The following is a 222,178-nucleotide window of genomic DNA, read 5'->3' on the forward strand; positions in this document are numbered from 1 at the left end:
TAGCACGCGGAATGCGACGATCGCGTGAAGGATGTGTGTCATGCGGCGCGCACGCACGCCGCTTGTTCGCGAGGGTTCAGGGCCGCTTGCGCGACTTGACGTCGACCCGGACCGGGTGCGGCAGGTCGACCGGCGGCGGCTGGTCCAGCGCCAGCCCCTGGACCGCGTCGACGATGGCGCGGTCGCGGTCGCGATCGCCCGTCGAGGCCGCCAGCCGGGCCCTTTGGACGGTCCCGTCGCCGGCGATCTCCAGTTCGAGCATGGCGTCGTAGTCGTCCTTCGAGGTCTTGGGATTGCCGCTCAGGGCTTCCCGGACGCCGTTGCGGATCAGGGTCCTGTAGAAGCGCAGGTCGACCGCGCCGTCGCGGGGGGCCTCGACCACCGCCGCGCCTTCGACCTGAAGGGCGTCGAGCGCCAGGCGCGGGAGGTTGGGGGGCGGGCCGGGCGATTGTTCGGGGACGGACGAGGCCGCCGCCAGGGGATACAGCACGACGCCGCCCTGGCCGTCGAGGCGGGCGGCGAAGCCGGTGCCGGCGAGCAGGCGCCGGAGCGCGGCCTCGGGCGCCAGAAGCCCGCGCGCGCCGGGCGAGCGCGGCGCCGCGCCGGGCGGGCGGTCGTACAGCACCTGCAGGCCGGTGACGGCGGCGAAGGCCTCCATCGCGGCCGGCAAGGGCTGGGGCGGAATGTCGTAGGCGACCGGCCGCGCCTGGGCCGCCGACGCCGCCGCGACCGCGGCCGGCGCGGCGCCCATTCCCAGGGCCAGGCCCGCCGCCAGGCCGGCGGCGCGCGCCGTCATCGCCGCGCTCCGGCCGCGCGCTCCGGCGAGGCGGCCGGGCGCGACGTCCGTCCGGACGCGGAGGAGCGACGGGCGCCGCAAAAAGTTCACCAAAATGCCTGTCGTGATCCGCCGGACCGACGGCTCTCCGTTATGAGCGGCCGTCGAGCCGACGTTGTCGATGTTCCATGGAAATGCATCACGTTCCGCGCCGGCCGATCGAAAGCCGTTCCGTTTTCAGGGAGGGCGGCGCCTCGAAACTTAGGGCGAAGCTCCCATGATGGCCAGTCTCAACCTGGCGGCGGATCCGTCGATCGCGCCGCGCGCCGTATGGCCGCAGCACTCAGCCCCGCTGGGCGGCCGCACCCGCCGGCCGGCGCCGAGCGAGGTCGTCGTCGCCTTGCAGAAGCGGCTCCTTGGCCTGGCGCGGGACGCCGGTTTCGCCGGCGGGCTCTACATGCACCTGGGCCATGTCGTCCGTGAACGGCAGGGCGGCCGCGCGGACGCGGCCCCGGCCCGGTTCGTCTCGTCCGAGCCCCTGGACGTGGTCAGGCTGGACGAGGAGGCGGCGACCGCCGATCCGGTGGCGCGCCAGGCGGCGGCGCACCATCGGCCCTTCGTCTGGACCACCGCCGACGCCCCGGAGTTCACCGAAGCCGAGCGGCAGTTCCAGCGCCGCCTGCGCGCGCGGGGCGTCTGCGGCGGGGTCGCCGCGCCGGTCCAGGACTACGCCGCCGGCCCGGCCTATGTCAGCCTCTACGGCCTGCATCGCGACTGCGCCGGCCCATGGGCGGGGGAACGGGCGGCCGAGTTGGCGTTCGCTGCGGCTGCCTTCCACCACGAGGCCAAGACGGCGCTGCCGTCCTACAGCGCCGGCGGGGAGGGCGTCGTGCTCACCGCGCGCGAGATCGACTGCCTGCGCCAGGCCGCCTTGGGCCGCACCGTGGCCGAGACGGCGGCGGCGTTCGGCATCACGCCCCGCACCGCCGAGTTCCACCTGAAGAACGCCGCCGACAAGCTCGGCGCGCCGAACAAGCTGCGGGCGGTGACGCTGGCCATGAGCCACGGACTGATCGAGGCCTGAGGCCGGGCGCCAGCCAACACGGCCTTGTGACTTGAAGGCGCATCGGGAATCCATTGCTTGACCCGTCCAATCCAGGCTTTGGGCGGGGCGGCATGTCTGAACAGCTTGCGTTTCCGGGGTTCGGCGCGGACGTCGCGCCGACCGACCGGCTGCTGTTCGCCATCTTTCCGTCGGCTGAGGCCGCCGCCCAGGCGGACGGCGTCGCGCAAAGCCTCCGCCAGGCGCTGGGGCTCGCCGGCCGGCCGCTGGCGGTCGATCGTCTCCACGTCACCCTGCACCACCTGGGCGACTATGTCGGGCTGCCGAACGGCGTGGTCGAGGCGGCGCGCCAGGCCGCCGCCGCCGTGACGGCCGCGCCGTTCGAGGTGGTTTTCGACCGCGTGGCCAGCTTCGCGAGCAGGCCGGGCGGCAATCCCTTCGTGCTGCAGGGCGAGCCGGGCGGGCTGGCGGAGCTGTCGGCCTTCCGCCGCGATCTCGGCGAAGCCCTGGCCCGGGTCGGCCTCGGTCGCTGGGCCAAGCCGCAATTCACCCCGCACATGACGCTGCTCTACGACGACAAGGTCGTCGAGGCGCGGCCGGTCGAGCCCGTGCGCTGGACCGTCGGCGAGTTCGTGCTGGTGCATAGCCTGCTGGGCAAGACCCGGCATATACCGCTGGCGCGGCGGCCGCTGAACGGCTGAGTCCCGCCGCCCCTAGGAAAGGACCTCCCATGGCCGAGCCCGCCGCCGTCGCCATCTACGGCATCAAGGCCTGCGACACGATGAAGAAGGCCAGGGCCTGGCTGGACGCCAACGGCGTCGCCTATGTCTTCCACGACTACAAGGTCGAGGGGATCGCCGCGGACCGCCTGGCGGCGTGGGCCGACAAGGCGGGTTGGGAGGTTCTGCTCAACCGTTCCGGCACGACGTTCCGCAAGCTGCCGGAGGCCGACCGCGTTGATATCGATCGGGACAGGGCGTTGACCTTGATGGCGGCGCAGCCTTCGATGATCAAGCGGCCGGTGCTCGACGTCGACGGCGAGCTGCTGGTCGGCTTCAAGCCCGACGCCTACGCCAAGGCGTTCGCCGCCGCCTGAGGCGCGCGGCCTCGAACGGGAGTCTGATTGACGTGCTGCGACCTGGTCCGCTCAACCTGATCACCGACGTGCCGGGCCTGACCGTCGGCAACGCCGTCGACGAGACCGTCCGCACCGGCGTCACCGTGGTGCTGTGCGACGGCCACTGGTCGGCGGGCGTCGACGTGCGGGGCGGCGGTCCGGGCGTGCGCGAGAGCGAAACCCTGGCGCCGGAGAACCTGGTCGGCAAGGCGCACGCCGTCGTCCTGGCCGGCGGGTCGGTGTTCGGCCTGGGCGCGGCGGACGGCGTGGTCGCCGCCCTGTCGGCGCGCGGCGTCGGCCTGCGCCTGAAACCCGGATCGCCTGCCATCCCCATCGTGCCCGGCGCGGTGCTGCACGACCTGGGCAACGGCGGCGACAAGGCCTGGGGCCTGGAGCCGCCCTATCGCCGCCTGGGCCTGGAGGCGACCGACGCCGCCGCGGCGCGTTTCGACCTCGGCTCGACCGGCGCCGGGCGCGGGGCCATGGCCGGGCTGGTCAAGGGCGGCCTGGGCTCGGCCTCGCTCGACCTCGGCGGCGGATTGATGGTCGGGGCGCTGGCGGCCGTGAACCCGGTGGGCTCGGTCCACATGCCCGATGGCGAGACCTTCTGGGCCTGGCCTTTCGAGATCGACGGCGAGTTCGGCGGCCGCAGGCCGGGCGCCGACCTTGTCCCGGCGCGCGAGCCGCTGCCCGAACAGTCAAGGCTCAAGGCCGAGCGGCGGCTGGAGCCAGGGGCCAACACCACCCTGTGCGTGGTCGCGGTCTCGGCCGACCTGACCAGCGCCGAGTGCAAGCGGGTGGCGATGATGGCGCAGGACGGTCTCGCCCGCGCGGTGCGGCCCGCCCACACCCCGTTCGACGGCGACGTGGTCTTCGCCCTGGCCGGCGGCGGCGTCGCCCTGGGCCAAGACGAGCGGCCCCTTCACGTCGCCCGGCTGGGTTCGGCCTGCGCCGACGTCCTGGCCCGGGCCATCGCCCGCGGCGTCTACAGCGCGACCTGAGCGGCCCGGGCCGCCAGGGCCCGCTCCAGGTCCGGCGTCGCCGCCAGCAGGGTGCGCGTATAGGGGTGGCGGGGCGCGGCGAACACCGCCGCCGTCTCGCCGGTCTCGACCACCTTGCCGTTCTGCATGACCAGGAGGCGGTCGGTGGCGGCCCGCACCACCGACAGGTCGTGGGTGACGAACAGGTAGGCCAGCCCCAGGCGCTCGGACAGGTCGTCCAGCAGGCTCAGGATCTGCGCCCGCACCCGCACGTCCAGCGCCGACACCGCCTCGTCCAGGGCCAGGATCTGCGGCTCGACGATCAGGGCGCGGGCGATGGCGATGCGCTGGCGCTGGCCGCCGGAGAAGGCGTGCGGCCGGCGGTCGGCGTCGGCGGGCTTGAGGCCGACCTGCTCCAGCATCGCCTCGACCCGTCGGCGGCGGGCCGCGCCGATGGGCGCGTCGGGCGACAGGCGCAGCGGCTCGGCGATCAGGTCGGCGACCTTCCAGCGCGGGTCGAAGCTGCCGTAGGGGTCCTGGAACACCACCTGGATCTTGCGGCGCAGGTCGGCCGGCGCCCGGCGGCGCTCGAACCGGCGGCCGTCCAGCCGCACCGCGCCGCCCTGGATGTCGTCGAGGGCCAGCAGGGCCCGCAGCAGGGTCGACTTGCCGCTGCCGGATTCGCCGACCAGGCCCACGCGCTCCCCCGCGTGGAGGGTCAGGTCGACGCCGTCGACGGCTCGGAACGGCCTGGCCGGTCCCCACAGGCGACGTGCGCCGTTGTGCTCGCGGATCAGGCCGGCGGCTTCCAGCAATGGCGGCGCGTCGACGGTCCTGGAGGCGGTCCCGGGCGGCGGGCGCGGTCGCAGCGCCGAGGCCTCGACCAGTGCGCGGCTGTAGGGATGGCGCAGTTCGCGGAACAGCGACAGCGTCTCGCCGGCCTCGACCACCTCGCCGTCCTTGAGGATGGCGATGTCGTCGGCCAGGTCGGCGACGACGGCGAGGTCGTGGCTGATCAGGATCAGGCCGACGCCGTCCTCCCGCGTCACCTGGCGGAGCAGATCGAGGATGCGGGCCTGGGTGGTGACGTCGAGGGCGGTGGTCGGCTCGTCGGCGATCAGCAGGCGCGGTCCCGCCGCCATGGCGGCGGCGATGGCGACCCGCTGGCGCTGGCCGCCCGACAGTTCGTGCGGATGGCGGGACAGCGGGAACCGCGCGGCCGGCAGGCCGACGCGCTCCAGCATGGCCGCCGCCGCGCGCCGGGCCTCGGCCCGCGAGGCGCCGCGATGCAGGCGCACCGCCTCGGCCACCTGGTCGCCGATGGTCTGCAACGGATCGAGCGCCGTCATCGGCTCCTGGAACACCAGCCCGACGTCGCCGCCCCGGACCGACCGCATCCGTCGCTCGCCGGCCTGAAGCAGGTCCTCGCCGTCCAGCAGCACGCGGCCGGTCGCCGTCGCGCCCGGCGGCGCGAGGCCGAGCACCGCCAGGGCGGTCATCGACTTGCCCGATCCGGATTCGCCGACCAGGCCGAGGACGCGGCCCGGCGCCAGCGTCAGCGACACCGACCGCAGGATGTCGCGGCCGTCCAGCCTGAGGCTGAGGTTCTCGATCGACAGCAGGGGCGCGGTCATGGCCGCCGCTCCCAGGCCGGGTCGAGGCGGTCGCGCAGGCCCTCTCCCAGCAGGCTGAGGCCGAGCACGCTGAGCGCGATGGCCAGGCCCGGGAACACCGCCAGCCACGGCGCGGTCCCGGCCAGGGTCTGGGCGTCGTTGAGCATCCGCCCCCAACTGGGGCTGGGCGGCTGCACGCCGAGGCCGACATAGGACAGCCCCGCCTCGGCGCCGACGCCCAGGGCGGCCTGGATGGCGGCCTGGACGATCAGCAGTCCGGCGAGGTTGGGCGCGATGTGCTCGATCGAGATCGCCAGGTCCGAACGCCCCGCCGCCCGGGCCGCCGAGACGTAGTCGCGCGACCACTGGCCGAGCGCGCCGGCGCGGGTCAGCCGGGCGAACACCGGAACGTTGAACAGGCCGATGGCGACGATGGCCCCGGCCGCGCCAGGGCCGAACACCGCCGCCAGCAGGATGGCCAGCACCAGGGCCGGGAAGGCGAAGACGATGTCGTTGACCCGCATCACCGCTTCGTCGACCACGCCGTCCCGACGCGACGCGGCCAGGAGGCCGAGGGGCGCGCCGACGCCGAGGCCGATGGCCGTCGCCGCCAGGGCGACGCCGAGCGAGGCTCTGGCGCCGGCCATGACCATCGACAGCACGTCCCGGCCGAAGTGGTCGGTGCCAAGCAGGTGCGCCGCCGAGGGCGGCAGCAGTCGGCGGCCGATGTCCTGGGCGGCCGGGTCATAGGGCGTCCAGACCAGCGAAAGGACGGCCGCGCCCGCGAGCAGGCCGGTGAGGACGAGGCCGAGGGCGAGGCCGGAACGGCCCGGGCGGGGGGCGGCGCTCATCGGCGGTCTCCGCGCAGGCGGGGATCGACGAGGCCGTAGGCGAGATCGACGACGAAATTGGTCACGGCCACCGCCAGGACCAGCGTCATCACCACCCCCTGCACGACGATCAGGTCGCGCTGGGCGATGGCCTGGAACACCAGGCGGCCGAGGCCGGGCAGGAAGAACACCGTCTCGATGATGACGCCGCCGGCGAGCAGGAACGATATCTGCAGGCCCAGCACGGTCAGGGTCGGGACCAGGGCGTTGGGCAGGCCGTGGCGCCACAGCGCCTGGAGGCGGCTGAGGCCGCGGGCGCGGGCGGTGCGCATGTAGTCCTGGGACAGGGTGTCGACCAGCGCGGCGCGCAGCACCCGCGTCAGGACGGCGGCCTGGGGTGCGGCCAGGGCGATCGCCGGCAGGGTCAGGGCCTTGAGGCCAGGCCACAGCCCTTCGCGCCAGCCGGGGAAGCCGCCCGCCGAGGTCCAGTGGAGGCCGACCGCGAAGACCAGCACCAGCAGCATGGCCAGCCAGAAGTTGGGCGCGGCGACGCCCAGCTGCGTCAGGCCGCCGATGGCGCGGTCGACCGTCCGACGATGGTTGGCGGCGGCGACCACGGCGGCCGGGAAGGCGAACGCCGCCGCCAGGGCCAGGGCGTAGAGGGCCAGGGGCAGGGACACCTGCAGCCGCTCCAGGATCAGGTCGGCCACCGGCGTGCGATAGGTGTAGCTGAGGCCGAAATCGCCATGGGCCATGCCCGCCAGCCAGGCGAGGTAGCGCGCCGGCGCGGGCTGATCGAGGTCCAGCTCGGCCCGCAGCGAGGCCAGCCCCTGGGGATTGGCGTTCAATCCCATCATGAAGCTGGCCGGATCGCCGGGCGCGATCTCGGTGACCGCGAAGACCACGAGGCTGGCGCCCAGCAGGGTCAGGACCAGGATCGCCAGCCGACGGCCGGCGTAGGCGGGACCGGCGCGGAACAGGGCGAGGCCGACCAGGGCGGCGGCCGCGAGCGCCGCCGCGCCGCCGGCCGCGACGACCAGGATCGGCGCGGCGGCTGACGGGGCGGCGCCGGCCGCCGCCGCGCCGCGGAAGCGGACCTGGGTCAGGTCGTTGACCTCGATCGGGGCGTCGGTCCACAGGCCGTCGAGGTCGGCGCGCCAGACGCCCAGCTTGGGGAACTCGAACAGGAAGCCGTTGACCGCGTCGTCGGCGATCTGCCGCTGGATCAGGCCCAGCAGCCGCAGGCGCTCGGGCGGCTCGCGGGTCGCGTCGAGCTGGGCGAGGAGGGCGCGGACCGGCGGGCTTTCATAGCCGAAATAGTAGTCCGGCCGGCCGTAGATGTCGTAGTCCTTGGGCTCGGTGTGGGAGACCACGGTCAGGTCGTACTGGTGGTTCTTGAACACCTGTTCCAGCCATTGGGCCCATTCCAGGTTCTCCAGCCGCACGCGCACGCCGACCTGGGCGAGTTGGGCGGCCAGGATCTCGCCGCTGCGGCGGGCGTAGCCGGTGGGCGGCAGCTTCATGGTCAGGGACAGGCCGTCGCGATATCCGGCCTCGGCCAGCAGCGCCCGGGCGCGGGCCGGGTCGTGCGGATAGCGGCCGGTCAGGTCGACATAGCCGGGATCGCGCGGGCTGAAATGACTGCCGATCGGCTCGCCATAGCCGAACATGGCCCCCTCGATCACCGCCTTGCGGTCGATGGCGTAGGACAGCGCCCGGCGCACGCGCAGGTCGTTCAGCGGCGGCCGCCGCTGGTTCATGGCCATCAGCGTCTCGCCCTCGGTCGCGCCGACCGTCACCTTGAAACGGGGATCGGATTTCAGCTGGGCCAGGCTCTCGGGGGCCGGGAAATAGGGGAAGGCGTCGACGTCGCCGGCCTTGAGCGCGGCGAGGGCGGCGGTGGGATCGGAGATGAACTTGAACGTCACGCGGGCCAGCGGCGCGGGCCGGCCCCAATAGTCGGGATTGCGGGTCAGGACGATGGAGTCGCCGCGCCGCCAGCCGGCGAAGCGGAACGGCCCGGTGCCGACGGGACGAGCCGCGGCTCCGGCGATGGAGTTCGGCGCCACCATCACCAGGCCGCCCCAGCCGAGGACGTCTAGCAGGCCGCCGTCCGGGCGGCTCAGGGTCACGCGCAGGGTGGCCGGATCGACCGCTTCCACGGCGCGGACCGCGGCCAGCTGCGGCCGCTGGGCGTTGGGCGAGGTCGGCGCGCGGGCCCGGTCGAGCGCGAACTTGGCGGTGGCGGCGTCGAACGGCGCGCCGTCGTGGAAGCGCACGCTGCGACGCAGGTGGAAGACATAGATCAGGCCGTCGGGCGAGATGTCCCAGGACTCGGCCAGCCCCGGCCGGACGCCGCCGTCGGGGCCGATGCGCACCAGCCCCTCGAAGACGTTGGCGTAGACCACCTCGTCGGTCGCCACCGAGGCGCCGAGGGTGGGGTCTAGATTGGGCGGCTCCAGCTGGGCGCCCAGGGTCAGGTCGTCCTTGGCGGCGGCCAGCGCGCCGCTTCCGCCCGCGACGGCGGCGAGGACCGTCAGGACGGCGGCGACGGCCAGCGCCAGGACGCGCCCGCCGATGCGAAGCGGCCTTTGGTTCATCGACGTCGGGCCAGGGTCTTTTCGGCGCGCGCCGCCGCCTGCGCGGCCTGCGCGGGCAGATCGAGCCGGCCGTAGACGTCGGCCAGCGCGCGGTTGAGGTGAACGCCGTCGGGGTCGAAGCCGCGCCGGATCTCCAGGGTCTGCTGGGCGGAGACGAGGCGGCCGGCGCGGATCGCCGCGTCGAGGTGCAATTGCTCGAAGAGGTCGCGCTGGGCGTGGCTGCCGCCGATCTCGACCATGCGCGGCAGGGCCGCGCCCAGCCGGCGCACGGCCTCGTCCCAATCGCGCCGGACGTGGGCGGCCAGGCCCTCGGCGGCGGGCAGGGCGACGCCGCTCCAGGCCTCGCGCGCGAAGGCCGGCGCGGCGCGCGCGCGTTCGGCGATGGCCCCCAGCAGCTGGTCGGCCTCCGCCGCTCCGGCGCGGGCGAGGCCGTAGAAGTATTGCAGGCTCAGGAACGGCTGGACCGTGTCGTCGGCGCGGGCCTTGAGCCAGCCGGCCAACTCGCCCCAGCGGCCGCCGACATCGACGCCGGCGAGCTCCAGGCGGGCCAGCAGCGACACGGCCCCGATCTGGTCCTGCGAATAGGTCTTGGCGATCCCCCAGCAGCGCTCGTCATAGAGGGCCAGGGCCTCGGCGTCGCGGCCCTGGCTCAGATAGAACAGGGCCAGATGCCACCAGGCGTGGCTCTCCATGAACGAATTGAGGCCGGTCCAGGTCTCGGACACCTCTTCGAGGAAGCGCGCGCCCTCGTCGATCCGCCCGCGCGTCAGCATGACGTGGGCGAGGGCGTGGTGGGCCCAGGGCTCCTTGCGACGCATGTCGACGGCGGTTCGGGCGGCGGCCTCGGCCTCGTCGATCAGATGGCACTGCTCGTAGGCGAAGGCGGTCATGCCGTGCATGTGCGGCACGTGGCTGTTGGCGTCGAGGACCTTGAGCGCGACCCGCAGCATGGCCGGGAAGTCGCCGCGGTTGAAGTCGTGGTACTGGCGCAGCTTGACCATGGCCAGGTCGTGCGGGAAGGCCTCGACGGTCTCGTCGGCCACGCTCAGGGCCAGGGGCAGGTCGTCTTCGATCCAGGCGCGCAGGAAGGCGGCGGTCATCCGCTCCCGGGGGTTGGCGCGGGCGGAGGCCCGCTCGGCCGCTTCGAGATAGGTCCGGGCGAGCGCCGGCGCCTCGGGCGCCTCCAGCAGCATCCACAGGATTCCGGCGTAGGCGTTGAGCAGGGGATCGTCCGCCGCGGCGTCCGCCGCCGCGACCACGCCCGCCGCGCGGGCCTCGTAGCCCAGGAAGCCGCCGACGAAGTCGTCGACCGCCGCCACCGCCAGGTCGTCGTCGGCGCTGACCGGGTTGCCCAGATAGTCCGTGCGCCTCACGGCGCGGCGTCGGCCGGCAGGGCGGCCAGGAAGGCGGCGACGTCGTCGGCCGAACGGTCGGGAATTTCGACCTGGGGCAGGTGGCCGACGTTGGGATAGAGGATCAGGCGCGCGCCGGGTATGGCCTCGGCGAACTTGCGGCCGGCCGCCGGCTCGATGATGTGGTCCTGTTCGCCGTGCAGCACCAGGGTCGGGGCCTTGATCGTGCGCAGCGTCTCGACGCTGGCCTGGCTGTGGGCGCCCGGCTGCATCGACATCAGGATGGCGCGATGGCCCGGCGCGCGCTGCAGTTCGGCCCAGCGGTCGATGAAGGCTGGGGTGATCACCGACGGATCGACGACGTCGGCCCGCAGCCCCTGGCGGATCAGCGGCTTGTTGTCGATGCTGCGGAGGAAGGCGCGGCCCCACGAATATTTCAGCAGGCGGAAAGCCAGGGGCGGGTTCTTCGACAAGGTCTCGTTGGGCCACCCGGCCGCGTCGGCCAGGATCAGGGCGTCGACCCGCTGGGGATAGCGGGCCGCCACCTGCCAGGCGACGCCGCCGCCCATCGAGTTGCCGGCGATGGCGAAGCGGGGCAGGGCGAGCTTGGCCGCCAGGGCGTCGATCAGCTCGGCGTAGCCGTCGGCGGTGGCGACGTAGCCGTCCGGCGCGCGCGTCAGCCCGTGGCCGGGCAGGTCGACGCGGATGATCCGGTAGCGGTCGCCGAAGCGCCGAACCCAGCCGTCCCACGAGAACACCGAGTCCCCGAACCCGTGCACCAGCAGGATCGCCGGCCGACTGGGGTCGCCCTCGTCGCGATAGTGCAGCCGCACGCCGCCGGGCAGGTCGACGAAATGCGAACTGCGCTCGCCGTACTTGGCCTCCAGCGTCGCATAGGGAATGTCCGGCCCGCGCAGGGCCAGCCAGCCGACGAGGGCCAGGACCAGGAGCGCGACGACGGTCGCGCCCAGGGTCAGCAACACGATCTTGATCACGTCCAGGTCTCCGTCAGGCTCTCGCCGCCACTCTCGCCGATCCAGGCCGCTTCTAGAAGGCGTAGCTGGCGCGCACGCCCCAGGTCGCCGGCCGGCCGGCGGCGGCCACCTTGGCGTTGACGAAGAAATTCCGGGTCACGTCGTACTTCTCGTCGAAGATGTTGCGGCCCCACAGCCCCACCGACCACGGCCCGTTGTTCGGCGTCAGGGTCAGGCTGGCGTTGGCCAGCCAGTAGCTGTCGACGTCGTAGGCGCGGCCGAGCCAGGAGGTCAGCTTGTCGCGATAGGCGTAGTCGGCCTGGGCCTCCAGGCCGAAGTCGCCGATGGTCCAGGCGTAGGCCACGGCGCCCTGATAGCTGAGCTTGGGGAAGCCGAGGTCCTGGCCGCTGCGGTCGGTGACGCCGGCCGAATAGACGCCGGTGACCGGGTCGCGCACCAGGGTCGAGACGTCGGTGTCCTTGAAGTCGGTGTACTCGCCCTTCTTCCAGCCGAGCGACTGTTCCACCCGCAGCCCCGGCGCCCAGGCCGGCCGCCAGGTCGCCTCGATCTCGGCGCCGTAGATCTTGGACTTGGGCGCGTTGATGATGCGGCCGATGGCGCCGTTCAGCGGGTCGATGATCACCGACAGCACCTGCTGGTCGGAATAGTCGTAGTAGAAGGCCGCGCCGTTGATCCGCAGGGCGTTGTCGAGCAGGTCGGCCTTGAAGCCGGCCTCGTAGGCCCACAGCACCTCGGGCCGGAAGGGGTTGATCTGGCCGGCGTTGGTGGAGTTGTAGACGGTGAAGCCGCCCGACTTCACGCCGCGGCTGACCGTGGCGTAGAGCAGCACGTGGTCGGCGGCCTTGTACTCGACGCCCGCCTTGCCCGAGACCTGCGACATCGAGGTGGTGCGGTCGGCGGTGGGGAAGGTCGGCGTGGCCGGCAGGATGACCGTGCTGAAGTTGTCGAGTTCGCGGTCCTCGTTCTCGTAGCGCAGCCCGAAGATCAGGTTCAGGCGCTCGTTGAGGCGATATTCGACCTGGCCGAAGCCGCTGATCGATTCCGCCTTCTGCCGGTACGAGGTGTCGGTGATGAAGCCCAGCCCGGCCGAGAAGTCCGACAGGAAGCGCTCGTCCAGCTTCTCGTTCGAATAGTAGAGCCCGGCGGTCCAGTTCAGCGGGCCGGGGGCGGTCGAGTTCAGGCGCAGCTCCTGCGAGAACACCTTGATGCTGCTGCGCCAGACCGTGTCGGACTCGGGCGAGGCCGAGGCGTCCCAGTCGTCGTATTCGCGGCGCTTCAGCCGCTCGTAGCTGGTGATGCTGGTCAGCTTGGCGAAGCCGAGGTCGAGCTTGCTGGTCAGGCCCGCGCCGAAGCTGGTGTTGTCGCGGCCGGGCTTGGAGCCGGGGGAGACCCCGGCGATGCTGGCGAAGGCGGGGTTCAGACCCCAGCCCGTGGCGGTGCGGTCGGTGTCGGCCGGAATGGTCGGGCCGGCGCCGAAGCGGGTGGCGAACGGCGCGATCAGATAGAGGCCCTGGCTGTCGGACTGGTCGCGGCCGCCGTGCACGTCGAGGCGGAAGGTCAGCTTGTCGGTGGCGTCCCAGTCGAGCAGGCCGCGCAGGGCGGTGCGGTCGGCGTCGCCCAGCTTCTGGCCGGTGACGCGGTCGTGCTGCCAGGCCCCGCCCTGTTCGGTGACGGCCGAGAGGCGGCCGCGCAGGCTTCCGTCGTGGACCAGCGGGCCCGAGACGTAGCCCTCGACCTTGACGGCGTCGTGGCTGCCGTACTCGGCGGTGACGCCGGCCGCCAGCGAGCCGGTCGGCTGGCGGGTCAGGAAGTTGACCGCGCCGCCGGTGGTGTTGCGGCCATAGAGGGTTCCTTGCGGGCCGCGCAGGATCTCCACCCGGTCGATGTCGAACAGGACGCCCTGGGTCATCACCGGCAGCGGATAGGCGACCTCGTTGACATAGACCCCGACCGTCGAGGTGTTGTTCGAGGCGTAGTCGTCGAAGCCCACGCCGCGCAGGCGGAACTGCGGCTGGCCGCCGCCGAAGGCCGGGGTGATCTCCAGGCTGGGCGTGTGCTGCTGCAGCTGGTTGACGTTGGTGACGCCCCGCTTCTCCAGCTCGGCGCCGGACAGAACCGACAGGGCGATGCCGACATCCTGGGCCGACTGTTCGCGGCGTTGGGCGGTGACGACCAGCTCGGGCAGGCCGACGCTTTCATCCGCCTTGTCGGCGGCGGTTTCGGCCAGGGCGGGGAAGGCGCCGGCGGCGGCCAGCGCGCCCAGGGCGGCGCCGAACAGGAAACGCTTCAAGACTCTCTCCATGACCCGGTCGGCCGCCGGCGCGGTTTGGCTCCGCGTCGTCGGCCCGGTTTCTGTTTTATGCGGGCCAAGGCCCCCTCCGCCGCGCGGCCGGATGTCCATCGCTCCGTTCACCGCTGGGCGCGGCTGAACACCTACTCGTTCGATAGGAATATCAAATCGAGGTTTTCTGCCGTCGCCCGAAGCGGAACTAAAGGCGGTTCCCCGGCGGCGCACGCCTCAGTCCAGCCCGGTCAGGATCGCGCGGATCGTCTCGACGATGCGGTCGATCTCGGCCTTCTCGACGATCAGGGGCGGCGACAGGGCGATGATGTCGCCGGTGACGCGCACCAGCAGGCCCTGGTCGAAACAGGCGTGGAAGGCGTCGGTGGCGCGGGCGCCGGCCGCGCCTTCGCGGGGGGCAAGCTCGATGCCGGCGGTGAGGCCGAGGTTGCGCACGTCGATGACGTGGCGGGCGTCGGCCAGGCTATGGACCGCGTCCTCCCAATAGGCGGACAGGGCGGCAGCGCGGCCGAACAGGTCTTCGTCGCGATAGATGTCGAGGGCGGCGAGGCCGGCGGCGCAGGCCAGCGGATGGCCGGAATAGGTGTAGCCGTGGAACAGCTCGACCGGGCTGTCGGCCCGCTCCAGCATCAGGTCGTAGATCGCCTTGCTCACCCCGACGCCGCCCAGCGGCACGGCGGCGTTGGTCACGCCCTTGGCGAAGGTGATCATGTCCGGCCTGACGCCGAAGTGGTCGGCGGCGAACGGCGCGCCCAGCCGCCCGAAGCCGGTGATCACCTCGTCGAAGATCAGCAGGATGTCGTGCTTGTCGCAGAGGGCGCGCAGCCGTTCCAGGTAGCCCTTGGGCGGGACCAGCACGCCGGCCGAACCCGACATCGGTTCGACGATGACGGCGGCGATGGTCGAGGCGTCATGCAGGCCGACCAGCCGCTCCAGGGCGTCGGCCAGTTCGGCCCCATGCTCGGGCTGGCCGCGGCTGAAGGCGTTGCGCGCCAGGTCGTGCGTGTGCGGCAGGTGGTCGACCCCGGTCAGCATCCCGCCGAAGTGCATGCGGTTCTTGACGATGCCGCCGACCGAGATGCCGCCGAAGCCGACGCCGTGATAGGCGCGCTCGCGGCCGATCAGGCGGGTCTTCTCGCCCTTGCCGCGGGCGCGCTGATAGGCGAGGGCGATCTTCAGGGCGCTGTCCACCGCCTCGGACCCGGAATTGGCGAAGAACACGTGGTCGAGGTCGCCCGGCAGCAGCGCGGCCAGCCGCGCGGCCAGTTCGAACGCCTTGGGGTGGCCGAGGTTGAAGGTCGGGGCGAAATCCAGCTCGGCCGCCTGCCGCGAGATCGCCTCGACGATCGGCGCGCGCGTGTGCCCGGCGTTGACGCACCAAAGACCCGACGTGCCGTCGAGCACCTCGCGGCCCTCGGGCGTGTAGTACCGGGTCCCCTCGGCGCGGGCCAGCAGCCGGGGCTCGGCCTTGAACCGCCGATTGGCGGTGAACGGCATCCAGAAGGCGTCGAGGGCGTTGGGAAGCGAAGCGGGCACGGGCCTCTCCTTGCAAACCGAAGGGGTCGCACGCCCTCTCGCGCCTTCGCGGCCCGCGGGCAAAGCGGTTTTGCTATAGGCGCCATTAGAAAGGCGCGGACGGCGAGGTCCAGCGCCATCGCAGACGGGCGTCGGCTCCCTCGCCCCGATCCCGCCCCTGCCGCCGGGATCGGCGATTGGGCTATAGTCGTGGCCGCGGCGGACGAGCGGGCCGCCGCCTTACGAAGAATTCATCCGCCGGCCTGCATCTGAACGCCGTCGCCCGCGCCTCTTTCCATCAGACGGCGGGACTTGAAGGCCCGCCCACGCGTCGAGAACAAGGAGACCCCGTCATGGAGATCTTAATCCCAATCGCCTTCTTCGCGATGATCGCGGCGATCGCGCTCGGACCGTCGTATCTGCGCACCCGCGAGCGCGAGAAGCTGCACGACACGCTGCGGCTCGCCTACGACAAGGGCCAGCCGGTGCCGCCGGAGCTGATCGAGGCGCTGACCAGCCGCGTCGCCGTCGCGCCCGTCGTGCCGACGCCGGAGCGCGACCTGCGCCGCGCCGTGGTGTTCATCGCGCTCGGCCTCGGCATGGCCGGCCTGGGCTACGGGCTGTGGTACGGCCTCAACATCGTCTCGCCGGAAGCGGCCTATATCGCCGGGGGCTCCACGGCCGGAACCGGGGCGATCCCCGGCTTCATCGGCGTCGCCTACCTCATTCTCTGGGCCATCAAGCGCCCTGCCGCCGGCAAGACCGCCTGACCGCGACGGAACGCAAGATTCCAGAGGAATCCATGACAGGTTCCACAAGCCCCGCTCTGGCCTCGGCGCACGACGTCGAGCTGGCCGCCCTGGCGGCGGCCGGCTCGCGGCCGGCGTTCGGCGAGCTGGTGCGGCGACACAGCTCGGCGGTGCGCGGCCTGCTGCGGCGCATGGGCGCCGACGCGGCCCTGGCCGACGACCTGGCGCAGGACGCCTTCCTGGCCGGGTTCGAGCAGGTGGCCGATTTTCGCGGCGAGGGCGCGTTCCAGGGCTGGATCAAACGGATCGCGGCCCGGCTCTATGTCCGCCGGCTGCGCAAGGACGCCCGCGTCGACCTGATGTCCGAGACGCCCGAGCCGCACCCGCCGCACGCGGGCGAGGGGGCCGCCGCCGACCGGATCGATCTGGACGAGGCGTTGAAGATGCTGTCTGCGGCCGAGCGCGTCTGCATCTCGCTCTGCTATGGCGCGGGCCTGTCGCACGCCGAGGTCGCCGAAGCCTTAAATGCGCCACTGGGCACGGTAAAATCCCATGTCAAACGTGGTTTGGATAAACTCAAGCAGCGGCTGGCGCCTGTCGGCCGCGGCGAAGATGAAGACCAGGTCGCAGGGAGGCCGGTCCATGGCTGATCTCGAATTCGAGACGAGGCTCGATCGGCTGTTCGCCGAGCCGCCTCATTTTCCCGACGCGCCGCTGTTCGCCCTCAAGGTGGACGAGCGGCTGAACCGCGGCTGGACGCTGCGCCGGCTGGTGATCGGCGCGCTGGGCCTGGTCGGCGGCGTCATCGGCGTCGCCCAGATCATGTCGTCCGGGGTGTTGGGCAAGCTGCAGTTCGTCTCCAACGCCAGCGCCAAGTCGCTGAACGACCTTGCCGCCCTGGCGCCCGCGAAGCTATCCCTGCCGGCCTTGCCGTTCGGCGGCGAGGCGCTGTGGATGTCGGCCCTGCTGGCGATCCTGGCTCTGGGCTTCGCGCTGACCCGCGCCATCAAGGAGATCTGAGCCTGTCAGCTCATCGTGAGGAGAAGGTCCGCCGTCTCGCCGCGCCGGACCTGGCGGCGCGCAAGGGCGGCGAGCCCATCGTCTGCCTGACCGCCTACACCGCGCCGATGGCCGCCATTCTGGACGAAGCCTGCGACCTGCTGCTGGTCGGCGATTCGCTCGGCATGGTGGTTCATGGCCTGCCGAACACGGTCGGCGTGACCCTCGACATGATGATTCTGCACGGCCAGGCGGTGATGCGGGCCTCGCGCCGGGCGATGGTGGTGGTCGACATGCCGTTCGGCTCCTACGAGGGCGCGCCGGAAGAGGCCTACGCCAACGCCGCCCGGATCATGAAGGAGACGGGCGCCCAGGGCGTGAAGGTCGAGAGCGGCCCGACGGTGCCAGCGACCATCGACTATCTGGTCAAGCGCGGCATTCCGGTGATGGGCCATGTCGGCCTGCGCCCGCAGGCGGTGCTGGTCGACGGCGCGTTCAAGGCCAAGGGGCGCACCGAGGACGAGCGCGCCCGCGTCCTGGCCGAGGCCAGGGCCACCGAGGCGGCCGGCGCCTTCTGCGTCGTGGTCGAGGGCGTCGCCGAGCCGCTGGCCCGCGAGATCACCGAGGCCCTGGCGGTCCCGACCGTCGGAATCGGCGCCTCGGCCGGCTGCGACGGCCAGATTCTGGTGGTGGACGACATGCTGGGCCTGTTCGACTGGACCCCGAAGTTCGTGCGCCGCTACGCCGATCTGCGCGGCGAAATCGCCGCCGCCGCCCGGGCCTACGCCGAGGATGTCAGGGCGCGGCGGTTCCCCGGGCCGGCCGAGACCTATTTCTCCAAGACTTAAGCGCACGCCTTGCGTTGCGGGCGGGGCGCTCAGGCGATAGGTTCCCCGCCTCTGATTTCTTTTCCGGGTGCGGAGCCTCCATTCGTGGTCGACGTTTTCGAAGAGGTCGAAGAGCAACTCCGCTCCGACCGCTATAAGACCCTCGCGCTGAAGACGCTGCCTTGGGTCAGCGGAGCGCTGCTGCTCGCCCTGGTCGGCGGCGGCGGCTGGTACGGCTGGCAGAAGCACCAGGAAGGCGTCGCCGCCAAGGCCTCCGAGGGTTACCAGCGCGGACTCGCCGACCTCGGCAAGAACGATCCGGGCCGGGCCTTCGTCGAATTCGACGAGGTCGCCAAGTCCGGCACGCCGGCCTACAAGTCCCTGGCCCTCCAGCAGCAGGGCGGCATCCGCCTGCAGCAGGGCAAGACCGCCGAGGCCGTGCAGCTGTTCGACGCGGCCGCCAAGGTCTCGCCGGACCTGCTGTTCGGCGACCTGGCCCGCCTCAAATCCGCCTTCGCCCTGATGGACACCGCCTCGTACGGGGATATCGAGGCGAGGCTGAAACCCTTGACGGAAGAAAAGCACCCTTATCGCGCCCAGGCGCGCGAGGCCTTGGCCATGGCCAAGCTCGGGGCCGGCAAGACGGCCGAGGCGCGCGCCGACTTCCAGGTGCTCACCATCGCGCCCGACGCATCGGAAGGCGTGCGCGGCCGCGCCCAGGCGGCGACGGCCCTGATCGATTCCGGCTCGGCCAAGAGCCTGCCCGAGATCGTCAAGGCGGCCCAGGCGCTGCCGCCGGCGGCGGCCTTGCCGCCCGGTCTCGCCGTTCCCGGAGGCGCGCCGCCGGCCGCCCAACCGGCCGCACCGGCGGGAGGCGCCCAATAATGCAAACGCGTAGGCTTACCGCTCTCGCCCTGGTCCTGGCGGCCTCGACGGCCATGGCCGGCTGCTCGACGGTCTCCAAGATCAACCCCTTCCACGGCAGCGACAAGAACAAGGCCGTCGCCAGCCAGGGCGAACGCATCTCGATCATCGCGTTCGACCAGAAGCTGGAAGTGGCAGACACGCTGAAGGGCGCCGAGTTCTATCTGCCCGATCCCCAGCCGATCGCCGACTGGCCGCTGCCCGGCGGCACGCCGGAGCAATCGGTCGAGCACGTGCAGGCGGCCCAGAACTTCACCGTCGCCTGGACGCGCGGCTTCGGCGCCGGCGACAACCGCCGCCGCCACGTGACCGCGCCGCCGGTGGCCGAAGGCGGCCGCGTCTACGTGATGGACGGCGAGGCCCTGGTCAGCGCGCTCGACGCCGGCTCCGGCCGCGAGGTGTGGCGCGCCAACCTCAAGCTCAAGAGCAAGCGCGACAACGAGGCGTTCGGCGGCGGCCTGGCCGTGGCCGACGGCAAGGTGTACGTGGCCTCCGGCTACCGCTTCGTGGCCGCGCTCGACGCCGCCACCGGCAAGGAGCTCTGGCGCACGCCGGTCTCGGCGCCGATCCACGCCGCCCCCACCGTCTCGGGCGGCAAGGTGATCGTGGTCTCGACCGACAACGAGCTGCAGACCTTCGACGCCGCCACCGGGCGGCCCGACTGGACCTATCAGGCCCTGATCGAGCCCGCCCGCATCCTGGCGGCCTCCAGCCCGGCCGTGTCGAACGGCACGGTGGTGGCCTCGTTCGCCTCGGGCGAGCTGATCGCCCTGCAGGCCGCCAACGGCAACGACCTTTGGGCCCAGGCCCTGTCGCGCGCCAGCCGCACAAACGCCCTGTCCGAGATTCGCGACATCCCCGGCCGGCCGGTGATCTACAAGGGCGACGTGTTCGCGGTCAGCCATTCGGGCGTGTTCGCGGCCATCGACCTGCGCACCGGCGCGCCGCGCTGGTCGCTGCCGGTGGTCGGCATCACCACCCCGTGGGCGGCCGGCGACGTGGTCTATGTGGTGTCCAAGGCGGGCGAGGTGATCTGCGTCTCGCGCGAGAACGGGCAGGTCTACTGGATCACCGAGCTGAACAAGAAGCCGGGCGCGGGCAAGAACGGCAAGACCAAGAAGGTCAAGCCGAAGGACGTCGCGCTCTATTCGGGCCCGATCCTGGCCTCCAACCGCCTGATCGTCGTCTCGACCAAGGGCGAGGCCGTCGCGCTGAACCCCAAGACCGGCGCGATCGAAAAGACCATCCGCGTCGGCGGCCCGGCCCTGATCTCGCCGATCGCCGCCAACGGCACGGTCTACGTCGTCAACGAGAAGGCCGAGCTGGTCGCCATCCGCTGACCGCGCGGCCGCTGGCCGGCCCGGACTTCATCCTGCAAGATGAGGCGCGTCGCGACAGCGGCGCGCCTCTCGTCTATATCGTCCTCATGCCTCTGAAACTCGCCATCATCGGCCGGCCCAACGTCGGCAAGTCCACGCTGTTCAATCGACTGGCCGGCCGCAAGCTGGCCATCGTCGACGACCAGCCCGGCGTCACGCGCGACCGCCGGTTCGCCACCGGGCGGCTGGGCGACCTCGATCTCGAACTGATCGACACCGCCGGCTTCGAGGACGTCTCCGACGAGAGCCTGGAGGCGCGGATGCGCGCCCAGACCGAGCTGGCCATCGACGAGGCCGAGGTCTGCCTGTTCGTGTTCGACGCTCGCGAGGGCGTAACGCCGCTCGACCGCATCTTCGCCGACATCCTCCGCCGCAAGGACAAGCCGGTGGTGGTGCTGGCCAACAAGGCCGAGGGCAAGGCGGGCGACGCGGGAACGGGCGAGGCGTTCTCGCTGGGCCTGGGCGAGCCTCTGCCGATCTCCGGCGAGCACGGCGAAGGCATGGCCGACCTGTACGGGGTCCTGGCGGCGCTGGCCCCGGGCGAGGACGAAGAGGACGACGAGGCCGAGGGCGGCGAGGACAAGCCCGTCCGCATCGCCATCGTCGGGCGGCCCAACGCCGGCAAGTCGACCCTGGTCAACCGCCTGATCGGCGAGGACCGCCTGCTGACCGGCCCCGAGGCCGGCATCACCCGCGACGCCATCCCGGTCGATTGGGAATGGGGCGCGCGCAAGGTGCGTCTGGTCGACACCGCCGGCCTGCGCCGCAAGGCCAAGGTCAACGAGAAGCTCGAGAAGCTGTCGACCCAGGACACCATCCGCGCCATCACCTTCGCCGAGGTGGTGATCCTGGTCATGGACGCCACCCATCCGTTCGAGACCCAGGACCTGCAGATCGGCGACCTGGTCGAGCGGGAAGGGCGCGGCCTGGTGTTCGCGCTGGCCAAGTGGGACCTGGTCGAGGACCCGCAGGCGCGGCTCAAGGAATTCATCGAGCACGCCGAGCGCATGCTGCCTCAGGTTCGGGGAACCCCGGTCATCGCCCTGTCGGCCGAGACCGGCCGCGGCGTCGAACGGCTGATGCCGGCGGTGTTCAAGGTCCACAAGGACTGGTCGTCGAAGATCAAGACCCGCGACCTCAACGACTGGCTGCAGATGGCCATCCAGCGCCATCCGCCGCCGGCGGTCAACGGCAAGCGGGTGAAGCCGAAGTACATGGCCCAGACCAAGGCCCGGCCGCCGACCTTCGTGCTGTTCTCGTCGCGCGCCGACCAGATGCCGGACCACTACCGGCGCTATCTGATCAACTCGCTGCGCGAAAGCTTCGACATCCCGGGCGTGCCGCTGCGCATCACCATCAAGTCGGGGGCGAACCCCTACGCCGACGGCGAGGCCAAGAGCGGTCCGGCGCCGGGGCGGCCCAAGGGCGGGCGGGCGACGACGGCCAAGCCCGCCGCGAAGGGCAAGCCGGCCAGGCCCAAGGCCAAGCCGGCGACCGACCGGCCGGCGCCCAAGGCCGTGGTCCGTCCGCGCGGCCCCACGACCGGCCGCCCTCGGTCTCGCTAGGCCGCGCCCGGCCGCCCTACGACCGGGCCGCCTTCCAGTCCTTGAAGCTGACCGCCTGGTGCGGCAGGCCGAGGTCGGCCCTGGCCGCCAGCTCCACGACCAGCGGCCCGATCTCGGCGGGATCGGGCAGGGTCTCGGGATCTTCGCCCGGATAGGCCTCGGCGCGCATCTTGGTGCGCATCTGGTTCGGGTCGAGGATCGCCGCGCGCACCTGGGTGTGCTCGATCTCGTCGGCCCAGCACCGGACCAGCGCGTCCATGCCGGCCTTGGTGGCGGCGTAAGCTCCCCAGAACGCCTTGGGCCGCACCGCGCGGCCGGAGGTCAGGAAGATCGCCCGGCCGCCGTCGGCGGCCTTCAACAGCGGCTCGAACGAGCGGATCAGGCGATAGACCGCCGTCAGGTTCAAGGCGACGACGCGGTCCCACTGCTTGGGGTCCATGTGCGACACCGGCCACAGGCCGCCGAGCATGGCGGCGGAATGGACCAGGATGTCCAGCTTGCCGAAGCGCTGGTGCAGGGCCAGGCCCAGCTGGTCGATCCCGTCGCCGTTGGCGAGGTCCAGCGGGACCAGGGTGGCGCGCTCGCCCGTCGCCGCGCGGATGGCGTCGTCCAGCTCCTCCAGGCCGCCCTGGGTGCGGGCCGTGGCGACCACGTGGGCGCCGGCCTCGGCCAGGGCTAGGGCGGCGGCGCGGCCGATGCCGCGCGAGGCGCCGGTGACGAGGGCGATGCGGCCGGCGAGGGGCTTGTCAGCTTTGGACACTTGGAACTCCGTGACCCGCCGCGGCGGGGATGTCGCGGCCGTTCCTAAGACCTGCGGGCCCGGAAAAAAAGACCGTACGCGGCTTTATCCGGCCTTGGCGCGCGCGGCGTAGCGCTGGGCGATCACCGCGCAGGCCATCAGCTGGATCTGGTGGAACAGCATCAGCGGCAGCACCATTACTCCGGCGGCCGCGCCGGGGAACAGGATGCCGGCCAGGGGCACGCCCGAGGCCAGGCTCTTTTTCGAGCCGCAGAAGACGATGGTGATCTCGTCCTCTTTATCGAAGCCCATCAGCCGCGAGCCGTAGGCGGTGACGGCCAGCACCACGGCGAGCAGCGCCGCGCAGACGATCAGCAGGATGACGATCTCGACCAGGTCGACCTTGCGCCACAGGCCGCCGACCACAGCCTCGCTGAAGGCGGTATAGACCACCAGCAGGATCGAACCCCGGTCGACCAGGCCGGTCAGGCGCTTGTGCTTGTCGACCCAGCGGCCGACCCACGGGCGGGCGACCTGGCCGGCGACGAAGGGCGCGAGCAGTTGCACGACGACGCCCTCGACGGCGCTGGGCGCGAACCCGCCCTGCGTACCCATCAGCATCGCGGCCAGCAGAGGCGTCAGGGCGATGCCGAACAGGTTTGAGGCCGAGGCGGCGCAGACGGCGGCGGCGACGTTGCCGCGGGCGATGGCGGTGAAGGCGATCGACGACTGCACCGTCGAGGGAAGGCAGCACAGGAACAGCACGCCCAGGGCCAGTTGCCGTGGCAGGATCGTTTCGGGCAAGAGCATCACGCCCAGGCCGAGGATCGGAAACAGCACGAAGGTCGAGGCGAGCACGGTCAGGTGCAGCCGCCAATGGGCGATCCCGGCGATCACCGCCTCGCGCGACAGCTTGGCGCCATGCAGGAAGAACAGCAGGGCGATGGCGAGCTTGGTCGCCCAGCCCAGTCCGACGGCGGCCTCGCCGCGCGCCGGCAACAGCGAGGCGAGCACGACCATGCCCAGCAGCGCCAGGATATAGGGATCGGGTCTCAGCCGGCCGAGAGCGCGCCGGACGAAGCTGCCGGCGGTTTGGTTCACGCGCTGACGAGGAACGAGAGCTGCCGCTCGACCGCCTCGGTGCGGCCCTCGGCGATTTCCCGGTCGAGCAGCCGGGTCGGATAGTCGCCGGTGAAGTAGTGGTCGGTGAACTGGGGGTTGGCCGGGTCGCGGACGCCGGCCTCCATGGCCCAGTAGAGGCCCTCGACCGACAGGAAGCCCAGGCTGTCGACCTCGAGGAACTTGGCCATCTCCTCCAGCGACTTGGTGGCGGCCAGCAGCTTGTCGCGGTCGGGCATGTCGATGCCGTAGAAGTCCGGCCACTTGATCGGCGGCGAGGCCGAGCGCAGGTGCACCTCCTTGGCGCCGGCCTCGCGGACCATGCGGACGATCTTCAGCGAGGTGGTGCCGCGCACGATGGAGTCGTCGATCAGCACCACGCGCTTGCCGGCCAGCACGGCGCGGTTGGGGCTGTGCTTCATGCGCACGCCCAGTTCGCGCACGCCCTGGGTCGGCTGGATGAAGGTGCGGCCGACATAGTGGTTGCGGATGATGCCCATCTCGAACGGCACGCCGCTTTCCTGGGCGTAGCCGAGGGCGGCGGGCACGCCGCTGTCGGGCACCGGCACCACGACGTCGGCCTCGACGCCGCTGTCCATGGCCAGCCGGCGGCCCATGCGCTTGCGCACGTCATAGACCGAGCGGCCGTTCACCACGCTGTCGGGGCGGGCGAAATAGACGTACTCGAACACGCACGGGCGGGCGTGCGAGGCGGGGAAGGGACGCAGCGATTCGACGCCGGTCTCGGAGATCACCACCATCTCGCCGTGCTCGACGTCGCGCACGAAGCGGGCGCCGATCATGTCGAGGGCGCAGGTCTCGGAGGCGAGGACGGGCTTGCCGTCCAGTTCGCCGAGCACCAGCGGGCGGATGCCGAGCGGATCGCGCACGCCGATCATCTTCTTGTTGGTCAGGGCCACCAGGGCGTAACCGCCCTCGATCTGCGACAGGGCGTCGATGAAGCGGTCGACGACCTTGGCCTTACGCGAGCGGGCGATCAGGTGGAGGATGGCCTCGGAGTCCGAGGTCGACTGGAAGATGGCGCCTTCGGCCACCAGGCGTTCGCGCAGGGCCAGGAAATTGGTCAGGTTGCCGTTGTGGGCCAGGGCGACGCCGCCGGCCTCGAGGTCGGCGAACATCGGCTGGACGTTGCGGATGAAGCTGCCGCCGGCGGTCGAGTAGCGAGTGTGGCCGATGGCGCTGTGGCCGGGCAGGCGCTGGACGAGGTCCGGGCCGGTGAAGGCGTCGCCGACGTGGCCCATGTGGCGTTCGGTGTGGAACCGCTGGCCGTCGAACGAGGCGACGCCGCAGGCCTCCTGGCCGCGATGCTGCAGGGCGTGCAGGCCGAGCGCGACGATGGCGCTGGCCTCGTCGGTGTCATAGACGCCGAAGACGCCGCATTCGAGACGCGGCCGGTCGTCGTCCGCGTCGCGGAACACCGGCGCCGAAAACGTGTCGCGCGAGGAGGCGGGGGTGATCATCGCCGCGATTTCTCCACCATTTCATCCATCGCCTTCCGAGACTTGTCGTCGTAGGGCGACTTTTCCGCGGCCTGATCCTTGGAAGCTCGCTCCGGCGAGCCGGCGTCGTCCGAGGCGCCGTCCTTGACGGCTTTCTCGATGGCCGGTCCGAACCGGTCGGCCATGGCCGACCCTTCGGGCGCCATCGCCCGCAGCGCGGTCGCGCAGGCTCCCGAAAGCGGGTAAAGCGCCGCGCCGGAAATCCAGTGCGGCACCCGTTCGGGCGGCGTGGCCAGGTTGAACACCAGGTTGAACACGCCGAGCAGGACCAGGCCCCGAATCAGGCCGAAGCCGACGCCGATGGTGCGGTCGACCGTGCCGAGCGCCTCGGTGTTGTGAATCCTGCGCGTCAGGCCGGCGCCCAGTATCCGAAGCGCGATATAGGCCGCCACGAACACGATCACAACCGCCGCCGCGTTGGCGGCCCAGTCGGGGTGGATCATGTGCCGCGCCAGGGGGCCGGTCAGGCGCAGGGCGAAGACGGCGAGCAGGGCGGCCAGGACGAAGGCCAGCACCGTCATCACCTCTCGCGTGGCGCCGCGGACGAAGCCGATGAACGCCGACACGCCAAGGATCAGAACGGCGATGATGTCGAAAAGCGTCACTGGGCCTCCTCGCCCTGATCTAGGTCCAAACCTGGTCGCCCACGCGACGCACCGCGTCCGCAAGACGACTTACACCGGTTATGATGAACGGCGCCACATCCCCCGCCCCCGCAGGGCCGAGGGCGCGACCAAACCCCAGTTTCGCGGCTTCCTTGAGGCGTGATTCCATCCGGCTGACCGAACGGACCTCGCCGGACAGGCTGACCTCGCCGAACACCACGCAGTCCTGGGGCAGGGGGGCGTCGAGGGCGGACGAGGCGAGGGCGGCGGCGGCGGCGAGGTCGGCCGCCGGCTCGCTGATGCGCAGGCCGCCGGCGACGTTCAGATAGACGTCCTTGTCGCCGAAGCCGAGGCCGCAGCGCGCCTCCAGCACCGCCAGCACCATGGCCAGCCGCCCCGAATCCCAGCCGACCACCGCCCGGCGCGGCGTGCCGTAGGCGGACGGGGCCACCAGGGCCTGGAACTCGACCAGCACGGGGCGCGAGCCCTCGATGCCGGCGAACACCGCCGCCCCGGCCGCCCGTTCGCCGCCGTCGTTGAGGAACAGGGCCGAGGGGTTCTTGACCTCGCGCAGGCCGGAATCGCCCATTTCGAACACGCCGATCTCGTCGGTGGCGCCGAAGCGGTTCTTGGCCGCGCGCAGGATGCGGAAGGGATAGCCGCGCTCGCCCTCGAACGACAGCACGGCGTCGACCATGTGCTCGACCACGCGCGGGCCGGCGATCTGGCCGTCCTTGGTGACGTGGCCGACCAGGACGACGGCGATCCCGCGCTTCTTGGCCAGCCGCACCAGCTCGCCGGCGGCGGCGCGCACCTGGGTCACCGATCCTGGCCCGGAGTCGTGCATGTCGCTCCACAGGGTCTGGATGGAGTCGATGACGACCAGGTCGAACGCCTCGCGTTTCAGCCCGTCGACGATGTCGCGCACGGCCGTCTCGGCGGCCAGCTTCACCGGCGCGGCCGACAGGCCCATGCGGCCGGCGCGCCCGCGCACCTGCTCGACCGCCTCCTCGCCGGAGATGTAGGCGCAGCGCACCCCGCGCTGGGCGGCCCAGCCGCAGACCTGCAGCAACAGGGTCGACTTGCCGACGCCGGGATCGCCGCCGAGCAGGATGGCCGAGCCGGGCACCACGCCGCCGCCGCAGACGCGGTCGAACTCTTCCACGCCGGTGGCGATCCGGGGCGGGGCGGGGACCTCGCTCTCGAGGGTCTCGAAGGCGAGGCCGCGCTGCTTGGCCGCCCGGGTGGGGGCCAGCGCCCCCGGCGGGCGGCTCTGGACCTCCTCGACCAGGGTGTTCCAGGCGCCACAGGCGTTGCATTGCCCGGCCCACTTGGAATGCGCCGCGCCGCAGGCCTGGCAGACATAGACGGCGCCGTCGCGGGCCATGGTCGCTCCTGATTCGCTGATGGGGCCAGTCTAGCCGCTGCGCCTTGAGGCGGCGAACCTCCGGCGGCGCGGGTTTCATCGAACTTTATTTCTCGAAATGCGTGTTCCTGTGTAGGCTCCTACCCCGCCGGACTCCGGCGAGGGGCTACGGAGGGCCACTGATGTCCGTTATCGACCAACAACCTTCGCCGGCGGGGCTCGTGGCCCGCGCGAAGGGGATTCTGCTTTCGCCTGCCGCCGAATGGGACAAGATCGACGGCGAGCCGGCGACGATCAAAGGTCTGTATGTCGGGTACGTCTGCATCCTGGCCGCCGTGCCGGTGCTGGCGGCCCTGATCGGCCAACAGATATTCGGCGTCGGCATGTTCGGCGTCAGCATCCATCCGCCGCTGATTCAGGGGATCGTGCTGGCCATCGTCACCTATGCGCTGAGCCTGGTCTCGGTGTTCATCCTGGCGCTGGTGATCGACGCCCTGGCGTCTAGCTTCGATGGGCAGAAGAACCGTCTCCAGGCCTTCAAGGTGGCGGCCTACACCGGCACCGCCGGCTGGGTGGCGGGCGTGCTCAACCTGTTTCCGCCGCTGGCCATCATCGCCGCGCTCGGCGGGCTCTACGGCCTCTACCTGCTCTATCTGGGCCTGCCCAAGCTGATGAAGGTCCCGCAGGAGAAGGCGGTCGGCTACACCGTGGTGACGATCATCGTCGCGGTGGTGCTGTTCCTCGTGGTCGGGGCGATCGGCGGCGCGGTGGCCGGCATGACGGCGATGGCCACCGGCGGGCTGGCCCAGAACAGCCGGCTGTCGGGCTCGGTGAACGTCGGCGGCGCCAAGGTCGACCTCGGCAAGCTGCAGGCGGCGTCCGAACAGATGCAGGCCGCCGCCCAGGCCGCCCAGGACGGTTCGGGCAAGACCGTCCAGGCCGTGCCCGGCGAGACGCTGAAGGTCCTGCTGCCCGAGGGCGTCGCCGGTTACGCGCGTGATTCCGTCGAGACCGCCGCCGGCGGCGTCGCCGGTCTGCAGGGCTCGTCGGCCAAGGCGGTCTACGCCAAGGGCGACGACCGGTTCACCCTCGACATCACCGACCTGGGCGGGGCGGCGGGTCTGGCCGGCATGGCCAGCGCGCTGAGCGTGCAGTCCAGCAAGGAGACGGCCACCGGCTATGAGAAGGTCGGGCAGGTCAACGGCCGGATGACCACCGAGGAGTACGACCGCGCCGCCAAGACCGGCAAGTACGGCGTGCTCGTCGGCGGCCGCTTCATGGTGCAGGCGGACGGTTCGGCCAGCATCGACGACCTGCGCAACGCGGTGAACGCGGTCGACGCCGGTCGCCTGGAAGCCCTGGCCAAGTCGAGCGGCTGATCTCGGCTGCGATTTCGTCGGCGCCGTCCTAGCCGGCGGCGCCGACATAGATACGCTCGGCCCTCGGCGACAACCGCACGAGGGTTTCGTAGGCGGCGGTGCCCGCCGCCGTCGAGATTTCGTCGAGCGGAACCTCGGGGCCGAGCAGCTCGACCATTTCGCCCGGCCGCGCCTCGTCGCATCCGGTGACGTCGATCGCCATGAGGTCCATCGACATGCGGCCGAGCAGGGGCCGCCGCGCGCCGGCGAACCAGCAGCGCGCGCCGGGGCTCGCGGCCCTGAGCACGCCGTCGGCGTAGCCGGCGGCCAGGGTGGCGATCCGCATGCCGGTCTGCGCCCTGTGCAGGCCGCCATAACCGACAGCCTCGCCCGGCGGCACGGCGCGAACCTGCAGGATCTGCGCTTCCAGACGGGCGACGGCCCGCAGGCGCGCGTCCGGGCGGCCGAACGGGCCGCCGCCGTAGAGGCAGATCCCCGGCCGCACCATGTCGAACAGGAAGTCCTCGCCCAGGAAGACGCCGCCGGAATTGGCCAGGCTGGCGCGCGCGTCGGGGAACAGGCGCTCGACCGCCTTGAAGGCCTGGACCTGGCGGCCGTTCATCGCGCTCAGCGGATCGGTGGCGCAGGCTAGGTGGCTCATCACCAGTTCGATGCGGGCCTCGTCGAGGCGGCGGGAGGCGACGAGGGCCTCGGTCTCCTCGATCCGCAACCCCAGCCGGTTCATGCCGGTGTCGACATGGAGCGCGGCGGGCAGGCGCGGGCCGCCGGCGCAGAAGGCCAGCCATTCGTCGATCTGCGGCAGGCTGTTGAGCACCGGCGTCAGGCCGGCGGCGGCCAGCCTGGGCGCGGCGCCGGACGGGACGCCGTCCAGCACGTAGACGACCGCGTCGCGCGCGCCTAGGGCGGCGCGCAGGGCCTCGCCCTCGTGCAGCCGGGCCACGAAGAAGGCGCGCGCGCCCTCGGCCCACAGGCGGGTCGCGACCGGGCCTGCGCCCAGGCCGTAGGCGTCGGCCTTGACCGCCGGCGCGACCTCGGCTCCCCGGGCCTCCTTGCGCAGGAGGGCGTGGTTGTGGGCCAGCGCGTCGAGATCGACGGTGAGGCGGGTGACGGGGGCGTAGGACATGGCCCGGCTTAGAACGCCCGCCGGGTCGGGGGAAGCGGCTTGCGCGCCATCGCCGTCACCGGACGTCGTAACGGCCGTCGCGGGCCAGGTTGCCGAACTTGGTGGTGTCGGAGTTGAACGACAGCTTCACCGTGCCGATCGGACCGTGACGCTGCTTGGCGATGATCACTTCGGCCAGGTTCTGCACCCGGTCGAGGTCCTCCTGCCAGGTCAGGTGCTCGGGCGTGCCCTCGCGCGGCTCGGCGCGGCCGAGATAGTAGCTTTCGCGATAGACGAACCAGACCATGTCGGCGTCCTGCTCGATCGAGCCGGATTCACGCAGGTCGGAAAGCTGCGGCCGCTTGTCGTCGCGCTGCTCGACCTGACGCGACAGCTGCGACAGGGCGATGACCGGGACGCTCAGCTCCTTGGCCAGGGCCTTGAGGCCCATGGTGATCTGGCTGACCTCCTGCACGCGGTTGGCGTTGGCGCCCAGGTCCGAGCCGGTGACGAGCTGCAGGTAGTCGACGATGATCAGGTCGAGGCCGACCTGACGTTTGAGGCGACGGGCGCGGGCGGTCAGCTTGGCGATGGACAGGCCGCCGGTGGCGTCGATGTAGAGCGGCGCGTCCTGGATCTCCATCGCCGCGTCGCGGACCCGGCCGAACTCGTGCGAGTCGATCTCGCCCTTGCGCAGCCGGTCGCCGGACACGCCCGAGGCGTCGGCCAGCAGACGCAGGGCCAGCTGTTCGGACGACATTTCCAAGGAATAGAAGGCGACCACGCCGCCGTTGACCGTCTTCTTCGACCCGTCCGGCTGGGGCTCCCAGGCGTAGCTCTTGGCCACGCTGAAGGCGATGTTGGTGGCCAGCGCCGTCTTACCCATCGACGGGCGGCCGGCGAGGATGATCAGGTCCGACGGGTGCAGGCCGCCGATCTTCTGGTCGAGGTCGATCAGGCCGGTGGAGACCCCGGCCAGGCCGCCGTCGCGGCTGTAGGCCTCGGCGGTCATCTCGACGGCGCCGCGCAGGGCGTCGGAGAAGCTGACGAAGCCCGTCGAGGGCGCGCCGCTTTCGGCCAGGGCGTAGAGCTGCTGTTCGGCGCCCTCGATCTGGTCGCGGGCGTTGCGCTCGGCGTCGGTGTGGGCGGTGTTGGCGATCTCGCCGCCGATGCGGATCAACTCGCGCCGCATGGCCAGGTCGTAGACCACCCGGCCGTATTCGGCGGCGTTGGCGGCCGGCGGGGCCCGGTCGACCAGGTCGGCCAGATAGCGCAGCCCCCCCAGCTCCTCGAACGCCGGGTCGCGCTTGAACCGCTCCATCAGCACGATGGGTTCGGCCAACTGGCCCTTGCGGATGTATTCCTCCAGAGCCGAGAACAGGCGGCTGTGGAAGGGCTCGTAGAAGTGGCGGGCCTGGAGCTGGTCGGACAGGCGCTCGTAGGCGGCGTTGTCGAACAGGATCGCGCCGAGCAGAGCCTGTTCGGCTTCGATGTTGGAGGGAGCCTGGTTGACGGCGATGTCGCCCTCGACAGGTCTCAGATCAAGCGCGGGCACCAGGGACATGTCTTAACGATAGCCAAACCGATCCCGCCCGCCATGCGACGGTTTCACGTCGTCCACAACTTCGCGGCGGCCTGTGGACGATTGGCGGGATGAAAGCGAAAAGAGCGGCCCGGATAGCCGAGCCGCCCCGTCTTGTCACCCTGGAACCGGGCTCACCAGTTGTAGGTCAGGCGGGTGTAGACGAACCGCCCGTTGAAGCCGAAGGGCGAGAACGAGCTGAACGGGGCCAGCCCGCTGGTGTTGAGGTTGGCCGGGACGTTCAGAGGATACTGGTCGAACAGGTTGTCGGCGCCGACAGCCAGCCGCAGCCCGTGGACGATCTCGTAGCGGCCTTCGAGGTCGACGATCGAGGCGCGGCCGGTGTGGCTGTCGCCGCTGCCGTCCGCGGCCGATCCGGGAGAGAGCACGTTGCCGTAGAAGGTGGTCTTCAGCGTCGCGCCCCACGGCCCCTTGTTCCAGTCGCCCTGCAGCAGGACCTTGTCCTGCGGCGTGCCCTCCTCGAAACGCAGGACGTTCTGGCGGCCGAACAGCACCGGCGGGACCGGAAGGCCCGAGATCACCGAGTTGGTCGGCACCTTGGTGACGTCGAGGTTGTTGACGTTGGCGGCCGCCGTCAGGTCGAAGTTGCCGGCCTGGTCGTCGGCGATGTGATAGCGGGCGACGATGTCGACGCCGGTGGTTTCGGTGTTGACCCCGTTCATGAAGAAGCGGGCGGCGGTGACGCTGTAGGGCGCCAGCAGGTCGGCGATGATGCGCGGCGTGGTGCCGGGCGCGGCGGCCGGGCTGCCGGTGATGTTCTCGGACAGCACGATGCGGTTGTCGACGTCGATCTTGTAGGCGTCGACGGTCAGCTCGAACGGACCCTTGTGGTAGACGAAACCCAGCGAATAGTTGGTCGAGGTCTCGGCCTCCAGCGGCTTGCCGCCCAGCGCCGTCCCCACCGCGCTGACCGACGGGAAGGTCCCGGTCTCGTAGGGCACCGCCACCGTCACGCCGCCGACCGTCTGGTTGATGAACACGGTCGAGGTGGCGGTGAAGTACTGCTGTTGCAGGCTGGGGGCGCGGAAACCGGTCGAGACGGTGCCGCGCAGGGCGAGGTTCGGCGTGAAGTCGTAGCGGCCCGACAGCTTGCCGCTCGTGTTGGAGCCGAAGTCCGAATAGTTCTCGTAGCGGACGGCGGCCGAGGCGGTGAAGTTCTTGAACACCTCGCCTTCGAGGTCGAGATAGACCCCGATGTTGTTGCGGTCCTTGTCGACGACGTTGCTCGGCTGGAAGCCGGGGAAGGACTGCGAGCCGGGCTGGGCCGTAGTGAAGGCGCCGCGGATGTAGGAGTTCGGCTCGCCGGCCTTGACCTCGTAGCTCTCGCGCCGCGCCTGCAGGCCGAACGCCACGTTCAAGGGCCCGGCCAGCCCGACGTCGTAGGGCTTGGCGACATCGACGCTGAACACCAGCTGGTCGTAGGCGAGGCCGCCGGCGTCGAAGCTGGTCGGCGACGACGCGCCGAGCGAGGCGTTCAGGGAATGCTCGACGCCGTAGTCCAGTTCGTCGCGGCCGTAGACCAGGTTGGTGTCGATCTTGAAGCCGTTCCATTCGCCGCGCAGGCCGCCGGCGACGGAATAGTCGTCGACCGCCGTGGTGATCAGCGGCAGGAAGCCGTTCGGATAGATCGCCGGCACGTTCTGGGTCGGGTTGGCGGCCTGACGGAAGGTCGCCGCCGCCGAGGCGTCGCGATGCTGGTAGCCGGCCCAGCCATAGGCTTCCCAGCCGCCGGCCAGCGGCTTGCCGGCGTTCAGATAGACCGAGGCGTCCTCGACGTCGGGGTCGCCGAACCGACCGGTGACCCGGGGCGTGGCTTCGCGCGGATCGATGTCGCTGCGGTTGGTGTAGTCCTGCTTTCGGTACTCGGCCGACACGGTCAGGAAGCCGTCGGAGCCGAGCTTGAGCCCTTGCCAGGCGCCGACGGTGACGGTGGCGCCGTCGTTGATGTCGCGCTCGCGGCCGGCCCAGGGCGTGTCGACGGTGGTCACGTGCTGGCCGTAGGTCACCGAGGCGCCGCCGCCCGAGCTGGCCTCGCGCAGGCGCAGGTTGATGACGCCGGCGATGGCGTCGGAGCCGTACTGGGCGGCCGCGCCGTCGCGCAGCACCTCGATGCGGTCGATAGCCGTCGAGGGAATGGCGTTCAGGTCGACGGCGGCCGAGCCGCGCCCGACCGAGCCGTTGAGGTTGACCAGGGCCGAGGCGTGCCGCCGGGCGCCGTTGACCAGGACCAGGGTCTGGTCCGGCCCCTGGCCGCGCAGCGTGGCGGGACGGATGGAGTCCGTGCCGTCGGTGACGGCCGGGCGCGGGAAGTCGATCGACGGCACGGTGGCGGCGAGGGCGGCGGCCAGCTCGGTCGAGCCGCGCTGCTGCAGCGCCTTGGTGTTGACCACGTCCACCGGCGCCAGGGTGTCGAGGCGCGAGCGGCCGGCGGTGCGGGTGCCGGTGACGACGATCTCTTCGACGGCGACGGCCGGCTGCCCCTGGGCGGGGGCCGGGGCGGTCTGGGCGTGGGCGGCGACGGAACTGAGCAAGGCGCCGGCCGAAGCGGCGGCGAGCAAGACGATACGATGTTGCATGAACTATCCCCAGCTATTGAGCCGACGCCCCGTCTGCGCGGGTTGGCGGGCGGCCTGTCTGAACCCTGAAGAAGTTGATGGGCTGTGCTGGGGCTATTGGGAACCGCAGAAAGTCTACGATTGATTAAAGAAAAAGCGGCGCGGGCATGGCCCGCGCCGCCTTCTTGGGCAGTTCTACGAAAGTCTTATCAGGCGTAGTCGCCTTCGACCTCGTGCTGGCCGGCGCCGCCTTCGAGCAGGTCGGCCGCGGCTTCCGCCGCGAACGCCGCGTCTTCCTCGAACTGCGAGGCGATGACGTTCTCGCCGCGCGCCTGGCGTTCGGCTTCGTCCGACGAGCGGGCGATGTTGATGTTGACGGTGACGCTGACTTCCGAGTGCAGCTTCACCTTCACCGGGTGCACGCCCAGGGTCTTGATCGGCTTGTCGAGCACGACCATCGACCGCTCGATCTTGCCGCCTTCGGCGTTCACGGCGTCGGCGACGTCGCGGCCGGTGACCGAACCGTAGAGCTGGCCGCTCTCGCCGGCCTGGCGGATCATGACGTAGGTCGCGCCGTCGAGGTTCTCGCCGGCCTTTTCGGCGCCGGCGCGAGCCTTGGCGTTGCGGGTTTCGATCTCGGCGCGCTGGGCGTCGAAGACCTTGAGGTTGGCGCTGGTGGCGCGCAGGGCCTTGGAGCGGGGCAGCAGGAAGTTACGGGCGAACCCGTCCTTCACGTTGACCACGTCGCCCAGGGCGCCCAGGCGCTCGACGCGTTCGAGCAGAATGACTTTCATCGGTCGGTTCCCCTCTTACTTCACGACGTAGGGGAGCAGGGCGAGGAAGCGGGCGCGCTTGATGGCCTTGGCCAGTTCGCGTTGCTTCTTGGCCGAGACAGCCGTGATGCGCGACGGCACGATCTTGCCGCGCTCGGAAACGTAGCGCTGCAGGAGCTTGACGTCCTTGTAGTCGATCTTCGGCGCGTTGGCGCCCGAGAACGGGCACACCTTGCGGCGACGGAAGAACGGGCGGCGGGCGCCGCCGGCGGCCGCGGCCGGAGCGGCGGCGGGAGCAGTCGTATCGGTCATCGGTTGCTCTCCTTACGCCTGGGCTTCGTCGAATTCGCGACGCGGGCGATCTTCGCGCGGACCGCGATCTTCGCGGGGGCCGCGGTCTTCGCGCGGACCACGATCCTCACGGTCGCGGTCGCGGCGCGCCAGGATCGGCGACAGTTCCAGGTCGAGCTCTTCGACGCGGACGGTCATGTAGCGCAGCACGTCTTCGTTGATCGACAGCTGGCGCTCCATCTCCTTCACGGCCGGGGCCGGGGCGTCGATGGCGAGCAGGGAATAGTGACCCTTGCGGTTCTTCTTGATCCGGTAGGTCAGGTTGCGCAGACCCCAGTATTCGATCTTGGCGATGTGACCGCCGCCTTCTTCGATCAGGGTCTTGAGTTGCTCGTTCAGAGCTTCGGCCTGTTGCGGCGAGATGTCCTGCCGCATGATGACCACGTGTTCGTAAAGGGCCATATGATCCTTCTTCCGTTGTGGAAGGCGGCGCGCGCTCCGGCGGAAGGTCCGGGGCGAGCGATGGCTCTGACGCGGCGTCCGGGCGGCTTTGCCCGAAACGAGAAGACAGCGTCCCGCGTGAGACCGCTTTCCTTGAAAGGGCGCGCTAATACGGGAAAACGGCGGCGAGCGCAAGGTTTCTCCCCCTTGCCATGTGGGGTGGGACCGGCGAAGCCTGGGGAGTCGTGGACGGGCGCCTGACCGGCGCGGGAATTGGGATCGCAGGAAATGCGGATGAAACCTTCTGCTCTGGCCGGCGCGGCGCTGGCGATGGGACTGGCCGCGGGGCCGGCCTTCGCGGCCGACGTCCAGGCCTCGCCCGAGGCCCTGGCCCTGGCCAGGCGCTACGAGGCCGCCGTGCATATGGACCGGATTCTGACCGACATGGCGGGCGCCCTGGCGCCGATGCTCGTCGAGCAGCAAGCCAAGGAGCATCCCGATCTGGACGCGGCCCAGCGTCAGGCTATCGTCGACTCCGTGAAGGAGAGCGTCGTCGCGGTCGGTCCGGCCCTTGGCGACCGGTTCGGCGACCTGATCGCCCGGACCTTCTCGGTCGAGGAACTGCGCGGGCTGGTCGCCTTCTATGAAGGCCCGACCGGCCGCGCCGTCGTCGACAAGATGCCGTCGATGATGGCGCAGATGCCGAACATGGTGCGCGACATCCAGCCCGCGATCGAGGCGGAGATGAAGTCGCGCCTGTGCAAGAAGACCGACTGCGCGGCCCTCGACCGGGCGATGAAAAGCAAGTCGTAACCTCTGATGTGGCAGGCCGCGCGGATGTCGCGCAACCTCGTGGTCATCGCGGCGGCCTTCGCGTGGTCGCCGGCTCTGGCCGACATCTCGCTTACCCGCCCGCCGGCCCTGGCCGTGTCGTCGGCCGACGGCCGGCTGTCGGCCTATTCGGCCGAACTGCCGTTCGACATCCGCGCCGGCGAGGGCGACGCCCTGCTGACCGCCCGTGTCGCCGCCGACGGGGTCAACGCCCTGCCGGTCTATGGCCTGCGGCTCAATCTCGCCGACCGGACCACCTATGGCCGCGATCTGAAAAGGACGGTCGAGGTCGGCGCGTCGTGGAGCGAGGGGGCGACCCTTTTCCGCTCGGCCATGTCGCAGAAGTTCGGCTTCGGCGTCCTGCCGCGCGCCAACTTCGTCAACCTGTCGATGGATGTGAGCGCCCGGCGGCCGATCAACGGCGTCATGACCACCGCCGCCGGCGTGCGCTCGGCCCTGACCGTCGACGGCCAGGACGTCGGCGCCCTGTCGTTCGCGGCCGGCGCGGCCGGCGACACCACCGTCGGGGTCAGCCTGATGCGCCCGTTCACCCTGCCGACCGAGGTCAGTTTCAGCGTCAGGCAGCAGCCCAACGTCCCGGACGACGACCGGGTCATGCTCAAGCTGGTCAAGCGCCGCTGGTGAGGCCCGGCCGTCTCGGCCGCCGTCTGGCCGAAACCGACTTGATGACCAGGGCCGGCGTCTCCGGCGGGGCCGCGGGGATGGCGCGGGCGGCCAGCGCCTGATCGATCAGCGTCCGCACGCCGGGCTCGTCCAGCGTCTCGGGCGTCTCCAGCACGATGTGGCGCACCTTCGAGCCGGCGCCTTTCAGCAGGCCCAGGGGATCGTCCAGCGCGACGCCCCCGGCGAAGAACAGGCTGACCCAGCGCGGATAGACGGCGATCGAGAAGACGACGTCGGCGAGCTTCGGCCCGGCGGCGAAGGCGATCGCCAGGGCGTTGTAGTTGTCATAGACCAGCTGCGTCGCGCCGGGCAGGCGCGCGCGCATCCTGTCGAGCACGGCCCGGGCCTGGGCCGCGACCCGCGGACTGAACTGGTCGATGAAGCCGTCGAGCTGGTCCTGCGGCGTCATCGACCGGTTCCGCCTATTTGCCGTGCGCCGTCTTCCAGGCCTTCACCGCGTCGAGGGTGTTCTTGACGTGGTTGTCGGGCTTCAGGTCGCTGTAGGCGTAGGCGATCTTGTGGTCGGGCGTGACCACGTAGGACGTGCGGTTCGACCAGCCCGGCCGCAGGGCCAGGGTCGAGTCGTAGTGCTTGGCGATGCTCAGGTCCGGATCGGCCGCCACCGCGAACTTGTTGCGGCATTCGCTGACCGAGAACTCGCTGATGCGGTCGATGTTGCCGGCCGTCACCCCGATGACCGTCGCGCCCAGCTTGTTGAACTCGGCGGTGGCCTCGGCGAACTCGTGGGCCTCCAGCGTGCAGCCCGAGGTGAAGGCGGCGGGGAAGAAATAGAGCACCACGGGCCCCTTCTTCAGCGCCTCGTCGAGCGTGAAGTTGAAGTCCTTGCCGGCCAGGGCGGCCTTGGCGGTGAAGCTGGGAGCGGGGGCGCCGACGGGCAGGGCCGCCAGCGCGACGGCGGGCAGGGCGGCCGCAAGGGCGACGGCGGCTGAAACGATCCTCATGGCGATCTCCTCCGTCGTTTCGCTGCGAACGGCCGCGACGGGAACGACGGCGGTGAATGTCCGACCGGCCGCGCGCCATGGCAAGAGCCTCCGAGGCCGCTGTTTTCGCCAAGGTTGCCCGGCGGCGAGCTTTCCCCTAACCCTGCCGCCCGGATTCGTCTTCAGCGGAGAGCTTGCCATGAGCTTCGCTTTCATCTTCCCCGGCCAGGGCAGCCAGGCCGTCGGCATGGGCGCCAGCCTGGCCGAAGCCTTCGCGCCGGCGCGCGCGGTGTTCGAGGAGGTCGACGAGGCGCTGAAGCAGAAGCTGTCCGTCCTGATGCGCGACGGCCCCGAGGCCGACCTGACCCTGACCGAGAACGCCCAGCCGGCCCTGATGGCGGTCAGCCTGGCGGTGATCCGCACCCTGGAGGCCGAATTCGGCGTCGGGATCGAGCGGGCCGCCTTCGTCGCCGGCCACAGCCTCGGCGAATATTCCGCCCTGGCGGCGGCGGGCGCGATCAGCCTGTCGGACACCGCGCGCCTGCTCAAACTGCGCGGCCAGGCCATGCAGCGGGCCGTGCCGGTGGGCGAGGGGGCGATGGCCTCCCTGATCGGCCCCAGGACCGACGTCGCCCTGGCCGAAGAGGCCGCAAGGGCCGGCGCCGAGGTCGGCGTCTGCGTCGTGGCCAACGACAACAACCAGGGCAATGTGGTGATCTCCGGCGCCAAGGCGGCGGTCGACCGCGCCGTCGAGAAGGCCAAGGAGCTGGGCGCGCGCGCCATTCCGCTGAACGTCTCGGCGCCGTTCCATTGCCCGCTGATGCAGCCGGCCGCCGACGAGATGGCCAAGGCCCTGGCCGAGACCGCGATCCTCGCCCCGCGCGCGCCGCTGGTGGCCAACGTCACGGCGCGGCCGACGCACGATCCCGAAACCATCCGTCGGCTGCTGGTCGAGCAGGTGACGGGCCGGGTGCGCTGGCGCGAGAGCATGGAATGGCTGGCGGGCGAGGGCGGCGTGACCCGCTTCGCCGAAGCCGGCGCCGGCAAGGTGCTGTCGGGCATGGTCAAGCGCATCGCCGCCGAGGCCGAGGCCACGCCGCTGAACGCGCCGGCCGACCTCGAAGCCTTCGCCAAGTCTCTCTAAAGAGGACCGCTCACATGTTCGATCTTTCCGGCAAGACGGCGCTGGTCACCGGCGCCACCGGCGGCATCGGCGGCGCCATCGCCCGTTCCCTGCACGCCCAGGGCGCCCATGTGGTGCTGTCGGGCACCCGCGAGGCCGCCCTCGAAGCCCTGGCCGGCGAACTGGGCGGGCGCGTCTCGTCCGTCGTCGCCAACCTGTCGGACCCCGCCGCCGTCGACGGCCTGATCGGCGCGGCGGAGCAGGCGGCGGGCGCGCCCGTCGACATCCTGGTCGCCAACGCCGGCGTCACCCGCGACGGCCTGCTGCTGCGCATGAAGGACGAGGACTGGGAGACGGTCATCAAGGTCAATCTCGAAGGCTATTTCCGCCTGAGCCGGGCCGCCCTCAAGGGGATGATGAAGCGCCGCCATGGTCGAATCATCGGCATCACCTCGGTGGTCGGGGTCACGGGAAACCCGGGGCAGAGCAACTACGCCGCGTCCAAGGCCGGCATGATCGGCTTCTCGAAAGCCCTCGCCCAGGAAGTCGCCAGTCGTAACGTCACCGTGAATTGCATCGCGCCCGGCTTCATCGCCAGCCCGATGACCGACGCCCTGAACGACCAGCAGAAGGAGCAGATCCTGCGGACGATCCCGGCCGGAAAACTGGGCGAAGGCTCTGATATTGCAGCGGCTTGCGTCTATCTGGCCTCGGACGAAGCCGCCTACGTCACCGGTCAGACCTTGCACGTCAACGGCGGCATGGCGATGATCTGATTTCCGTGGCCCGCCTCGGATCGCCTCCCCGCTAGTCGCGCCAAAAGGAACGTGCTAGGCGAAAAGGGAACCTCGGCGATCCTTCGAAAGAGACGGGCTGTCCAACAAGGTTTTTCGAAACCGCGCCTCGGCGAAGCTTTCACAGTTCCTCCCGCCGCGGACCTCACCAGCAAGGGATTTTTGTGTATGTCCGATATCCTCGAACGCGTCCGTAAGATCGTGATCGAGCACCTCGACGCCGATCCGGAGAAGGTCACCGAAAAGGCCTCCTTCATCGACGACCTCGGCGCCGACAGCCTCGACAACGTCGAGCTGGTCATGGCGTTCGAAGAAGAGTTCGACATCGAGATTCCGGACGACGCCGCCGAGCACATCCAAACGGTCGGCGACGCCGTGAAGTTCATCAGCGAGCGCACCGGCGCGTAAGCGTCTGCGTATCGCCAGGACTCAACGCCGCGCCGCGCGGGCCACCGCGGGCGCGGCGTCTTGCGTTTCGGCCTAGGTCGGGAGGAGTATTTTACGTCATGCGTCGTGTCGTCATCACCGGAATTGGCATGATCACCCCGCTCGGCTGGGGCAAGGATCATACGTGGAAGGCCTTGCTGGAAGGCAAGTCCGGCGCCGGCCGCATCACGGCTTTCGACCCGACCGACTACGCCTGCAAGGTGGCCTGCGAGGTCCCGCGCGTCGACGGACGCGGCGGCGGCTCGCCCGACGATCCGGCCTCCTTCAACCCCGACCTGACCATGGCCCCCCGCGACCAGCGCCGGGTGGACGACTTCATCCTCTACGCCATGGCCGCCGCCGACGAGGCCGTGAAGGACGCCGGCTGGACCCCCGAGGACGAGCACGAGCGCGAGCGCACGGGCGTCATCATCGGCTCGGGCATCGGCGGCCTCGACACCATCGCCAAGACCGCCATCGAGCTGCACGAGAAGGGCCCGCGCCGGGTCAATCCGTTCTTCATCCCGTCGGCGCTGGTCAACCTGGCGTCCGGCCAGGTGTCGATCCGCTACGGCTTCAAGGGGCCGAACCACGCGGTGGTGACGGCCTGCGCCACCGGCGCGCACGCCATCGGCGACGCCACGCGCCTGATCAAGTACGGCGACGCCGACGTGATGGTCGCCGGCGGGGCCGAAGCCTCGGTCTGCCAGGTCGGCATCGCCGGCTTCATCGCCTGCCGCGCCGTGGCCACAGCCTTCAACGACACGCCCGAAAAGGCCTCGCGCCCCTATGACAGGGATCGCGACGGCTTCGTGATGGGCGAGGGCGCGGGCGTGGTCGTGCTTGAGGAGTACGAACACGCCAAGGCGCGGGGGGCCAAGATCTACGCCGAGGTGGTCGGCTACGGCCTGTCCGGCGACGCCTACCACATCACCGCGCCGGCCGAGGACGGCGACGGCGGCTATCGCGCCATGAAGGCGGCGCTGGCCGACGCCAAGCTGTCGCCGGACCAGGTGGACTACATCAACGCCCACGGCACCTCGACCATGGCCGACGGCATCGAGCTGGGGGCGGTCGAGCGCCTGTTGGGCGAGGCCGCGTCGAAGGCGACCATGTCCTCGACCAAGGGGGCCATCGGCCACCTGCTCGGCGCCGCCGGCGCGGTCGAGGCGGCGTTCGTCGCCCTGGCCCTGCGCGACCAGGTCGCGCCGCCGACGATCAATCTCGACAACCCCTCGGTCGAGACGGCGATGGACCTCGTGCCCCACAAGGCCAAGCCGATGAAGATCGACATCGCCATGTCGAACAGCTTCGGCTTCGGCGGCACCAACGCCTCGCTCGTGCTCAAGAAGGCGCCGTGACCCCCCGGAAGCGACCGCCGGCCAAAGCGAAGCGGAAGGCGGCGCTTCCCCTTCGCAAGCGTCTCGCCATCATGGGCGGCAGCGCGGCGGCCACCCTGGCCGTCATCGTCGCCGTGGCGGCCCTCTGGGGGCTGTGGAGCTGGTTCGGCCCGGGGCCGGCCGCGCGCGAGGGCGACAGCACCACCGTCCTGCTGCGGCAGGGCGGCGGCATCACCGAGATCGCCCAGACCCTGCGCAGCGAGCACGTGATCGGCTCGTCGGCCGTGTTCCTGGTCGCCGCCCAGATCAGCGGCGCGGCCAAGCGGCTCAAGGCCGGCGAATACGAGTTCCCGTCCCGCGCCTCGATGGCGACGGTGATCGACAATATCCGCCACGGCCGGGTCGTCCGCCACTTCGTCACCATTCCCGAGGGCATGACCTCGGAGATGGCCGTCGACGTGCTGATGAAGGAAGACGTCCTGACCGGCTCGGCGCCGGTGCCGCCCGAGGGCGCCATCCTGCCCGAAACCTACGAGGTCCAGCGCGGCGAGGACCGCGCGGCGGTGCTCCAGCGCATGATGAACGATCGCGACGCCCTGCTCGAACAGCTCTGGGCCCAGCGCCAGCCCGGCCTGCCTTTCGAGCACCCCGAGCAGGCCGTGGTCATGGCCTCGATCGTCGAGAAGGAGACGGCCAAGCCGGACGAGCGCCCGCGCATCGCGGCGGTGTTCATCAACCGGCTGCGCCAGGGCATGAAGCTGCAGTCCGACCCGACCATCATCTACGGCCTGACCCGTGGGCGGCCCCTGGGCCGCGGCATCCGCCAGTCGGAGCTGCAGTCGGACACGCCCTACAACACCTATGTGATCGTCGGCCTGCCGCCGACGCCGATCGCCAATCCGGGGCGCGCCTCGCTGGCGGCCGTGCTCGATCCGGCCAAGACCGCCGACCTCTATTTCGTCGCCGACGGCACCGGCGGCCACGCCTTTTCGGGCACGCTGGACGAGCACGCCCGCAACGTGGCCCGCTGGCGGCGGATCGAGCAGGCGCGGGAGCACTGACCATGGCCTTGTCGGGCATGACCGGGTTCGCCCGGGAAGAGGGGGGCGAGGGCGCCTGGACCTGGGCCGTGGAGGCCCGTTCGGTCAACGGCCGCAATCTCGAGGCCCGTTTCCGCGGGCCGCCGGGCTTCGACGCGCTCGAGCGCGCCGCCCGCGAGGGCGCCCAGGCCCGGTTCCAGCGCGGGCAGATCACCATCGGCCTGCAGGCCCGCAGGGCCGAGACGGCCGGCGCGGTGCGGGTCAATCTCGATCAGGTCGAACGCTATCTGGCGTTGCTGGCGCCGCTGGTCGAGGCCGGCCGCGCCGCGCCGCCGGCCGCCGACGGCCTCTTGGCCCTGCGAGGCGTGGTCGAGACCGCCGACGAGACCGACGACGCCGAAGCCAAGGCCGGGATCGAGGCGGCCATGGCGGCCTCGATCGCCCGGGCGCTGGACGGCCTGCGCGCCGCTCGCCGGGACGAGGGCGCCAGCCTGTCGCCGGTGCTGACCGGACTGGTCGACCGCATCGGCGCGCTGGTGGCCGGGGCCGAGGGCGAGGCGGCGGCGCAGCCGGCGGCCTTGAAGGAGCGGCTGGTCAAGCGCATGTCGGAACTGACCGGCGACATGGCCGGCCTGGAGGATCGCATCGTGCAGGAGGCCGCCATGCTGGCGGTGAAGGCGGACGTGCGCGAGGAGCTGGACCGGCTGGCGGGCCACGTCGGCGCGGCGCGGACGCTGATCGCCACGGACGGCGCGGTCGGACGCAAGTTCGATTTCCTGGCGCAGGAATTCATGCGCGAGGCCAACACCCTCTGCTCGAAATCGGCCACCGCCGCCCTGACCGCCACCGGGCTGGAGCTCAAGGCGGTGATCGAGCAGCTTCGCGAACAGGTGCAGAATGTCGAATGATCCCCACCTGCCGCGCCGGGGCCTGATGATGATGGTCGTCAGCCCCTCCGGCGTCGGCAAGACCTCGCTGACCCGCCGACTGATCGCCGACCATGCCGACCTGCACCTGTCGATCTCGGCGACCACGCGCCAGCCGCGTCCGGGCGAGCACGACGGGCGGGACTATCACTTCGTCGACCGGCTCTCGTTCGACGACATGATCGAGAACGACGCCTTCCTGGAATGGGCCGAGGTCTACGGCAACCGCTATGGCAGCCCCAAGGCCCCGATCATGGCGGCGCTGGAGCGCGGCGACAGCGTGCTGTTCGACATCGACTTCCAGGGGGCGATGAAGATTTCGGCCTATGCGCCTGAAGACGCGGTGAAAGTCTACGTCATGCCGCCGTCGATCGGCGAGATGAGCCGCAGGCTCCACGCGCGGTCCCAGGACAGCGAGTCGGTGATCCGCATGCGTCTCAGCCGCGCCAAGGACGAGGTCGCCCAGTGGGAGAAGTTCGACTACGTCGTCATCAACGACGATTTCGACCGCGCCTATGCCGACCTGGCGCACATCTTCCACGCCGAGCGGCTGCGCCGGGCGCGCAACTCATGGATCGCGCCGTTCGTGCAGGGCCTGATCGAAGAGCCGCTCTAGGCGCGCGGGGTCAGCCGCACTTCACCTCTTTGATGATCCCCGTCTGGGTGTCGTAGACGATGTTCAGGCGGTCGGGCCGATAGTCCATCGTGGCCGGGCAGCTGGAGCACAGCACCCGCCGCTTGGACGGGTCGGTCGGCACCGGGATGTCGGTCTTGGGCCGGCCGATCAGATACTTCAGCGCGGCCGATCCGCACTGGTCGGCGACCGGGGCGGGCGCGACCGGCGGCGGCGCGGGAGCGGGCGGCGGCGCAGGGCGCTGAGGCTCGACCGGCGGCGGCGGCGTGCTGCAGGCCGTGATCGTGGTTGCGGCCGCGACGGCCAGCCAGAACGGTCTCATGCCTGTTTCTCCCAGCCGCGCTCGGCGCCTTGCTTCCAATAGCTGACGGCGTGGCCCGCGCCCTTGAACGCGCGCCAACGCTCCCGCGCCCCGGCGAGCGCGCTCTCGTCGCGGCCGTCGAACAGCAGGATGCAACGTTGAAAGCCTTCGAGCGAGCCCGGTTCCGCGCCGTCGATCAGAAAAAGCGCCTCGGCGCCGTTGGCGTTGTCCTGATCGAGGGTGAGCAGGATCGGCTGGCGGCCGGCCTGGGGCTCGCCCGCCAGGCCGTGGGCCAGGAAGGCGTCGTCGCGCCAGCTCCACAGCCAGCCGTCCAGGTGGTCGAGACGGTCCTGGCCGCGCGCCCGCACGACGGCCTTCCAGCCGCGCGCGAGCGTCTTCTCCAGCAGTTCCGGCAAGGCCTGGTCGAGCGCCGTGCGCTCCAGGTGGTAGAACCAGACCTCGCAGGGACCGGCCATCTCAGTCCTCGTACTTGTCGGCGACGAGCTGGTTCAGCAGCCGCACGCCGAAGCCCGTGGCGCCTTCCGGGATCGACGAGGCCGTCGACGGCTTCTTCCAGGCGGTCGAGGCGATGTCGAGGTGAGCCCAGGGCAGGCCGTTGGCGAACTTCTGCAGGAACAGCCCGGCGGTGATCGAGCCGCCGGCGCGCCCGCCGATGTTCTTCATGTCGGCGATCATGCTCTCGATCTGCTTCTCGTACTGGGCGGGCAGGGGCAGGCGCCACAGCGGCTCGCCCGTCGCCTTGGAGGCGGCCAGCAGGTTCTCCGACAGGTCGTCGTCGTTGCTGAACAGGCCGGCGTAGTCGTTGCCGAGCGAGATGATGATCGCGCCGGTGAGGGTGGCGAGGTCGATCATGAACCGGGGCTTGAAGCGGTCCTGGCAGTACCAGAGCGCGTCGGCGAGCACGAGCCGGCCCTCGGCGTCGGTGTTGATGACCTCGATGGTCTGGCCCGACATCGAGGTGACGACGTCGCCGGGGCGCTGGGCGTTCCCGTCGGGCATGTTCTCGACCAGGCCCAGCACGCCGACGGCGTTGACCTTGGCCTTGCGGCCGGCCAGGGCGTGCATGACGCCGGCCACGGCGGCGGCGCCGCCCATGTCCCACTTCATGTCCTCCATGCCGTCGGCGGGCTTGAGGCTGATGCCGCCGGTGTCGAAGCACACGCCCTTGCCGACGAAGGCGACGGGCGGGGCCTTGGGATCGGCCGCGCCCTTCCACTGGACCACGGCGAGCTGGCTTTCGCGGCGGCTGCCCTGGCCGACGCCGAGCAGGGCGCCCATGCCGAGCTTGGTCATCTCGGCCTCGCCGAGAATCTCGACCTCGAGGCCGAGGCTCTCCAGCGCCTTGACCCGCCGGGCGAACTCCTCGGGATGCAGGATGTTGGCGGGTTCGGAGACGAGGCCGCGGGCGAACAGCACCGCGTCGGCCAGGGCCGACAGGGGGGCGAACGCGGCGCTCGCGGCGGCCGGGTCATGGGCGGCGATCTCGACCGCGACGACGGACGGCTTCTTCTCGGGCTTTTCAGTGGTGCGGTACTTGTCGAAGCGGTAGGCGGCCAGGCGGGCGCCGAAGGCGGCGCGCGGCGGGAACTCGGCGGGGGCGGCGGGGAGGCTGATCCGCAGGACCTCGGCGCCGGACCCCTTGGCGGCCTGGAAGGAATCGGCGCCGAAGGTTTCCGCGCCCTGGGCGTCGAAGGCGTCCTTGTCGCCGACCCCGACGAGAATCACGCGCTGGACGTCGAGGCCCGTCGGCGCGACGAGGTCGAGCACCTGGCCCTTGGCCCCGGTGAAACGTCCGCCGGCGATGGCGCGAGCCACGCCGCCGCCGGTCGCCTGGTCGACCGCCTCGGCCGCCGGAGACAGAACTCCGCCTTCGAAAACCGGAACCGAAACAGCGGTTTTCGACGAAGCCTTCGCCTCGCCGGCGACAAAATTGATCTGCATCTCGTTCTCCTGCGCCGATTGGTACGGCGCGGCATAATCGACATGGCGACATCATGAAAGCCGGCAGGCCTTCGCAATGGTTGTCGCCAAATTCAGGACGTGTAGAAGATGGCCCGCCCAGCCGGGGCCTGCAACGGCTGCTCAACCTCCCCGCAAGGGGGCCCCGGAACGCCTGCGTCTCATGCGCCTGATCGAGTCCTACCTCTTTCGCCAGATCTTTGGCCCGACGCTGTTCGCCACCGTCGCCCTGACGGCCGTGGCGGTGCTGAGCCAGAGCCTGGGCCAGCTCGACATCATCGTCGACCAGCGCCAGAGCGCGATGGTGTTCATCAAGATCATCCTGCTGGCCATGCCGCAGCTGCTGGCGATGATCCTGCCGATCGCCATCTTCGTGGCCGCCCTGGTGGCGCTGAACCGTCTGCACACCGAGCAGGAGATCGTCGTCTGCTTCGCCGGCGGCATGAGCCGCTGGCGGGTGATCTCCCCGGCCATGCGGCTGGCCATCGGCGCGACGCTGGTCTCCCTGGCCCTCAACCTGTGGGTCCAGCCCTGGTGCCAGCGGGTGATGCGCGAGGAGCTGTTCAAGGTCAGCACCGACCTGGCCTCGACCCTGGTGCGCGAGGGCGAATTCACCGAGCCGGCCCCGGGGCTGACCGTCTACGCCCAGAGCATCGACCAGAAGGGCCTGCTGCATAACCTGTTCATCCACGAGGAGCGGCCGCAAGGCGGGGCCAAGGTCCTGGCCAGCCGCGACGGCAAGATCGCCAAGCGCAACGGCGCGCCGGTTCTGATCATGCAGCGGGGTTCGAACCAGGAGTACTCGTCGACCGGCGTGCTCAACTACCTGGCTTTCGACGAGTACATCTTCGAGCTGAACTCCTTCCTCAACAAGGACCAGTTGGTCCACTACAAGGTCTCGGACCGCTACCTTCACGAGCTGTTCTTCCCCGATCTCGAGCAGGCCTGGGAAAAGCAGAACCGCAAGAAGATGCTGGCCGAGGCCCATTCGCGGCTGGCCTCGCCGCTCTACAACATCGCCTTCATGTCCCTGGCCCTGGCCGCCGTGATCGGCGGCGCCTTCAGCCGCCTGGGCTATGGCCGGCGCATGGCGATCATCGGCGCGGCGGCGGCGGTCCTGCGCATCCTGGGCTTCGCCGCCCAGGCGGCGTGCGACGACAACGTCTGGCTCAACGTCATCCAGTACGCCATACCGCTGGGCGCGACCTGGTGGGCGATGGCGCAGCTCTTCCGCCAGCGGGTGAATCGCTTCATCGCGATCCAGGCGATCCCCGCTGGACGCACCCTGAACACGGCGCAAGCATGATCCCCGGCCTCAAGCGCATCGAGACCTATGTCCTGGCTCGAACGCTGCTGGCGGTCGTGGCCGCCCTGGCTGTGATCTCGTCGGTGATCATCCTGATCGGTTTCGTCGACCTGTCGCGCAGCGTCGGCACCCGGGTCGACGTCAACTTCCTCCAGATCATGGGACTGGACCTGCTGCAGGCCCCGGCGGTGATCCTGGTGCTGCTGCCGTTCACCTTCCTGTTCGGAACCCTGGCCGCCTTCGTGGCGCTCAACCGGCGCAGCGAGCTGATCGCCATGCGTGCCGCCGGCGTGTCGGCCTGGCGCTTCATCTTCCCGGCGGCGGGCGCGGCCTTCGTCATCGGCGTGCTGTCGGTGACGGTGCTGAACCCGGTCGCCGCGGCCCTGACCCAGCAGTTCGACAAGACCCGCGCCGCCCTCATGCAGGGCTATCTGCAGGGCTCCCCGAACGAAAAGATCTGGCTGCGCGAGGGCGACGGCCGCACCCAGATCGTCATCCGCGCGCTCAAGCGCGACGACGTGGCCGGCGACGTCCGCCTGAAGGGCGTGTCGCTGTTCGTCTATACTTTGAACAAGCAGGGCGTCCTGGACTTCTCCCGGCGCATCGAGGCCGACCAGGCCTTGCTGTCGCACGGCGAATGGAAGCTGAAGGGCGTCAAGGAAGCCACTCCCGGCGCCGAGGCGCTGCACTATGACAGCCTGGCGATTCCCTCGACCCTGACCGGGCGGGCGGCCGTCGAGCGATTCGTCAAACCGGACGCCATCGCCTTCTGGAACCTGCCGGCGGCGATCGACCGCATGGAGCAGTCGGGCTTCTCGGCGACCACCTACCGGCTGCGGTTCCAGCAGCTCCTGGCCACCGCGCCGTTGTTCGCGGCCATGTCGATCCTGGCGGCGGCGTTCTCGCTGCGCCTGATGCGGCTGGGCGGATTGGCGGGGCTGGCGGGCTCGGGCGTGGCCCTGGGCTTCGTGCTGTTCTTCTTCAACCAGATGTGCGGAGCCCTGGGCAAGGCGGAGGTCATCGCGCCGTTCGCCGCCGCGTGGGCGCCGCCTGTTCTGGCGCTTTTGTCGGGTTTCACCTTGCTCTGCTATACCGAGGACGGCTGATCGCCTACAGCGGGGAGCGCCGGCGAGGGAGGATGATTGAGTGATGCGCGACGGCCTGCGGGCGGACAAGACTTCTGGGACGGGATGGATGCGCGCGGCGCTGCTCGGCGGCGCGGCCACGCTTGCATTGCTGTCGAGCCAGGCCCAGGCGGCGCAGTCGCACCTGCCGGCCGCGCCCAAGCGCGCGTCGTCTCCGGCCATGGTCGGAGACGACGGCCTGGGGCATGACAACGTCTATCTCGAAGCCGACGAGATCGTCCGGGACGACAAGAACCAGACGGTGGTGGCCAAGGGCGCCGTCGAGGCCCGCTATCAGGGCCGCACCCTGCGCGCCCAGGAAGTGGACTACGACCAGACCACCGGCGTGATCACCGCCAAGGGCGACGTGCAGGTGATCAACGCCGACGGCACCGCCCAGTTCGCCGAGGAGATGACGCTCGACGACCAGATGCGGGCCGGGGTGGCGCTCAGCTTCTCGGCGCGGCTGGACCAGAACATGAAGCTGGCCTCGGCGACGGCCATCCGCCGCAACGAGAACGTCAGCGAACTGACCCGGGCCATCTACACGCCTTGCGACATCTGCGCCGCCGACGGCAAGGCCAAGGAGCCGAGCTGGTCGATCCAGGCCGACAAGATCATTCAGGACCACGAGCATCAGGTCATCTACTACCGCCACGCGGTCATCCGCGTGCTCGGCGTGCCGCTGCTGTACGCGCCGGTGTTCTGGCACCCCGATCCGTCGGCCGACCGCAGCTCGGGCTTCCTGCCGCCGAAGATCCAGCCCTACAGCAACCGGCGGGGCTTCTCGTACGAGCAGCCCTATTACTGGGCGATCTCGCCGTCCCAGGACCTGATCATCAGCCCGCAGCTGAACATGAAGGTCAATCCGCTGCTCAACCTGGAATACCGCAAGCGGTTCTATTCCGGCGAGATCGACGTGCGCGCCGGCTACACCTACGAAGCTGAGTTCGGCACGCCGGGCGGCAACTTCACCCGCATCGGCGACGTCACCTCGCGCAGCTACATCCTGGCCAAGGGCAAGTTCGAGATCAACAAGCTGTGGTCGTGGGGCTTCACGGCCGAGCGCGTCACGGACTACACCTTCTTCGACCGTTACAGCGTCCACCAGGTCTATGAGGACCGCGGCGCCTACGCGACCGACGACCACCGCCTGCTGTCGCAGCTCTACACCACCCGCCAGGACAGCAACTCCTTCCTGTCGATCTCGACCCTGGGCTTCCAGGGGCTGCGGCCGAGCGACAAGCTGAGCACCTACACCTACAACGACCACACCTTCCCGGTGGTCGCGCCGCTGATCGAGGCCCACTACGAGCCGGAGACCAAGATCCTCGGGGGCCGGCTGCGCTTCCTGGGCAGCGCGGTGGCGCTGAGCCGCGACGCGGTGTTGATGCCGGCGGCGACCGACACCGCCAACCCCACAACCAACAGCCGCCGGGCCTCGGGCCAGGTCGATTGGCGCGGGGGGCTCACCTTCGACAACGGCATGCGGGTGGAGCCGTTCGCCAGCCTGCGCGGCGACTATTACAACGTCGACGAGGTCACCAACGTCGCCACCAAGACCACGGTGAACCGCAGCGTCGGCCGCAGCATCAGCGTGGTCGGCGCCGACTTCACCTGGCCGTTCATCAAACAGCAGGGCGCGACCACCATCGTGCTGGAGCCGATCGCCCAGGTCGCCCTGTCGCCTAACGTCAAGCGCAACAACAACATCCCGAACGAGGACAGCCAGTCCTTCCAGTTCGACGAGACCAACCTCTTCGACGTCAACCGCTTCTCGGGCTATGACCTCTACGAGGGCGGCCAGCGGTTCAACGTCGGCGGCCGCGCCACGGCGACCTGGTCGGGCGGGCGCAGCGCTCGCCTGCTGATCGGCCGCAGCTTCCGGGCGCAGAGCAATACGAATTTCCTGGTTTCAAGCGGGCTTAGGGGCACATCTTCAGACTGGATCGTGGCGGCCGACGTCACGCCGATCGCGCAGCTCTCGCTGTTCGCCCACTCGCGTCTCGACGGCGACACCGCCGAGGTCCGCCGCCTCGACCTGGGCGGCAACTTCAACATCAGCAAGCTGCACGGCTTCGTCCGCTACCAGAAGCAGAACACCAACGTCACCAACCTGCCGATCACCCAGGCGGTCAGCGCGGGCCTGCTGTCCGAGACGCTGGACATGTCCGGCGAGTTCTTCGTCACCAAGCACTGGGGCGGCGTGTTCTTCGGCCAGGCCGGCCGTTACGGCTACGATCCGGCCGCCAACCTCACCGACAAGTCCTGGCGCTGGCGGCGCAGCGACTTCGGCGTGATGTACACCGACGAATGCGTGCGGGTGGAAGTGATCTATCAACGCGAGGAAGCCGTGGCGACGACCCTTGGGCCGTCCAGCACGGTGCTCCTGCGCCTAACGCTCGCCACATTGGGCGATGCAGGATACAGGAACTATGACTACCGCTGATCGGGCTGAAACGGACGGCCGAGGCGGTCGCACTAGGGGAATGGCGTCGTTGATGATGTGGACGCGTAGCGTATCCGGCCTCGCGGGGGCGACGGCTGCGGCGATTTCTATTCTGGCGGCCGCTTCGGCCGGCCCCGTTGCGGCGCAGGACGCGACCGCGCCAACGGCGCCGGACGCCGCGCCCGCCGCCGCCGCGCCGCCCGCCAACGACCTCACCGAGCGGGTGGCCGCCGTCGTCAATGACGACATCATCTCGACCTATGACCTGCGCCAGCGGATCATGCTCCTGGTGGTGACCGCCGGGGTGCAGCCGACGCAGGAGAACCTGCCGCAGCTCGAACGCGAGGCGTTGCGCCAGCTGGTCGACGAACATCTGGAGATCCAGGAGCTTCGGCACCAGGAGAAGGAGCAGAAGTTCCAGATCGTCGCCAACGACAAGGACATCGACAAGGAGATCGCTCAGATCGCCCGCGGCAACAACATGTCCGCCGAGCAGCTGTTGGCGCAATTGTCGGCGGCGGGGGTCGGGTCGCAGACCTTCCGCGACCAGCTGCGCGCCGAAGTCAGCTGGCGTCGCTGGATTCAAGGCCGCTACGGTTCGCGCCTGCGCATCGGCGACGATCAGGTCACGGCCGTGCAGCAGCGCCTCAACGCCTCGGCGACCAAGGCGCAGTATCAGATCGGCGAGATCTTCATCGACGCGGCGCGGGTCGGCGGCGAGGCGGCGGCGCTGAACGGCGCCAACCAGCTGGTCGCGCAACTGCAGCAGGGCGCGCCCTTCGCGGCGGTGGCCCGGCAGTTCTCGGCCTCGCCGACGGCGGCCTCGGGAGGCGACGCGGGCTGGCTGACCGCCGGCGAGATGCCGTCCGAAGTGCAGGAGGCGCTCGACCAGATGCGCTCGGGCCAGCTGTCGCGGCCCATCCCGGTGCGCGACGGCGTCTATATCGTCTTCCTGCGTGACAAGCGGTCGGGCGCCAGCGCCACCCTGGTCTCGCTGAAGCAGGCCGCGATCAGTCTGCCGACCGACGCTTCCGAGGCCCAGGTCGAGGCGGCGCGGGCCAAGCTCGCGGCGCTGAAGGGGCAGATCAAGAACTGCGGCGACATCGACGCCAAGGCCGCCAAGGTCGAGGGCGTCGTCGCCGGCGACCTCGGCGAGGCCGAGATCAAGGACCTCGCGCCGGACTTCCGCCAGGCGGCGGAGACCTTGCAGCCCAATCAGGTCAGCGACCCGATCCGCACCAAGGTCGGCCTGCATCTGGTCGCCGTCTGCGGCAAGCACCAGAGCGGCGGCCAGGTGGCCAGCCGCGAGCAGATCGAGGACCGGCTCTACAGCCAGCAGCTGGCGATGATCTCCAAGCGCTATCTGCGCGACCTGCGCAACTCGGCCACTATTGAAACTCGCTGACGGCACGCCCGCGCCCCTGGCGCTGAGCATGGGCGATCCCGCCGGGATCGGCCCGGAGATCACGGTCAAGGCCTGGCACGCCCTGCGCGAGCAGGGGCCCGCCTTCGTGGCGGTCGGCGATTTCCAGAGCCTGGCCTCGGCTTCGGCGGCGGGGGCGTCGATCCTGCGCCGCGTCGCCGGCCCGGACGAGGCGGCGGGCGTGTTCCGCGAGGCGCTTCCGGTGCTGGACGCGCCGCTGCAGGCGCCGGTGGTGGCCGGCAAGCCGTCGCCGGCCTACGCCGGCGCGGTGATCCGCTGGATCGAGACGGCGGTCGGCCTGTCCCTTTCCGGCCGGGTGAGCGGCGTGGTCACCGCGCCCATCGCCAAGGCGCCGCTCTACGAGGCCGGCTTCCAGTTCCCCGGCCATACCGAATTCCTGGCCGAACTGACCGCCGCCGCGCCCTATGTCGGGGCGAGGGGGCCGGTGATGATGCTGACGGCGGGCGGGCTGCGCACCGCGCTGGCCACCGTCCATGAGCCGCTGTCGCGGGTGGCGCCCAGCCTGCGCTCCGAGACCATCGTCGCCGTCGGCCTGGTGGTCGCCGAGGCGTTGCGGCGGGATTTCGGCGTCGAGGCGCCGCGCCTGGCGATGGCCGGGCTCAATCCGCACGCCGGCGAAAGCGGCGCCCTGGGCCGCGAGGAGATCGAGATCATCGCGCCGGCGGCGAGGACGTTGAGGGACCTGGGCGTCGAATGCGGCGACCCTAAGCCCGCCGACACCCTGTTCCACGCCGAGGCGCGCGCGCGCTACGACGCGGTGATCTGCATGTATCACGATCAGGCCCTGATCCCCGTGAAGATGCTCGACTTCTGGGGCGGGGTGAACGTCACCCTCGGTCTGCCGATCGTGCGCACCTCGCCGGACCATGGCGCCGGTTTCGACATCGCCGGCCGCGGGCTGGCGCGTCCGGAGAGCATGATCGCCGCCATCCGCATGGCCGGCGAGATCGCCCGTCGCCGCGCCGCGCAATGACGCTGGAGACCTTGCCGCCGCTGCGCGACATGCTCGCCGAGCATGGGCTGATGGCCAAGAAGAGCTTCGGCCAGCATTTCCTGCTCGACCTCAACGTCACCCGCAAGATCGCGCGGCTGGCCGGCCCCTTGGAGGGGCGGGCGGTGATCGAGGTCGGTCCGGGCCCGGGCGGCCTGACGCGGGCCCTGCTCGAGGCCGGGGCCCAGGTGGTGGCCGTCGAGAAGGACGCCCGCTTCCTGCCGTTGCTGGGCGAACTGGCCGAGGCCGCGCCCGGGCGGCTGGCGGTGGTGGAGGCCGACGCCTTGGCGGTGGACGAGACGGCGCTGCTGGCCGAGCACGCGCCGGGGCTGCCGGCGCGGGTGGTGTCGAACCTGCCCTACAATGTCGGCACGCCGCTGCTGATCAAGTGGCTGACCGGTCCGTTCCGGCCAGAGGCCATGGCGCTGATGTTCCAGAAGGAAGTGGCCGACCGCATCGCCGCCCCGGTCGGCTCCGGCGCCTATGGCCGCCTCGGCGTCATCGCCCAGGCGACTTGCCAGGCCTCGGTGGTGATGGACTTGCCGGCGCGGGCCTTCACGCCGCCGCCCAAGGTGGCCTCGGCGGTGGTCTCCCTGACGCCGCGCGCCGAAGCGCCGTCCAGCGACGAACTGGCGGCCCTGGAGCGCGTGACCCAGGCCGCCTTCGGCCAGAGGCGCAAGATGCTGCGCTCAAGCCTCAAGGCGCTGGGCGGCGAGACCTTGTGCCAGGCGGCGGGGATCGACGCCAACGTCCGGGCCGAGACCGTTCCCGTGGACGGCTTCCTGGCGCTCGCCCGCGCCCTTCGCGCCTGAGGCGTTCCCGTCGTTCGCGGCCTTTCGCGGGCTTGGGTCGGCGTCTTTCGAGGACCGCGGATCAGCCGCCGAGAGCCTTCACCGCCGCCGCCGCCATGGGCGAGAACGCCAGCGGGCCGATGGCCACCTCCATCAGCACCACCGCGGCGACTCCCCAGGCGTAGGCCGGGTGGATGCGGCGGCGGACCACGAGGTCGGCGGCGGGACCGATGAGCAGGATCACGTCATTGACCGCGAACAGCACCAGCGGAGCGAACAGGCCGAAACTGTCCATGGGCAGGAAGCGGCCGAGGCCGGGACCCAGGATGGAGGCGCTGGCGCACATCATCAGGCGCTTGTGCCAGTCGGAACGGCGGCGCAGACGGATGGCGGCGGCGACCAGGCCGCCGAACGCCGTCACCGCCAGCAAGTTCATCGCCAGGAACACGCCCTTGGGAAAGAAGGTCGGCACGCGATGGTGGCCGATGGAGAACAAGGTGGCGGCCACCCCCATGATCACCATGGCTCCGGCCAGCACGGCGCCGGCCACGCCCAGCTGGCGGTGACGGCGCAGGTCGCCGGCGCTGACGAGGGCCGGCTGGGCGACCATCAGCGCCACCCAGGCGGTGAAGACGGCTCCGTGAACATGCAGCAGCAGCGGCAGGCCCGGCTTTGGTGCGAAGTCCTCCGGCACGGTCTGGGAAAAACCGGCGACGATGATCGCCGCCATGATCAGCGCCCAGCCGAGATAGAACAGGCGCCCGACATCCGCCTGCGGGCGCGTCGTCCCGGTGGTGGCCATGAACCGCTCCCCCGTCTTGAGGTTCAGGAGGTCAGGTTGAGCGCGAAGGGAGCGCTTGGCAAGCGTGTCGCAACAACGTCACGGACAGGCGGCTTTCGACCCGCGGCGCCGCGCCTGCGACGGTGTGAAGAACCCCGGGCGGCGGGCTTGTCCCGCCGCCGCGCCCGGCCTAACTCGGGCGCATGATCGAGATACGCCCTTCCGCCGCCGCCGACGCGCCCGTCCTGTTCGAAATCTGGCGCCGCGCCGTCCTCGCCACCCACGACTTCCTCAAGCCCCAGGACTTCTCGGCCCTGGAGGTGATGGTGGCCCGGGACTACCTGCCGTCCGTCCGGCTCTGGGTGGCGGAGGAGGGCGGACGCGCGACGGGGTTCATGGGGCTGTCGCAGGCCCATGTCGACAGCCTGTTCATCGACCCCGACGCGCGCGGCCGCGGGATCGGCCGCCGGCTGATGGCGCACGCCAGGAGCCTCGTCGGCGGCGCCCTGAGCGTCGACGTCAACGAACAGAACGACCAGGCGGTCGGCTTCTATCGCCGCATCGGCTTCCAGCAGACCGGGCGCTCCTCGCTCGACGACCAGGGGCGCCCGTATCCGCTTCTGCACATGACGTGGCCGGCCTAGGCCCGGCCTAGCGGCAGCGCACCTGGCCGCGATCGATCGAGCGGCCGATCACCGCGCCGCCGGCCGCGCCCAGCAGGGTGCTGAGGGTGTCGCCGCCGATGGCGTTGCCGAGCACGCCGCCGCCGATGGCGCCGATCACCAGGCCCGTGGTGCCGTCGTTGCGACGGCAGTAGTAGCGGCCGTCGCGACCCCGATAGATGTAGTCGTCGCGGGTCATGCGGCGCTCGTAGCGCCGATCGTAGCGACGGTCATGGGGCCGGTAGCTGCGGCTTGGGTCCCAGTTGCGGTTCTGGGGACCGCCTTGCCAGCGATAGTCGGGACGGTCGCGCCGCCAATCCTGCGAGGCCGCGCCGGCCGGCGCCGCCGCGATCGGAAGGCTGAGGGCGACCGCCAAGGCCGCGAGCATGGTGCGTTTCATGGACTGCTCCCTGTGACGTCCATCAAAACGCCCGGCAAGCGCAAGTCGTTGCGCCCGGCGTCCCGGTCAGAGCGCCTGCTCGTAGGCTTCGGCGGCCTCCATCCATTTGGCCTCGGCCTCGTCGAGCTGGGCCTGGGCCTTCTCGCGCTTGCGGCCAAGGTCGGCGGCCTTGGCCGGGTTCTTCACGTAGAGGACCGGGTCGGCCAGGTCGGCGTCGAGATCGGCCAGGGTCTTGGTGCAGCGGGCGAGGACCGCTTCGGCCGCCTCCAGCTTGCGCTTCAGCGGCGCGGCCGCCGGCTTGGCGGCTGGCCGCGGCGCCTGGGCCGGCGTAGGCCTGGGCGCCTCGACGACCGGGGTCTGGGACGGACGGGCCGAGGCGGCCTTGGCGCGGTCCAGCACGAACTTGGCGTAGTCGTCCATGTCGCCGTCGAACGGCTTCACCCCGCCGTCGGCCGCCAGCCACAGGCGGTCGGCGACCAGCTCCATCAGCGAGCGGTCGTGGGTGATGAGGATGACGGCGCCGGAATAGTCGTTCAGCGCGTCGAGCAAGGCGCGGCGGCTGTCGATGTCCAGGTGGTTGGTCGGTTCGTCGAGGATCAGAAGGTGCGGCGCGCTCATCGCCACCAGGTTCAGGAGCAGCCGCGCCCGCTCGCCGCCCGACAGGTTGGCGACGGTGGTGTCCTGCTTGTCGAAGTGCAGGCCGAACTGGGCCAGGCGCGAGCGGCGCGAGGACTCGCTGGCCTCCGGCATCGCCCGGCGGATGATCTCCAGCGGCGTGTCGGCGGGGTCGAGCGCCTCGATCTGGTGCTGGTGGAACCAACCGACCTGCATGCGGCGGTCGCGGTGCAGGTGCCCGTGCTGGATGTCGAGAGCCCCGGCGATCATCTTGGCGAAGGTCGACTTGCCGGCGCCGTTGACGCCCAGAAGGCCGATGCGGTCGTCGATGTCCATGCGCAGGTTCAGCCGGCGCAGCACCGGCTTGCCGTCGTCGTAGCCGACGGAGGCGTCCTCCAGCCGGATCAGCGGCGGGGCCAGGGGGCGGGGCGGCGAGGGCAGGGTGAAGGGGGCGACGCGTTCCTCGATCGGGGCGGAGATCGGCTCCAGCTTGGCCAGCCGCTTGAGGCGCGACTGAGCCTGGGTGGCCTTGGACGCCTTGGCGCGGAAGCGGTCGACGAAGGATTGCAGGTGGGCGCGCTCGGCCTCCTGCTTGGCGCGGGTGGCCGACAACAGGCGCAGCTTTTCGGCCCGGCGGCGCTCGAAGTCGTCATAGCCGCCGGTGTAGAGCTCGAGCTTGCCCTCGCTGAGGTGCAGGATGTAGCCGACCGAGTTGTTCAGCAGCTCGCGGTCGTGGCTGATGATCAGGGCGGTGTGCGGGTACTTCTTGAGCCGCGCCTCCAGCCACAGCGCCCCTTCCAGGTCGAGATAGTTGGTCGGCTCGTCGAGCAGCAGCAGGTCCGGCTCGGCGAACAGGGCCGCGGCCAGGGCCACGCGCATGCGCCAGCCGCCGGAGAACTCGGCCATCGGCCGCTCCAGGTCCTCCTGCGAGAATCCCAGGCCGGTAAGGATTTCCGCCGCGCGAGACGGCGCCCGGTCGGCGTCGATCTCGATCAGCCGGCCGTAGATCTCGCCCAGGCGCTCGGGCGGGGCGGTGTCCAGCTCGCGCGTCAGGGCCGCCCGCTCGACGTCGGCCTCGAGGATGGTCTCCATCAGGGTGACGGGCGTGGCCGGATGCTCCTGGTCGACCGAGCCGATCTTGGCCGCCTTGGGCAGGCTGATGTCGCCGTCGCCGGGATGCAGCTGGCCGAGGATCAGCTTGAACAGCGTCGACTTGCCCGCGCCGTTGCGTCCGACCAGACCGACCTTGCCGCCGGTCGGCAGGGTGACGGACGCGCTCTCGAAGAAGCGTCGCCCCCAGGCGTCGAAGGTCAGATTGTTGATCTGGAGCATGGGAGAGGCGGGAACGCTGCGAGAGGTTGGCGGAACGGGAGCGCCCGGCTATAAGCCCGCAACCTCCCCATTCCAACTCTTGTGTGAGCTCAAGCAGCAGCCATGACCGAACGCACCTTCTCGATCCTGAAGCCCGACGCCACCCGTCGCAACCTCACCGGCAAGATCAACGCCGTGATCGAGGATGCCGGCCTGCGCATCGTCGCCCAGAAGCGCATCCATATGTCGAAGGCCCAGGCCGAGAAGTTCTACGAGATCCACAAGGAACGTCCGTTCTTCGGCGAACTGGTCGAGTTCATGACCTCGGCCCCGGTGGTGGTGCAGGTGCTGGAAGGCGCCGACGCCGTCGCCAAGTATCGCGAAGTCATGGGCGCCACCAACCCGGCCCAGGCGGCCGACGGCACCATCCGCAAGCTCTTCGCGGAATCGGTCGGTGAGAATTCGGTCCACGGTTCGGACAGCCAGGACAACGCCAAGATCGAGATCGCCCAGTTCTTCACCGACGCGGAAATCGTCGGCTGATTTCGGGGCCGCCGGTTCGGCGGCCTTCGATGATAGATGGCTGAAGGCGGCCGGCTCGCACGCGAGCCGGCCGTTTTCGTTCGCGCCTCGCGCCTCGTGCCTCGCACCATCGTCGCGATCGCCCGCGATCCCCGGGTGAAATCGTGCTACCCTGACGGGAATTATCGGGGAGGGATCATGGCCGACGACTATTTCGTCACCTGCCGCTCGGTGAACGGCGACGGCACGTTCGGGGGCGATCCCGACGTCGTCCGCTATCTGGTGGTGCCCCAGGGCGCCGCCCAGCCGCTGGCCGCCCACCAGAACCCGTCGACCGGCCCCGTCGCCACCCGGGGTACGCGCTGGGCGCGGGGGCTGCTGGACGGCCTGCCGCCGTCGCAGAACGGCCGCGACCGTAACATCCTGTTTCTGGTCCACGGCTTCAACGTCGATCCCCAGGGGGCCCTGGAAAGCCATCGCAAGGTGGTCGACGGGCTGGCGCGCGCCGGCTGGTCCGGACGGGTGGTGTCGTTCGACTGGCCCTCCAAGGGCACGCCGGCGGCCTATCTCGACGACCGCGTCGACGTGCGCACCACCGCCAACCTGTTGGTCAGCTCCGCGATCCAGCTGTTCGTGACGATGACCGCCGCCCGGGCCGCCTCGGACCAGCCCTGCGACGTCGCCGTGCATGTGCTGGCCCATTCCATGGGCGCCTATCTGGTGCGCGAGGCGTTCAACCACGCCGACGACGACAAGCCGGCCCGCGACGCCACCTGGCAGGTCAACCAGCTGGCCTTCATCAGCGGCGACATATCGTCGGGCTGCATGAGCGCCGGCAACGCCATGACGCGGGGGCTCTATGGCCACGCGGGGCGGATCACCAACTATTCCAACGCCTTCGACGGCGCCTTGCAGGTGTCGAACGTCAAGCGCGCCTTCACCGCCCCCCGGGTGGGCCGGGTCGGCCTGCCCGACGACGCGCCGGACGTGGCGTGCAACGTCGAGGCGGGGGATGTCTGGCGGCCGCTGGCGACCGGCGGTCCCGGCGACATCGTGCACAGTCATACCTTCTGGTTCGAGTGCGACCCGTTCTTCAAGGACCTGAAACTGACCCTCGACGGCCATATCGACCGCAACGCCATGCCGACGCGCACGCCGATCAAGCCCAACCGGCTGACGCTGAAGCCGGCCTGACGGTCAGGCGGGGTTGGCCAGCACGGCGTCGGCCGCCGGCTGGACGCCGGCCGAGCCGGCGGCCAGCCGGGCCAGACAGGCGGGATAGAGCCGGTGCTCCGCCGCCAGCACCCGGTCGGCCAGCGCGGCGGCGTCGTCGCCCTCCAGCACCGGCACGGCGGCCTGGCCGACGATCGGCCCCTCGTCGACGCCCAGGGTGACCATGTGGACCGAACAGCCGTGCAGCTTGACGCCGGCGTCCAGGGCGCGGCGATGGGTGTCCGTGCCGGTGAAGGCCGGCAGCAGGCTGGGGTGGATGTTGACCATCCGCCCCGCCCAGGCCTCGACCAGGAACGGGGTCAGGATGCGCATGTAGCCGGCCAGGGCGACCAGCTCGACGCCCGACTGACGCAGGCGCGCGTCGATCAGCCGCTCGTGCGCGGCCCGGTCCTTGCCGAACGGGCGATGATCGACCACGGCGGTCTCGATCCCGGCGGCGGCGGCCTTGTCCAGGCCCTCTGCGTCGGGATTGTTCGACAGCACCAGCACGATCCGCGCCGGATAATCCGGCGCGCGCGCCGCTTCGATCAGCGCCTCCAGATTGGAGCCGCGCCCCGAGATCAGGACGGCGACGCGCTTCTCGCCGCTCATGGCGGGCTCAGGCCTTGACCAGCTCGCCGCAGACGAAGGCGTCTTCGCCCGCGTTGAGCAGAGCGGCCAGCACCGGCTCGGCCTGATCGGCTGCCACGATCAGCACGAAGCCGATCCCGCAGTTGAAGGTGCGGCGCAGTTCGTGATCCTCGACGCCGCCGATCTCCTGCAGCCAGGCGAACACCGGCGGCAGCGGCCAGGCGTTCCAGTCGAAACGGGGAGCCAGCCCCTCGGCGATGGCGCGCGGCGGGTTCTCGATCAGGCCGCCGCCGGTGATGTGGGCGCCGCCCTTGACCAGGCCGGCCTTGATCAGCGGGAGCACGCTCTTGATGTAGATTCGCGTCGGGGCCATCAGCGCCTGGGCCAGGGTCTGGCCCTCGGCGAACGGCGCGGGCGCGTCCCAGGCCAGGCCCGAACGCTCGACGACGCGGCGCACCAGCGAATAGCCGTTGGAGTGCGGGCCCGACGAGCCGAGGCCGATCAGCACGTCGCCGGCCTTCTGTTCGTCGAGGCGCGGCAGCACCGCGCCGCGCTCGACCGCGCCGATGGAGAAGCCCGCCAGGTCGTAGTCGCCGTCGCCGTACATGCCCGGCATCTCGGCGGTCTCGCCGCCGACCAGGGCCGCGCCGGCCTGCTTGCAGCCCTCGGCGATGCCGCCGACCACGCGGCGGGCGCTGTCGACGTCGAGCTTGCCGGTGGCGAAGTAGTCCAGGAACATCAGCGGCTCGGCGCCCTGCGCCAGCAGGTCGTTGACGCACATGGCCACCAGGTCGATCCCGACCGTGTCGTGCATGCCGGTGTCGATGGCGATCTTCAGCTTGGTGCCGACGCCGTCGGTGGTCGAGACCAGCAGGGGGTCCTCGAAGCCGGCCGCCTTGAGGTCGAACAGCGCGCCGAATCCGCCCAGGGCCGCATCGGCGCCGGGACGGCGGGTGGCCTTGGCCAGCGGCTTGATCGCGTCGACCAGCGCATTGCCTGCATCGATGTCGACGCCGGCCTGCGCATAGGTGAGGCCGTTGGGCCGTTCGCTCATGGTTGCGACTATCTCCGGTAGAAAAAACGTCTCTACCGTCACGGCGCCCTTGCATAGGCGCCGCGCCGGCGGGCTATAGCTAGCCGATGAAGCTGATCACGACCACCGCCGAACTTGAAGCTTTCTGCGCCGAACTCGCCGATGCGCCCTTTGTCGCGGTCGACACCGAGTTCATGCGGGAGACCACCTACTGGCCCAAGCTGTGCCTCATCCAGGCCGCCGGGCCGGACGCCGCCGCCGTCATCGACCCGCTGGCCGACGGGATCGACCTGGCGCCGTTCCTGGCGATCCTGGGCGATCCGAAGATCGAGAAGGTGTTCCACGCCGCCCGCCAGGACGTGGAGATCTTCAACAATCTCGGCGTCATGCCCAAGCCGCTGTTCGACACCCAGGTCGCCGGCATGGCCTGCGGCTTCGGCGAGCAGATCGCCTATGACGCCCTGGTCCGCCAGATGCTCAAGATCGAGATCGACAAGTCCAGCCGCTTCACCGACTGGGCTCGCCGGCCGCTGACCGACACCCAGCTCGAATACGCCCTGGGCGACGTGACGCACCTGGCCAAGCTCTTCCCGATGCTGCGCGCGCGGCTGGAGAAGGAAGGGCGGCTGGCCTGGGTGGTCGACGAGATGGCCAACCTCACCGATCCGGCCAACTACGACACCGATCCCGACAACGCCTGGAAGCGGCTGCGGGCCCGCAAGCACACGCCGAAATACCTGGCGGTGTTCAAGACCGTCGCCGCCTGGCGCGAGCGTACGGCCCAGATGCGCGACCAGCCGCGCGGGCGCATCCTCAAGGACGAGGCCATCGACGAGATCGCCTCGCAGACCCCCACCGACCCGGCGGCGTTCGACCGGCTGCGGGCGGTGCCCAAGGGCTTCGCCGGTTCGAAGTTCGGACCCGAGCTGATCGAGGCGGTGAAGGCCGCGCTCAAGGACCCGGAGACGCATGCGCCGGTGATCGCCCGCAGCCCGCAGACCTCGACGCCGGCCGCCGGCGCGGTGGTCGAGCTGCTGAAGGTGCTGCTCAAGGCCCGGGCCGAGGACGCCGGCGTCGCCTCCAAGCTGATCGCCACCGTCTCCGACCTCGAGAAGATCGCCAACGACGACAACGCCGAGACGCCCGCCCTAGTCGGCTGGCGGCGCGAGGCGTTCGGCGCCGACGCCCTCAAGCTCAAGCGGGGCGAACTGGCGCTGGTGCTCGACGGCGCCCGCGTCCGGGTGGTCGAGGTCCGTCGGGCCCCGAAGGCGGCGTCCTGATCCGGCCAGTCGCCGGCGGCGGATCCGTCCGCGCCGGCGCGCCTCGCCTCGCGGGGGCTTTGCGTCCTAGCGCAGGCTCCTGACCTCGAGCACGACGGTGTCGGCGCCCGCCAGCCGGTCGACGGCGATTTCCCGATAGTCGGGCGATTCGCGGAAGGCCCGGGCGGACTGGTCGTCCGGGAATTCCATCATCACCACCTTGTCGCGCTCCCAGGCGCCTTCCAGCACCCGCAGCTGCTCGTCGGCGGCGAGGCGGCGGCCGTTGAACCTGGCGAACACCGCGCCGAAACGGGCCTGATAGCGGTCGTAGCGTTGGCGGTCGGTGAACCTGAGCTGGGCGATGACATAGGCCGGCATGAGCGCTCCTGGGCGACGGGGCGGCGATCCTGCCGCAGGTCGCCCTACGGCGATCAAGCTCGAGCGAGGTTCAGGCGGCCGCCTTCATCGTCAGGCCCAGCCCCAGCTGGTCTGCCAGGGTGGCGGCCCGCTTGGCGGTCTGTTCGCCCAGCAGCATGTCCGCCCAGGCCGGCTCGGCGATCAGGCGGATGGCCCCGTCGCCGGTCTCCAGGCGCGAGCGGGCCAGCAGGGCCGGGCTTCGGCCGGACAGGTCGCAGGCCAGGCGCATGGCGGCGCCGAGGGCGCGGGCGCGCCTCTGGCGCTCGGGCGTCAGGATGCGGGTAAGCGTCTCGCGTTCGGGCGGCGGCCAGCTGGCGGTGTGGCGGTTGAAGGCGGCGGCGGCCAGGAAGGCGCGCTCGGCGTGGGTGACGCCGGGCACGGGCGCGCGCAGGACCTGTTCGAACACCAGATCGGCGCGATGGTCGGGGTGCAGGCGGGCGCCGAGGTCGGCCAGCCGGCAGGCGGCGGCCAGCAGCACCGGATCGCGGTCGCCGAACAGGGGCGGCAAGGCCGCGAAGGCCGGCGTCAGCCAGGTCTCCAGGGCCGCGCCCAGTTCCTCGGCGGTGTCCGACCGCGCGCCCATCGCCCGGCAGCCCTCGATCAGCGGGTCGAGGGCGCGCACCGAGGGGCTCATGTGCTCGAACAGCAGTCCCTCGCGCAGGCCGTAGGCCGACACCGAAATGCGCTCGAAGCCCAGGGTTTCGATCAGGCTCTCCAGCACGGCGGCGGCGTAGGGCAGGGTGTCGATCCGCTTCTTGGTCACCCCCTGGATGCGTTCGAGCGAACCGCGCGACTGCTGGGCGATGAAGCGGGCGGCCTCGATCGCCTCGACGGCCGACAGCTCGTACTGGTGGACGATCTGCAACGGGTAGCCGGCCATGCGCATGTGCAGCAGCGCGATGTTCCGCCATGCGCCGCCCACCGCATAGAAGGTCCGGCCGCCATAGCCGCGCACGGCGGCGTTCAGCCGCTTGGCGATCTGGGGCCGGGTCCGCACGGGGTCGAAGGGCGCCGGCGCGCCCAGGGCGAAAGGCCCCAGGGGCAGGGTGACGCCGCGGCCGGGCTGCTGGCCGCCGACGCGGGTGAGTTCGAGGCTGGAGCCGCCCAGGTCGCCCACCACCCCTTCGGCGTCCGGGGTCCCGGCGATGACGCCCAGGGCCGCATAGCGCGCCTCGTCGGCCCCGGCGAGGATGCGCACCGAAAAGCCGGTGGCCGCCTTCACCTGCTCGATGAACGCGGGACCGTCGGCCGCTTCCCGCGCGGCGGCGGTGGCCGTGGCGAACACGGTGTCGACATGCGCGCCGTCGACCACGGCCTTGAAGCGGCGCAGCGCCGCCAGGGCCGCGTTCACCCCCTCGGGCGACAGGCGGCCGGTGCCGGCCAGATCGCGACCGAGGCCGGCCAGCACCTTTTCATTGAACACGGTCCAGATCGCTCGACCTTCGATCCGATAGATCACCAGGCGCACCGAATTGGAACCGACGTCGATAACCGCGGCGTCGGTCATGCTGATCTCGTAACTCCTAGCGTCTGGCGCCGACATGATCGAAGGCTCTGGGCAGGTCCTTCACCTTGTGGCCCCGGCCCGAAAGGCTGGGGTTGGTCATGAAGTATTCGTGAGCGGAGAACGCGCCCTTGGCGTTCCAGGTTTCCACGCGGCGATAGACGCCGGTGTTCCCGTCCAGCTCCCAGCTCTGGGCCTCGTCGTTGAGGTTGGCCACCATGATCTGCTGCAGCACCTGCTGATGCACGGTCGGGTTCTCGATCGGCACCAGCGATTCGACCCGGCGGTCGAGGTTGCGCGGCATCCAGTCGGCCGACGAGATGAACACCCGGGTCTTGCCGCTGGGCATGGCGTGGCCGTTGGCGAAGGCGACCACCCGCGAATGCTCCAGGAAACGGCCGACGATGCTCTTGACCCGGATGTTCTCCGACAGGCCCTTCACGCCGGCCCGCAGGCAGCAGATGCCGCGGATGACCAGATCGATGCGCACCCCCGCCTGGCTGGCGCGGTAGAGGGCGTCGATGATCTCGGGATCGACCAGGGCGTTCAGCTTGGCCCAGACCGCCGCCGGCTTGCCCGCCTCGGCGTTGCGGGCCTCCTGGTCGATGAGGGCGACGAGGTCGTGCTTCAGCGTCACCGGCGAGAACGACAGCCGCTCCAGGTGGTCGGGCTGGGCGTAGCCGGTGATGTAGTTGAACAGCTTGCCGGAATCGCGGCCCAGCGGCCCGTCGCAGGTGAACAGCGACAGGTCGGTGTAAACCCGCGCGGTCTGCGGGTGGTAGTTGCCGGTGCCGAAGTGGCAATAGGTGCGCAGGCCTTCGCCTTCGCGGCGGACGACGATCGAGAGCTTGGCGTGGGTCTTGTACTCGACGAAGCCGAACACGACGTGGACGCCCGCCCGCTCCAGGTCGCGGGCCCACTTCATGTTGGCCTCCTCGTCGAACCGGGCCTTGATCTCGACCAGGGCGGTGACGTTCTTGCCGTTGTCGGCCGCCTCGATCAGGGCGGCGACGATCGGGCTGTCCTTGGAGGTGCGGTAGAGGGTCTGCTTGACGGCCAGCACGTTGGGGTCGCGGGCGGCCTGGCGCAGGAACTGCACCACCACGTCGAAGCTCTCGAACGGGTGGTGGACCAGGATGTCCTTTTCGCGAATTGCGGCGAAGCAGTCGCCGCCGTGGTCGCGGATGCGCTCGGGGAAACGCGGCTCGAACGGCTTGAACTTGAGGTCGGAGCGGTCGGCGGGGATCAGCTGCGACAGCTCGTCGAGGCTGAGCATGCCGTCGACCAGCACGATGTCCTGGGGCTGGGCGCGCAGGTTCTCGATGATGAAGGCCTGCAGGTCGTCGGGCATCAGCGTCTCGATCTCGACGCGGACCACCGAGCCCAGGCGGCGCTGCTTGAGGCGGGCCTCGAACTCGCGCACCAGGTCCTCGGCCTCTTCCTCGATCTCGACGTCGGAATCGCGGATCAGCCGGAACATGCCGCTGGCCTGGACCTCGCAGCCGGGGAACAGGTGGTCGAGGAACAGCACCACCAGGCCTTCCAGCGAGATGTAGCGCCGCTCGGTCTTGCGCGCGCGGCCGCCGGCCGGCGGCAGGGCCCAGAACCGGGCCACCTGGGCCGGAATCGGCGCCAGGGCGTAGAGCTCCTTGCCGTCGCTCAGGCGCCGCAGCTTCAGCGCCATCGAGAAGGCCAGGTTGGGGATGAACGGAAAGGGGTGGGCCGGGTCGATGGCCAGCGGGGTCAGGATCGGGAAGATCTGGTTGAGGAAGACGTTCTCCAGCCAGGCCCGCTCGGTTAGCGACACCTGGTCGGAATCGACCAGATTGACCCCGGCGCCCTTGAGCTCGGTGCGCAGGTCGCGCCAACGCTGCTGCTGCTCGGCCATCAGCTCGGCGGCGCGGTCGTTGACCCGCTCCAGCTGTTCGGCGGGGGTCATGCCGTCCTGGCTGAGCACGCGCACGCCCTCGCGCACCTGCCCCTTCAGGCCGGCGACGCGGACCATGTAGAATTCGTCGAGATTGTTGGCCGAGATCGACAGGAAGCGCAGCCGCTCCAGCAGCGGGTGGCGCGGATTGTCGCTTTCCTCGAGCACGCGCTCGTTGAAGGCCAGCCAGGAAAGCTCGCGGTTGATGAAGCGCTCGGGCGAGGCGGCCAGTTCGGCGTCGAGCGCCGGCGCGCCCGCTTCGCGATGCGTCGGTTCGAGGGATTCCAGGGTCGCCGCGTCGGTCATGCTGTTCTCGCGCGTAAGGCCTGCCGCGGCCGGCGCGCGACGGAGGTCGGCGGCGGTCAGCAGGCGCTGATCGGTTTTCGCCCAGCCGGCCGGGAGCGGCAAGCGCTTACTCGAACAGGTCGCCGGTCTCGTCGTCGATTTCAAGAATCTGTCGCGCGAGCGCGCGCGACACCGGCCGCTGCTCGGCGTCGGCGGCTTCGTCCAGGCGGGCGACGATGTCGCGGGCCCTGGGGATCGAGCGTTCGATGCGGCGCATGAGGTAGGGAAGGACGTCCTCTGTCGGCCTTATGTTCCGCTCCCGGAAGAATTTCTGGAGCGCGCCCTGGAGGATGGCGTCGTCGGGCGCCTCGAGCTCGGCCACCGGCAGGGCGTTGAGGCGCGAGCGCAGGTCCGGCAGGTCGGCCGTCCACTCCACAGGCGGCGTGCGCGAGGTGAGCAGCAGGCCGCCGCCCGGCTCGCCGGCCATGTTGATCAGGTGGAACAGGGCGTCGTCGCCGATCCAGGCGTCCGCGTCGTCGATCAGCACGGGCCGGCCGTTCAGGGCGGTGATATCGATCGGGGCCTCGGGGCCGGGGGCTAGCGCCCCGGCGCGCTGGGCCCAGGCCCTGGCCAGGTGGGTCTTGCCCGAGCCCTCCGGGCCGATCAGGGCCAGGCAGCCGCCGTGCCAGTTCGGCCAGGCGTCGACCGCACGGATCGCGGCGGCGTTCGTGGGGGAGGCTATGAAGTCCTCGCGGCGATACGTCGGCGGCCGGTTGAGCTCTAGGCGAAGCTGGCGGCCCACGCTGCAGGTCCAAAAAGGTACGTCACGGTCGCGACAGATAGCATAGGCCGGGCGGTCGGTCGAATTGCGCCAATCGTCGCGCGGTGGACGAGCGGGCCGTTTCTGTGGAAGAGGGGCCGCGCCAAGGGGCTGGCCCGATGCTAGACTGGCGCCATGATCGGACTTGGCTATGCGATCTTCGAGACGGCCGTCGGCCTGTGCGCGGTCGCCTGGGGCGAGGACGGCCTGATCGGCGTCCAACTGCCGGAGGGCGACCGGGCGGCGGCCGAGGCGCGGCTGCGGCGGCGTTTTCCGGGCGTCGTCGAGGCGGCTCCCGATGCGGCGGTCCAGGCGGTGATCGACGACATCGTCGCCCTGCTGGCGGGCGAGTATCGCGATCTGGCCGGGGCTGCGCTGGACCTCAGGGACGCGCCCGAGTTCAACCGCCGGGTCTATGCGGCGGCCCGCTCCATTCCGCCCGGCGCCACCCTGACCTATGGCGAGATCGCCGCGCGGCTGGGCGAGACCGACTACACCGCCGCACGGGCCGTCGGGCAGGTGATGGCGTCGAACCCGTTTCCCATCGTCGTGCCCTGCCACCGGGTGCTGGCGGCGGGCGGCCGTTCGGGCGGCTTCTCGGCCAATGGCGGCGTGGCGACCAAGCGGCGGTTGCTGGCCATCGAATCGGTGCACGCCCGCGGCGCGCCGTCCCTGCTGGACCTCATGCGGCCGGCCTGACGCCGGCGCCGCGAATCTTGACAATCGGCGGTGGGCGTGCGCCCTTCCGGCCTTCCCAAAACACCGCCTCGCGCGGCGAAAACGCTGAAATCCTAGAGATCATGCACGCCTATCGCACCCACACCTGCGGCGCCCTCCGTCTGACCGACGCCGGCGCGAACGTCCGCCTGTCCGGCTGGATCCACAGGAAGCGCGACCACGGCGGGCTGATGTTCATCGACCTGCGCGACCACTACGGCCTGACCCAGCTGGTGCTGTCGCCGGAACTGGCCAATTTCGCGCTGGTCGAGCACCTGCGGGCCGAAAGCGTCATCCGCATCGACGGCGAGGTGGTCGCCCGCACCGCCGACACCGTCAACGCCGGCCTGCCGACCGGCGAGGTCGAGGTGCGCGTCCGCGCGGTCGAGGTGCTGTCCCAGGCCGCCGAGCTGCCGCTGCCGGTGTTCGGCGAGCCGGAATACCCTGAGGAAATCCGCCTCAAGCACCGTTATCTCGACCTGCGTCGCGAGACGCTGCACCGGAACATCGTGCTGCGTTCCAACGTGATCGACTCGATCCGCCGGCGCATGGTCCAGCAGGGCTTCACCGAGTTCCAGACGCCGATCCTCACCGCGTCTTCGCCGGAAGGCGCGCGCGACTTCCTGGTGCCCTCGCGCCTGCATCCCAGCAAGTTCTACGCCCTGCCGCAGGCCCCCCAGCAGTTCAAGCAGCTGCTGATGGTCGCCGGCTTCGACCGCTACTTCCAGATCGCGCCCTGTTTCCGCGACGAGGACCTGCGCGCCGACCGGTCGCTCGAGTTCTATCAGCTCGACGTCGAGATGAGCTTCGTCACCCAGGAGGACGTGTTCGCCTCCATCGAGCCGGTGCTGCATGGGGTGTTCGAGGAGTTCGCCGGCGGCAAGCGCGTCACGCCCTATCCGTTCCCGCGCATTCCCTATCGCGAGGCCATCGCCAAGTACGGCTCGGACAAGCCGGACCTGCGCAACCCGCTGCAACTGGCCGACGTGTCGGAGCATTTCCGCAACGGCGGCTTCGGCCTGTTCGCGCGGATGCTGGACGCCGCGCCCAAGAACGCCATCTGGGCCGTGCCGGCGCCGGGCGGCGGCTCGCGGGCTTTCTGCGACCGCATGGACGGCTGGGCCAAGAGCGAAGGCCAGCCGGGCCTGGGCTACATCTTCTGGCGTGAGGGCGACGAAGGCGCCGCCGGCCCGATCGCCAAGAACATCGGCCCCGAGCGCGCCGAGGCCATCCGCGAGCAGCTCGGCCTCAAGGTCGGCGACGCGGCCTTCTTCGTCGGCGGCGACCCGGACACGTTCTACAAGTTCGCGGGTTCGGCCCGGAACAAGGTCGGCTCCGACCTGAACCTGGTCGACGAGGACCAGTTCAAGTTCGTGTGGATCGTCGACTTCCCGATGTTCGAGTGGAACGACGAGCACAAGAAGGTCGACTTCTCGCACAACCCGTTCTCGATGCCGCAGGGCGAGCTGGAGGCCCTGAACGACAAGGACCCGCTCGACATCCTGGCCTATCAGTACGACATCGTCTGCAACGGCTACGAGCTGTGCTCGGGCGCGATCCGGAACCATCGCCCGGACGTCATGCTCAAGGCGTTCGAGATCGCCGGCTACGGCCCCGAGGTGGTCGAGAACGAGTTCGGCGGCATGCTGAGCGCCTTCCGCCACGGCGCGCCGCCGCACGGCGGCCTGGCCCCTGGCATCGACCGCATCGTCATGCTGCTGGCCGGCGAGACGGCCATCCGCGAGGTCATCGCCTTCCCGCTGAACCAGCAGGGCCAGGATCTGATGATGAACGCGCCGTCCGAGGTGCAGGACAAGCAGCTCAAGGAACTGCACGTCCGTCTGGCGCCGCCGATCAAGGTCTGACGGCGCGGGCCGTCCTCACCAGCGGGGCGGCTTCGGCGGGGCTGGCGGCTTCGGCGGGGCCGGGGGCCTGGGCGGCATATAGTTGGAGCCGCGTCCCTGGCAGACCCGGACCACCATCCCCGACGGCAGGCGCGTGCCGCCGTCGCCGCAGGCCTCGTTGATCTGGTCCTGGTCGAGGCCCCTGGCGGTGGACAGGTCGACGCCGCGAATATTGGCGCGTTGCAGGCTGGCGCTCTGGAAATCCGTGCGGCTGAAGCTGGCGCCGCCCAGGTTGGCGCCGGTCAGTTCGGCGCCCCGGAAGGTGGCGCTGTCGAAGGCGCCGCCGCCCAGGTTGGCGGCGTTCAACTCGGCGCTGGTGAAGTCGGCGCGTGAGGCGTCGGCGCCGCCCAGATTGGCTCCGTGCAGTTCCGCCCCGCGCAGATTGGCGCCGGTCAGCACGGCGCGGCCGAAATTGGCGCCGCTCATCTCGGCCGAGCTGATCCGGGCGCGTTGCAGGTTGGCGCCCTGGAAATTGGCGCCGTGGGCGGCGATGCCCTCCATCGCGGCGTCGGTGAAGACGGCGTTGAGGAAATTGGCGCCCAGGACCTCGGCGCCGCGCAGGTCGGCGCGGGTGAAGTCGGCCCCGACGAAGCTGGAGCCGTGGAACGACGCGCCGCGCAGGTCGGCGCCGACCAGGGTGGAGCGGTCGAACTTGGCGCCCATGAACGTGGCGCCGGTGAGCCGGCGTCCGGAAAGCTCGCATCCGACGCAGACCCCGCCGAACGAGACCATCTTGGCGACGTCCCGGTCGGGAGTGAGCGCCCAGGCGGGAGCCGCCAGACCCGACAGGGCGGCCGTCCACACGAGAAGCGCCAGCGCGATACGCGACATCAATCGAAACCTCTTAGGGCGGCGTGAGGCCGCTTCAATTCTGGTTTGATCCCAAGAGGCGGTCTATGCCACTTAAATCCTTGTAATTTCTAGTATGTCCATTTTTTAACGGCAGGGCTGAAGGCGCAGGCCGCGCGGCAGGTGGGTGTCGCCGTCGCCGCAGGCGCCGTTGAGCTGGCCTTGGGTGAGGCCCACTGCGTGATCCATCTCGGCGCCGGAAAAATTGGTCCCGTTCATCCGCGCGCCGTGGAAATTGGCGCCCTGCAGATAGGTTCCAACGAAGGTGGCGTTGGTCAGGTCGGCGCCGGCGAAGTTGGAGCTCGAGAACACCGCCGCCGAGGCGTCGGCGTCGCGCAGGTCCGCCCCCGAGAAATTGGTGTGGTTCATCACCGAAACGCTGAGATTGGCCTGACGCAGGCGCGCTCCGGCGAAGTTGCGTCCTTTCAGCTCGGCCCCGCCGAAGTCGGCCTGGAACAGGTTGCAGCGCGGACAGCTCGCGCCGCGACGGGCGTGGTCGATCTGGGCGGCGTTCTGGGCGAGGGCCGGCGTCGCGGCCAGCAAGGCGGCGAGCACGGGGAGGATCGGTTTCATTTCGAGACGCCTTCGGCTGTCCAAGGGTTCACACCAGGAACGACAGCAAACTTAACGCCAGATTGAGTTGCGCCAAATGCGGCCGGCGACGGGGGGATCAAGCCCCGTCGTCGGCGCTGCGCAGGCCGGGGGCCGCGCCGCAGGTCTTGCAGACCGGTCCCGCGCCGGTGCGGACCAGCGACAGGTCCCCGCAGGCGGCGCAGACGTCCGGCGCCGCGCCGCCGCCGTCGTTGGCGGTGTCGGGCTTGCGCCCGCCCAGCGGCAGGAAGATCAGGTTGTCCGGCGTGGCCCCGCGCGAGAAGCCCTTGGAGATGAAGCGGGCGGCCGATTGCGGCTCGTCGAGCGTCTCGGGCTTGCCGCGACCCAGGCCGTCGGCGTGATACTCGTCCGGATCGGCGTTGGCCAGATCGCCCCGGCCCAGATACGACACGCCCAGTTCGCGGAAGATGTAGTCGAGGATCGAGGTCGCCGACTGGATCGAATCGTTGCCGGTGACCCGTCCGGCGGGCTCGAAGCGGGTGAACACGAAGGCGTCGACGAACTCCTCCAGCGGCACGCCGTACTGCAGCCCGATCGAGACGGCGATGGCGAAGTTGTTCATCAGCGACCGGAAGGCGGCGCCTTCCTTGTGCATGTCGATGAAGATCTCGCCGACCTCGCCGTCGTCGTATTCGCCGGTGTGGAGATAGACCTTGTGCCCGCCGACCGAGGCCTTCTGGATATAGCCCTTGCGGCGATCCGGCAGTTTGCGGCGCACCGGGTCGCGCTCGACGATCTTCTCGACCACCCGCTCGGTCACCACCGGCTGGGCCGGCGTCTCGAGGCGCGGCCGGCGGGGCCCGTCGTCTTCGGCGGCCGGCGGCAGCTCGAGGGTCTGGCCGGCGGGAGCGGGCGGACGGCGCAGGCGGACGGCGCGCAGGCCGGCGCGGGCCGCCGCGGTCTGCAACCGGATCGCCGCCAGCGGGTCGTCGGCGCTGGCCAGCGGCAGCGAGGTGAAGGCGGGCGCGCAGGCGAAGGTCTCGGCGGCGACCGTCATCGCCATGCGCGCGGCCGGGGATACGGCGTCGCCGCAGGCGAACACCGCCGATTCGGCCCAGGCGTTCAGGTCGCCGGCGCCGCAGGCGTAGGCCTCGGCCTCGGCGATTTCGGCGCGGGTGAAGCCGACGAAGGCCAGGACGTCGAAGCCGGGGGCGGCGACCGCCTCCTGCGACGCGCCGAGCACGTCGCGCAGGAAGCCTTCGCCGATCACGTCGGCCGAAAAGGCGATGTCGAGCTTGCCGGTCAGCCGCAGCACGGATTCGGCCGTGGCGATCTCGTGTTCGGTGAAGCCGCGCGCCTTGAGGGCGGCGTGGTTGACCCCAGGGGCGTCGGTCAGTTCGCCGCGCCCGAGCGCGAAGGCGCCGGCCTCGTCGAGATCGAGGTTCAGCCGGGCCACCGCCGGGGCGACGGCCTCGGACAGCGTGCGGACGATCTCGCCGTCGGTGGTCTCGGCCGTGGTCACCGGGCCGTTCCAGGGGGCGGCGCCCAGGCTGCGGCCGCCCAGCCGGAGCGCCAGCTCGCCATCGGCGAACAGGGCAACGCTCTCGGCGTTGCGCAGGCCGCTGACGCGGGCCAGGGCCAGGGCGTTTTCGAACAACGGGATCGCCGCTGCCGCCAGTTCGCTGCGTTCGGTCAGGGTCCGGCAGGCCGCCAGCCGGGTCTCGATCGACGAGAGGCGGCTGTCGCGGTCGCCGGGGAACTCCGGATAGGGACCGGCTTCGGCGGCCATCGCGGCGGAGGCCTCCAGCGAGGCGGCGGCCAGCATGGCGAACAGGGCGGCGGCTTCCTCGCGCCCCTGGTCCGAGTTGAACGTCAGGCCCTGCATGACCAGCAGTTCGGCGACGCCGGCCAGGGTCAGGCCCAGCGGCCGCCAGTGGAACCGCCGCGAGGCGCCCTTGGGCGAGGCGGCGAAGCCCGCCGCCGTCTCGATCTCCAGCGCCGTGGTCATCAGGCGGACGGCGGCGGCGAAGCCGTCGGCGTCGAAACCGTCGTCGCTCCAGAAGCGGCTGACGTCCACCGCGGCCCGGGCGGCGACGCCCAGCCGTTTGAGCGCCTCGGCGTCGCGCGGGTCGAAGGCCAGGACCAGCCGGCCGCTTTCCCAGGCGCTGACGGCGATGCGGTCGGCCGCGCCGCCGCCGGCCTCGACCACGTCGCGGGCGCCGGTGACGATCATCGGCTCCAGCCGGGCGGGTTCGCGCGTCGCCAGGCCGCGCCAGTTGCGTTCGCCGGCCCGGCCGAGGGCGATGGCGTCGAGGATCAACCGGTCGGAAGCGCCGGCCTCTCGCGCCGCGCGCGCCGCGCGGCCGAGGGCGAGATTGCGCATGGGGTCGGCGCAGGCGGCGGCGTCGCCTTCGCAGCGGGCCACCGCGTCGGCCACGGCTTCAAGCCGCGCACCGAGGGCGTCGAGGGCGTCGGCGGCGACGGCCTGCCGCCGGCCCTCAGCGACATGGGCGGCCAGCTTGGCCTGAAGTTCGATGTCCGAGAGGTCGAGCGGCGCCTCCTCGACGGCGGGGCCGGTCCCGTCGCCGGTGAGCGGGACGCGGGCGCCGCCGCGACGGCCGGCCGCCGGGGCGGCGAGGCCGCCGGCGATCAGCGCGGCCAGGTCGTCGCGGAAGGCGAGGGCGTCGACGTCCCGGTCGAACAGCCCCAGCGCCCAGCCCCAGGCGGCCGTGCGGGCGGCGTAGCGGGCCGGGCCGTCCTCCAACAGCGGGTCGGGACGGCGCTCGGGACCCAGATCGGCCGGAAGCTCGACCGCGGGCAGGTCGTCGGGCAGGTCGTCGGCCCAGGCCAGCCAGGCCTCGACCCGCACGGAGGTCCACTCGCGCGGCGCGAGCACCGTGACGACGTCGTGCGGCCGCTCGATCCAACGCGTTTCAAGGTCAAGCGCGGGAAAGTCGGTCCCCGCGAACCGTCTATCGAACCGCATGGCGTGCTCCACCGGAATATGACCCAGGGTAGAATCGGCGGAACATGGTTAGCAATAGATATTGCGGTTCAGCGGCCTGCTATCCACAAAATGTTGTCGGTTCGCGCCGACGGTCTCGCCTGTCCGCGTCGCTGGACGGACGCCGCCGACCGACCTATAGTCCGGCCGCCCGAGACCGCCGTCTTTCCCAAGGGAATCGCTTGGCGGTCAAGGCGTTGCGAGCTGTCTTGAACATCGGAACCTGGTTCAGTGCTGAAAGCGATCTTCACCTGGTGGAACGGCGCGGCCTTGGGCGCGCGCCTTCAGATCAAACGCCGCAGCCGATTCGTCGGCGAGGACGCCAACGGCAACCGCTATTTCGAGGCTCGCGACACCAAGGACAGCTATGACGGCCGCAAGCGGCGGTGGGTGATCTACAAGGGGTACGCCGAGGCCTCGAAGGTGCCGCCGGACTGGCACGGCTGGCTGCGCTACACCTTCGACGAGCCGCCGACCACCGCTCCGCTGCCGCGGCGCAAGTGGGAGAAGGACCACCTGCCCAACCTGACCGGAACGGTGAACGCCTGGCGGCCGGCCGGATCGATCGCCCGCACGGGCCAACGTCCGCACGCCACCGGCGACTACCAGGCCTGGAAGCCGGAGTAGGCGTGGTGGCGCGCCGCCGCCCGTCCGTGATCGTGGCGCTGGCCGGCGCAGCGGCGCTCGGCGGCGCCGGTCTGGCGCTCGCCCAGCAATCCTCCGACCCGATCGGCCAGTTGCTGCAGCAGGGCGCCGCTCCGGCCGCCCCGGCTCCGGGCGCCGCCAAGCCGGCGTCCCCGGCCAAGCCCCCGCCCAAGGCCGACGCCGCCCCCGTGGCGACGCCGTCGCCCACCGACGCGCCCGACGCCGCGGCCAAGCCCGATGCGCCGCCTGAAGCCGCCCCGGCGGCGGCGAAGGTGGCGGCCAAGCCCGCCGCCGATCCGGCCAAGCGCCAGCGCAACGGCGTGGCCATCATCCAGGCGCTGGACAAGGTGACCGCCGAGACCTTGCGGTTTGAGGCGCCGATCGGCCAGCCGGTGCGCTACAAGTCGCTGATCTTCACCGTAAAGTCCTGCGAGACGTCGGCCCCCGACGAGGCGCAGCCGGATTCGGTGGCGCACGTGCAGATCGATTCCCAGCCGTTCGCGGCCATGGGCAAGGCCCCGCCGCCGGCCAAGCAGGTGTTCCGCGGCTGGATGTTCGCCTCGTCGCCGGGGTTGCAACCGTTCCAGCACCCCATCTACGACGCCTGGCTGATCGCCTGCAGGACCTGATCGCCGCCGGCGTAGGCCGGCAGGTGATAGAAGTCGGCCTCGCGCCCCAGCGCTCCGCCCAGCCGGCGGCGATACTCGTTGCGTGAGATGTCCTGCGCGCCGAACTGGGCGAGGTGCTCGGTCATGAACTGGGTGTCGAGCAGCCGGAAGCGCCCGGCCTTCAGCCGCGCCACCAGATGGGTGAGGGCGACCTTGCTGGCGTCGCGCTCCACGGAAAACATGCTCTCGCCGAAGAAGGCCGCGCCGAGGGTGACGCCGTAGAGGCCGCCGACCAGGCGCCCGTCGCGCCAGCATTCGACGCTGTGGGCCATGCCGCGCATGTAGAGCGCATGATAGAGGGCCTGGATCGGCGCGTTGATCCAGGTCTCCAGGCGGCCCGGCCGCGCCTCGGCGCAGTTCTCGATGACCGCCTCGAAGGCGGTGTCGACCCGCACCTGGAAGAGGTCGGCGCGGACGGTGCGCGCCAGCCTGCGGGGCAGGTGGAACATGTGCAGCGGAATGACGCCGCGCCGCTCGGGGTCGATCAGGAAGATGCGGTCGTCGTCACGGGCGTCCGCCATCGGGAAGACGCCGCGTTCGTAACAGGCGATCAGATCCTCGACCGTGAAGGTCTGCACCCTGGGCCGCTCCCCACGCGCCGCACCCCGGCGCGCCTCAGCATGTCGAAACCGCAAGTCCGCATGGAACGCCTGAACGGCGCGGGCGACGGTTCCGCTTCGCCCGCGCCGCCTGAGACCTCAGCCCTCCGCCTTGATCCACTTTTCAAGCCAATGGATGTTGTAGTCGCCGGCGACGATGTCCGGCTGGACCAGCAGGTCCTGGAACAGCGGGATGGTCGTCTCGATGCCGCCGACCACCATCTCGCCGAGGCAACGCTTCACGCGGGCGATGCATTCGGCGCGGTCGCGGCCGTGGACGATCAGCTTGCCGATCAGGCTGTCGTAATAGGGCGGGATCGAATAGCCGGCGTAGACCGCCGAATCCAGCCGCACGCCCAGGCCGCCCGGGGCGTGGAAGTCGGTGACCACGCCCGGAGACGGGGTGAAGGTGCGGGCGTTCTCGGCGTTGATGCGGCACTCGATGGCGTGGCCCTCGAACACCACGTCCTCCTGGGTGAAGGACAGGGGCAGGCCGGCGGCGATGCGGATCTGCTCGCGCACCAGGTCGATGCCGGTGATGGCCTCGGTGACCGGATGCTCGACCTGCAGGCGGGTGTTCATCTCGATGAAGAAGAACTCGCCGTTCTCGTACAGGAACTCGATGGTGCCGACGCCGAGGTAGCCGATGGCCTTGATCGCGTCGACGACGACCTTGCCGATCTTGGCGCGGCCGGCGGCGTCGAGGGCGGGGGAGGGCGCTTCTTCCAGCACCTTCTGGTGGCGGCGCTGCAGCGAACAGTCGCGCTCGCCCAGATGCACCACGTTGCCGAAGCTGTCGGCCACGACCTGAAGCTCGATATGGCGCGGCTTCTGGAGGTAGCGCTCCATGTAGACGCTGTCGTCGCCGAAGGCCGCCTTGGCCTCGCCCTGGGCGGTGGCGACCGCCTCGGCCAGGCTCTCGCGGTCCGGCGCGACCTTCATGCCGCGTCCGCCGCCGCCGGCGGCGGCCTTGATCAGGACCGGGAAGCCGATCTCTTCGGCCGCCGCGAAGGCTTCCTCCTCGGTCCGCACCGCGCCGTCGGAGCCGGGCACCACGGGGATGCCGGCGTCCTTCACGGCCTGCTTGGCGGTGATCTTGTCGCCCATCATGCGGATGTGCTCGGGCTTGGGTCCGATGAAGGTGAAGCCGTGGGCTTGGACGATCTCGGCGAACCGGGCGTTTTCGGACAGGAAGCCGTAGCCGGGATGGATGCCTTGCGCGCCGGTGATCTCGGCCGCGGCGATGATCGACGGGATGTTGAGATAGCTCTTGGCGGCCGGGGCCGGGCCGATGCAGACGCTCTCGTCGGCCAGGCGCACCCACATGGAGTTGGCGTCGGCCTCGGAGTGCACCGCCACGGTGCTGATGCCCATCTCCTTGCAGGCGCGATGGACCCGGAGCGCGATCTCGCCCCGGTTCGCGATCAGGATCTTGTCGAACATCTGGGCCTACTCGATGACGACGAGCGGCTCGCCGAACTCGACCGGCTGGGCGTCGTCCACCAGGATCTGCAGGATCTTGCCCGCCTTCGGCGCCGGGATGGGGTTCATGGTCTTCATCGCCTCGACGATGAGCAGGGTCTGGCCGGCGGCGACCTGGGCTCCGACCTTGATGAACGGCTCGGCGCCGGGCTGCGGCTGCAGGTAGACGGTGCCGACCATCGGCGACTTCACCGCGTCGCCGCGGGTCGGCGCTTCGGCGGCCGGGGCGGGCGCGGCCGGAGCCGCCGCGGGCGCGGCGGCGGGAGCCGGGGCGTAGACGGCCGGGGCCGCGGCCAGGACCGGGGCGGCGGCGGCGACCGTCACTTCGCGGGCGACGCGGATCTTAAGATCGCCGCGTTCGACCTCGATCTCGGTCAGACCAGTGTCCTTGAGGATGTCGGCGAGCTTGCGCACCAGACGCGGATCGATGGGACCGCCCTCTTTGGACTCGGGGCCTTTGGGATCGGACATTAGTAAACCTTGCTGTTACGCCGCAGGCGAGGCTTTGCGGACCAGTCCGGCCGCCGCCTCGATGGCGAGTTCATAACCCGCCGCGCCAAAACCGGCTATCACGCCGGTCGCGGCGAGCGAGACATATGAATGCCGCCGGAACTCCTCCCGGGCGGCAGGGTTGGACAAATGGCACTCCACGACGGGAATGGCCAGGGTTTTAAGCGCATCGTACAGGGCGACCGAGGTGTGGCCATAGGCCGCCGGATTGAGGACCAGGGCCGCGCCTTCGACGCGAGCCTGCTGAATCCAGTCCACCAGTTCGCCCTCATGGTTGCTCTGGCGGAAGTCGATGTCGAAGCCGAGCGCCGCGCCGCGGGCCTCGCAGCGACGCCGGACGTCGTCCAGCGTCTCCGAACCGTAGATATGCGGCTCGCGCGATCCCAGGAGATTGAGGTTGGGACCGTTGAGCACATAGATGGGTTTCGGCATTCGGCCCCGCCGGCGATGCGATGCGTCGACATCGAGTCAGGCAGGTCTTGTATCGTCGCGCGGCCGGGCTCACAAGCGGGGTGAATCCTCTCCCAGATCGTGCGGAACAGATGAACATTGTCGTGAACGGCGAGCAGCGGGGCTTCGAGGGCGTCGGCGACCTGGCCGCGCTGGTCGTCGCGCTCGGGCTCGACCAGCGCAAGGTGGCCATCGAGCGGAACCTCGAAATCGTGCCGCGTTCGGCCTATCTGACCACCGCGATCGCCGAGGGCGACCGCATCGAGATCGTGCATTTCATCGGAGGCGGCTGACGTGAACGCCCATACCCTTCCCGACGACTCCTGGACCGTCGCCGGCCGGACCTTCCGCTCGCGCCTGATCGTGGGCACCGGCAAGTACAAGGACTACGCCACCAACGCCGCCGCGGCCGAGGCGGCGGGCGCCGAGATCGTCACCGTCGCCGTGCGCCGGGTGAACCTGTCCGATCCCAGCCAGCCCATGCTGGTCGACTATGTGAAGCCCGACCGCTTCACCTTCCTGCCCAACACCGCCGGGTGCTTCACCGGCGAGGACGCCATGCGCACCCTCAGGCTGGCGCGCGAGGCCGGCGGCTGGACCCTGGTCAAGCTGGAGGTGCTGTCCGACCCCAAGACCCTCTATCCCGACATGGAGGAGACCCTGCGGGCGCTGAAGCTGCTGGTCGCCGAGGGCTTCGACGTCATGGTCTATTGCTCGGACGATCCGGTCTACGCCCGCAAGCTCGAGGACGCCGGGGCGGTGGCCATCATGCCGCTGGGCGCGCCGATCGGCTCGGGCCTGGGCATCCAGAACAAGGTCAACCTGCGGATCATCGTCGAGCAGGCCAAGGTGCCGGTGCTGGTCGACGCCGGCGTGGGCACGGCCTCGGACGCCACGGTCGGCATGGAGCTGGGCTGCGACGCCATCTTGATGAACACCGCCATCGCCGAGGCCAAGGACCCCATCCGCATGGCGCGGGCGATGAAGCACGCGGTCATCGCCGGCCGCGAGGCCTATCTGGCCGGCCGGATGCAGCGCCGGCTCTACGCCGATCCGTCCTCGCCGCTGGGCGGACTGATCTGACCTGATCGCGCGGGCCCGGAGCGGCCTGCGCGAGGCCGTCCGGGACGCGGCGAGACCTAGCTCTTGCCGCCGTTCCTGGCGGCGGCGATCCCGGCCTTGAGGGCGTCGATGTCCTCGCCGGGGATCAGGCGGTCGCCGACCACGAAGGCGGGCGTGCCTTCGACGCCCAGCTTGGAGGCCAGCTTCTGGATGTCGGCCAGCTGACGGTTGGCCTCGGGCGTGTCGATGGCGGCCGGTTCGATCCCGTTCTTGCGCAGCGTCGCGTCGATGACGCCGTCGTTCAGCGGCCGCGCCGACATGAACGCCTGATAGAGGCCGACATAGTCGCCGCCCTTGGCCTTCACGGCGATGGCGGCGCGGGCGGCGCGGTCGGATTCGGCCCCGAAGATCGGCAATTCCTTGAACACGAAGCGGATGTCCGGATTGGCCTTGATCAGGTCCAGCACCTTGGGGGCGGCGTTGATGCAGTGGGCGCAGCGATAGTCGTAGAACTCGGTGACGGTGATCTTGCCGTTGGGGTTGGCGACGAAATCGCGCGGGTCGCGTTCGAGGGCCTGGCGGTTGGCGACGATGGCCGCCTTGTACTGCTCGCGGGCCTGGGCGATCTGCTTGTCCTGCAGCTTGCCGATGGCTTCCTGGATCACCTCGGGGTGCTCAAGCAGATAGGCGCGCACCTTCTCGCCGAACGCCTTGTCTTCCTGGGGCTTGGAGCAGCCGGCCAGGGCCAGCGCGCAGACGGCGGCGACGGCGAGGAATCGCGAACGCATGAGAGTCTCCGGTACAGGGATCAGGGCGGCTACCGGCCCGAGAAGCTGGCCCCGCCGTCGCGCGACAGACCCTTGAGGTCGTCCTTGGTCGGGTTGGCCACGAGGAAGATGTCGGTGGCGCGCCGCCACTGCGGGGTGTTCTTGGGCAGTTGTTCACGGGCGCGGGCGGCGAAGATCTTGGCGTCCTTCATCTGGCCCAGGGCGAAGTACTGCTCAGCGGCCGCCAGGCGGGCCTGGCCGGGCTCGCCCTTGCGGTCGTAGGCCTCGGCGAGCTGTCGCCAGGCGAAGGCGTTGTCGCCTTCGAGGTCGATGCAGCGGCGCAGCTCGGCCACGGCCTCGTCGACGCGCTTGTCGTCGTCCAGCGCCAGCAGGGTCTGGCCGAGGCTCAGGTGCAGCAGGGGCGCGCTCGGCTTGATCTGCACCGCCTTGCGGTAGGCCGGCTCGGCCTCCTTGGCGCGGCCGGATTCGAACAGGGCCTGACCCTTGACCTCATAGAGGTACGGGTTGTCCGGATGGTCGGCGATCAGGGCGTCCAGGGCCTTCATCGCCTTGTCGGTCTCCAGGGCCTTGTAATAGGCGATGGCGCGGGCGTAGCGGGCCGCGAACGAGGCGTCCGTCTCCTTGTAGTCGATGAAGGTCTGCTGCGGCAGGTTCATGTAGGCCTTGAGCTTGGCCTGCATGATGCGGTGCTTCTCGATCGCCTCGGGGCTGTCGACCGCCTTGTAGTGGGGCAACGCCTCGACCCGGACGCGCAGCGCGTCGATCCGTTCGCCGCTGAGCGGGTGGTCGACGAAGAAGCGGTACTTCTTGAGGTCGGAGAAGACCTCCTGGTAGCGCATCTTGTCGAAGAAATCGACGAGGCCCTTGCCGGACTGGCCGGCCCGGTCGAGATAGGTCGCCGCCGCCTGGTCGGCGCGGCTTTCCTGCTCGCGGGTGTAGCCGGCCATCGACAGGGCGGCGAAATAGCCCGAATTGCCGATCAGGGCGAAGGCCGCGTCCGGCGCGCCGGCGGCGGCGGCCAGGACGCCCAGGCCCATGGTCAGGATATAGGTGCCCAGCGCCTGCTTCTGGCCGTCGCCGGAGCGGGCGATGTGGCCGCCGGCGATGTGGCCGGTCTCGTGGGCGATGACGCCGATCAGTTCGTTGGGATTGTCGGCCTTGATGATGGTGCCGGTGTTGAGCGCCAGCACCGAGCCCGACGACATGCCCAGATTGCCGCCCGTGGTGGCGAAGGCGTTGATGTCCTTGTCGCCGACGATCAGGATGCGGATGTCCCTGGGGTCGAGGCCGGCCGCCGTGAAGATCGGGTCGGCGTCCTCGTGCAGGATCTCCTCGACCTCGGTGTCGCGGATGAAGGACGGGCCCTGGCTCTGGGCGAAGGCCGGGACCGCCGGGGCCAGGACGCCGACCGCCAGCGAGATCGAGGCCGCCGCGCCGCCGAGGGCCTTGCCCAGTCTCCGGAACCGGGAGGGGAGGGTCGACGGCGGCTGGGGCGCCAAGCAAGCGGTCATGCGACGTGCAGTCCTTATCCGTCCCCCAGGCCCGCGACCGAGGGACGCGGACCGGAGGCCCACGCCCCTCGGGGCGGAATTTAGAGACTTATCCTCGCCGCCACCAGCCCCGACGCGGCGCGGCCGGCGGCGTGGTGATCTCGGCCGGATCGGGCTCGGCGGGCGGTTGCGGTTCGTTGGCCGCCACCTCGACGGTTTCGACGACGGCCGCCGCCGGGACGGGGGCCGGGGTCTCGATCACCGTCGCGGGCGCCGTCTCGGCCTGAGCCGGCGCTGTCGTTTCGGCCTTGGGCGCCTCAGCCGCAGGCGTTTCGGCCTCGGGGGAGGCTTCGACGGCGGTTTCCGTCGCGGCTTCGGCCTCGACCGCCGGGGCGGCCTTGGCGCGGCCGCGCCGGGCGCGCGGCGCCTTGGCGGGCTTTTCGACCTTTTCGGGCGCGGCCGGCAGCTCGACCCAGACGTCGACGTCGGCCGCGAAGGCGGACGCGGTCACCGGCTCGGGCGTCGGCGTGGCGGCCGGGGCTTCGACGACGGCCGCGACGCTGCGCCGCGGCTCGGCGACGACGTCGTTGGCCGGGGCGGCCCCGCCGCGCGGCGCGGCGGGATCGATCCAGATGTAGGGGTCGCCGTCGGGAACCCGGGCCCGCGCCCAGGCGTAGGGGTCGTCGGCGCGCACGTCGTCGCGCATCCGGCGTCCGCCACGGCGTCCGCGGCGGCGGCGGCGGCGGCCCGCGCCGAAGCCGTCCTCGCCATGGTCGCGGCCGTCGTCCTCGGCGTCCTCGCCGTCCTCGTCTTCAGCCTCGCCGTCCTCGGCCTGGCCGGCCGGACCGTCCTCGCCGCGCGGGGCGGCCTCACGGCGCTGTTCGCCTTCCTCGCCGCGGCGTCCGCGGCGGCGGCGGCGGCGGCGGTTGCGATTGCGGCCATCCTCGTCGTCGTCGGAAGCGGCGCGGGACTGGCCGCCCTCGCTTTCTTCCTCGGCCTCGGCTTCTTCGATCTCTTCTTCTTCCTCGTCCTCTTCCTCGTCGTCGATCGCGTCATCGGCGTCGGCGGCGTTGGGGACTACGATGAAGGCGTCGGTCTCGACCGGACGGCCGCCTTCGCGCTCCTCGGTGGCGGTGCGCTCGATCTCGTGCTCGGCGTGGGGCAGGGCGTCGTCGATCTGGACGGTCACGAACAGGCCGTGGCCCTGGTTGACGCGCTCCAGATAGGCCCGCTTCTCGTTGAGGATATAAAGACCGACCGCGCGCGGCACCCGCAGGGTCACCGCGCCGCCGCCGCCGCGCGCCGCCTCCAGCTCGATGGCGCGCAGGGCGGCCAGGGCGCTGGATTCGACCGAGCGCACCCGACCGGTGCCCTGGCAGTGTTCGCAGACGTGGGTGGTGCCTTCCAGCACGCCGGAACGGCGGCGCTGGCGCGAGATCTCCATCAGGCCGAAGGGCGAGATCTTGCCCATCTGCACGCGGGCGCGGTCGTCCTTGAGGCAGTCCTTCAGCTTCTTCTCGACGGCCCGGTTGTTCTTGGCCTCGTCCATGTCGATGAAGTCGATGACGACCAGGCCGGCGAGGTCGCGCAGACGCAGCTGGCGGCAGGCCTCCTCGGCCGCCTCCATGTTGGTCTTGAGGGCGGTGGCCTCGATGTTGCGCTCGCGCGTGGCCTTGCCCGAGTTGACGTCGATGGCGACCAGGGCCTCGGTCTGGTTGATGACCAGATAGCCGCCGGAGCGCAACGGCACCACCGGCTGGTAGATCTGGGCCAGATGGTCCTCGACCTTGGCCTTGACGAACAGCGGCGTCGGTTCGCGGTAATGCTGAATCTTCTTGGCCTGCGAGGGCATCAGCATCCGCATGAACTCTTTGGCGTCGCGGAAGCCCTGTTCGCCCTCGACCCAGATGCCGTCGAGGTCCTTGTCGTACATGTCGCGGATGGCGCGCTTGACGAGGTCTTCCTCCTCGTAGATCAGCGCCGGCGCGATCGAGTGCAGGGTGACGTCGCGGATGTTCTCCCACAGACGCATCAGATATTCGTAGTCGCGCTTGATCTCGACCTTGGTGCGCTTGGCGCCGGCGGTGCGCACGATCAGGCCCATGCCCTGCGGCACGTCCAGGCTCTGCACCACGCCCTTGAGGCGCTTGCGGTCGGTCACGGCGGTGATCTTGCGGCTGATGCCGCCGCCGCGCGCCGTGTTCGGCATCAGCACGCAGTAGCGGCCGGCCAGCGACAGGTAGGTGGTCAGGGCCGCGCCCTTGTTGCCGCGCTCTTCCTTGACGACCTGCACCAGCATGATCTGCCGGCGCTTGATCACTTCCTGGATCTTGTAGCGGCGCATGAGGCGGCGTTTGCGGCGCGCGACCTCTTCCTCCATCACGTCGTCATCGTCGTCCGAGACGTGCTCGTCGCCGTCCTCGCCGTTATGGGCGTGGTGGTGATGGTGGTGGTCGTCTTCCTCCTCGGCTTCCTCGCGCATCAGCGCTTCCCGGTCGGCGACCGGGATTTGGTAGTAGTCGGGGTGGATTTCGTTGAAGGCGAGGAAACCGTGACGGTTGCCGCCGTATTCGACGAAGGCGGCCTGGAGACTGGGTTCGACCCGCGTCACCTTGGCCAGGTAGATATTGCCACGAAGCTGTTTTTTCGACTGACTTTCGAAATCGAATTCTTCAACCCGCGTTCCGTCCACGACGACCACGCGGGTTTCCTCCGCGTGGGCGGCGTCGATCAGCATTCTCTTCGACATTACTGTTGTCTCCACGGCGCGCGCCGGGGCCGCACGCGCGAGGGCGGGGCTCCAGGGGCCGGTGTTTGATGAGGGCGCGCGCGACGCGAGCCTGAGCCACGCCGGAAACGGCGGAGGCGGCTCTGGTCCACGAGGGGGCGTGTGCGACGCTGCCCATGAGTTTCAATTCCTTGGTGCGCCGGGGCCTCCAAAAAGCTGGGGCTGACGCGGATCGGCTATTGCGCCTTGGCCGACCGAAAACGGCTCGACCGGGCGCGGGATTGCGCAGAGTGCTCAGGCCGGAGCCCGACGAAAAAGCGCGTCACAGAGTCTGCAACAAGACGCCGCAAAAAGAAAGCGCCTCGCGTTCGGACGGTTTTGGTCACCTCTCCTTAACCGTTTGGCTACGGACCATGGACCATATGGTCGGCCGAGAGTTCGAGTTCCAGTATCGAGGATCGGGAGCGCATGGGCGCGTGGGTCGGCGTCATCGGAGCAAGGTGGAAGCGGCTGGCGGCGGCCTGCGGCGCCTTCTTGTGCCTGGCCGCGGCGGCCGCGGCGTCGCATAGCGCGGCGGCGGCGGCCGGCGGCGTCAGCAAGGTCCGGTTCGGCGGCGACCAGACGGAGACCCGCGTGGTCGTCGAGCTGGACCGCGCGACACAGGCGCGGATCGTCACGGACGACCCCTCGGCGCTGCGGCTTGTGGTCGCCCTGCCCAAGGTCGACGCCTCCAGCGAGATGGAGGGGCGCGGGCAGGGGCTGGTGAAGGCCTGGGCGCTGGATTCGGCCGGCGGCGGCGCGCGGCTGCGCCTCGAGCTGTCCAGGGCGGCCGAGGTCAAGCGGCGCTTCCTGCTGCCCCCCGCCGACGGCTCGACCAGCTATCGCTACGTCATCGACCTGGCGGCGACTCAAGGGTCGGCCCAAGGGGGTGGCGCGCTGGAGACGACCAGGGTCTCGGCCCCGCGGGCGGTCATCACCCAGGCGCCGGCCCTGCGCCGCAAGAAGGTCATCATCATCGACGCCGGTCACGGCGGACACGATCCCGGCGCGCTCGGCGCCAAGGTCCACGAGAAGGACGTCACCCTGGCCGCGGCCCTGGCCTTGAAGGCGCGCCTGGAGAAGGGCGGCCGCTACCGCGTGGTCATGACCCGCGACAACGACACCTTCATCCCCAAGGAGAACCGGGTCCAGATCGCCCGCCGGGCGGACGCCGACCTGTTCATCTCGCTGCACGCCGATTCCGGTCCTGAGACCAGCACGCGCGGCGCGTCGGTCTACACCTTGTCGGATCAGGGCTCGGACCGGGTGGCCAAGAAGGTGATCGCCAACAACGACTGGTTCATCAACGTCGACCTGCCGGGCCGCGACCGCGCCACCAACCAGATCCTCCTCGACCTGACCCAGCGCAACACCAAGAACCGCTCGGCCGCCTTCGCCGAAACCCTGCTCGCCCATGTCGGCTCGCGGGTGCAGCTGCTGCGCCGCAGCCATCGCGACGCCGGTTTCGTGGTGCTGTTGGCGCCCGACGTTCCGGCGGTGCTGCTGGAGATGGGCTTCATCACCAATCCCGAGGACGAGGCCCGCCTGACCGACCCGTCGCGGCGCCGGGCGTTCATGGACGCAGTGGGCGATTCGATCGATTCCTACTTCGCCGAGGAAACCCAGATCGCGGCGCGCTGAGCCGCCGGGCGCTCCGCCGGCGGGCGGGGCCTTGGGACAGCAAATCCGACTTCCCCTTTTCGCGAACGCGCTCTAGACCCAGGGAGGCGGGTCGGGGGCCCGCGGAGGATCGTCGTCGTCTTGAAGCTTCCCGAGGCATGGGTTCGTCCGCCGGCGCGATGGCTCGCCGTGACGGGCATAGCGGTGCTCAGTCTGATCGCCGTCGCGGGCTTCTCGCTGGCGGTCTACGCGGCGTGGCTGTTCCATGACATGCCGGACGCGTCGGACCTGGCGGACTACCGGCCGCCGACGGCGACGCGGGTCTACGCCTGGGACGGCACCCTGATCGGCGAGTTCTCCAAGGAACGCCGCATCTTCGTGCCCTACGACCAGATGCCGCCGACCCTGGTGCGCGCCTTTCTGGCCGCCGAGGACCGCAACTTCTTCGCCCACGGCGGCGTCGACGTCACCGGCCTGGGCCGGGCCATGGCCAAGAACGTGCTGAACGCCGCCAAGGGCCGCCGCTTCGAGGGCGGCTCGACCATCACCCAGCAGGTCGCCAAGAACGTGCTGCTGAGCAACGAGGCCACCGTCGGCCGCAAGCTCAAGGAAGCCATCCTGGCCCAGCGGCTGGAGCGGACGCTCGACAAGCCGCACATCCTCGAACTCTATCTGAACGAAATCTGGCTGGGCTATCGCTCCTACGGCGTCGGCGCGGCCGCCTACAACTATTTCGGCAAGCCCCTGTCGGACCTCAGCCTGGCTGAATGCGCCTATCTGGCGGCGCTGCCCAAGGGGCCGGACAACTATCACCCGACCCGCAACAAGGAGGCGGCGCTGCGCCGTCGCAACTGGATCCTCGGCCAGATGGCCGAGATCGGCTGGGTCAGCCAGGCCGACGCCCAGGCGGCGATGAAGGAGGACCTCAAGGTCCAGGCCGCGCCCACCCGCGCCCAGTACCGGGACGCCGACTACTTCGTCGAGGAGGTCCGCCGCCGCGCGCTCCAGACCATGGGGCCGAAGCTGACCGAGGGCGGCTACTACATGCGCACGACGCTGGACCCGCGTCTGCAGACCATGGCCCGGGTCTCGCTGATGAAGGGGCTGGAGCAGTACGACCGCCGTCACGGCTGGCGCGGCGCCTGGGGCCATGTCGAGGACCTCGCCAACTGGGAGCAGGAGGCCAAGGCCAAGTCGCCGCCGTCCGAGCGCCGGGGCTGGCGCTCCGCCGTGGTCGATTCGCTGGAGGGCGGCGGCCACGTGCGGGTCATCGACGGCGGCAAGGGCGTGCTGGAAGGCGCCGACGTGGCCTGGGCCCGCGCCGGGCGCGGCGGGCTCAAGGTCGGCGATCTAGTGTTCGTCGAGCCGTCGGCGCCGGGCCGCTACAACCTTCGTCAGATTCCCGTCGTCAACGGCGCCCTGGTGGCCATCGAGCCCTATTCCGGCCGGGTGCTGGCCATGGTCGGCGGCTACAGCTTCTCGCTGTCGAACTTCAACCGGGCCACCCAGGCCATGCGCCAGCCCGGCTCGGCCTTCAAGCCGTTCGTCTACGCCACCGCCCTCGAGAACGGCTTCACCCCCGCCAGCACGGTCCTCGACGGGCCGATCACCTTGCCCGGCGCCGGCGGCCAGGCCTGGAGCCCGGAGAACTACCACAGGAACTTCCTGGGCCCGCAGTTCCTGCGGCGCGGCCTGGAGCTGTCGCTCAACACCATGACCGTGCGGCTGGCCCAGAGCGTCGGCATGAAGAAGATCGCCAACAACGCCGTGACCTGGGGCGTGTCGCCGCAGATGGACCCGGTGCTGGCCATGGCCCTCGGCGCCGGCGAGACGACGCCGTTCCGGCTGACGGCGGCCTACGCCCCGTTCGTCAACGGCGGCCGCCGCATCGAGCCGCATCTGATCGAGCTGGTCGAGGACCGCGAGGGCAAGGTGATCCGCAAGTCGGACCAGCGCGACTGCCCCCGCTGCGACGCGGCGTTCACCGGCGACGAGTCGCCGCGCATCCCAGCGACCGGTCAGCAGATCATGGACCCGATCACCGCCTATGAGATCACCAACATGCTGCAGGGCGTGGTCCAGCGCGGCACGGCGGCGGCGGTCAGCTCGCTCGGGCGGCCGCTGGCCGGCAAGACCGGCACCACCAACGACTACCGCAGCGCCTGGTTCGTGGGCTATTCGCCGGACATGGTGGTCGGCGTGTTCGTCGGCTTCGACGACAACCGTTCGCTCGGCAACAACGAGACCGGGGCGGTGGACGCGGTGCCGATCTTCATCGACTTCATGCGCGACGCCCTGAAGAACACGCCCGTGCGCGACTTCAAGCCGCCCAAGGAGGCCAAGTTCGCCATGGTCAACGGCATCCGCGAGGCCTTCCGGCCGGGCAGCGAGCCGCGCACGGTCGAGACCTCGACCACCCTGGCCGGCCCGCAGCCCTATGACCAGGTCTGGCCCGGCGGCCAGCTTTCCGGCGCCGACAACGCCTCGGCGGCGAGGGCGCCGCCGCCGCCCGCCAAGAAGCCGCCCGAGGACCTCAGCGGCCTCTATTGATCGGCCTGATCGGTTGTAACTGTTCCGGGCGCGGGCTATCTCCCGCGCCCAACCTTTGGAGTGCGCGAGCATGAGAGCGGATGTCGAGGCCTCAGCGGCCGACATCGAGCAGTCGATCGGACTGCTCAGGAGGAGACTTTGACTGGGAACCGGCCCTAAGGAAGCTGGACGAGCTCAATGCGCGGGTCGAGGACCCGACGCTCTGGGACAATCCCGAGGACGCCCAGGCCGTGATGCGCGAGCGCACCCGGCTGGCCGGGCAGGTCGACGCCGTCCGGTCGATGGAGCGCGGCCTCGCCGACGCCCTTGAATTCGCCGAGATGGCCGAGGCCGAGGGCGACGAGGATTCGCTCAACGACGCCCGCGCCCAGTTGGCGGTGCTGAAGGAGCAGGGCGCCCGCGCCGAGCTCGAAGCGCTGCTGTCCGGCGAGGCCGACGGCAACGACGCCTATCTGGAAATCAATTCCGGGGCCGGCGGCACCGAATCCAACGACTGGGCCGGCATGCTGCTGCGGATGTACACCCGCTGGGCCAACGCCCACGGCATGGCGGTCGACCTGATCGAGGAGACGTCGGGCGAACAGGCCGGCGTCAAGTCGGCCACCCTCCAGGTCAAGGGCCTCAACGCCTATGGCTGGCTGAAGACCGAGGCGGGGGTGCACCGCCTGGTGCGCATCTCGCCCTACGACTCCAGCGCCCGCCGCCACACCAGCTTCGCCTCGGTGTGGGTCTATCCGGTGGTCGACGACGCCATCGTCATCGACATCAACCCGTCCGACGTGCGCACCGACACCTACCGCGCCTCGGGGGCCGGCGGTCAGCACATCAACAAGACCGACTCGGCCGTGCGTCTGACCCACATCCCGACCGGGGTGGCCGTGGCCTGCCAGGCCGGCCGTTCGCAGCACCAGAACCGGGAAGAAGCCTGGAAGATGCTGCGCGCGCGCCTGTACGAACTGGAGCTGCAGAAGCGCGAGGCGGCGGCCCAGGCGCTGGAGGACCAGAAGACCGACATCGGCTGGGGCCACCAGATCCGATCCTACGTCCTGCAGCCCTATCAGATGGTCAAGGACCTGCGCACCGAGGTCGAGACCTCCGATACGCAAGGGGTGCTCGACGGCGATCTCGACGCCTTCATGGCCGCGTCGCTGGCCCAGCGCGTCGGCGTCACCCGCGACGGCGAAGCCGTCTCCTGACGGCGCGGCGACGCGGACGGGTTCAAAGGAAAGGGGCGGAGGCTCGGGTCTCCGCCCCGTTTTCTATTCGGCCGCGGCCGGGCCCAGATTGACCACCTCGGCCTCGATCACCGGCTGCGCCTGGGCCTGGCGCTGGAACTTCAGGCTGCGGCCCTGGAAGAACGCGCCGTTCTCGATCGACAGTTGTTCGTGGGTGATATCGCCGTCGACATAGGCGGTGGCGTAGAGCCGCACGTTCTTGGCCACCACCGACCCGACGATGCGGCCGCGCGCCTCGATGGTCTCGGCCTGGACCGAGCCTTCGATGCAGCCGGTCTCGCCGAGCGTCAGCCGGGCCACCCGCACGTCGCCGCGGACGACGCCGTCGACGTGCAGTTCGCCTTCCCCGATCACGGCGCCCTCGAAGGCGACGTCGTCGGCGATCACCGAGGCGATCTTGGCCGGCTTGCGCGCGCCGCCGAGATCGACGGAGGCTGTCGCCGGCGCGCCGGCGAGCTGGGTGGTGGAGTTAGCCCGGGCCTGCTGTTTGCTGAACATAATCCCCCGCCTTCACAAAGCGGTCCGGGTTCTGTGGACGGCCGTCCACCCAGACCTCGTAATGCAGATGCGGGCCGGTGGAGCGGCCCGTCGATCCCATCGCGCCGACGCGGGCGCCGATGCCGACCCGCTGGCCCACGCCCACCGAGATGGCGGCCAGGTGGGCGTAGCGGGTCTTGAAGCCGCCGCCGTGGTCGATCTCGACGGTCTGGCCATAGCCGGAGCGCTCGCCGGTGAACGAGACCACGCCCGGCGCCGTGGCGTAGATCGGCGTCAGGAACGCGCCGGGGAAATCCAGGCCGGAGTGGAAGGCCGGCCTGTGGGTGAACGGGTCGAGCCGCACGCCGTAGCTGGACGACAGCTGCGGCGCCGAGGTCGGCCGGGCGAAGGGCAGCTTCTCGACCGCCTGGTTCAGCGACCGCATGTCCGACATGTCGGTGGCGGCGTGCTGGATGCGTTCGGCGAAGCCTTCATCCACGTCGAGCACCGCGGCCAGGGCGCGCGGGTCCTTGGCGTCGATCAGCGGGCCGCCCAGGGACGAGGCGCCGGCGCGGGTGAAATTGCCCGGGTCCAGTCCGGCCAGCCGGAAGGCGAGGCGAAGACGCTCGGCCCGGGTCTTGGCGACGTTTTCGGCCTGTTCGATCAGGCGCTCCTGGTCCATGCGGACGGCCTGGACGCGCTGCGAGGCGGTCTCGCCCTTGGTCGGCTTGGGCAGGGCTGCCTGGAGCGCGCCGGGCGTGCGGAAATCGCTGAGCAGCATGGCCAGCGCCTCGTGCCGCTTCTCGACGGACTGGGCGAGGTCGTCGATCGAGCCGTTGGTGACCGACAGCTGCGCGACGGCGCTGTTGAGCCGGGCCTGGCGATCGGCGTTGACGCGCTCGTAATAGGCCTTGAGCTTGGTGACGCGCTGGTTGTCGGCGCCGGTCGAGACGACGTTGGCCAGCATGGCCGCCGTGCAGACGCCCATCCACAGGGCGCAGCCGGCGACGCCGGCCGCCAGGGCCAGCTGACGACGGGTCGTCAGAACCACGCCGCGCATCTCGCCGCCGGAACGGATGTAGAGATGGCGTTCGGGAAATAGCGTTTCCAGCGATCGGCGCAGCTGCGCCAAACGTCCATCAAGCATTACGTCACGGGACCCACCACCGAGAGTTCCGGCGATATGCTATTATCCGAAGGAATTTCGCAAGAGGCGGCGTAGGGGGCACGAAAATGCGCACGGCGAGCCGCCTGCCGTGTGATCGGCGATGGTTGGGCGGATTCGGCGCTCGGGAAAAGGCGTTGTTTCGTCGCGGACATATTGCGGAAGGACGGGCGGTGTTGATTGGCGGCGGCCCGAATCGACCACCGCGCCGTTCGCGCGCCGCCTGCTCCTCGGCCGGCGCGGCCGGTCAGAGGGCCTTAGCCGCGGAGAGAACCTGCGCCACGTGGCCCGGCACCTTGACCTTGCGCCAGACCTGGCGAATGACGCCGTCGCCGTCGATCAGGAAGGTCGAGCGATCGACGCCCATGTACTGGCGGCCGTACATGCTTTTTTGAATCCATACGCCATAGGCTTCGACGACGGCGCCGTCGCCGTCCGAACCGAGCAGCACGTCCAGATCATGCTTGGCCTTGAATTTGCCGTGGCTGGCGGGGGAATCCTTGGAGACGCCGACCACTGTCGCGCCGGCGGCGGCAAACTCGGCGGCGGCCTCGGTGAAGCCCTTGGCCTCGGTGGTGCAACCGGCGGTGTCGTCCTTGGGGTAGAAATACAGCGCCAGCTTGCGCCCGGCGAAGTCGGACAGCCGCACACGGCCGTTCTCGGTGGGAAGATCGAAAGCCGGAGCCTTGTCTCCGGGTTGCAGCGCGTCGGCCATTGTGATTTCCCCAAAGCAGTCGCCGGCAATTCGGCCCCGTTGTCATCTTCGCGGCGCAAAGGGGTGTCAATCGCCCTCGGCTTGAAGTCTGCGGCGGGGCCCGGGGGAATGCAGGTTTGTTGAGGCCGACGCTAAGGCACGCCGTCGAAACGGTCGTCGTCCTCCTCGGCGTGACGGTCGCCCTGCTGGCGGCGGCGGCCTGGCGGCTGAACCGCGGGCCGGTGCCGGTGAACGTCCTCAAGCCGGCCATCGAGCGGCGGCTGGCGGCCCAGACCCCGGGCGGCCGCGCCAGCGTCGGCGGCGTCGGCCTGGTCTGGTACGGCGCCGCCCAGTCGCTGGGCGTTCAGCTCGACAGGGTCTCGGTCGTCGACGCCCGCGGCCGGCCGGTGCTTCAGGCCGGCCAGGTGCAGGCCGCGCTGGCGCTGGATTCGGTGCTGCAGTTCGCGCCCGCGCCGGGGCGCCTCAGCGCCGTCGACTTCTTCGCCGCGATCAGCGTCTCGCCGCAGGGGCGCTACGAGCTGGGCTATGACGCGCAAGGCGCGCCGACGCCGGGGACGGGGGGGCTGGCCGAGATGTTCCGGGCGCTGACCGGGCCGGCGCGGCGATCCGAGCCGCTGAGCTTCCTGCGCGACCTGGAGCTGGATCGCGGCCGGCTTTCGTTGCGCCAGACTGACGGCAGCCTGGCCTGGACCGGCCGCATCGAGCAGATCGGCTTCCACAAGGCGGGCGGCGTCATCACCGGCGTCAGCGACGCCTCGATCGGCGAGGGCGAGGCGCAGGCCCAGCTGAAGGCCAGGGCCAAGGCGGCGGTCGGCCTCAAGGACGCCTACATCGAGGGAACTGTTCGCCGTCTCAACCCGGCGCGGATATTCCCCTCCGCCGGCGTCACCCGGCCGCTGTCGGCCCTGGACGCCGTGATCGAGGGACGCGGTTCGCTCGACTATGCCGCCAGGGCCGGCGTGCGGGCGGCGGACGTGGCCTTCACCGCCGGCGCGGGACGGCTGCGCTTCGGGCAATCGCACCAAAGGTTCGATTCCGCCGACGTGCGGGCCTCCTATGATCCCGGCTCCGGCGAGGTGGAGCTCCAGGGCGTCAAGCTGGTCGCCGAACGCACGCGGCTGGACGTCGGCGGCCGGCTGCGGCTGACCCCGGAAGGCGGCGGCCAGCCGGCGCGGCTGGAGTTCGCCCTGCAGGGGCCGGAGGTGGTGATCGCGCCCGGCGAGGGGGCCTCGCCTCAGCGCCTGGTCAATCTGGCCGCCAAGGGACGCTACACCCCCGAGCTGGGGCGCCTGGAGCTGGACGACGGCCGGGCCACGCTGGGGCATGCGCCCGTGGCGGTGAAGGGCGTGGTGTTCCGCGGCAAGAACGAGACGTCGGGGTGGGGCGCCAAGCTCGAGGCGCATGTCGACGCGCCGATCAACGCCGCCGACCTGTTCGCCTACTGGCCCGAGAATCTCGCCGGCACGGCGCGCGGCTGGCTCAGCCGGTCGCTGCGCGCGGCCGACATCCGCAACATCCGCTTCAATCTCGACCTGCCGCCCGACGCCTTGGCCAAGACGGACCAGCTTTCCAACGAGATGCTGCGGCTGACCTTCGATTTCGCCGGCGTGGGGTTCTCGATCATCCCGGACATGCCGTTGATCCAGGACGGGGCCGGGTCCGGCGTGCTGCTGGGCAACCGCTTCGACCTGACCTTGAAGTCCGGCCGCATGAACGACGTCGCCCTGTCGGAAGGCAGCGTCGAAATCCCCTTCCTGGCCCCCAAGGGCGCGCGCGCCGTCTTCAAGGCCCGCGCGGCGGGCGAAGCCCAGTCGATCCTCAACATCGTCGACGTCGCCCCGACACGGCTGATCAGCAGCAGCGGTTTCGACATCAGGCGGGTCAGCGGCCAGGGCGACGTGAAGATCCAGATCACCCGCCCGATGCTCAGCGACGTGCCGCTGCGCGACTTCACCTTCGCCTATCAGGGCAAGATCCACGGCGCGGGCCTGCACGAGGCCGCTCTCGGCTTCGACCTGAAGGGAGGCGAGCTGACCGTCGACGGCGCCGGCGCCCGGCTGAGCGTCAGCGGGCCGGCGACGGTCGGGCCCTATCGCGGCGGCGTCACCTTCCAGGAGGTGTTCGCCAGCCCCAAGCCGTCGCGCAGCACCATCGATCTCGACGGGGCGATCGACCTGGCGTTCATCGGCCTTTCGGGGGCCGCCGGTTCGGCCGCGCCGCTGGCCGGCCATCTGACGGTCGAGAACAGCGTCGGCGAGGGCGTGCTGCGCTCCAAGGCCTTCGACGGCCAGCTGTCCTGGCGCGAGGGCGACCAGGGCGCGGTGACGCTGCGCGGCTCCGGCGACACCGCCCTTTGGCGCTCCGTGGGACTGCCCCTGGCCAAGGGCGTGCCCGACCGCCTGCCGCTGAGGCTGACGCTCAACAATTCGCCGGCGGGCTGGGCTGGACGCCTGGACGCCGACGCCTATTCCGGCGCGGTGCTGTTCATTCCGGGCAAGGCACCGCGGCTGCGCTACGCGACCGACATCTCGCCCGACGACGCCCGCAAGCTGGGCCTGGGCGGCCTGCCGCTGTTCGAACGCACGCAGTCCCTGGTCATCGACGCCGACCTGGGCGGCGACGACCAGGGCGTCAGCTATGCGCTGGCCGGCATGAAGGGGCGGCTGGGCTGGGCCTCGCGCGACGGCCGCACGACCTATCGCCTGAAGACGGTGATGACGGCCGACGACCTGCGCGCCATCGGCCTGGGCGGGGTGCTGCAGCCGCCGGCCCCCGCGCCCGTCGACGCGGTGGTCGTCAGCGGGCCCGACGGCTGGAAGGGCGAGGCGACCGTGGCCGGGCAGGCGGTGCGCTACCAGTCGGGTCCGCCGGTCGGCGGAAGGCGGACGGTGAGCGTCAGCGGCGACCTCGACGGCCAGGGACTGGCCCGGCTGGGCGCTCCCGCCGGAACCGTCTCGGGCGACATCGCGCTGTCCGGCAGGCTGGACTTCGACACCGCCGGGCTGGCGGGCGGCCGCATCGAGGCCGATCTCGGCCGGGCGGGCCTGGCCTTGCCCGACACCGACTGGCGCAAGCCCGCCGGCCAGCCGTCGCGGGCCTTCGTCGAGTTCGCCCGGCGGGGCGAAGGCGTCGAGATCAGCCGGCTGGTCGCCGAGGGGCCGGGACTTGAGATCAACGCCAGGGGCGCCATCGCCGGCGGACGACTGGCCTCGTTGCAGACCAGCGCGGCGCGGCTCGACGGCCTGTTCGACGGGCAGGTGCGGGTGGCGCAGGACGCCGGCCGCGCCAGCTGGACGGTGCGCGGCCGCTATCTGGACGCGCGGCGCTGGCTGAAGAACGGCGGCCGCAACGCCAGGAGCGGCGGCGCGGCCGGCGGCGGGCAGGGCGGCGGCTCCGGCGGCTATATCGACGCGGCCCTCGACGAGGTGCGGGTCAACCGCAACGGCGTGCTCAGGAGCGTGAAGGCGACGGGACAGTGGGGCGGGGCCTCGCCGCGCCTGCAGCTTTCGGCGACCACCGCCGCCGGGGCGGCCCTGTCGGCGCGGGTGTACGGAGACGGCCCCGGCTCGCAGCTGGAAATCCACGCCAGCGACGTCGCCGACGTCGGCAAGACCCTGTTCGGCGTCAACAGCCTGCGCGGCGGCGAAGGCATGGCCAGCGGCCGGCTCACCGACGGCGGGGCCGACCTGACGCTGCACCTGAAGAACGTGCGGGTGGCGCGGGTGCCGGCCCTGGCCCAGATCCTCACCGTGGCGTCGTTGCAGGGGCTCGCCGACACCCTGAACGGCGGCGGCATCGAGTTTTCCGAGATCGTCGCGCCGCTTCGGCTGCGCGGTTCGCAGCTGACCATCGACCATGCCCGCGCGACGGGGCCGGGCCTGGGCCTCACCGCCCAGGGCGTGATCAACACCGACGCCGACGTCATGGACCTGACCGGAGCTATCGCGCCGGCCTACGGGGTCAACAGCTTCCTGGGCGCGACGCCGATCCTCGGGCCGCTGCTGACCTCGCGCAAGGGCGAGGGCGTCGTCGGCCTGACCTATACGGCCAAGGGGCCGACGGCGTCGCCGCGGGTCATCGTCAATCCGCTGTCGATCGCCACGCCCGGCATCCTGCGGCGGATTTTCGAAGGCATGCCGACGCAGGCCGAGCCCGCGCCGGCGAAACCCCCGGCGAAATCCAAGGCCAAGCCCTGAGAGGCGGGGCCCCTCAGACCGGGCGGACCAGCACGATCTTCTTCTTGCCGGCGGCGAGCTTGAGCACGCCGTCCGCGTTGAGGTCGGCGGCGGTCAGAACCCGCTGGCCGTCGGCCTCGGCGGCGTCGTTGACGCGCAGGCCGCCGCCCTGGGCGAGGCGTCGGGCGTCGGAGCGCGACGAGGCCAGGCCGGCGTCCACAGCCAGGGCCGCCAGGGTGATCCCAGCTTCCAGCTCGGCGCGGGAGACTTCGACCGTCGGCAGGTCGGCGGACAGCCGGCCTTCCTCGAACGCGGCCCTGGCGGCGGCGTTGGCGGTCTGGGCCGCCTCGGCCCCGTGCAGCATCCGCGTGCACTCGTCGGCGAGCACCTTCTTGGCGTCGTTGATCTGGGCGCCTTCCAGGGCTTCCAGGCGGGCGATCTCGTCCAGGGGCAGGTCGGTGAACAGGCGCAGGAACTTGCCCACGTCCGCGTCGTCGACATTGCGCCAGAACTGCCAGTAGTCGTAGGGGCTGAGCAGGTCGGCGTTCAGCCACACCGCGCCGGCCGCCGTCTTGCCCATCTTGGCGCCGGAGGCGGTGGTGAGCAGCGGCGTGGTCAGGCCGAAAGCCTGGCCCTCCGCCTTGCGGCGCACCAGCTCCGTGCCGTTGACGATGTTGCCCCACTGGTCCGAGCCGCCCATCTGCAAGGCGCAGCCGTGGCGCTTGTAGAGCTCCAGGAAGTCGGTCGCCTGCATCAGCATGTAGTTGAATTCGAGGAAGGTCAGCGGCTGCTCGCGCTCCAGCCGCAGCTTGACCGAGTCGAAGGTCAGCATGCGGTTGATGGTGAAGTGCGTGCCGTACTCGCGCAGGAACTCGATGTAGCCCAGCTTGCTCAGCCACGCGTCGTTGTCGACCATGATGGCGTCGGTCGGGCCGTCGCCGAAGGTCAGAAACTTGGCGAACACCTGCTTGATGCCTTCGATATTGGCCGCGATGTCGGCCTCGGTCAGCATCTTGCGCGACTCGTCCTTGCCCGACGGGTCGCCGACCTTGGTGGTGCCGCCGCCCATGACCACCAGCGGCCGGTGGCCGGCCTGCTGCAGGCGGCGCAGCATCATGATCTGGATCAGCGAGCCGACGTGCAGGCTCGACGCGGTGGCGTCGAAGCCGATGTAGCCGGTGACGATCCCCTTGGAGCAGGCTTCGTCCAGGCCCGCTTCGTCGGTGCACTGGTGGATGTAGCCGCGCGAATGCATGGTCTGCAGGAATTGCGAACGCGGGGCGGCGGTCTCGGTGGCGGACATCGGATCGGCTCTCACGAAGGGGTGGGGGCGTTTAGCATGGCGGGACGGGCGGGCCCAAGACGGCGCGCGGGTTGAAACGGGAAACTTGATAAGGCGGCATCGAAGGGCTCCAGGGGTTGTCCGCTGGCCGGAGACCGTCTTCGCTTTTGGAGAAGCCCACGCCGCCGACCGAGGCGGCGTTGGCATCAGGGCATGATCGGTCGGCCGCTCGCTATGCTTGCGAGCGGCGATACGAGGCGAGGTTGGCGCGACGTGCGATCATGGCGCGGAACCTAGCGGCGCGGGCCTCCTGAGGTCAAGCTGGCGGCCGAGCCTTTCCGGTCGACCGGAATCATTCGACGGGAAAGGCTCTCATTCGAAAGTCTGGAGCGCGTCGGCGCGTTCCGGGTCGGAATTCGGGACGATCATGCGCGTATTGGGTTTCATGAGCGGCACCTCCCTGGACGCCGTCGACATGGCGGTGCTGGAGACCGACGGCGTCGCCATCCTCGGCTTCGGGCCGGCGGGCGAGCGCAAGCTGTCGCCGCAGACGCGCGCGGTGGTGCAGGACGCCACCGACCAGGCCCGCCGGTGGCCGCGTGGCGCCGACGCTCCAACCGTGTTCGCCGACGCGGCGCGAGCGGTCGCCGACGAGCATCTGGCCGCCGCCCAGGAATTCCTGGCCGCCAACGGCATGACGCCGTCGGACCTCGATCTGGTCGGCTTCCACGGTCAGACCGTGCATCACGAGCGGCCGACGGCCGAGCGCGTCGGGCGGACGGTGCAACTAGGCGACGGCGAGCGGCTGGCGCGCGGTCTCGGCGTGCCGGTCGCCTTCGATTTCCGCACCGCCGACGTGGCGGCGGGCGGCGAGGGGGCGCCGCTGGCCCCGATCTACCACGCCGCGCGGGCCAAGGCCTCGGGCCTGGAGGCTCCCCTGGCGGTGCTCAATCTCGGCGGCGTGGCCAATGTCACCCTGATCCCGCCGGACGAGGGCGAACTGATGGCCTTCGACACCGGCCCGGCCAACGGCATGATCGACCTGTGGGTCCAGTCGAAGACCGAGGCGCGCTTCGACCAGGACGGCCGGTTCGCGGGAGCTGGCCGTGTCGACGAGACAGCCCTGGCCGCCCTGTTGGCGCATCCGTACTTCCGGGTTTCGGGGCCGAAGTCCCTCGACCGTTACGACTTTCCCTTCGACCCAGTGGCGCATCTGTCGCTCGAGGACGGGGCGGCGACCCTGACCGCCTTCACCGCCGAGAGCGTCGCCCTGGGCCTGCGCGCCTGCGCGCCCGCGCCCCGCGCGATGATCGTCAGCGGCGGCGGACGGCTGAACCCAGTGCTGATGGACGCGATCCGCGCGCGCAGCGGCGCCGAGGTTCTGCTGGCCGAGGAGGCCGGGTGGCGGGGCGACGCCATCGAGGCCGAGGCCTTCGCCTATCTGGCCGCCCGCACCTTGGCCGGACTGCCGATCTCGTTCCCGGGCACGACCGGCGTCGCCGCGCCGATGACCGGCGGCCGCATCGCGCGGCCGTGAGCCGCCGGTTCCGACGCGCACCCATTTTTGGCGCGACGCACTGGACCTGACCCTTGGCTTGGAGCGAGGATCGCCGCTCGAAAATCTGGGTTCCGAGGGGATTTCATGTCCAAGAAGATCTTGCTGGCCGCCGCGATGTCGGGGGCCTTCGCCCTTGGCCTGACTTCCGCCGCCTCAGCTCAGAGCCTGCCGACCGCCGCCGTCGACGCCAAGATCCAGGCGCTCTATCCCAAGGTGGTGTCCTGGCGGCGCGACCTGCACGAGCACCCGGAACTGGGCAACCAGGAGGTCCGCACCAGCAAGCTGGTCGCCGACCACCTGCGCGCGCTGGGGATCGAGGTCCGCACCGGCGTGGCGCGGACGGGCGTGATCGGGGTGCTGAAGGGCGGCAAGCCGGGCGGGGTCGTGGCCCTGCGCGCCGACATGGACGCCCTGCCGGTGCAGGAGCAGACCGGCGAGCCCTTCGCCTCCAAGGCCACCGCCGAATACGGCGGCAAGACCGTGCCGGTCATGCACGCCTGTGGCCACGACAGCCACACCGCGATGCTGATGGGGACGGCCGAGATCCTGGCCGGGATGAAGGACCAGATCGCCGGCACGGTGGTGTTCATCTTCCAGCCGGCCGAGGAAGGCTCGCTGCCCGGCGAGGAAGGCGGCGCGCCGCTGATGGTCAAGGAAGGCGCGTTCAACGCGCCCAAGCCGGGCGCCGTCATCGGCCTGCACGTGTTCCCCGGCCCGGTCGGCCGCATCACCACGCGTCCCGGACCGTTCTTCGCCGGCTCGGACACCATGAGCATCAAGCTGCACGGCAAGGGCACCCATGGCGCTCAGCCGTGGAACGGCGTCGATGTGGTCAGCCTCAGCGCCGCGATCATCCAGGGGCTGAACACCATCGTCGCCCGCCAGGTCGACCTGACCGCCTCGCCTACGGTCATCACCATCGGCCAGGTGCTGGCCGGCACCCGCCACAACGTCATCCCCGAGGACGCGGTGCTGAACGGCACGGTGCGCACCTACGGCGCCGAACGCCGGGCCGACGTCCTGGCCCGCATCAAGCGCACGGTGGCGGACCTCGCCGACAGCTACGGCGCGACGGCCGAGGTGTCGTTCTCGGGAACCAATCCGGCGGTGGAGAACGACGCCAAGCTGACAGCGCTCCTGGGCCCGGCCCTGACCGCCGCGGCGGGCGCGGCGGGCGCCGATCTCAACGCCCGGCCGGTGACCACGTCCGAGGACTTCTCGTACTTCGCCCAGGTGGCGCCGACGGCCTATTTCCTGGTCGGCTCGACCCCGAACTTCAAGGACTACGCCAGCGCGCCAGCCAACCACTCGCCCCACTTCGACATCGACGAGAAGGCGATGCAGACCGGCATGAAGGCCGAGGTCCTGGCGGCGCTGACCTATCTGAACAGCGTCGCCAGGAAATAGGAAGGGCGGCGGGGCTCAGTCCTCCGCCAGCGAGACCGCGTCCGGCTCGGCCAGGCGCGGCTCGACCTGTTGCGGCTCGGTTTGGCCGGCGCGCTCAGGTCCGAACACCAGGAAGGCGAGGCCGGCCAGGACGATGACGCCGATCCCGCCATAGAGCATCACCCAGCCGAAGCCGTCGACCAGCGCGGCGCGGGCGAGCGCGGGCGCTGCGCCGACGGTCTGGGCGAGGTGCGACAGGGCTGAAAGGTCGCCGGCGGCGATCTTCTCGGCCAGGGCGCGCGTCGCGTTCGGATCGAGAGACCCGCCGAGCGCGCCCTTCAGGTGGGCCGCGACGCCGGCCACCAGGACCGCGCCCATCACCGCGATGTTGATGGCCAGGGCGATCAGCCGGGCGCTGATGTCGATGCCCGAGGCCATGCCCGCGCGGTCGGCCGACACCGAGGCGGTGGTGGTGTTGGTGGTCGGCGTGTTGGTTATGCCGATGCCGGCTCCGGCGATCAGCGCGCCGGGCAGCACGGTCAGCCAGTCGGCGTGCGCGGCGCTCGACCCGATCTTCATGGCGATGAGGCCGACGCCGATGGTGGTCAGGCCGAGCGAGATGGCGACCCTGGCCCCGAAGCGCTGGCGCAGCCGCTCGCCGACCGGCGGGCCGGCCATGAAGGGCAGGGTGTAGGCCAGCAGCAACAGCCCGGCCTGGGTGCTGTCATAGCCGAGCCCGCTGGTGAAGTAGATCGGCAGGTAGATGATGAACGGCCAGTAGCTGAAGTTCATGCCGATGCAGCCGACGATCGCGCCGGAGAACTGGCGGATGCGGAACACCGAGAAGTCGAACATCGGGTGCGGGTTGATCCGTTCGACGACGAGAAAGGCGACCAGGGCCGTGGCGGCCGCGACGGCGGCGATGACGCGGGCGGCCAGGCCGAGGTCGGCGCCCTGGGTGATCAGGTAGGAGAAGCCGAACACCGCCAGGGACAGGGTGACGACCCCGGCCGCATCGAGCCGCTTGGCCTGCGGATCGCGCGACTCCCGCACGCCGACCGCGATCAGCCCCAGGGCCAGGACGGACAGCGGCGCATGGATGATGAACACCCACCGCCAATCGGCGAGCGAGGTGATCAGACCGCCGATGATCGGCCCGAAGCCGAGGCCGACCCCGGAGATCATCCCCCAGGCGATGAAGGCGCGGCTGCGCTCGGCCCCTTCCTGGAACTGATGCGAGAGCACGGCCACGGTGCAGAGGAACATCGCCCCGCCGGTCAGGCCTTGCAGGAAGCGGGCGGCGATCAGCAGCGGCGCGCTCTGGGCGACGCCGCAAAGCAGCGAGGCGAGGGCGAAGCCGATGGTGACGATGACCATCACCCGCTTGCGGCCGAAACGGTCGGCCAGGGCGCCCGTCGCCATCAGCACCGTGGTGCAGGCGATGGTGTAGGCGTTCATGATCCATTGCAGGGCCTTGAAATCGGCTTTGAGCGCCGTCTCCAGGGTCGGCAGGATCACCGGCACGCTGGATATCTCCAGGCCGAACATCAGCGAGGCGAGGCAGACGCCGACCAACGCGGCGGTGTTTCGAGATGTTCGTGCTGTCATGGCCGACCTGTCTGGGCCTGCCGCGCGGCAGGACTTGGAAAAACGAAGGCCGCGCTCAAATAAGGGAGATTGAGTATATAAAAAGACGATCCATAGCTATTTCAGAAATGACAAAACGGAATTGATCATGGCGACTTTGGATGTCGAGGCGGTGCGGGCCTTCCTGTTGGTCGCCGACCTGCAGAGCTTCACCAGGGCGGCCGAGGCGTTGGGCAGCACCCAGGCGACGATCAGCGTCAAGCTGCGGCGCCTGGAGGACAAGCTCGGCGCGCGGCTCTTGGAGCGGACGCCGCGGCGGGTGCGCCTGTCGCAACAGGGCGCGGCCTTCCTGCCGGCGGCGCGCGACTTCGTCGCCGCCCACGAGCGGGCGCTGGCGGAGTTCGCCAGCGCGCCCTGCCGGCTGGCGCTGGGCTTCGTCGACCACGTCGCCGGGCCCGAGCTGCCGATCCTGCTCGGCCAACTCCACACCCACGATCCCTCGCTGGTGCTCAAGGTCAGGATCGACACCACCTCACTGCTTATGGAGGAGCTCGACGACGGGGCGCTGGACGCGGTGATCGTCCACAGCGAGGATTCACGGAGCGGCGGCCTGCGTCTGTCCGACACCCGTTATGGCTGGTTCGCCGCGCCCGGTTTCGAATGGCGGCGAGGCGAGCCGCTGCGTCTGGCCATGCCCAGCGTGGCCGAATGCTGCGTTGACCGCCTGCGGGCGATCCAGGCGCTGGACGCCGCCGGCACGCCGTGGAGCGAGGCGTTCATCGGCGGCGGCGGGGCCGCGATCAACATGGCTGTCTCGGCTGGCCTGGCCGTGGCCGCCCTGGCCAGCCGCGCCGCGCCGCCGGGCAGCGTCGAGGTCGGCGCCAAGCTTGGCCTGCCGCCGCTGCCGTCGTCGGAGATCGTGCTGCACGCCAATGGATTGAAGCCGCGGGCGAGCGAGGCGCTACGCATCCTCACCACGGCCTTCCGCGAGCATCGCGGCGGCGTCGAGGCCGCCTGACGGAAGGCCCGCCCGACCGGGCGCGGAAGATCAGGCCGGGTTTTCGGCCAGCCGCTTGTCGAGATAGTCGCCGACGCGCGTCTCGACGTCCTTGAGCTGTTCGCCCCAGAAATGGCCGGCGCCTTCGACGACCTCGTGGTCGATGACGATGCCCTTCTGGGTGCGCAGCTTGGCCACCACGCGGTCGACCTCGGTGGGCGGCACCACGGTGTCGGCGCCGCCGTGCAGGATCAGGCCCGAGGCCGGGCAGGGGGCCAGGAAGCTGAAGTCGTAGGCGTTGGTCGGCGGCGAGACGCTGATGAAGCCGTCGGTTTCCGGCCGACGCATCAGGAGCTGCATGCCGATCCAGGCGCCGAAGCTGTAGCCGGCCACCCAGCACTGCGAGGCGGTGGGGTTGGTGGCCTGCAGCCAGTCGAGGGCGGTCGCCGCGTCGGCCAGTTCGCCGATGCCGGAATCGAATTCGCCCTGGCTGCGGCCGACGCCGCGGAAGTTGAAGCGCAGGACCGAGAAGCCGCGCTTCATGAACAGCAGGAAGAGCTGGGCGACCACCGGGTGGTTCATGTCGCCGCCGGCCTTGGGGTGGGGGTGCAGGATCAGCGCGATCGGCGCGTTGTCCTTCTTGCCTGGCGAATAGCGTCCCTCGATCCGTCCGGCCGCGCCCGTCAGAACCACCTCAGGCATGTCGTCTCCCAACCTTGCGGGAAAGCCGCGAAACGGTCGCCAAATACTTGACCGCTGCGCTTGGTTTTCCTAAATCCAACCCGTTCGCGGGGCGGGGCCCAGCCGGCGCCGCCTGCGCGAAGCGGCGGGTTGTAACACAGGCCGCATCTGATGCGCGCGATTTCTGTGAGGGAATGACGTCATGCGCCTGAGCACGAAAGGCCGCTACGCGGTTATGGCCATGGTCGACCTCGCCAAGCAGCAGGCGGTCAACGAGGACGGCGACCGCGCCGTCTCCCTGGCCGAGATCGCCGCGCGGCAGGAAATCTCGCTCTCCTATCTCGAACAGCTTTTCGCCCGCCTGCGCCGCCACGATCTGGTCAAGAGCGCCCGGGGGCCGGGCGGCGGCTATCGCCTGGCCCGGGCGGCGGCCGACACCTCGGTGGCCGATATCGTGCTGGCGGTGGACGAGCCCCTGCGCGCCACCCGCTGCTCGGGCCGGGGCAGCCCGCGCGGATGCATGATCGCCGGCGCCCGCTGCATCACCCACGACCTGTGGGAGGAGATGGGCCGGCAGATCCACTCCTATCTGTCCAGCGTGTCGCTGGCCGACGTGCTCAGCGGTCGGCTGCGTCCGGACGGACAAACGGCGGAGGCCGCCTGAAGCCGTGACCCCCGTCTATCTCGACTATAACGCCACCGCGCCCATCCGCCCCGAGGCGGAAGATGCGGTGCTGCGCGCCTTGCGCATCGGCGGCAACCCATCGTCGGTGCACGCCGCCGGCCGCGCCGCCCGCGCCGCCGTCGAGTACGCCCGCGATCAGGTCGCCGCCATGATCGGCGGCCCGGCCTCGACCGTGGTGTTCGTCAGCGGCGGGGCGGAGGGCAACGCCCTGGCGATCGACAGCGCCGTCGCCGCCGGCTCGCGCCGCCTGCTGATCGGCGCCGTCGAGCACGACACCGTCCTGGCCACCGCCCAGGCCTCGGGCGCGGCGGTGGAGACCTGGCCGGTGGGTGCGGACGGCGTCGCCGACCTCGACTGGCTGCGCGCGCGCCTGGCGCGCTGGGACGCCGCCGACGGCCGCCCGTTCGCGGCCCTGATGCTGGCCAACAACGAGACCGGCGTCGTCCAGCCCGTGCAGGAAGCCGCCGTGCTGCTGCGCGAGGCCGACGGCTGGCTGCACGTCGACGCCATCCAGGGCGCCGGCAAGTTGTTCTTCGACAGCCGCGCCCTGGGCGCGGACACCCTGGCCGTCTCCGGACACAAGCTCGGCGGCCCGCACGGCGTCGGCGCCCTGACCTTCGGTCCACGGGCGGTGCTGTCGCGCCGGATTCACGGTGGCGGCCAGGAGCGCGGCCGGCGGGCCGGCACCGAGAACGTCGGCGGGATCGCCGGCCTGGGCGCCGCCGCCGAGGCCGCCCTGCGCGACCTGGACAAGGCCGCCGCCCAGGCGGCGTGGCGTGACGAGGTCGCCGAACGCCTGGCGCGCGAAGCGGGCGTGACGGTGTTCGGCGCGCGGGCGCGCAGGACGCCGAACACCCTGTGCTTCGCCGCCGAGGGCTTCGCCTCGGAGCTGCAGGTGATGCAGATGGACCTCGCCGGGGTGATGGTCAGCGCCGGCTCGGCCTGCTCGTCGGGCAAGGTCAAGGCCAGCCATGTGCTGACCGCCATGGGGGCCGGAGAGCTGGCCGGCTCGGCCATCCGCGTCAGCGGCGGCTGGGCCACCGTCAAGGCCGATTGGGATCGTTTCGCGGACGTGTGGCTCGACGCCCACGCCCGCCAGCTGGCGCGCCGCCGCCAGCCGGCCGCGTAGGGAGTAGGGCAGCATGGCCGCCGTCAAGCAGACTATCGAGACCGTCGAGGCGCTGGAGCGCTACAAGCACGGCTTCGTCACCGACATCGACCAGGAGTTCGCGCCCAAGGGCCTGAACGCCGACATCGTCCGCTTCATCTCGGCCAAGAAGGACGAGCCGGAATGGATGCTGCAATGGCGGCTGGAGGCGTTCGAGCGCTGGCTGGCCCTGGAGCAGCCGACCTGGGCCAAGGTCCAGTTCCCGCCGATCGACTACCAGGACGCCTATTACTACGCCGCGCCCAAGACCAAGGACGGCCCCGCCAGCCTGGACGAGGTCGATCCGGACCTTTTGGCCACCTACGCAAAGCTCGGCATCCCCTTGAAGGAGCAGGAAGTTCTGGCCGGCGTTCAGGGCGCGGCCAAGTACGCGGTCGACGCGGTGTTCGACAGCGTCTCGGTGGTGACCACCTTCAAGAAGGAGCTGGCCGAGGCCGGGGTGATCTTCTGCTCGATGAGCGAGGCGATCCGCGAGCATCCGGAACTGGTCAGGAAATACCTCGGCTCGGTGGTCCCGACCTCGGACAACTACTTCGCCTGCCTGAACAGCGCGGTCTTCTCCGACGGCAGCTTCGTCTATGTGCCGCCGGGCGTGCGTTGCCCGATGGAGCTGTCGACCTATTTCCGCATCAACGCCGCCGAGAGCGGCCAGTTCGAGCGCACCCTGATCATCGCCGACGCCGGGGCCTACGTGTCCTATCTGGAAGGCTGCACGGCGCCGATGCGGGACGAGAACCAGCTGCACGCGGCGGTGGTCGAGCTGGTCGCCCTGGACGACGCCGAGATCAAATACTCCACCGTCCAGAACTGGTATCCGGGCGATCCGAAGACCGGCAAGGGCGGCATCTACAACTTCGTCACCAAGCGGGCCGACTGCCGGGGCGCGCGGTCCAAGGTCAGCTGGACCCAGGTCGAGACCGGCTCGGCCATCACCTGGAAATATCCGTCCTGCGTCCTGCGCGGCGACGACAGCTCGGGCGAGTTCTATTCGATCGCGGTGACCAACGGCCGGCAGCAGGCCGACACCGGCACCAAGATGATCCACCTGGGCAAGAACACCCGCTCGCGGATCATCTCGAAGGGCATCTCGGCCGGCCATTCGACCAACACCTATCGCGGCCTGGTCTCGACGAACCAGAAGGCGACGGGCGCCCGCAATTTCACCCAGTGCGACAGCCTGCTGATCGGCAAGTCCTGCGCCGCCCACACTGTGCCCTACATCGAGGCGCGCAACGCCTCGGCCAAGTTCGAGCACGAGGCGACCACCACCCGCCTGTCGGAAGACCAGCTGTTCTACGTGATGCAGCGCGGCCTGAGCCAGGAGGAGGCCGTGGCCCTGCTGGTCAACGGCTTCGTGCGAGAGGTGTTGCAGGAACTGCCGATGGAGTTCGCCGTCGAGGCCCAGAAGCTGGTGGCGATCAGCCTGGAGGGCTCGGTCGGATGACCCTGCAGGCCATCGATCATGTCCAGGTGGCCATCCCCGTCGGCGGCGAGGAGAGGGCGCGGCCGTTCTATCGTGACCTCCTGGGCCTCATTGAACAGCCCAAGCCGGCCGACATGGCCAGGCGCGGCGGGGCGTGGTTCGAGGCTGGCGGGATCAAGGTCCACCTCGGCGTCGAACAGGATTTCCGCGCCAACACCAAGGCGCATGTGGCGTTTCTCGTCGACGACGTGGCGGGGCTGGGCGAACGCGCCCGCGCCGCCGGTTTCGAGGTCAAGGAAGACGGCGATCTTCCCGGCCACGAACGCATTTTCGTCTTCGACCCCTTCGGCAACCGGCTGGAGTTCCTCAAGCCGGTCAGTGTGAAAGCATGAGCATGTTGTCCGTGAATAATCTGCACGTCCGGGTGGGCGAGGCGGAAATCATCCGTGGCCTGTCCCTGGCCGTTCCCGCCGGCGAGGTCCACGCGATCATGGGGCCGAACGGGGCGGGCAAGTCGACCCTGTCCTACACCCTGGCCGGCCGAGGCGGCTACGAGGTGACCGGCGGCTCGGCGACCCTGAACGGCGAGGACCTGCTTGCGCTGGAGCCGAACGAGCGCGCCGCCAAGGGGCTGTTCCTGTCGTTCCAGTATCCGCTGGAAATTCCGGGCGTTCCTGGCCTCACCTTCATCCGCACCGCCCTCAACGCCCAGCGCAAGGCGCGCGGCGAGGCCGAGATCAGCGCGCCGGAGTTCCTCAAGCTGGCCCGCGCCGAGGCGGCCAAGCTGAAGATCGACTTCGACATGCTCAAGCGTCCGCTCAATGTCGGCTTCTCCGGTGGTGAGAAGAAGCGGATGGAAATCTTTCAAATGGCGATGCTTTCGCCGCATTTCCTCATCCTCGACGAAACCGACAGCGGCCTCGACATCGACGCGCTGAAGATCGTCGCCGAGGGCGTCAACGCCCTGCGCGGGCCGGACCGGGCGATGCTGGTCATCACCCACTACCAGCGCCTGCTGGACTATATCCGTCCGGACATGGTGCACGTGCTGGCCGGCGGCCGCATCGTCGCCTCGGGCGGCCCGGAACTGGCCCTGGAGCTGGAAGCCGAGGGCTACGACCGCTTCGTGAAGGCGGCGGCATGAGCCTGGCCAGCGCCCTCGCGACCGGCGACGTCGCCGAACTGCCCAACCGGCGCCAGGAGGACTGGCGCTGGACCGACCTGCGCGGCGCTCTGCGCGCCTTGCCGCCGGCATCGCCCGCGGGCGAAGCGGCGGCGATCGGGTCTGGGCCGTTCGACGGGCTGACCAGCGACCAGATCGTCTTCCTCAACGGTCGCGCGCAGAGCGAGACCGTGATCGCGGTCGCCGAGGCGGCGGCGCGCACGGCGGCGCTGCGCTGGGTGTCCCAGACCTCGAACACCGCCCACGGCGGCAAGGTCCGCATCGTGGTCGCCGCCGGCGCCCGGCTGGTGCTGCTCGAAAGCTATGAAGGGCGCGGCGAGGCCTATGTCGCCGACGCGGTCCTGGAGTTCGAACTGGGCGAGGGCGCGTCGGTCGAGCGCGTGGTGCTGGCTGAGGACGCGGCCGACGCGATCTCGGTGTCGACCGCGACCGTCGCCCTGGCGCCGCACGCCCGCTTCGCCCAGACCGTGCTGACCAGCGGCGCCAAGCGCCAGCGCCTGGAGACCCAGGTCAGCCATCCCGGCGGCGGCGGCGAGCTGCGTCTCGACGGCGGCTACCTGATCGGCGGCGCCCGCCACGCCGACCTGACCACGGTGGTCGCCCACCAGGGCCTCGACGGCCGCACCGAGCAGCTGACCAAGGGCGCGGTCGCCGGCGCGGCGCGGGGCGTGTTCCAGGGCCGCATCGTCGTCGCCGAAGGGGCGGACCACACCGACGCCCGCATGGGCCACCACGCGCTGATCCTGTCGGACCGCGCCGAGGTCGACGCCAAGCCGGAACTCGAAATCTACGCCGACGACGTCGCCTGCGCCCACGGCAACACCGTCGGCGCCCTGGACGAGGACGCGCTGTTCTACATCCGCTCGCGCGGCGTGCCGGAGCACGAGGCGCGCGCCTTGCTGACCCAGGCCTTCGTCGGCGAAGTGGTCGACCGCATCGAGCACGAGGGCGCGCGCGACGCCGCCCGCGCCTGGGTCGCGTCCCATCTGGAGGCCTTGGCATGAGCTTCCCCAGGCCGACCTTCGACGGCGCGTTCGACGTCGCCGCCGTGCGCGAGCAGTTCCCGATCCTGAAGCGGACGGTGAACGGCAAGCCGCTGGTCTATCTCGACAGCGCCGCCTCGGCCCAGAAGCCGCGCGCGGTGATCGAGGCGATGGTCGGGGTGATGGAGGGCTCCTACGCCAACGTCCACCGCGGCCTGCACACGCTGGCGAACGAAACCACCGAAGCCTATGAAAAGGCGCGCGAAAGCGTTCGCCGGCTGATCAACGCCGAAAGCGCTTCCGAGATCGTCTTCACCAAAGGGGCGACCGAGGCGATCAACCTCGTGGCCTCGTCCTTCGGCCAGGGGCTGCAGGCCGGCGACGAGATCGTGCTGTCGCAGATGGAGCACCACGCCAACATCGTGCCGTGGCACTTCCTGCGCGAACGCAAGGGCGTCGTGCTGAAGTTCATCCCGGTGACCGATGACGGCCGGCTCGACATGGAGGCGTTCCACGCCCTGCTGGGGCCGCGCACCCGGATGGTCGCCGTCGCCCACATGTCCAACGTGCTGGGCACGGTCAATCTGGTGCGCGAGATCATCGCCGCCGCCCACGCGGTCGGCGCGGCGACCCTGATCGACGGCTGTCAGGCCGTGGTCCACGCCAAGGTCGACGTGCGTGAGCTGGACGCCGATTTCTACGCCTTCTCCGGCCACAAGCTCTACGGGCCGACCGGGATCGGCGCCCTCTATGGCAAGGCCGAACGCCTGGCCGCCCTGCCGCCCTATCAGGGCGGGGGCGAGATGATCGGCGAGGTGTCGCTGGACAGGATCACCTACGCCGACCCGCCGCACCGGTTCGAGGCCGGCACGCCGGCGATCATCGAGGCGGTCGGCCTGGGCGCGGCCATCGACTGGCTGGAGACCCTGGACCGCGAGGCCGCCGCCGCCCACGAGCATGCGCTCTACGCCCGCGTCATGGAGCGCCTGTCGGGCGCCAACTGGCTGAAGGTGCTGGGCGCGGCCCCGGGCAAGGGCGCGATCCTGTCGTTCACCGTCGAGGGCGCCCACGCCCACGACATCGCCCAGGTGCTGGATCGGTACGGCGTCGCCGTGCGGGCCGGCACCCACTGCGCCGAACCCCTGATGCGCCGTTTCGGCCTGACGGCGAGCGCGCGCGCATCCTTCGCCCTATATAACACCCTGGAAGAGGCCGACGCCTTCGTCGACGCCTTGACCAAGGCCAGAACCTTTTTTGCGTGACCATGGACGACGCCAGCCTCACCGCCGCACAGACCGCCGCCTCGGCCATTCCGCAGGCGGAGCTCGACACGCTGACCGACCTGCTGGTCGAGAAGCTGAAGACCGTCTTCGACCCGGAGATCCCGGTCGACATCTACGAGCTGGGCCTGATCTACAAGGTCGACGTCTCGGACGACCGGGACGTGGCCATCGAGATGACCCTGACCGCGCCCGGCTGCCCGGTGGCCGGCGACATGCCCGGCTGGGTGCACGACGCGGTGATGGAGATTCCCGGCCTTAAGTCCTGCAACGTCAACCTGGTGTTCGATCCGCCGTGGGACCCGTCCCGCATGTCGGACGAGGCCAAGCTGCAGCTGAACATGTTCTGATGACCGAAGCCGTCCTCCAGCCCCGCGCCCGCCGCCCCCGACCCAAGGTGGTGACCCTGACCGACCGCGCCGCCGACCGGGTGCGCGAGATCATGGCCAAGGCGGACAAGCCCTATGCCGGCCTGCGCGTCGGGGTGAAGAACAGCGGCTGCGCCGGCCAGGAATACATCCTCGAATACGCCGAGGCGGCCGGGGCGCTGGACGAGGTGATCGAGGACAAGGGCGTGACCATCCTGATCGAACCGAAGGCGGTGCTGTTCCTGATCGGCACCGAGATCGACTACGAGACCACGCGCCTGTCGGCCAAGTTCACCTTCCGCAATCCCAACGAGACCGACGCCTGCGGCTGCGGCGAGAGCGTCACCATCGTCCCCGCCGCGGCTCAGGCCGACTGAGCCGCCAGGGTTTCGGTCGGGCGCACGTTGCGGCGGCCGTCCCATTCCACCAGCACCGCCGGCGCGGCCGGCTGTCCGGTCTCGGCGGCGATAAGTTCGCTGGTGCGGGTCTCGATGGCGTTCTCCAGCCGGGCCATGAACTCGGCCTTGGACAGGCCGGCGGGGATCGGATCGAGGAACTCGACCGTCGCCGTCCCGGCCGTCTTGCGGAATTCCTGCTGGCGCCAGAACAGCCCGAGATTGGTGGCCACCGGCACCACCGGCAGGTCGAAGTCGGCCGACATGTGCCAGACGCCGGTGCGGTAGCGGAACCGCTCGCCCGGCCCGGCCAGGTGGCCTTCCGGATAGATCAGGATGCGCTTGCCCTCGGCGTGGGCGGCGGCCGAGGCGTCGGTCAACGCCCGGCGGGCTTCCGGGCCGCCGCAGTTGTTGACCACGATGGCTCCCAGCTTGCGCAGGATGCCGCGCAACAGCGGGATGCGCTCGAGATGGTCGCCGGTGACGAAGGCCAGGTTATCGACATTGGCGAACATCACGAAGCCGTCGCCCCAGGAGTGGTGCTTGGCGGCGATGATGAACGCGCCCTGGGGCAGGCGCTCGCGGCCGCGCAGGTCGACCTTGACGCCGGCGATCCAGTGAAGGGCCCACATCATGCGCTGGGTGTAGCGGCGAATGACCCAGGTCATCACGCCCCGGCCGGGAACCAGCGAGGCGATGGTGGCCATGACGGCGTAGAAGAACGACAAGACCCAGTACGCGACGTTGAACAGCGTGCTGCGCATGATTGCGCTCCTGCTTGCGTGAAGAGGGAAGGGTTCAGCGGGCGAACAGCACCGCCTGGATGGCCTTGGTCATCAGGGGGGCGTGCGTCGACATGGCGCCGTGGATGCGGCCATAGGCCTTGTTCTGGGCCGTCTGGGTGACGACGCCCAGGGCCATGGCAGCCAGCACGTGAGGATCGGCGGGGGGAATCTCGGCCGACATCATCGCCGCCTTGAGAATCCGCTCGGTGATCGAGACCGGGTCGCGGCCGTCCTCCTGATAGTAGGGCAGGAAGTGGTGCAGCGACAGCAGGTGGAACGAGAAACGCGGCCAGTCCTCGTCGGCCAACTGGCAGTAGGCGTCGACGATGGCGGCGACCTTGCCGCGGATGTCGGGCGCGCTCGCCGCCGCCGATTCCACCAGCTCGGACAGCCGGCGGTGCACGCCCATGAACAGGCTGACCGCCATCTCGTCCTTGCTTTTGTAATGACGGTAGAGCGCGCCTTCCGAAACGCCCGCCGCCGCGGCGATCGCCTTGGTGGTGGCGCCGTCGACGCCGACGCGGGTGAACAGCTCCAGCGCGGCTTGATCGATGCGCGGTTTGGCGGACATGGTCGGCTCCTGCGGTCGGGACCTTGATAACGGGTCTCCGATAGAATGCAAGTGAATACTCACTTACTTTCGATGGAGCGCCACGTGGCGGTGAGCGAAAGCATCAAGGAACAGGCCCGGGCGCTGTTCTCGGCGCTCGGCCCGGTGCGGGTGAAGCCCATGTTCGGCGGCGCTGGCGTCTATATCGACGAGACGATGTTCGCCCTGATCGCCGACGAGGAAATCTACCTCAAGGTCGACGACCAGACCGAGGATGCGTTCGACGCGGCGGGATGCGAGCCGTTCGTCTACGAGACGAAGCACGGTAGCAACACGTCGATGCGTTATCGGCGTCTGCCCGAGGCGGCCCTGGACGACGCCGAGGCGGCGCTCGGCTGGGGGCGGCTGGCGCTGGAGGCCGCCTTTCGGGCCCGGGCGGGCAAGCGCGGCGGCCGCAAGGCCCGGCCCAAGTCCGACCCCGGCCTGCTGATCTCGGGGCCGTGGGAGCAGAACGAGGATTGACCCGTCGGGGCGGCGAGGCCAAAGCGTCGTCATGATCCGGACGGTTATGGTCTATTCCATGGGCGAGGTGATCGGCGACGGCCTGATCAAGCTGCCCTTCGTCGACGCTGTGCGGCGCACCTATCCCGAGGCGAGGATCAGCTGGTGCGCGGCCAAGGGCGAGACGGTCTACGCCGGCCCGCTCAAGGGCGTGGTGGCGGGCCTGATCGACGAGGTGCTGACCACGCCGCCGACCGGGGCCGACCTGATCGACTTCCTGCACGGCCGTCCGTTCGGCGGCCGGCGCTTCGATCTGGTCATCGACACCCAGGACAACCTCCGCCGCAGCCTGTTCGCCAAGCGCGCGGCGGCCCGGTTCATATCGGCGGCGGGGGATTTCCGGCTGTCCGACGCCAGGCCGCCTAAGGACGACCCCGATCGCTGGCCGGCGGCGGTGACCGACCGGCTGGCGAAGCTGCTGTCCCTCGGTCCTTCGCCGGCTGCGCCCTTCGCCGGGGTCACCCTGGCCGATCCCCGCGCGGCGGCGGCGGCCGAGGCGCTGTTGCCGCCCGGGCCGACCTATGTCGGCCTGGCCCCCGGCGCCGGCGGTCAGAGCAAGCGGTGGCCGCTGGAGAACTATCTTGCCCTGGCCTCGGCGCAGCTGCGGGCGGGGCGCACGCCGGTGTTCTTCTTCGGCCCGGACGAGGCCGAGGACGCCGCCCGGGCGCGGGCCATGCTGCCCGGGGCGCTTTTCCCCGAGCAGGAGCGCGTGGACGCGTTCCAGGACGTGCGCGGGCCGCTGCTGGTCATCGCCCTGGCGCGGCGGCTGGCCGCCGCCGTCGCCAACGACGCTGGGCCCGGCCACATGTTCGCGGCCGCCGACGCGCCGCTGGCGTCGCTGCACGGGTTCCGGCGCAAGGCGGCCAAGTTCAAGCCGGCGGCCTCGCGGCTTGAGCTGCTGGTCGCCGAGGATTACGGGGAGGGCATGGCCGCGATTCCGGTCGCCGAGGTCGAGGCCGCCCTCGACCGCCTGATCCGCCCCAACACCGAGACCGACTGATGCCCATCCTCGCCCCCGTCTCCGCCGGCGAACTGGTCGACAAGATCACCATCCTGCGCATCAAGGCCGAGCGCATCGGCGACGCGGCCAAGGAGGCCAACGTCCGCAAGGAGCTGGGCCTGCTGGAGGCCATCGCCGCCGAGGCCCTGCCGGCGTCGGCCGAGATCGACGCCCTGACGGCCGAGCTGACCGCCATCAACGCCGCGCTGTGGGACATCGAGGACGGCAAGCGCGACTGCGAGCGCCGCCAGGACTTCGGCGACCGCTTCGTGCGCCTGGCCCGCGACGTCTATATCGAGAACGACCGCCGCGCCGCCGTGAAGCGGCGCATCAACGCCGCGGCGGGCTCGGAGCTCGTCGAGGAGAAGAGCTACAAGCCCTACGGCGCCTGACCGGCCTCAGGCCCCGCCGAGGTAGTCCCGCTTGCCCAGCTCCACGCCGTTGTGGCGCAGGATCAGATAGGCGGCGGTGATGTGGAAATAGAAGTTCGGCAGGATGAAGTTCAGCAGGAACGACTGGCCGGTGAAGGTCATCTCGCTGTCCCGCATCTTCATCACCACGGCGCGCTCTTCGCCGCCGTCGATCTGGTCTGCCGACAGCCCGTTCAGGAACGCGACGGTCTTGCCCAGGCGTTCCTGCAGTTCGGCGAAAGTGGTCTCGGTGTCCGGATTGCTGGGGAACTCGACGTTCGCCAGCCGCGCGCCGCCGCGCAGGGCGCTGTCGGCGGCGATCTGCACCTGACGCGACAGCGGCAGCATGTCCGGCGCCAGCCGGTCGTTGATCAGCACGGCGGGGTCGATCTGGCGGGCTTCGGCGTGGGCGGCCGCCTTGGCCAGGATCTTCGACAAGGCCTCCAGCTTCTGGATGAATACAGGAACCGAGGCTTGGTACATGGAAAGGGACATGGAATCTCTCGGAGAGGAAAGGCGCGGGCTTGTCTCACGGAAGACGCCCGGGCGTCTTCCGGTTTCGGTCGCCAGCCTGGCCTGGAAGTTTAGCGGCCCTTGAAGGCGGCGGGACGCTTCTGCAGGAAGGCGCCGACGCCCTCGATGAAGTCGTCGGTCTTGCCGGCGAGCTTCTGGGCGGCCCGTTCAGCCTGAAGCTGCTCGGTCCAGCCGGCGTCGAGGCTGTCCCAGATGGCGCGGCGGATCAGGCCCAGCGACCGCGGGCCGGCCGCCAGCTCGGCGGCGAGGGCCAGGGCGGTCGGCATCAGCTCGGCGTCGGGAACGCAACGGTTGATCAGGCCCCAGTCCAACGCCCGGGCGGCCGGGATCTTCTCGCCCAGCAGGGCCATCTCCATGGCGCGGGCCTTGCCGACCAGCCGGGGCAGCAGATAGGTCGAGCCGCCGTCCGGAACCAGGCCGATGCGGCGGAAGGCCTGCAGGAAATAGGCGCTCTCGGCGGCCACGACGATGTCGCCCATCAGGGCGAACGAGCAGCCGACCCCCGCCGCCGCGCCGTTCACCGCCGTGACCAGCGGGACGGGCAGGTCGCGGATCAGGCTGACCAGGGGATTGTAGACGGTCTCCAGCGCGCGCCCGGCGTCGGGGCGGCCGTCGACGTCCAGCTCGCGTCCCGCCGCGCCGCCGCCGGCCAGGTTGGCGCCCGAGCAGAAGCCGCGCCCCTCGCCGGTGAGCACGACCGCGCGGGCCTCGAGCAGCCCGTGGGAGACGCGCTTGAAGACGTCCGTCAGTTCGGCGCCCATGTCGAGGCCGGCGGCGTTGAGGGTGGCGGGATCGGACAGGGTGACGATCGCGACGCCCTCCCTGATTTCGACCTTCAGCTTTGCATAGTCCATGGCGCGCTCCCGGATCGGCCTTGCGGCTCTTGCCGAAAGCTAAGCAGGGATAACGCCAGGGAACGCGAGCGGAATCTGCGGCGTCAGGCCGCCGCGTCCACCGCCTCGGCGTTGGTCACGCGGTTGCGGCCCGTGCGCTTGGAGGCGTAGAGCGCGGTGTCGGCACGCTCCAGCAGGGCGTGGATGGTCTCCCTGGCCGCCCGCTGGGCGAGGCCGGCCGACACGGTGATGGTGCCGAGGTCCTCGTTGGTCGAGCGGCGCTTGAGCATGCGCGACGAGACTTCCTCGCGGATCTCCTCCAGCACCTGTTCGACCGCGTGCGCGGTCTCGCCGGGGAAGATCATGGCGAACTCCTCGCCGCCGTAACGGGCGGCGAAACGCGGCGGCGGGGCCATGCGGCCCATGACGCTGGCCACGTAGCGGATCACCTGGTCGCCGGTCTGGTGGCCCCAGGTGTCGTTGAAGCTCTTGAAATGGTCGATGTCGATGAGGGCCAGGGTCAGCGGCTCGCCGCTGGTCTCGGCGTCGGCGCAGGCGCGGCCGAGCTCTTCGTCGAAGGCCTTGCGATTGGCCAAGTTGGTCAGGGAATCCGTCGAGGCGTCGCGCCGCACCTGTTCCAAATGGTCCTTGAGGCGGTTCACCTCGGCGGTGGATTCCGAAAGCCGCTTCTCGAGCGACTTGTTCTCGCGCTGCACGCGGCGGGTGGCCGAGGCCAGGGTGTCGACCAGGCGCTTGATCTGCAGCGTGTCGGTCTGTTCCGACAGCTCCTTGCTCGCGCCGGCCAGGGTGTTGCCGTACTGCTCGCTGGTCTTCTGGGCGTGCTCGATGGCCTTGGCCACCGTCGCCAGCTCCTTGCTCAGCTGGTCGCCGGCGTTGCGGATCTGCTCGTTCAGCCGCGCCTTGGGCAGATAGGTCGCCGCCAGCTCCTCGGCCAGGGTGTCGGTGATGGCCTGGCCCAGGGTCATCAGCCGCTGAATCTCGCGGGCGATGGGGCCTTCGGGATCGGCGACGACGTGCAGCCAGAGCTCGAAGTTCAACGCGGTCGGCCAGACCTCGTTCTGCTCCATGGCGTCGATGGCTTTCCGCGCCATGGCGTAGGATTCCGGCCCACGGAGCACGGTTTCGACGTCGGCGATCATGCTGGTCCCCCAGTCCGTACGAACTCCCATGGCGCGGCCTGTTTCGCCCCCGCCCCGGGAACTTCGGGGGGACACTATACGGCAGAGGAGAAACGTGAGGTTAAAGAGCGGACGCCGTTCGCTTAAACCGGCCCTTGCCGCCCGCGTCCGTCGAGCCCATCCTGAACATTGATCATGAGAGCCGGGCCCTTCCGGCCGGGAGGAGCTTGGACATGAACGCGCCAGCAGGGGTGGGCGGCGACCATCGCGCCGCGATGATGCGAATTCTGGACCGGCAGAAGGCCGCGCATCTGCGTGACGGCGCGCCGTCCGCCGAGCAGCGGATCGAGCGGCTGGACCGCTGCATCGGGTTGCTGGTCGATCACCGCCGCGAGATCGAGGACGCGCTCGACGCCGATTTCGGGGCGCGGTCGCGCGACGCCACCGCCTTGACCGACGTCGCCGGTTCGATCGGGCCGTTGAAGTTCGCCAAGGAGAACCTGCGCAAGTGGATGCGGCCGGAGCGGCGCAAGACCACGCCGGCGATCCTGGGGCTGTTCGGGGCCAAGGCCGAGGTCCGCTACCAACCCAAGGGCGTGGTCGGCGTGATCAGTCCGTGGAACTTTCCGGTCAACCTGACCTTCGCGCCCCTGGCCGGCGTTCTGGCGGCGGGCAACCGCGCGATGATCAAGCCGTCGGAATTCACCCCGGCGACCTCGGAGCTGATGGCGCGGATGTTCGCCAAGGCGTTCACCGACGAGGAGATCGCGGTGTTTCCGGGCGGCCCCGAGGTCGGACAGGCATTTTCCGGCCTGCCGTTCGACCATCTGATCTTCACCGGCGCGACCTCGATCGCCCGGCACGTCATGCGGGCGGCGGCCGAAAACCTGGTGCCGTTGACCCTGGAGCTGGGCGGCAAGAGCCCGGTGATCCTCGGCCGCTCCGCCGACTACGCCACCGCGGCGGCGCGCATCATGAACGGCAAGACCCTGAACGCCGGCCAGATCTGCCTGGCGCCCGACTACGTGCTGGCGCCCGACGACCGGCTGGAGGTGTTCGTCGACGAGGCCCGCAAGGCCGTCGACCGCATGTTCCCGACGGTCAAGGACAATCCCGACTACACCTCCATCGTCGCCCAGCGCCACTACGAGCGCGTCGCCGGCTATGTCGAGGACGCCCGGGCCAAGGGCGCGCGGGTGATCGAGATGAAGCCGGCCGATGAGGATCTGACCCAGCAGGAGCACCGCAAGATCGCGCCGACCCTGATCATCGACCCCACCGACGACATGAAGGTGATGCAGGAGGAGATCTTCGGCCCGGTGCTGCCAGTGAAGACCTATCGCTCGGTCGACGAGGCGGTGGGCTATGTCAACGCCCATGACCGGCCGCTGGGGCTCTATTATTTCGGGGCCGACGACGCCGAGCGCGAGCGGGTGCTGGAGCGGACGACCTCGGGCGGCGTCACCGTCAACGACGTGGTCTTCCACGTCGCCCAGGAGGACCTGCCGTTCGGCGGCGTCGGGCCGGCGGGCATGGGCAGCTATCACGGCGTCGACGGTTTCCGCGAGTTCAGCCATCGCAAGGCGGTCTACGTCCAGCTCAAGAAGGACGTGTCGCAGATGGTGCAGATGCGGCCGCCTTACGGGGAAGGGTTCCGCAAATACCTGGAGGCGCAGATCAAGCGCTGAGGCGCTAACTCCCGGTTGCGGCGTCCCCTGGCCCGTGGTCCAAGCAGGCCACGGGAGTGACCGTTCGCATGCATCGACCTTCGCCGCGTCTTGGAAACCACGAAGTTCCCCTGCGGCCGGTCCGCGAGAGCGACGTGCTGCCCCGATTGGAGATTGGAGACCTGCTCGGCGGCGGCGTGCCCGGCATGGCCACGGTCGCCGCCGCCGAACATGTTCCGGCGGAGGTGCTCTCGCCGTGGCTGGGCGGACGGCTCGGCGGCGCGCCCTGTCCGCCGGAGTACGGCGGCGTCCACGGCGGCCTGCTCGGCGAGATCAACGTCTGCCGCGTGCTCGACGTCCTGCATGCGCCGGCGTTCGGCGCGATCGTCGATTGCGACGGACGCGTGCAATGGGCGAGCGCGCGCGAGGCGATGGACAGGTGGCCGGATCTGTCCGGCCTGCCCGGCGCGCGGCGAGAGGGCGGCGAGACGATCTTCCGTCCGCCGGCGACGGCGACGCATCTGGCGGCGGCCTCGGTCTTCCACCCCTGGGGCGGCGGCTTCAACTATGGCCATTTCGTCCTGGATGCGCTGCCGTCGCTGCTGGTCCTCGACGAACTGGATCTACTGGGGCGCTATCCGCCGATCGCGCCGCCCTTGAGCCGCTGGCGGCGGGACCTGCTTCGCCTGGCGTTCGGGGATCATCTCAAGGTCGACGAGCGTTCCGAGCCGGTCGTGCGGCTCGGCGAGGCGGTCTACGCCACCAGCATGGACCATTTTCTCCATGCCCCGACGCCGATCCTGGGGCGGCTGCGCGAAAGGGTCCTGGCGCGCGCGCCGGCGCCGAGCGCGCCTGGCGCCCGGCTCTATTTCTCCCGCCGTGGCACGTCGATGCGGGTGATGGTCGATGAAGCGGCCGTCGAGGCGGGCCTGCGGCGACGCGGCTTTCGCATCGTGCACCCCGAACGGTTGAGCGTCGGCGAACAGATCGCCCTGGTGCGCGAGGCGGAGGTCATCGCCGGTCCGACCGGCGCGGCCCTGGCCAACGCGCTGTTCGCGCCGCCGTCGGCCAGGGTGGTGGAGATCCTGCCCCTGAACTTCGCCAGCCACTGGGTGCGGAGCATGCGCCATGTCACCGGCGGCGATTGGCGCGGCTATTTTTGCGAATCGCCGATCCCGGAGCGCGAGGTGGCGTTCTGGCGGCGGCTGCGGCGCGGTTTTCGTTTCGGCTACCGCACCGGCGCGCCGGCGTTCCTGGACTTTCTTGACGCCTGTCTCTAGGCGCCCGCGAAGCCGCTACTCGGCTTCGGTCTTGGCGATCTTGGGCGGCGCGCGCATCAGGAAGGCCGGGATGTCGTTGCCGAAGCCGACGATGCGGCGATCGTCGTCGTCCCGGGGGACGGGCGCCTGCACCCCGCGCCGGGAGAGGGGGCGGGGGGCGGGTGTTTCCGCATCCCGTTCCGGGCGGCGAGGGCTCGGCGCGGCGGCTTCGACGACCGGCTCGGCTTCGGGCCTGCGCCGTCCGCGGCGCGGCGGCGGGGCGTTGGCGGCGTCCGCCGCGGCCTCGGCCGGCTCGGCCTCAGGATTGACCCTGACACGAACCTCGTCCTCGCCGCGGCGGCTGCGACCGCGCGGCGGACGTTCGTTGCGCGATCCCCGGCCACGCTCGTCGCGGCGGCGTTCGCCGCCCTGGGCCTGGCTCCAGTCGAGTTCGAGCGGCACGTCCTCCGGCGTCTTGCCGATCAGCTTGAGCACCTTGTCCAGCGATTTGCCGTCGGCCGGGGTGACGATCATGTAAGCCTCGCCCGAGCGCCCGGCCCGGCCGGTGCGGCCGATGCGGTGGACGTAGTCGTCGGCGTGGTGGGGGACGTCGTAGTTGAAGACGTGGCTGACGTCGGGGATGTCGAGACCACGCGCGGCGACGTCCGAGGCGACCAGCAGCTTCAGCGAGCCGGCGCGGAAGTCGGCCAGGGTCTTCATGCGGGTCGACTGGTCGAGGTCGCCGTGGATGGCGGCGGCGTCGAAGCCGTGCACCTTCAGCGACTTGGCGACGACGTCGACCTCGCTCTTGCGGTTGCAGAACACGATGCCGTTCTTGATGGTGTCGCTGCCGCGCTCGATCAGGGCCCGCAGCGCCATGCGCTTGGCCTTGGGGTCGGACAGCGGGATGCGGGCCACGTACTGGGCGATGGTCTCGGCCGTGGTGGCGGGCTTGGCCACTTCGATCCGGGTGGGATCGTTGAGGAACTGCTTGGTCAGCCGGGTGATTTCTGGCGGCATGGTCGCCGAGAAGAACAGGGTCTGCTTCTTCGGCGGCGTCAGCTTGAAGATGCGCTCGATGTCGGGGATGAAGCCCATGTCGAGCATGCGGTCGGCCTCGTCGACCACCATGATCTGCACGCCGGTCATCAAGAGCTTGCCGCGCTCGAAGTGGTCGAGCAGGCGCCCCGGCGTGGCGATCAGCACGTCGACGCCGCGGTCCAGCTTGCGTTCCTGGTCCTCGAACGACACGCCGCCGATCAGCAGCGCCCAGGACAGCTTGGTGCCCTTGGCGTACTTCTCGAACGACGAGGCGACCTGGTCGGCCAGCTCGCGGGTCGGGGCGATGACCAGGCTGCGCGGCATGCGGGCCTTGGCCCGGCCGGCCGCCAGCCGATCGATCATCGGCAGGGTGAAGGCGGCGGTCTTGCCGGTGCCGGTCTGGGCGATGCCGAGGACGTCGCGTCCGGCGAGCGCCACCGGAATGGCCTGGGCCTGGATGGGGGTGGCGGTGGTGTAGCCGGTGTCGGCGACCGCCTGGAGGGTTGTGGGCGATAGGCCCAGGTCGGAAAAGTCGGTCATGTCACGCTGTTGAAAGCCGGAGCCGCCCGTGCTTGGGCGAGCGGGCGGCGCGGATTCGCCAGACCTGCTCCGAACGGGGCCGTAATAGACCCCAGAGCTTGAAAGTCAACGCCCGCTCTCCATTTTCCCAAGTCTGGCAACGGATTATGGTTGAGACTCGGAGAGCGTCCATGAACAACGAGATGATCAGGCCCGCGGTCGAGGCCGATGTTCCAACGCTGAGAACCCTGATCGACGCTTCGGTGATGGCGCTGCAGGCCGGCGACTACACCGAGGCCCAGCGCCGCGGCGCCCTGGGGACGGTGTTCGGGATCGACACGCAGCTGATCGCCGACGGCACCTACTTCGTCGTGGAGACCGAGGGGCGCATCGTCGGCTGCGGCGGCTGGAGCCGGCGCAAGACCCTGTTCGGAAGCGATCATGTGACGGGCAAGGACGACGCTCTGCTCGACCCCGACGTCGATCCCGCCAAGATCAGGGCGTTCTTCGTCCATCCCGACTGGGCGCGCCGGGGGATCGGCAGCCGCATCATGCGCGCCTGCGAGGACGCCGCCGCCGAGGCCGGGTTTCGCCGGTTGGAGCTGGGCGCGACCCTGACCGGGGTGCCGCTCTACGAGCGCCACGGCTTTACGCCGATCGAGCGTATCGAGGCGCCGCTGCCCAACGGCGAGGCGCTGCCGGTGGTGCGCATGGGCAAGGCGCTCGACTGACCATCCGCCCCCGCCTTGGCGGGGACGGGCGGGGCTTCAGACGTCGAGGTCGTCGGCCGCGAACTCGGCGTTCTCCTGGATGAAGCGGAAGCGCAGCTCGGGCTTGCGGCCCATCAGGGTCTCGACCAGGGCCTCGACCGCTTCTTCCGAACGGGGCAGGGTGACCCGCGCCAGGATGCGCTTGGCCGGGTCCATGGTGGTGTCCTTCAACTGCGCGGGCATCATCTCGCCCAGGCCCTTGAAGCGGCCGATCTCGGGCTTCTTGCCCTTGAACATGGTCGCCAGCAGCTCGTCCTTGTGGGCGTCGTCGCGGGCGTAGGCGGTCTTGCCGCCGTGGCTGAGGCGATAGAGCGGCGGCAGGGCCAGGTACAGCCGTCCTGCGCGGATCATGTCGGGCATGGTCCGGTAGAAGAAGGTGATCAGCAGCGAGGCGATGTGGGCGCCGTCGACGTCGGCGTCGGTCATGATGATGATGCGCTCGTAGCGCAGCTCTTCTTCCTTGAATCGATTGCCGCCCTGGACGCCAAGCGCCAGCAGCAGATCGGCCAGCTCCTTGTTGGCGACCTGCTTCTCGCCCGAGGCCGAGGCCACATTGAGGATCTTGCCGCGCAGGGGCAGGATCGCCTGGGTCCGGCGGTTGCGGGCCTGCTTGGCCGAGCCGCCGGCCGAATCGCCCTCGACGATGAACAGTTCGGCGCCGTCGATGGCGTTGGCCGAGCAGTCGGCCAGCTTGCCGGGCAGGCGCAGCTTGCGCGTCGCCGAGGCGCGGGCGACTTCCTTGTCCTTGCGTCGCTTCAGGCGCTCCTCGGCCCGCTCGATCACGAATTCAAGCAGGCTGTTGGCCGCCTTGGGCGCCGCCGTCAGCCAATGGTCGAACGGGTCGCGCAACGTCGCCTCGACCAGGCGCTGGGCGTCGGAGGACGACAGCTTCTCCTTGGTCTGGCCCTGAAACTCCGGGTTGCGGATGAACACCGAGATCAGCGCTCCGGCGCCGCCGACCACGTCCTCGGCCGTGATCAGGCTGGCCCGCTTCTCTCCGGTCAGTTCGGCGTAGGCCTTAAGCCCCCGCGTCAGGGCGGCGCGGAAGCCGGCCTCGTGGGTGCCGCCCTCGGGGGTCGGCACGGTGTTGCAGTACGACTGCATGAAGCTGTCGGCCTCGCCGAAGCCGGCCGGGCTCCAGGTGATGGCCCATTCGACGGCGCCGGCCTCGCCGGTGCGCTCGATGCGGCCCGAGAAGGTGTCGGTCACCGTCTCGATGCCGGCCGTGCGTTCCTTGAGGAAGTCGGCCAGGCCGTTGGGGAAGTGGAAGGTCGCCTCGGCCGGGGTCTGGTCGTGGATGCGGTCGGGGGCGCATTTCCAGCGGATCTCGACGCCCCGGAACAGGTAGGCCTTGGAGCGCGCCATGCGGTAGAGCCGCGCCGGCTTGAACGCCGCGCCCTCGCCGAAGATCAACTCGTCGGGAACGAAGCGGACGGCGGTGCCGCGCTTGCGCGACGCGCCGAGCCGTTCGATCGGGCCGAGCGGCTTGCCGCGCGAGAAGACCTGGCGCCATTCGAAGCCGTCGCGCCAGACGGTGACGTCCAGGGTCTCGGACAGGGCGTTGACCACCGAGGCGCCGACGCCGTGCAGTCCGCCCGAGGTCTCGTAGGCCTTGCCCGAGAACTTGCCGCCGGCGTGCAGCACGGTGAGGATCACCTCGAGGGCCGACTTGCCGGGATATTTCGGGTGCGGGTCGACCGGCATGCCGCGGCCGTCGTCGCGGACGGTCAGGCCGCCGTCGGCGTCGAGGGTGACCTCGATGACCTTGGCGTGCCCGGCCACCGCCTCGTCCATCGAGTTGTCGAGGATTTCGGCGAACAGGTGGTGCAGCGACCGCTCGTCGGTGCCGCCGATGTACATGCCCGGGCGCTTGCGCACCGGCTCCAGGCCTTCGAGGACTTCGATGTCCTTGGCCGAATAGCCCCCGGTCGGCGCCGGGTGCGGTTCATGCGCGGCGGCCAGCGGAGCGGCGGAGACGGGAGCGAGGGCGTCGTCGAACAGGGACGCTTGCGGGGCCTTGGCGGCGTTGTTGGCCATGAGCGGACTTTGCGGCGATTCGGTACGGGAACGTCTTCCGGCGGGGTGGAATCCGCCAGGAAAGACGCTCCAATCTCACAGCCGGCGGGTCCTGGCTAGTTGTAGGCCGGCGGGTAGGCCCCGCCGCGGACCTTATAGCGGTCGCGCAGTTCGAGCCCGCGCGAGGTCATCGGCTGCTCCTGCCCGGCCACGAACACCGCCGTCGGCCAGCTGGTGGTCTCCAGCGGGTCGCCGCTCCAGATCACCAGGTCGGCGTCCTTGCCCGGTTCGAGCGAGCCGGCCTTGTCGGCGAAGCCCCAGATCCTGGCGGGATTGATGGTCAGCCCGGCCAGGGCCGCGCCGTAGGGCAGGCCGTTGGCCACCGCCGTGCCGGCGTTCAGCCGCGCCTGGCGCAGATTGGTGAAGTCGCGGCTGCCCAGGATGGCGATGGTCGCGCCGGCGGCCTGCAGGCGCGCGGCGTTGTCCAGGCGCGAGGCCAGGGTCTCGAAGGCGTCCGGCAGGTCGGCCTCGGCGTCGATCAGCACCGGCGCGCCGGCCTTGGCCAATTCGCCGGCGACCAGCCAGCCTTCCTCGGCGCCTTCAAGGATGACCTTGACCTTCTCGTCGGCGGCCAGCTTCAGCACCTGGCGGATGTCCGAGGCCCGGTGCACCCGCACCAGCAGCGGGGTCTTGCCCTCGACGACGGGGATCAGAGCCTCGAGGTCGGCGCGGGTCAGGCCGAACGGCCGATGGGCGCCGCGCTCGTAGCCGGCGCGGTTCCTGGCGAAGGCGCGGACGTCGTCGAGGATGGACTTGAGCAGCACGATCGCCGCGCCCCGCGACCCGGCCGCCGAGGCGCCGGATTCGCCGAGGTCTATGGCCATGCCGATCCGGGCCTTGAACACCGGGTTCGGATCGCCCGCCGCCAGCCGCACCGCCGCCGCCTGCCCGGCGAACAGGCCGGGATCGCCGGCTCCGTCATCGCCGCCGCCCTCGTCGGCGTGGCCGCCGCCGCGGCCGGGGATGGGCGTCAGCACCGCGCGGGTGACGCCGCCCTGGCGGGCGAGGGGAGGCATGGCCGAGCCCGGATTGACGCCGTACTGCACGTCGAAGCCGGCGCTGAGCTGCGCGCCGGGCCGGTCGTCGCGGGTCTCCTTGACCGCCTCGACCTCGCTGAGCATCAGGTTGGTCGACGGGGCGATGAAGCCCGGCGTGACGATCTGGCCCTTGGCGTCGACGACGCGCGCGCCGGCCGGGACCGCCGCGCCGGCGCCGACGGCGACGATCTTGCCGTCGCGCATGACCACCGCGCCCGAGGCGATGTCGCCGGCCGGACCCATGCTCAGGATGTGGGCGTTGACGACGGCGACCGTCTCGGCCGAGGCCGGCGCCGACAGGGTGAGTACGGCCGACGCGGCGGCGGCGAACAGAAACGAGCGGCTCATCGCGCGATCCCCGGATTGAAGGCGCCGGCGCCCGGCTGGCCAAGCTCGAAATCGGACTTGGGCTGGAAGCGCGGGTCGCGGCGGTCGTAGGTCAAGGCGCCGTCGATGAACACCTTCTCGGCGACGGCGTAGACGCTGAACGGGTCGGCGCTCCACAGCACCACGTCGGCGGCCTTGCCGGGCTCCAGCGAGCCGGTCTTGTCGCCGACGCCTATGGCCTTGGCCGGGTTGGCGGTGATCCAGGCGATGGCCTCGGCGCGGGTAATGTTCAGGCCGATGCGGTTGCCGGCCGTCATGGCGATGGCGGCTTCCTGGTTCAGGTGCTGGGTGATGATCGGATCGTCCGAGTGGATGATCACGCAGGCGCCGGCCCGGTGGGTGATGGCGGCGTTGGCCTCGATGCCGTCGTAGGATTCCATCTTGAAGCCCGCCCAGTCGGCCCAGGTGGCGATGCAGATGTTCTCCTTGGCCAGCAGCTCGGCGACCTTGTAGCCCTCGGAAGCGTGGTGGAAGGCGGCGATGTGGAAGCCGAACTCGTGGCTGATGTCGATCATCGTCGCCATCTCGTCGGCGCGATAGCAGTGGTTCTGGATCAGGATCTCGCCCTTGAGCACGCCGGCCAGGGTGTCCAGCGTCAGGTCGCGCTTGGGCGCGTCGGCCTTCTCGCCCTTGCCGGCCTTGGCGCGGTAGTCGTCCCACTTGCGGGCGTAGTCCGCCGCCTCGATCCAGGCCTTGCGATAGCCGAACACGTTGCCCATCGCCGTCGATGGTGACCGGCCCTTGGAGCCGTAGACCCGCTTGGGGTTCTCGCCGCAGGCCATTTTCAGGCTGTAGGGCGCGCCGGGGAACTTCATGCCCTGGGTGGTGATCGACGGCACGTTCTTGAGCACCACCGAGCGGCCGCCGAACAGGTTGCCCGAGCCGGGCAGGATCTCCAGCGTGGTGACGCCGCCGGCGCGGGCGCGGTTGAAGCCCGGATCGTGCGGCCAGACGGAATTCTCGGCCCAGACGCCGGCCGTGTTGGGGTCGGTGAGCTCGTTGCCGTCCATGCGCGAGCTGACGCCGGGCGAGGGATAGACGCCGAGGTGGCTGTGGGCGTCGATGACGCCCGGCGTCACCCATTTGCCCTTGCCGTCGATCACGGCGATGTCGGCGGGGATCGGCGTCGACGGGCCGCCGACGCTGGTGATCTTGCCCTCGGACATGAACAGCACGCCGTTGTCGATCTGCTGGCCCGTGGCCGTCAGGATGGTGGCCCCGACGATGGCCGTGGCGCGCGACGGCAACGGCTTGTAGGTCGACGGAAAGGCCGTCGAGGCCGCGGGGTCCAGCCCCTTGGGCAGCGGCTTGGCCTCGGCCTTGTCGGCCGGCTTGGCGGCGCCCGTCTGTTGCGTTCCCGTGGTGGCGCAGCCCGCGAGCAGCGCCGCCAGCACCCCGGCGGCCGCAGCCGCCCCCCATCGTCTATGCATGACCCATCCCGACTCCCGAAGCAGCGACCTCAAACGAAAAGCCGCCCGCGATCAAGCCCGTTGCGCTACAAGCCCGGCGAGCCGCCGCCGCGGGTTCGGCCGCAGGGCGAGAAGGGGAAGTTCATGATCGTGCGGCCGTTGTCGAGCGCGGGCTTCGCCGTGCTTGTGCTGGTCCTGGCGGCGGCGGGCGCGGAGGCGGCCCAGCCGGCCGCTCCGCCGCTCCCCAAGGACGTGAAGGCCTTCGTCGACCGCCGGGCCGGATGCGATCACTGGGCCGGCGAGGAGCCCTACGACGCCGACCGCCGCCAGGAGATCGCCCGGGCGACGCGACGGCTGCGATGCGACCGGCTGGAGCGGGACGAGCGCCGGCTGCTCAAGCGTCACGCCGGCTCGCCCCGCGCCGTCGAGGCCGTCCGCGAGGCGCGCGACGGCTCGCTTTGACGGCCGGCCTCGTCGAGGCGGAATCGAGAAGGGCCGCGGATCTCTCCGCGGCCCTTCGATCTTTCGGACGGGATCGGACCGATCAGCCCGAATAGTACATGGCGAACTCGACCGGGTGCGGATGCAGTTGCAGCCGGACGACTTCCTCCATCTTCAGCTCGATGTAGGCGTCGATGAAGTCGTCGTCCATGACGCCGCCCTTCTTGAGGAAGGCGCGGTCCTTGTCGAGGTTGTCGAGGGCTTCCTTGAGCGAGCCGCAGACTTCCGGAACCTTCTTCTGCTCGCGCGGCGGCAGGTCGTAGAGGTTCTTGTCCAGGGCCTGACCCGGATCGATCTTGTTCTCGATGCCGTCGAGGCCGGCCATCAGCAGGGCCACGAAGGTCAGGTAGGGGTTGCCGAGCGGATCGGGGAAGCGGACCTCGATGCGCTTGGCCTTGGGGCTCGACACGTGCGGGATGCGGATCGAGGCCGAGCGGTTGCGCGACGAATAGGCCAGCTTCACCGGGGCTTCGTAGCCGGGCACCAGGCGCTTGTAGGAGTTGGTGGTCGGGTTGGCGAAGGCGTTGATCGCCTTGGCGTGCTTGATCACGCCGCCGATGTACCACAGGCACAGGTCCGACAGGCCGGCGTACTTGTCGCCGGCGAACAGCGGCTTGCCGTCGCGCCAGATCGACTGGTGGCAGTGCATGCCCGAGCCGTTGTCGCCGAAATAGGGCTTGGGCATGAAGGTCGCGGTCTTGCCGTAGGCGGCGGCGACGTTGTGGACCACGTACTTATAGAGCTGCATGCGGTCGGCCATGGTCAGCAGGTCGCTGAACTTCAGGCCGAGTTCGTGCTGGGCCGGGGCGACTTCGTGGTGGTGCTTTTCCGGCTCCAGGCCCAGTTCGCCCATCACCGCCAGCATTTCGCCGCGCAGGTCCTGGCCGCTGTCGACCGGGTTGACCGGGAAGTAGCCGCCCTTGGGGCCGGGGCGGTGGCCCATGTTGCCTTCGGGATATTCCTTGGCCGAGTTGACCGGCAGTTCGGTCGAATCGAACGAATAGCCGGTGTTGTTCGCCGTGGTGTTCCAGCGCACGTCGTCGAACACGAAGAACTCGGCTTCCGGACCGAAATAGACGGTGTCGCCGACGCCCGCCGACTTGACGTAGTTGAGCGCCTTCTTGGCGATCGAGCGCGGGTCGCGGTTATAGGGCTCGTCGGTGTCGGGGTTCAGCACGTCGCAGAACAGGAACAGCGTCGTCTGCTGGTAGAAGGGGTCGATATAGGCGGTCTTGAGGTCCGGACGCAGCTTCATGTCCGACTCGTTGATCGCCTTCCAGCCGGCGATGGACGAGCCGTCGAACATGGTGCCGTCGGTCAGGAATTCTTCGTCCACCAAGGCGATGTCGAAGGTGACGTGCTGCATCGCGCCGCGAATGTCGGTGAAGCGGACGTCGACGTACTTGACGTCCTTTTCCTTGATTTCCGCAAGGATTTCAGCGGGTGTCATGCTCGTTATCCCCTTGAGCTTCAGACTGGTCAGATAGCGGCGGCGCCGTTTTCGCCGGTTCGGATGCGCAGGACGTCGATGATCTCCGAGACGAAGATCTTGCCGTCGCCGATTCGGCCGGTGCGGGCGGCGGCGGTGATCGCCTCCAGCGCGGCCTCGAGCTGGTCGTCGGCCACGACCACCTCGATTTTGATCTTGGGCAGGAAGTCCACCACGTATTCGGCGCCGCGATAGAGCTCGGTGTGGCCCTTCTGGCGGCCGTAGCCCTTGGCCTCCAGGACGGTCATGCCCTGCACGCCCATCTCTTGAAGAGCTTCCTTCACTTCGTCGAGCTTGAACGGTTTGATGACGGCTTCGATCTTTTTCATGGCGGGAGCTTAGGCGTGTGGCGGGGCGACGAACAGGCCCCCCGCTTCTTCGCCGGAGGGAGCATGCCGGGCGGCGGCGGCGCAAGCGCCGTCGTCGGCGCGCCGACGGCCCGGCCGCCGCGTCTGGGTCGGGCGCCTAGGAATTAGGCATGAGCGCCCACGAAACGGGCGCCCGCCGTTTGGGCTTGGATGCCGCCGGGTCAAGCCCGTTACCGGTGTCGGAAAAGCCAGGGCGAGGGACCGACGGATGCGTGACGATACTCCGGTGCTGATCGGCGCGGGCCAATTCACCTATCGCGGATCGGCGGAAGACTCCCCGACGCCCCTGGCCATGATGAGAATCGCGGCGGAACGGGCCGCCGCCGACGCCGGCCTGCCGGCCGGGGCGCTGGCCGGTCTCGACGCCCTGGCGGTGGTCGGCTTCGCGGTGGATTCGCCCGGCGGTCTGGAACGGCTTCCCGTCCCGCGCCTGAAGAACCCGCCCCGCAGCCTGGCCAGGGCCCTGGGGGCGCAGCCGGACTACGCCGTCTATTCGCACGTCGGCGGCAACACGCCGCAGATGCTGGTCAACGTCCTGTGCGAGCGCGTCGCCCGGGGCGAGAGCGAGCTGGCCCTGGCCGTGGGCGCCGAGTTCATGGGCGCGCTGATGAAGCGGCTGCGGAGCGGTCGCGGCTTCGAAGGCTTTGGCGACGACGAGACCGAGGCGCCCGAGCGGATCGGCGATCCGCGTCCCGGCGTCTCGGCGCAAGAGGCGGCCCACGGCCTCAGCTATCCGGTCAACACCTACCCGCTATTCGAGAACGCCCTGCGCGCCCGCGACGGCCGCAGCCTGGACGACCATCAGCGCCGGCTGGGCGAGCTGTTCGCGCCGTTCACCCGAACGGCGGCCAGGAACCCGCAGGCCTGGTTCCCGACCGAGCGGACGGCCGAGGAGTTGGTCACGGTCACCGACCGGAACCGCATGGTCAGCTATCCCTATCCGAAATATCTCAACGCGATCATGGAGGTCGACCAGTCGGCCGGCGTGCTGGTCGCCAGCGTCCGCAAGGCGCGCGAGCTGGGCGTGCCGGAGGATCGCTGGGTCTATCTGCACGGCTGCGCCGACGCCGCCGACCTGTGGAACCCGCTGGACCGGCAGGACTTCCATTCCAGCCCGGCCATCCGCCTGACCGGCGAGCGGGCGTTCGAGATGGCCGGGATCGGGCTGGCCGACATCGACTTCATCGACCTCTATTCCTGTTTTCCGGTGGCGGTGGAGATCGCCTGCGAGGAGCTGGGGATCGCCATGGACGATCCGCGCGGCCTGACGGTCACGGGCGGGCTTCCTTACGCCGGCGGGCCGGGCAACAACTACGCCATGCATTCGATCGCCGCGATGATGGACCTGTTGCGCGCCAGGCCCGGCGCCTACGGCCTGGTGACCGCCAACGGCTGGTACCTGACCAAGCAGTCGGTGGGCGTCTATTCGACCCGGCCGGTCGAGGGCGCCTGGGCGCGTCAGGACCCCGCCGTCATCCAGCGTCGCATCGACGCCCTGCCGCATCCGGCCGTCGTCGACCGGCCCCAGGGGGCGGCGACCATCGAGACCTACACCGTCGCCCACTCGCGCGACGGCTATCGCGCCGGCATCGTCGTCGGCCGCGACGCCCAGGGCCGGCGCTTCGTCGCCAACACCCCGGCCGACGAGGCCACCCTGCGCGACCTCGAATCGCGCGAAGGCGTCGGCCGCTCCGGCCAGGTCGGCCCGTCGGAGGACGGGAGCCTGAACATCTTCGTTCCCGACAGGGGTTGAGCCATGGCTCGCATCTATCTCATCCGCCACGGCCGCCCGGCCTCGACCTGGGGCGACGCCGCCGACGCCGATCCGGGCCTGGACGAGGCCGGCCGGACCCAGGCCGAGGCGGCGTCGGCGGCGCTGATGGCGCTTCCGGCCGAGGATCGGCCGCGCCTGGTGGTCAGCTCGCCCCTGCGCCGCTGCCGCGAGACCGCGGCGCCGTTCGCGCGGGCGCTCGGCCTTGAGGCCCGCATCGAGCCCCTCGTCGGCGAGATCCCGACTCCGGCGGCGCTCACCCCGGCCGAGCGGGGGCCTTGGCTGCGCACGGCCTTCGCCGGCCGGTGGGCCGACATCGAGGGAGACCTCGACTACGAAGCTTGGCGCGCGGCGGCGACGCGGGCGGTGGCCGCCCTGCCGGCGGCGGCGATCTTCAGCCATTTCGTCGCCATCAACGCGGTGGTCTCGTCCGTCGAGGGCGACGCCAGGGTCTTGGCGTTTCAGCCGGATCATGCCTCGATCACGGTTCTGGAGGCCGACGGCGAGCGCCTGCGCCTGATCTCTCGTGGCCGGGAGGCCGAGACCAAGGTGCTCTGAAGCGGCCTTCGCGGGACGAGGTTGCGCGGATGGCGTCCGGTTTCGACATTCTGACAGTCGCCGAAATGGCGGCCGCCGACCATGCGGCCGTGGTCGGCGGAACGCCTGGCGTCACCTTGATGCGCCGGGCGGGGGAGGGCGTGGCCGAGGCGGTCGCCGCCCGCTGGACGCCGCGTCCGACGACGGTGCTCTGCGGTCCCGGCGCCAACGGCGGCGACGGCTTCGTGGCGGCCGAGCGGCTGGCCGCCGCCGGCTGGCCGGTGACGATCGCCATGCTGGGCGAGCGCGAGGCGCTCAAGGGCGACGCGGCGCTGGTGGCCGCCGACTGGATCGGTCCGGTCGGGAACGATCTCGTCGAGGCGGTCGGCGGCGCCGAACTGGTGATCGACGCCCTGTTCGGCGCCGGGTTGTCCCGGCCGCCGCCGCCGTCGGCGGTCGCCGCCCTGCGAGCGGCCGAGGCGTCTGGAACCCCCATCGTCGCGATCGATCTGCCTTCGGGCCTGGCCGGCGACCTGGGCCGCCCGCTGGGCTACGCCCCGGCGGCGGCGCTGACCGTGACCTTCCATCGCAAGAAGCTCGCCCACGTGCTTGAACCCGGGTGCGGCCTGTGCGGCGAGACGACGGTGGTCGACATCGGCCTTGGCCCGACGCCCGGCCGGCTGGCCGAGAACGTCCCCGAGGCCTGGCTTTCCAGGCTCCCCTGGCCGTCCCGCCTGGCTCACAAGCATTCGCGCGGCCGGCTGGTCGTGGTTTCCGGCGGCGCCTGGAACACCGGCGCGGCGCGGCTGGCCGCCCGGGCGGGCCTGCGGGTCGGGGCGGGCCTGGCCACCGTGCTGTCGCCGCCGGAGGCCCTGGCGGCCAACGCGGCCCACCTTGAGGCGGTGATGCTGAAGCCGTTCGACACCGAGGCCGAACTGGAGGCCGCGGCCGCCTCGGCCGATGCGGCGGTGATCGGGCCCGCGGCCGGGGTTGACGAGCGGACGGTGTCCAACCTGTTCGCCCTGGCCCGGACAGGGGCGGCGATGATCGTCGACGCCGACGCCCTGACCGCCTTCCGCGACGAGCCGCAGCGGCTGTTCTCGGCGCTCGACCGCGACGACGTGCTGACCCCCCACGCCGGCGAGTTCGAGCGCGTGTTCCCCGGCCTGCTGGCCGCCGGCCCCGAACGGGTGGCGGCGACGCGCGCGGCCGCCCGCCGGGCCGGCGCGGTGGTGTTGCTGAAGGGGCCCGACACCGTGATCGCCGCGCCGGACGGCCGCGCCGCGGTCAATGTCAACGGCTCGCCCTGGCTGGCCACCGCCGGGTCGGGCGACGTCCTGGCCGGCTTCATCGGCGGCCTGATCGCGCAGGGCATGGAAAGCTTCGAGGCGGCCTGCGCCGCCGCCTGGATTCACGCCGAGGCGGGCGCCAGCTTCGGACCCGGCCTGATCAGCGAGGACCTGCCGGGTCTCGCCCCGGCCGTGCTGCGGCGGCTTTTCGAGGCGGCGCGGCCGGTCTGAACGGAAAGAGGAGGCGATGGAACCTCCGGCGACGATCGTGGGTTATCGGCCCGGGCGTCACCAAGTTTCAATCGCGAACGAGGATGTTCTGATGAGCAAGGAAGGTTTCGAAGGCGCGGCCCAGAAGGGCGTCGGGTCGATCAAGGAAGCCATCGGCAAGGCGACGGGCGACCGCAAGCTCCAGGCCGAGGGCGTCGCCGACAAGATCGCCGGGTCGGCCAAGGAAGCCGTCGGCAAGGCCAAGGACGCCATCCACAAGGCGACCAAGTAGGCCTTCGGTCCGATTTGTGAACAGCGGCCGCCGGTTCGCCGGCGGCCGCTTGGTCTTTGCGGGCTCAGCGGAGGCGGCAGGTCCACACCTGCCAGGCGCCGCCCCAGGCGGCGCTGACCACCGCCTCGTCGACGATCTCGGTCCGGGCCTTGAGCGTGCGCCAGATGCGCAGGGGCGTGAGGCCCAGCCACTGGGTGACGCCGAAGACGCCGCCGGGGGCCAGGTTGCCGGCGTAGTGTTCGAGCAGGGCGATCGGATCGCCCAGGTACTCGACGCATTCCGGGAAGACGATGGCGTCGAACTGCTCGTCGACGGCGTAGCGCTTGCCGTCGCCCACCTCGAAGTCGACCACGCCGGGGCGCAGATTGTCGGCCAGGCGACGGCGGGCCATGTCGACGCCCTGGGCCGAGAAGTCGACGCCCAGGTAGCGGGCGGGGCGAAAGGGGCGGATGGAATCGTAGAACGCGCCTTCGCCGCAGCCGATCTCCAGGACGCGCGGCTGATCGGCGTGTTCGGCGACCAATCCGGCCAGCAGCCGGTGATGATGCCGCTGGTCCGAAAGCAGCAGCCGCCGGTAGGTGCCCGCCTGGTACTCGCTGTTCCAGTGCTCGGCCGGCGACACCGTCGGCCCCTTGTGGCGGTCGCGGATAAAGGTTTCGCCGACCCAGGGACGGTCGAGCGCAGCGAGTTCCAAAAACCGCCGCCAACGCAGATACGCCATTTCCTCTCCAGTGTGTCCGGATGTCCGTCCTTGTCCGGTCGGCGCATATAGCAAAACCGGCGTTTCAGCGACCCCCGGCCGACGCCGGGCAGGCCGGATTGAAGACGAACAGCGAGGCCGGTTCGAAGCGGGCGGTGGCGACCTCCTCGCCGTGGGCCTCGTTCGGACGCAGGGGCGGCCGCAGGGTTCCGTCCCGGCGGAACGCCGTGGCCAGGCCGCCGCCGTCGGTCATGGTCAAGGTCCCGTCGCCCCAGACCCCGGTCAGGTCGAACTTCGGCCGGCGATCCGTCCCATAGGCCTTGAGGCCGTTACGGTTGAACAGGTGAAGGCGGACGGGCTGGCCGACGGTGTCGAGGGGCAGGGAGCGGGGCATGCCGCCGCTGAGGGTCAGGTTGAACCGCTCGCCGCGCGGCGTGCACAGGAAGGCGTCGCCGCGCAGGCCGCTGGCGGCGTGCGGGGCCGGGCTGGGGGCCGGGGTCATGCGGATATAGAGGCGATAGTCGCCGCCGGCCGCCGCCGAATGCAGGACGGCCCAGCCCCGCCAGCCGGGGACGGGGTGAAAACGGCCGCCGAGGAAAAAGCCCCACGGCGCGAAGATCGCCGCGATCAGCGACGAGGCTGCAAGGCCCAGCACGACCAGTCCGAGCAACGATCCCAAACAGCCCGCGCGGCCGCCGCGCTTGCGCCCCATCGCCAGTCATGCCCCAGCCTCCGTCCCCGGAACATCCAGATTGCCTCAAGTCTTGGCGTCGTCCAGGCCCTCGTGCGCCCACGGAAGGTCGGCTGTTGGGTCCGTCGGGATTTTGTTGTTAGGGTGACGGCGCCTAGGAACGAACAGGTGGTCTAATGCGATATGTGATGACCAGTACGGATCGGGCGTTGCTTCTCGAGATCAAGAAGTCCGGGGCCGTGCCCGTCGAGCGGAGCGCGGCCGCCTATGACTGCGCCCTGCGGCTGGAGCGGCAGGGATTGCTGCGCTCCATCCGTTCTCAAGCTTCCCAGCGACCGATCTTCGTGTTGTCCGGAGCCGGACTGACCGCGACGAACGGCGACTTCCGCTGAGGCGAGGGCGCCGTGTCCGGGCCTTCGGCGGTCCGGCCGGCGATCGCGCGATCGACCTCGATCAACGCGTCCTGCAGCCGGCCCAGCGCCGACAGGGCGGCGGGCGAACCGCTATAGGCCCGGCGCACGACCAGCAGGTGGTCGGGCAGGGCGCGGGTGGCCGAAATTACGGCGTCGAGGGATCGGGTGAGCATGGTCGCGCCTCAAGAATGTTCTTGAATTGTTCTCATCCTTCCGGCCCGGACGAGTCAAGCGCGGGGGCCGGGCATGCCGGGCCGATGCAACCGCCGGGCCGCCTGCGGCGGCGTCCTAGTAGGTGATGGTCACCGTCACGGTGTCGGTGTAGCTCCCCGCCGCGACGTACTGGTTCGCCCTGACGCGGCCGTAGACGGTGTAGGCCTGCAAGGCCCCGTTCCCGGTTCCGCCGACCGTGGCGGTCGACAAGGTGCCGTCGCCCCAAACCGTGCTGCGCGCCGCCGTGGTGTAGAGCCCGTAGGACAGCAGGTTGGAGCCGGACGTCATCGACCGCGCCGCCACCGTCGCCCCGGTGGAGACGCCGGGGTCGAGCGACATGACGTAGCTCTGGTTGTTGCTGCAGGTGACGTTGATCGTGCTCGTCGCGTCGGTCGGCGTGGCGTTGGTCGCCGAATAGCTGCCGAAGGCGAGATTGGTCGCCTGGATGTTGCAGACGGCCAGCACCGTGGCCGTCACCTGAAAGCTGGTGGTCGCCGTGGCCGCGGCGGCAGACGACAGGGGCGCGACCGAGAGGGCGGCGACTGCGGCCAGAAGCCGCGCCGGGGACAAGCGGAAGAAGCGCGTGACCGCCATCGCCTTCCTGATCCTGGGCCCTCCGTCAGCCGCCGGCGCGGCGGCGACTCGGGCGCCGCTTGCGATCATACCTCAAACTGAGGTTGAAGGCAGGCGTCGTCGTCATCCCCCCGCGCAAGCGTTCCGTGCGTCCTGGTTGACAGGCGCGGCGGCCGGCGCCGCCGTCGATCGGGAGGCGATGTCATGCGCAGATTGACCGCAGCGGCGGCTTTGGTCGCGTCTTTGGGGCTCGCCGCGCCGGCGGCCGCGTTCACCCCAGGTCCTCCGTTCGTGCTCAAGGGGCCGCTCACCTTCGTGAAGGGCGCTATAAGCGTCCCGTGCGTCGTGGCGCTCGACGTCTCGCCGGGCGGTCCGCCGGGCGGCGGAGTGGTCACCGCGGCGCGGATCACCGGCGCGCCGATCTGCGCGACGGTCACGGCCGCCGGGCTGACCTGGGCGGCGACGGAGCTGTCGCTGACCTCGGTGCAGATCTCCAACATGGGCTTCGTCCTGGGCGTCCTCGGGCCGTGCGGACCGGCCAGTCCGATCGGGGCCTGGAGCAACACGCCGCCGGGAACCCTGTCGTTCTCCAGCGCCTCCATGGGCGGCGGCTGCGCGATCAGCGGGACCTTGTCGGCCGCGCCGCCGCAGACGACGCCGTAGGCCGCCGACCTGAGGTTCGCCGCTTGCCAAAATGCGCCCGCGCCTCTAACCCCTTGCGGCGCTTCGGCGCGGATGTGGCGGAACTGGTAGACGCACTGGATTTAGGTTCCAGCGCCGCGAGGCGTGGAGGTTCGAGTCCTCTCATCCGCACCACCTTGTCGCGGCGGGGTTTGGGCTTGGACCCGAGCGCCTGTCATGACATAAGAGCGCTCTCTTGAGCGCCGCCCAGAGGACGGGTCCCCAAAGGACGGTCTTGCGGGCGGCGCCGATGTTTTATGGTCGAAGGCGGACGACAAGCGGGCGACGCGCCCGGGTCCGGAAAAATAAGAATGTCCATGCAGATCGTTGAAAAGTCTGGCGAAGGCCTGAGCCGCGTTTACGGCGTGACTGTCCCGGCCAAGGAGCTGGGCGAACGTCTGACCGCCCGCATCGCCGAGATCACCCCGCAACTGAACATCAAGGGCTTCCGTCCGGGCAAGGTGCCGGCCGCCCACGTCCGCCGCCTGTACGGCAAGTCGCTGATGGGCGAGGTCATCGAGCAGACCCTGAACGAGACCACCCAGAAGGTGCTCGACGACAACAAGCTGCGCCCCGCCGCCCAGCCGGACCTGAAGCCGGAATCGGACATGGAGAAGGTGATCGCGGGCGACGCGGACCTGACCTACGAGCTGGCCGTCGAGGTGATGCCCGAGTTCGAGCCGATCGACCCCAAGGGTCTGGAGCTGAAGCGCCCGGTCTATAAGCCGACCGAAGCCGAGGTCGACGAGGCCGTCGCTGAACTGGCCAAGCAGAACCGCACCTACGAGTCGCGCACCGGCAAGTCGGTGAAGGCCAAGACCGACGACATGGTCGTCATCGACTTCGTCGGCAAGATCGACGGCGAGGCCTTCGCCGGCGGCACGGCCGCCGACGCCGAGCTGGTGCTGGGCTCGGGGACCTTCATCCCCGGCTTCGAGGACCAGCTGGTCGGCGTGAAGGCGGGCGAGGCCAAGAACGTCGAAGTCACCTTCCCGGAAGACTATCAGGCCGAAAACCTGAAGGGTAAGCCGGCGGTGTTCGAAGTCACCGTCAAGGACGTCAAGGCTCCGGTCGACACCGCCGCCGACGACGAGTTCGCCAAGAAGCTCGGCCTGGAAGACCTGGCCGCGCTGAAGGAAGCCGTCCGCGGCCAGCTGGAAGGCAACTACGCCTCGACCTCGCGCTTCAAGCTGAAGCGCGCGCTGCTCGACATCCTCGACACCAAGCACGATTTCCCGCTGCCGCCGCGCATGGTCGACGCCGAGTTCGAGGTGATCTGGAGCCAGGTCCAGGCCGACAAGGAAGGCGGCGGCCTGCCGCCCGAGGACGCCGAGAAGAGCGAAGAGCAGCTCAAGACCGAGTACCGCAAGATCGCCGAGCGCCGCGTGCGCCTGGGTCTGGTGCTGGCCGAGCTTGGCCGCAAGCACGACGTGGTCGTCACCGACCAGGAGCTGCTGAACGCCATGCGCCAGGAGGCCATGCGCTACGGCCAGCAGGCCCAGCAGGTGTTCGACATGTTCCGCCAGAACCCCAACGCCCAGGCCCAGCTGCGCGCCCCGATCTACGAGGACAAGGTGGTCGATCTGGTGTTCGGCCTGGCCAAGGTCGAGGACGAAGAGGTCTCCAAGGACGATCTCCTGAAGGACGACGACCTGCCGGAAGGCTACGGCGAGTAATCGTCCCCTGGCGAACCCGCCTTGCAAGTCGCGAGGCGGGACGCGATATCAAAGCGACGACGGCGCGACTCGTAGCGGGTCGCGCCGTTTTTGCATCGAGAAGGGCCTGCTACCCCATGCGTGAATCTACGATGATGAATCTCGTCCCGATGGTGGTCGAGCAGTCGAGCCGGGGCGAGCGCGCCTTCGACATCTTCTCGCGTCTGCTGCGCGAGCGGATCATCTTTCTGAACGGCCCGATCGACGACGGCGTCTCGGCGCTGGTCTGCGCCCAGCTTCTCTTCCTGGAGTCCGAGAACCCCAAGAAGGAGATCGCGATGTACATCAACTCGCCGGGCGGCATCGTCACCTCCGGCCTCGCGATCTACGACACCATGCAGTACATCAAGAGCCCGGTCTCGACGGTGTGCATGGGCATGGCCGCGTCGATGGGCTCGTTCCTGCTGATGGCCGGCCAGGCCGGCCAGCGCATCGCCCTGCCGAACGCCCGCATCATGCTGCACCAGCCGTCGGGCGGCTTCCGCGGCCAGGCCTCGGATATCGAGCGCCACGCCGAGGACATCCTCAAGACCAAGCGCCGGCTGAACGAGCTTTACGCCAAGCACTGCAACCAGCCGCTGGAGGTGGTGGAGCGCACGCTCGACCGCGACCACTTCATGAGCGCCGAGGAATCCAAGGCCTGGGGCATCGTCGACCACGTCTACGAGACCCGCGAGGCCTCCGAGACCCCGGTGGCCTAAGGGCGGGACCGCGCGACGGCGAGGGCGACCAGTTCGTCTTCGCCGGCCTGTCCTTCCAGCTTGATGCGGTCGAAGTCGCCGGCGGCGTTGCGGATGTCCGCATAGAGGCCGGAAGGGTCTTCGTGAAAATGCAGAAAGGCGCGGCTCTTCACATAGAAGACGCCGCGCCTTCTTTCGATCAGGCCGGGCGTGTCGCGCAGCCGCGCCAGAATCGTTTCGAGCTGATCGAGCGCGGCGGGGCCTGCATGCTTCATGCGGCCGAGCTTACGGCTTGGCGGTGAAAACCCGGAAGCCCTTCTCGTCGGCGATGGCCAGCATCTCGCGGTCGCCGCCGGTGTCGCCATAGGCGGCGGCGAGGCGCACGTCGTCGCCGAAGACCGCTTTCAGGCGGGCGACCTTCTCCGGCCCCCGGCAGTTGGCGCCCTCGAAGCCGCCGGCGACGCGGTCGCGCTCGTCGAAGGCCAGGCGCGTGCCGATCAGGACGTCGGCCCCCAGGCCGCGGGCGAACGGCGCGACCAGGATCTCGGGGGAGGCGGTGACGATGACGCGGCGCGCGCCCTTGGCCCGCCAGCGCCGCCAGGTGGCCAGGGCGTCCGGGCGGAACAGGCCCTGGGCCGCCGATTCGGCGAAAGCCTTGGCCTGCTCCTCCAGCCGGGCGCGCGGCGCGCCCTTGAGGAACTCTCGCACCGCTGCGACCTTCAGTCGCCCCCGGTCGCGGTGGAGGAGATAGGCGAGGGCGGCCGGCGCCAGCCGCATCAGGCCCAGGGCGTAGCGCATGGGCCCGGCGCGCCAGGCGATGAACGCCATGAAGCTGTCGCGCACCGTCAACGTGCCGTCGAAGTCGAACGCCGCCAGCGCCTCGGGCCCGACAGGATCGTGCGCGACGGCGAGATGGGCGGCGGAGTTGTTGTGTTTTCTGGGTTTCCTGGGCATCGGCGTCGGGCGGCGTTCGATCATGATTCCGCGCGATTGATTAGACGGCGCTTGGCTTGAGCGCACACGGTTTCGTAAAAGACGCCGAACTTGCGGGCCCCGGACAGGTCCCCATGTAAGATAGGAACATGACGCGTTTGTGTGATGAGAAGCCCAAAAGCGTCGCTAAAGGTGCCATTGAAAGGCCTCGAAGGCTTGTGGTCCCCGACCGGATCGGGGAATGTCAAGGATTAGACAACTTACGGCGCGTATCCTGCATGGCCGGTCATCAGGGCGTCGGTGAGTTTGGCGGACCCCGGCTCTGGGCGCCGCTGGAGAGTGAGAAGCGACTATGACCAAAGCCGCGAGCGGCGACACCAAGAGCACTCTGTATTGCTCCTTCTGCGGAAAGAGCCAGCACGAGGTGCGCAAGCTCATCGCCGGCCCGACCGTGTTCATCTGCGATGAGTGCGTCGAACTGTGCATGGACATCATCCGCGAAGAGCACAAGATCGCCTTCGTGAAGTCCAAGGACGGCGTTCCCACGCCGCGCGAGATCCGTGAAGTCCTCGACGACTACGTGATCGGCCAGGACCACGCCAAGAAGGTGCTCTCGGTCGCGGTGCACAACCACTACAAGCGCCTCAACCACGCCCAGAAGAACAACGACGTCGAGCTGGCCAAGTCGAACATCCTGCTGGTCGGGCCGACCGGCGTCGGCAAGACGCTGCTGGCCCAGACCCTGGCGCGGATCATCGACGTGCCCTTCACCATGGCCGACGCCACCACCCTGACCGAAGCCGGTTACGTGGGCGAGGACGTCGAGAACATCGTGCTGAAGCTGCTGCAGGCCGCCGACTACAACGTCGAACGCGCCCAGCGCGGCATCGTCTATATCGACGAAGTCGACAAGATCAGCCGCAAGTCGGACAACCCCTCGATCACCCGCGACGTGTCGGGCGAGGGCGTGCAGCAGGCCCTGCTCAAGATCATGGAAGGCACCGTCGCCTCCGTGCCGCCGCAGGGCGGGCGCAAGCATCCGCAGCAGGAGTTCCTGCAGGTCGACACCACCAACATCCTGTTCATCTGCGGCGGCGCCTTCGCCGGGCTCGAGAAGATCATCTCGGCGCGCGGCCAGGGCAAGTCGATCGGCTTCGGGGCCAAGGTCACCGATCCCGAGGAGCGCCGCACCGGCGAGATCCTGCGCGGCGTCGAGCCGGACGACCTGCAACGCTTCGGCCTGATCCCCGAGTTCATCGGCCGCCTGCCGGTCGTGGCCACGCTCGAGGACCTCGACGAGAGCGCCCTGGTCAAGATCCTGACCGAGCCGAAGAACGCCCTGGTCAAGCAGTACCAGCGCCTGTTCGACATGGAGAACGTCGGCCTGACCTTCACCGACGACGCCCTGCACGCCGTCGCCCGCAAGGCCATCGCCCGCAAGACGGGCGCCCGCGGCCTGCGCTCGATCATGGAAGGCATCCTGCTGGAGACCATGTTCGAGCTGCCGACCTATCAGGGCGTTGAGGAGGTGGTGGTCAACGGCGAGGTCGTCGAAGGGCGCGCCCAGCCGCTGATCATCTACGCCGAGCGGCGTGGCGAGAAGGGCGCCTCGGCCTGATCCGTCGCGCCCCAGAGGCTGTAAAACGCGAAGGCGCGGACCCCGGTCCGCGCCTTTGTCTTGCGCCGGTCGTCAAGACCGAATTCGCGTTCAAGGTCAAGGCTCGGGCGCGGATTCCTGGGGAGCGTCGGGCGGTTGCGCTTGAATGCTCGTTCGAAGCGGCCACATAGTCATGACGAAAGCCCGCCGTATCGTTCGGCGGGGCAGGGGCCGGGAGACCGGCGCCTGGCGGCGCGGCGCCGCTCCAGGGCCGCGTTAGGAGAGTGAGAATGTCCGATATCCGTACGCTTCCGGTGTTGCCGCTCAGGGACATCGTGGTGTTTCCGCATATGGTCGTGCCGCTGTTCGTCGGCCGCGACAAATCCGTGCGCGCCCTCGAAGAGGTGATGCGCACCGACAAGCAGATCCTGCTCGCCACCCAGAAGAATTCCGCCGACGACGATCCCAAGCCGGACGCCATCTACGACGTCGGCGTGATCGCCACCGTCCTGCAGCTGCTCAAGCTGCCCGACGGCACGGTCAAGGTGCTGGTCGAGGGCAAGAGCCGCGCCGCCGTGGTCCGCTACACCGACCAGGCCGACTTCTACGAGGCCGAAGCCGCCGTCATCGAAGAGGACGCCGGTGGCCGCGAGGAGGCCGAGGCCCTGTCGCGCGCGACGGGCGAACAGTTCGAAAACTACGTCAAGCTCAACAAGAAGGTGCCGCCGGAAGCCCTGGCCTCGATCCCGCAGATCACCGATCCGGGCAAGCTGGCCGACTCCATCGCCGCGCACCTGTCGGTGAAGATCAGCGACAAGCAGGCCCTGCTCGAGATCTTCAACGTTGTGAAGCGCCTGGAGAAGGTCTTCGCCCTCATGGAAGGCGAGATCAGCGTCCTGCAGGTCGAGAAGAAGATCCGCTCGCGCGTCAAGCGCCAGATGGAGAAGACCCAGCGCGAGTACTATCTCAACGAGCAGATGAAGGCGATCCAGCGCGAGCTGGGCGAACAGGACGACCAGCGCGACGAGCTGCTCGAGCTGGAAAAGCGCATCAAGAAGACCAAGCTGTCGAAGGAAGCCCGCCAGAAGGCCGAGGCGGAGCTGAAGAAGCTGCGCAACATGAGCCCGATGTCGGCCGAGAGCACGGTCGTGCGCAACTACCTCGACTGGCTGTTGTCGATCCCGTGGGGCAAGGCCAAGACCAAGGCCATCGACCTGGTCGAGGCCGAGCGCATCCTCGACGAGGACCACTACGGCCTGGAGAAGGTCAAGGAACGCATCCTCGAATATCTGGCGGTGCAGTCGCGCACCGGCAGCCTGAAGGGCCCGATCCTCTGCCTGGTCGGCCCGCCAGGGGTCGGCAAGACCTCGCTGGGCCGTTCGATCGCCAAGGCGACGGCGCGTGAGTTCGTGCGCCTGTCCCTGGGCGGCGTGCGCGACGAGGCCGAAATTCGCGGCCACCGGCGGACCTATATCGGCTCGATGCCCGGCAAGATCATCCAGTCGATGAAGAAGGCCAAGACCACCAACGCCTTCTTCCTGCTCGACGAGATCGAGAAGATGGGCGCCGACTGGCGTGGGGACCCGTCCTCGGCCCTGCTCGAGGTGCTGGACCCGGCGCAGAACTCGACCTTCGCCGACCACTATCTCGAGGTCGACTACGACCTGTCGAACGTGATGTTCGTCACCACGGCCAACAGCCTGAACATGCCTCAGCCGCTGCTGGACCGCATGGAGATCATCCGCATCCCCGGCTACACCGAGGATGAGAAGGTCGAGATCGCCAAGCGCCACATCCTGCCCAAGCTGGCCAAGGACCACGGTCTGAAGGACGGCGAATGGATCGTCCCCGACCAGGCCATCCGCGACCTGATCCGCTACTACACCCGGGAGGCCGGCGTGCGGTCGCTGGAGCGGGAGCTGGGCAACCTGGCGCGCAAGACCGTCCGCGACCTCGGCCGCGAGAAGCTCGCCTCGATCACCGTCGACGACGTGCGGCTGGCCAAGTACGCCGGGGTGCGCCGGTTCCACTATGGCGAGACCGACGAGAAGGATCAGGTCGGCATCGTCACGGGCCTGGCCTGGACCGAGTTCGGCGGCGACATCCTGACCATCGAGGCCGTCAAGATGCCAGGCAAGGGACGCATGTCCATCACCGGCAACCTGAAGGATGTGATGAAGGAATCGATCTCGGCGGCGAACTCCTATGTCCGCGCCCGGTCGACCCACTTCGGGATCAAGCCGCCGGTGTTCGACAAGACCGACGTCCACGTGCACTTGCCGGAAGGCGCCACGCCCAAGGACGGCCCGTCGGCCGGCGTCGCCATGGCCATCGCCATGATCTCGGTGCTGACCGGCGTGCCGGTGAAGAAGGATGTCGCCATGACCGGCGAGATCACCCTTCGCGGCCGGGTGCTGGCCATCGGCGGCCTCAAGGAGAAGCTGCTGGCGGCGCTGCGTTCCGGCGTCAAGACGGTGCTGATCCCCGAGGAGAACGTCAAGGACCTGGCCGACGTTCCGGACAACGTGAAGGCCGGGCTGACGATCATTCCGATGGCGATGGTGGACGACGCGGTGGCTCACGCCCTGGCCGGGCCGCTGACGCCGGTGGAATGGACCGAGGACGCCGACGCGCCCCCGGCGCCGTCCTCGACCGCCGACGGCGAGGTCGATACGGTGATAACCCACTAGATCGGGCAACAATCGGTGGATAACTTGCGCGGCGCGGGGCTTTCCCGCGCCGCGTTTGTTTGACGCAACGCCTTATGGAAAGCCATAATCGAATCTTGGCGAGCGGCGCCGGTGAGAGATCGCCGCCGCCTCTCACAGGGTTGGGAGACAATACATGACCACCAAGGCCGAACTTGTGGCCGCGATCGCGGAAAAGGCTGGGCTGAACAAGACGCAAGCCAAGGACGCCCTGGAGGCGTTCCTGGATTCCGTCACGGCGTCGCTGAAGGCGGGCCAAGAAGTGCGTCTCGTCGGCTTCGGCAGCTTCCTGCCGGTCGAACGCGCTGCGGGCACCGCCCGCAACCCGCGCACGGGCGAGACCGTGTCGCGGCCGGCCTCCAAGACGGCTCGCTTCCGCGTGGGCGAAGGCCTGAAGACCGCGCTCAACTAAGCTCGATCTTCGATTGCGAAAGGGCGGACGCCGCTGGCGTCCGCCCTTTTCCATGCATAAATGGCGGCGACGCATCGGCGTCGCCCGGACGCGGCCCCGTTTCGGCCGGTCCCTGGCGGGCGGCTAGCTCAGTTGGTCAGAGCACCTGGTTTACACCCAGGGGGTCGGGGGTTCGAGCCCCTCGCCGCCCACCATCCTTCCTCCTCCCATTTCTCTCATCGCCGAAAGCGCTCGCACGGGCCTTGTTTCGCGCGACCAAAGTGATATCACTTTGATTGCATATATGGAGGGCGGAATGTCCGATCACCGGGTCATCAATCATTCGACCGAACGCGCGGCGGGCGGGCTCAACGGGTTCGCCGCCCTGTGGATCATCATCGCGATGGGCGTCGTATCGGGCCCGTTGCTGTTCATGGGGCCGGGCGGCGCGATAGGCGGGGCCGCGCTGCTGGTGCTGGCGGCCCTCGGCCTGGGCGGTTTCTACATGCTGCAGCCCAACGAGGCCGTCGCGATCACCCTGTTCGGCGCCTACAAGGGGACGGACCGGCGCACGGGCCTGCGCTGGGTGCCGTTCTGGTACGGCCGCAGGAAGATCTCGGTGCGGGTGCGCAACGTCACCAGCGAGACGCTGAAGGTCAACGACAAGCGCGGCAACCCGATCGAAATCGCGGCCAACGTGGTGTGGCGGGTGGCCGACACCGCCCAGGCCCTGTTCGATGTCGACGACTACCAGACCTTCATCAACATCCAGATCGAGACCGGCCTGCGCGAGATCGCCTCGCAGTACGCCTACGACCACGGCGACGAGCACGAGCCGACCCTGCGCGCCGACGCCGAGGTGGTCGGCGCCAAGCTGCGCGAGGACCTGGGCGGGCGCGTCGCCATCGCCGGCCTGGCGGTCGACGAGGCCCACCTGATGCATCTGGCCTACGCGCCCGAGATCGCCGGCGCGATGCTCAAGCGCCAGCAGGCCGAGGCGGTGCTGGCCGCCCGACGCAAGATCGTGCTGGGCGCGGTGGGCATGGTCGAGAATGCGCTCCAGCAGCTCAACGAGCGCGGCGTGGTTCAGCTCGACGAGGAGCGCAAGGCGGCGATGGTCTCCAACCTGCTGGTGGTCCTGTGCGCCGACCGCGAGGCCCAGCCCGTGCTGAACACCGGCACGCTTTACGGCTGATCCGTGGCCAGTCCGGGAAAGCGCGCGTTCCTGATCCGGGTGCGGCCCGAGGTGCTCCAGGCCGTGGAGCGCCTCGCGGCCGCCGAATTGCGCAGCGTCAACGCCCAGGTCGAAATGCTGCTGCGCGAGGCCCTGACGCGTCGTGGCGTCGGAACGCCGACGGGCGATTCCGAGGCCCCGACCGAGGACTGACGCGGCCGGGGAGGGCGCGCCGAACCCCGCCGCAGGCCTATGGCCTGCGGGGCGCGCGCAGGCGAACCCGCGAAAGCGAGGCGGTGATGCGCATTCTTCAGTTTAAAGAGAATGGCGCGAGTGACGGGGCTCGAACCCGCGACCTCCGGCGTGACAGGCCGGCGCTCTAACCAACTGAGCTACACCCGCTTCGGCCGAAGCAGTTCGCTCCGGCGTCGTGAGGGGCGTCTGATATGCGGGGGGGCGGGACGTGTCAACCGCCAAGATCGAAAACCTGTGGATAGGCGTCCGGCGCCTCGAACAGGCGGTTCGCGCCGTGGGGCGGGGTGGTGAGATCGTGCGGGACCGGCCGGATTTCGCCCAATGATTTCGAATATTTGCGAGTGAATCTCAACTGGTGGCGGGTCAACGAACGCCGCTCTTGCAAAAGACGTCCGCCGAGGTTTGAACCCCCCGCCGCCTTGGTCTACAACGCGCCCGAATCTCGCCTTGAGGCTTCCATGAACGCCTTCCTCCTGCAGTACCTCCCCATCGTGATCTTTTTCGGGATCGCGACGGTTCTGGGGGTCGCCTTCATCCTCGCCGCCGCGGTGCTCGCGCCCAAGGCGCCCGACCCCGAGAAGCTGTCGGCGTACGAATGCGGCTTCAACGCCTTCGACGACGCGCGCATGAAGTTCGACGTGCGCTTCTATCTGGTGTCGATCCTGTTCATCATCTTCGACCTGGAGGTGGCGTTCCTGTTCCCCTGGGCGACGTCGCTGATGAAGCTGCCGCACGAGGCCCAGGTCTTCGCGTTCTGGTCGATGATGGCCTTCCTCGGCGTGCTGACCGTCGGCTTCATCTATGAGTGGAAGAAGGGAGCCCTGGAATGGGAGTGATCGTTCCCCCTAAGGCTCCGGCGCTGTCCGCCGGCCGCACGACGGTCGAGGGCTATGACCCCAAGCTGCACGACCCGTTCTTCGACGGCGTCACCGACCAGTTGGCCGACAAGGGCTTCGTCACCGCCGCCGCCGACGACCTGATCACCTGGGCCCGCACCGGCTCGCTGATGTGGATGACCTTCGGTCTGGCCTGCTGCGCGGTCGAGATGATGCAGGCGTCGATGCCGCGCTACGACCTGGAGCGCTACGGCTTCGCGCCGCGCGCCAGCCCGCGCCAGTCGGACGTGATGATCGTCGCCGGCACGCTGACCAACAAGATGGCTCCGGCCCTGCGCAAGGTCTACGACCAGATGCCGGAGCCGCGCTACGTCATCTCGATGGGCTCGTGCGCCAACGGCGGCGGCTATTATTACTTCAGCTACTCCGTGGTGCGCGGCTGCGACCGCATCGTGCCGGTCGACATCTACGTGCCCGGCTGTCCGCCGACCGCCGAGGCGCTGGTCTACGGCGTGCTGCAGCTGCAGAAGAAGATTCGCCGGACCGGGACGATCGAACGATGAAATGGGCCGTGTCTAACGAGGCGCTCGACGCGCTGGGCCAGCACATCGTCGCCGTCTGCGGCGGCGACGTCGTCGACTACAAGGTCGCCTATGGCGAGCTGACCGTGAACGCCCGCGCGGCGCGCATCGTCGAGGTGCTGGTCCGCCTGCGCGACGACGCCGACTGCCAGTTCCAGCAGCTGGTCGATCTGGCCGGCTGCGACTATCCGCAGCGTCCGCTCCGCTTCGACGTGGTCTATCACCTGCTGTCGCTGACCAAGAACCATCGCGTGCGGGTCAAGGTGCAGACCGACGAGGACACCGCCGTGCCGTCGGCCGTGCCGGCCTATCCGGTCGCCGACTGGTTCGAGCGCGAAGCCTTCGACATGTACGGCGTCTTCTTCTCGGGCCACCCGGACCTGCGCCGCATCCTGACCGACTATGGCTTCCACGGTCACCCGATGCGCAAGGACTTCCCGATGACGGGCTATGTCGAGGTCCGCTACGACGACGAGATCAAGCGGGTCGTCTACGAGCCGGTGAAGTCCGTCGAGTTCCGTAACTGGGACTTCCTGTCCCCCTGGGAGGGCGCCGAATACGTCCTGCCGGGCGACGAAAAGACCAAGGAGGGCGGCCAATGACCGGAACCAACGCCCCCGCTCAGGCGACCGATTACTTCCACGACGAAGTTCCGGTTCCCGGCTCCGAAGAGACCAAGGTCCGCAAGTTCAACATCAACTTCGGCCCGCAACACCCGGCCGCGCACGGCGTGCTGCGCCTAGTGCTCGAACTCGACGGCGAGATCGTCGAGCGCGTCGATCCGCATATCGGCCTGCTGCACCGCGGCACCGAGAAGCTGATGGAAGGGCGGCCTTACACCCAGAACACGCCCTATTTCGACCGTCTCGACTACGTCGCGCCGATGAACCAGGAGCACGCCTTCGTGCTGGCCATCGAGAAGATGCTCGAGGTCGAGGTGCCGGTCCGGGGCCAGCTGATCCGCGTGCTCTACAGCGAGATCGGCCGCATCCTGAACCACCTGCTCAACGTCACCACCCAGGCGATGGACGTCGGCGCGCTGACCCCGCCGCTGTGGGGTTTCGAAGAGCGCGAGAAGCTGATGATCTTCTACGAGCGCGCTTCGGGCGCTCGCATGCACGCCAACTACTTCCGCCCCGGCGGCGTGCGCCAGGACCTGCCGCCGGCCCTGGTCGCCGATATCGGCGACTGGTGCGCCCAGTTCCCCAAGGTGCTCGACGACATCGAGGGCCTGATCACTGACAACCGCATCTTCAAGCAGCGCAACGTCGACATCGGCGTGGTGTCCAAGGAAGAGGCGCTGGCCTGGGGCTTCTCGGGCGTGATGGTGCGCGGCTCCGGCATCGCCTGGGACCTGCGCCGCAACCAGCCCTACGAATGCTACGACGAGCTGGAGTTCGACATCCCGCTCGGCGTCAACGGCGACTGCTATGACCGTTACCTCTGCCGCGTCGAGGAGATGCGCCAGTCGGTGCGGATCATGCAGCAGTGCGTCGAGCGCCTGCGGAAGACGCCCGGCCTGGTGCTGTCCGACGACCACAAGGTTTCGCCGCCCCGTCGCGGCGAGATGAAGCAGTCGATGGAAGCGCTGATCCACCACTTCAAGCTCTACACCGAAGGCTTCCACGTCCCCGAGGGCGAGGTCTACGCCTGCGTCGAGGCCCCCAAGGGCGAGTTCGGCGTATTCTTGGTCGCCGACGGCGGCAACAAGCCCTACCGCTGCAAGATCCGCGCGCCGGGCTTCCCGCATCTGGCCGCCATGGACTGGATGAACCGCGGCCACATGCTGGCGGACGTCTCCGCCATCCTGGGCTCGCTCGATATCGTGTTCGGAGAGATCGACCGGTGAGCGTCCGTCGCCTCGCAAAAGAGCAACCCGCCAGCTTCGCCTTCAGCAAGGACACCCTGAAGAAGGCCGAGTGGTGGATCGCCAAGTATCCGGCCGACCGCCGCCAGTCGGCGGTGATCCCGATCCTGTGGCTGGTGCAGAAGCAGGAAGGCTGGGTCTCCGAGCCGGCGCTGAACGCCATCGCCGAGCTGCTCGGCATGCCGGTGATCCGCGTGTTCGAGGTCGCCACCTTCTACACCATGTTCCAGCTGGAGCCGGTCGGCAAGGTCGCCCTGGTGCAGCTGTGCGGCACCACGCCGTGCATGCTGCGCGGCGCCAACGACCTGAAGACGGTGCTGGAGGCCAAGATCGGCCCCAAGAACCATCTCTCGGCCGACGGCAAGTTCTCGTGGGAAGAGGTCGAATGCCTGGGCGCGTGCTGCAACGCGCCGATGGCGGCGATCAACGACTACTATTACGAGGACCTGACGCCGGAGAGCCTGGGCCGGATTCTCGACGACTTCGCCGCCGGCAAGGCCCCCCAGCCGGGCTCGTACGAGGGCCGCAAGTCCTCCGAGCCCAAGGACGCGGTCCACACCCTGACCGATCCCAAGCTCTATGACGGCTCCGCCGCCAAGAAGATCAAGCTGCCCAATGCTCCGGCCAAGGCGAAGGCCAAGAAGGAGCCGGCCGCCTGATGGCCGACGCCCTGCTCGACATTCCTGGCCAGCGCCGGCGGCTGATGGCGATGTTCGCCGTCTGCGTCGTCGCCTTCGTCGTGGCCGCGGCCGCGATGGTCGGTCACGCCGTCTTCCATTTCCGCTGGATGCTGCCGGTGGTGATCGTGGCCGTGCTGTCGGGCTTTGGCGCGCAGGCCTGGTTCATCCTGGGCTGGATGAAGGCCTCCAAGGCCGGAGGCCCCCGATGAGCGAACCGGTCCGCCGCGCCGTCGACGCCCGCGAGCTGCGGGGCGTGGCGCCGATCGCCCGCGGCGTGGGCCTTTTCGGCTGCATGGCCGGGGCGCTGCTGCTGGCCTACGCCAGTCGAACGCCGGCCGGCGTCCATTCTCCGCTAGGCTATTCGGCGCTGGCCGTCGTCGCCGTCAGTTGGGCGATTTTCGCCTATGTCATCGTGCGGCGGACGCGGTATGCCCGCGCCCGCGCCCTGAACCCCGAGTCCTGAAGCATGGTCGGCATTCTCGAAGACAAGGACCGCATCTTCACCAACCTCTACGGCCTCCAGGACTGGCGGCTCGAGGGCGCGAAGAAGCGTGGCGCGTGGAACGCGACCAAGGACATGCTCGACTGCGGGCGCGACTGGGTCATCGACCAGGTCAAGAACTCGGGCCTGCGCGGCCGGGGCGGCGCCGGTTTCGGCACCGGCCTGAAGTGGTCGTTCATGCCCAAGGAAGTGAAGGACCGTCCTCACTACCTGGTGGTCAACGCCGACGAGTCCGAGCCGGGCACCTGCAAGGACCGGGAGATCATGCGGCATGACCCGCACCTCCTGATCGAAGGCTGCCTGATCGCCTCGTTCGCGATGCAGGCCCACGCCTGCTACATCTACATCCGCGGCGAATACGTCCGCGAGCGCGAGATCCTCGAGGAAGCCATCAAGGAGGCCTACGAGGCCAAGCTGGTCGGCAAGAACAACGTCCACGGCTGGGACTTCGACATCTACGTCCATCACGGCGCCGGGGCCTATATCTGCGGCGAAGAGACGGCGCTGCTCGAAAGCCTCGAAGGCAAGAAGGGCCAGCCCCGTCTGAAGCCGCCGTTCCCGGCCGGCGCGGGCCTGTACGGCTGCCCGACCACGGTCAACAACGTCGAGTCGATCGCCGTCGTGGGAACCATCCTGCGCCGCGGAGCCGAGTGGTTCGCGGGCTTCGGCCGGCCGAACAACACCGGCACCAAGCTGTTCTGCGTCAGCGGCCACGTGAACCTGCCGTGCAACGTCGAAGAGGCGATGAGCATCCCGTTCCGCCAGCTGATCGAAGATCACTGCGGCGGCATCAAGGGCGGCTGGGGCAATCTGAAGGCGGTCATTCCGGGCGGCTCGTCCGTGCCGATGATCCCGGCCGAGCAGTGCGAAGATCTGCCGATGGACTTCGACGCCCTGCGCAACCTCAAGTCCGGCCTCGGCACCGCCGCCGTCATCGTCATGGACAAGTCGACTGACCTGGTCCGGGCGATCGCGCGGATCAGCTACTTCTACAAGCATGAGAGCTGCGGCCAGTGCACGCCGTGCCGCGAAGGCACCGGCTGGATGTGGCGGGTGATGGAGCGCATGGCGCGAGGGGAGGCCGATCCGAAGGAGATCGACACCCTGCTGGACGTCACCACCCAGGTCGAAGGCCACACCATCTGCGCGCTGGGCGACGCCGCCGCCTGGCCGATCCAAGGTCTGTTCCGCCACTTCCGCCACGAGGTCGAGGAACGTATCGCCAACTATCGCTCTGGCCGCCCGCACGTGCAGGGCGCCTCGCTGATCGCGGCGGAGTAACGACATGCCCAAAGCCAAGGTCAACGGCGTCGAGGTCGAGTTCGAACCCGGCATGACGGTTCTGCAGGTCGCGGAGCTGGCCGGCGAGGAGATCCCGCGCTTCTGCTATCACGAGCGGCTGTCGATCGCCGGCAACTGCCGCATGTGCCTGGTCGAGGTGAAGCCCGGTCCGCCGAAGCCCCAGGCTTCGTGCGCGTTGCCGGCCGCCGAGAACCAGGAGATCTTCACCAACACGCCGATGGTGAAGAAGGCCCGCGAAGGGGTGATGGAGTTCCTGCTCATCAACCACCCGCTGGACTGCCCGATCTGCGACCAGGGCGGCGAGTGCGACCTGCAGGACCAGGCCATGGGCTATGGCCGCGACGGTTCTCGTTATGAGGAGAACAAGCGCGCGGTCGAAGAGAAGTACATGGGGCCGTTGATCAAGACGGTCATGACCCGCTGCATCCAATGCACCCGTTGCGTGCGCTTCATCACCGAAGTGGCCGGCGTGCCGGACATCGGTCTGATCAGCCGCGGCGAAGACGTTGAGATCACGACCTATCTGGACAAGGCGGTCGGCTCCGAGCTGTCGGCCAACGTCATCGACCTGTGCCCCGTCGGCGCCCTGACCTCGAAGCCCTACGCCTTCAACGCCCGTCCGTGGGAGTTGAAGAAGACCGAGAGCGTCGACGTCATGGACGCGCTCGGCTCGGCGATCCGCGTCGACGCCCGCGCCAACGAAGTGATGCGCGTGCTGCCGCGCATCAACGACGACATCAACGAGGAATGGATCTCGGACAAGACGCGCTACGCCTGCGACGGCCTGCTGCGTCAGCGTCTGGACCGGCCCTATATCCGCGAAGCCGGCAAGCTGCGCGCCGCGACCTGGGCCGAGGCGTTCGCCGCCGTGGCCGCCAAGGTCAAGGCCGCCAAGCCCGAGCGCATCGGCGTCATCGCCGGCGACGTGCAGGACGCGGAATCGATGAAGGCCGCGCTCGACCTGTTCGGCGGCCTGGGCGTGACCAGCCTCGACTGCCGCCAGGACGGCGCCCAGGTCGGCGGCGGGCAACGCGAAGCCTATCTGTTCAACACCACCATCGCCGGCCTGGACCAGGCCGACGCCATCCTGCTGGTCGGCTGCAACCCGCGCCTGGAAGCGCCGGTGCTCAACGCGCGCCTGCGCAAGGCCTGGATTTCCGGCCGCGCCCAGATCGGCGTGATCGGCGAGCGCGTCGACCTGACCTACGACTACGAGCACCTGGGCGCCGGCCCGGCCTCGCTGAAGACCCTGGTCAAGGCCAAGAGCGGCTTCGCCAAGGTGCTCAAGGACGCCAAGAACCCGGTGATCATCGTCGGCGGCGGCGCTCTCGCCCGTGAGGACGGCTCGGCGGTGCTGGCCATGGCGGCCGGGGCGGCCAAGACCTTCGGCGCGGTGCGCGAGGACTGGAACGGCTTCAACGTGCTGCACACGGCCGCGAGCCGCGTGGGCGGTCTCGATCTCGGCTTCCTGCCGGGCGAGGGCGGCCTGTCGGCCAGGCAGATGGTCGCCAAGGGCGCGCTCGACGTGCTGTTCCTGCTCGGCGCCGACGAGGCCGACCTGTCGCAGACCGACGCTTTCGTCGTCTATCTGGGCACGCATGGCGACGCCGGCGCGCACCGCGCCGACGTGATTCTGCCGGGCGCGGCCTATACCGAAAAGAACGGCCTTTACGTCAACACCGAGGGCCGGGTTCAGATGGCCTCGCGCGCGGTGTTCCCGAAGGGCGAGGCGCGCGAAGACTGGGCGATCCTGCGGGCGCTGTCCGAGCGCCTGGGCGCCAAGCTGCCCTATGACAGCCTGGACCAGCTGCGCGCCAAGCTGTTCGCCGATCATCCGAGCTTCGGCCAGATCGACTACGCGCCCGGCGCGGCGACGGCGGCTGGCTTCGACCTGGGCGCGGTGGGCGGCAAGGGCGAGGCGGACGACGCCGTCTTCGGGCCGGCGATCAAGGACTTCTATCTGACCAATCCGATCGCGCGGGCCAGCGTGACGATGGCGGAATGCTCCGCCGTCGCCGCTCAGTCGCGCGCCAAGCTGGTCGCGGCGGAGTAGGGCGGTGCAGGGGAACGCTGTGAACTTTTGGGGCACGCCCGGCGGCTGGGCGCTGATCACCGTCGGCCAGGTGCTGCTGGTGATGGTCGGCGTGCTGATCTCGCTCGCCTTCCTGCTGTGGGGCGACCGCAAGATCTGGGCCGGCGTGCAGATGCGCAAGGGCCCGAACGTGGTCGGGCCGTTCGGCCTGTTTCAGTCCTTCGCCGACTTCATCAAGTTCGTCCTGAAAGAGATCACCGTGCCGTCGGGCGCCGACAAGTCGGTGTTCCTGCTGGCCCCGGTGATCAGCTTCGTGCTGGCCTTCGCCGCCTGGGCGGTGATCCCGTTCGGGCCGGGCTGGGCGGTGTCGAACATCAATGTCGGCGTCCTCTACCTGTTCGCCATCTCATCGCTCGGCGTCTACGGCATCATCATGGGCGGCTGGGCTTCGAACTCGAAGTACCCGTTCCTTGGCGGCCTGCGCTCGGCGGCGCAGATGGTTTCGTACGAAGTCTCGCTCGGCTTCATCATCATCACGGTGATCCTGCTGGTCGGTTCGATGAACCTGCAGACCATCGTCGAGCATCAGGCCGGCGGCTTCTGGAACTGGAACGTTTTCGGCGGCGGCCTCAAGAACCTGCCCATGGCCATCGTCATGATCCCGATGATGGTGATGTTCTTCGTCTCGGCCCTGGCCGAGACCAACCGCCCGCCCTTCGACCTGCCCGAGGCCGAATCCGAACTGGTCGCCGGCTATCAGGTCGAGTACTCCTCGACCCCCTACCTGCTGTTCATGATCGGCGAATATTCCAACATCGTGCTGATGTGCGGGATGATCACCATCCTGTTCTTCGGCGGCTGGCAGGCGCCGTTCCCGACGCCGTTCACCGCCTCCTGGGCGCCCTGGGCGCTCGGCCTGTTCGGCCTTGCCTGGTTCGCCATCAAGATCGTCTTCTGGTTCTTCATGTTCGCCATGGTGAAGGCCATCGTCCCCCGGTACCGCTACGACCAGTTGATGCGCCTGGGCTGGAAAGTGTTCCTGCCCACCTCGCTGGTCGCCGTGGTCGTCGTCGCCGCCTGGCGCGTATTCGGCCCGGCCGCTTAAGGAGCGCAAATGTCTTTCGCTGCTCGCATCAGCCAAGCCGCCAGGGGCGCGGCCTTGATGGACTTCACCGGGGCCTTCGGCTTGGCGATGAAGCACATGCTGCGCCCCAAGAAGACCGTGCTCTATCCCAACGAGCGCGGTCCCCAGTCGCCGCGCTTCCGCGGCGAGCACGCCCTGCGCCGCTATCCGAACGGCGAGGAGCGCTGCATCGCCTGCAAGCTGTGCGAGGCGGTCTGCCCGGCCCAGGCCATCACCATCGAGGCCGAACCGCGCGCCGACGGCTCGCGCCGGACGACCCGCTACGACATCGACATGGTCAAGTGCATCTACTGCGGTCTGTGCCAGGAGGCCTGCCCGGTCGACGCCATCGTCGAAGGCCCGAACACCGAGTTCGCGGTCGAGACGCGCGAAGAGCTTTATTACGACAAGCAACGCCTGCTCGATAACGGTGATCGTTGGGAGCGGGAGATCGCGAAGAACCTGGAACTCGACGCGCCCTACCGATAAGAGACGGGCGCGATTCCGAGGGGCCGGCGGCGCAGTCGCCATCAAGGGCTCCTCTTGTGTGTGAATGAGGAGCGTGAGCGGCCGATGGGCTTGCAGGCGATCGCCTTCTATCTGCTGGCGGCTGTGACTTTGGGGGCGGGGTTCCTCGTGGTCACGGCGCGGAACCCCGTGCACTCGGTGCTGTTCCTAATCCTGGCCTTCTTTACGGCGGCCGGACTGTTCGTGCTTCTCGGCGCGGAATTCCTCGCGATGCTGCTCGTCGTCGTCTACGTCGGCGCGGTCGCGGTGCTGTTCCTGTTCGTCGTGATGATGCTGGACGTCGACTTCTCGGCCTTGCGGGCGGGCTTCGCCCGCTACCTGCCGATAGGTCTGGTCGTCGGCGGCGTCCTGGCTGTCGAGATGGTCCTGGTGGCCGTCACCGTGGCGCTGAAGGGCGCGGCGGCCGCGCACGACGCGCCGCTGGTCCCCAGCCACGAGGTCACCAACGCCGAGGCCATCGGGCGGGTGCTCTACACCGACTACGTCTATTTCTTCCAGGCCGCGGGCCTGGTCCTGCTGGTGGCCATGATCGGCGCGATCGTGCTGACCCTGCGCCACAAGCCGGGCGTCAAGCGCCAGGACATCGCCAAGCAGGTGGCGCGTACGCCCAAGACCGGCATGAAGCTCGTCCAGATCCAGAGCGGCCAAGGCGTCCGGGAAGAGGGGATTTCCGAATGACCATCGGCCTTCCGCATTATCTCGCGGTGGCGGCGATCCTGTTCACCATCGGCGTGTTCGGGATCATCATGAACCGCAAGAACATCATCATCATCCTGATGTCGGTCGAACTGATCCTGCTCGCCGTCAACATCAACCTGGTGGCGTTCTCGGTCTACCTGCACGACGTGGTCGGCCAGATCTACGCCATGTTCGTACTGACCGTCGCCGCGGCCGAGGCCGCGGTCGGCCTGGCGATCCTCGTCACGTTCTTCCGCAACCGCGGCGACATCGCCGTGGACGACGCGTCGATGATGAAGGGCTGACGATGTCGCACTCGCTTATCGTATCCCTTCTGGTCTTCGCGCCGCTGCTCGGCGCGGTCGTCGCCGGCCTGTTCGGCCGGCGGATCGGAAACGTCGCCTCGCAGAGCGTGACCACCGGCCTGCTGCTGGCCGCCTGCGCCCTGGCCTGGACCACCTTCGTCGGCATGACCTGGGGCGGCTGGGAGCCGTTCACCGTCGCGCTCGCGCCCTTCATCCACGTCGGCAAGTTTGTCGCCGACTGGTCGATCCGCATCGACGCCCTGTCGTCGGTGATGCTGATCGTGGTGACCACCGTCTCGTCGCTGGTCCACGTCTACAGCTGGGGCTACATGGCCGAGGACGACAGCAAGCCGCGCTTCTTCGCGTACCTGTCGCTGTTCACCTTCGCCATGCTGTCGCTGGTCACCGCCGCCGACTTCATGCAGATGTTCTTCGGCTGGGAAGGCGTGGGCCTGGCCTCGTACCTGCTGATCGGCTTCTGGTTCAAGAAGCCGACCGCCAACGCCGCCTCGATCAAGGCCTTCGTGGTCAATCGCGTCGGCGACTTCGGCTTCGCCCTCGGCATCATGACCGTCTTCTGGGCCTTCGGTTCGATCAAGTTCGCCGAGATCTTCCCCCAGATCGCCTCGCACGCCCACCTGGCCTGGACCTTCGCCGGCCGCCAATGGCCGCTGATCGACCTCGCCTGCGCGCTGCTGTTCGTCGGCGCCATGGGCAAGTCGGCGCAGTTCTTCCTGCACACCTGGTTGCCTGACGCCATGGAGGGCCCGACCCCGGTCTCGGCCCTGATCCACGCGGCGACCATGGTCACCGCCGGCGTCTACATGGTCTGCCTGCTGTCGCCGATGTTCGAGTACGCGCCGGTCGCCAAGCAGATCGTCACCGTCATCGGCGCTGTGACGGCCCTGTTCGCCGCCACCGTCGGCCTGGCGCAGAACGACATCAAGCGCGTCATCGCCTATTCGACCTGTTCGCAGCTCGGCTACATGTTCTTCGCCGCCGGCGTCGGCGCCTATCAGGGCGCGATGTTCCACCTGTTCACGCACGCCTTCTTCAAGGCGCTGCTGTTCCTGGGCGCCGGCTCGGTGATCATGGGCATGCACCACGAGCAGGACATGCGGAAGATGGGCGGCCTGTGGCGGCTGATGCCGATCACCTATGCGGTGATGCTCATCGGCACCATCGCCATCACCGGCATGGGCCTGCCGGGGCTGGAGCTCGGCTTCGCCGGCTTCTATTCGAAGGACGCCATCATCGAGAGCGCCTTCGTCGCCGGCCAGCACAATCCGGTCGGCATGTTCGCCTTCATCATCGGCGTCATCGTCGCCGGCCTGACCGCCTTCTATTCCTGGCGCCTGGTGTTCATGACCTTCCACGGCCACGCCAAGTGGGGACACGACCACCATGCCGACGACCATGGCCACGCTCACGACGACGGCCATCACGCCGCCCATGACGACCATCACGGCCATGGCCACGACCACAAGCCGCACGAGAGCCCGTGGGTGGTGATCCTGCCGCTGCTGGCGCTGTCGGTCGGCGCGATCTTCGCCGGCGGCGTCTTCGTCGAGAAGTTCATCGGCGAAGAGCGCGGCGAGTTCTGGGGCAAGGCCATCTTCACCGGCGCGGGCAACACCGTGCTCGAGAACCTGCGCCACATTCCGGAGTGGGTGACGCTGGCTCCGCTGGTCGTCTCGGTGATCGGCCTCATCGCCGCCTGGTACGTCTACGTCCTGCGCGAGGGCATGGGCGCTCGGATCGCCGCCGGGAAGGGGCCGCTGTGGACCTTCTTCTACAACAAGTGGTTCTTCGACGAGCTGTACGAGGCGACCTTCGTGCGCGCCGCGCGCTTCCTGGGCGACCTGTTCTGGAAGGGCGGCGACCAGAAGGTCATCGACGGGCTAGGCCCCAACGGCGTCGCCGCGGCCTCCTATCTCGTCGGCCGCCGCACCGGCCGGCTGCAGACCGGCTATCTCTATCACTACGCGTTCGTGATGCTGCTGGGCGTCGCCGGTCTTTTGACCTACGCGATCCTGAAGTGGCGCTGAGGGAGCAACGACCATGACCGGCATCCTCAGCCTCACAACCTTCTCGCCGCTGGTCGGCGTGATCGCCATCCTCGCCCTGCGCGCCTTCGGCGGCGGCGGCGATCAGGCGGCGGTCAACCGCGCCGCCAAGTGGATCGCGCTCGTCACCAGCTTCGCGACCTTCGCCCTGTCGATCCTGCTGGTGTTCAAGTTCGACGCCGCCAACCCCGGCTTCCAGTTCGTGGAGGACCTGAACTGGTTCGCCGGCCTGCACTACCGCATGGGCGTCGACGGCATCTCGATCCTGTTCGTGCTGCTGACCGCCTTCCTGCTGCCGCTGTGCATCGCCGCCAGTTGGGACTCGATCGAGAACCGCGTGCTCGAATACCTGATCGCCTTCCTAATCCTGGAAGTGCTGGTCATCGGCGTGTTCTGCGCGCTCGATCTCGTGCTGTTCTATCTGTTCTTCGAAGGTCAGCTGCTGCCGATGTTCCTGATCATCGGCGTGTGGGGCGGAAAGAACCGGGTCTACGCGGCCTACAAGTTCTTCCTCTACACCCTGCTGGGTTCGGTGCTGATGCTGGTGGCGATCCTGGCCATGATCAGCATCGCGCACACCACCTCGATCCCGGCGCTGATGGCCTTCAAGTTCGCGCCGCAGGTGCAGACCTTCCTATGGCTGGCCTTCTTCGCCTCGTTCGCGGTGAAGATGCCGATGTGGCCGGTCCACACCTGGTTGCCCGACGCCCACGTCGAGGCGCCGACCGCGGGCTCGGTCATCCTGGCCGGCATCCTGCTGAAGATGGGCGGTTACGGCTTCCTGCGCTTCAGCCTGCCGATGTTCCCGCAGGCCAGCCAGCTGTTCACGCCGCTGGTGTTCGCCCTGTCGGTGATCGCCATCGTCTACACCTCGCTGGTCGCCTTCCGTCAGGTCGACATCAAGAAGCTGATCGCCTACTCGTCGGTGGCGCACATGGGCTTCGTGACCATGGGCATCTTCTCCGGCAACGCCTACGGCGTGCAGGGGGCGATCTTCCAGATGCTCAGCCACGGGGTGATCTCGGGCGCGCTCTTCCTCTGCGTCGGCGTGGTCTATGACCGCATGCACACCCGCGAGATCGCCTTCTACGGCGGACTGGTGAACCGTATGCCCTGGTACGCGGCGACCTTCATGCTGTTCACCATGGGCAATGTCGGCCTGCCGGGCACCTCGGGTTTCGTCGGCGAGATCCTGACCATGACCGGGGCCTACGGCGTCTCGACCTGGACGGCGATCGCCGCCGCCAGCGGGGTGATCTTCTCGGCGGTCTACGCGCTGACCCTCTATCGCAAGGTCATCTTCGGCGAGATGGTCAATCCCAAGCTCGCCGCCATCGAGGACCTCAACTGGCGCGAGGTGACGATCTTCGTCCCGCTGATCGCCGCCACCTTGATCCTCGGCGTGCAGCCCAACCTGATTTTCAACCTCACCACCGCCTCGGTGGACGGACTGGTGTCCGTCTACAAGGCCGCCGTGGGCGGGTGAGGGGAGCGTATCGATGAGCTTTTACAGCGCCCTTTCGCTGGCCTGGCCCGAGGTCTTCCTCGCGGTCTCGACGCTGGTCCTGCTGGTGGCGGGGGCCGTCGGCGGCAACCGTCTCAGCAGCCTGGTCTCGACCCTGGCCGGGCTCGCCCTGCTGGTCGCCGCCGCCCTGGCCTGGACGGCTCCGCACGGCAAGGCCTTCGCGGGCGGCTTCGTCTCCGACGAGGCCTCGGCCTTCGCCAAGGTGGCCATCTACGGCATGAGCGCCGTGGCGGTGCTGCTGGGCGACCGCTGGCTGACCCGGCTCAAGGCCAACCAGTTCGAATATCCCGTGCTGATCCTGCTGGCCGCCGTCGGCATGGGCATGATGGTCTCGGCCGGCGACCTGATCTCGCTCTATGTCGGGGTCGAGCTGCAGTCGCTGGCGCTCTACGTCATGGCCGCGTTCCGTCGCGACGACGCCAAGGCCTCGGAAGCCGGGCTGAAGTATTTCGTGCTGGGCGCGCTGTCGTCCGGCCTGCTGCTCTACGGCGCCTCGTTGATCTACGGCTTCGCCGGCTCGACCCATTTCGACGTCATCGCCAAGGCGGCCACGGGCGCCTCGAACACCGGCGTGCTGTTCGGCCTGGTGTTCCTGATCTGCGGCCTGGCGTTCAAGGTCTCGGCCGCGCCGTTCCACATGTGGACGCCGGACGTCTATGAGGGCGCGCCGACGCCGGTCGTCGGCTTCTTCGCCGCCGCGCCGAAGCTGGCGGCCATGGTGCTGTTCGCCCGCGCGCTCTACGATTCCTTCCCGCACGCCGCCGACCAGTGGCGCCAGGTGGTCATCGTCATCGCCGTGCTGTCGATGCTGCTGGGCGCCTTCGCCGGCCTGGCCCAGAAGAACCTCAAGCGCCTGTGGGCCTATTCGTCGATCGCCAATGTCGGCTACGCCCTGGTCGGGCTGTCGACCGGCACCCAGAGCGGCGCCCAGTCGATGCTGGTGTTCATGGTCCTCTACATGATCGACGTCACCGGCTTCTTCGCCTGTCTGTCGGCCCTGTCGCGGGGCGGCAAGCCGATGGAGACCATCGACGACATGGCCGGCCTGGTGCGCGAGCGGCCGGGCCTGGCCCTGGCCATGACCGCCTTCGCGCTGTCGGCCCTGGGCCTGCCGCCGTTCGCCGGCTTCTGGGGCAAGTTCTACGTGTTCAAGGCCGCGCTGGAATCCAACCTGGCCTGGGTGGCCGTGCTGGGCCTGGTGTCGAGCGTGGTGGCCGCGTTCTACTATCTGCGCCTGGTCAAGGTGATGTGGTTCGACGCGCCGGCCGGCAAGACCGACGCGGTCCCCGCCGACGCGCGCGGCGTGGCCTACGCCGCAGCGATCTTCTCCTGTCCAGTCGTGCTCGTCGCGCTGATCGGTCTCGACCCCCTGGCCAAGGCGGCCGCGGCAGCGTTCGGCCTGCACTAGGTGGCGGCGTCCGCCCCTGCGCCCATCCTTTGGCTGGAGGAGATCGACTCCACCAACGCCGAGGCGCGCCGGCGGGCTGAGGCGGGAGCTTCCGGTCCGATCTGGATCGCGGCCGAGCGCCAGACCGCCGGCAAGGGCCGGCGCGGCCGCGCCTGGGAGACGGGGCGGGACAATCTGGCCGCGACCCTGCTGCTGACCACCGACCGGCCGCCGGCCGAGGCGGCGCAGGTCTCGTTCGTCGCCGCGCTGGCGGTGGCCGACCTGGCCCGCGCCTACCTGCCCGAGAACCTCGTGCGGCTGAAATGGCCCAACGATCCCCTGGTCGCCGGGCGCAAGGTCAGCGGCATATTGATCGAGTCCGGCCGCCGGCCCGACGGCCGGCTGTGGCTGGCCTGCGGGATCGGCGTCAACCTGGCCACCCCGCCTGACGCGGCGGAGCGGCCGGCGACCAGCTTTTCCGAACACGCCCCGGGCGGGGCGCCGTCGCCGTCGCGGGCGCTGGAGGGGCTGGCGGCGGCCTTCGCCGACTGGCTGGCCATCTGGACGCAACAGGGCTTCCCCGCCATCGCCCGGGCCTGGACGGCGCGGGCGCACGGCCTGGGCGAGCCCTGCACGGCCCGGCTGGGCGAAGAAGGCGTCGACGGCGTCGCCGAAGGGCTCGACGACGACGGCGCCCTGCGCCTGCGCTTGCCGTCCGGTCAGATCCGCCGCATCACCGCCGGCGACGTGTTCTTTGGAGGCGTCTGATGCTGCTCGCCATCGAACAGGGCAACACCAACACCCTATTCGCCGTCCATGACGGCGCCGAATGGATCGCCGAATGGCGCTCGGCGACCGAATCCACCCGCACGGCGGACGAATACGCCGTCTGGCTGCAGCAGCTCCTGACCATGCGCGGGCTGTCGGTCGCCGACTTGACCGGCTGCATCATTTCCAGCGTGGTGCCGCAGTCGATCTTCAACCTGCGCAACCTGTCGCGGCGATACCTGCACGTCGAACCGATGGTCATCGGCGAGAACGTCGAACTGGGCGTGGCGGTGCGCATCGAGAAGCCCTCCGAGGCCGGCGCCGACCGGCTGGTCAACGCCGTCGGCGCCCATATCGCCTATCCGGGCGACCTGATCGTCATTGACAGCGGCACGGCCACCACCTTCGACGTGGTGGCGGCCGACGGCGGCTTCGAGGGCGGCATCATCGCCCCCGGCATCAACCTGTCCATGCAGGCCCTGCACGAGGCCGCGGCCAAGCTGCCGCGCATCGCCATCCAGCGGCCCGAAGGCAACCGCATCGTCGGCCGCGACACGGTCAGCGCCATGCAGTCGGGCGTGTTCTGGGGCTATATCAGCCTGATCGAGGGGCTGGTGCATCGGGTCAAGGCCGAGTGGGGCAAGCCGATGACCGTCATCGCCACCGGCGGGGTCGCCTCGCTGTTCGCCGGGGCGACGGATTGCATCGACAAGTTCGACTCCGACCTCACTATTCGGGGCATGCTCGAAATCTGGCGTCGCAACGCCCATCTGTCGGAATAAATGAAAAAGCGCAAAACCGAAGACGAACTCGTTTTCCTGCCGCTGGGCGGGTCGAACGAGATCGGAATGAACTTCAACCTGTATGGCTACGGGCCGGCCCACGACCGCAAATGGATCGTGGTCGACGTCGGCGTGACGTTTGGCGACCAGACCACGCCGGGCGTCGAGATCATCCTGCCCGACCCGGAATTCATCGAGGAGCATGCCGACGACATTCTCGGCATCGTCCTGACCCACGCGCACGAAGACCATATCGGCGCGGTCGGCTGGCTGTGGCCGCGCCTGAAGGCGCCGATCTACGCCACGCCGTTCACGGCCTATCTGCTGCGCGAGAAGCTGCGCGATCACGACCTGCTCGACGAGGCCGAGATCACCGAGGTGCCGTTGAACGGCTCGATCGAGCTCGGGCCGTTCGAGGTGACCCTGGTCACGCTGACCCACTCGATCCCCGAGCCCAACGGCCTGGCGATCAAGACGCCGCTCGGCACGGTGCTGCACACCGGCGACTGGAAGATCGACCCGGACCCGCTGCTTGGCGGCGTCACCGACCAGGACGCCATCCGCCGGCTCGGCGACGAGGGCGTGCTGGCCATGGTCTGCGACTCGACCAACGTGTTCGTCGACGGCGTCGCCGGCTCCGAGGCCGGCGTCCGCGACGCCATGAACACCCTGATCGGCTCGCTGAAGGGCAAGGTGGCCGTGGCCTGCTTCGCCTCCAACGTGGCGCGCATGGACACCATCATCCGGGCCGCCCAGGCCAACGGCCGCAAGGTCTGTCTGGTCGGACGCTCCATGCACCGCATGGCCGGCGCGGCGCGGCACGTCGGATTGTTCGAAGGCGTCGAGCCTTTCGTCTCCGACGTCGACGCCAAGCACGTGCCCGAGGATAAGATCCTCTACCTGTGCACCGGCAGCCAGGGCGAGCCGCGCGCGGCTCTGTCGCGCATCGCCGACGGCACCCATCCGCACGTCAGCCTGGGGCAGGGCGACCACTGCATCTTCTCGTCGCGGGTGATCCCCGGCAACGAGGTGCCGATCCGCAACCTGCAGAACAACCTCGCCGACCGCGGGGTGCGCCTGTGCACCGAACGGGACCACCCGGGCATCCACGTCTCGGGCCACCCCTGCCGCGACGAACTGAAGGAAATGTACCAGTGGGCCAGGCCGCAGATCGCGGTGCCGACCCACGGCGAGCGCCGCCATCTGCTCGAGCACGCCGCTTTCGCCCGCGACCTGCAGGTGCCGCAGCAGATCGCCCCGCGCAACGGCGACATGGTTCGCCTGGCGCCCGGCCGGGCCGAGATCATCGACGAGGCGCCGTCCGGCCGCCTGTTCGTCGACGGCGGCGTCCTGACGCCGGCCAACGGCGAGGCTCTGCGCGAGCGCCGACACGCCGCCTTCAACGGCGTCTTGACGGTCGCGGTGGCGCTCGACGCCCGCGGGCGCCTGACCTCGGGGCCGCAGGTGCGCGGCGTCGGCCTGCCGGGCGACGACGACTATCCCATCGAAGAGGCGCTCGACGACCTGGCCGAGATCGCCGAGGGCGCGCTGAAACGACTGGACGCCGACGAGCGCGAGGACGATACCGCTGTCGAACAGGCGATCGCGCGGGCGCTGAAGAAGGCCTCGCAGCGCGTCTGGGAGCGGCGGCCCATCGTCGAGGTGACCGTCCTGCGCATCTGAACTTGAGGACGTAAGCTCATGATCGGCAAGTTGAACCATGTCGGCGTCGCCACGCCCTCGATCGACGAGAGCATCAAGCTCTACCGCGACCTGCTCGGCGCCACCTCGATCACCGAGAAGCGGTCGATGGCCGAGCAGGGCGTGTCGTTCGTGTTCGTCAACCTGCCCAATTCGCAGATCGAGCTGATCGAGCCCTATGGCGAGAACTCGCCGATCCACGGCTTCCTGGCCAAGAACCCCAAGGGCGGCCAGCATCACGTCTGTTTCGAGGTCGAGGACATCTACGCCGCCCGCGACGAGATGAAGGCCAAGGGCGCGACGGTTCTGGGCGAGCCGCGCATCGGCGCCCACGGCACCCTGATCGTCTTCGTCCACCCCAAGGACATGGGCGGCGTGCTGGTCGAGCTGATGGAGACCCCGAAGGCCGGGGAGGGGGCGCACTGATGGGACTGGTCACAGGCATCGCCATCTACCTGACCATCTGGTGGACGGTGCTGTTCGCCGTCTTGCCCCTGGGCGTGGTCAGCCACGCCGAGGCGGGCCTCGACAAGGGCGACGGCGGCGATCCGGCCGCGCCGGTCGACCCCAAGCTCAAGCGCAAGTTCTTCACCACCACCTGGGTGGCCACCCTCGTGTTCGCCATCGTCTGGGCGATCATTCATTTCGGCCTGATCCAGCTGCCGTCGCTGCCCTCGCATCGCTGAGGCGAGAAGGGCGCCCGCCCAACGGGCGCCGGACCCGGAAAGCGCTCGGAAGCGCCCGGTTTTTGAGCGTGGACCGTCTTTGGGGGCGGCCGCGCGCCGCTCGCCGCGCGCCGCGCCGCCGATCGGGCCTAGGCTCGATCCATGGCCGTTTCGGCGGCCTTGTTCCGTGGCGTTTTCCCCGACGACGACTTGAGGCCGCCGACAGCAGATCGGCGGCCTTTCTTTCGCCCGCGTTGCCAAGCAGGCAAGGCGAAGGCTAAGTGGGGCGGTCCCAGTCCAGCCACGGATTCTGCTTTATGCGCCTGTCGCGCTATTTCCTGCCCGTCCTCAAGGAAACCCCGGCCGAGGCGCAGATCGTCTCGCACCGACTGATGCTGCGCGCCGGCATGATCCGCCAGGAGGCGGCCGGCATCTACGCCTGGCTGCCGCTGGGACTGCGCGTGCTGAACAAGGTCGAGCAGATCGTCCGTGAGGAGATGGACCGCGCCGGCGCCGTCGAGCTGCTGATGCCGACGCTGCAACTGGCCGACCTGTGGCGCGAGAGCGGCCGCTACGACGCCTACGGCCCGGAGATGCTGCGCATCCTCGACCGCCACGAGCGCGAGCTGCTGTACGGGCCGACCAACGAGGAGATGGTCACCGACATCTTCCGCGCCTCGGTCCGCAGCTACAAGGACCTGCCCAAGAACCTCTACCATGTGCAATGGAAGTTCCGGGACGAACAGCGCCCGCGCTTCGGCGTCATGCGCGGCCGCGAGTTCCTGATGAAGGACGCCTATTCCTTCGACATCGACGAGGCCTCGGCGCGGCGGTCCTACAACCGCATGTTCGTCGCCTATCTGAACCTGTTCGCCCGCATGGGCCTGAAGGCGGTGCCGATGCGCGCCGACACCGGCCCGATCGGCGGCGACCTCAGCCACGAGTTCATCATCCTGGCCGACACCGGCGAGAGCCAGGTGTTCTGCCACAAGGACCTGGTCGAGATGGGCGCGCCGGGGCCGGACGTCGACTGGGACGGCGACCTGCAGCCCTTGGTCGACCGGCGCACGGCGCTCTACGCCGCCACGGAAGAGATGCATGACCAGGCCCGCTTCGAGGCCGAGGCTCCCGAGGACAAGCGCCTGTCGGCGCGCGGCATCGAGGTCGGCCACATCTTCTATTTCGGCGAGAAGTACTCCAAGCCGATGAAGGCCACCGTGGCGGGGCCGGACGGGACCGAGCGGCCGGTGCACGGCGGCTCGTACGGCGTCGGCGTCTCGCGCCTGCTGGGGGCCATCATCGAGGCCAGCCACGACGAGGGCGGCATCATCTGGCCGGATTCGGTCGCGCCCTTCGGCGTCGGGATCATCAGCCTCAAGCCGGGCGACGCCGCCGTCGACGCGGTCTGCGACCAGGCCTACCGGGCGCTTTCCGCCGCCGGCAAGGAGCCGCTGTACGACGACACCAATGAACGCGCGGGCGGCAAGTTCGCCACCGCCGATCTGATCGGTCTGCCTTGGCAGCTGGTGGTCGGTCCCAAGGGCGTCGCCGACGGCGTGGTCGAGCTGAAGCGGCGCGCCACCGGCGAGCGCCAGACCTTGCCGCTGGAAGCGGCGCTGAAGGCGGTCGGCGCGTGAGCCAGGAGGTGCGTCCCGCCGCACCCTTCGGCGTGTGGGAGCGCACCGTCGCGGCGCGTTATCTGCGCACCAAGCGCAAGAACGGCGGCGTGGCGCTGATCTCGACCATCTCCTTCGTCGGCGTGATGCTGGCGGTGGCGGTGCTGATCATCGTCATGTCGGTGATGAACGGCTTCCGGGCCGAACTCCTGGGCCGCATCCTCGGCTTCAACGGCCATGCCTACGTCGCCGGCGGCGTCCTGACAGCCCCCGACCGCGAGCTGCGCCTGCGCCACATCCAGGCGGTGCCGGGCGTGATCCAGGCCGCGCCCCTGGTCGAGGGCCAGGTGCTGGTCCAGGGGCCGGCAGGGGCCCAGGGGGCCATCGTGCGGGGCATGGCGCCCGCCGACCTCAAGGCGACGAAGATCATCGCCGGCAACATCAAGCAGGGCTCGATCAAGGACTACGGCGCCGGCGAATACGGCGGCGACGTCATCCTGATCGGCGACCGCATGGCCGCCGCCATGGGGGTGGGGCCGGGCGACCAGCTGTCGCTGATCTCGCCGTCGGGCGGCGCCACCGCGTTCGGCGCCGCGCCGACGCGCAAGGCCTACACCGTCGGCGGCGTGTTCAGCGTCGGCATGAGCGAGTACGACCAGTCGTTCATCTACATGCCGCTGGAGCAGGCCCAGCTGTTCTTCGGCCGGGACCTCGCCGTCGACGTCATCGAGATCAAGCTGGCCGATCCGGACCAGATCGCCGCTCTGAAGCCGGCCATCGCCCAGGCGGCGGGAGCGGACTCGATCGTCACCGACTGGCGCGACAAGAACGCCCAGTTCTGGACGGCGCTGCAGGTCGAGCGCAACACCATGCGGCTGATCCTGATGCTGATCGTCGCCATCGCCGCCATGAACATCATTTCGGGCCTGGTGATGCTGGTGAAGAACAAGAGCCGCGACATCGCCGTGCTGCGCACCCTGGGGGCGGGGCAGGGGGCGATCCTGCGCATCTTCTTCATGTCCGGCGCCGCGGTAGGGGCGCTGGGGGCGCTGGCCGGTCTGGCGCTCGGCCTGCTGTTCTGCACCTACATCAAGGAGATCCAGCATTTCGTGGAATGGGTGACCGGCGCCGACGTCTTCAACGCCAATATCTATTTCCTGTCGTCGATCCCGGCCAAGATCGACTGGAGCGAAGTGGCGGGGGTGACCTTCTGGTCGTTGCTGATGTCGTTCGTCGCCACCCTGCCGCCGGCCTGGCGGGCCTCGCGCATCGATCCGGTCGAGGCCCTGCGCTATGAGTGAGCCGGTCCTGTCGCTGCGAGGCGTGGCGCGCACATACAAGACCGAGGCCGGGGCGCTGGAGGTCCTCAAGGGCGTCGACATCGACGTCCGCGCCGGCGAGATCGTCGGCCTGATCGGCCCGTCCGGCTCGGGCAAGTCGTCGCTGCTGCACGCGGCGGGCCTGCTGGAACACCCGGACGCCGGCCGCATCCTGGTCGAGGGACGCGACTGCTCCGACCTTGGCGACCGGGCCCGCACGCGGGTGCGGCTCGGCTCGATCGGTTTCGTCTACCAGTTCCACCACCTGCTGCCCGAGTTCACCGCCGTCGACAACGTCGCCCTGCCGCAGATGATCGCCGGCCGCGCGCGCGGCGCGGCGCGGGAGCGGGCGGCGGACCTGTTGTCCCAGCTCGGCCTCGACCAGCGCCTGGATCACCAGCCGGCACAGCTTTCGGGCGGCGAGCAGCAGCGCGTGGCCATCGCCCGGGCCCTGGCCAACCGCCCGCGCATCGTCCTGGCCGACGAGCCGACCGGCAATCTCGATCCGCACACCTCGATGGCGGTGTTCCAGAACCTGCACGACCTGGCCCGGGCCACCGGGGTGGCGGCGCTGATCGCCACCCACAACATGGAATTGACCAGGTACATGGACCGCGTTCTCGCCCTCGTGGATGGGCATCTGGTCGCCCACGTTCCGGCGTGACGGCCCGCGCGGCGTTGGTCCTTTCGGCCGTGGCGCTGCTCGGCGGCTGCGCCGGGACGGCCGGCGCCGGATCGACGGCCGCCTGCCGGCGGGCGGGCGGCGGCGAGATGGTGAAGGCCGAACTGCTGTTCGGTCGTGACGTCGCCGGCCGGGCGCCGGTCTCCGACGCCGAATGGGAGCGGTTCGTCGCCGAGGAGGTGACGCCGCGCTTTCCCGACGGGCTGACGGTGTTCGCCGCCACCGGCCAATGGCGCGACAGGGCGACCGCGGCCGTGGTGCGCGAGCCGTCGTTCGTGGTCCAGATCGTCGCCCCGGCCTCGGCCGAGGCGGACGCCCGCCTGGCGGCGATCCGCTATGCCTACAAGCAGCGCTTCAACCAGCAGTCGGTCGGCCTGATTCTGACCTCGGTCTGCGCGGCGTTCTAGGCGGAAAACCGCCCGTTCGCGCCGCATCGCGCTTGACTTGGAACAAAACGGGAATATAGAACAAATCAACAACAAACTGGAGATGTCCACATGATCCGCTTCGCGCGCGACGGCCTGGCTCTTGCTTCGGTGACCGGCTTCGTCTGGATGGTATGCTCTATGGCGCACATGGTCGCCTGAGTCGGCGTCGTCCTGGTTCGGCGTCTCAGGTGTCCCGGCTGGCGGACGCTTGGGAGAACGGGATGGCGGTTTCCGCGGATCAGGGATTTGTCCATCTGCGGGTGCGCTCGGCCTATTCCCTGCTCGAGGGCGCGATCAAGGCCGACAAGATCGGCAAGCTGGCGGCGGACGCCGAGATGCCGGCGGCGGCGCTGACCGACCGGGCCAATCTGTTCGGCGCCCTGGAATTCTCGATCGCCACCAAGGACGCCGGCGTCCAGCCGATCGTCGGCTGCGCGTTGCCGGTGTTCGGGATCGGCGACAAGGCGTCCGAGCGGTGGACGCGCATCCCCACCGTGATCCTGTTGGCCCAGAGCGAGCAGGGCTATCGCAACCTCACCATCCTGTCCTCGGCCGCCTATCTCGACGTGCCGGCCGACTCGGACCCCGGCGTGCCGTGGGAGACGGTCGAGGCCCATGCCGAGGGGCTGATCCTGCTGTCGGGCGGTCCCGACGGTCCGATCGATCCGCTGTTCGCCGCCGGAAAGGCGCCTGAGGCCGGCGCCGCCCTTCAGCGCATGCAGGCCGCGTTCGGCGACCGCTTCTATGTCGAGCTCCAGCGCCACGACATGCCCGCCGAGCTGGCGGCCGAGCCTGGCCTGGTCGCCTGGGCCTATGAGCACGACGTTCCTTTGGTCGCCACCAACGACGTCTATTTCGCCAAGCAGGACCTCTACCAGGCCCACGACGCGCTGCTGTGCATCTCCGACGGCGCCTTCGTCGGCCAGGACGAGCGGCGGCGGGTGACGGCCCAGCACTGGTTCAAGCCGGCGGCGGACATGCGCGCTCTGTTCGCCGACCTGCCGGAGGCCTGCGACAACACACTCGACATCGCCCGGCGCTGCGCCTTCATGGTGCAGAAGCGCGACCCCATCCTGCCGCGCTTTCCCACCGGCGACGGCCGTTCGGAAGCCGAGGAGCTGGCGCACCAGGCGCGCGAGGGATTGCGCCGGCGCATCGCCGTCCAGCGCGAGGCCGGCCACGAGCTGGCCGCGCCGGAAGACGACTACTGGGCCCGCCTCGACCGCGAGATCGACGTCATCCAGAAGATGGGCTTTCCCGGTTACTTCCTGATCGTTTCGGACTTCATCAAGTGGGCCAAGACCCACGGCATCCCCGTGGGCCCCGGGCGGGGTTCGGGCGCCGGCTCTCTGGTCGCCTACGCCCTGACCATCACCAATCTCGATCCGCTGCGGTTCGGCCTGCTGTTCGAGCGGTTCCTGAACCCCGAGCGGGTGTCGATGCCCGACTTCGACATCGACTTCTGCCAGGAACGCCGCGAAGAGGTCATCGCCTACGTCCAGGACAAGTACGGCGACGACCGGGTCGCCCAGATCATCACCTTCGGCACCCTGCAGGCCCGGGCCGTGCTGCGCGACGTCGGCCGCGTGCTGCAGCTGCCGCTGGGCATGGTCGACCGCCTGGCCAAGATGGTGCCGGCCAACCCCGCCAACCCGGTGACCCTGGCCCAGGCCATCGAGATCGAGCCGCGCCTTCAGCAGGCCAAGAAGGAGGAGGCGTCGGTCGAGCGGCTGCTGGAGACGGCGCTCAAGCTCGAGGGGCTCTACCGCAACGCCTCGACCCACGCCGCCGGCGTGGTGATCGGCGACCGCCCCCTGACCGAACTGGTGCCGCTCTATCAGGACCCGCGCTCCAGCCTGCCGGCCACCCAGTTCAACATGAAGTGGGTGGAAAGCGCCGGGCTGGTGAAGTTCGACTTCCTCGGCCTGAAGACGCTGACCGTGCTCGACCGGGCGGTGAAGCACCTGCGCAAGCGGGGCGCGGCGATCGATCTCGACCTGCTGCCGCTGGACGATCAGCCGACCTACGAGCTGATGGGGTCGGGCCAGACGGTCGGGGTGTTCCAGCTCGAAAGCCAGGGCATGCGCGACACCCTGCGCAAGATGCGCCCCGGCTCGCTGGAGGAGATCACCGCGCTGATCTCGCTCTACCGGCCGGGCCCGATGGACAACATCGACGGCTTCGTCGACTGCAAGTTCGGCCGCAAGCCCGTCGATACCCTGCACCCGTCGCTGGAGCCGGTGCTGCGCGAGACCTACGGCGTCATCGTCTATCAGGAACAGGTGATGCAGATCGCCCAGATCCTGGCGGGCTACAGCCTGGGCGAGGCCGACCTGCTGCGCCGGGCCATGGGCAAGAAGAAGAAGGAGGAGATGGACCTGCAGAAGGCCAGGTTCGTCTCGGGCGCCGCTGAAAAGGGGGTGCCGAACGCCCAGTCGGACAGCATCTTCGAACTGGTGGCCAAGTTCGCCGGCTACGGGTTCAACAAGTCGCACGCCGCCGCCTACGCCCTGATCTCGTATCAGACGGGCTGGTTGAAGGCGAACGCGCCGGTCGAGTTCCTGGCCGCGTCGATGAGCCTCGATATCTCCAACACCGACAAGTTGGCGGTGTTCTACCAGGACGCCAAGCGCATGGGCGTCAAGGTGCGCAGCCCGGACATCAACCGTTCGGGGGCCGACTTCGAGGTCGAGGACGGCGAGGTCCTCTACGCGCTGGGCGCGATCCGCAACGTCGGCCTCGACGCCATGAAGCACGTGGCGGCGGTGCGGGAGGAGGGCGGACCCTTCCGCGACCTGTTCGACTTCGTCGAGCGCGTCGATCCCAAGCAGGTCAACAAGCGCGCCCTGGAGAACCTGGCCAGGGCCGGGGCCTTCGACACCTTCCACGCCAACCGCGCGCAGATCGTCGCCTCGGCGGACGCCTTGATGGCCTATGCGCAGAGCGTGGCGGCGGAGCGGGCCTCGTCCCAGACCAACCTGTTCGGCGGCGATCAGGTCGAGGCGGGGCGCCCGCGTCTGCTGCGCATCGAGCCGTGGACCCAGCCCGACCAGCTCGACGAGGAGCTGTCGGCGGTCGGCTTCTACCTGACCGGCCACCCGCTCGAAGACATGGTCGAGATGCTGCGCCGCCGGCGCACGACCCTTCTCGCCGATGCGCTGATCCAGGCCGAGAGCGGCATGGAGGCGTTCCGCATGGCCGGCGTGGTCCGGCGCAAGCAGGAACGGGCCTCGGCCCGCAGCGGCGACAAGTTCGCCTTCGTCACCTTCTCGGACCCGACCGGCGAGTTCGAGGTGCTGTTCCCGCCGGAATCCCTGCGCCGTTGCCGCGAGGTCCTGGAGGTCGGCAAGGCGGTGGCGGTCAAGGTCCGCGCCAAGTCCAACGAAGGCGAGGTGCGTTTCTTCGGCGACGACGCCGAGCCGATCGAGCGGGCGATCGAGAACGTCGCCGCCTCGCTGCGCATCCATCTGTCGCCGCGCTCGGCCGAGATCGACGTGCTCAAGCGCCGGCTCGACGCGGCGGCGGGCGGGCGCGGCGGCGAGGTCGTGCTGGTGGCCGCCATCGAGGGCGGCCGCGAGATCGAGATGAAGCTGCCCGGGCGCTTCGCCCTCGACGCGGCCTTGCGGGGCGCCTTGAAGACCGCCCCGGGGGTCACCTATCTGGAAGACGTCTAGGGGCGTTCCCTCGGCGCGAAGGCTTGCCTTTTCGCAGACTTGCGCTTAGAAGCGCGCCCATCTCACACGCAGGCGTTCGGCGTCGTCGGGTCAATCCCCGCGTTCGTCCGTTCCGGTCCCGCTCCGAGTTCGTCGGAAAGGGGTTTGCCTGCGGAGGCGCAACCGGAAGAAGGAACAGATCTTATGGCGCTTCCCGAATTCTCCATGCGGCAACTGCTGGAAGCCGGCGCTCACTTCGGCCACCAGACCCACCGCTGGAACCCGAAGATGGACCGCTACATCTTCGGCAGCCGCTCGAACATCCACATCATCGACCTGTCGCAGACCATCCCGCTGCTGCATCAGGCGCTGGTGAAGGTCCGCGAAGTCGCCGCCGGCGGCGGCCGGGTGCTGTTCGTCGGCACCAAGCGTCAGGCTTCCGACCCGGTCGCGGTCGCGGCCAAGCGCTGCGCCCAGTACTATGTCAACCACCGCTGGCTCGGCGGCACCCTGACCAACTGGCGCACCATCTCGGGCTCGATCGCCCGCCTGCGCGAACTGGAAACGGTGCTGGACGCCGGCGGCGACGGCCGCGTCAAGAAAGAGCTGCTGCAGATGACGCGCGAGCGCGAGAAGCTCGAGCTGTCGCTGGGCGGCATCAAGGACATGGGCGGCATCCCCGACCTGATGTTCGTGATCGACACCAACAAGGAAGCGATCGCGATCCAGGAAGCGCGCAAGCTGAACATCCCGGTCGTGGCCATCCTCGACACCAATTGCGATCCGGACGGCATCACCTATCCGATCCCGGGCAACGACGACGCCGCCCGCGCCCTGCAGCTGTACTGCGACCTGATCGCCGATTCGGTGCTGGACGGCCTAGCCGCCGGCCAAGTGTCGCTGGGCGTCGACCTGGGCGCTTCCGAAGCGCCGCTGGAGCCGACCCTGCAACGCGAACTGACCCCCGCTCCGGAAGCGGTCGAGCAGACCGAAGCCGCGCTGGAAGCGGTCAAGGACGAACCCGCGGCGAGCTGAGGCCCGAAAAGGCGTCATCGCTGCTGACTACGACTTGTCGACCGGGGCCCGCGGCCCCGGTCGTTCATCTGTTTATCTAGGAGGATTGCCATGGCGGAGATCACGGCCGCGTTGGTGAAGGAACTGCGCGAAACGTCCGGCGCAGGCATGATGGACTGCAAGAAGGCGCTGACCGAGAACAACGGCGACATCGAAGCCGCGATCGACTGGCTGCGCACCAAGGGCCTGTCCAAGGCCGCCAAGAAGGCCGACCGCGTCGCCGCCGAGGGCCTGGTGGCCATCGCCGTGCGCAAGGACGGCGCCGGCATGACCGCCGCCGTGGTCGAGGTCAACGCCGAGACCGACTTCGTCGCCCGCAACGAGCTGTTCCAGAACGCCGCCCGCAAGATCGCGACGGTGGCCCTGGACGTCGAGGGCGTCGAGGCGATCAACGCCGCCAAGACCGCGGACGGCGAGACCGTCGGCGACCTGCTGACCAACCTGATCGCCACCATCGGCGAGAACATGATGGTCCGTCGTTCGGCCCGCTTCGTCGTCGGCCAGGGCGCCGTTGCGTCCTACATCCACAACGCCACCGCGCCGGACCTCGGCCGCATCGGCGTGCTGGTGGCCATCGAAGGCGCCGGCGACCAGGCCAAGATCCAGGAACTGGGCCGCAAGATCGCCATGCACGTGGCCGCCACCCAGCCGCTGGCCCTGTCGACCGACGAGCTTGACCCGGCGGCGGTGGAGCGCGAGCGCGCCATCTTCACCGAGCAGGCGCTGGCTTCCGGCAAGCCGGAAAGCGTCGTCGAGAAGATGGTCGAAGGCCGCATCCGCAAGTTCTATGAGGAAGTGATCCTGTTGAAGCAGGCCTTCGTCATGAACCCCGACCAGACGGTCGAGCAGCTCGTCGCCGAAACCGGCAAGGAGCTGGGCGCGCCGTTGACGGTCAAGGGCTTCATCCGCCTGGGCCTGGGCGAGGGGGTCGAGAAGAAGGCCGACGACTTCGCCGCCGAAGTGGCGAGCCTGACCGGCCAGGGCTGATCCCTGCGACAACGAGGAGGGCGCGGCGCGTTCGACGCGCGCCGCGCCCTTCGGCTATCTTGTTCCGGACGAGTCGTCCGCACGCTTACGATGTGAAGAGCCCGCGCCCATGACCACACCCGCCAAGCCGCCGCGTTACCGTCGGGTGCTGCTCAAGGTTTCTGGCGAGGTGCTGATGGGCGACACGCCCTACGGCATCGACATGAAGACGGTCGGCCAGGTGGCCGAGGACATCGCCGAGATCGTCCGCCACGGCGTCGAGCTGTGCCTGGTGATCGGCGGCGGCAACATCTTCCGCGGCCTGGCCGGGGCGGCCAAGGGCATGGAGCGCGCCAGCGCCGACTATATGGGCATGCTAGCCACGGTGATGAACGCCCTGGCCATGCAGGACGCGCTGGAGCGCGTCGGCGTCCAGACCCGCGTGCAGTCGGCCATCCCGATGGCCTCGGTGTGCGAGCCCTACATCCGCCGCCGCGCCCAGCGGCACCTGGAAAAGGGCCGGGTGGTGATCTTCGCCGCCGGCACCGGCAACCCGTTCTTCACCACCGACACCGGCGCGGCCCTGCGCGCGGCCGAGATGGGTTGCGACGCCCTGTTCAAGGGCACCAGCGTCGATGGCGTCTATACGGCCGACCCCAAGAAGCATCCCGACGCCAAGCGGTATGACCAACTGAGTTACCTCGAGGTCCTGGCGCAGGACCTGCGAGTAATGGATGCGTCGGCCATCAGCATGATGCGCGACAGCGGCATTCCGATCGTCGTATTCTCGATCCGTGAGCGCGGGGCGTTCCTCGATGTTCTCACCGGGGACGGCGTCCACACCGTCATCTCCGAAGATCGCCACGATCCCAAATAAGAAAGGGGCGCAACATGGCCGCAACTGAGAAGCCCGTGCTGTCGAAGTATCGCGACCGGATGGACAAGGCCGTCGCCGCGCTGAAGGAGGAGTTCGGCTCCCTGCGCACCGGCCGCGCTTCGGCCGGCCTGCTCGACCAGGTGATGGTCGAGGCCTACGGCTCCACCGTCCCGATCAATCAGGTGGGCGCCGTCAGCGTGCCCGAGCCGCGGTCGCTGTCGGTCAGCGTCTGGGACCGCGGCCTGGTGGTCTCGGTCGAGAAGGCCATCCGCAACGCCGGCCTCGGGCTCAACCCCGTGGTCGAAGGCCAGAACCTGCGGGTTCCGATCCCGCCGCTGACCGAAGAGCGCCGCAAGGACCTGGCCAAGCTGGCTAGCAAGTACGCCGAGCAACAGCGCATCGCCATCCGCAATGTCCGCCGCGACGCCAACGACGACCTCAAGAAGGCCCAGAAGGACAGCGTCATCACCGAGGACGAGCTGAAGCGCATGGAAGGCGAGGTCCAGGGGTTCACCGACGGCGCCATCAAACGCGTCGACGAAGCCTTGAAAACCAAAGAACAAGAGATCATGCAGGTTTAAGGCGCATCGGCGCCGGTGACGCGCCGGCGTCACGTCGCAGCGGGCCCGGCGTGGCCCAAGAGGGCTCCCACAGCATGTCGCCGACCCCCGGCCTCAAGAACATGCCCGCGCAAGGCGGACCGGCCGAGGCCGGCGGATTGCATGTCGCCGTCATCATGGACGGCAACGGCCGCTGGGCGAAGGCCAGGGGCCTGCCGCGGACGCTCGGCCATCGCGCCGGCGTCAACGCCCTCAAGCGCACGGTCGAGGGCGCGCCGGAATGCGGCGTCTCCCGGCTGACGGTGTTCGGCTTCTCGACCGAGAACTGGCGTCGGCCGGTGCATGAGGTCTCCGAGCTGATGAACCTGCTCAAGAGCTACGTCGAGAGCGATCTCGCCCGGCTCGAGCGGGAAGGGGTGCGGGTGCGCATCCTGGGGCGCCGCGCCGGCCTGCGGCCCGACGTGCTGGAGATCATCGAGCGGGCCGAGCGCCGCACCGAGGCCAACAGCAAGTTCCACCTGCAGGTGGCGTTCAACTATGGCGGCCAGGCCGACATCGCCGACGCCGCGCGCCGCATCGCCGAGGACGCGCGGGCCGGGCGGCTCGATCCCGCCGAGCTCAGCGAGGGCGTCTTCGAATCCTACCTGTCGACCGCCGGCGTCGCCGCGCCCGACCTGATCATCCGCACCAGCGGGGAGCGGCGGCTGTCGAACTTCCTGCTCTGGGAATCGGCCTATTCCGAGCTGGTGTTCCAGGACGTGCTTTGGCCGGACTACGGCCCCGAACACCTGAAGGCGGCCCTGGCGGAGTTCAAGGTGCGGGAGCGCAGATATGGCGGAGCTGACGTCAATGACGTCCTCGCGACCGGCTAGACGGTTCGACTGGTCCAATCTGGGCGTCCGCGTCGCTTCCGCCACGGTCCTGATCCCGGCGGTCGTGGCGGCGGTGTGGTTCGGCGGCGCGCTGTTCCTGCTGATGGTCGCCCTGGCCGTGTCGCTGCTGGCGCTCGAATGGGGCAAGATGACCGCTCCGGCCGCTTCCGGGCGGATCGCCGTCGCCGTCGCCGTCGCCGTCCTCGCCGCCGTGTTCGGGACCTATCTGGGCTGGTCGCAGGCGGCCTGGCTGATCGCCGCCGCCGGGGCCGCCGGGGCGGCGGCCTACGCCCGGACCATAGGCCAACGTCCGATGGACGTGGCGTTCGGGGTGATCTATTTCGCGCCCGCCTGCATCGCCATCACCTGGCTGCGCGGCATGCCGCAGCCGATCAGCTGGACCATCCTGCTGTTCGCGGTGACCTGGTCCGCCGACATCTTCGCCTTCCTTGGCGGCAGCGTCCTCAAGGGCCCCAAGCTGTGGCCGCGTTTCTCGCCGAACAAGACCTGGTCTGGCTTCTTCGCGGGGCTGGTCGGGGCCGCCGCCGCCGCCGCCGCCGTGGCGGCGTTCTCCACCGCCAAGCTCAGCCTGCCGGCGGCCATCGTGGTCGGGCTGGTCGGCGGACTGGCGACCATGGCCGGCGACCTGTGGGAATCGATGTTGAAGCGTCGGTTCGGGGTCAAGGATTCCGGCGACCTGATCCCTGGCCACGGCGGCCTGCTGGACCGGGTCGACGGGCTGATGTTCGCGGTGATGGCCATCTGCGCCGCCCGCCTGGTCTCCTATGCGGGATGGGGACATTGAGCGCGCCGCGCCGGATCGTCGTCCTCGGATCGACCGGCTCGGTCGGCGTCTCCACGCTCGACCTGATGGCCCAGGCGTCGAGCTGCGGCTCGGCCGAGGTCGAGGTGGTCGCCCTGACGGCGGGCGCCAATGTCGAGCGCCTGGCCGAACAGGCGCTGCGTTGGCGGCCGCAGACGGCGGTGATCGGCGACGAACGCCTCTATGGCGAGCTCAAGGCGCGGCTGGAAGGCTCGGGCGTCCGCGCCGCCGCCGGGCGCGCGGCGGTCGTCGAGGCGGCCGCCATGCCGTCGGACTGGGTGATGTCGGCCATCGTCGGCGCGGCTGGCCTGGAGCCGACCCTGGCCGCCGCCCGCACCGGCGCGGTCGTCGCCCTGGCCAACAAGGAAAGCCTGGTCTGCGCCGGGCCGGCGCTGCTGTCGGCCGCCCGCGCCGCCGGCGGGGCGGTGATCCCCGTCGATTCCGAGCACTCGGCCATCTTCCAGGTGCTGCAGCCCGACTGCGCCGGCCGGGTGTCGCGCCTGATCCTGACCGCATCCGGCGGGCCTTTCCGCACCTGGACGCGCGAGGCCATGGCCCGCGCGACGCCGGCCGAGGCGGTGGCCCATCCCAATTGGTCGATGGGCGCCAAGATTTCGATCGATTCCGCCACCATGATGAACAAGGGCCTCGAAATGATCGAGGCGTCCTACCTGTTCTCCACGCCGCCGGGGCGCATCGACGTGTTGATCCATCCGCAATCGATCGTGCACAGCCTGGTGGAATATCAGGACGGCTCGACCCTGGCCCAGCTCGGCCCCCCGGACATGCGCGCCCCGATCGCCTGCGCCTTCGCCTGGCCCGACCGGCTGCCGTGGCCGGCGCCCAAGCTCGACCTGGCGGCCCTGGGCGCGCTGACCTTCGAGGCGCCGGACGCCGACCGCTTCCCCGCCATCGACATCGCCAGGACCGCGCTGGTCACCGGCGGCGGCGCCCCGGCGGCCATGAACGCCGCCAACGAGGCGGCGGTCGCGGCCTTCCTTGACCGCCGGATCGGCTTTCTCGATATTGCCTCCGCCGTTTCGGAGACGCTGGACCGGATGAATTCCGGCGGCGACCTGACGCACAGGACGGACGAGGACGCCTTGGAGGCCGCCATGATGACCGACGCCGGCGCGCGGCGCGTCGCCGCCGAGGTCCTGACGCGCTTCGAGCGCGTTCGCGAGGGGACTCCCGCTAGATGATCGATTTCCTGCACGGCGCGCTCACCACGCTCGTTCCCTTCATCTTCGTGCTGACCATCGTGGTCACCGTGCACGAGCTCGGCCATTTCCTCGCCGCCAAGAGCTTCGGGGTGGCCATCGACCGGTTCTCCATCGGTTTCGGCCGGGCCATCCTGCGGTGGCGCGACCGATCGGGCGTCGAATGGCGCATCGGCTGGCTGCCCCTGGGCGGCTATGTCCGCTTCTCGGGCGACGAGAACGCCGCCAGCGTGCCCGACCAGGAGGACCTGGACGACATGCGCGCGCAGATCGTCGCCTCCGAAGGCGACGCGGCGGTCCGGCGCTATTTCCACTTCAAGCCGTTGTGGCAGCGGGCCATCGTGGTCGCGGCCGGGCCGATCGCCAACTTCGTGCTGGCCGCCGTGCTGTTCGGCGCGCTGCTGTGGGCGTTCGGCGAGACCATCCACCCGGCGCGGATCAGCCAGGTCCAGCCGGGCAGCGCCGCCGCCCGCGCAGGCTTCGTCGCCGGCGACGTGGTGCTCAAGGCCGACCGCCGCACCATCCGCAGTTTCGAGGACCTGGAGCGTTACGTCTCGCTGCGCGCCGACATCGCCATCGATTTCACGGTCGAGCGCGGCGCCGGCGTCGTGCATATCGACGCGACGCCCGAGCGGCGGATGAAGGACGACCCCATCGCCGGCCGTCAGGAATCCGGCGTGCTCGGCCTCTATAGCGGCGCGCGGGCCGGCGACATCCGCCACCTGCGCTACGGCCCGATCGAGGCCCTGGGCGCGGGCGCGGCCCGCACCTGGGACGTGCTCGACACCACGCTGTTCTATCTCGGCCGGCTGGTGCGCGGCCAGGTCTCGGCCGACCAGCTCGGCGGCCCCGTGCGCACGGCCCATGTGTCGGGCCTGGTGGCCAAGATGGGCGCCGAGGGCGCGCCCGACCTGGCCGGCCGGCTGATCGGCAGCACGATTTCGCTGCTGTCGTTCACCGCCGTCCTGTCGGTGGGCATCGGCTTCATGAACCTGCTGCCGGTTCCGGTGCTGGACGGCGGCCACTTGCTGTTCTACGCCTACGAATCCGTGGCGCGCCGGCCGGTCGGGGCGAGGGTTCAGGCTGCGAGCTACAGGGTGGGGCTGGCTTTGCTGCTGGCGCTGATGCTGTTCGCGACCTGGAACGACCTCCAAAGGTTGAGCGTGTTTCATTTTCTCAGCGGCCTGTTCTCTTGAACGTCCGCTCCCCGTCGATGGCTGATCGAATGTACAAAACCCGCGCCGCCCGCGCCCGCGTTACGCCGACACGTGTTTTCGTCTCCAGCCTCGCCCTGTTGATGGGAACGAGCGGACTGGTCACGCCCGCCCTGGCCCAGCCGGCCAAGGCCGCGGCCGCCCGCAAGTCGGCGACGCCGGCGCCGGCCGCGACGCCGACGGCGGCTGCGCCAGGCGCGGCCGCTCCCGCCGCCGCTGCTCCGCCGCCGGCCGCCGCGTCGCCCCTCGGCGACCAGACCCAGTCGGGCGTGGTTCAGCGCATCGTCGTGCAGGGCAACGAGCGGATCGAGCAGGGCACCATCCTGTCCTACCTGCCGATCCAGGCGGGCGACACGGTCGGGCCGTCGCAGATCGACCTGGCGCTGAAGACCCTGTTCAAGACCGACCTGTTCGCCGACGTGCGCATCGGGCTGCAAGGCTCGGATCTGGTCGTGCGCGTCGTCGAGAACCCGATCATCAACCAGGTGATCTTCGAGGGGAACAGCCACCTCAAGGAAGACAAGCTGCGCGACGAGGTGACCGTGCGTCCGCGCGGCATCTTCACCCGCGCCAAGGTGCAGCAGGACGTCCAGCGCATCATCGAGCTCTATCGCCGCTCGGGCCGGATTTCGGCGACCGTGACCCCCAAGGTGGTCGAGCTGCCGCAGAAGCGCATCGATCTGGTCTTCGAGATCAACGAAGGCCCCAAGAGCGGCGTGCTGCGGGTCAACTTCCTTGGCAACAAGGAATTCTCGGACAACGACCTGCGCAACGTGGTCGTGACCAAGGAATCGCAGTGGTACAAGTTCCTGACCACCAACGACAACTACGACCCGGACCGCCTGGAGTACGACAAGGAGCAGCTGCGGAAGTACTACCGCAACCGCGGCTTCTACGACTTCCGCGTGGTTTCGGCGGTGGCCGAACTGGCGCCTGACAAGAACGGCTTCGCGGTCACCTACACCATCGACGAGGGGCCGAAATACAAGTTCGGCTCGCTCAAGGTCGAAACCGACGTCAAGAAGCTGGACGGCAACATCCTGCGCCAGCTGCTGCCGATCCGGGAAGGCCAGGTCTATCAGGACGAGAAGATCGAGCAGGCCACCGACGCCCTGACCTTCGCGGCCGGCGCGGCGGGCTTCGCCTTCGTCGACATCCGCCCTCGCTACTCGGCCAACAAGGACACCAAGACCGTCGACGTCGCCTTCGAGGTCAAGGAAGGCCCGCGCGTCTATGTCGACCGCATCGACATCGTCGGCAACGTCCGCACCCTCGACCCGGTGATCCGTCGCGAGATGCGCATCGCCGAGGGCGACGCCTACAACCGCGTGCTGGTCGACCGTTCGAAGAACCAGATCCGCGCCCTGGGCTACTTCAAGGACGTCACCATCGACGAGACGCCGGGCGCGGCGCCGGACAAGACCAACCTGCGCGTCAAGGTTCAGGAACAGCCCACGGGCGAACTGTCCTTCAGCGCCGGCTACAGCTCGGTCGACAAGCTGGTCGTCGACCTCGGCGTCACCGAACGGAACTTCCAGGGGCGCGGCCAGAACCTGCGGGCGCGGATCTCGGTCGGCTCGCTGCGTCAACAGGTCGATTTCGGCTTCACCGAGCCGCGGTTCATGGGCCGCAACCTCAGCGCCGGCGTCGACCTCTACACCTACAAGTACGACTTCACCGACTACGCCGGCTACGAGACGGACTCGACCGGCGGCAACGTCCGGATGGGCTTCCCCCTGACGCAGAACTCGTCGATGTCGGTGCGCTACAGCATCCGCAGCGACGACGTGGTGGTGAACGCCTCGCTCTGCGACGCGGGGACGATCTCGCCGATCCTTTGCGGCCAGCGCGGTTCGCGCCTGACCTCGCTGGTCGGCTATTCCTGGCGGCTGGACCGCCGGAACGATCCGATCAACCCGACCCGCGGCTTCTACACCGACGTCTCGCAGGACTTCGCCGGCGTCGGCGGCGACGTCAAATACCTGCGCACCGAGGTCGACGGCGGCTGGTACTACGGCTTCACGCCCAGCCTGATCTTCAGCGTCATCGGTTCGGCCGGCTACATCGACGGCTACGGCGGCGACGACGTGCGGATCAACGACCGCTTCTACAAGGGCGGCAACACGTTCCGGGGCTTCAAGACCGCCGGCATCGGCCCGCGCGACACCACCTATGACGACGCGCTGGGCGGCAAGTTCTATGCGATCAGCTCGTTCGAGCTGGCGTTCCCGACCTTCCTTCCCGAGCAGTACGGCATCAAGGCGGCGTTGTTCTCGGACATCGGCACCTTGGGCCTGATCGACAGCTCGCAGAAGCAGACCTGCACCACCGCCGGCGTCTGCACCCAGGATCCGAAGATCAAGGACGATCTTGGACTGCGGGCCTCGGCCGGTGTCAGCATCTTCTGGAAGTCGCCGATGGGGCCGATTCGATTCGACCTCAGCCAGGTTCTGGCCAAAGAAGACTACGACAAGACCGAAACCTTCCGATTCTCCACTTCAACCAGGTTCTGATCCAATGACCCTCAAGCAACTGGGCGTGTCCGCCGCCGCCGCGGCCGCCGCTCTTTCGTTCGCATCCATGGCGAACGCCCAAGCCGCCAAGCCGGCGGCCGCTCCCGCCGCCGCCGCGCCGGCTCCGGCCGCCGCCGCCGGCCCGTCGATCCCGGGCGTCTGCATCCTGTCGAACGAGCGCGCCATCGGCACCTCGACGGTCGGCAAGTATGTGATCCAGCGCATGCAGACCATCACCAGCCAGGTGAACGCCGAACTGAACGGCGAGAAGACCTCGATCGACACCGAGGCCAAGTCCCTGGACGGCCAGCGCGCCACCCTGGGCCAGGAAGCCTACGAGCAGAAGGGCCTGGCCCTGCGCCAGCGCGCCAACGGCCTGGAGCGCAAGGCCCAGATCCGCCAGCGCGAGCTGGAAGTGACCGAGCAGAAGGCCCTGGCCCGCGTCGGCCAGGAGATGGACCCGATCGTCAAGGCGGTGTACGCCCAGCGCAACTGCGCGCTGCTGATCGACCGCAACTCGCTGTTCGGCGCCAGCGCCTCGATGGACATCACCGACGCCGTCGTCGCCCAGCTCAACGGCAAGATCACGCAGTTCGCCTTCGACCGCGAGCGGCTTGACCAGCAACCGGCGCAGCCGCAACCGGCCGCCGGCGCCGCCAAGCCGAAGTAAGTCGATTTGCGTGAGGCCATGCGGCCGCGCCAAATTGCGCCGAGAGGACATTGATGCTGGATCCACGTTTCTTTGAAAGCCTGGGTCCGGTTTCCCTCGCGGAGCTTGCGGAACTGACGGGCGCCGAGCTGGTCTCGGCGTCCGTTGCGTCTTTGCAGATCGTCCAGGTCGCCCCGCTCGTCCGGGCTGACCGAGGCTCGATCAGCTTCCTTGGCGATCGGCGCTATCTGCGCGACCTGGCCGCCTCGTCGGCCGGCGCCTGTTTCGTCGCGCCGGGGCAGGCCGACCGGGCGCCGGAAGGTTGCGCGGTGCTGCTGACCGCTCAACCGCAGGCCGCCTACGCGGCGGCGGCCGAGCGTCTGCATCGAGCCAGGGGGCACGCCGTCCAGGACCCGGCGATCCATCCGTCCGCCGAGATCGAGGACGGCGCCGTCCTCGGCCACGGCGTCGTGGTCGGGCCGGGCGCGAAGATCGGCCGTGGGTCGCGGTTGGGCGCCAACACGGTGATCGGTCCGGGCGTGGCCATCGGCCGCGATTGCCGGATCGGCGCCAACGTCTCGATCGGCTTCGCCCTCATCGGCGACCGCGTCACGGTTCTCAGCGGCGCGACGATCGGCGAGCAGGGCTTCGGCGTCGCCGCGGGCCCGAAGGGGCCGATCGACGTGCCGCAACTGGGGCGGGTGCTCGTGCAGGACGGCGTCACCATCGGCGCCAACAGCTGCATCGATCGCGGCGCCTGGGACGACACGGTCATCGGCGAGAACACCAAGATCGATAATCTGGTCCAGGTGGCGCACAATGTCCGGCTAGGGCGCGGCTGCCTGCTGGCGGCCCATACCGGTATTTCCGGCACGGTCACGGTGGGCGACGGCGTCGCCTTCGGCGGACGGGCCGGCGTTGCGGACCATGTCACCATCGGCGCCGGCGCGCAGATCGCCGCCGGAGCCGGGGTCATGAAGAATGTTCCGGCCGCCGAGGTCTGGGGCGGCTTCCCGGCCAGGCCCGTGCGTCGCTGGATGCGCGAGACGGCCTGGTTGCACAGGATGGCCGCGCCGCCGGCGACGGCCAAGGGGGATGACATTGAGTAAGAAAGAAGGGGAGGCCGAGACGCTTCCCACCATCGACATCATGGAGATCCTCAAGCGGATCCCGCATCGTTATCCGTTCCTGCTGGTCGATCGCGCCGAGGAATACCGGCCGCATCAGTCCATCGTCGGCTACAAGTGCGTGACGATGAACGAGCCGTTCTTCCAGGGCCATTTCCCGGGCAATCCGGTGATGCCCGGCGTGCTGATCGTCGAGGCCGTGGCCCAGACCGGCGCGGTGCTGATGTCCAAGTCGCTCGACGCCGACGTCAACGGCAAGACCATCCTGTTCATATCGCTGGACAATTGCCGCTTCCGCCACCCGGTTCGGCCCGGCGACGTGCTGCGCATGGAGGTCAACGTGCTGCGCGCGCGGGCCGAGGCTTTCAAGTTCCGCGGCCGGGCGCTGGTCGGCGACAAGGTCGCCGCCGAAGTCGAGTTCGCCGCCATGGTAGTGGAAAACCGCGCATGACCACGATTCACCCGACCGCCATCGTCGCGGACGGCGCCCGGCTCGGCGCCGACGTCGAGGTCGGGCCCTATTGCATCGTCGGCGGCGAGGTCGTGCTCGCCGACGGCGTGCGCCTGATCTCCCACGTCACCTTGGAAGGCCGCACCGAGATCGGCGAGGCCTGCGTCCTGCACCCCTTCGCTTCGCTGGGCGGCGCGCCGCAGCACCTGGGTCACAAGGGCGAGCCGACCCAGCTGATCGTCGGCCAGCGGAACATTATCCGCGAACACGTGACCATGAACACCGGCACGGTCGGCGGCGGCGGCGTCACCCGCGTCGGCTCCGACGGGCTGTACATGACCGGCTCGCACGTGGCCCACGACTGCGTGGTCGGCGACCACGTGGTCTTCGCCAACAACGCCACCCTGGGCGGGCACGTCCATGTCGGCGACTATGTGTTCATGGGCGGCCTGGCGGCGGCCCACCAATTCACCCGCATCGGCCGCTACTCGTTCATCGGCGGCGTCAGCGCGGTGACCAAGGACATCATCCCCTACGGCTCGGTGTGGGGCGTCCACGCCCACCTGGAGGGCCTGAACCTGGTCGGGCTCAAGCGGCGGGGCTTCACGCGCGAGGCGATCAACGACCTCCGCTCGGCCTATCGGTTGCTGTTCGCCGACGAAGGCACCTTCCAGGAGCGCCTGGAGGACGTCGCCAACGCCTTCGCCGGGTCGGCGGAGGTGATGGAGATCGTCGGGTTCATCCGCGCCGAGGCCAACCGTCCGTTGTGCCTGCCCCGGAACGACGACTGACGTCATGCGCAAGCTGGGTCTCATCGCCGGCGGCGGCGCCCTGCCCAGGGAAGTCGCCGAACACTGCGTCAACGCCGGACGGCCGCTCTATGTGCTGCGGCTGAAGGGTTTCGCCGATCCCGAGATGGACGAGTTCGACGGGCTCGAGGTCGGGCTGGCCGAACTGGGCAAGTCGATCAAGGCGCTGAAGGCCGAGAACTGCCAGGCCATCTGTTTCGCCGGCGTCGTCGACCGTCCCGATTTCGCCGCGCTCAAGCCGGACCTGCGTGGTCTCGCGGCCCTGCCGGGGGCCATCGCCGCCGCGCGCAAGGGCGATGACGCGCTGCTCCGCTTCATCGTCCATGAGTTCGAACGCGAGGGCTTCGCCGTCGAGGGCGCGCACGAGGTGGTCGACGACCTGACGCTGCCGCAAGGCGTGCTCGGCCAGGTCGCCCCGCGCGAGGCTGACCAGGCCGATATCGCCAGGGCGCTCGAGGTGGCCCGCGCCATCGGCCAGTTGGACGTCGGCCAAGGCGCCGTCGTCGTGCACGGCCTGGTGCTGGCGGTGGAGGCGCAGGAAGGCACCGACGCCATGCTGGTCCGCTGCGCCCAATTGCCGAGCGCCCTGCGCGGCGCGCCGGAAGCCCCGGCGGGGGTCCTGGCCAAGGCCCCCAAGCCGATCCAGGAGCGCCGGGTCGATCTGCCGACCATCGGCGTGGCGACGGTGCGCGGCGCGGCCCGCGCCGGCCTGGCCGGCATAGTCGGGGAGGCGGGGGCGTTGCTGGTGCTCGACCGCGAGGCGGTGATCCGCACCGCCGACGAACTGGGCCTGTTCATCTACGGCGCGCCGGCGCAGTCGGCATGACGGCGCGGCCGGCCTGCGTCATGCTGGTCGCCGCCGAGGCGTCGGGCGACGCCCTGGGCGCGGGGCTGGCCCGCGCGCTGCGCCGGCGGCTGGGAGACAAGGTCCGTTTCGTCGGCGTCGGCGGCGCCCTGATGGCCAAGGAGGGCGTCGACAGCCCCTTCGATATCGCCGAGCTGTCGGTCCTGGGGTTGTTCGAGGGACTGGCGGCCTATGGCCGCGTCGTGCGGCGCGCCGACGAGACCGCCGCCCTGGCGGCGCGCGAGCGGCCGGACGTCGCCGTCCTCATCGATTCCTGGGGGTTCACGCTGCGGGTCGCCAAGCGCCTGCGCCGGCTGAACCCCAAGCTGCCCCTGGTCAAGTACGTCGCGCCGCAGGTCTGGGCCTCGCGGCCCGGCCGCGCCAAGACGCTGGCGGGGGCGGTCGATCACCTGTTGTCGATCAACGCTTTCGACGCGCCCTATTTCGAGCGCGAGGGCCTGCCGGTCACCTTCGTCGGCAACTCGGCCCTGGCCAAGGATTTCTCGGCCGCTGATCCGCGCCGCCTGCGCGACCATATCGGCGCCGGGCCCGACGATCCGATCCTGCTGGTCCTGCCGGGCAGCCGTCCGGCCGAGATCGCCCGGGTCATGCCGCCGTTCGAGGACGCGGTGAACCTGCTCAAGGCCGATCGGCCGAAGCTGCAGGTGGTGGTTCCGGCGGCCTCCACCGTCGTCGACGCGGTGCGCGCCCGCGTCGCCGGCTGGCCGCACCGCGCCCATGTGATCGAGGACGACGGGCTCAAGCTCGACGCCATGAAGGCCGCGACGCTCGCCCTGGCCTGCAGCGGCACCGTCACCACCGAGCTGGCCCTGGCCGGTTGCCCGATGGTGGTCGGCTACCGGATCGGCGACCTGACCCACGCCGTGCTCAAGCACCTGATCCGCACGCCCTACATCACCTTGTTCAACATCGCCGCCCAGGCCTTCGTCGCGCCCGAACTGGTGCAGTCGGAATGCACCGGCCCCAAGCTGGCGGCCGAGCTGGCGCGGCGGCTCGACGATCCGGCCCTGCGCGAGGCGCAGGTCGCCGCCCAGTTCGCGGCCCTCGACAAGATGGGGCGGGGCGGTCCCGACCCCGCCGAGGCGGCGGCGGCGGCGGTGATCGCCGTCCTCGACCGGCAGGCCGCCGGCCGCACGTTGGAAGCCTGAAACGAAAGACGCCGCCGGATCGCTCCGGCGGCGTCGGTCTTCGCGGGTCGCGCGACGAGGCTTAGCCGCGCTTGTCGATGGCGAGATAGTCCCGATGCGTCGCGCCGGTGTAGAGTTGGCGCGGGCGGCCGATCTTGCGCTGGGGATCTTCGAACATTTCCTTCCACTGGCTGATCCAGCCGACGGTGCGGGCCAGGGCGAACAGCACGGTGAACATGTTGCTGGGGAAGCCCATCGCCCGCAGGGTGATGCCCGAATAGAAGTCGATGTTCGGATAGAGCTTGCGGTCGACGAAGTAGGGGTCGTTGAGCGCGATCTTTTCCAGCTCCATGGCGATCTGGAGCAGCGGATCGTTGCCGTGGCCGAGCAGATCGAGCACTTCGTGGCAGGTCTTTTGCATGACCTTGGCGCGCGGGTCGTAGTTCTTGTAGACCCGGTGGCCGAAGCCCATCAGCTTGTATTTGCGGTCTTTGACGCCCTGGACGTAGTCCTTGATGTTGTCGACGCTGCCGATGACCTGGAGCATCTCCAGGGCTTCCTGGTTCGCCCCGCCATGGCTCGGGCCCCACAGGCAGGCGATGCCGGCGGCGATGCAGGCGAACGGGTGCGCGCCCGACGAGCCGGCTAGCCGGACGGTCGAGGTCGAGGCGTTCTGCTCGTGGTCGGCGTGCAGGATGAAGATGCGGTCCATGGCGCGGGTCAGGACGGGATTGGGCTTCCAGTCCTCGGCCGGCACGCTGAAGCTCATGCGCAGGAAGTTCTCGGCGTAGGACAGGTCGTTGCGCGGCGACACGAACGGGCGGCCCTGGCTGTACTGGAAGGCGCGCGCGGCGATGGTCGGCATCTTGGCGATCAGGCGGTGGGCGCTGATCTCGCGTTGCTTGGGATCGTCGACGTTGAGGCTGTCGGCGTAGAAGGCCGACAGGGCGCCGACCGCGCCGGTCATGATCGCCATCGGGTGCGCGTCGGACCGGAAGCCCGAGAAGAACCGGTCGAACTGCGCGTGCAGCATGGTGTGGTAGGTGATGTTGCGCTCGAACTCGGCGAACTCGGGCGCGGTCGGCAGCTCGCCGTTCAGCAGCAGGTAGCAGACTTCGAGGAAGCTCGACTTCTCGGCCAACTGGTCGATGGGGTAGCCGCGGTGCAGCAGCACGCCGGCGTCGCCGTCGATATAGGTGATCTTGCTTTCGCAGCTGGCGGTCGAGGTGAAGCCCGGGTCATAGGTGAAGACGTCGGCCTCGCCGTAGAGCTTTCGAACGTCGACTACGTCCGGACCCGTGGACCCCTTCAGGATCGGCAGGTCGTAGCTCTTGTCGCCGATATTCAGCGTGGCCTTGTCGGTCATACCCAAGTCCCTTCGCAATTCAGCCGCGGGGAGGCGGCCATACAGTTGTTCGGTTGGCGTTATAACGCCTTACGCCGCTTGTGAAAGAGCATCGTCCAGCCGGCCGAGGCTCTCGTCCTGGCCGAGCGCGGCGAGGGCGCTGGCCAGGTCGGGCGCCGTGGCGCCGCCGGACAGCACGCCGCGCAGGGCCGGCCCGAACTTGCCCAGGCCCACGCCCTCGGCCTCGGCGAATTCACGCAGCTGCGCCTCCAGCGCCGGCAGGCTCCAGTCGCCCGCCGAGGCCAGCCGTTGACGCAAACGCCCGAGGCGCGCGCGGGTTTCCTCGGTGAGCAGGCCGACGGTCTTGTCCGACAGCGGCACGGGGCGGGCCTTGAGCGCGAAATCGGTCAGGTCGGCCAGGGCGGGAATGGTCTTGGCCCCTTCCTTGACCAGCGGAATGGTGCGGGCCAGCCGCGCCTCGGCGTCCGTCGGGACGGGGCGGTCCTGGCGGCGCAGATCGCCCAGCACCAGCCCGGCCAGCCGCGCGTCGTCGGCCGCGCGGATGTATTGGCCGTTGATGAAGTTGAGCTTGTCCCAATCCAGGCGGGCCGGCGCGCGCACCACGTCGGCGACGTCGAACCATTCGATCGCCTGGGCGTCGGAGAACACCTCGTCGTCGCCGTGGCCCCAGCCGAGGCGGGCGAGATAGTTGCGCATGGCCTCGGGCAGGTAGCCCATGTCGGCGAAGTCGCCGACCGCCTGGGCGCCGTGGCGCTTGGACAGCTTGGCCCCGTCCGGTCCGTGGATCAGCGGGATGTGGGCGAAGGCGGGGACTTCGAAGCCCAGCGCCTGATAGATCAGGGTCTGGCGGGCGGCGTTGTTCAGGTGGTCGTCGCCGCGGATGACGTGGGTCACGCCCATGTCGTGGTCGTCGACCACGACGGCGAGGTTGTAGGTCGGCGCGCCGTCTGAGCGCAGCAGCACCAGATCGTCCAGTTCGCGGTTCTGGAACCGCACCGGCCCCTTGACCAGGTCGTCGACGACGGTCTCGCCTTCCAGCGGGCCCTTGAAGCGGACGACATAGGGCTCGTTGCTGTCGGCGACCGGCTCGCGGTCGCGCCAGACCGAACGGATGGCCCGGCCCTCGGCCCGCGCCTTCTCGCGTTCGACCTCAAGCTCCTCGACGGTCATGTAGCAGCGGTAGGCGCGCCCGGCCTGCAGCAACTGCTGCACGGCCTCGCGATGGCGGTCGGCGCGCGAGAACTGGAACACCGGTTCGGCGTCCGATTTCAGGCCCAGCCAGTCCAGCCCGTCGAAGATCGCCTTCACCGCGGCCTCGGTCGAACGCTCGCGGTCCGTATCCTCGACGCGAATAAGGAAGGTTCCTCCACAATGGCGTGCATAAAGCCAGTTGAACAGGGCGGTGCGGGCGCCGCCAATATGCAGGTAGCCGGTGGGGGAAGGGGCGAAACGGGTGACGACGCCTTTGGGGGACGACGTGGGGCGCTCGGACATCGATAGCCTGGAAGATGGTGAAAAAACGGCCGCGCGATCGCGGGCGGGGCGTCTTAACACGCGCCGCCGCCGCGTTCCTAGCCTTGGGCGTCTGGCGGGGTGTTTCGCAAGGAGGCGGCGGCCCAGCTCGACCGCTGGAAGCTGTGGACGCCGCTGGCGTTCGGCGGCGGCGCGGCCGTCTATTTCGCCCTGCCGGCCGAGCCGCCTCTGTGGGCGGCGCTGACGCCGGCGCTGCTGCTGTCCGCCCTGGCGGCGATGTCCCGGCGCGCGGCCTGGAGCCGGGCGGCGGTGGCGGCGACGACGCTGGTCGCTCTGCTGGCCTGCGGCTTCCTGGCGGCCGAGGTCCGGACGGTCCGCGTCGCCGCGCCCGTCGCGCCGGTGCTGAACGGGGTGACGGTCGAGGGCTGGGTGATCGACGTCGCCGCGCCCGGCGTCGGCGGCGGAAGGGCCGTGATCGCCCCGGTCCGGATCTCCGGTCTCGCGCCCGAGGCGACGCCCAAGCGGATCAGGCTGACCATGCCGCCCGACGCCGTCCTCGGGCCGGGCATGGGCGTCAGGGTCCGCGCCCGGCTGACGCCGCCGCCGCCGCCCGCCAGCCCCGGCGCCTATGATTTCGCCCGCAACGCCTGGTTCGATGGGGTCGGCGGCGTCGGCTACGCGCTGTCGCGGCCGCTTGCGATCACCTTGCCCGAGCCGTCGGCGCGGCTGGCCCTGACCTTGCGGATCAACGCCGCGCGGTGGCTGTTGTCGCGCCGCATCGCCGACGAGATGAGCCCGGCGTCGCAGGGGCTGGGGGTGGCGATGATCACCGGCCACGGCGCATGGCTGACCGACCAGACCCAGAGCGACCTGCGCGATTCCGGCCTCGCCCACATCATCTCGATCTCCGGCGTGCACATGGCCATCGTCGGCGGGTTCGTGTTCGTCCTTGTGCGGATGGCCTTCGCCCTGTGGCCGTGGGCGGCGGTGCGGGTGTCGGGCAAGAAGGCGGCGGCCGCGGTGGGGCTGGCCGCGGTGCTGGTCTATCTGGTCGTCTCCGGCGCGCCGCCGCCGGCGGAACGCTCGGCCATCACCGCCGTCGTCGCCTTCGGCGCGATCCTGGCCGACCGCCGGGCCATCAGCCTGCACGCCCTGGCCCTGGCCGCGCTGGGCATCCTGACGGTGCAGCCCGAGGCCATCGTCGAGCCGGGGTTTCAGATGTCCTTCGCCGCCACGGCGGCCCTGGTGGCGCTGGCCGAGGCCTGGCCTCGGCGCTCGCGGGCCATCAACGCCCCCTGGCCGATCCGGCTGATCCAGAGCGCGGCCGCCTGGCTGGGGATCAGCCTGGCGGCGAGCTTCGTCGCCGGACTGGCGACCGGGCCTTTCGCCATGCAGGATTTCAACCGCACCGCGCTCTACGGCTTGCCCGCCAACCTGCTGACCGAGCCGTTGTCGAGCTTCGTCATCATGCCGGCCCTGGCCGTGGGGGCGGCGCTGGCGCCGCTCGGCCTGGGCAAGCCGTTCCTGTTCGTCGCCGGCAAGGGGATCGAGGTGATGATCCTGGCGGCGGGCTGGTTCGCCCATATGCCGCACGCGGTGATGACCGTCGCCAGCGCCCCGGCCGTCGCCTTGCCGACCGCGTTCGTGGGCCTGCTGTGGATGTGCCTTTGGAAGGGGCGCCTGAGATGGCTGGGCCTGCCCGCCGCCCTGGCGGTGAACCTCTGGCCGCGGCCGCCGGCCCCGGACGTCTGGATCAACGCCGAAGGCTCGGCCGCCGCCATGCGCGAGGGACGCACGGCGGTGCTGATGCGCCCCGACGTCAAGCTGTTCGCGGCGACGCTGTGGGCGCGGCGGCGCGGCCTGGCCTTCCCGGAGAACCCCGAGGCGGCGCGCGACGAACGGTTCGACTGCAACCGTCGCCGCTGCCTGGCCAAGCGGCCCGGCGCCGTGGCCGGCTGGTGGAGCGTGAAGCCTCCGACCGAGGAGGTCTTTCGACAGTTATGTTCGGGGGCGGCCGTGGTGGTGATCCGGGCCGAGCCGCCGGCGGGCGGGGCCCCTTGCCAGGCGTTGGTGCTGACAGGCGCCGACTTCCGGCGCGGCGGCTCGGCCGAACTCTATCGCGTGGGAACGGGCTGGCGCATCGTCTGGGCGCAGGACCTGCGCGGCCGGCGGCCGTGGACCGCCGGACCTAGTGATAACGGCGGATGAGGCCGACCATCTTGCCCTGCACCTCGACCTGGTCGGGGCCGAAGATGCGGGTCTCGTAGGCCGGGTTCGCCGCCTCCAGCGCGATGGAGGCGCCCTTGCGGCGCAGACGCTTCAAGGTGGCTTCCTCGCCCATGACCAGCGCCACGACGATGTCGCCGGAATTGGCGGTGTCGCCCTTGCGCACCACCACGTAGTCGCCGTCGAGAATGCCGGCGTTGATCATCGAATCGCCCTGGACCTCGAGGACGAAATGCTCGCCGGCCCCCAGCATGGTTTCCGGGACGATCAGGCGGTCGCGCTCGTGCTGGATCGCCTCGATCGGCGTGCCGGCGGCGATGCGGCCGAGGATGGGCAGGTCGCGCACGTCGTTGGCGACGGCGGGCAAGGGCGGCGCGGCGGGGCGGTCGCCCTCGACCACCTGCGGCTTGAAGGCCTGGCGTCCCTTGGCCGGGGCGGCGGTCGTGGCCTGCTGCGGCAGTTTGACGACCTCCAGCGCCCGGGCCCGATGGGCGAGGCGGCGAATGAAGCCGCGCTCCTCGAGGGCGGTGATCAGCCGGTGGATGCCCGACTTCGACGCCAGGTCGAGGGCTTCCTTCATCTCGTCGAACGACGGCGAGACGCCGGTCTCCTTGATGCGCTCATGAATGAACATGAGCAGCTCGTGCTGTTTACGCGTGAGCATGATGGAGCGCCCTTGAGAACAAACCACGAATATCTGTGGATGTTCTCTAAGCGTTCTTCGTTAATGTCAAGTGAAGTCAGGTCGCGCCCAGGAGCGCCCTTGTGGCGGCCTCGACGTCGGCCTGCCGCATCAGGCTTTCGCCGACCAGCATGGCCGTCGCGCCGGCGCGTTCGAGGCGCGCGGCGTCCGCCGCCGCGAACAGGCCGCTTTCCGTGACCAGCAAGGCGTCGGCGGGCGTGCGCGCGGCCAGGCGTTCGGTGACGGCGAGGTCGACGACGAAGGTTTTCAGGTCGCGATTGTTGACCCCGACAAGGTCGGCGCCGAGCCGGCCGGCGCGGTCCATCTGGGCCTCGTCATGAACCTCGACCAGGGCGTCCATGCCGAATCGGGCGGCCTCGGCCATCAGGTCGGCGGCCAGGGAATCGTCGACCATGGCCAGAATCACCAAGACGGCGTCGGCGCCCAGGGCCCGCGATTCGGCCACTTGCCAGGGATCGACCAGGAAATCCTTACGGATGCAGGGTAGGTCGACCGCCGCGCGCGCCGCTGTCAGGAAGGGGTCGGCGCCGTGAAAGCTGGGCCCGTCGGTCAGCACCGACAGGCAGGCCGCGCCGCCGGCGGCGTAGGCGCGGGCGAGGGCGGGCGGGTCGAAGTCGGCGCGGATCAGCCCCTTGGACGGGCTGGCCTTCTTGATCTCGGCGATCAGGGCCAGCCGGCCGGGCGCATGGGCGGCCTGCAGCGCCCGCCGGAAGCCGCGCGGGGCCGAGGCGACCTTGGCGGCGGCGTCGATCTCGGCCTGCGGGCGGGCGGCCTTGCGGGCGACGACATCTTCGCGCTTATAGGCGGCGATCTTGGCGAGGATGTCGGTCATCGGCCGTTGGTGATCTCGATCAGGCGGTTGAGCACGGCCCTGGCGCGGCCGTCGTCGATGGCGGCGGCGGCCAGCGCCACGCCGTCGTGCAGGGTTTCGACCTTTTCGGCGACCAGGAACGCGGCGGCGGCGTTGAGCAGCACGATGTCGCGATAGGCTCCGTCGGCGCCGTCGAGCAGGGCGCTCAGGGCCTGGGCGTTCTGGTCGGGATCGCCGCCGCGCAGGTCGGCCAGGGCCCAGCGCCGCAGGCCCACCGCCTCGGGGGTGATGTTGAAGAAGCGGACGCCGCCCTCGCGCCATTCGCAGACCTGGGTGGCGCCGGTGACGGTCATCTCGTCCATGCCCGAGCCGTGCACGGTCCAGGCCCGTTCCGAGCCGAGCGCGCCGAGCACGCGGGCCAGGGGCTCGAGCAGGCGGGTGTCGTAGACGCCCAGCACCTGGCGCTGGGCGCCGGCGGGATTGGACAGCGGTCCCAGCAGGTTGAAGATGGTGCGGAAGCCGAGGTCGGCTCGGATCGGCAGGACGTGGCGCATCGCCCCGTGGTGGGCGGGCGCGAACAGGAAGCAGATGCCGATCTCGTCCAGCGCCCTGCGCGACTGCTCGAGCGTGGCCTCGACCTTGACCCCCAGCGAGGCCAGCACGTCGGACGAGCCCGAACGCGAGGAGAGCGCCCGGTTGCCGTGCTTGGCCACCTTGAGCCCGCCGGCGGCGGCGACCAGGGCCGAGGCGGTGGAGATGTTGAGCGTGTGCAGGCCGTCGCCGCCCGTGCCGCAGGTGTCGATCACCTGATAGGGATGGTCGAGGGTCACGGATTCACGGCGCATGGCCCGGGCGCAGGCGGCGATCTCGCCCACCGTCTCGCCGCGCAGGCGCATGGCGGTCACGGCGGCGGCCACCTGGGCCGGCGTCGGCTCGCCGCGCAGGCAGGCGGCGAAGAACTCGTCGGCGTCTGTCTCCGACAGGGTCTGGCCGTCGGCGAGCTTGGCCAGCAGGGGCTTGAAGGCGTCGGACATGGCGGCCTAGGCGGCGGTCTGGACGCGCTCGACCCCGGCGAGGTCGAGGAAGTTGGCCAACAGGTCGTGGCCGCCCTCGGTGGCGATGGATTCGGGGTGGAACTGCACGCCGTGGATCGGGCGGGTGCGGTGCTGGAAGCCCATGATCTCCCCGTCGTCGGTCCAGGCGGTGACCTCCAGCTCGGCCGGCAGGGTGTCGCGCCCGACCGACAGGCTGTGGTAGCGGGTGGCGACGAAGCCGTCGCGCAGGCCCTTGAACAGGCCCTTGCCGTCGTGGCGGATCTCGCTGGTCTTGCCGTGCATCAGGGCCTTGGCGCGCACGACCTCGCCGCCATAGGCCTGGCCGATCGCCTGGTGGCCGAGGCAGACGCCGAGGATCGGCAGGTCGTCCGGCGCGCCCCGCAGCAGCGGCAGGCAGATGCCGGCCTGGTCGGGCGCCTTGGGGCCGGGCGACAGCAGCACCGCCTCGGGCTTGAGCGCCAGCGCCTCCTGCACGGTCAGGGCGTCGTTGCGGACGACGCGCGTCGTCGCGCCCAGCTCGTTCAGGTAGTGGACGAGGTTGTAGGTGAAGCTGTCGTAGTTATCGATCACCAGGATCATGGGTCAGGCCTTTCGCGCCCAGCCTTCTAGGCCGCGCGGGACGGCCCGCCAAGGGGGCGGCGCGGCGACGGCGGCGCGAACGGGGCGATCTCGGCGGAATCGGCTTAGCCTCGAAGGCGGACCGCTTTCGAAGTCGACCGCATGCCCGACGATCCGTTCTCCGCCGCCATGACCAAGGCCAGGATCTGGCTGGAGCCGTCCTCGCGCCCCGAAAGGGCCTGGCCGGCGGTGCTGGCCGCCAGCTTCTTCGCCGTCTGCGCCATGGGCTTCGCGGTGGCGGCGATCCTGGCCCCGCCGGTCAGCCTCAGCCACGCCGCCGCCGCACGGAACGTCTCCGAATAGTCAGGCGAAGCGCCAGGCCTCCTCGGCCGCGCGCCGCAGGGCCCGCGACTTGTGCAGGGTCTCTTCGTACTCGGCGTCCGGGTCGCTGTCGGCCACCACGCCGCCGCCGGCCTGGACGTACATCGTTCCGTCCTTGAACAGGGCGGTGCGCAGCAGGATGCAGGTGTCGACGGCGCCGTCGCAGCCGATGTAGCCAGCGGCCCCGGCGTAGCCCAGGCCGCGCTTTTCGACCTCCAGCTCGTCGATGATCTCCATCGCCCGCACCTTGGGCGCGCCGGACACGGTGCCGGCGGGCAGGGCGGCCATCAGCACGTCGACCGGATCGACGCCTTCCGGCGCCTCGCCCTCGACGTTGGAGACGATGTGCATGACGTGGCTGTAGCGCTCGATGGTGAAGCTCTGCGTCACCCGCACGTTGGGATGGCGGGGCGAGGGCGGGGCGTTGCCGCCGTCGCGCAGGGCCGCGACCCGGCCGACGTCGTTGCGGCCCAGGTCCAGCAGCATCAGGTGCTCGGCCCGCTCCTTGGGGTCGGCCAGCAGTTCGCGCTCCAGCGCCAGATCCTCGTCCGGGGTCTTGCCGCGCGGGCGGGTGCCGGCGATCGGGCGGATGGTGATCTTGCCGTCGCGCAGGCGGACCATGATCTCGGGACTGGAGCCGGCCAGCTGGAAGCCGCCGAAGTTCAGGTAGAACAGGAACGGCGAGGGGTTGAGCCGGCGCAGCGAGCGGTAGAGCGCGAACGGATCGAGGGCGAAGGGCGCGCGGAAGCGGTGGCTGGGCACCACCTGGAAGATGTCGCCGGCCCCGATATAGGCCTTGGCCTTCTCGACGATCTCGCCATAGCCCGTCCGGTCGAGGGGCGAGGTGAAGGCCGCCTGATCCAGCGGCGCGCGGATGGGCGCGTGCTGCAACGGGCGGCGCAGGTCGGCCACCGTGTCCTCCAGCCGGCCGCAGGCGGCGGCGTAGGCGGCTTCGGCGGTGCGTTCCGAGGGGCGCACGCTGGTGACCAGGATGATCTCCTGGCCGATGGAATCGAAGACGGCGACCACGGACGGGCGCATCATCACCCCGTCCGGCAGGCCCAGCGGGTCGGGATTGACGTCGGGCAGGCGCTCGACCAGCCGGACCATGTCGTAGCCGATCGCGCCGAAAACCCCGGCCGACATCGGCGGCAGGCCCTCGGGCAGGTTGATGCGCGAGCGGGCGACCACGTCGCGCAGGCTGTCCAGGGCCCCGCCCGGCTGGCGATGGAAGACCCCGCGCTCGATGTCGGCGCCCTCGGCGATCTCGGCCTGGTCGCCGTGGCAGCGCCAGACCAGATCGGGCTTCATGGCCACGATCGAATAGCGGCCGCGCCAGGCGCCGCCCTCGACGGACTCGAACAGGAACGCGTAGGGGCGACCGTGGCCGATCTTCAGATAGGCCGAGACCGGGGTCTCGAGATCGTCGACCAGCCGGGTCCAGACCAGTTGCGGCTGGCCGGAATCGTAGACGCCGCGGAAATCGCCGAAAGCCGGTTCGAAGCTCACCCCGCGCGCTCCGGCGTCTTGGGCTGGTCCTTGGCCTTCTTGGTGTCGATCGGGGCGACGCCCAGGGCCGAGCGGGCCTTGTTCTGGTCGGTGCGCACCTTGACCAGCTGGCCGGCGGCGAGGCGGGCGCGCTCGCCCATCTCCTGAAGCAGCTGCATGGTCACCTGCGGGCGCTGGGCCTCGGCGATGCGGGCGGCCTGGGCCGTCGGCCCGGGCTGGATGGCGTCGACCTTGCCGACGGCGAAGCCGAACGGATTGGCCTGGCCGATCAGGACGTCGCCGGCCTTGGCGCCGAACAGCTTGTTGAGCAGGTCGGGGCTGAGCGCCTGGTTCTGGCGGGCGTTGACGCGGTCGACGCCGATGGCGTGGCTGACCGGCGCGCCGAAGGCGGCGGCGACCGCCTCGACGCTCTCGCCCTTGCGGACGCGGGCGGCCAGCTCGTTGGCCTTGGCCTCCATCAGCTTGGCCGTCTCGCGCATCAGGAAGTAGCGGGTCAGGGGCGCGCGCACCTCGTCGAGGCCGGGCAGGGCGGGGGGCAGGATCTTCTCGACGCGGACGGCGTAGTATTCGCCGCCGCCCTCGTCCTCGACGTCGCTTTCGCCGCCCTCCGGCAAGGCGAAGGCGGCCTTGAGCATCTTTTCGCTCAGGCCCGGCACGGGCTTGCCCGTACCGTCCGCGCCGCTCTGGCTGACCGGGGCGAGGCTGAGGGCCGAGGCCCCGACCTTGGCGGCCGCTTCCGACAGGTTGGCGCCGGCCGAACGGGCGTCCTCGTACTTCTGGACGACGTCGTAGATCTTCTGTTGCGCCGCGTCCTTCTTGAGCTGGGCCTCCAGCTCGGGCTTGGCCTCCTCGAAGGTCTTGGCCTTGCCGGGGGTGATCTTGCCGAGCTTGACGACGGCCCAGCCCAGTTCGCCCTGGATCGGCTGGCTGACCTGGCCCTCGGCCAGGGCGAAGGCGGCGTCGGCGACCTTGCGGTCGGGCACGGCGGCCTTGGGGGTGTCGGCCAACTGCACCGGAGGCTTGCCCAGGGCGCGGGCGACGGCGGCCGGGTCCTCGCCCTTGCCCAGGCGGGCGGCGGCGGCGGCGGCGGCCTTGGCGTCCGGCGCCAGCAGCACGGTCATCGACCGCTTCTCAGGCGTCGACAGCGAGTCCTTGCGGAAGTTGTAGAGCTTTTCCAGGTCCTTGGGATCGGCGGTCATCGACGGCGTCAGCGCCTTGGTGCTGAAGCGCACGATGGTCAGGCCGCGCAACTCGGGCTTGGTCAGCTGGGCGGCGTTTTCCTTCATGAAGGCGGTCAGCTGGGCGTCGGTGGGGGCGCCGGGCTTGGCGACCTTGGCCGGGTCGACCACGAAATAGGTCAGGTTGCGGTTCTCCAGCCCCAGGGCGGCGTAGAGCGCGGTGTAGATGCGCGGCGCGCGGAAGCCGGCCACGGCGCCGGCGCTGTACTGGGCGTCGGCGATCTCGTCGCGGAAGATGGACTCGGCCTTGGCCGGGGTCAGGCCGTTCTCGGCCAGGATCGACTGATAGGCCTTCTGGTCGAACTTGCCGCTGATCGGGTCGAAGAACTGCGGGTTCTTGCGGATCTGGTCGACGATCAACTGGGCCGAGGGGCGCAGGCCGTCCTTGGCCAGCACCGCCATGTAGGCCTCGTTGGCGGCGACTTCGGTCAGCAGCTGCTGGTCGAGGCCGTGCGCGACGGCGTCGTCATAGCTGATCGGCTGGCCCGACCGCTGCTCGGCCTGCTTCTTGGCGTTGTCGAACATCCGCTTGAAATCCGCGGAGGACACCTGGCGCGTGCCGGCGCTGACCACGGCGTCGCTGATCTTGCCCTTGAAGACGTCGTGCACGCCGAAGATGGCGAAGCTGACGATCAGAAGGCCGATCAGGGCGGTGGCCACCCAGGACTTCGCGAAGTTGCGGACTGCGGCGAGCATTCGACGGAGAACCCCTTGAGCGGCCGCGGAAGGCGCGGCTCTTAGCGGCGGGTATAGTAGAGCCGGAGGCGCTCCGGCAAGGCGGCGGGCGTGGACTTCGGCGCGGGGTTGTCTTAGGGCGGACAAAAAGTCGAAGACTCCGAGGGGTAATCTTGATGAGCACGCCGCGCCCGCTGATCGCCGGCAATTGGAAGATGAACGGCCTGGCCGCCGCGCTGGACGAAGCGCGGGCGGTGGCCGCGGCGCTGGAGGAGCGGCCGGCCGGCGCGCGCGTGGCGGTCTGCCCGCCCGCCACCCTGATCGACCGCCTCGCCGAGGCCGTGGCCGGCTCGGCCGTGCTGGTAGGCGGCCAGGACTGCCGCGCCGAGGCCGCCGGCGCCTTCACCGGCGACGTCGCGGCCGAGATGCTGGCCGAGGCCGGAGCGCGCCTGGTCATTCTCGGCCACTCCGAGCGCCGCGCCGGCTACGGCGAGACGGACGCCGTCGTGGCGGCCAAGGTCGAGGGCGCGCTGCGGGCCGGGCTGGAGCCGATCATCTGCGTCGGCGAGACCCTGGCCGAGCGGCAGGCGGGCCGGGCCCTGGAGGTGGTCACCGCCCAGGTGCGCGGATCGGCGCCGGCGGCCCTGGCCGGAAGGGACTTCGCCATCGCCTACGAGCCGGTCTGGGCGATCGGCTCGGGCCTGACCCCGTCGATCGAGCAGATCGAAGAGGTGCACGTCGCCGTGCGCGCCGTCCTGGTCGAGATGTTCGGCGCCACCGGCGCGGCCTCGCCGATCCTCTACGGCGGCTCGGTCAAGCCGACCAACGCCGCCGAGATCCTCAGCGCCCGCGAGGTCGGCGGCGCCCTGGTGGGCGGCGCGTCGCTGAAGGCGGCCGATTTCCTGCCGATCATCGTCGCGGCCTGACCGGCCGCGTCGCAGGGGCGGCCTAGAGCAGCAGGCCGAACAACATGCAGTCGCGCCGCTCGCCGTCGCGCTGGACGTAGCCGCGCAGCAGGCCTTCCTGGCGAAAGCCGATCCGCTCAAGAAGGCGGACCGAGCGGATATTGCCTGCATGGACCCGCGCGCTCAGGCGTTGCAGCCGCAACGCTTGGGCCGCGTGGGCGACGACGGCCTGGACCGCCTCGTGGGCGTAGCCGTCGCCCCACCAGGTCCGGCCGATCATGAAGCCGATCTCGGCGCGATGGTGCCAGCGGTCGAGTTCGCTCAGATCGCAGCAGCCCACGAAGGCGCCGTCCTCGCGCCGGCGCATCGACCAGTAGAACGCCTCGCCCTTGCGGGCGCGGGCGACCTGGGCGTCGGTCAGGGCCTGGACCAGGGCGGGGTCCGTCACCTCGGCCACGTCCCAATAGGCCATGACGTCCCGGTCGCTCATCAACGCATAGATGTCGCGGGCGTCGGCCGCCTCCAGGGGGCGCAGCGTAAGGCGTCTGGTTTCCAGAATCACGATGGGCGTCCGACGGTCGGCGTCTAGCTATGGCGCGACGCGCGGCTTGATGGTAGAGGGGCCGCTTGTTTTGCGGCAGGCTTTCGGCCCCGCGCCTCATCAAGCCAAGAAGAACCATGCTGCTCGGCATCCTGCTCGCGATCCACATCATCGTTTGCATCGCCCTGATCGGGGTGATCCTGCTCCAGCGCTCGGAAGGCGGCGCTCTCGGCATGGGGGGCGGCAACAGCTTCATGACCGCGCGCGGCACCGGCGATCTGCTGACCAAGACCACGCAGATCCTGGCGGCGGCCTTCTTCGGCCTCAGCCTGCTGCTGACCATCCTTTCCGGTCACGCCAAGCAGGGCTCGTCGGTCACCGACCAGCTCAAGGTGCAGGGCATCGACCTGAACGCCCTGCAAAAGCAGCAGCAACAGAACGCCCAGCGCGCCGCGCAGCAGCAGCAACAGCAGCAGCAACAACCGCCGGTCGGCGGCGCCCAGCCGCTGCAGGCCCCGACGCCGCAGCTGGCGCCCGCGCGCCCGGCCGCCGCTCCGGCCCAGGCCCCGGCCAAGGCGGCTTCGCCGCTGTCGAACGTGACCATCGACGCCAAGCCGCGGCCCCAGGAGCTGCCCCGGCCCAACGTCGACAAAACGAACGGCGGTCAGTGAGATTGTCCCCAGCCGTGTCGTCCCGTCTTGTCGAGTTTCCGGGCGCTCGAACCGAATCGGCGCTAATCTGACAGCCCATGGCCCGGTACATCTTCATCACCGGCGGCGTGGTCTCCTCCTTAGGAAAAGGTCTCGCGTCCGCCGCCCTTGGCGCGTTGCTGCAAGCACGCGGCTACAAGGTTCGCCTGCGTAAGCTCGATCCCTATCTCAATGTCGATCCGGGGACGATGTCGCCGTATCAGCACGGCGAGGTGTTCGTCACCGACGACGGGGCCGAGACCGATCTCGACCTTGGCCACTACGAGCGCTTCACCGGCGTCTCGGCGGCCAAGTCGGACAACATCACCACGGGACGGATCTATCAGACCATCCTGGAGAAGGAGCGGCGCGGGGACTATCTCGGCGCCACCGTCCAGGTGATCCCGCACGTCACCGACGAGATCAAAAAGTTCGTGCTGTCCCCGGCGCTGGACGACGACGGCTGCGAGGTCGACTTCGTGCTGGTCGAGATCGGCGGCACGGTCGGCGACATCGAGGGGCTGCCGTTCTTCGAGGCGATCCGCCAGCTCGGCCAGGAACTGCCGCGCGGGCATTCCTGCTTCGTCCATCTGACCCTGCTGCCGTTCATCAAGACGGCCGGCGAGATGAAGACCAAGCCGACCCAGCACTCGGTCAAGGAGCTGCGCTCGATCGGCATTCAGCCGGATATCCTGCTGTGCCGCTGCGAACAGCCGATTCCGCCGGGTGAAAAGCGCAAGATCGGCCTGTTCTGCAACGTCCGCGAAAGCGCGGTCATCCAGGCGATGGACTCGGCGTCGATCTACGCCGTGCCGCTCGACTACCATAGCGAAGGCCTCGACAAGGAGGTCCTCGACGTCTTCGGCATGAGCGACGCGCCCGCGCCGGACCTGTCGCGTTGGCAGGGCATCGCCGACCGCCTGGCCCATCCGGACGGCGAGGTGAACATCGCCGTGGTCGGCAAGTACACGGTGCTCAAGGACGCCTATAAGTCGCTGATCGAGGCTCTGGTCCACGGCGGCCTGGCCAACAACGTCGCGGTCAATATCGACTGGGTCGAGAGCCAGGACCTGGAAGCCCGTCCCGAGGTCGCGGCCGCGCGCCTGGAGGCCGCCGACGGCGTGCTGGTGCCCGGCGCGTTCGGAGAGCGCGGCGCCGAGGGGATGATCGAGGCCATCCGCTTCGCCCGTGAGCATCAGGTGCCGTATTTCGGCATCTGCTTCGGCATGCAGATGGCCATGGTCGAGGCAGCCCGGAACGTGGCCGGCATCGCCGGAGCTTCGTCGACCGAGTTCGGACCGACCCCCGAGCCCGTGGTCGGCCTGATGACCGAATGGGTGCGCGGCAATCAGCGCGAGACCCGCGCCGAGGGCGACGACCTGGGCGGCACCATGCGCCTGGGCGCCTATGAGGCGAGATTGACGCCGGGCTCGAAGATTTCGGAGATCTATGGCGCGACCGAGATCCACGAGCGCCACCGCCACCGCTACGAGGTCAATATCGGCTATCGCGAGCGCCTGGAGCAGGCGGGGCTGAGGTTCGCCGGGCTGTCGCCCGACGGCGTGCTGCCCGAGACCTGCGAGCGGGGCGACCACCCCTGGTTCGTCGGCGTGCAGTATCACCCCGAACTGAAGAGCCGGCCGTTCGCCCCCCATCCGCTGTTCGCCAGCTTCGTCGGGGCGGCCAAGGTTCAAAGCCGATTGGTCTGACGCTCGGGCGCGCTTCCTGCTAATGCATCGCGCAAAGGTTGCGTCTGCGCCATTCTGACGCGGACGTGGCGGAGGGAGGCGGCGACATGCGGTTCAAGGCGCTGGATGGGTGGAGGGGATTGTGCGCCCTGATGGTCGCGCTGTTCCATCTGCCGGCCCTGACTCATTTCGGCGCCTCGCCGCTGGTGTTCCACGGCTATCTCTATGTCGACTTCTTCTTCGTGCTCAGCGGCTACATCATCGCCTTCAGCTACGGCGAGAAGCTGGCCGTCGGCGGGGTGGGGGAGACCCGCCGGTTCCTGATCCGGCGGTTCGGCCGGCTGTGGCCGCTGCATGCGGCGACGCTGGGCGTGCTGGTGGCCTGGGAGGCGGTCAAGGCCGTCGCCGCGCCGGGAGCGGGCGAGGTCGCGCCGTTCACCCACGGCCGCGGGCTGGTCGAGATTCTCACCAACCTGCTGATGGTCCAGGGACTCGGCGTGCACGGCTCGCTGACCTGGAACGCGCCAGCCTGGAGCATCAGCGTCGAATTCGCCGCCTACATCCTGTTCGCCCTGGTCAGCCTGGTCGCGCCGCGCCGGGTGACGCTGGTCGCCGCCGCGTTCGTGGTCGCCGGCCTGGCCGTGGTCGGTGTGCAGGTCGGCCACATGGACACCACCTTCGACTTCGGCCTGTTCAGGGCCCTGGCCGGCTTCTTCCTGGGCGTCCTGGTGCGCAAGGCTCCGCCGGCCCGGCTGTCGGGCGGCGCGGCGGCGACGGCCGAGACGGCTGTGTTCGCCGGGGTGCTGGCGTTCGTGGCGTTGGCGACGGGCCTGGCGCAACTGGCCGCGCCGTTCGTGTTCGCCGTCGCGGTCTGGGTGTTCGCCGCCGAGGGCGGGCCGGTGTCGGCGGCGCTCAAGACCGCGCCGCTGCAGGCGCTGGGGACGTGGTCCTATTCGGTCTATCTCGTGCACTATCCGGTGACCGTCGGCGTCGGCGTGGCGCGCAAGCTGGCCGAGCGCGTTCTGCACGTCGACGTCAGCGCGCCCGTGGCCACGGCGTCCGGCCCGTTGCAGGTGCTTTCCTTCAGGCCGATGATCGTCACCGACCTGGCGGCGGTGGCCTATCTGGCTGTCGTCATCGGCCTCGCCGCCCTGACCTACCGGTTCATCGAGACCCCCGGCCGCAACCTGTTCAACCGTCTGGCGGCGCGGGACGCGGCCCGGAATTCGCCGCGTGCGACGGAACCGGCCCGCGCCATCGAGGCGGAGCCTTGAAACTGTCGCCGGTTTGAGGCATACACCCCGGCTCACGCGGCGGCCCGTGCGGCCGCCGCAACCGTTTTCACGCCGCGAGTCGAGATTCTCAGATGGCCGTTCCTAAGCGAAAAGTATCCCCCTCGCGCGCCGGCATGCGTCGTTCGCACCACGCCCTGGGCGCCAACTCCTACATCGAGGACAAGGAAACGGGCGAGCTGCGCCGTCCGCACCACGTCGACCTGAAGACGGGCATGTATAAGGGCCGCCAGGTCCTGACGCCCAAGGAAGACTAAGCTCGGCTCCATCCGGACCGGCTTTGCGAAAGGTCGCGGCCCCCAGGCGGGGACGCGGCCTTTTCGCGTTCTCGTGGCCCACGGATTCCCGGCGGCTCGCGCCGCCGGCGCGGCAGCGAGGATTTGAATGATCGAGGCGCGTGGGCTAAGGCTCGCGCGCCTTTTTCCTATTCAGCGCCACCCAGGGGAGCCCCCATGACCGAGATCGTCGATATCGTCGCCCGCGAGATTCTGGACAGTCGCGGCAATCCGACGGTCGAGGTGGACGTGGTGCTGGAGGACGGCGCCTTCGGCCGCGCCGGCGTGCCGTCCGGCGCCTCCACCGGCGCCCACGAGGCGGTCGAGAAGCGCGACGGCGACAAGAAGCGCTACGGCGGCAAGGGCGTCCGCCAGGCGGTCGAGGCCGTCAACGGCGAGATCTTCGACGCGCTGTCGGGCGTCGACGCCGAGGACCAGCGCCGCATCGACCAGCTGCTGATCGACCTCGACGGGACCAAGAACAAGAGCCGCCTCGGCGCCAACGCCATCCTCGGCGTCAGCCTGGCCACGGCCAAGGCCGCGGCCGAATCGGCCGGCCTGCCGCTCTACAAGTATGTCGGCGGCGTCTCGGCCCGCGTGCTGCCAGTGCCGCTGATGAACATCATCAACGGCGGCGCCCACGCCGACAATCCGATCGACATCCAGGAATTCATGATCCTGCCGACCGGGGCCGACACCTTCTCCGACGCCCTGCGCATGGGCGCGGAAATCTTCCACGCCCTGAAGAAGGCGCTGAAGGACGCCGGCCACAACACCAACGTCGGCGACGAGGGCGGCTTCGCGCCCAACCTGGCCTCGGCCGAGGACGCCCTGGCCTTCATCGTCAAGGCGGGCGAGGGCGCCGGCTACAAGGCCGGGGACGACTTCCAGCTGGCCCTGGACGTGGCCTCCACCGAGTTCTTCAAGAACGGCCGCTATGTGCTGGAAGGGGAGGGCAAGACCCTCGACCAGGGCGGCATGGTCGACTACCTCGCCGGCCTGGTCGGCAAGTTCCCCATCGTCTCGATCGAAGACGGCATGGCTGAGGACGATTTCGCCGGCTGGAAGCTGCTGACCGAGCGCCTGGGCGGCAAGGTGCAGCTGGTCGGCGACGACCTGTTCGTCACCAATCCGGCCCGCCTGGCCGAAGGGATCGAGCAGGGCCTCGCCAATTCGATCCTGATCAAGGTCAATCAGATCGGCACTCTGTCCGAGACCCTCGACGCCGTCGATATGGCTCAGCGCGCGGCCTATACGGCGGTGATGAGCCACCGTTCGGGCGAGACCGAGGACGCGACCATCGCCGACCTGGCGGTCGCCACCAACTGCGGCCAGATCAAGACCGGCTCGCTGGCCCGTTCCGACCGGCTGGCCAAGTACAACCAGCTGCTGCGGATCGAGGAGCAGCTCGACGAACAGGCGATCTATCTGGGCCGCAAGGCCCTGAAGGGCCGCTGATCGCGACGCCCCGCCGGCCGTCTGGCGCGCCGGCGGGGCCGATTCGTCCATTCAACGCCGCGATTCAACGATCGATTAACCCTGACGGCCGATTCTTCCTGCGAGTCGCCGCTCGCCTTCGGCGCCCCGGAGCTAGGCCGTGTTCGCGCGCTACCGTCCCTACCTGCCCACCGCCGTCCTGGCCTTCCTGATCTTCTATTTTGGATTCCACGCCCTGACCGGCGACCGCGGCCTGCTGCTCGTCGACAAGCGCAACGAGGCCCTGTCGGAAAAATCGGCTGAGCTGTCGAAATTGCGGTCGGAACGGATGGACCTGGAGGCCCGTGCCCGTCTATTACGCGACGGAAGCCTCTCGGCGGACCTGTTGGAAGAGCGCGCGCGATCCCTACTAGGTTTCTCCGACCCGAGGGACTATGTGATCCGCACGAAACCCTGACGCGGGTCCGCTGTTCGGCCCCGTGGTTTCCACACGAGGGCCGCCTTATCAAAGCCCGGGAGAAGCGTATGGCGCGTACGCGCACAACCAAGGCGTCGTCGGGCAAGGCCGATGACGCCGGCGTCAATGCCCGGGTGGGCAAGGACGAACTGCTCGAATTCTATCGTGAGATGCTGTTGATCCGCCGCTTCGAGGAGCGGGCGGGGCAGCTCTACGGCATGGGCCTGATCGGCGGCTTCTGCCACCTCTACATCGGCCAGGAAGCCATTGCGGTCGGCATGCAGTCGATCGCCGAGAAGGGTGACCAGATCATCACCGGCTACCGGGATCACGGCCACATGCTGGCGGCCGGGATGGACCCGCGCGAGGTGATGGCCGAGCTGACCGGCCGGGCCGGCGGCTCGTCCAAGGGCAAGGGCGGCTCGATGCACATGTTCAGCGTCGACGCCGGCTTCTACGGCGGCCACGGCATCGTCGGGGCTCAGGTGTCGCTGGGCACCGGCCTGGCGCTGGCCAACCGCTACGAGGCCAATGGCAAGGTCGCCTACGCCTATTTCGGCGATGGCGCGGCCAACCAGGGCCAGGTCTACGAGAGCTTCAACATGGCCGAGCTCTGGTCCCTGCCGATCGTCTACGTGATCGAGAACAATCATTACGCCATGGGCACCAGCGTCGAGCGCTCGGCGGCCGAGACCCATCTCTACAAGCGCGGCGTCTCGTTCCGGATACCGGGCGAGGAGGTCGACGGCATGGACGTGCTGGCGGTCCGCGAGGCCGGCGCCCGCGCCGCCGAGCACGCCCGCAGCGGCAAGGGGCCCTACATCCTTGAGATGAAGACCTACCGCTATCGCGGCCACTCGATGTCCGACCCGGCCAAGTACCGGACCAAGGAAGAGGTCGACGAGGTCAAGAAGACCCGCGACCCGATCGATCACCTGCGCGAGCGGCTCGAGAAGAACGGCTGGGCCGACGAAGCCGCCATGAAGGCCGTCGACGCCGAGGTGAAGAAGATCGTCGCCGACGCGGCCGAGTTCGCCCGCACATCCCCCGAGCCGGATCCGTCCGAGCTCTACACCGACGTCTATCTGGAGGCGGCGGCGCAATGAGCGTTGAAGTCCTGATGCCGGCCCTTTCTCCGACCATGGAGGAGGGCACCCTCGCCAAGTGGCACGTGAAAGAGGGCGACGAGGTCAAGGCCGGCGACGTGATCGCCGAGATCGAGACCGACAAGGCGACCATGGAGGTCGAGGCCGTCGATGAGGGCGTTGTCGAGGCCATCCTCGTCCCGGCCGGCGCCGAGGGCGTGAAGGTCAACACCCCGATCGCCCGCCTGAACGGCGAAGGTGGTCCGGCCCAGCCCGCTCCGGCGCCGGTCGAGCCGGCGCCCGCGCCGGCGGCGGTTGAGGCCAAGCCCCCGGCGGCGGCGGTCGGCGCTCCGGCGCGGGCGGTCGTCGGCGACGATCCGGAGATCCCGGCCGGCGTCGCCCTGGTCAAGACCACGGTCCGCGACGCCCTGCGCGACGCCATGGCCGAGGAGATGCGCCGCGACGACAAGGTGTTCCTGATGGGCGAGGAAGTCGCCCAGTACCAGGGCGCCTACAAGGTCAGCCGCGAGCTGCTGCAGGAATTCGGCGACCGCCGCGTCATCGACACCCCGATCACCGAGCACGGCTTCGCCGGCCTGGGCGTGGGCGCGGCGATGGCCGGGCTCAAGCCGATCGTCGAGTTCATGACCTGGAACTTCGCCATGCAGGCGATCGACCAGATCATCAACTCCGCCGCCAAGACGCTCTACATGTCCGGCGGCCAGATCAAGTCGTCGATCGTGTTCCGCGGCCCCAACGGGGCGGCGGCGCGGGTGGCGGCCCAGCACAGCCAGGACTACTCGTCGTGGTACGGCCATGTGCCCGGCCTGATCGTCATCGCGCCCTACGACGCGGCCGACGCCAAGGGCCTGCTCAAGGCCGCGATCCGCAACCCGAACCCCGTCGTCTTCCTCGAACACGAGATGATGTACGGCGTCGAGTTCGACGTGCCGCAGGTGGACGACTGGGTGTTGCCGATCGGCAAGGCCAAGGTCCGCCGCCAGGGCTCGGACGTGACCCTCACCGCCCACTCGCGGATGGTCGGCCACGCGCTGAAGGCGGCCGAGGAACTGGCCAAGGACGGCATCGAGGCCGAGGTCGTCGACCTGCGCACCATCCGCCCGCTCGACACCGACACGGTGCTGGAAAGCGTCCAGAAGACCAACCGGCTGGTCACGGTCGAGGAAGGCTGGGGCCCGATGGGCGTCGGCGCCGAGATCGTCGCCCGCATCGTCAAGGACGGCTTCGACTATCTCGACGCCCCGCCGGCGCGGGTGCATCAGGAGGACGTGCCGCTGCCCTACGCCGCCAATCTCGAAGCCCTGTCCCTGCCGTCGGTGGAGAAGGTGATCGAGGCGGCCAAGGCGGTCTGCTACCGGTGAGCATGACGCTCTCCGGGTCGTGTCACTGCGGCGCGGTCCATATCGCTTTCGAGCCATCGAGAGCGCCGGCCGAGCTGCCCCTGCGCGCCTGCCAGTGCGGCTTCTGCCGTCGCCACGGCGCCAGGACGACCAGCGACCCGGAAAGCCGTCTGCTCATCGCCGCCGCGCCCGGCGCCATTGCGGCCTACCGCTTCGGGCGGCGGGTCTCCGAGGTGCTGATCTGCCGGACGTGCGGCTGCTACATCGCCTCGGCGATCGAGGGGGCGGCCGGCAAGCTCGCCACCCTGAACGCGGCGGGCGTGGATTTGGAAGGGTTCGACGGCCGGGCCGCCGAACCAGCGAACTACGAGGACGAGACCGACGAGGCTCGGCTGGCCCGCCGTCTGGCGCGCTGGACTCCGACCACCTTCGCCCCGGCCGTCCCGAACGCTTGAGGAAGAGGACATGTCGATCGACATCCTGATGCCCGCCCTGTCTCCGACCATGGAGGAGGGGACGCTGGCCAAGTGGCACGTCAAGGCGGGCGACGAGGTCAAGGCCGGCGACGTGATCGCCGAAATCGAAACCGACAAGGCGACCATGGAGGTCGAGGCCGTCGACGAGGGCGTGGTCGAGGCCATCCTCGTTCCGGAAGGCTCCGAGGGCGTGAAGGTCAATACGCCCATCGCCAAGCTGAAGGGCGAGGGCGACGTCGCCGCGCCCGCGCCCGCGGCGGCCCCCGCGCCTGAAGCCAAGCCGGCTTCCGCCCCGCCGCCCGCGCCGGTCGCCGCCGCTCAGCCCGCTCCCGTCGTGACTGCGGCCGCGCCCGCGCCTCAAACGAGCGGCGAGCGCGTCTTCGCCTCGCCGCTGGCCAAGCGCCTCGCCCAGGCCGCCGGGCTCGACCTGAAGACGGTGCAGGGCTCAGGCCCGCACGGCCGCATCATCAAGCGCGACATCGACGCCCTGGCCGGCAGGACGCCCGCGCCGCAACCCGTCGCCGCGCCGGCCGCCGCCGCGGCCCAGGCCCCGCGCGAGCACAAGAGCCTGGAGCAGATGGGCATCCCCGCCGGCTCCTACGACCTCGTGCCGCTGGACGGCATGCGCAAGACCATTGCCCGGCGCATGACCGACAGCTTCCGCGACGTGCCGCATTTCCCCCTGACCATCGACCTGGAGATCGACAACCTCCTGGCGGCGCGCGGCAAGATCAACGCCGTGCTGGAGAAGGACGGCGTCAAGGTCAGCGTCAACGACATCGTCATCAAGGCGGCGGCCGTCGCCCTGAAGCGCGTGCCGGAAGCCAACGCCAGCTACACGCCGGAAGGCATCGCCATGCACCACCATGCCGACGTGGCGGTGGCGGTGGCGGTCGAGGGCGGCCTGATCACCCCGATCATCCGGGCGGCCGAGACCAAGGGCCTGGCCCAGATCTCCGCCGAGATGAAGGATCTGGCCGAGCGCGCCCGCACCAAGAAGCTGAAGCCCGAAGAGTTCCAGGGCGGCACCTTCTCGGTGTCCAACCTCGGCATGTTCGGCATCAAGAGCTTCGCCTCGATCATCAACGAGCCGCAGGGCGCGATCATGAGCGTCGGCGTCGGCGAGAAGCGGCCGGTGGTCCGCGGCGACGAACTGGCGATCGCCACGGTGATGAGCGTCACCCTGACCTGCGACCACCGCGTGGTCGACGGCGCCATCGGCGCCCGCTTCCTGGCGGCGTTCAAGGGTCTGATCGAAGACCCGATGACCATGCTGGTTTGATTGCGGCGGATATCGGAGTTTCCACGTGGCTGTTGATTTCGACGTCATCGTCATCGGTTCGGGCCCCGGCGGCTACGTCACCGCCATCCGCGCCAGCCAGCTCGGCTTCAAGACCGCCATCGTCGAGCGCGAGAAGCTCGGCGGCGTCTGCCTCAACTGGGGCTGCATCCCGACCAAGGCCCTGCTGAAGTCGGGCGAGGTCTATGAGCAGCTCGGCCACCTCGACGCCTACGGCCTGTCGGTCACGGGCCGGTCCTACGACTTCGCCAAGGTGGTCGAACGCTCGCGCGGCGTCGCCCGGCAGATGGAGCAGGGCGTCACCTTCCTGATGAAGAAGCACAAGATCGAGGTGATCTCGGGCGAGGCCAGGCTGGAGAAGGGCTCGCCCGCGCCCAAGGTCGTGGTGGCGCTCAAGGACGGCGGTTCGCGCACCGTCCAGGCCAAGCACGTGATCCTGGCCACCGGCGCCCGCGCCCGCACCATTCCGGCCATCGGCCTGGAGCCGGACGGCGAGCGGGTGTGGACCTATCGCGAGGCCCTGGTCCCCAAGGCCGCGCCCAAGAGCCTGCTCGTGGTCGGCTCGGGCGCCATCGGCATCGAGTTCGCCAGCTTCTACCGGGCCCTCGGCTCGGAGGTGACGGTGATCGAGGCCCTGCCGCGCATCCTGCCGGTCGAGGACGAGGAGGTCTCCAAGGCCGCCCACAAGGCGTTCGAGAAGCGCGGCATCAAGTTCCGCGTCGGCGCCAAGGTGACCAAGCTCTCCAAGTCCAAGAGCGACGTCAGCATCGCCCTGGAGGCGGGCGGCAAGGCCGAGACGCTGGAGGCCGACATCGCCATCGTCGCCGTCGGCATCGACGGCAATGTCGAGAACCTCGGCCTCGAGGCCCTGGGCGTGAAGGTCGACCGCGGCCATGTGGTCAACGACGCCCATGGGGCCACCAACGTCGCCGGCCTCTACGCCATCGGCGACGTCGCCGGCCCGCCCTGGCTCGCCCACAAGGCCAGCCACGAGGGCGTGCACTGCGTCGAACATATCGCCGGCCTCAAGTCGAACGGGCTGAACGCCCCGATCCCGGGCTGCACCTACGCCAACCCGCAGGTCGCCTCGGTCGGCCTCACCGAGGCCCAGGCCAAGGAAAAGGGCTACGAGGTCAAGGCCGGGCGCTTCCCGTTCAAGGTGAACGGCAAGGCGGTGGCGGCCGGCGAGACGGACGGCTTCGTCAAGACGGTGTTCGACGGCAAGACCGGCGCGCTGCTCGGGGCGCACATGATCGGCCACGAGGTCACCGAAATGATCCAGGGCTTCGCCATCGCCATCACCATGGAGGCCACCGAGGCCGAGCTGATGGCGACGGTGTTCCCGCACCCGACCATGTCCGAGGCCATGCACGAGGCGACGCTCGACGCCTTCGGCCAGGCCTTGCACATCTAGCGGACGCGGCCTCGGCCGGAAGAAGCAGGGCGGCGGCCTTCGGACCGCCGCCCTTTTTCATACGTGCGAGGATGTCAGGCGGCGCGGGCGTCGGTTTCGGCCATGCGCTGGATGGCGACATAGTCGGTCTTGCCGGTGCCGAGCACCGGCACTTCGGTGACGCGCACGATGCGGCGGGGCACGGCCAGTTCCGGCGCGCCGATGGCCTGGGCGCGGGCGACCAGCTCGGCCGGTCTGGCGTCCAGCTTGTCGGTGACCAGCACCAGGCGCTCGCCCTTCTTGGGATCGGGCATGGCGACCACGGCGTGGCGCGAGTCCGGCCAGGTCTGGGCGGCCAGGTCCTCGGCGGCGGTCAGCGACACCATCTCGCCGCCGATCTTGGCGAAGCGCTTCACTCGCCCGAGAATGGTGATCCAGCCGTCGTCGGTCATGGTCACCACGTCGCCGGTGTCGTGCCAGCCGTCGACCGGCGGCTCAAGCTCGCCGCTCTCATTAAGATATCCCGCCATCACATTGGCGCCGCGAACGAAAAGGCGGCCGCCTTTGGTGATGCCCTCGACGGGCTCGATGCGAGTCTCGACGCCCGGCAGCAGGCCGCCGACCGTGCCGCGACGGTTGTCGGTCGGCTTGTTGACCGCGATCACCGGCGAGGCCTCGGTGGCGCCGTAGCCTTCGAGCAGCGGCACGCCGCCGAAGCGTTCGGCGATCAGGGCGTGGGTTTCGTCGCGAACCTTCTCGGCGCCGCAGACCACGAACTCCAGGCCGCTGAGGTCGCCGGGATCGGCGGCGCGGGCGTACTGGTTCACGAAGGTGTCGGTGGCCAAGAGGATCGAGGCCTTGGAGTCCCGGATCAAGGCGGGGATCTGTTTCACATGCAGGGGCGAGGGATACTCGAACGCCTTCATGCCGGTCAGCAGCGGCAGCAGCACGCCGCCGGTCAGGCCGAAGCAATGGAAGGTCGGCAGCGGGTTGAACATCACCCAGTTCGGGTCGAGGTCGATGTGGGCGGCGATCTGCTCGACATTGGCGATCAGGTTGCGCTGGCTCAGCACCACGCCGCGCGGCGCGCCGAAGCTGCCCGAGGTGAACAGGATGACGCCCGCGTCCGACGGCCGGGTCTCGGTCCGGAAGCGGCGGGGAAACAGCCCGGCTGTCGCCGCGAACACCTTGTCGGCCAGGCCGATGGTCTCGCGCACGTCCTCCAGATAGGTGATGGTCTGGTCGCCCTCCAGCGCGTCGACGAGGTCGTCGAGCTTGGCCTGGTCGATGAAGCGGTGGGCGGTCAGCACCCGCTTGACCCCGGCCATGCGGCAGGCGGCCTTGAGGTTGCGGATGCCGGCCGTGAAGTTCAGCATGGTCGGCGTCCGCCCGAAGGCGTGCAGGGCGAAGAACGTCACCACCACACCGGCGCCGGACGGCAGCAGCACCCCGACATGTTCGCCGGGCGTCGTCATGGCGGCGATCTTGCGGCCCAGGGCGAAGCTGGCGCGGATCAGGTCCGTGTAGCTGAGCGGCCTGCGGTCCTGGTCCTCCAGGATGAGCTTCTTGGCTCCGAAACGGTCACGAGCGTCGAGCAGCGCGTCGAAAACCGACCGCTCGGCGCTTCGCGCATCAAAGGCGCGCGGCATTGGGCGAAATCTCCCCGAAAACTTCTGGCCCTGTCATTGTCACGACCCTATCGCTCCGTTCACGTGTTGAAAAGATGCGTAACATGGCGTGACGGAAGGCGAGGTGTTCGGGCTAAGGCGCTGGCGATTTCGGGATTTTCGCTTCGGTGAAGGCGACGATCGCGGCCAGCCAGACGCCGCGCGGCCCGTCGGCCTCGAACGGCAGTCCGGCCCCGGCGTCGGGGATTTTCTCGACGCGGCAGTCGGGCAGGCGGCCGCACAGCTTGTCCTGGGCCTTCAGGTCGGCCTCGGCCTCCCTGGCCGCTTCGAGGGTCAGGACCGGGATCGCGACATCGCCGACCGGCCTGCGTTCGAGGTCGCTCAGGGCGTCGCCCACGGCGCCGTACCAGCCGAGCCCGGGCGAGCCCATGCGCAGGTCGGGGTTGGCGGTCTGCCAGGCGTTCTGCACCCCGGCCCGGTCTTCGGGGTCGCTGCGGGCCGCGCGCTTCCAGCCGCCGTCGCGGCTCGGCCGCAGTCCGCTCAGGCCGAGCCGGCGAGCCCAGGCGATCTTGCCGTCCAGCCCCGGCGGGCGGTCGAGCCGCAGCAAGGGCGCGGACAGCACCGCGCCGTCGACGCCGCGTGTACTGCGGCCGAGCGTCATGGCGGCGACGGTTCCGCCAAGCCCCTGGCCGACCATCACCAGCGGCTGTCCGGGACGGGGGCGGATGACCTCGTCGATCATGGCCCGCGCGGCGGCGGCGTCGTCGTCGAGGCTGGCGACCGCGCCGAGGTCGCGCCGCCCGGCGTAGCGGCCCGAACCGCCCTGGCCGGCCCGCTCCAGCACCCAGACCACGTAGCGCCGGGCCGTCAGGTCGCGCACCGTCTCGAAATAGGCCTCGGCGGACTCGCCGTAGCCGGTCAGGAGCAGGATGTGGGCCCGCGGCGCGGCGGCGGGCCCGGCGACGCCGTAGCGCACGGCCGGCCGGCCGGAGGTCTCGATCAGGCCCCAGGCCCAGCCCGGCGGCGTCCAGAAACGCGGCGCAAGGCTGGCCGGCGGCCTGCTGTCGATGAACGGCGCGCGCGCGTCCCGCCCGTCGCAGGCGGCGAGCGTCGAGACCAGGGCGACGGCGAGGAGAGGGCGGCGCATCGGGGCGGCACTGTCGTCTGCGTCGGCGGGGGGCGGCAAGGGCGCATGGCGGGGTTCGTCTCTATCGGCGCAAACGGCTTGATCCTGGCGGCGCAAAGCCCGATTTAGGGGGCATGGTCACCCTCATCGACACCGTGAACGGCAAGGTCGGCGCCGACCGGGCCGCGCGTCACCCCGAAAAGCAGTCGCGCCCGGACACGCCGACGCTGCGAAAGCCGGATTGGCTGCGCGTGCGCGCGCCCGGCACCGGCGTCGGGGCGGACATCTATAACGAGACGCGCAAGATCGTGAAGGATGGCGGGCTGGTCACGGTCTGCGAGGAGGCGGCCTGTCCGAACATCGGCGAGTGCTGGTCGCAGAAACACGCCACCATGATGATCATGGGCGACACCTGCACGCGGGCCTGCGCCTTCTGCAACGTCCGCACCGGCCTGCCGGAGGCGCTCGACCCCACCGAGCCGACCAGGGTGGCCGACGCCGTTCGCCAGATGGGGCTGAAGCACGTGGTCATCACCTCGGTGGACCGCGACGACCTGGGCGACGGCGGGGCGGCCCACTTCGCAGAGGTGGTGCGCGCCATCCGCGCCGCCGCGCCCGGGACCACCATCGAGATCCTGACTCCCGATTTCCTGCGCAAGGACGGGGCGGCCGAAACCGTGATCGACGCACGTCCCGACGTCTTCAACCACAATCTGGAGACCGTGCCGCGCCTCTATCTCAAGATCAGGCCCGGCGCCCGCTACTACCATTCGCTGCGCCTGCTGGAGCGGGTCAAGGAGCGCGATCCCTCCCAGTTCACCAAGTCCGGCCTGATGGTCGGCCTCGGCGAGGCCAAGGAAGAGGTGATGCAGGTGATGGACGACATGCGTTCCGCCGGCGTCGACTTCATCACCATCGGCCAATACCTGCAGCCGACCCGCAAGCATGCGGCCATCGACCGCTTCGTGCCGCCGGACGAGTTCAAGGCCTATGAAGCCATCGCCCGCGCCAAGGGTTTCCTGATGGTGTCGGCCAGTCCGCTGACGCGCTCGTCCCACCACGCGGGCGAGGACTTCGCCCGCCTGCAGGCCGCCCGCCGCGCCCGCGAAACCGCCGCCGGTCGCTGATACGCCTTGCGCCACGCCGTCGTCCACGTTCTGCCCTATCGCCCCGAGCAGTTGTTCGAACTGGTCGGCGACGTCTCGCGCTATCCCGAGTTCGTGCCCTGGATCACCGCCATGCGCACCTGGAACGGACGCGAGGCCGGCGAAGGGGTGTCGACCGTCGACGCCGAGGCGGCGGTGGGCTTTTCCTTCCTGAAGGAGCGGTTCGCCACGCGGGTCCGGCGCGACGCCGTGGCGCGGACGGTTGAGGTCAACCTGCTCTATGGGCCGTTCAAGCGGCTGTCGAACAGCTGGAGGTTTTCTCCGGAAGGCGCGGGCTCGAAAGTCGAATTCCTGATCGATTTCGAGTTCAAGTCGGGGCTGCTGACCGCCTTGCTGGCCGCCAACTTCCACCATGCGGTCGACCGGCTGATCGCCTGTTTCGAGGCGCGCGCCGCCGAACTCTACGCCCCCGCCGAGGCGCCCGCCGGGCCGGCCTGAGCACGGTTCAGGTCCGGCCCGCCGCCATCTCCGTCACCCGGTCGGACAGGTCGCCGATGTTGGCGAACAGGTTCTCCTGGGCGAAGACCAGTCCGAACACCCGCGAGGCGACGTCGAAGCCGAGCACGTCGGTCAGTCCCTGGACGCGCATGGTCTCGACCGCTTCCTGAAAGCCGCTGTGGGCGACGGCCATCGCCTGGGCCTTGTCGAGAACGGTCCGATTGCGGATCGCCTCGGCGCAGGCGCGCAGGCGGTCGCTCTGGGCGGCCAGCAGGTCGCTGACCGCCGGCCGCAGGTGCTCCAGCACGGTCGGCGGCAGGCGTGCGTCCAAGGCGCGGCCGATGGTGACGACGTCGCCCCGGATGCGCCACAGGGTGCGCGGAACCGCCTCGGGCACGTCGCGGTCGCTCAGGCGGGAGGCGGTCTCGTGGACCGCTTCGCTCATGGCGGCCTCGACGGCGGCCAGGGAGGTGCGGATCGCCACCTGGGTGGACTGGATGGAATCGGCCACGTCCACGCCGTTGAGCTGCTCGCGATGCAGGGCCAGCAGGTCGGCCACCTGCCGCATGGTCTTGGCCAGATGATCGACGGCCGCGTCGTGGGCGCGGGCCGGGAAGATGAACAGGGTGGCGCAGACCCCGACCACCCCGCCGATGGTGATCTCCGCCGTGCGCATCAGGGCCGCGTGCAGCGGGCCGACGTCATGGGGACCGGCGATGATGACGATGACGGCGGTGATCGGGGCGACCTTGAGGCTGGGCCGCACCGCCGCGGCGAAGGCCAGCACCGCCACCACGGCGCACAGCACCAGGCCCTGGTCGAGGGCGGTGGTCCCCTTGAGATAGACCGCGCCCGCGCCGACGAAGGCCCCGACGACGGTGCCGATCAGCCGGTCGCGCGAGGCGGCGATGGTGCCGCCGATGCTGGCCTGCACCACGATGACGGCGGTGAACACCGCCCAATAGCCTTGGGGCAGGCGCAGCAGAATGCTGATGGCGAAGGTGACGCCGACGGCGATCGAGACGCGGATGGCGTGCCGAAGCTCGGCTTTCTTGGCCGCCGCCGCCCGAATGGCCTGCGACAGGCCGAGGCGGGCGGCGCGGGCGGGTTCCGACCGGGGCATGTCAGGCGGCGATCCGGTCCCGCAACATCTCCAGGGCGATGGCGACGCTGGCCAGCCGCACGGCCTCGCGGCCGATGTCGCCCATGCGCTCGACGCGGTGGACGATGGGGCCGTTGGCGCGGGCGGTGGCGAAGTGGACGAGGCCGACCGGCTTCAACGCCGTGCCGCCGCCGGGGCCGGCCACGCCGGTGACGGCCACGCTGACATGGGCGTTGGCGGCGGCGAGGGCGCCTTCGGCCATTATCCTCGCCACGGGCTCGGAGACCGCGCCGGCGTCGGCGATCAGGTCGCCCGGCACGCCGAGCAGTTCTTCCTTGGCCCGGTTCGAATAGGTGATGAAGCCGCGCTCGTAGACGTCGGACGAGCCGGCCACCCCGACCAGCGCGCCGCCGACCAGGCCGCCGGTGCAGCTCTCGGCGGTGACGACGCGCAGGCGCCGCTCGCGCGCCTCGTCGATCAGCAGCCGGGCGAGGGTCTCGATCTCAAGGCTGAACATCGGCGGCGTCCTGGTCGGCGGGGTGGGGAATTGTTATCAGGCCGGGGTCTGCACCGCCACGACCGCCTGGGCCGCCAGGCCCTCGCCGCGGCCGGGAAAGCCCATGCCCTCGGTCGTGGTCGCCTTGACGCTGACACGGTCGAGCGGCAGGTCGAGGATCTCGGCCAGGCGGGCGCGCATGGCCTGACGGTGCGGCTTGATCTTGGGGCGCTCGCAGATCAGCGTCACGTCGACATTGACGATCACCCCGCCGCGTGCGCGCGCCAGGTCGGCGGCGTGGCGCAGGAACTGGTCCGAGGCCGCGCCTTTCCAGCGCGGGTCCGTCGGCGGGAAATGGTCGCCGATGTCGCCTTCGCCGACGGCGCCCAGCAGGGCGTCCGTGACCGCGTGCAAGCCGGCGTCGGCGTCGGAATGGCCGATCAGGGTCTGGTCGTGGTCGATACGGACCCCGCACAGCCACACGGCCTCGCCCGGGCCCCAGCGATGGGCGTCGAAACCCTGCCCGACGCGGGTGAGGCGGGCGGCGCCGGCCAGGGCCTCGGCCATGGCGAAATCCTCCGGATAGGTCAGTTTCATCAGCAACGGATCGCCGGCGGCCAGCACCACGCGCCCGCCCGCCCGCTCGACGACGCCGGCGTCGTCGGTGGGTTCGCTGTCGGCGGGCCATTGGGCGTAGGCCCGCCGCAACCCGTCCAGCCGAAAGGCCTGCGGGGTCTGGGCGCGCCAGAGGCCGTCGCGAGAGACGGTGGACACGCCCTCGTCGGGCGCGCCGCGCTTCAGGGTGTCGGACACCGGCAGGGCGGGAACGGCGCCGTCGGCGTCAGCCAGGGCGGTCAGCAAGGCCGCGACGTGCCGGCGCCCGACGAACGGGCGGGCGGCGTCATGGACCAGGACGGGGTTCTCCCCCGGCGAGGCCAGGGCCGCGAGCCCGGCCTGCACCGAACGCGCGCGGGTCGCGCCGCCGGGCGTCAGGGTCCAGCCTTCCAGTCCGCGAAGCGCGGCGGCGGCCTGGTCGGTCTCGCCGGCCGGGATCACAACCACCAGTTCGGCCGCGCCGGCCGCCAGCAGGGCCTCGACCGACCAGCGCAGGACCGGCTTGCCGGCCAGGACGCGCCACTGCTTGGCCGGCCCCTGACCGGCGCGCGCGCCGGCGCCGCCGGCGACGATCACTGCTGCGAATGTCATGCCCCGTGTGTCGGCTGTTCGCCGACCCATGTCCAGACTGGACGCAGGGGTGAAATTTGCCTAAAAACTAGCCGAGCAAGGTGTCTATAAAATGGGCAAAAGCCTTTCGGTCGGCGCGGCGACGGTGGATGGACGGGTATGGGTGGCGCCGATGACCGGCGTGTCCGACCTGCCGTTCCGCATGGCCATGGCCCGCCTGGGCGCCGCCTATGTCGCCACCGAGATGGTCGCCTGCGCCGAGTTCGCCAAGGGGCGGCCGGACGTGGTCCGGCGCGCGGCGGTGGGCGAGGGGCTGCCCCTGACCGTCATCCAGCTGGTCGGCCGCGAGCCGCGATGGCTGGCCGAGGGCGCGCGCATGGCCGAGGCCGCCGGCGCCGACATCGTCGACATCAACATGGGCTGCCCCGCCAAGGAGGTGACGGGCGCGCTGTCGGGTTCGGCGCTGATGCGCGACCTCGACCTCGCCGAAAGCCTGATCCGCGCCGCCGTCGAGGCGACGGACGTTCCTGTGACCGTCAAGATGCGCTTGGGCTGGGACGACGCCTCGCGCAACGCTCCGGAACTGGCCGCCAGGGCCGAGGCGGCCGGCGTGCGGGCGGTCACCGTCCATGGCCGCACGCGCTGCCAGTTCTACAAGGGGCGCGCCGACTGGTCCGCGGTGCGCCGGGTGAAGGAGGCCGTGTCGATCCCGGTGATCGTCAACGGCGACATCGTCGACGGCGACACGGCCTGCGAGGCGATCGCGGCCTCGGGGGCGGACGGGGTGATGATCGGCCGCGGCGCCTATGGGCGCCCCTGGGCCGCGCCGGCGATCGAGGCGGCGCTGGACGGGGCTGTGTTCCGCGAGCC

212 protein-coding genes and 3 tRNA genes (1 of these 215 running past the window's edge) are annotated in these 222,178 nt (G+C 69.8%); 133 read left to right on the plus strand and 82 right to left on the minus strand.

Annotated features, from left to right (window positions below; translation table 11 throughout):
- Window positions 1–76: 76 nt before the first annotated feature.
- Complete coding sequence (locus C5708_RS00215) at window positions 77–796, minus strand: TonB C-terminal domain-containing protein (protein WP_242916577.1); 720 nt, start codon at window positions 794–796, stop codon at window positions 77–79.
- A 259-nt stretch (window positions 797–1,055) separates the two neighbouring features.
- On the opposite strand from C5708_RS00215, the gene C5708_RS00220 reads away from it, so the two are divergent.
- The 4 genes from C5708_RS00220 to C5708_RS00235 all read left to right on the plus strand — a co-directional run bounded on the left by C5708_RS00220 (window position 1,056) and on the right by C5708_RS00235 (window position 3,956).
- Entirely contained in the window at window positions 1,056–1,859 is an 804-nt protein-coding gene (locus tag C5708_RS00220; RefSeq protein WP_242916579.1) for a helix-turn-helix transcriptional regulator, read from the plus strand.
- A gap of 92 nt (window positions 1,860–1,951) precedes the next feature.
- On the plus strand, window positions 1,952–2,539 hold the full coding sequence (locus tag C5708_RS00225; RefSeq protein WP_242916581.1) for a 2'-5' RNA ligase family protein: 588 nt from the start codon (window positions 1,952–1,954) through the stop codon (window positions 2,537–2,539).
- Window positions 2,540–2,568: 29 nt separating this feature from the next.
- Window positions 2,569–2,934: an ArsC family reductase gene (locus C5708_RS00230; protein WP_242916583.1), complete on the plus strand. Its 366-nt coding sequence runs from the start codon at window positions 2,569–2,571 to the stop codon at window positions 2,932–2,934.
- Between the two features lie 32 nt (window positions 2,935–2,966).
- On the plus strand, window positions 2,967–3,956 hold the full coding sequence (locus C5708_RS00235) for a P1 family peptidase (protein WP_242916585.1): 990 nt from the start codon (window positions 2,967–2,969) through the stop codon (window positions 3,954–3,956).
- Here C5708_RS00235 and C5708_RS00240 read toward each other — a convergent pair.
- The 7 genes from C5708_RS00240 to C5708_RS00270 form a co-directional block, all read right to left on the minus strand.
- Window positions 3,941–5,569 carry a dipeptide ABC transporter ATP-binding protein gene (locus C5708_RS00240; RefSeq protein WP_242916587.1) on the minus strand — a complete coding sequence of 543 codons (1,629 nt, stop codon included), beginning with the start codon at window positions 5,567–5,569 and terminating at the stop codon, window positions 3,941–3,943. The genes C5708_RS00235 and C5708_RS00240 overlap by 16 nt on opposite strands.
- Window positions 5,566–6,399, minus strand: a complete 834-nt coding sequence (locus tag C5708_RS00245) for an ABC transporter permease (protein WP_242916589.1) — start codon at window positions 6,397–6,399, stop codon at window positions 5,566–5,568. The genes C5708_RS00240 and C5708_RS00245 overlap by 4 nt, the downstream gene beginning before the upstream one ends.
- Entirely contained in the window at window positions 6,396–8,978 is a 2,583-nt protein-coding gene (locus tag C5708_RS00250) for an ABC transporter substrate-binding protein (protein ID WP_242916591.1), read from the minus strand. Before C5708_RS00250 ends, C5708_RS00245 begins: the two co-directional genes overlap by 4 nt.
- Entirely contained in the window at window positions 8,975–10,351 is a 1,377-nt protein-coding gene (locus C5708_RS00255) for a tetratricopeptide repeat protein (RefSeq protein ID WP_242916593.1), read from the minus strand. Before C5708_RS00255 ends, C5708_RS00250 begins: the two co-directional genes overlap by 4 nt.
- Window positions 10,348–11,325, minus strand: a complete 978-nt coding sequence (locus tag C5708_RS00260; protein ID WP_242916595.1) for an alpha/beta hydrolase — start codon at window positions 11,323–11,325, stop codon at window positions 10,348–10,350. The genes C5708_RS00255 and C5708_RS00260 overlap by 4 nt, the downstream gene beginning before the upstream one ends.
- 52 nt (window positions 11,326–11,377) lie before the next feature.
- A complete protein-coding gene (locus tag C5708_RS00265; RefSeq protein ID WP_242916597.1) occupies window positions 11,378–13,615 on the minus strand; it encodes a TonB-dependent receptor in 2,238 nt (745 codons plus the stop codon).
- Window positions 13,616–13,843: 228 nt separating this feature from the next.
- Window positions 13,844–15,124 (minus strand): aspartate aminotransferase family protein, encoded by a 1,281-nt coding sequence (locus tag C5708_RS00270; RefSeq protein ID WP_242918008.1) that lies wholly within the window; start codon window positions 15,122–15,124, stop codon window positions 13,844–13,846.
- A gap of 371 nt (window positions 15,125–15,495) precedes the next feature.
- On the opposite strand from C5708_RS00270, the gene C5708_RS00275 reads away from it, so the two are divergent.
- The 7 genes from C5708_RS00275 (at window position 15,496) to der (ending at window position 21,585) form a co-directional block, all read left to right on the plus strand.
- Complete coding sequence (locus tag C5708_RS00275; protein WP_242916599.1) at window positions 15,496–15,912, plus strand: DUF6249 domain-containing protein; 417 nt, start codon at window positions 15,496–15,498, stop codon at window positions 15,910–15,912.
- Between the two features lie 32 nt (window positions 15,913–15,944).
- Window positions 15,945–16,541 (plus strand): RNA polymerase sigma factor, encoded by a 597-nt coding sequence (locus C5708_RS00280; RefSeq protein ID WP_242916601.1) that lies wholly within the window; start codon window positions 15,945–15,947, stop codon window positions 16,539–16,541.
- Window positions 16,534–16,911 (plus strand): hypothetical protein, encoded by a 378-nt coding sequence (locus C5708_RS00285; RefSeq protein ID WP_242916603.1) that lies wholly within the window; start codon window positions 16,534–16,536, stop codon window positions 16,909–16,911. The genes C5708_RS00280 and C5708_RS00285 overlap by 8 nt, the downstream gene beginning before the upstream one ends.
- 2 nt (window positions 16,912–16,913) lie before the next feature.
- Window positions 16,914–17,738: a 3-methyl-2-oxobutanoate hydroxymethyltransferase gene (panB, locus tag C5708_RS00290; RefSeq protein ID WP_242918010.1), complete on the plus strand. Its 825-nt coding sequence runs from the start codon at window positions 16,914–16,916 to the stop codon at window positions 17,736–17,738.
- Window positions 17,739–17,822: 84 nt separating this feature from the next.
- Window positions 17,823–18,602, plus strand: a complete 780-nt coding sequence (locus tag C5708_RS00295) for a tetratricopeptide repeat protein (RefSeq protein WP_242916605.1) — start codon at window positions 17,823–17,825, stop codon at window positions 18,600–18,602.
- Window positions 18,602–19,981, plus strand: a complete 1,380-nt coding sequence (locus tag C5708_RS00300; RefSeq protein ID WP_242916607.1) for a PQQ-like beta-propeller repeat protein — start codon at window positions 18,602–18,604, stop codon at window positions 19,979–19,981. Before C5708_RS00295 ends, C5708_RS00300 begins: the two co-directional genes overlap by 1 nt.
- Window positions 19,982–20,067: 86 nt before the next feature.
- Window positions 20,068–21,585, plus strand: a complete 1,518-nt coding sequence (gene der / locus C5708_RS00305) for a ribosome biogenesis GTPase Der (protein ID WP_242916608.1) — start codon at window positions 20,068–20,070, stop codon at window positions 21,583–21,585.
- Between the two features lie 16 nt (window positions 21,586–21,601).
- On the opposite strand, the gene C5708_RS00310 is transcribed toward der, so the two are convergent.
- The 5 genes from C5708_RS00310 to radA all read right to left on the minus strand — a co-directional run bounded on the left by C5708_RS00310 (window position 21,602) and on the right by radA (window position 26,955).
- A complete protein-coding gene (locus C5708_RS00310) occupies window positions 21,602–22,345 on the minus strand; it encodes an SDR family NAD(P)-dependent oxidoreductase (protein ID WP_242916610.1) in 744 nt (247 codons plus the stop codon).
- Window positions 22,346–22,429: 84 nt separating this feature from the next.
- The gene (locus C5708_RS00315) at window positions 22,430–23,425 is read right to left on the minus strand and encodes a bile acid:sodium symporter family protein (RefSeq protein ID WP_347566985.1); all 996 of its coding nucleotides are present in this window, start codon (window positions 23,423–23,425) and stop codon (window positions 22,430–22,432) included.
- Complete coding sequence (gene purF / locus C5708_RS00320; protein ID WP_242916611.1) at window positions 23,422–24,924, minus strand: amidophosphoribosyltransferase; 1,503 nt, start codon at window positions 24,922–24,924, stop codon at window positions 23,422–23,424. The genes C5708_RS00315 and purF overlap by 4 nt, the downstream gene beginning before the upstream one ends.
- Window positions 24,921–25,568, minus strand: coding sequence for a CvpA family protein (locus tag C5708_RS00325; RefSeq protein ID WP_242916613.1), 648 nt, complete (start codon window positions 25,566–25,568; stop codon window positions 24,921–24,923). The genes purF and C5708_RS00325 overlap by 4 nt, the downstream gene beginning before the upstream one ends.
- Window positions 25,569–25,587: 19 nt before the next feature.
- Complete coding sequence (gene radA / locus C5708_RS00330) at window positions 25,588–26,955, minus strand: DNA repair protein RadA (protein ID WP_242916615.1); 1,368 nt, start codon at window positions 26,953–26,955, stop codon at window positions 25,588–25,590.
- A 161-nt stretch (window positions 26,956–27,116) separates the two neighbouring features.
- Here radA and C5708_RS00335 point away from each other — a divergent pair, with 161 nt between their 5' ends.
- Window positions 27,117–28,313: a Yip1 family protein gene (locus C5708_RS00335; RefSeq protein WP_242916616.1), complete on the plus strand. Its 1,197-nt coding sequence runs from the start codon at window positions 27,117–27,119 to the stop codon at window positions 28,311–28,313.
- Between the two features lie 28 nt (window positions 28,314–28,341).
- On the opposite strand, the gene alr is transcribed toward C5708_RS00335, so the two are convergent.
- The 6 genes from alr to rpsF all read right to left on the minus strand — a co-directional run bounded on the left by alr (window position 28,342) and on the right by rpsF (window position 35,099).
- The gene (gene alr / locus C5708_RS00340; protein ID WP_242916618.1) at window positions 28,342–29,436 is read right to left on the minus strand and encodes an alanine racemase; all 1,095 of its coding nucleotides are present in this window, start codon (window positions 29,434–29,436) and stop codon (window positions 28,342–28,344) included.
- 55 nt (window positions 29,437–29,491) lie between these two features.
- On the minus strand, window positions 29,492–30,979 hold the full coding sequence (locus C5708_RS00345; RefSeq protein WP_242916620.1) for a replicative DNA helicase: 1,488 nt from the start codon (window positions 30,977–30,979) through the stop codon (window positions 29,492–29,494).
- 152 nt (window positions 30,980–31,131) lie between these two features.
- Window positions 31,132–33,594: a TonB-dependent receptor gene (locus C5708_RS00350; RefSeq protein WP_242916622.1), complete on the minus strand. Its 2,463-nt coding sequence runs from the start codon at window positions 33,592–33,594 to the stop codon at window positions 31,132–31,134.
- Window positions 33,595–33,782: 188 nt separating this feature from the next.
- Window positions 33,783–34,367 (minus strand): 50S ribosomal protein L9, encoded by a 585-nt coding sequence (gene rplI / locus C5708_RS00355; protein WP_242916624.1) that lies wholly within the window; start codon window positions 34,365–34,367, stop codon window positions 33,783–33,785.
- A gap of 15 nt (window positions 34,368–34,382) precedes the next feature.
- Window positions 34,383–34,658: a 30S ribosomal protein S18 gene (gene rpsR / locus C5708_RS00360; RefSeq protein WP_242916626.1), complete on the minus strand. Its 276-nt coding sequence runs from the start codon at window positions 34,656–34,658 to the stop codon at window positions 34,383–34,385.
- Window positions 34,659–34,670: 12 nt separating this feature from the next.
- Window positions 34,671–35,099, minus strand: a complete 429-nt coding sequence (gene rpsF, locus C5708_RS00365) for a 30S ribosomal protein S6 (protein ID WP_242916628.1) — start codon at window positions 35,097–35,099, stop codon at window positions 34,671–34,673.
- A gap of 273 nt (window positions 35,100–35,372) precedes the next feature.
- On the opposite strand from rpsF, the gene C5708_RS00370 reads away from it, so the two are divergent.
- Window positions 35,373–35,891 carry a DUF2059 domain-containing protein gene (locus C5708_RS00370; RefSeq protein WP_242916630.1) on the plus strand — a complete coding sequence of 173 codons (519 nt, stop codon included), beginning with the start codon at window positions 35,373–35,375 and terminating at the stop codon, window positions 35,889–35,891.
- Between the two features lie 24 nt (window positions 35,892–35,915).
- Window positions 35,916–36,554, plus strand: a complete 639-nt coding sequence (locus C5708_RS00375) for a hypothetical protein (protein ID WP_242916632.1) — start codon at window positions 35,916–35,918, stop codon at window positions 36,552–36,554.
- Here the strand turns inward: C5708_RS00375 and C5708_RS00380 are convergent.
- The gene (locus tag C5708_RS00380; RefSeq protein ID WP_242916634.1) at window positions 36,538–37,002 is read right to left on the minus strand and encodes a DUF1801 domain-containing protein; all 465 of its coding nucleotides are present in this window, start codon (window positions 37,000–37,002) and stop codon (window positions 36,538–36,540) included. The genes C5708_RS00375 and C5708_RS00380 overlap by 17 nt on opposite strands.
- A gap of 13 nt (window positions 37,003–37,015) precedes the next feature.
- A complete protein-coding gene (locus C5708_RS00385; RefSeq protein ID WP_242916636.1) occupies window positions 37,016–37,555 on the minus strand; it encodes a peroxiredoxin in 540 nt (179 codons plus the stop codon).
- Window positions 37,556–37,733: 178 nt separating this feature from the next.
- Between C5708_RS00385 and fabD the strand changes: the two genes are divergently transcribed.
- From fabD to gmk, 7 genes are all read left to right on the plus strand, one after another.
- On the plus strand, window positions 37,734–38,678 hold the full coding sequence (gene fabD, locus C5708_RS00390) for an ACP S-malonyltransferase (protein ID WP_242916638.1): 945 nt from the start codon (window positions 37,734–37,736) through the stop codon (window positions 38,676–38,678).
- A gap of 14 nt (window positions 38,679–38,692) precedes the next feature.
- The gene (gene fabG / locus C5708_RS00395; protein WP_242916640.1) at window positions 38,693–39,433 is read left to right on the plus strand and encodes a 3-oxoacyl-[acyl-carrier-protein] reductase; all 741 of its coding nucleotides are present in this window, start codon (window positions 38,693–38,695) and stop codon (window positions 39,431–39,433) included.
- A 186-nt stretch (window positions 39,434–39,619) separates the two neighbouring features.
- The gene (locus tag C5708_RS00400) at window positions 39,620–39,859 is read left to right on the plus strand and encodes an acyl carrier protein (RefSeq protein WP_242916641.1); all 240 of its coding nucleotides are present in this window, start codon (window positions 39,620–39,622) and stop codon (window positions 39,857–39,859) included.
- 98 nt (window positions 39,860–39,957) lie between these two features.
- A complete protein-coding gene (fabF, locus tag C5708_RS00405) occupies window positions 39,958–41,238 on the plus strand; it encodes a beta-ketoacyl-ACP synthase II (protein ID WP_242916643.1) in 1,281 nt (426 codons plus the stop codon).
- A 71-nt stretch (window positions 41,239–41,309) separates the two neighbouring features.
- Window positions 41,310–42,278, plus strand: a complete 969-nt coding sequence (mltG, locus tag C5708_RS00410; protein WP_242916645.1) for an endolytic transglycosylase MltG — start codon at window positions 41,310–41,312, stop codon at window positions 42,276–42,278.
- A gap of 2 nt (window positions 42,279–42,280) precedes the next feature.
- Window positions 42,281–43,165 (plus strand): YicC/YloC family endoribonuclease, encoded by an 885-nt coding sequence (locus C5708_RS00415; RefSeq protein WP_242916647.1) that lies wholly within the window; start codon window positions 42,281–42,283, stop codon window positions 43,163–43,165.
- On the plus strand, window positions 43,155–43,799 hold the full coding sequence (gmk, locus tag C5708_RS00420) for a guanylate kinase (RefSeq protein ID WP_242916649.1): 645 nt from the start codon (window positions 43,155–43,157) through the stop codon (window positions 43,797–43,799). Before C5708_RS00415 ends, gmk begins: the two co-directional genes overlap by 11 nt.
- A gap of 10 nt (window positions 43,800–43,809) precedes the next feature.
- Here the strand turns inward: gmk and C5708_RS00425 are convergent, their stop codons facing one another.
- From C5708_RS00425 to C5708_RS00435, 3 genes are read right to left on the minus strand one after another with little or no spacing between them, the layout of a single operon-like run.
- Window positions 43,810–44,139, minus strand: coding sequence for a proteinase inhibitor i78 (locus tag C5708_RS00425; RefSeq protein WP_242916651.1), 330 nt, complete (start codon window positions 44,137–44,139; stop codon window positions 43,810–43,812).
- Entirely contained in the window at window positions 44,136–44,594 is a 459-nt protein-coding gene (locus C5708_RS00430; RefSeq protein WP_242916653.1) for a DNA polymerase III subunit chi, read from the minus strand. Before C5708_RS00430 ends, C5708_RS00425 begins: the two co-directional genes overlap by 4 nt.
- Before the next feature lies 1 nt (window position 44,595).
- Window positions 44,596–46,080 (minus strand): leucyl aminopeptidase, encoded by a 1,485-nt coding sequence (locus tag C5708_RS00435; RefSeq protein ID WP_242916655.1) that lies wholly within the window; start codon window positions 46,078–46,080, stop codon window positions 44,596–44,598.
- A 181-nt stretch (window positions 46,081–46,261) separates the two neighbouring features.
- Between C5708_RS00435 and lptF the strand changes: the two genes are divergently transcribed.
- From lptF to rsmA, 6 genes are read left to right on the plus strand one after another with little or no spacing between them, the layout of a single operon-like run.
- Window positions 46,262–47,404 carry an LPS export ABC transporter permease LptF gene (gene lptF, locus C5708_RS00440; RefSeq protein WP_242916657.1) on the plus strand — a complete coding sequence of 381 codons (1,143 nt, stop codon included), beginning with the start codon at window positions 46,262–46,264 and terminating at the stop codon, window positions 47,402–47,404.
- Window positions 47,401–48,510, plus strand: a complete 1,110-nt coding sequence (lptG, locus tag C5708_RS00445; RefSeq protein WP_242916659.1) for an LPS export ABC transporter permease LptG — start codon at window positions 47,401–47,403, stop codon at window positions 48,508–48,510. Before lptF ends, lptG begins: the two co-directional genes overlap by 4 nt.
- A 43-nt stretch (window positions 48,511–48,553) precedes the next feature.
- The gene (locus tag C5708_RS00450) at window positions 48,554–50,977 is read left to right on the plus strand and encodes an LPS-assembly protein LptD (RefSeq protein WP_242916661.1); all 2,424 of its coding nucleotides are present in this window, start codon (window positions 48,554–48,556) and stop codon (window positions 50,975–50,977) included.
- 52 nt (window positions 50,978–51,029) lie between these two features.
- Window positions 51,030–52,382 carry a peptidylprolyl isomerase gene (locus tag C5708_RS00455; RefSeq protein WP_242916663.1) on the plus strand — a complete coding sequence of 451 codons (1,353 nt, stop codon included), beginning with the start codon at window positions 51,030–51,032 and terminating at the stop codon, window positions 52,380–52,382.
- The gene (gene pdxA, locus C5708_RS00460) at window positions 52,369–53,394 is read left to right on the plus strand and encodes a 4-hydroxythreonine-4-phosphate dehydrogenase PdxA (protein ID WP_278253683.1); all 1,026 of its coding nucleotides are present in this window, start codon (window positions 52,369–52,371) and stop codon (window positions 53,392–53,394) included. The genes C5708_RS00455 and pdxA overlap by 14 nt, the downstream gene beginning before the upstream one ends.
- Window positions 53,391–54,224 (plus strand): 16S rRNA (adenine(1518)-N(6)/adenine(1519)-N(6))-dimethyltransferase RsmA, encoded by an 834-nt coding sequence (rsmA, locus tag C5708_RS00465; protein ID WP_242916665.1) that lies wholly within the window; start codon window positions 53,391–53,393, stop codon window positions 54,222–54,224. Before pdxA ends, rsmA begins: the two co-directional genes overlap by 4 nt.
- A 61-nt stretch (window positions 54,225–54,285) precedes the next feature.
- On the opposite strand, the gene C5708_RS00470 is transcribed toward rsmA, so the two are convergent.
- Window positions 54,286–55,005, minus strand: coding sequence for a hypothetical protein (locus tag C5708_RS00470; RefSeq protein WP_242916667.1), 720 nt, complete (start codon window positions 55,003–55,005; stop codon window positions 54,286–54,288).
- A gap of 182 nt (window positions 55,006–55,187) precedes the next feature.
- Between C5708_RS00470 and C5708_RS00475 the strand changes: the two genes are divergently transcribed.
- A complete protein-coding gene (locus C5708_RS00475; protein WP_242916669.1) occupies window positions 55,188–55,628 on the plus strand; it encodes an acetyltransferase in 441 nt (146 codons plus the stop codon).
- Window positions 55,629–55,635: 7 nt separating this feature from the next.
- On the opposite strand, the gene C5708_RS00480 is transcribed toward C5708_RS00475, so the two are convergent.
- Together C5708_RS00480 and C5708_RS00485 are read right to left on the minus strand one after the other, a co-directional pair.
- Window positions 55,636–56,046 (minus strand): glycine zipper 2TM domain-containing protein, encoded by a 411-nt coding sequence (locus C5708_RS00480; protein WP_242916671.1) that lies wholly within the window; start codon window positions 56,044–56,046, stop codon window positions 55,636–55,638.
- 66 nt (window positions 56,047–56,112) lie between these two features.
- Window positions 56,113–57,993, minus strand: coding sequence for an ABC-F family ATP-binding cassette domain-containing protein (locus C5708_RS00485; protein WP_242916672.1), 1,881 nt, complete (start codon window positions 57,991–57,993; stop codon window positions 56,113–56,115).
- Window positions 57,994–58,095: 102 nt separating this feature from the next.
- On the opposite strand from C5708_RS00485, the gene ndk reads away from it, so the two are divergent.
- Complete coding sequence (gene ndk, locus C5708_RS00490; RefSeq protein WP_242916675.1) at window positions 58,096–58,515, plus strand: nucleoside-diphosphate kinase; 420 nt, start codon at window positions 58,096–58,098, stop codon at window positions 58,513–58,515.
- Window positions 58,516–58,692: 177 nt separating this feature from the next.
- Window positions 58,693–59,688 carry an alpha/beta hydrolase gene (locus tag C5708_RS00495; RefSeq protein ID WP_242916677.1) on the plus strand — a complete coding sequence of 332 codons (996 nt, stop codon included), beginning with the start codon at window positions 58,693–58,695 and terminating at the stop codon, window positions 59,686–59,688.
- A gap of 3 nt (window positions 59,689–59,691) precedes the next feature.
- Here the strand turns inward: C5708_RS00495 and purN are convergent, their stop codons facing one another.
- Window positions 59,692–60,318 (minus strand): phosphoribosylglycinamide formyltransferase, encoded by a 627-nt coding sequence (gene purN, locus C5708_RS00500; protein ID WP_242916679.1) that lies wholly within the window; start codon window positions 60,316–60,318, stop codon window positions 59,692–59,694.
- Between the two features lie 7 nt (window positions 60,319–60,325).
- A complete protein-coding gene (purM, locus tag C5708_RS00505) occupies window positions 60,326–61,351 on the minus strand; it encodes a phosphoribosylformylglycinamidine cyclo-ligase (RefSeq protein WP_242916681.1) in 1,026 nt (341 codons plus the stop codon).
- A gap of 86 nt (window positions 61,352–61,437) precedes the next feature.
- On the opposite strand from purM, the gene rnd reads away from it, so the two are divergent.
- Window positions 61,438–62,610 carry a ribonuclease D gene (gene rnd, locus C5708_RS00510; protein WP_242916683.1) on the plus strand — a complete coding sequence of 391 codons (1,173 nt, stop codon included), beginning with the start codon at window positions 61,438–61,440 and terminating at the stop codon, window positions 62,608–62,610.
- A gap of 66 nt (window positions 62,611–62,676) precedes the next feature.
- On the opposite strand, the gene C5708_RS00515 is transcribed toward rnd, so the two are convergent.
- From C5708_RS00515 to C5708_RS00530, 4 genes are all read right to left on the minus strand, one after another.
- Window positions 62,677–62,967, minus strand: a complete 291-nt coding sequence (locus C5708_RS00515; RefSeq protein ID WP_242916685.1) for a DUF1330 domain-containing protein — start codon at window positions 62,965–62,967, stop codon at window positions 62,677–62,679.
- A gap of 70 nt (window positions 62,968–63,037) precedes the next feature.
- On the minus strand, window positions 63,038–64,513 hold the full coding sequence (locus C5708_RS00520; protein ID WP_242916687.1) for a Ppx/GppA family phosphatase: 1,476 nt from the start codon (window positions 64,511–64,513) through the stop codon (window positions 63,038–63,040).
- A gap of 16 nt (window positions 64,514–64,529) precedes the next feature.
- Window positions 64,530–66,743, minus strand: coding sequence for an RNA degradosome polyphosphate kinase (locus C5708_RS00525; RefSeq protein WP_242916689.1), 2,214 nt, complete (start codon window positions 66,741–66,743; stop codon window positions 64,530–64,532).
- A gap of 106 nt (window positions 66,744–66,849) precedes the next feature.
- Window positions 66,850–67,524, minus strand: coding sequence for a DnaA/Hda family protein (locus tag C5708_RS00530; protein ID WP_242916691.1), 675 nt, complete (start codon window positions 67,522–67,524; stop codon window positions 66,850–66,852).
- Between the two features lie 153 nt (window positions 67,525–67,677).
- Here C5708_RS00530 and C5708_RS00535 point away from each other — a divergent pair, with 153 nt between their 5' ends.
- Both C5708_RS00535 and aspS read left to right on the plus strand, forming a co-directional pair.
- A complete protein-coding gene (locus C5708_RS00535; RefSeq protein WP_242916693.1) occupies window positions 67,678–68,241 on the plus strand; it encodes a methylated-DNA--[protein]-cysteine S-methyltransferase in 564 nt (187 codons plus the stop codon).
- 101 nt (window positions 68,242–68,342) lie between these two features.
- Window positions 68,343–70,124 (plus strand): aspartate--tRNA ligase, encoded by a 1,782-nt coding sequence (gene aspS / locus C5708_RS00540; RefSeq protein WP_242916695.1) that lies wholly within the window; start codon window positions 68,343–68,345, stop codon window positions 70,122–70,124.
- 15 nt (window positions 70,125–70,139) lie between these two features.
- Here the strand turns inward: aspS and C5708_RS00545 are convergent, their stop codons facing one another.
- The 3 genes from C5708_RS00545 to C5708_RS00555 form a co-directional block, all read right to left on the minus strand.
- Window positions 70,140–70,994: a pentapeptide repeat-containing protein gene (locus C5708_RS00545; protein WP_242916697.1), complete on the minus strand. Its 855-nt coding sequence runs from the start codon at window positions 70,992–70,994 to the stop codon at window positions 70,140–70,142.
- Window positions 70,995–71,099: 105 nt separating this feature from the next.
- Window positions 71,100–71,585, minus strand: coding sequence for a pentapeptide repeat-containing protein (locus C5708_RS00550; protein ID WP_242916699.1), 486 nt, complete (start codon window positions 71,583–71,585; stop codon window positions 71,100–71,102).
- A 97-nt stretch (window positions 71,586–71,682) separates the two neighbouring features.
- On the minus strand, window positions 71,683–74,550 hold the full coding sequence (locus tag C5708_RS00555; RefSeq protein ID WP_242916701.1) for a ribonucleotide reductase: 2,868 nt from the start codon (window positions 74,548–74,550) through the stop codon (window positions 71,683–71,685).
- Between the two features lie 249 nt (window positions 74,551–74,799).
- On the opposite strand from C5708_RS00555, the gene C5708_RS00560 reads away from it, so the two are divergent.
- Window positions 74,800–75,195, plus strand: a complete 396-nt coding sequence (locus C5708_RS00560; RefSeq protein ID WP_242916703.1) for an NADH:ubiquinone oxidoreductase subunit NDUFA12 — start codon at window positions 74,800–74,802, stop codon at window positions 75,193–75,195.
- A 5-nt stretch (window positions 75,196–75,200) separates the two neighbouring features.
- Window positions 75,201–75,842 (plus strand): DUF2155 domain-containing protein, encoded by a 642-nt coding sequence (locus C5708_RS00565; RefSeq protein ID WP_242916705.1) that lies wholly within the window; start codon window positions 75,201–75,203, stop codon window positions 75,840–75,842.
- On the opposite strand, the gene aat is transcribed toward C5708_RS00565, so the two are convergent.
- The 4 genes from aat to aroQ all read right to left on the minus strand — a co-directional run bounded on the left by aat (window position 75,809) and on the right by aroQ (window position 78,904).
- Window positions 75,809–76,459, minus strand: a complete 651-nt coding sequence (aat, locus tag C5708_RS00570; RefSeq protein ID WP_347566986.1) for a leucyl/phenylalanyl-tRNA--protein transferase — start codon at window positions 76,457–76,459, stop codon at window positions 75,809–75,811. The two genes, C5708_RS00565 and aat, sit on opposite strands and share 34 nt — an antisense overlap.
- Window positions 76,460–76,579: 120 nt before the next feature.
- Window positions 76,580–77,923 carry an acetyl-CoA carboxylase biotin carboxylase subunit gene (gene accC, locus C5708_RS00575; protein WP_242916707.1) on the minus strand — a complete coding sequence of 448 codons (1,344 nt, stop codon included), beginning with the start codon at window positions 77,921–77,923 and terminating at the stop codon, window positions 76,580–76,582.
- Between the two features lie 6 nt (window positions 77,924–77,929).
- Entirely contained in the window at window positions 77,930–78,433 is a 504-nt protein-coding gene (gene accB, locus C5708_RS00580; RefSeq protein WP_242916709.1) for an acetyl-CoA carboxylase biotin carboxyl carrier protein, read from the minus strand.
- Window positions 78,434–78,448: 15 nt separating this feature from the next.
- Window positions 78,449–78,904, minus strand: coding sequence for a type II 3-dehydroquinate dehydratase (gene aroQ, locus C5708_RS00585; RefSeq protein ID WP_242916711.1), 456 nt, complete (start codon window positions 78,902–78,904; stop codon window positions 78,449–78,451).
- A 110-nt stretch (window positions 78,905–79,014) separates the two neighbouring features.
- On the opposite strand from aroQ, the gene thiS reads away from it, so the two are divergent.
- Together thiS and C5708_RS00595 are read left to right on the plus strand one after the other, a co-directional pair.
- A complete protein-coding gene (gene thiS, locus C5708_RS00590; RefSeq protein ID WP_242916713.1) occupies window positions 79,015–79,215 on the plus strand; it encodes a sulfur carrier protein ThiS in 201 nt (66 codons plus the stop codon).
- Window position 79,216: 1 nt separating this feature from the next.
- Window positions 79,217–80,005: a thiazole synthase gene (locus tag C5708_RS00595; protein ID WP_242916715.1), complete on the plus strand. Its 789-nt coding sequence runs from the start codon at window positions 79,217–79,219 to the stop codon at window positions 80,003–80,005.
- Window positions 80,006–80,061: 56 nt separating this feature from the next.
- Here C5708_RS00595 and C5708_RS00600 read toward each other — a convergent pair whose 3' ends face one another.
- From C5708_RS00600 to C5708_RS00610, 3 genes are all read right to left on the minus strand, one after another.
- Complete coding sequence (locus C5708_RS00600) at window positions 80,062–80,772, minus strand: DsbA family protein (protein WP_242916717.1); 711 nt, start codon at window positions 80,770–80,772, stop codon at window positions 80,062–80,064.
- A gap of 29 nt (window positions 80,773–80,801) precedes the next feature.
- Window positions 80,802–82,283 (minus strand): M48 family metalloprotease, encoded by a 1,482-nt coding sequence (locus C5708_RS00605; protein WP_242916719.1) that lies wholly within the window; start codon window positions 82,281–82,283, stop codon window positions 80,802–80,804.
- Between the two features lie 88 nt (window positions 82,284–82,371).
- Window positions 82,372–85,011: a ribonuclease E/G gene (locus C5708_RS00610; protein ID WP_242916721.1), complete on the minus strand. Its 2,640-nt coding sequence runs from the start codon at window positions 85,009–85,011 to the stop codon at window positions 82,372–82,374.
- 447 nt (window positions 85,012–85,458) lie between these two features.
- On the opposite strand from C5708_RS00610, the gene C5708_RS00615 reads away from it, so the two are divergent.
- The 3 genes from C5708_RS00615 (at window position 85,459) to prfB (ending at window position 90,395) form a co-directional block, all read left to right on the plus strand.
- On the plus strand, window positions 85,459–86,670 hold the full coding sequence (locus C5708_RS00615) for an N-acetylmuramoyl-L-alanine amidase (RefSeq protein WP_242916723.1): 1,212 nt from the start codon (window positions 85,459–85,461) through the stop codon (window positions 86,668–86,670).
- Between the two features lie 168 nt (window positions 86,671–86,838).
- Window positions 86,839–89,199 carry a penicillin-binding protein 1A gene (locus C5708_RS00620; RefSeq protein ID WP_242916725.1) on the plus strand — a complete coding sequence of 787 codons (2,361 nt, stop codon included), beginning with the start codon at window positions 86,839–86,841 and terminating at the stop codon, window positions 89,197–89,199.
- Between the two features lie 70 nt (window positions 89,200–89,269).
- Window positions 89,270–90,395, plus strand: a protein-coding gene (prfB, locus tag C5708_RS00625) for a peptide chain release factor 2 (protein WP_242916727.1) whose coding sequence is annotated in 2 segments (ribosomal slippage) — window positions 89,270–89,338 and window positions 89,340–90,395 — 1,125 coding nt in all. Because the reading frame shifts where the segments join, the coding sequence is not laid out codon by codon here.
- 63 nt (window positions 90,396–90,458) lie between these two features.
- On the opposite strand, the gene C5708_RS00630 is transcribed toward prfB, so the two are convergent.
- The 3 genes from C5708_RS00630 to C5708_RS00640 all read right to left on the minus strand — a co-directional run bounded on the left by C5708_RS00630 (window position 90,459) and on the right by C5708_RS00640 (window position 92,791).
- Window positions 90,459–90,932 carry a polymer-forming cytoskeletal protein gene (locus C5708_RS00630; protein ID WP_242916729.1) on the minus strand — a complete coding sequence of 158 codons (474 nt, stop codon included), beginning with the start codon at window positions 90,930–90,932 and terminating at the stop codon, window positions 90,459–90,461.
- The gene (locus C5708_RS00635) at window positions 90,904–92,058 is read right to left on the minus strand and encodes a peptidoglycan DD-metalloendopeptidase family protein (RefSeq protein ID WP_242916731.1); all 1,155 of its coding nucleotides are present in this window, start codon (window positions 92,056–92,058) and stop codon (window positions 90,904–90,906) included. The genes C5708_RS00630 and C5708_RS00635 overlap by 29 nt, the downstream gene beginning before the upstream one ends.
- A 265-nt stretch (window positions 92,059–92,323) precedes the next feature.
- Window positions 92,324–92,791, minus strand: coding sequence for a peroxiredoxin (locus tag C5708_RS00640; protein WP_242916733.1), 468 nt, complete (start codon window positions 92,789–92,791; stop codon window positions 92,324–92,326).
- 119 nt (window positions 92,792–92,910) lie between these two features.
- On the opposite strand from C5708_RS00640, the gene C5708_RS00645 reads away from it, so the two are divergent.
- Window positions 92,911–96,987 carry a DUF3971 domain-containing protein gene (locus C5708_RS00645; protein WP_242916735.1) on the plus strand — a complete coding sequence of 1,359 codons (4,077 nt, stop codon included), beginning with the start codon at window positions 92,911–92,913 and terminating at the stop codon, window positions 96,985–96,987.
- Between the two features lie 13 nt (window positions 96,988–97,000).
- On the opposite strand, the gene tyrS is transcribed toward C5708_RS00645, so the two are convergent.
- Window positions 97,001–98,269: a tyrosine--tRNA ligase gene (tyrS, locus tag C5708_RS00650; RefSeq protein WP_242916737.1), complete on the minus strand. Its 1,269-nt coding sequence runs from the start codon at window positions 98,267–98,269 to the stop codon at window positions 97,001–97,003.
- 406 nt (window positions 98,270–98,675) lie between these two features.
- Here tyrS and C5708_RS00655 point away from each other — a divergent pair, with 406 nt between their 5' ends.
- The gene (locus C5708_RS00655) at window positions 98,676–99,785 is read left to right on the plus strand and encodes an anhydro-N-acetylmuramic acid kinase (RefSeq protein ID WP_242916739.1); all 1,110 of its coding nucleotides are present in this window, start codon (window positions 98,676–98,678) and stop codon (window positions 99,783–99,785) included.
- A gap of 105 nt (window positions 99,786–99,890) precedes the next feature.
- Window positions 99,891–101,213 (plus strand): amidohydrolase, encoded by a 1,323-nt coding sequence (locus tag C5708_RS00660; RefSeq protein ID WP_242916741.1) that lies wholly within the window; start codon window positions 99,891–99,893, stop codon window positions 101,211–101,213.
- A 15-nt stretch (window positions 101,214–101,228) separates the two neighbouring features.
- On the opposite strand, the gene C5708_RS00665 is transcribed toward C5708_RS00660, so the two are convergent.
- The gene (locus C5708_RS00665; protein ID WP_242916743.1) at window positions 101,229–102,800 is read right to left on the minus strand and encodes an MFS transporter; all 1,572 of its coding nucleotides are present in this window, start codon (window positions 102,798–102,800) and stop codon (window positions 101,229–101,231) included.
- Between the two features lie 127 nt (window positions 102,801–102,927).
- On the opposite strand from C5708_RS00665, the gene C5708_RS00670 reads away from it, so the two are divergent.
- Complete coding sequence (locus C5708_RS00670) at window positions 102,928–103,797, plus strand: LysR family transcriptional regulator (RefSeq protein ID WP_242916745.1); 870 nt, start codon at window positions 102,928–102,930, stop codon at window positions 103,795–103,797.
- A 30-nt stretch (window positions 103,798–103,827) separates the two neighbouring features.
- Here the strand turns inward: C5708_RS00670 and C5708_RS00675 are convergent, their stop codons facing one another.
- Window positions 103,828–104,478, minus strand: a complete 651-nt coding sequence (locus tag C5708_RS00675) for an alpha/beta hydrolase (RefSeq protein ID WP_242916747.1) — start codon at window positions 104,476–104,478, stop codon at window positions 103,828–103,830.
- Window positions 104,479–104,659: 181 nt separating this feature from the next.
- On the opposite strand from C5708_RS00675, the gene C5708_RS00680 reads away from it, so the two are divergent.
- From C5708_RS00680 to C5708_RS00720, 9 genes are read left to right on the plus strand one after another with little or no spacing between them, the layout of a single operon-like run.
- Entirely contained in the window at window positions 104,660–105,121 is a 462-nt protein-coding gene (locus C5708_RS00680) for an Rrf2 family transcriptional regulator (protein WP_242916749.1), read from the plus strand.
- A 4-nt stretch (window positions 105,122–105,125) separates the two neighbouring features.
- Window positions 105,126–106,271, plus strand: a complete 1,146-nt coding sequence (locus tag C5708_RS00685; protein WP_242916750.1) for a cysteine desulfurase family protein — start codon at window positions 105,126–105,128, stop codon at window positions 106,269–106,271.
- A 13-nt stretch (window positions 106,272–106,284) separates the two neighbouring features.
- Entirely contained in the window at window positions 106,285–107,754 is a 1,470-nt protein-coding gene (gene sufB, locus C5708_RS00690; protein ID WP_242916752.1) for a Fe-S cluster assembly protein SufB, read from the plus strand.
- Complete coding sequence (locus C5708_RS00695) at window positions 107,751–108,125, plus strand: VOC family protein (RefSeq protein WP_242916754.1); 375 nt, start codon at window positions 107,751–107,753, stop codon at window positions 108,123–108,125. Before sufB ends, C5708_RS00695 begins: the two co-directional genes overlap by 4 nt.
- 2 nt (window positions 108,126–108,127) lie before the next feature.
- Entirely contained in the window at window positions 108,128–108,877 is a 750-nt protein-coding gene (gene sufC, locus C5708_RS00700) for a Fe-S cluster assembly ATPase SufC (protein WP_242918018.1), read from the plus strand.
- Window positions 108,874–109,920 (plus strand): Fe-S cluster assembly protein SufD, encoded by a 1,047-nt coding sequence (sufD, locus tag C5708_RS00705; RefSeq protein WP_242916756.1) that lies wholly within the window; start codon window positions 108,874–108,876, stop codon window positions 109,918–109,920. The genes sufC and sufD overlap by 4 nt, the downstream gene beginning before the upstream one ends.
- A complete protein-coding gene (locus C5708_RS00710) occupies window positions 109,917–111,161 on the plus strand; it encodes a cysteine desulfurase (RefSeq protein ID WP_242916758.1) in 1,245 nt (414 codons plus the stop codon). Before sufD ends, C5708_RS00710 begins: the two co-directional genes overlap by 4 nt.
- A 2-nt stretch (window positions 111,162–111,163) precedes the next feature.
- The gene (locus C5708_RS00715) at window positions 111,164–111,529 is read left to right on the plus strand and encodes an SUF system Fe-S cluster assembly protein (RefSeq protein ID WP_242918020.1); all 366 of its coding nucleotides are present in this window, start codon (window positions 111,164–111,166) and stop codon (window positions 111,527–111,529) included.
- Window positions 111,529–111,924 (plus strand): iron-sulfur cluster assembly accessory protein, encoded by a 396-nt coding sequence (locus C5708_RS00720; RefSeq protein WP_242916760.1) that lies wholly within the window; start codon window positions 111,529–111,531, stop codon window positions 111,922–111,924. The genes C5708_RS00715 and C5708_RS00720 overlap by 1 nt, the downstream gene beginning before the upstream one ends.
- Here the strand turns inward: C5708_RS00720 and C5708_RS00725 are convergent.
- Both C5708_RS00725 and C5708_RS00730 read right to left on the minus strand, forming a co-directional pair.
- Window positions 111,912–112,706 (minus strand): lysophospholipid acyltransferase family protein, encoded by a 795-nt coding sequence (locus C5708_RS00725; RefSeq protein ID WP_242916761.1) that lies wholly within the window; start codon window positions 112,704–112,706, stop codon window positions 111,912–111,914. The genes C5708_RS00720 and C5708_RS00725 overlap by 13 nt on opposite strands.
- A gap of 34 nt (window positions 112,707–112,740) precedes the next feature.
- On the minus strand, window positions 112,741–113,298 hold the full coding sequence (locus tag C5708_RS00730; protein ID WP_242916763.1) for a TetR/AcrR family transcriptional regulator: 558 nt from the start codon (window positions 113,296–113,298) through the stop codon (window positions 112,741–112,743).
- Between the two features lie 84 nt (window positions 113,299–113,382).
- Between C5708_RS00730 and C5708_RS00735 the strand changes: the two genes are divergently transcribed.
- The 3 genes from C5708_RS00735 to C5708_RS00745 are packed head-to-tail and all read left to right on the plus strand — an operon-like array spanning window position 113,383 to window position 115,230.
- Window positions 113,383–113,799, plus strand: a complete 417-nt coding sequence (locus C5708_RS00735; RefSeq protein ID WP_242916765.1) for a TfoX/Sxy family protein — start codon at window positions 113,383–113,385, stop codon at window positions 113,797–113,799.
- Between the two features lie 31 nt (window positions 113,800–113,830).
- A complete protein-coding gene (locus tag C5708_RS00740; RefSeq protein ID WP_242916766.1) occupies window positions 113,831–114,838 on the plus strand; it encodes a glycosyltransferase family 9 protein in 1,008 nt (335 codons plus the stop codon).
- Window positions 114,838–115,230 (plus strand): DUF6165 family protein, encoded by a 393-nt coding sequence (locus tag C5708_RS00745; RefSeq protein ID WP_242916778.1) that lies wholly within the window; start codon window positions 114,838–114,840, stop codon window positions 115,228–115,230. Before C5708_RS00740 ends, C5708_RS00745 begins: the two co-directional genes overlap by 1 nt.
- A 6-nt stretch (window positions 115,231–115,236) precedes the next feature.
- Here C5708_RS00745 and C5708_RS00750 read toward each other — a convergent pair whose 3' ends face one another.
- The 3 genes from C5708_RS00750 to C5708_RS00760 all read right to left on the minus strand — a co-directional run bounded on the left by C5708_RS00750 (window position 115,237) and on the right by C5708_RS00760 (window position 117,772).
- Window positions 115,237–115,743 carry a DUF1993 domain-containing protein gene (locus C5708_RS00750; RefSeq protein WP_242916780.1) on the minus strand — a complete coding sequence of 169 codons (507 nt, stop codon included), beginning with the start codon at window positions 115,741–115,743 and terminating at the stop codon, window positions 115,237–115,239.
- Between the two features lie 89 nt (window positions 115,744–115,832).
- Window positions 115,833–116,636, minus strand: coding sequence for an enoyl-CoA hydratase/isomerase (locus C5708_RS00755; RefSeq protein WP_242916782.1), 804 nt, complete (start codon window positions 116,634–116,636; stop codon window positions 115,833–115,835).
- Window positions 116,637–116,719: 83 nt separating this feature from the next.
- On the minus strand, window positions 116,720–117,772 hold the full coding sequence (locus C5708_RS00760) for a GGDEF domain-containing protein (protein WP_242918022.1): 1,053 nt from the start codon (window positions 117,770–117,772) through the stop codon (window positions 116,720–116,722).
- A gap of 215 nt (window positions 117,773–117,987) precedes the next feature.
- Between C5708_RS00760 and C5708_RS00765 the strand changes: the two genes are divergently transcribed.
- Window positions 117,988–119,442 (plus strand): coniferyl aldehyde dehydrogenase, encoded by a 1,455-nt coding sequence (locus tag C5708_RS00765; RefSeq protein ID WP_242916784.1) that lies wholly within the window; start codon window positions 117,988–117,990, stop codon window positions 119,440–119,442.
- A 68-nt stretch (window positions 119,443–119,510) separates the two neighbouring features.
- Entirely contained in the window at window positions 119,511–120,701 is a 1,191-nt protein-coding gene (locus tag C5708_RS00770; protein WP_242916786.1) for a glycosyltransferase 61 family protein, read from the plus strand.
- 15 nt (window positions 120,702–120,716) lie between these two features.
- Here the strand turns inward: C5708_RS00770 and C5708_RS00775 are convergent, their stop codons facing one another.
- A complete protein-coding gene (locus C5708_RS00775) occupies window positions 120,717–122,261 on the minus strand; it encodes a DEAD/DEAH box helicase (RefSeq protein ID WP_242916788.1) in 1,545 nt (514 codons plus the stop codon).
- Window positions 122,262–122,431: 170 nt separating this feature from the next.
- Here C5708_RS00775 and C5708_RS00780 point away from each other — a divergent pair, with 170 nt between their 5' ends.
- Entirely contained in the window at window positions 122,432–122,971 is a 540-nt protein-coding gene (locus C5708_RS00780) for a GNAT family N-acetyltransferase (RefSeq protein WP_242916790.1), read from the plus strand.
- 36 nt (window positions 122,972–123,007) lie between these two features.
- Here C5708_RS00780 and parE read toward each other — a convergent pair whose 3' ends face one another.
- The 3 genes from parE to C5708_RS00795 all read right to left on the minus strand — a co-directional run bounded on the left by parE (window position 123,008) and on the right by C5708_RS00795 (window position 127,940).
- The gene (gene parE / locus C5708_RS00785) at window positions 123,008–125,047 is read right to left on the minus strand and encodes a DNA topoisomerase IV subunit B (protein ID WP_242916792.1); all 2,040 of its coding nucleotides are present in this window, start codon (window positions 125,045–125,047) and stop codon (window positions 123,008–123,010) included.
- A gap of 95 nt (window positions 125,048–125,142) precedes the next feature.
- Entirely contained in the window at window positions 125,143–126,471 is a 1,329-nt protein-coding gene (locus tag C5708_RS00790; protein WP_242916794.1) for an amidohydrolase family protein, read from the minus strand.
- The gene (locus tag C5708_RS00795; protein ID WP_242916796.1) at window positions 126,468–127,940 is read right to left on the minus strand and encodes an amidohydrolase; all 1,473 of its coding nucleotides are present in this window, start codon (window positions 127,938–127,940) and stop codon (window positions 126,468–126,470) included. Before C5708_RS00795 ends, C5708_RS00790 begins: the two co-directional genes overlap by 4 nt.
- A gap of 60 nt (window positions 127,941–128,000) precedes the next feature.
- Here C5708_RS00795 and C5708_RS00800 point away from each other — a divergent pair, with 60 nt between their 5' ends.
- Window positions 128,001–128,381 carry a hypothetical protein gene (locus tag C5708_RS00800; RefSeq protein WP_242916798.1) on the plus strand — a complete coding sequence of 127 codons (381 nt, stop codon included), beginning with the start codon at window positions 128,001–128,003 and terminating at the stop codon, window positions 128,379–128,381.
- A gap of 82 nt (window positions 128,382–128,463) precedes the next feature.
- Here the strand turns inward: C5708_RS00800 and glnA are convergent, their stop codons facing one another.
- Both glnA and C5708_RS00810 read right to left on the minus strand, forming a co-directional pair.
- Window positions 128,464–129,870 (minus strand): type I glutamate--ammonia ligase, encoded by a 1,407-nt coding sequence (gene glnA / locus C5708_RS00805; protein ID WP_242916800.1) that lies wholly within the window; start codon window positions 129,868–129,870, stop codon window positions 128,464–128,466.
- Between the two features lie 29 nt (window positions 129,871–129,899).
- Window positions 129,900–130,238 carry a P-II family nitrogen regulator gene (locus tag C5708_RS00810; protein WP_242916802.1) on the minus strand — a complete coding sequence of 113 codons (339 nt, stop codon included), beginning with the start codon at window positions 130,236–130,238 and terminating at the stop codon, window positions 129,900–129,902.
- A gap of 247 nt (window positions 130,239–130,485) precedes the next feature.
- Here C5708_RS00810 and C5708_RS00815 point away from each other — a divergent pair, with 247 nt between their 5' ends.
- The 4 genes from C5708_RS00815 to C5708_RS00830 all read left to right on the plus strand — a co-directional run bounded on the left by C5708_RS00815 (window position 130,486) and on the right by C5708_RS00830 (window position 134,376).
- Window positions 130,486–132,030, plus strand: a complete 1,545-nt coding sequence (locus C5708_RS00815) for an acetyl-CoA acetyltransferase (protein WP_242916804.1) — start codon at window positions 130,486–130,488, stop codon at window positions 132,028–132,030.
- Between the two features lie 3 nt (window positions 132,031–132,033).
- Window positions 132,034–132,606 (plus strand): histidine phosphatase family protein, encoded by a 573-nt coding sequence (locus tag C5708_RS00820; protein WP_242916806.1) that lies wholly within the window; start codon window positions 132,034–132,036, stop codon window positions 132,604–132,606.
- Window positions 132,607–132,635: 29 nt separating this feature from the next.
- Entirely contained in the window at window positions 132,636–134,105 is a 1,470-nt protein-coding gene (locus tag C5708_RS00825) for an NAD(P)H-hydrate dehydratase (RefSeq protein WP_242916808.1), read from the plus strand.
- A gap of 91 nt (window positions 134,106–134,196) precedes the next feature.
- On the plus strand, window positions 134,197–134,376 hold the full coding sequence (locus C5708_RS00830; RefSeq protein WP_242916810.1) for a CsbD family protein: 180 nt from the start codon (window positions 134,197–134,199) through the stop codon (window positions 134,374–134,376).
- A gap of 64 nt (window positions 134,377–134,440) precedes the next feature.
- On the opposite strand, the gene C5708_RS00835 is transcribed toward C5708_RS00830, so the two are convergent.
- The 4 genes from C5708_RS00835 to C5708_RS00850 all read right to left on the minus strand — a co-directional run bounded on the left by C5708_RS00835 (window position 134,441) and on the right by C5708_RS00850 (window position 136,987).
- The gene (locus C5708_RS00835; RefSeq protein ID WP_242916812.1) at window positions 134,441–135,070 is read right to left on the minus strand and encodes a class I SAM-dependent methyltransferase; all 630 of its coding nucleotides are present in this window, start codon (window positions 135,068–135,070) and stop codon (window positions 134,441–134,443) included.
- A gap of 91 nt (window positions 135,071–135,161) precedes the next feature.
- Entirely contained in the window at window positions 135,162–135,746 is a 585-nt protein-coding gene (locus tag C5708_RS00840) for a hypothetical protein (protein WP_242916814.1), read from the minus strand.
- Between the two features lie 340 nt (window positions 135,747–136,086).
- Complete coding sequence (locus C5708_RS00845) at window positions 136,087–136,353, minus strand: hypothetical protein (RefSeq protein ID WP_242916816.1); 267 nt, start codon at window positions 136,351–136,353, stop codon at window positions 136,087–136,089.
- Between the two features lie 115 nt (window positions 136,354–136,468).
- Complete coding sequence (locus C5708_RS00850; RefSeq protein WP_242916818.1) at window positions 136,469–136,987, minus strand: spore coat U domain-containing protein; 519 nt, start codon at window positions 136,985–136,987, stop codon at window positions 136,469–136,471.
- A 183-nt stretch (window positions 136,988–137,170) separates the two neighbouring features.
- On the opposite strand from C5708_RS00850, the gene C5708_RS00855 reads away from it, so the two are divergent.
- From C5708_RS00855 to C5708_RS00870, 4 genes are all read left to right on the plus strand, one after another.
- Window positions 137,171–137,629, plus strand: a complete 459-nt coding sequence (locus C5708_RS00855) for a hypothetical protein (RefSeq protein WP_242916819.1) — start codon at window positions 137,171–137,173, stop codon at window positions 137,627–137,629.
- 68 nt (window positions 137,630–137,697) lie between these two features.
- Window positions 137,698–137,782, plus strand: a tRNA-Leu gene (locus tag C5708_RS00860).
- 182 nt (window positions 137,783–137,964) lie between these two features.
- A complete protein-coding gene (gene tig, locus C5708_RS00865; protein ID WP_278253685.1) occupies window positions 137,965–139,323 on the plus strand; it encodes a trigger factor in 1,359 nt (452 codons plus the stop codon).
- Between the two features lie 116 nt (window positions 139,324–139,439).
- Entirely contained in the window at window positions 139,440–140,063 is a 624-nt protein-coding gene (locus tag C5708_RS00870) for an ATP-dependent Clp protease proteolytic subunit (protein ID WP_242916823.1), read from the plus strand.
- On the opposite strand, the gene C5708_RS00875 is transcribed toward C5708_RS00870, so the two are convergent.
- Together C5708_RS00875 and C5708_RS00880 are read right to left on the minus strand one after the other, a co-directional pair.
- Window positions 140,060–140,317: a hypothetical protein gene (locus tag C5708_RS00875; protein WP_242916825.1), complete on the minus strand. Its 258-nt coding sequence runs from the start codon at window positions 140,315–140,317 to the stop codon at window positions 140,060–140,062. The genes C5708_RS00870 and C5708_RS00875 overlap by 4 nt on opposite strands.
- Before the next feature lie 10 nt (window positions 140,318–140,327).
- Window positions 140,328–141,020, minus strand: coding sequence for an HAD-IB family hydrolase (locus tag C5708_RS00880; RefSeq protein ID WP_242916827.1), 693 nt, complete (start codon window positions 141,018–141,020; stop codon window positions 140,328–140,330).
- A gap of 307 nt (window positions 141,021–141,327) precedes the next feature.
- Here C5708_RS00880 and clpX point away from each other — a divergent pair, with 307 nt between their 5' ends.
- From clpX to C5708_RS00910, 6 genes are all read left to right on the plus strand, one after another.
- Complete coding sequence (gene clpX, locus C5708_RS00885; protein ID WP_242916829.1) at window positions 141,328–142,593, plus strand: ATP-dependent protease ATP-binding subunit ClpX; 1,266 nt, start codon at window positions 141,328–141,330, stop codon at window positions 142,591–142,593.
- A 269-nt stretch (window positions 142,594–142,862) separates the two neighbouring features.
- Complete coding sequence (gene lon, locus C5708_RS00890; RefSeq protein ID WP_242916831.1) at window positions 142,863–145,262, plus strand: endopeptidase La; 2,400 nt, start codon at window positions 142,863–142,865, stop codon at window positions 145,260–145,262.
- Between the two features lie 154 nt (window positions 145,263–145,416).
- Window positions 145,417–145,692, plus strand: coding sequence for an HU family DNA-binding protein (locus C5708_RS00895; protein ID WP_242916833.1), 276 nt, complete (start codon window positions 145,417–145,419; stop codon window positions 145,690–145,692).
- A 117-nt stretch (window positions 145,693–145,809) separates the two neighbouring features.
- Window positions 145,810–145,886: transfer RNA gene (locus C5708_RS00900), tRNA-Val, on the plus strand.
- 101 nt (window positions 145,887–145,987) lie between these two features.
- Entirely contained in the window at window positions 145,988–146,866 is an 879-nt protein-coding gene (locus tag C5708_RS00905; protein ID WP_242916835.1) for an SPFH domain-containing protein, read from the plus strand.
- Window positions 146,867–146,869: 3 nt separating this feature from the next.
- A complete protein-coding gene (locus tag C5708_RS00910) occupies window positions 146,870–147,058 on the plus strand; it encodes a hypothetical protein (RefSeq protein WP_242916837.1) in 189 nt (62 codons plus the stop codon).
- 112 nt (window positions 147,059–147,170) lie between these two features.
- On the opposite strand, the gene C5708_RS00915 is transcribed toward C5708_RS00910, so the two are convergent.
- Together C5708_RS00915 and C5708_RS00920 are read right to left on the minus strand one after the other, a co-directional pair.
- Window positions 147,171–147,247 (minus strand) — tRNA-Asp (locus tag C5708_RS00915).
- Window positions 147,248–147,311: 64 nt separating this feature from the next.
- A complete protein-coding gene (locus C5708_RS00920) occupies window positions 147,312–147,467 on the minus strand; it encodes a hypothetical protein (RefSeq protein ID WP_242916839.1) in 156 nt (51 codons plus the stop codon).
- Between the two features lie 91 nt (window positions 147,468–147,558).
- On the opposite strand from C5708_RS00920, the gene C5708_RS00925 reads away from it, so the two are divergent.
- From C5708_RS00925 to lpxB, 42 genes are all read left to right on the plus strand, one after another.
- On the plus strand, window positions 147,559–147,936 hold the full coding sequence (locus C5708_RS00925) for an NADH-quinone oxidoreductase subunit A (protein ID WP_242916840.1): 378 nt from the start codon (window positions 147,559–147,561) through the stop codon (window positions 147,934–147,936).
- Entirely contained in the window at window positions 147,906–148,499 is a 594-nt protein-coding gene (locus C5708_RS00930; protein WP_242916842.1) for an NADH-quinone oxidoreductase subunit B, read from the plus strand. The genes C5708_RS00925 and C5708_RS00930 overlap by 31 nt, the downstream gene beginning before the upstream one ends.
- A complete protein-coding gene (locus C5708_RS00935) occupies window positions 148,496–149,119 on the plus strand; it encodes an NADH-quinone oxidoreductase subunit C (RefSeq protein WP_242916844.1) in 624 nt (207 codons plus the stop codon). The genes C5708_RS00930 and C5708_RS00935 overlap by 4 nt, the downstream gene beginning before the upstream one ends.
- A complete protein-coding gene (locus tag C5708_RS00940; protein WP_242916845.1) occupies window positions 149,116–150,366 on the plus strand; it encodes an NADH-quinone oxidoreductase subunit D in 1,251 nt (416 codons plus the stop codon). Before C5708_RS00935 ends, C5708_RS00940 begins: the two co-directional genes overlap by 4 nt.
- Entirely contained in the window at window positions 150,363–151,043 is a 681-nt protein-coding gene (gene nuoE / locus C5708_RS00945; RefSeq protein WP_242916847.1) for an NADH-quinone oxidoreductase subunit NuoE, read from the plus strand. The genes C5708_RS00940 and nuoE overlap by 4 nt, the downstream gene beginning before the upstream one ends.
- Window positions 151,043–151,273, plus strand: a complete 231-nt coding sequence (locus C5708_RS00950) for a hypothetical protein (protein WP_242916849.1) — start codon at window positions 151,043–151,045, stop codon at window positions 151,271–151,273. The genes nuoE and C5708_RS00950 overlap by 1 nt, the downstream gene beginning before the upstream one ends.
- On the plus strand, window positions 151,270–151,527 hold the full coding sequence (locus tag C5708_RS00955) for a hypothetical protein (RefSeq protein ID WP_242916851.1): 258 nt from the start codon (window positions 151,270–151,272) through the stop codon (window positions 151,525–151,527). Before C5708_RS00950 ends, C5708_RS00955 begins: the two co-directional genes overlap by 4 nt.
- A gap of 3 nt (window positions 151,528–151,530) precedes the next feature.
- A complete protein-coding gene (gene nuoF, locus C5708_RS00960) occupies window positions 151,531–152,847 on the plus strand; it encodes an NADH-quinone oxidoreductase subunit NuoF (protein ID WP_242916853.1) in 1,317 nt (438 codons plus the stop codon).
- A gap of 4 nt (window positions 152,848–152,851) precedes the next feature.
- On the plus strand, window positions 152,852–154,921 hold the full coding sequence (gene nuoG, locus C5708_RS00965; RefSeq protein ID WP_242916854.1) for an NADH-quinone oxidoreductase subunit NuoG: 2,070 nt from the start codon (window positions 152,852–152,854) through the stop codon (window positions 154,919–154,921).
- 19 nt (window positions 154,922–154,940) lie between these two features.
- Complete coding sequence (gene nuoH, locus C5708_RS00970; protein ID WP_347566994.1) at window positions 154,941–156,005, plus strand: NADH-quinone oxidoreductase subunit NuoH; 1,065 nt, start codon at window positions 154,941–154,943, stop codon at window positions 156,003–156,005.
- Between the two features lie 9 nt (window positions 156,006–156,014).
- Window positions 156,015–156,512, plus strand: coding sequence for an NADH-quinone oxidoreductase subunit NuoI (gene nuoI, locus C5708_RS00975; protein ID WP_242916861.1), 498 nt, complete (start codon window positions 156,015–156,017; stop codon window positions 156,510–156,512).
- A gap of 84 nt (window positions 156,513–156,596) precedes the next feature.
- A complete protein-coding gene (locus tag C5708_RS00980; RefSeq protein ID WP_242916862.1) occupies window positions 156,597–157,229 on the plus strand; it encodes an NADH-quinone oxidoreductase subunit J in 633 nt (210 codons plus the stop codon).
- Complete coding sequence (gene nuoK, locus C5708_RS00985; RefSeq protein ID WP_242916864.1) at window positions 157,226–157,534, plus strand: NADH-quinone oxidoreductase subunit NuoK; 309 nt, start codon at window positions 157,226–157,228, stop codon at window positions 157,532–157,534. The genes C5708_RS00980 and nuoK overlap by 4 nt, the downstream gene beginning before the upstream one ends.
- Before the next feature lie 2 nt (window positions 157,535–157,536).
- On the plus strand, window positions 157,537–159,582 hold the full coding sequence (gene nuoL, locus C5708_RS00990) for an NADH-quinone oxidoreductase subunit L (RefSeq protein WP_242916873.1): 2,046 nt from the start codon (window positions 157,537–157,539) through the stop codon (window positions 159,580–159,582).
- A 13-nt stretch (window positions 159,583–159,595) separates the two neighbouring features.
- On the plus strand, window positions 159,596–161,086 hold the full coding sequence (locus C5708_RS00995) for an NADH-quinone oxidoreductase subunit M (RefSeq protein WP_242916874.1): 1,491 nt from the start codon (window positions 159,596–159,598) through the stop codon (window positions 161,084–161,086).
- Window positions 161,087–161,099: 13 nt separating this feature from the next.
- Window positions 161,100–162,533 carry an NADH-quinone oxidoreductase subunit NuoN gene (nuoN, locus tag C5708_RS01000; protein ID WP_242916877.1) on the plus strand — a complete coding sequence of 478 codons (1,434 nt, stop codon included), beginning with the start codon at window positions 161,100–161,102 and terminating at the stop codon, window positions 162,531–162,533.
- Entirely contained in the window at window positions 162,534–163,280 is a 747-nt protein-coding gene (locus C5708_RS01005) for a biotin--[acetyl-CoA-carboxylase] ligase (protein WP_242916879.1), read from the plus strand.
- Window positions 163,277–164,062 (plus strand): type III pantothenate kinase, encoded by a 786-nt coding sequence (locus C5708_RS01010; RefSeq protein ID WP_242918026.1) that lies wholly within the window; start codon window positions 163,277–163,279, stop codon window positions 164,060–164,062. Before C5708_RS01005 ends, C5708_RS01010 begins: the two co-directional genes overlap by 4 nt.
- Complete coding sequence (locus tag C5708_RS01015) at window positions 164,063–165,745, plus strand: ribonuclease J (RefSeq protein WP_242916881.1); 1,683 nt, start codon at window positions 164,063–164,065, stop codon at window positions 165,743–165,745.
- 18 nt (window positions 165,746–165,763) lie between these two features.
- A complete protein-coding gene (gene mce / locus C5708_RS01020) occupies window positions 165,764–166,189 on the plus strand; it encodes a methylmalonyl-CoA epimerase (protein WP_242916883.1) in 426 nt (141 codons plus the stop codon).
- Window positions 166,189–166,449 (plus strand): DUF1467 family protein, encoded by a 261-nt coding sequence (locus C5708_RS01025; RefSeq protein ID WP_242916885.1) that lies wholly within the window; start codon window positions 166,189–166,191, stop codon window positions 166,447–166,449. The genes mce and C5708_RS01025 overlap by 1 nt, the downstream gene beginning before the upstream one ends.
- 296 nt (window positions 166,450–166,745) lie before the next feature.
- Window positions 166,746–168,065, plus strand: coding sequence for a proline--tRNA ligase (proS, locus tag C5708_RS01030; RefSeq protein ID WP_242916886.1), 1,320 nt, complete (start codon window positions 166,746–166,748; stop codon window positions 168,063–168,065).
- A complete protein-coding gene (locus tag C5708_RS01035) occupies window positions 168,062–169,345 on the plus strand; it encodes a lipoprotein-releasing ABC transporter permease subunit (protein ID WP_242916896.1) in 1,284 nt (427 codons plus the stop codon). The genes proS and C5708_RS01035 overlap by 4 nt, the downstream gene beginning before the upstream one ends.
- The gene (locus tag C5708_RS01040; protein ID WP_242916898.1) at window positions 169,338–170,027 is read left to right on the plus strand and encodes an ABC transporter ATP-binding protein; all 690 of its coding nucleotides are present in this window, start codon (window positions 169,338–169,340) and stop codon (window positions 170,025–170,027) included. Before C5708_RS01035 ends, C5708_RS01040 begins: the two co-directional genes overlap by 8 nt.
- 14 nt (window positions 170,028–170,041) lie before the next feature.
- Window positions 170,042–170,452, plus strand: a complete 411-nt coding sequence (locus tag C5708_RS01045; protein ID WP_242916900.1) for a DUF3574 domain-containing protein — start codon at window positions 170,042–170,044, stop codon at window positions 170,450–170,452.
- A gap of 90 nt (window positions 170,453–170,542) precedes the next feature.
- Window positions 170,543–170,632 carry a cell division inhibitor SidA gene (gene sidA / locus C5708_RS01050; protein ID WP_242916902.1) on the plus strand — a complete coding sequence of 30 codons (90 nt, stop codon included), beginning with the start codon at window positions 170,543–170,545 and terminating at the stop codon, window positions 170,630–170,632.
- A 62-nt stretch (window positions 170,633–170,694) separates the two neighbouring features.
- Window positions 170,695–174,147: a DNA polymerase III subunit alpha gene (gene dnaE / locus C5708_RS01055; RefSeq protein WP_242916904.1), complete on the plus strand. Its 3,453-nt coding sequence runs from the start codon at window positions 170,695–170,697 to the stop codon at window positions 174,145–174,147.
- A gap of 183 nt (window positions 174,148–174,330) precedes the next feature.
- Window positions 174,331–175,161 carry a 30S ribosomal protein S2 gene (rpsB, locus tag C5708_RS01060; RefSeq protein ID WP_242916906.1) on the plus strand — a complete coding sequence of 277 codons (831 nt, stop codon included), beginning with the start codon at window positions 174,331–174,333 and terminating at the stop codon, window positions 175,159–175,161.
- 90 nt (window positions 175,162–175,251) lie between these two features.
- Complete coding sequence (tsf, locus tag C5708_RS01065) at window positions 175,252–176,187, plus strand: translation elongation factor Ts (protein WP_242916908.1); 936 nt, start codon at window positions 175,252–175,254, stop codon at window positions 176,185–176,187.
- A gap of 109 nt (window positions 176,188–176,296) precedes the next feature.
- Entirely contained in the window at window positions 176,297–177,043 is a 747-nt protein-coding gene (pyrH, locus tag C5708_RS01070; protein ID WP_242916917.1) for a UMP kinase, read from the plus strand.
- 14 nt (window positions 177,044–177,057) lie between these two features.
- Window positions 177,058–177,624 carry a ribosome recycling factor gene (gene frr, locus C5708_RS01075; RefSeq protein WP_242916918.1) on the plus strand — a complete coding sequence of 189 codons (567 nt, stop codon included), beginning with the start codon at window positions 177,058–177,060 and terminating at the stop codon, window positions 177,622–177,624.
- A 74-nt stretch (window positions 177,625–177,698) separates the two neighbouring features.
- Window positions 177,699–178,475 (plus strand): polyprenyl diphosphate synthase, encoded by a 777-nt coding sequence (gene uppS / locus C5708_RS01080; RefSeq protein ID WP_242916920.1) that lies wholly within the window; start codon window positions 177,699–177,701, stop codon window positions 178,473–178,475.
- Window positions 178,453–179,280 carry a phosphatidate cytidylyltransferase gene (locus tag C5708_RS01085; protein ID WP_242916922.1) on the plus strand — a complete coding sequence of 276 codons (828 nt, stop codon included), beginning with the start codon at window positions 178,453–178,455 and terminating at the stop codon, window positions 179,278–179,280. The genes uppS and C5708_RS01085 overlap by 23 nt, the downstream gene beginning before the upstream one ends.
- Window positions 179,268–180,500: a 1-deoxy-D-xylulose-5-phosphate reductoisomerase gene (dxr, locus tag C5708_RS01090; protein ID WP_242916924.1), complete on the plus strand. Its 1,233-nt coding sequence runs from the start codon at window positions 179,268–179,270 to the stop codon at window positions 180,498–180,500. The genes C5708_RS01085 and dxr overlap by 13 nt, the downstream gene beginning before the upstream one ends.
- Window positions 180,497–181,714, plus strand: a complete 1,218-nt coding sequence (locus tag C5708_RS01095) for a M50 family metallopeptidase (protein WP_242916926.1) — start codon at window positions 180,497–180,499, stop codon at window positions 181,712–181,714. The genes dxr and C5708_RS01095 overlap by 4 nt, the downstream gene beginning before the upstream one ends.
- Window positions 181,715–181,743: 29 nt before the next feature.
- A complete protein-coding gene (bamA, locus tag C5708_RS01100; RefSeq protein WP_242916928.1) occupies window positions 181,744–184,245 on the plus strand; it encodes an outer membrane protein assembly factor BamA in 2,502 nt (833 codons plus the stop codon).
- Between the two features lie 4 nt (window positions 184,246–184,249).
- The gene (locus tag C5708_RS01105; RefSeq protein WP_242916930.1) at window positions 184,250–184,915 is read left to right on the plus strand and encodes an OmpH family outer membrane protein; all 666 of its coding nucleotides are present in this window, start codon (window positions 184,250–184,252) and stop codon (window positions 184,913–184,915) included.
- 53 nt (window positions 184,916–184,968) lie between these two features.
- Window positions 184,969–186,003, plus strand: a complete 1,035-nt coding sequence (lpxD, locus tag C5708_RS01110; protein ID WP_242916932.1) for a UDP-3-O-(3-hydroxymyristoyl)glucosamine N-acyltransferase — start codon at window positions 184,969–184,971, stop codon at window positions 186,001–186,003.
- A gap of 40 nt (window positions 186,004–186,043) precedes the next feature.
- The gene (gene fabZ / locus C5708_RS01115; RefSeq protein WP_242918028.1) at window positions 186,044–186,472 is read left to right on the plus strand and encodes a 3-hydroxyacyl-ACP dehydratase FabZ; all 429 of its coding nucleotides are present in this window, start codon (window positions 186,044–186,046) and stop codon (window positions 186,470–186,472) included.
- On the plus strand, window positions 186,469–187,263 hold the full coding sequence (gene lpxA, locus C5708_RS01120) for an acyl-ACP--UDP-N-acetylglucosamine O-acyltransferase (protein ID WP_242916934.1): 795 nt from the start codon (window positions 186,469–186,471) through the stop codon (window positions 187,261–187,263). The genes fabZ and lpxA overlap by 4 nt, the downstream gene beginning before the upstream one ends.
- Window positions 187,264–187,267: 4 nt before the next feature.
- Window positions 187,268–188,107: a UDP-2,3-diacylglucosamine diphosphatase LpxI gene (gene lpxI / locus C5708_RS01125; protein WP_242916936.1), complete on the plus strand. Its 840-nt coding sequence runs from the start codon at window positions 187,268–187,270 to the stop codon at window positions 188,105–188,107.
- Window positions 188,104–189,294: a lipid-A-disaccharide synthase gene (gene lpxB, locus C5708_RS01130; protein ID WP_242916938.1), complete on the plus strand. Its 1,191-nt coding sequence runs from the start codon at window positions 188,104–188,106 to the stop codon at window positions 189,292–189,294. The genes lpxI and lpxB overlap by 4 nt, the downstream gene beginning before the upstream one ends.
- A gap of 61 nt (window positions 189,295–189,355) precedes the next feature.
- On the opposite strand, the gene gltA is transcribed toward lpxB, so the two are convergent.
- Both gltA and gltX read right to left on the minus strand, forming a co-directional pair.
- Window positions 189,356–190,639 (minus strand): citrate synthase, encoded by a 1,284-nt coding sequence (gene gltA, locus C5708_RS01135; protein WP_242916944.1) that lies wholly within the window; start codon window positions 190,637–190,639, stop codon window positions 189,356–189,358.
- A gap of 69 nt (window positions 190,640–190,708) precedes the next feature.
- The gene (gene gltX / locus C5708_RS01140) at window positions 190,709–192,133 is read right to left on the minus strand and encodes a glutamate--tRNA ligase (RefSeq protein ID WP_242916946.1); all 1,425 of its coding nucleotides are present in this window, start codon (window positions 192,131–192,133) and stop codon (window positions 190,709–190,711) included.
- Between the two features lie 99 nt (window positions 192,134–192,232).
- On the opposite strand from gltX, the gene C5708_RS01145 reads away from it, so the two are divergent.
- Complete coding sequence (locus tag C5708_RS01145; RefSeq protein WP_242916948.1) at window positions 192,233–194,320, plus strand: ComEC/Rec2 family competence protein; 2,088 nt, start codon at window positions 192,233–192,235, stop codon at window positions 194,318–194,320.
- Here the strand turns inward: C5708_RS01145 and lexA are convergent.
- From lexA to C5708_RS01165, 4 genes are all read right to left on the minus strand, one after another.
- The gene (gene lexA / locus C5708_RS01150; protein WP_242916950.1) at window positions 194,301–195,002 is read right to left on the minus strand and encodes a transcriptional repressor LexA; all 702 of its coding nucleotides are present in this window, start codon (window positions 195,000–195,002) and stop codon (window positions 194,301–194,303) included. The two genes, C5708_RS01145 and lexA, sit on opposite strands and share 20 nt — an antisense overlap.
- 76 nt (window positions 195,003–195,078) lie before the next feature.
- Complete coding sequence (trpC, locus tag C5708_RS01155) at window positions 195,079–195,873, minus strand: indole-3-glycerol phosphate synthase TrpC (RefSeq protein ID WP_242916952.1); 795 nt, start codon at window positions 195,871–195,873, stop codon at window positions 195,079–195,081.
- Window positions 195,870–196,886, minus strand: coding sequence for an anthranilate phosphoribosyltransferase (trpD, locus tag C5708_RS01160; protein ID WP_242916954.1), 1,017 nt, complete (start codon window positions 196,884–196,886; stop codon window positions 195,870–195,872). Before trpD ends, trpC begins: the two co-directional genes overlap by 4 nt.
- A gap of 6 nt (window positions 196,887–196,892) precedes the next feature.
- Window positions 196,893–197,486: an aminodeoxychorismate/anthranilate synthase component II gene (locus C5708_RS01165; protein WP_242916956.1), complete on the minus strand. Its 594-nt coding sequence runs from the start codon at window positions 197,484–197,486 to the stop codon at window positions 196,893–196,895.
- A 141-nt stretch (window positions 197,487–197,627) separates the two neighbouring features.
- On the opposite strand from C5708_RS01165, the gene C5708_RS01170 reads away from it, so the two are divergent.
- The gene (locus tag C5708_RS01170) at window positions 197,628–197,828 is read left to right on the plus strand and encodes a hypothetical protein (protein ID WP_242916958.1); all 201 of its coding nucleotides are present in this window, start codon (window positions 197,628–197,630) and stop codon (window positions 197,826–197,828) included.
- Here C5708_RS01170 and trpE read toward each other — a convergent pair whose 3' ends face one another.
- Both trpE and C5708_RS01180 read right to left on the minus strand, forming a co-directional pair.
- Complete coding sequence (gene trpE / locus C5708_RS01175; protein ID WP_242916960.1) at window positions 197,829–199,355, minus strand: anthranilate synthase component I; 1,527 nt, start codon at window positions 199,353–199,355, stop codon at window positions 197,829–197,831.
- A complete protein-coding gene (locus C5708_RS01180) occupies window positions 199,352–201,289 on the minus strand; it encodes a peptidyl-prolyl cis-trans isomerase (protein ID WP_242916962.1) in 1,938 nt (645 codons plus the stop codon). The genes trpE and C5708_RS01180 overlap by 4 nt, the downstream gene beginning before the upstream one ends.
- A gap of 155 nt (window positions 201,290–201,444) precedes the next feature.
- On the opposite strand from C5708_RS01180, the gene tpiA reads away from it, so the two are divergent.
- Window positions 201,445–202,194: a triose-phosphate isomerase gene (gene tpiA / locus C5708_RS01185; RefSeq protein WP_242916964.1), complete on the plus strand. Its 750-nt coding sequence runs from the start codon at window positions 201,445–201,447 to the stop codon at window positions 202,192–202,194.
- Between the two features lie 22 nt (window positions 202,195–202,216).
- Here tpiA and C5708_RS01190 read toward each other — a convergent pair whose 3' ends face one another.
- Window positions 202,217–202,735 (minus strand): GNAT family N-acetyltransferase, encoded by a 519-nt coding sequence (locus C5708_RS01190; protein WP_242916966.1) that lies wholly within the window; start codon window positions 202,733–202,735, stop codon window positions 202,217–202,219.
- Between the two features lie 116 nt (window positions 202,736–202,851).
- On the opposite strand from C5708_RS01190, the gene secG reads away from it, so the two are divergent.
- From secG to lpdA, 11 genes are all read left to right on the plus strand, one after another.
- Window positions 202,852–203,385, plus strand: a complete 534-nt coding sequence (gene secG / locus C5708_RS01195; RefSeq protein ID WP_242916968.1) for a preprotein translocase subunit SecG — start codon at window positions 202,852–202,854, stop codon at window positions 203,383–203,385.
- A gap of 77 nt (window positions 203,386–203,462) precedes the next feature.
- A complete protein-coding gene (locus C5708_RS01200) occupies window positions 203,463–205,112 on the plus strand; it encodes a CTP synthase (RefSeq protein WP_242916970.1) in 1,650 nt (549 codons plus the stop codon).
- 86 nt (window positions 205,113–205,198) lie between these two features.
- The gene (locus tag C5708_RS01205; RefSeq protein WP_242916972.1) at window positions 205,199–206,365 is read left to right on the plus strand and encodes an acyltransferase; all 1,167 of its coding nucleotides are present in this window, start codon (window positions 205,199–205,201) and stop codon (window positions 206,363–206,365) included.
- 92 nt (window positions 206,366–206,457) lie between these two features.
- A complete protein-coding gene (gene rpmF, locus C5708_RS01210) occupies window positions 206,458–206,640 on the plus strand; it encodes a 50S ribosomal protein L32 (RefSeq protein ID WP_242916974.1) in 183 nt (60 codons plus the stop codon).
- Between the two features lie 195 nt (window positions 206,641–206,835).
- Window positions 206,836–208,116, plus strand: a complete 1,281-nt coding sequence (gene eno, locus C5708_RS01215; protein ID WP_242916976.1) for a phosphopyruvate hydratase — start codon at window positions 206,836–206,838, stop codon at window positions 208,114–208,116.
- Between the two features lie 139 nt (window positions 208,117–208,255).
- Complete coding sequence (locus C5708_RS01220) at window positions 208,256–208,552, plus strand: septum formation initiator family protein (protein ID WP_242916978.1); 297 nt, start codon at window positions 208,256–208,258, stop codon at window positions 208,550–208,552.
- A gap of 68 nt (window positions 208,553–208,620) precedes the next feature.
- On the plus strand, window positions 208,621–209,658 hold the full coding sequence (gene pdhA, locus C5708_RS01225) for a pyruvate dehydrogenase (acetyl-transferring) E1 component subunit alpha (protein ID WP_242916980.1): 1,038 nt from the start codon (window positions 208,621–208,623) through the stop codon (window positions 209,656–209,658).
- Complete coding sequence (locus C5708_RS01230; protein WP_242916982.1) at window positions 209,655–211,019, plus strand: pyruvate dehydrogenase complex E1 component subunit beta; 1,365 nt, start codon at window positions 209,655–209,657, stop codon at window positions 211,017–211,019. The genes pdhA and C5708_RS01230 overlap by 4 nt, the downstream gene beginning before the upstream one ends.
- 2 nt (window positions 211,020–211,021) lie before the next feature.
- Window positions 211,022–211,453, plus strand: a complete 432-nt coding sequence (locus tag C5708_RS01235) for an aldehyde-activating protein (RefSeq protein WP_242918030.1) — start codon at window positions 211,022–211,024, stop codon at window positions 211,451–211,453.
- Window positions 211,454–211,463: 10 nt separating this feature from the next.
- On the plus strand, window positions 211,464–212,756 hold the full coding sequence (locus C5708_RS01240) for a pyruvate dehydrogenase complex dihydrolipoamide acetyltransferase (RefSeq protein WP_242916983.1): 1,293 nt from the start codon (window positions 211,464–211,466) through the stop codon (window positions 212,754–212,756).
- 25 nt (window positions 212,757–212,781) lie between these two features.
- On the plus strand, window positions 212,782–214,188 hold the full coding sequence (lpdA, locus tag C5708_RS01245; protein ID WP_242916985.1) for a dihydrolipoyl dehydrogenase: 1,407 nt from the start codon (window positions 212,782–212,784) through the stop codon (window positions 214,186–214,188).
- Window positions 214,189–214,262: 74 nt separating this feature from the next.
- On the opposite strand, the gene C5708_RS01250 is transcribed toward lpdA, so the two are convergent.
- Window positions 214,263–215,816, minus strand: coding sequence for an AMP-binding protein (locus tag C5708_RS01250; protein WP_242916987.1), 1,554 nt, complete (start codon window positions 215,814–215,816; stop codon window positions 214,263–214,265).
- A gap of 112 nt (window positions 215,817–215,928) precedes the next feature.
- Complete coding sequence (locus tag C5708_RS01255) at window positions 215,929–216,942, minus strand: alpha/beta hydrolase (RefSeq protein WP_242916989.1); 1,014 nt, start codon at window positions 216,940–216,942, stop codon at window positions 215,929–215,931.
- A gap of 113 nt (window positions 216,943–217,055) precedes the next feature.
- On the opposite strand from C5708_RS01255, the gene lipA reads away from it, so the two are divergent.
- Complete coding sequence (gene lipA, locus C5708_RS01260) at window positions 217,056–218,048, plus strand: lipoyl synthase (protein ID WP_242916991.1); 993 nt, start codon at window positions 217,056–217,058, stop codon at window positions 218,046–218,048.
- Between the two features lie 6 nt (window positions 218,049–218,054).
- Window positions 218,055–218,525 (plus strand): SRPBCC family protein, encoded by a 471-nt coding sequence (locus C5708_RS01265; protein WP_242916993.1) that lies wholly within the window; start codon window positions 218,055–218,057, stop codon window positions 218,523–218,525.
- Window positions 218,526–218,532: 7 nt separating this feature from the next.
- Here the strand turns inward: C5708_RS01265 and C5708_RS01270 are convergent, their stop codons facing one another.
- From C5708_RS01270 to C5708_RS01280, 3 genes are read right to left on the minus strand one after another with little or no spacing between them, the layout of a single operon-like run.
- A complete protein-coding gene (locus C5708_RS01270) occupies window positions 218,533–219,648 on the minus strand; it encodes an FUSC family protein (protein WP_242916995.1) in 1,116 nt (371 codons plus the stop codon).
- Window position 219,649: 1 nt separating this feature from the next.
- On the minus strand, window positions 219,650–220,144 hold the full coding sequence (locus C5708_RS01275; RefSeq protein WP_242916996.1) for a CinA family protein: 495 nt from the start codon (window positions 220,142–220,144) through the stop codon (window positions 219,650–219,652).
- A gap of 36 nt (window positions 220,145–220,180) precedes the next feature.
- Complete coding sequence (locus C5708_RS01280) at window positions 220,181–221,329, minus strand: bifunctional 2-C-methyl-D-erythritol 4-phosphate cytidylyltransferase/2-C-methyl-D-erythritol 2,4-cyclodiphosphate synthase (RefSeq protein WP_242916998.1); 1,149 nt, start codon at window positions 221,327–221,329, stop codon at window positions 220,181–220,183.
- Window positions 221,330–221,420: 91 nt separating this feature from the next.
- On the opposite strand from C5708_RS01280, the gene dusB reads away from it, so the two are divergent.
- A protein-coding gene (gene dusB / locus C5708_RS01285; RefSeq protein ID WP_242917000.1) for a tRNA dihydrouridine synthase DusB crosses the window boundary here: on the plus strand, window positions 221,421–222,178 show its 5' portion. The gene runs 253 nt beyond the window's last position; 758 of the gene's 1,011 nt are visible here — the first part of the coding sequence; it begins with the start codon at window positions 221,421–221,423; the stop codon falls past the right edge of the window.

The sequence above is a fragment of the Caulobacter sp. CCUG 60055 genome, assembly GCF_022750545.1.
GTDB lineage: Bacteria > Pseudomonadota > Alphaproteobacteria > Caulobacterales > Caulobacteraceae > PUIC01.

What these genes read in the sequence shown, in the direction of transcription:
- frr (WP_242916918.1), top strand. Translation starts at nt 177,058, where the DNA reads ATGGCCGCAACTGAGAAGCCCGTGCTGTCGAAGTATCGCGACCGGATG.
- rsmA (WP_242916665.1), top strand. Translation starts at nt 53,391, where the DNA reads ATGACGCTGGAGACCTTGCCGCCGCTGCGCGACATGCTCGCCGAGCAT.
- C5708_RS00245 (WP_242916589.1), bottom strand. Translation starts at nt 6,399, where the DNA reads ATGAGCGCCGCCCCCCGCCCGGGCCGTTCCGGCCTCGCCCTCGGCCTC.
- C5708_RS00845 (WP_242916816.1), bottom strand. Translation starts at nt 136,353, where the DNA reads ATGCTCACCCGATCCCTCGACGCCGTAATTTCGGCCACCCGCGCCCTG.
- C5708_RS01095 (WP_242916926.1), top strand. Translation starts at nt 180,497, where the DNA reads ATGATCGATTTCCTGCACGGCGCGCTCACCACGCTCGTTCCCTTCATC.
- uppS (WP_242916920.1), top strand. Translation starts at nt 177,699, where the DNA reads ATGTCGCCGACCCCCGGCCTCAAGAACATGCCCGCGCAAGGCGGACCG.
- C5708_RS00425 (WP_242916651.1), bottom strand. Translation starts at nt 44,139, where the DNA reads ATGAGACCGTTCTGGCTGGCCGTCGCGGCCGCAACCACGATCACGGCC.
- C5708_RS00615 (WP_242916723.1), top strand. Translation starts at nt 85,459, where the DNA reads ATGGGCGCGTGGGTCGGCGTCATCGGAGCAAGGTGGAAGCGGCTGGCG.
- C5708_RS00450 (WP_242916661.1), top strand. Translation starts at nt 48,554, where the DNA reads ATGCGCGACGGCCTGCGGGCGGACAAGACTTCTGGGACGGGATGGATG.
- radA (WP_242916615.1), bottom strand. Translation starts at nt 26,955, where the DNA reads ATGGCCCGCGACGGCGCCGTCTATGTCTGCCAGGCCTGCGGCGCGGCG.
- C5708_RS00655 (WP_242916739.1), top strand. Translation starts at nt 98,676, where the DNA reads ATGCGCGTATTGGGTTTCATGAGCGGCACCTCCCTGGACGCCGTCGAC.
- C5708_RS00875 (WP_242916825.1), bottom strand. Translation starts at nt 140,317, where the DNA reads ATGAAGCATGCAGGCCCCGCCGCGCTCGATCAGCTCGAAACGATTCTG.
- C5708_RS00215 (WP_242916577.1), bottom strand. Translation starts at nt 796, where the DNA reads ATGACGGCGCGCGCCGCCGGCCTGGCGGCGGGCCTGGCCCTGGGAATG.
- C5708_RS01085 (WP_242916922.1), top strand. Translation starts at nt 178,453, where the DNA reads ATGACGTCCTCGCGACCGGCTAGACGGTTCGACTGGTCCAATCTGGGC.
- C5708_RS00810 (WP_242916802.1), bottom strand. Translation starts at nt 130,238, where the DNA reads ATGAAAAAGATCGAAGCCGTCATCAAACCGTTCAAGCTCGACGAAGTG.
- C5708_RS00350 (WP_242916622.1), bottom strand. Translation starts at nt 33,594, where the DNA reads ATGCAACATCGTATCGTCTTGCTCGCCGCCGCTTCGGCCGGCGCCTTG.
- C5708_RS00270 (WP_242918008.1), bottom strand. Translation starts at nt 15,124, where the DNA reads ATGCCGTTCACCGCCAATCGGCGGTTCAAGGCCGAGCCCCGGCTGCTG.
- C5708_RS01165 (WP_242916956.1), bottom strand. Translation starts at nt 197,486, where the DNA reads ATGATCCTGGTGATCGATAACTACGACAGCTTCACCTACAACCTCGTC.
- C5708_RS00695 (WP_242916754.1), top strand. Translation starts at nt 107,751, where the DNA reads ATGACCCTGCAGGCCATCGATCATGTCCAGGTGGCCATCCCCGTCGGC.
- lptF (WP_242916657.1), top strand. Translation starts at nt 46,262, where the DNA reads ATGCGCCTGATCGAGTCCTACCTCTTTCGCCAGATCTTTGGCCCGACG.
- C5708_RS00955 (WP_242916851.1), top strand. Translation starts at nt 151,270, where the DNA reads ATGAGCGAACCGGTCCGCCGCGCCGTCGACGCCCGCGAGCTGCGGGGC.
- rpsR (WP_242916626.1), bottom strand. Translation starts at nt 34,658, where the DNA reads ATGACCGATACGACTGCTCCCGCCGCCGCTCCGGCCGCGGCCGCCGGC.
- C5708_RS00905 (WP_242916835.1), top strand. Translation starts at nt 145,988, where the DNA reads ATGTCCGATCACCGGGTCATCAATCATTCGACCGAACGCGCGGCGGGC.
- C5708_RS00225 (WP_242916581.1), top strand. Translation starts at nt 1,952, where the DNA reads ATGTCTGAACAGCTTGCGTTTCCGGGGTTCGGCGCGGACGTCGCGCCG.
- lptG (WP_242916659.1), top strand. Translation starts at nt 47,401, where the DNA reads ATGATCCCCGGCCTCAAGCGCATCGAGACCTATGTCCTGGCTCGAACG.
- lpxD (WP_242916932.1), top strand. Translation starts at nt 184,969, where the DNA reads ATGCTGGATCCACGTTTCTTTGAAAGCCTGGGTCCGGTTTCCCTCGCG.
- C5708_RS00850 (WP_242916818.1), bottom strand. Translation starts at nt 136,987, where the DNA reads ATGGCGGTCACGCGCTTCTTCCGCTTGTCCCCGGCGCGGCTTCTGGCC.
- C5708_RS00940 (WP_242916845.1), top strand. Translation starts at nt 149,116, where the DNA reads ATGACCGGAACCAACGCCCCCGCTCAGGCGACCGATTACTTCCACGAC.
- C5708_RS00470 (WP_242916667.1), bottom strand. Translation starts at nt 55,005, where the DNA reads ATGGCCACCACCGGGACGACGCGCCCGCAGGCGGATGTCGGGCGCCTG.
- C5708_RS00855 (WP_242916819.1), top strand. Translation starts at nt 137,171, where the DNA reads ATGCGCAGATTGACCGCAGCGGCGGCTTTGGTCGCGTCTTTGGGGCTC.
- C5708_RS00495 (WP_242916677.1), top strand. Translation starts at nt 58,693, where the DNA reads ATGGCCGACGACTATTTCGTCACCTGCCGCTCGGTGAACGGCGACGGC.
- C5708_RS00300 (WP_242916607.1), top strand. Translation starts at nt 18,602, where the DNA reads ATGCAAACGCGTAGGCTTACCGCTCTCGCCCTGGTCCTGGCGGCCTCG.
- C5708_RS00825 (WP_242916808.1), top strand. Translation starts at nt 132,636, where the DNA reads ATGGCGTCCGGTTTCGACATTCTGACAGTCGCCGAAATGGCGGCCGCC.
- C5708_RS00400 (WP_242916641.1), top strand. Translation starts at nt 39,620, where the DNA reads ATGTCCGATATCCTCGAACGCGTCCGTAAGATCGTGATCGAGCACCTC.
- C5708_RS01015 (WP_242916881.1), top strand. Translation starts at nt 164,063, where the DNA reads ATGAAAAAGCGCAAAACCGAAGACGAACTCGTTTTCCTGCCGCTGGGC.
- lipA (WP_242916991.1), top strand. Translation starts at nt 217,056, where the DNA reads ATGGTCACCCTCATCGACACCGTGAACGGCAAGGTCGGCGCCGACCGG.
- C5708_RS00715 (WP_242918020.1), top strand. Translation starts at nt 111,164, where the DNA reads ATGGACGACGCCAGCCTCACCGCCGCACAGACCGCCGCCTCGGCCATT.
- trpC (WP_242916952.1), bottom strand. Translation starts at nt 195,873, where the DNA reads ATGACCGACATCCTCGCCAAGATCGCCGCCTATAAGCGCGAAGATGTC.
- nuoL (WP_242916873.1), top strand. Translation starts at nt 157,537, where the DNA reads ATGTCGCACTCGCTTATCGTATCCCTTCTGGTCTTCGCGCCGCTGCTC.
- C5708_RS00280 (WP_242916601.1), top strand. Translation starts at nt 15,945, where the DNA reads ATGACAGGTTCCACAAGCCCCGCTCTGGCCTCGGCGCACGACGTCGAG.
- C5708_RS01170 (WP_242916958.1), top strand. Translation starts at nt 197,628, where the DNA reads ATGCCCGACGATCCGTTCTCCGCCGCCATGACCAAGGCCAGGATCTGG.
- aroQ (WP_242916711.1), bottom strand. Translation starts at nt 78,904, where the DNA reads ATGCCGAAACCCATCTATGTGCTCAACGGTCCCAACCTCAATCTCCTG.
- C5708_RS00555 (WP_242916701.1), bottom strand. Translation starts at nt 74,550, where the DNA reads ATGCGGTTCGATAGACGGTTCGCGGGGACCGACTTTCCCGCGCTTGAC.
- rpsF (WP_242916628.1), bottom strand. Translation starts at nt 35,099, where the DNA reads ATGGCCCTTTACGAACACGTGGTCATCATGCGGCAGGACATCTCGCCG.
- C5708_RS00610 (WP_242916721.1), bottom strand. Translation starts at nt 85,011, where the DNA reads ATGTCGAAGAGAATGCTGATCGACGCCGCCCACGCGGAGGAAACCCGC.
- C5708_RS00285 (WP_242916603.1), top strand. Translation starts at nt 16,534, where the DNA reads ATGGCTGATCTCGAATTCGAGACGAGGCTCGATCGGCTGTTCGCCGAG.
- C5708_RS00415 (WP_242916647.1), top strand. Translation starts at nt 42,281, where the DNA reads ATGGCCTTGTCGGGCATGACCGGGTTCGCCCGGGAAGAGGGGGGCGAG.
- C5708_RS00740 (WP_242916766.1), top strand. Translation starts at nt 113,831, where the DNA reads ATGATCCGGACGGTTATGGTCTATTCCATGGGCGAGGTGATCGGCGAC.
- eno (WP_242916976.1), top strand. Translation starts at nt 206,836, where the DNA reads ATGACCGAGATCGTCGATATCGTCGCCCGCGAGATTCTGGACAGTCGC.
- sufD (WP_242916756.1), top strand. Translation starts at nt 108,874, where the DNA reads ATGAGCCTGGCCAGCGCCCTCGCGACCGGCGACGTCGCCGAACTGCCC.
- rplI (WP_242916624.1), bottom strand. Translation starts at nt 34,367, where the DNA reads ATGAAAGTCATTCTGCTCGAACGCGTCGAGCGCCTGGGCGCCCTGGGC.
- C5708_RS00370 (WP_242916630.1), top strand. Translation starts at nt 35,373, where the DNA reads ATGAAACCTTCTGCTCTGGCCGGCGCGGCGCTGGCGATGGGACTGGCC.
- C5708_RS00995 (WP_242916874.1), top strand. Translation starts at nt 159,596, where the DNA reads ATGACCGGCATCCTCAGCCTCACAACCTTCTCGCCGCTGGTCGGCGTG.
- purF (WP_242916611.1), bottom strand. Translation starts at nt 24,924, where the DNA reads ATGATCACCCCCGCCTCCTCGCGCGACACGTTTTCGGCGCCGGTGTTC.
- tpiA (WP_242916964.1), top strand. Translation starts at nt 201,445, where the DNA reads ATGAGCACGCCGCGCCCGCTGATCGCCGGCAATTGGAAGATGAACGGC.
- C5708_RS01230 (WP_242916982.1), top strand. Translation starts at nt 209,655, where the DNA reads ATGAGCGTTGAAGTCCTGATGCCGGCCCTTTCTCCGACCATGGAGGAG.
- C5708_RS00895 (WP_242916833.1), top strand. Translation starts at nt 145,417, where the DNA reads ATGACCACCAAGGCCGAACTTGTGGCCGCGATCGCGGAAAAGGCTGGG.
- C5708_RS00770 (WP_242916786.1), top strand. Translation starts at nt 119,511, where the DNA reads ATGCATCGACCTTCGCCGCGTCTTGGAAACCACGAAGTTCCCCTGCGG.
- sufB (WP_242916752.1), top strand. Translation starts at nt 106,285, where the DNA reads ATGGCCGCCGTCAAGCAGACTATCGAGACCGTCGAGGCGCTGGAGCGC.
- C5708_RS00430 (WP_242916653.1), bottom strand. Translation starts at nt 44,594, where the DNA reads ATGGCCGGTCCCTGCGAGGTCTGGTTCTACCACCTGGAGCGCACGGCG.
- C5708_RS01180 (WP_242916962.1), bottom strand. Translation starts at nt 201,289, where the DNA reads ATGCTCGCCGCAGTCCGCAACTTCGCGAAGTCCTGGGTGGCCACCGCC.
- rpsB (WP_242916906.1), top strand. Translation starts at nt 174,331, where the DNA reads ATGGCGCTTCCCGAATTCTCCATGCGGCAACTGCTGGAAGCCGGCGCT.
- dxr (WP_242916924.1), top strand. Translation starts at nt 179,268, where the DNA reads ATGGGGACATTGAGCGCGCCGCGCCGGATCGTCGTCCTCGGATCGACC.
- lpxI (WP_242916936.1), top strand. Translation starts at nt 187,268, where the DNA reads ATGCGCAAGCTGGGTCTCATCGCCGGCGGCGGCGCCCTGCCCAGGGAA.
- C5708_RS00520 (WP_242916687.1), bottom strand. Translation starts at nt 64,513, where the DNA reads ATGACCGACGCCGCGGTTATCGACGTCGGTTCCAATTCGGTGCGCCTG.
- C5708_RS01200 (WP_242916970.1), top strand. Translation starts at nt 203,463, where the DNA reads ATGGCCCGGTACATCTTCATCACCGGCGGCGTGGTCTCCTCCTTAGGA.
- accB (WP_242916709.1), bottom strand. Translation starts at nt 78,433, where the DNA reads ATGTCCGATCCCAAAGGCCCCGAGTCCAAAGAGGGCGGTCCCATCGAT.
- C5708_RS00820 (WP_242916806.1), top strand. Translation starts at nt 132,034, where the DNA reads ATGGCTCGCATCTATCTCATCCGCCACGGCCGCCCGGCCTCGACCTGG.
- C5708_RS00745 (WP_242916778.1), top strand. Translation starts at nt 114,838, where the DNA reads ATGCCCATCCTCGCCCCCGTCTCCGCCGGCGAACTGGTCGACAAGATC.
- C5708_RS00605 (WP_242916719.1), bottom strand. Translation starts at nt 82,283, where the DNA reads ATGACCGCTTGCTTGGCGCCCCAGCCGCCGTCGACCCTCCCCTCCCGG.
- mce (WP_242916883.1), top strand. Translation starts at nt 165,764, where the DNA reads ATGATCGGCAAGTTGAACCATGTCGGCGTCGCCACGCCCTCGATCGAC.
- sidA (WP_242916902.1), top strand. Translation starts at nt 170,543, where the DNA reads ATGATCCGCTTCGCGCGCGACGGCCTGGCTCTTGCTTCGGTGACCGGC.
- C5708_RS00790 (WP_242916794.1), bottom strand. Translation starts at nt 126,471, where the DNA reads ATGAGCCGCTCGTTTCTGTTCGCCGCCGCCGCGTCGGCCGTACTCACC.
- C5708_RS01270 (WP_242916995.1), bottom strand. Translation starts at nt 219,648, where the DNA reads ATGCCCCGGTCGGAACCCGCCCGCGCCGCCCGCCTCGGCCTGTCGCAG.
- C5708_RS01205 (WP_242916972.1), top strand. Translation starts at nt 205,199, where the DNA reads ATGCGGTTCAAGGCGCTGGATGGGTGGAGGGGATTGTGCGCCCTGATG.
- C5708_RS00750 (WP_242916780.1), bottom strand. Translation starts at nt 115,743, where the DNA reads ATGTCCCTTTCCATGTACCAAGCCTCGGTTCCTGTATTCATCCAGAAG.
- C5708_RS01235 (WP_242918030.1), top strand. Translation starts at nt 211,022, where the DNA reads ATGACGCTCTCCGGGTCGTGTCACTGCGGCGCGGTCCATATCGCTTTC.
- C5708_RS00725 (WP_242916761.1), bottom strand. Translation starts at nt 112,706, where the DNA reads ATGCGCAGCACGCTGTTCAACGTCGCGTACTGGGTCTTGTCGTTCTTC.
- lpxB (WP_242916938.1), top strand. Translation starts at nt 188,104, where the DNA reads ATGACGGCGCGGCCGGCCTGCGTCATGCTGGTCGCCGCCGAGGCGTCG.
- nuoK (WP_242916864.1), top strand. Translation starts at nt 157,226, where the DNA reads ATGACCATCGGCCTTCCGCATTATCTCGCGGTGGCGGCGATCCTGTTC.
- C5708_RS00670 (WP_242916745.1), top strand. Translation starts at nt 102,928, where the DNA reads ATGGCGACTTTGGATGTCGAGGCGGTGCGGGCCTTCCTGTTGGTCGCC.
- C5708_RS00720 (WP_242916760.1), top strand. Translation starts at nt 111,529, where the DNA reads ATGACCGAAGCCGTCCTCCAGCCCCGCGCCCGCCGCCCCCGACCCAAG.
- C5708_RS00250 (WP_242916591.1), bottom strand. Translation starts at nt 8,978, where the DNA reads ATGAACCAAAGGCCGCTTCGCATCGGCGGGCGCGTCCTGGCGCTGGCC.
- C5708_RS00550 (WP_242916699.1), bottom strand. Translation starts at nt 71,585, where the DNA reads ATGAAACCGATCCTCCCCGTGCTCGCCGCCTTGCTGGCCGCGACGCCG.
- pyrH (WP_242916917.1), top strand. Translation starts at nt 176,297, where the DNA reads ATGACCACACCCGCCAAGCCGCCGCGTTACCGTCGGGTGCTGCTCAAG.
- C5708_RS00815 (WP_242916804.1), top strand. Translation starts at nt 130,486, where the DNA reads ATGCGTGACGATACTCCGGTGCTGATCGGCGCGGGCCAATTCACCTAT.
- C5708_RS00345 (WP_242916620.1), bottom strand. Translation starts at nt 30,979, where the DNA reads ATGTCCCTGGTGCCCGCGCTTGATCTGAGACCTGTCGAGGGCGACATC.
- C5708_RS00950 (WP_242916849.1), top strand. Translation starts at nt 151,043, where the DNA reads ATGGCCGACGCCCTGCTCGACATTCCTGGCCAGCGCCGGCGGCTGATG.
- C5708_RS00380 (WP_242916634.1), bottom strand. Translation starts at nt 37,002, where the DNA reads ATGACGCCGCAGGACCAGCTCGACGGCTTCATCGACCAGTTCAGTCCG.
- C5708_RS00240 (WP_242916587.1), bottom strand. Translation starts at nt 5,569, where the DNA reads ATGACCGCGCCCCTGCTGTCGATCGAGAACCTCAGCCTCAGGCTGGAC.
- C5708_RS00480 (WP_242916671.1), bottom strand. Translation starts at nt 56,046, where the DNA reads ATGAAACGCACCATGCTCGCGGCCTTGGCGGTCGCCCTCAGCCTTCCG.
- C5708_RS00765 (WP_242916784.1), top strand. Translation starts at nt 117,988, where the DNA reads ATGAACGCGCCAGCAGGGGTGGGCGGCGACCATCGCGCCGCGATGATG.
- clpX (WP_242916829.1), top strand. Translation starts at nt 141,328, where the DNA reads ATGACCAAAGCCGCGAGCGGCGACACCAAGAGCACTCTGTATTGCTCC.
- C5708_RS00675 (WP_242916747.1), bottom strand. Translation starts at nt 104,478, where the DNA reads ATGCCTGAGGTGGTTCTGACGGGCGCGGCCGGACGGATCGAGGGACGC.
- C5708_RS01025 (WP_242916885.1), top strand. Translation starts at nt 166,189, where the DNA reads ATGGGACTGGTCACAGGCATCGCCATCTACCTGACCATCTGGTGGACG.
- lexA (WP_242916950.1), bottom strand. Translation starts at nt 195,002, where the DNA reads ATGCTCACGCGTAAACAGCACGAGCTGCTCATGTTCATTCATGAGCGC.
- C5708_RS01105 (WP_242916930.1), top strand. Translation starts at nt 184,250, where the DNA reads ATGACCCTCAAGCAACTGGGCGTGTCCGCCGCCGCCGCGGCCGCCGCT.
- der (WP_242916608.1), top strand. Translation starts at nt 20,068, where the DNA reads ATGCCTCTGAAACTCGCCATCATCGGCCGGCCCAACGTCGGCAAGTCC.
- fabG (WP_242916640.1), top strand. Translation starts at nt 38,693, where the DNA reads ATGTTCGATCTTTCCGGCAAGACGGCGCTGGTCACCGGCGCCACCGGC.
- C5708_RS00485 (WP_242916672.1), bottom strand. Translation starts at nt 57,993, where the DNA reads ATGCTCCAGATCAACAATCTGACCTTCGACGCCTGGGGGCGACGCTTC.
- C5708_RS00880 (WP_242916827.1), bottom strand. Translation starts at nt 141,020, where the DNA reads ATGATCGAACGCCGCCCGACGCCGATGCCCAGGAAACCCAGAAAACAC.
- C5708_RS00730 (WP_242916763.1), bottom strand. Translation starts at nt 113,298, where the DNA reads ATGTCCGCCAAACCGCGCATCGATCAAGCCGCGCTGGAGCTGTTCACC.
- C5708_RS00635 (WP_242916731.1), bottom strand. Translation starts at nt 92,058, where the DNA reads ATGCTTGATGGACGTTTGGCGCAGCTGCGCCGATCGCTGGAAACGCTA.
- purN (WP_242916679.1), bottom strand. Translation starts at nt 60,318, where the DNA reads ATGAGCGGCGAGAAGCGCGTCGCCGTCCTGATCTCGGGGCGCGGCTCC.
- gltX (WP_242916946.1), bottom strand. Translation starts at nt 192,133, where the DNA reads ATGTCCGAGCGCCCCACGTCGTCCCCCAAAGGCGTCGTCACCCGTTTC.
- rpmF (WP_242916974.1), top strand. Translation starts at nt 206,458, where the DNA reads ATGGCCGTTCCTAAGCGAAAAGTATCCCCCTCGCGCGCCGGCATGCGT.
- C5708_RS01040 (WP_242916898.1), top strand. Translation starts at nt 169,338, where the DNA reads ATGAGTGAGCCGGTCCTGTCGCTGCGAGGCGTGGCGCGCACATACAAG.
- C5708_RS01250 (WP_242916987.1), bottom strand. Translation starts at nt 215,816, where the DNA reads ATGCCGCGCGCCTTTGATGCGCGAAGCGCCGAGCGGTCGGTTTTCGAC.
- C5708_RS00870 (WP_242916823.1), top strand. Translation starts at nt 139,440, where the DNA reads ATGCGTGAATCTACGATGATGAATCTCGTCCCGATGGTGGTCGAGCAG.
- ndk (WP_242916675.1), top strand. Translation starts at nt 58,096, where the DNA reads ATGACCGAACGCACCTTCTCGATCCTGAAGCCCGACGCCACCCGTCGC.
- lpxA (WP_242916934.1), top strand. Translation starts at nt 186,469, where the DNA reads ATGACCACGATTCACCCGACCGCCATCGTCGCGGACGGCGCCCGGCTC.
- fabD (WP_242916638.1), top strand. Translation starts at nt 37,734, where the DNA reads ATGAGCTTCGCTTTCATCTTCCCCGGCCAGGGCAGCCAGGCCGTCGGC.
- C5708_RS00925 (WP_242916840.1), top strand. Translation starts at nt 147,559, where the DNA reads ATGAACGCCTTCCTCCTGCAGTACCTCCCCATCGTGATCTTTTTCGGG.
- gmk (WP_242916649.1), top strand. Translation starts at nt 43,155, where the DNA reads ATGTCGAATGATCCCCACCTGCCGCGCCGGGGCCTGATGATGATGGTC.
- C5708_RS00755 (WP_242916782.1), bottom strand. Translation starts at nt 116,636, where the DNA reads ATGGACTATGCAAAGCTGAAGGTCGAAATCAGGGAGGGCGTCGCGATC.
- nuoI (WP_242916861.1), top strand. Translation starts at nt 156,015, where the DNA reads ATGTCTTTCGCTGCTCGCATCAGCCAAGCCGCCAGGGGCGCGGCCTTG.
- aspS (WP_242916695.1), top strand. Translation starts at nt 68,343, where the DNA reads ATGCACGCCTATCGCACCCACACCTGCGGCGCCCTCCGTCTGACCGAC.
- C5708_RS00665 (WP_242916743.1), bottom strand. Translation starts at nt 102,800, where the DNA reads ATGACAGCACGAACATCTCGAAACACCGCCGCGTTGGTCGGCGTCTGC.
- secG (WP_242916968.1), top strand. Translation starts at nt 202,852, where the DNA reads ATGCTGCTCGGCATCCTGCTCGCGATCCACATCATCGTTTGCATCGCC.
- C5708_RS00630 (WP_242916729.1), bottom strand. Translation starts at nt 90,932, where the DNA reads ATGTTCAGCAAACAGCAGGCCCGGGCTAACTCCACCACCCAGCTCGCC.
- nuoN (WP_242916877.1), top strand. Translation starts at nt 161,100, where the DNA reads ATGAGCTTTTACAGCGCCCTTTCGCTGGCCTGGCCCGAGGTCTTCCTC.
- glnA (WP_242916800.1), bottom strand. Translation starts at nt 129,870, where the DNA reads ATGACACCCGCTGAAATCCTTGCGGAAATCAAGGAAAAGGACGTCAAG.
- C5708_RS01275 (WP_242916996.1), bottom strand. Translation starts at nt 220,144, where the DNA reads ATGTTCAGCCTTGAGATCGAGACCCTCGCCCGGCTGCTGATCGACGAG.
- C5708_RS00230 (WP_242916583.1), top strand. Translation starts at nt 2,569, where the DNA reads ATGGCCGAGCCCGCCGCCGTCGCCATCTACGGCATCAAGGCCTGCGAC.
- nuoF (WP_242916853.1), top strand. Translation starts at nt 151,531, where the DNA reads ATGGTCGGCATTCTCGAAGACAAGGACCGCATCTTCACCAACCTCTAC.
- C5708_RS00980 (WP_242916862.1), top strand. Translation starts at nt 156,597, where the DNA reads ATGGGCTTGCAGGCGATCGCCTTCTATCTGCTGGCGGCTGTGACTTTG.
- fabZ (WP_242918028.1), top strand. Translation starts at nt 186,044, where the DNA reads ATGGAGATCCTCAAGCGGATCCCGCATCGTTATCCGTTCCTGCTGGTC.
- thiS (WP_242916713.1), top strand. Translation starts at nt 79,015, where the DNA reads ATGAACATTGTCGTGAACGGCGAGCAGCGGGGCTTCGAGGGCGTCGGC.
- mltG (WP_242916645.1), top strand. Translation starts at nt 41,310, where the DNA reads ATGGGCGGCAGCGCGGCGGCCACCCTGGCCGTCATCGTCGCCGTGGCG.
- C5708_RS00640 (WP_242916733.1), bottom strand. Translation starts at nt 92,791, where the DNA reads ATGGCCGACGCGCTGCAACCCGGAGACAAGGCTCCGGCTTTCGATCTT.
- C5708_RS01280 (WP_242916998.1), bottom strand. Translation starts at nt 221,329, where the DNA reads ATGACATTCGCAGCAGTGATCGTCGCCGGCGGCGCCGGCGCGCGCGCC.
- C5708_RS00535 (WP_242916693.1), top strand. Translation starts at nt 67,678, where the DNA reads ATGATCGGACTTGGCTATGCGATCTTCGAGACGGCCGTCGGCCTGTGC.
- lon (WP_242916831.1), top strand. Translation starts at nt 142,863, where the DNA reads ATGTCCGATATCCGTACGCTTCCGGTGTTGCCGCTCAGGGACATCGTG.
- C5708_RS00385 (WP_242916636.1), bottom strand. Translation starts at nt 37,555, where the DNA reads ATGAGGATCGTTTCAGCCGCCGTCGCCCTTGCGGCCGCCCTGCCCGCC.
- pdhA (WP_242916980.1), top strand. Translation starts at nt 208,621, where the DNA reads ATGGCGCGTACGCGCACAACCAAGGCGTCGTCGGGCAAGGCCGATGAC.
- C5708_RS00660 (WP_242916741.1), top strand. Translation starts at nt 99,891, where the DNA reads ATGTCCAAGAAGATCTTGCTGGCCGCCGCGATGTCGGGGGCCTTCGCC.
- C5708_RS00795 (WP_242916796.1), bottom strand. Translation starts at nt 127,940, where the DNA reads ATGCATAGACGATGGGGGGCGGCTGCGGCCGCCGGGGTGCTGGCGGCG.
- C5708_RS00710 (WP_242916758.1), top strand. Translation starts at nt 109,917, where the DNA reads ATGAGCTTCCCCAGGCCGACCTTCGACGGCGCGTTCGACGTCGCCGCC.
- tyrS (WP_242916737.1), bottom strand. Translation starts at nt 98,269, where the DNA reads ATGTCCGCCACCGAGACCGCCGCCCCGCGTTCGCAATTCCTGCAGACC.
- C5708_RS00525 (WP_242916689.1), bottom strand. Translation starts at nt 66,743, where the DNA reads ATGACCGACGCGGCGACCCTGGAATCCCTCGAACCGACGCATCGCGAA.
- tsf (WP_242916908.1), top strand. Translation starts at nt 175,252, where the DNA reads ATGGCGGAGATCACGGCCGCGTTGGTGAAGGAACTGCGCGAAACGTCC.
- proS (WP_242916886.1), top strand. Translation starts at nt 166,746, where the DNA reads ATGCGCCTGTCGCGCTATTTCCTGCCCGTCCTCAAGGAAACCCCGGCC.
- C5708_RS00830 (WP_242916810.1), top strand. Translation starts at nt 134,197, where the DNA reads ATGAGCAAGGAAGGTTTCGAAGGCGCGGCCCAGAAGGGCGTCGGGTCG.
- gltA (WP_242916944.1), bottom strand. Translation starts at nt 190,639, where the DNA reads ATGACCGACAAGGCCACGCTGAATATCGGCGACAAGAGCTACGACCTG.
- C5708_RS00435 (WP_242916655.1), bottom strand. Translation starts at nt 46,080, where the DNA reads ATGCAGATCAATTTTGTCGCCGGCGAGGCGAAGGCTTCGTCGAAAACC.
- nuoG (WP_242916854.1), top strand. Translation starts at nt 152,852, where the DNA reads ATGCCCAAAGCCAAGGTCAACGGCGTCGAGGTCGAGTTCGAACCCGGC.
- C5708_RS00680 (WP_242916749.1), top strand. Translation starts at nt 104,660, where the DNA reads ATGCGCCTGAGCACGAAAGGCCGCTACGCGGTTATGGCCATGGTCGAC.
- C5708_RS00455 (WP_242916663.1), top strand. Translation starts at nt 51,030, where the DNA reads ATGATGTGGACGCGTAGCGTATCCGGCCTCGCGGGGGCGACGGCTGCG.
- fabF (WP_242916643.1), top strand. Translation starts at nt 39,958, where the DNA reads ATGCGTCGTGTCGTCATCACCGGAATTGGCATGATCACCCCGCTCGGC.
- C5708_RS00515 (WP_242916685.1), bottom strand. Translation starts at nt 62,967, where the DNA reads ATGCCGGCCTATGTCATCGCCCAGCTCAGGTTCACCGACCGCCAACGC.
- C5708_RS00545 (WP_242916697.1), bottom strand. Translation starts at nt 70,994, where the DNA reads ATGTCGCGTATCGCGCTGGCGCTTCTCGTGTGGACGGCCGCCCTGTCG.
- C5708_RS00600 (WP_242916717.1), bottom strand. Translation starts at nt 80,772, where the DNA reads ATGCGTTCGCGATTCCTCGCCGTCGCCGCCGTCTGCGCGCTGGCCCTG.
- rnd (WP_242916683.1), top strand. Translation starts at nt 61,438, where the DNA reads ATGAAGCTGATCACGACCACCGCCGAACTTGAAGCTTTCTGCGCCGAA.
- C5708_RS00335 (WP_242916616.1), top strand. Translation starts at nt 27,117, where the DNA reads ATGTCCGTTATCGACCAACAACCTTCGCCGGCGGGGCTCGTGGCCCGC.
- C5708_RS00780 (WP_242916790.1), top strand. Translation starts at nt 122,432, where the DNA reads ATGAACAACGAGATGATCAGGCCCGCGGTCGAGGCCGATGTTCCAACG.
- bamA (WP_242916928.1), top strand. Translation starts at nt 181,744, where the DNA reads ATGTACAAAACCCGCGCCGCCCGCGCCCGCGTTACGCCGACACGTGTT.
- accC (WP_242916707.1), bottom strand. Translation starts at nt 77,923, where the DNA reads ATGTTCGACAAGATCCTGATCGCGAACCGGGGCGAGATCGCGCTCCGG.
- alr (WP_242916618.1), bottom strand. Translation starts at nt 29,436, where the DNA reads ATGTCCTACGCCCCCGTCACCCGCCTCACCGTCGATCTCGACGCGCTG.
- sufC (WP_242918018.1), top strand. Translation starts at nt 108,128, where the DNA reads ATGTTGTCCGTGAATAATCTGCACGTCCGGGTGGGCGAGGCGGAAATC.
- C5708_RS01255 (WP_242916989.1), bottom strand. Translation starts at nt 216,942, where the DNA reads ATGCGCCGCCCTCTCCTCGCCGTCGCCCTGGTCTCGACGCTCGCCGCC.
- C5708_RS00475 (WP_242916669.1), top strand. Translation starts at nt 55,188, where the DNA reads ATGATCGAGATACGCCCTTCCGCCGCCGCCGACGCGCCCGTCCTGTTC.
- C5708_RS00275 (WP_242916599.1), top strand. Translation starts at nt 15,496, where the DNA reads ATGGAGATCTTAATCCCAATCGCCTTCTTCGCGATGATCGCGGCGATC.
- trpD (WP_242916954.1), bottom strand. Translation starts at nt 196,886, where the DNA reads ATGTCCGACGCCTTCAAGCCCCTGCTGGCCAAGCTCGCCGACGGCCAG.
- C5708_RS01240 (WP_242916983.1), top strand. Translation starts at nt 211,464, where the DNA reads ATGTCGATCGACATCCTGATGCCCGCCCTGTCTCCGACCATGGAGGAG.
- C5708_RS00775 (WP_242916788.1), bottom strand. Translation starts at nt 122,261, where the DNA reads ATGACCGACTTTTCCGACCTGGGCCTATCGCCCACAACCCTCCAGGCG.
- parE (WP_242916792.1), bottom strand. Translation starts at nt 125,047, where the DNA reads ATGGCCAACAACGCCGCCAAGGCCCCGCAAGCGTCCCTGTTCGACGAC.
- dnaE (WP_242916904.1), top strand. Translation starts at nt 170,695, where the DNA reads ATGGCGGTTTCCGCGGATCAGGGATTTGTCCATCTGCGGGTGCGCTCG.
- C5708_RS00220 (WP_242916579.1), top strand. Translation starts at nt 1,056, where the DNA reads ATGGCCAGTCTCAACCTGGCGGCGGATCCGTCGATCGCGCCGCGCGCC.
- purM (WP_242916681.1), bottom strand. Translation starts at nt 61,351, where the DNA reads ATGAGCGAACGGCCCAACGGCCTCACCTATGCGCAGGCCGGCGTCGAC.
- C5708_RS00375 (WP_242916632.1), top strand. Translation starts at nt 35,916, where the DNA reads ATGTCGCGCAACCTCGTGGTCATCGCGGCGGCCTTCGCGTGGTCGCCG.
- tig (WP_278253685.1), top strand. Translation starts at nt 137,965, where the DNA reads ATGCAGATCGTTGAAAAGTCTGGCGAAGGCCTGAGCCGCGTTTACGGC.
- C5708_RS00935 (WP_242916844.1), top strand. Translation starts at nt 148,496, where the DNA reads ATGAAATGGGCCGTGTCTAACGAGGCGCTCGACGCGCTGGGCCAGCAC.